Genomic DNA, 230686 nt, shown 5'->3' with positions numbered 1-230686 from the left:
TCGTACTTACCTTCACTCCTTTATCTCTTAGGTCTAGCATAACCGCTTGTGTAAATCCAGTTACTCCAAATTTACTTGCGTTATATGCTGCTCCTCCAGCGAAAAAGTTCGTGCCGGCCAGACTGGAAATAGTGATTATATAACCTTCAGATTTTTTAAGTGCATCTACACTTGCTTTAATGCTGAAGAAAACACCTGTAAGATTTGTATCTATTGTATCATTCCATTCTTCAACAGTTAGATCTTCTACAGATCCAAAGTTTCCGATCCCGGCATTCGCAACTAGAACATCTAACTGACCCCATTTATCAATCAAAGCATCTACCGCTTTTTTCTGACTGTCAAAACTTCGCACATCTGCTTCCAATCCTAATGCTTCTCCAAACGCTGATAGTTCTCCTGCAGCCTTTTCAGCAGCTGAAAGTGAGCGACTTGTAACCGCTACCCTATAGCCCATTTTTAATAATGTCTCAGCGACACCATAACCAATACCTTTACTTCCTCCGGTAATTAGAGCTGTTTTGCTATTCTTACTCATAATTCAATTTTTGTGGATTAAAGCTACTAAAGACGCATATGCCCCTGAAATTTAAAGCTCTAAGATTGTGTTAATTTTAAAGGTTAAATACTTGATAAAACCTAACAAAAGACTTTTATAGAATCGTAAAAAAACTAACTTTGTGCCATTGAAAAATTCAGCAATAATTTGAATTTTCGCAAAATCAGTACTGACTAATTTAATAGAGATACCTTGGAAAATATAAAAGCACAGAAGTTACTCAATAAGATTCAGCGCGACCTGATGCGCAACGGAATTATCACCAATACAATTGTTGAAGATCTTAAAGAACTTAGAAAACTTGTGGTTGAAGAGAACATCCCATTGCTTGCTAAAGTTACAAGGTTAACTTACGAACACATCGATGAGCATGATGACTTTTTAATTGCTATTCCAGACGATGAGCCTGTTGAGTTAGATGAAGATGCTGAAGAGGAGACTGAAGTTATAGAAACTGAAGATGTTACAGGACAGGAGAGTTTAGAATACATGCTTTCACTTATGGCTGAACATTCTAATAAAGTGAATGAAATGGAACTTCGCGATTACGTTACAGCATTAAAAGAACATGCTGGGGAAGACTACTAGTTTTCCTTTCTTCACTACTGAAGAAGTTCTGAACTTTGCTATAAAAAGAAATTGATTGATGAAAGAAGAAAAAGCGAAATCTAAAAAGAAGTCGCGAATCCGCTTATTACATCAATACTATAATTATACCGGCTTTTATTCCTTTGTATGGAATAGTTTAAAAAAAGCGGTATTACCTATCGTATTGTTCGTGGGAGCATTATGGGCTATAGACCACTTCCTTCTGGATATAGAGGACATGCTGGTTACTATAACCGAAACCTATGCTCCATTCGAAGTACTTAGCATTTTCTTTCTTTCAGAATCTCTACTGGGATTAGTTCCTCCGGAATTATTTATCGCCTGGGCAGGCAAATCTGTTAGTCCAATTCTATTTTTAACATTGCTGGCCACGGCTTCTTACCTTGGCGGTATCGTTTCTTACTGGATGGGCGTAGGAATCACCAAAATTCCTGCAGTACATGAAGCTATGGAATTAAAGATGGCCAAGCATATTAAGAATACTCGAAAATGGGGTGGATTTCTTATTATCGTTGGTGCATTACTTCCCATACCATTTGCGATGACCAGTATCGCAGCAGGTATTATAAGGTTTCCTTTTTCCAGTTATCTGATCTTCGGATTACTGAGATATGCCAGATTCTATCTGTATGCTCTGGTAATTTTTGAAATGGTTTAACTCTTTTATAACCAAACTTCTAAACTTTTCATAAGGCTTCAGGTTTCAGGTGTCAATCGTATTATCTTCGGTCTGGATAACGTGAAAGCGTTGCATAGACTAACGATTAACCATTAAAACCAAAAATTATGTCATTACTTACAATTATTCTGAATATCCTATTACCACCACTTGCTGTATTTATGAAGCATGGTCTAGGAGTAACTTTCCTTATTAGTTTATTGCTAACGGCCTTGGGTTGGATCCCAGGTGTAATTCACGCATTTCTAGTGAACGGAACGCGATAGATTTCAGATAATATCAAATAAAAAAGGCCGGTTAATTACCGGCCTTTTCTTTTGTTCTATAATTAAGTTAGTTTTCCTCTTCTTCCCTTTTTTTAACAACCAACTGCCATTTCCAGGCACTTTTTAAAGCATCATCCAGAGTTCTGTCGGCTTTCCAGTTCAATTCTTCATTAGCCTTGGTGGTATCTGCATAGGCAGCCGTTATATCACCTTCTCTTCTACCTACGATCTTATAATTCAGCTTTTCACCTGAAACCTTTTCAAATGAGTTGATTACTTCCAGTACCGAATTTCCTTTTCCAGTTCCAAGATTGAAAACTTCATAATTGCTTTTCTCCTTACCACCCATCAATCTCTGTAAAGCATTCACGTGCGCTTCAGCAAGATCCATTACATGGATGTAGTCTCTAACCGCAGTTCCATCTTCAGTAGGATAATCATCCCCAAAAACTGAAAGCTCTTCTCTCTTTCCAATTGCTGTCTGTGTGATAAAAGGAATTAGGTTTTGAGGAGTACCAATTGGCAATTCACCAATCTCTGCTGTTGGATGAGCTCCAACCGGATTGAAGTATCGTAGAGAGATCGCTTTTAACTTCTCATCAGTCCTGCAAGTATCATGAATGATCTCCTCTCCTATTTGTTTGGTATTGCCGTAAGGTGACTCAGCAGTTTTTACTGGGGCATCTTCAGTAATTGGAAGCTTATCTGCCTGACCATAAACGGTGCATGAAGAACTAAATATAAATTTAGGATTCTCTTTTTTATTCAATTCATACAAAAGGTAAACCAGTGTGCTAATATTATTTTCATAATAAAGCAATGGATTAGTTACACTTTCTCCAACCGCTTTTGAAGCTGCGAAGTGAATTACATCTTCAATGTCTGGATACTTATCAAAGAAGTTTTTTACTGCTGCTTTTTCTCTAAGATCTATATTCTCGAATTCAGGAGTTTTTCCTGTAATTTGAGTGATTCCTCCCAAAACATCTATAGACGAATTAGAAAGATTATCTATGATCACTACATCAAAACCTTCGTTTTGAAGCGCAACTACAGTGTGCGATCCAATAAACCCTAGGCCTCCAGTGACCAGTACTCTTTTATTACTCATAAATTTATTTTACGCCTGCAAATTAAGAAAAATGGCAAACTGCGAGACTCTAATTATATTAAAAACATCATAAACCTGTTCTAAGTCCTTAAGGTCATGTCTATTTTATAAATTATCTTTGTCCGTAAGTTTAAACTTTGCATATGTCTTTAAAAAGTAAGGTGAAATTATTCAAATGGATAAGTATCCTAGAAGGTACCTCTTTCCTGTTATTGTTATTCATCGCCATGCCTTTGAAATATCTTTATAATATGCCACAAATGGTACAACAGGTAGGAATGGCTCATGGTATTCTATTTATCGCCTATGTTTTAGGTGGAGTCATTTTATGGAAACCAATGAACTGGACTTTAGCTCAAATGGGAATTATCCTTGGATGCTCCGTGCTTCCTTTCGGACCATTCTTTGTTGAAAAAAAATATCTTTGATAGATGAATATTGAAGAAGGTCTTATAGACATCATATGCTTTCTCGAAGAGTTTTTTGTTGATCACGGGATGAATCCCGCGTTAGCGCTATACCTTAATTTACTGATCAATCTAATTGTGCTTACCCTGATCGTTCTGGGTATCAATTACATGATCAAGCATTTTATTATTGAAGGTTTCAAGCTCTTTACGAACAAGACCAAAACAACGCTGGATGATTTTCTTATCAAGAGTAATTTTCCAAAATATGTAGGTAGGTTTCTTCCAATTTTTGTTGTTTATAAGCTCTTCCCGCTGATCTTCAGCAATTTCCCCGATATCCTTCATGCATTTTATTTTGTACTGAAGATCTATATTATCATCCTGGTGATCTGGATTTGCAGAAGTGTTCTACGATCAACCAGAAATTATCTAAAAACCAGGGAAGAATTTAACGATAAACCACTGGAAAGTTTCAGCCAGATCATTATGATCTTTATCTGGATCGTTGGGCTAATGTTCATCTTTTCAGAGATTACTGGAAAATCTGTTGTTGGATTTGCCATTTCATTGGGTGCTGCTTCCGCAGTAATCCTTTTGATCTTTAAGGATACTATTCTTGGGCTTGTGGCTTCCATTCAGGTTTCAGTAAATGATATTGTAAGAATTGGAGACTGGATCACCTTTGAAAAATTTGGTGCAGATGGTACCGTAACCGAGATCAACCTGGCAACAGTTCGGGTTCAGAACTGGGACAATACCTTTACAACCATCCCAACTTACAGCCTTATTTCAGATTCATTCCAGAACTGGAGGGGAATGCAGGAATCTCCGGGAAGGAGAATCAAAAGATCGGTTTATATCAAGCAGAATTCTGTGAAATTTCTTACTTCTGAAAAGATCGAAGAACTGAAGAAAATTAAGCTTATTGCCCCATACCTGGAGACCAAACAATCTGAAATTGATAAATACAATGAATCTAATAATGTAGACAAGAGTTTACTTATTAACGGTAGAAACCAAACAAATCTTGGGATCTTCAGAAAATATGCCGACACTTACCTACATGAACATTCTGCAGTTCATAAAGAAATGTACATTATAGTTAGACATCTGGCACCAACGGCCAATGGAATACCTCTGGAAATACTTTGTTTTAGCAGAGATAAACGATGGGAAAATTTTGAGTATATTTCCGCTGATATTTTTGATCATTTAATTGCGGCCATTCCCTATTTTGATCTTCAATTATTTGAAGCACCTTCAGGTGATGATTTTCGAGATTATCTGGGAAAAAGATCTGAATCTTAACTAACGAACCAACCATGAAATTAAAACCATTCCTACAGGGCTTCGGTATCCTGGCAGTTGTTATTACCTTAATTCCACTTATCGCTGCTGACTTCTGGTGGATTAGAATGTTTGATTATCCACACATTCAACTTACGCTTTTAACCTTAACCGCAATTGCCGCCTATTTTTTCAGGTTTGAAATTAGATCCTGGAGAGATTATACTTTTATGGCTGTACTGGTTGCATGTTTCGTTTTCCAGTTTGGAAAGATCTATCCTTATACTCCAATGGCTCCATATGACGTAGGTAAGCCTACTGAAGCGGTAAATGAAGAGACAGGATTTAGATTACTAACATCCAATGTGTTACAGAAAAATAAAAAGACAGATCTTATGATCCAGGAGATGAAAAAACTGGATCCAGATGTAGCTGTTTTTACAGAAACCGATCTTGCTTGGAGCAATGCAATTAAAAAAGGTTTAGGCTCTAATTATCCTTATAAGGTAGAAGTCCCATTAGACAATACTTATGGAATGTTGCTGTATTCAAAATTCAAATTGAATAGAACCGAAGTAAAGTATGTCGTTGATGATAGCATACCATCCATTCATACAGAAATTGAATTAAGGTCTGGAGATCGAGTACAATTACACGCAATTCACCCAACTCCACCAATGCCTCAACACAACCCATCTTCTTCAGACAGAGATGCTGAAATGATGAAAACTGCTTTGGAAGCAAGAGATTCAGAAATTCCGGTTATTGTAATTGGTGATTTCAATGATGTTGCCTGGTCTAATACTACTAGCATGTTTCAGTCGGTTGGTGAATTACTTGACGTTAGAAAAGGTCGTAGTTTCTATAATACCTTTAATGCCACTAGTTTCATAATGCGCTGGTCTTTAGATCACATATTTGTTTCTGAAGAATTCAGAGTAAAGGACATAAATACTGGAGATGATATAGAGTCTGATCACTTTCCTTATTATGCAGATCTTTATCTTCAAAAGGAGCTTGCAGATGAGCAAAAGCCGGAACCTGCAAGTGATGAAGAAATTAAGGACGCGAAGGAACAAATTGCTGACGAAGAGAAAGAAAACTCTGAAAAAGGCCAGAATGGTTCGAGTAATCAGTAAAAACTAACATTTTATTGGGACAATCTGTTTGCTCTAATTTTTATTTTTAGAGAAAACCAATCCATGCAAAATTCTGTAGAAGCAGAAACCGAGACGCTTTCTGAATCTTTCAAACAATTTTATAACAATTTTATTGACCAATTACCTGGAATAGGATTAGGACTTCTCATCATAATTCTAGGTGTATTAGTCGGTATCTGGCTCGGAAGGTTTTTCAGAAGAAGGATATCTGCAAGAACTTCAGATCCTTTAATGAGCCGGTTCCTGGGCAAGGCTATTAGATTTATTGTAATAGTTACAGCTATAATGCTGGCTTTACAGGCAGCGGGTCTTGGTGGAATAGCCACAGGAATTCTAACTGCAGCGGGTGCGAGTGCAGTTGTACTGGGATTTGCATTTAAAGATATTGGCGAAAACTTTATCGCCGGAATCATATTAGCCTTTAACAGGCCGTTCGATGTAGAAGACACCGTAGAAATTGGCGATAATTTCGGAAAAGTAAAAGCACTTGAATTTAGATACACTAAGCTAAAAACGTTCGACGGAAAAGACGTTTATATTCCTAATAGTGATGTGCTTACAGAACCTGTAACCAATTACACTGAAGATGGCTTTTACAGATGGACCTTCACGATCGGGATTGCCTACGAAGATAATATTGATGGTGCAAAAAAGACCGTAATGGAAGCTTTACGCGGTGAGCCTATGGTTATTGAAGATGAAGACCATCAGAATTTTGTAATTGAAGATGAACTTGCAACAAGCACGGTCAATTTGAAAGTATTTTTCTGGGTAGACACCAAGGACTTCAGAATGCAGGCAATGATAACGAAGGGTAATGTTGTTAGAGTTGTAAAAGAAGCTCTAGAGGACAATGGTTACTACATGCCGGCAGATATTCAAGAAATCAAGTTATATGGCGGTGAAAAAGAATTTCCAGTTAGACTTGCTACTAATCCGGAAGTAACAAATGGTTCAGAAAAATAGTTTATTTCAATCTATCCTTTACAAATTCGATCTCTGTTTTACCGTGAGGTTTTGGCTTCCCAGCCTCATCCAATGCTACCATGACAATTTTATCTACAGTAATAATAGTTTCCCTTGTCATCTTATTTCTAACCTCACATTTCAGAGTTAAAGAAGCAGAACCAAATTTTTCAACCTCGATTCCAATCTCGATAATATCTCCCTGGTGAGCAGAACTTCTGAAATCTATTTCACTCATGTATTTGGTGACCGTTTTTGGATTTTCCAATTGAACAATACTGTACAAAGCACATTCTTCATCTATCCATTCTAACAGTCGACCTCCAAACAAAGTCCCATTTGGATTTAGATCTTCAGGTTTTATCCATTTTCTAGTGTGAAATCTCATGTTTTTATTTCGAAATTAAACAGAATTCCTGCTAAATAAAAGACAACTTCATAGATTTACTTAATTCTCAAAATGATAGAAAAAATATGATAATTTCGAATTTTGATATATAGTTCATTACAGAAATTGCTGTGCAACATTGATAATTTCATCATGATCAAAGGCAAGCTTCATCGTATGTAACTTTTCTATCGCAAACCATTTAGCATCTTTGGCATCATCTGATGGCTTTAGATCTTCCTCGCAAAAAATACGACTTAGAAATGCAATGGAGATCGTATGTCCTCTGGGATCTCTTCCTGGCTTTCCAAATGCCTGAACCTGTTGCATAGACTTAACCTTCACTCCGGTTTCTTCAAATAGTTCTCTTTTTGCAGCAGTTTCGAGGTCTTCACCTTCGTTAACAAATCCTCCTGGTAAAGCCCATTCATCTTTAAATGGGTCCTTTTTTCGTTGTATTAATAAAACTTTGAACTGATTGTTAACTTTACAGAAAACAACGCTATCTACAGTTACAGATATTTTTTGTGCCATATATCTTTTATATTTTTAGGGTTACAACCCTTATTCAAGTTCATTTCTCGTTACGCAATTATTTAAAATAAACCGTTTTTCGGTTTACAAACTCCCTAATACCATCTTCTGAAAGCTCTCTACCGTAACCTGAGATCTTTGTTCCTCCAAAAGGTAATCTTGGGTCACTTTTAACAAGTTCATTCACGAAAACAGCTCCATCTTCAAATTCTGGTACTATTTCTTCAGCAAACTTCATGTCTTCAGTAAATATGGAAACTCCAAGACCAAAATCTGATATGTTAACCAGATCGATGGCCTCCTGATCATTTTTAAAAATGGTAACACCAATCGCAGGTCCAAAAGTTTCCTCTTTAAACATGCTCATTTCTGAAGTTACTCCGGTTAAAATCGTGGGTTCCATATAAGCCTTATCCCGCTTACCTCCTAAGATGATCTTGGCTCCGTCTTTAACCGAATCCTTAATTTGTTTTTCTAAGTCTTCCGCCAGATCTTCACGAGCCAATGTCCCGATAAAAGTATCTTCATCCATTGGATCGCCACTTTTCAGTTCTCTCACTTGTTTCACAAATTCATCCATGAATTTATCTTCGATACTTTCATGAAGAATCAATCTTTTCCCAGCGATACAGCTTTGTCCTGTATTCTGAAACCTGGCCTGAACACAGGTTTTCACAGTTTCAGAAATATTAGCGTCCTTAAAAACGACCAAGGCGTTGCTACCACCAAGCTCCAAAACTGACTTTTTTATTTCATCACTAGCTGCAGATGCCACCGCAGATCCTGCGGGTTTACTACCGGTTAAGGTTACAGCTTTAACCCGTGGATCTCTGATAATATTTTCAATTTTACTACTACTTAAAACCAAATTCTGAAAACATGAATCTGGAAATCCGGCTCTTTCAAATACTTTTTGAATGTTGTTTGCCGATCTCATAACATTACTGGCGTGCTTTAGAATACCAATATTTCCGGCCATTAATGCTGGTGCAGCAAACCTGAAAACCTGCCAGAAAGGATAATTCCAGGGCATTACCGCAAGCACTACTCCTATTGGTTCATAATTTACATAACTCTTGGTAGCATCGGTTTTAATTGATTTTGAAGCTAAATGCTTTTCAGTATTTTCAGCATAATATTCGCAAACCCAGGCGCATTTCTCAATTTCAGCTATAGACTGTGTAATGGGCTTTCCCATTTCCAGGCTGATATCGCGGGCATATTCTTCTTTATTATCTTTCAATTCTGAAGCAGCCCTTTTCATAAGATCTGCCCTTTCCTTGAAAGAGGTTTTTCTCCAATTCTTAAATCTGGAATTTGCTTTTTCCAGTGCATCATCTATTTCAGGTTTGGTTAGCTCCTTGAATTTTTCAATGCTTTCTCCTGTATATGGATTTTTTGATTCGATCATTCTTTAATAAACTTTAGCTTTTCTTTTCAATATAATAAGATGAATAGAAGAATAACGGGCGATTAAGACAGATTTAACTCCTATTGTTTATAAACGGTTTACAAGTCAAATTACTGTACAGTAAATGCAGCATATTAATTAATTATATTTAAGAAACATTACTTGCCATGAGTCCGAGAGATATTAACCTAGTGGATCTAAGGCCTGAGATCCCTTCAGCAAGAATCACCGATAACATGAGTTCTGATGAAAGGTTTCAAAACGAAACCCTTCGTCCTGTGGCCAAATTACAGGATGAACTTTTATTGGCTGTTTTCAGAAATTACATTAAAAAACACAAGAATAAGTTCTACGAGCTTAAGCTTGAAAAGAGGTTTGAGTACATTGAGAATGCCATTCAGCGTGATATTAAATTCAGAAATAGCCTGAAGGGTGTCATTATTGGTCAATTTACCTTAGATGAATATGATGCTTATATCGAAAATTCATCAGCGCTGAATAAAAGAATGATGAATATAGTAAAGGAGAGGATCCAGAGCAATATTCAGCTTTTAGAAAGCAATATGGCGTATTAAGAAACCAACCAGGATTGTTATCGTAAAACTCATAAGTGTTCCTATGAGAACATATTCCGTTTGCTTTCTCGCGCCAGTTTCAGATTTATCGCTAAAGCGTAATATAGATTTTGCTGCGATAAGAAAACCTATAGCTGAAAAGTTTCCGGTAAGAATAAAAGTGAGCACTAAAACTCTTTCAAAGATACCAATATAGCGCCCGGCTGCATCAAGACTGTTCTTTTTGAGATCATCTTCAACCTCGTTCTGCCAGCGTTTGGTAGCTTTCCCTATTAGAAACCCAGTCGGGAACATGATGATCAGAAAACCAATAAGATAAGCCAAAACAACCTCAGAATGGATTACATTTTTTAAGAAAGGTATTATTCTATCAAAACCTGAAATAAGGAATAACCAGGCGATCAAGATCATCAATAAATGTAATAGCTGATCTGAAACGAACATTTTAAGATCATCATTTTTGAACTGAAGTTTCCAGAGATCTATAAAAAAATGAGTTACAGCAATAAAAACCGCTATATACCACCACTCCAACTTTGCCAAAATTATCAAAGTAAGTAAACCAGCTATTGCCGCATGAATATACAGGTAAGCTGATTTTCCTTTATTTCTTCTTTTATGTTTTACCCAGCCCGTAGGCTGTATAACAAAATCTGTAATGATGTGCGCCAACAGCAATTGTAATAAGATTAGTATACTATTCTCCATTAGAAAAATGTTCTTTGGTTACAAATTCATAACGGGTTAGTAATTTTTCAATTGCATCCCATCCTGCGGCTTTTTTTCTTTGATTAACCGCAGACTGGCTTATCCCTAATTCTGCAGCTATATCAGCTTCCTTAAGATCTCTCAAGAGATAATAGATCACTTCGGCTGAAGCAGTACTCCATTTGTCAGCGATTGTATCAAATAATAGTAAAGATGTATCAAACTCGTTATTTACATTCTCAACAGGAGTTTTTAATTGGATCTTTCGATTTTCTTTTTTCATTTCATCCAGTGTTCTGCCGGAATACTGAAATGCCTGTCCGTTAGCCTCCATAATAGAATCTCGCTTAAAATCGTAAGTACCAATTCCAATTGCAAGTCTTAGATCTGCTTCTTTTCGAAAGGCTTTATTTACTTCATCTTCATGCAGGTGAATTCTGTTAATAGAAGTCTTTAATTGAATGGCAACTTTAAGCGCTTTTCCAGGATCATATATAATTCCCTGGAAACTATCTCCTCTAAATATTTTAAATCCTGAATCCTCTGGAAACAATTTATTAATAAGCTTAAACTCTTGATTTAAAGAATTAATCACCTTCTCCAGAAGTTCTTGAGAATAACTGGTTGACGAGAGTAAATCGGCTGAAATAACGGCTATCATAATTCAAATATAATAAAAATAAGTTTAAAGGCTTATTTTAAACGATAATAAGTTCATATGCTTATTTATTGATTTTTCCTTAATCGATGTCGATATTAAATATTTGCTAAAACTTCTTTAAGCAAATTATGCTTGAGTAATTTTAATTCAAATAAGAAATCTAAACAAAATGGTAGCTAATAAAGAAGAATTATATTTTAAATGCCTGGATACTGTAAACAGGCAGATCAAGAAGTATGAGAATGAAATGGATCAGATAAAGGAATCTATGGAAAACAACGATGCTCATACAGATTATGACGAAGATGACAGTAAAGGTCAGTTGTTAGGAGATTTTGAGAAGTATGCAGAATACCTCGATAATTCAAGGAAGATGAAGGAGAAATTAGACCGAATTGATAAAAAACATTACACAGAACAGATAGATTTTGGAAGTGTAGTGGAAACCACGGAAAACTATTACTTTATATCCGCCGCTCTTGGTAAGATCACTCTGGATGAAGGAAGTACTGTTTATGCAATTTCAACAGATGCTCCGATCTACCAGGAAATGAAAGGAAAAAAAGCTGGAGAAAGCTTTAAATTTCAGGACAAAGAACAAAAGATCCTAAACGTACACTAAAATTATTCAGGATATTCAATACGCAGATGGTAGATATTCTTAAGCTTACGCTTCAGGATTTTCTTTACCATCTGTATTTCTTTAAAAGTGATATTAGAATTCAGGAATTGCCCCTCCTCCATTTGCTTATCAATTATTTTCTCTACAAAATTGTCTATAAGTACAGAAGTTGGTTCCTTCAAACTCTTACTAGCCGCTTCCACACTATCACACATCATTAAAATCGCAGTTTCTTTACTAAACGGAATCGGGCCCGGATATCTAAAATCTTCAGCAGAGGTATTTTCATTCGCTTCCTTTTCCTTCATATAGAAATAATACACCGTACTGGTTCCGTGATGGGTTCTGATAAAATCTATAACCCTGTCTGGAAGATTATTCTTTTTAGCGATCTCAATTCCTTTGATCACATGCTCGATGATAATTTGTGCGCTTTCGCGTGGGGAAAGTTCATCATGTGAATTCACAGAAGTCGTTTGATTCTCTGTGAAATAAGTTGGATTGTGCATTTTGCCGATATCGTGATATAAGGCTCCAACCCTGGCTAGCATGGCATTTGCATTGATCTCATTAGCCGCCGCTTCAGCAAGATTGGCCACATTTAAACTATGATGAAAAGTTCCGGGAGCTTTTTCTGCCAATTCCTTTAATAATTTTGAATTGGTATCTGATAATTCGAGTAAAGACATATCGCTCACCATTCCGAAGATCTTTTCGTAAACGTAGATCATTGGCTGAACAAAAAGAGTGGCCAATCCTCCAAGTAAGAAGGTTAGAAAAACCTCCGGCTTCATATCATCAATATTCCCTTCCTGAATCACCGTAAAAGCAAAATATGCAATGATATATACCAGGGTAATTTGCCCAACTGAAATAAACAGGTTCGCTCTTTTATATAGCTCACTTACGGTCAAAATTGTTACAATACCAGCGATGATCTGAAGGAACATATATTCGTAGCTATTCGGCACAATAAAACCGAGAAGCAAAACGGTGATCACGTGAGTAAACAGTCCTAGCCTTGCATCAAAAAATGCTTTCAGCGTTAAAGGCAGAATACATAAAGGAACCACATAAACATAATCAATATTGAAGTTCACTGCCAGCGTGGTTAGCATCACCATGAATATAATATTGAAGAATATGAAAGTCACCTTAACGTTATTCTCAAAAATGCTAATACGATATTTACGCATGAAAAGCAACAACATTAATAATGCTAATGCTACGAGCGTACTGTAACCAACAAGGATCCAGTTATAATTGGTCTGACTCCAGACCTGTGATTCATATTCTGCTTTTAATGATCGTAAAATGTTGTATTTGTTTCCTTCTACAACCTCACCTTTAGCGATGATCCTGCTCCCCTGCTCAATGATACCTCGGGTATATGAAATATTATTTAGTTTGCTTTCCAGCTCCTTTTGAGTTAGCTGATTATTGAAAGTAACGTTAGGCTCTACAGAATTAAAAAACACTTCAAGCAATTCTGTTTTGAAAGAAGAAAATCCGGCATTTGCAATTTCTTCACTTAAAAATCCGCGAATCTGGTTTTGTTTCAGAATTCTTCGATAGGCAACTTCTGAAGCTTCATTTCCTTTCAGCAAATAAACCAACTGATCGGGATCCAGCCGCTCACTCTCCTGTAAAAGTCCGAATTCATAGATTTCATTTACCGTTTTTGTAACAAAATCATCAATGATACTTTCATACACTCTGAGCGTAGTGTCTGGAAATACATTTTTAACCTCATTCAGGGCGTCCTCATTAACCTTTTCGGGCTTCTCGGCATCAAAATTATAATAAGGAATATGAGATTTGGTAATATCCTGCTTTTCAGCAGCAACTTCTTCATCTGTCTTTAGAATGGCAAAATCAAACGGAGCGTAAAGGTTCTCGTATTGCCAAGGCTTTCCCTTAGGGATGTCGTATTTAAATTTACCGCCTTTCGGAAGCAGGTAAACGATTAATACTGAGGTAAGCACAAACAGGAAAACTTTATAAAAAAGCGCCTGATTTTTGTACAGCTTATTAACGAAATCGCTCATAGATATTCAGGTAATGCTCAAATGTAGTAAAAATAGGTCTGAATAAGCTTAGGTTATTTAATTCCTTATAAAATCACTAACTTCGCAACTCTTGAATTAATTAAACTTAAAACATGAATAAAGAAGTAGTAATAGTAAGCGCTGCGAGAACTCCAATAGGAAGTTTTCTTGGCAGCTTATCAAGCATTCCAGCCACAAAATTAGGTTCTATTGCCATTAAAGGAGCATTAGAAAAAATCAATTTAAAACCTGAATTAGTTGAAGAGGTTTTAATGGGTAATGTGGTTCAGGCTGGAAATGGTCAGGCTCCGGCCAGACAGGCTTCTCTTGGTGCAGGAATTCCAGATACAGTACCATGTACAACAGTAAATAAGGTTTGTGCCAGCGGTATGAAAACAGTAATGCAGGGAGCACAATCTATCATGCTAGGCGACGCTTCTATAGTTGTAGCCGGTGGAATGGAAAATATGAGCCTGATACCGCATTATGTTCATATGAGAAACGGAAAGAAATTTGGTCCTGCAACATTAGAGGACGGAATGCAGAAGGATGGATTGGTTGATGCTTATGACAATAATGCCATGGGTGTATGCGCTGACCTTTGTGCAACTGAACATAATTTCTCCAGAGAAGAACAGGATGATTTTGCAATTCAGTCTTATGAAAGATCTGCAAAAGCATGGAAAGAAGGAAAATTTGATAATGAAGTTGTTCCGGTAGAAGTACCTCAGAGAAAAGGAGATTCTATCATAGTAAAAGAAGATGAGGAATTCAAAAATATTAAACTAGAAAAGATACCTCAGTTAAGGGCAGCGTTTTCTAAGGAAGGAACAGTGACTGCTGCTAACGCCTCTACTATTAATGATGGAGCTGGTGCAGTTGTTCTTATGAGCAGAGAAAAAGCTGATGAACTTGGCTTAAAACCTCTAGCAACTATAAAAAGTTTTGCAGATGCTGCAACTGAGCCAAAATGGTTCACTACTGCGCCATCTAAAGCCCTTCCAAAAGCTATCGCAAAAGCAGGAATAGATCTTAAAGATGTTGACTATTTTGAATTCAATGAAGCTTTCTCTGTAGTGGGACTAGCCAACATGAAAATATTAGGATTAAATGATTCAAATACTAATGTTAATGGTGGAGCCGTTTCATTAGGACACCCTCTTGGTTGTAGTGGTGTTAGAATTTTAATTACGCTTTTGAACGTATTAGAACAAAATAACGGAAAATTAGGAGCAGCAGCCATTTGTAATGGTGGCGGCGGAGCTTCTGCAATGGTGATTGAACGTAATTCCTAAAATTGAACAACGAGTAAATTAATGCAATACGGAATTTGCCATTTAAGTATTGTACCGCTAAGGGCTTCAGCATCTCACGAAAGTGAAATGACATCTCAGTTATTATACGGAGAACATTTTAAAGTACTGGAAGATCGTGCTCAATGGAGCAGGATTAGAAATGCTTTTGATGGTTTTGAGGCTTGGATTGATAAAAAGCAGTATAAAAAGATTGAGGAAGCTGACTATTTTTCTCTTGAAGAAGATGATATTCAGCTTTCTTCTGATCTTATCGAATATATTACCGATGAGAATGGTTTACTAATGCCTGTGGCCCTGGGATCTGTTTTGAACTTTACAGACAGGCTAGGTCATAGATTTGAAGGTGAAAAAACAAAGCCATCGGTTTCAGTAAAAGAAAATTTGATAAATACTGCTGCCTTATATCTTAATTCACCACATATTTCGGGAGGAAAAAGTCCTTTTGGAATAGACAGCAGCGGATTTACCCAAACTATTTATAAGCTGAATGGATATAAAATCCATAGAAATGCAGCTGAACAATCTAAACAGGGCGAAGCTTTAAGTTTTATTGAAGAAAGCGAACCAGGAGATCTAGCCTTTTTTGATGATAATGAAGGTGTGATAAATCATGTAGGTTTAATGATGAAAGATAATTACATCATTCATGTTGATGGGAAGGTAAGAATAGACAGAATAGATCATTCCGGAATATTTAATGCTGAATTGAAGAGGCACACGCATAAACTAAGAGTGATCAAAAAGATCATTTAATCTAAGTTCTTAAAAATAAAAAAGCCACCGTAATTCGGTGGCTTTTTTTATGTATTTAACTGTTGCTAATTATAGCTTAGCTTTAAGTTCATCGGCTTTTTCCTGGTTACCTAAGTTTGTATAGATATTCATTGCAGTTCTAACGATATCTTCATTATCAGGATCAATTTCCATAGCTTTTTCAAGGTCTGGTATTACAGATTTATAAATTTCCTTTCTTTCAGCATCCAACTCATCATAACGAGCATTATCTGCCTTACTCATTCCAAGATTATTCATTTCTTCAATGATAACTCTCTCCTTGCTTAATTTTGCAGCGATAAGATTTACTCTTGCTTCATTATATTCAGGATTAATCTCTAACGCTTTGTTATAGAATTCAATAGCTTTCTCTGTATCTTCGATCTCAGCATACATCAATCCAATATTATTAAAAGTTGCAGGATCTGAAGGGTCATTTTCAGCTACCTCTTCAAGGATCTCTCTGGCTTTGTCAGTTTCTCCCATCTGGTAATACATATTTGCTTCAGCTTGAAGTAATCCCATATCATCAGGATTAGTAGCCTTTGCTTTATCCATTGCAGTTATCGCTTTTTCATAATCTTCCTGATTAATATAAATTCTAGCGATAAGTTGAGCGATATCTCCTTTTTTAGATGGAATATCCTCTACTTCTGGATCTTTATATTGCTTGGTCTTTATCATAAGATCCATTTGCTGTTGAGAACCCAGGTTTTCTCTTTCACCAGTTTGAACGTTTACAGCGGTATATGATTTACCTGAACCGTCATAACCAAGTTCGTTAAGCATTTCAAGATATTCAACAGCCTTATCATACTTCTGAGCTTCAACTAAATTGTTGGCAGCGTAGTATAAATAAATTGTATCTGTCTTACTTAATTCATAGCTAGCATAAAGTTTATCAGCTGCTCCCTGAAAATCCTTATTATTCTGATCTGAAATCGCACTCTGAATAAGATTGTTTCTCAAGGCGTTCAAACCTTCAGCAGCTTCTTCGTTACCCATTTCTGCCGCTTTTTCATAGGCCATTGCTGCTGTTTTCATATCCTCGGTTGTAGGATTTCCTTCAGCATAAGCTTTAGCTTTATATAAGTAGAAATTCTCTTTCCATTTATCGTTTAATTCGCTTAGGTTAGGTTCAGCAATTTTTAACTGAGCTTTAGCTTCAGCATAATTACCATCTTCTAATGCGTCTTCAGCGTTTTTTACTTCATCTTTTTGTGCAACCGCAGTCATGGTTAGAAATGACACTGCCGCCGCTGTCAAAATATTAGTTTTCATTTTTGTTTTGGTTTTAATTTTTATTCCTCACTATCATCTACAATAGTTGTGCCATTCGCTGTATCCTCGCCGCCTACAGGCTTTTCAGCGTCTTCCATATTATCCAAATCATCCTCATCATGTAATACTTTAGCGACTGCTGCTATAGCATCATTACCTTTTAGATTAATAAGTCTAACACCCTGCGTAGCACGGCCCATGACGCGTAGATCTTCTACAGCCATACGAATTACGATCCCCGATTTGTTAATGATCATAAGGTCATCTACATCTGAAACATTCTTGATTGCGACAAGTTGTCCTGTTTTTTCAGTAACAGATATGGTTTTAACCCCTTTACCACCACGGTTAGTAATTCTATAGTCTTCTAAACTTGATCTTTTTCCGTATCCGTTTTCTGAAACTACCAGGATATCCGATTCAAAATCGTTCACAGCGATCATTCCTACTACTTCATCATCATCACTAGCCAAAGTAATACCTCTTACACCAGAAGCATTTCTACCCATTGGTCTTGTCTTGGATTCCTCAAACCTGATAGCCTTACCACTTCTAAGACCAAGCATCACCTGACTGTTTCCAGTTGTAAGTTTAGCCTCCAGCAACTCGTCACCTTCTTTGATAGTAATCGCGTTGATACCATTTGTTCTAGGACGGGAATATCTCTCTAGTCGGGTTTTCTTAACCTGACCTTTTTTGGTAGCCATGATCACAAAATGCTCATTTACATACTCTTCATCTTTAAGATCCTGAGTACAGATAAATGCATTCACTTTATCGTCTGGCTCAATATTGATAAGGTTCTGGATCGCTCTTCCTTTAGAAGCCTTACTTCCTTCAGGAATTTCGTAAACTCTCATCCAGTAACATTTACCATTTTGAGTAAAGAATAACATGTACTGGTGATTAGTTCCAACAAATAGGTATTCCAGGAAATCTTCATTTCTGGTATTCGAACCTTTCTGTCCAACTCCTCCTCTATTCTGTGTCTTATATTCTGTAAGAGATGTACGTTTAATATAACCTGCATGAGAAATAGTGATCACTACTCGCTCATCTGGAATCATATCTTCTATACTTAGATCTCCACCAGCATATTCAATTTGAGAACGTCTCTCATCTCCGTATTTCTCTTTTACTTCAATAAGCTCGTCCTTAATTACCTCCATTCTACGCTCTTTTCGTGCTAGAATATCTTCAAGGTCTTCAATAGTTTTAAGTATCTCATCGTATTCAGCTCTCAGCTTATCCTGTTCAAGACCGGTAAGTTGTCTCAACCTCATTTCAACGATTGCCTTCGCCTGAATTTCTGAAAGCTCGAAACGCTCCATCAATTTAGTTCTAGCTTCATCTGCATTAGAAGATGATCTAATGAGAGCAATCACTTCATCAATATTATCTGAAGCAATAATCAATCCTTCAAGGATGTGTGCTCTGTCTTTAGCTTTTCTAAGTTCGAATTCTGTTCTACGAACAACTACATCGTGCCTGTGCTCTACGAAATGATAGATAAGATCCTTAAGATTCAGCATTTCAGGTCTACCATTCACAAGTGCGATATTATTCACACTAAATGAAGACTGCAACGCTGTATGCTTAAATAAGGTATTCAATACAATATTAGGAATGGCATCACGCTTCATTTGATAAACGATACGCATACCATTACGGTCTGACTCATCTCTGATAAGACTGATACCTTCAATTTTCTTTTCATTTACCAGATCGGCCGTCTTTTTGATCATATCGGCCTTATTCACCTGGTAAGGAATTTCAGTAACTACAAGATATTCTCTCCCGTTGATTTCTTCCATGTGAGATTTCGCTCGCATGACAATTCTACCTCTACCTGTCTTGAAGGCTTCTTTAACTCCGTCATATCCATAGATGATCCCTCCAGTTGGAAAATCGGGTGCTTTAATATGTTCAATAAGTTCATCGATCTCAATATCGTGATTATCGATATAAGCGATTGTTCCGTCAATTACTTCGGTAAGGTTATGAGGAGGCATGTTCGTAGCCATACCAACAGCAATACCACTTGCTCCATTAACCAAAAGGTTAGGAACTCTTGTTGGCATTACCACTGGTTCGCTTAATGAGTCGTCAAAGTTTAATTGCGTATCTACAGTTTCTTTATCGATATCTGCAAGCATGTCCTCACTGATCTTTCGCATACGAGCTTCCGTATAACGCATGGCAGCAGGACTATCTCCATCTACAGAACCAAAGTTACCCTGACCATCCACTAGCATGTATCTCATACTCCAGTGCTGCGCCATTCTAACCATGGTATCATAAACTGATAAATCTCCGTGAGGGTGATACTTACCTAGTACTTCCCCTACAATTCTTGCTGATTTTTTATAGGCTCTATTGGAAAGAACTCCAAGTTCATACATACCGTACAACACTCTCCTGTGTACCGGTTTTAGACCATCACGAACATCTGGTAAGGCACGTGACACAATGACCGACATCGAATAATCGATGTAGGCCGACTTCATTTCATCTTCAATGTTGATAGGAATTAACTTTTCTCCTTCAGCCATATTTAAAAATTTAATTTATCTCAAAAAATCTAAGGGGCAATTTACATATTTTATCAAATTTAACGGGCATTGAAGCAACGGATAGCCCTCTTTTTATTAACAAATTTTTATTGTGATTTGGTTAATAAGTTCAGTATTTTACACTTTGAAAATTGAAAGTAATTTTGTCAATTAGCTACTAACTCCCTATTAGGTACAGTTTTTGACCCAATTCGACTGAAATAAAATTTGAGAAAGGAAGATAAAATGGATGATAATTTTTCACCAAGAGTAAAAGATGTTATTGCTTACAGTAAAGAGGAAGCACTAAGACTTGGTCACGATTTTATCGGGACTGAACATCTTATGCTTGGTTTACTTAGAGATGGAGATGGTAAAGCTATAGATATACTAACTGCCCTCGATATAGACCTTAGTCATTTAAGACGTAAAGTTGAGATTCTTAGCCCCGCAAATCCAAATACCGTTACCATTAGTAACGAGAAAAAGAACCTGCACTTAACAAGACAGGCAGAGCGTGCCTTAAAGACAACTTTTCTGGAAGCTAAATTATTCCAGAGTTCTTCTATAAATACTGCTCACCTATTGTTATGTATTTTAAGAAACGAGAACGATCCCACAACTAAACTCCTGAATAAATTGAAAATAGATTACGACGGTGTAAAAGATCAGTTTAAATACATGATCGCAAGTGATGAAGATGATTTCACTGACAGCCCGTCTGCTGAATCATTTTCAGATGATGATGGTGATGAAGCCACCAGAGAGAACCCTTTTAGTGGAGGCGGAACCACAGGTAAGCCAAATAAAAAATCAAAAACTCCGGTTCTGGATAATTTTGGTAGAGATCTTACTGCCTTAGCTGAAGCTGATAAATTAGATCCGGTTGTTGGTAGAGAAAAGGAAATTGAAAGAGTTTCCCAGATCTTAAGCAGAAGAAAGAAAAACAACCCACTTCTAATTGGAGAACCTGGTGTTGGTAAATCTGCAATTGCTGAAGGTCTTGCTCTTAGGATCGTAAAAAGAAAAGTCTCTAGGATATTATTCGATAAACGAGTGGTAACTCTTGACCTTGCCAGCCTTGTTGCTGGAACCAAATACAGAGGCCAATTCGAAGAGCGAATGAAAGCCGTAATGAATGAGTTGGAAAAGAATGATGACATCATCCTTTTCATCGATGAGATTCACACTATCGTTGGTGCTGGTGGAGCTACAGGTAGCCTTGATGCCAGCAACATGTTCAAACCTGCTTTAGCTAGAGGCGAAATACAATGTATTGGTGCAACTACTCTAGATGAGTACAGACAGTATATTGAAAAGGATGGTGCACTTGAAAGAAGATTTCAAAAGGTTATCGTTGAACCGACTACGGTTGATGAGACTATTGAGATCCTAAATAATATCAAGAATAAGTATGAAGAACACCATAATGTAGTTTATACAGTTGAAGCGATTGAAGCCTGTGTTAAGCTTACAAACAGATATATGACCGACAGATTCCTTCCAGATAAAGCTATTGACGCTTTAGATGAAGCCGGATCTAGAGTTCATATTACCAATATTGATGTTCCTAAGCAGATCCTTGAACTTGAAAGAAAGCTGGAGGAAGTTAGAGAAAGTAAAAACTCTGTTGTTAAAAAACAGAAATATGAAGAAGCAGCTAAGTTGAGAGATGATGAGAAGAATCTTGAAAAAGAACTTGGCATAGCTCAGGAAAAATGGGAAGAAGAGTCTAAAAAGCATAAAGAAACTGTTTCTGAAGAAAGTGTTGCAGATGTTGTTTCTATGATGACTGGAATTCCTGTAAATAGAATTGCACAGACTGAAAGTAATAAACTGGTTGAACTACCTAAGGTGATAAAAGGAAAGGTTATTGGTCAGGATGAAGCAGTTGGAAAAGTTGTAAAAGCTATTCAACGTAACCGAGCCGGACTAAAAGATCCTAATAAACCAATTGGATCGTTTATTTTTCTTGGACAAACAGGAGTTGGTAAAACTCAGTTAGCTAAAGTACTGGCAAGAGAACTATTTGATAATGATGATGCGCTTATTAGAATAGACATGAGTGAATACATGGAAAAATTCGCTGTGTCTCGTTTAATTGGAGCTCCTCCGGGATATGTTGGCTATGAAGAAGGTGGACAACTTACTGAGAAAGTTAGAAGAAAACCTTATGCCGTAATTTTACTGGACGAGGTTGAGAAAGCCCACCCGGACGTATTCAATATGTTGCTTCAGGTACTTGATGATGGTTATCTAACCGATAGTCTTGGCAGAAAGATCGACTTTAGAAATACGATCATAATAATGACTTCTAACATTGGAGCCAGAAAACTGAAGGATTTCGGACAGGGTGTTGGATTTGGAACTACCGCTCAAAAATCTCAGGTAGATGATAACGCCCGAAGCGTGATCGAAAATGCCCTTAAAAAAGCATTCGCGCCTGAATTCCTGAATCGTATAGACGATGTAGTGATCTTCAACAGTCTTGAAAGAGAAGATATTCATAAGATCATTGATATTGAATTAGGAAAATTATTCAATAGAATTGAAGGACTTGGATACGATCTTACTTTAACTAAAAAAGCGAAGGACTTCATTGCTGACAAAGGTTTTGATAAGCAATATGGTGCAAGACCGTTAAACCGTGCAATTCAGAAATATATTGAAGATGCATTGGCAGAAGAGATCATTAGTTCAAATCTTAAAGAAGGAGACAAAATTAAAATGGATCTTGACGAGGAGAAGAATGAACTTACCATAGACATTCAGAAATCTGTAGAAGAAACTGAATCTTAACAGATTATAAATTTCAACTTACAAGCCGCTTTTAACGAAGCGGCTTTTTTTATATTTTATTTTTAGAAGTAGTCTTATTATTTTAAATTAGCGCAAAAGAGCCCCTACACAAAATGTTATCGAACGAGATTGAACTGGACTTTGGAAAAGTCTATGCCTACGAAAATATTCTAATTGCGAAACTGGATGAAGGAATCCTATTCGATGTGGAATCAAACAGAAAACTACTTCAAATAGGCCAGAAAATATTTAAGGATAAATCTTATGGTTATATTTCTCACAGGGTGAATTCTTATGCTGTAGATCCAATGGTTTATATGGAATCTGCCAGCGCTGGAAATTTAAAAGCTATCGCTGTAGTTAGTGAAAGTGAAATGACTCGTAAAAATGCCGAGGGTGTCGAAAAGAAATTCTATAAAGACAACAATTGCTTCGGCGTTTTTCAGACTCTTGAAGAAGCCGTAGCCTGGATCAAGACCAGGATCTAATCAAGAAAATCTTCAACTTCAAATTCATCTACGAAAACCTTCGCGCTTTTAATATAAGGTGCCATAGTTCTGTCTTCTGTTAATACTGGCACAGATTCCCTGAATTTAGTAATAACCCTATCTAAAATCTCTGAAGTCTTTGCAGGTTCTCTGAAATGAATAGCCTGAGATGCATTAAATAATTCTATGGCCAGAACAGAATTGAGGTTCTCCGCTACTCTAAGAAGCTTCGTAGCACTATTGGCTCCCATGCTCACATGATCTTCCTGCCCGTTTGAAGAAACGATAGAATCTATCGACGCAGGTGTAGACAACTGTTTATTCTGACTTACAATACTAGCTGCAGTATATTGAGGGATCATAAAGCCACTATTCAATCCCGGATTTTCAACCAGGAAATTAGGTAATCCTCGAAGCCCTGAAACCAACTGATAAATTCTGCGTTCAGAAATATTCGCAAGTTCAGACAATGCAATCGCTAGGTAATCTAATCCTAATGCCAGAGGTTGACCATGAAAGTTTCCACCTGAAATAATCTTATCTGCTTCGATGAAAATATTCGGGTTATCGGTAACCGAATTGATTTCAGTTTTTATCGTTTTACGAACAAATGAAAGCGTGTCTTTTGAAGCGCCGTGAACCTGTGGAATACATCTAAAGGAATATGGATCCTGTACATTATCTTTTTCAGATTCTGATATCTCGCTACCTTCCAAAAACTTTCTTATTCTTTCAGCAGTTTTAACCTGTCCTCTATGCGGTCTAACCAAGTGAACCAGTTCGTCAAAAGGCGACAGGTTGCAGTCAAATGCATCTACAGAGATGGCTCCAATAAGATCGGCCATGTAAGATAACTTGTAGGCTTTCAAAAGTGCATACACTCCATGAGCGCTCATAAACTGAGTTCCATTTAATAAAGCAAGTCCTTCTTTACTTTGCAGTTTGATCGGTTCCCAGTTCATTTTTTCAAGTAATTCTGAACCAGTTAGTACTGAATTTTCAAAATAAACTTCACCGTCACCAATAAGCGGAAGCGCCAAGTGCGCCAGCGGAGCCAGATCTCCGGAAGCTCCTAACGATCCTTGTTCATAGATCACAGGTAAAAAGTTATTATTGTAAAGCTCGATAAGTCTCTCCACAGTTTCTAAGGCAACCCCTGAATTTCCATAACTTAAGGACTGAATTTTTAATAGAAGCATCAACTTTATAACAGGCTTAGAAACTTTATCCCCGGTTCCGCAAGCATGAGATCTTACCAGGTTCTCCTGTAATTCAGTAAGTTTTTCAGAAGTGATCTTTACATTACAAAGAGCTCCAAATCCAGTATTGATTCCGTAGACCGGCACATCACTAGTTTTGATCTTATCATTAAGATATTGTCTCGATTTTTCAATATTTAGCCTGGATTCATCACTTAAGGCAAGTTTTTTATTATTCTTAATAATATCATGAATTACTTCAAGATCTAAAACTGCTGTACTTATATAGTGATGATTTTGCATAATTATCGCTTAGGTTTATAGATTGCAAAAATCTTACTTCAACAATAAGATTCCAAATAAATAGCGCTATAAATCAATATCAATTATAAAATTCTTAGTTATTCCTCAATTCTTTTACCTCTCTGTTAAAAAGCGACCTGATTGCCTTTCCTGTATTCTTAGCAATATCACCAGCCAAAACAGATTCATAACCTATTTCTGAAGCAGCAATGTCTCCCGAGAGTCCGTGTAAATAAACTCCAAGAACCGCGGCATTAACAGATTCATAGTTCTGCCCCATCAATGAAGTAATTATGCCGGAAAGCACATCTCCACTGCCCGCTGTTGCCATTCCCGGATTTCCTGAATTATTGATGTACAAATTATCCCCTTCAACAGTGAATGTATGTGCGCCCTTTATTAGCACGATAACTTTGTATTTTTTACTGAAATCTTTTACCAACTTAATTTTATGAAAATCATCCTTCCATTCACCTATCAACCCTTTTAATTCCCCGGGATGCGGAGTTAGAACTGAATTTTCTGGAATCAACCTAAGCAATTCTTTATTTTTTGATAATAGATTGATCCCATCTGCATCTATTAAAACTGGTTTCTTGAAAGTGTTTAAAAAGTCATTAAAGAACTCCATTGTTTTAGAAGAAGTTCCTGCTCCCATTCCGAAGCATACTACATCGGGATTAAAATTTCCAGGAAAACTACTAAGTGCTTCGTTTTCATTATCGGTAATCACCATAGCTTCTGGCAATCCGGTCTGGACAATATCATATCCACATTTAGGAATATTTATAGTGCATAAACCACTTCCTGTTCTTAAAGCTGCCGTGGCAGTTAAAAGAACGCTTCCTATTTTTCCATAACTACCACCTGCGATCAATACATTCCCATAATCTCCTTTATGTGAATTGTTTGTTCTGGGTTTATACATACTTATAGCCTCCTGCTTTTCTATGAGATATATTCCAGATTCAGCTTTTCCTATAAATTCCCTATCCAGACCTATATCCAGAACCTGTAAATCGCCTACATAATCCATGGTTTCAGGTAGAAAAAACACCAATTTTGGAGACTGAAAACTTAAGGTGTAGTTGGCTTCGATTATGGCAGTGTTTCTCCCAGGTGTTTTATCAGCAAATAATCCGCTAGGCATATCTACAGACAAAGTAAAAGCCTGGGATTCGTTGATCATTTTAACCAGGTCTGCCACCCAACCTTCGATTGGCCTGTTTAAACCAATTCCGAAGATTGCATCGATCACAAAATCACCAATATTGATTTCAGGGAAACCTCCTTTATCCTTTATTAGTTTTGGCCAGTCATTCGTAATATTTTTCAGCTTTTCATAATTGGCGAGAAAATCATCAGATCTTTTATCGGTATAATTCACAACATAAACCGTCACATGATATCCATGCTGGATTAAATGTCTTGCCACCACGAGTCCATCTCCACCATTATTACCAATACCGCAAAAGATCTTGATAGGGATAGGCGCACCTTGCAACCTGTTGTTTATCTCATTAAAAACAAGAGTTGCAGCTCTTTCCATTAATTCTTCTGAAGTGATGTTTTGTTTATTGATTGTCACCTTATCAGCTTCCGACAACTGCTCTGCAGATAGTATTTTCATAAAACTTGAATTCCTTTTTACTCATTAAATATAAAGTAAAGCAAGACATATTAAATATAAATCGATAAAAAGGCCGAATAAATATTGTATTCTTCCTGAATTGAATAAATTTGCCCAAATTTTTGAAAATAATGAAAGAAATAGCATTATCTGAAAAGCATAGAGAATTAAACGCCAAAATGGTTCCTTTTGCCGGTTTTAATATGCCCGTATCTTACGAGGGAGTAAATATTGAGCATGAAACAGTGAGAGAAAAACTTGGGGTTTTTGATGTTTCTCACATGGGTGAATTTCTTATTTCTGGGGAAAATGCGCTGGAACTTATTCAAAAGATCAGTTCTAACGATGCTTCCAAACTTGTAGACGGAAAGGCACAATATTCATGTATGCCTAATGAAGATGGTGGAATTGTAGATGATCTCATTATTTATCGCATAGATTCTGAAAAATATCTTTTGGTAGTAAATGCTTCCAATATTGAGAAAGACTGGAACTGGATCGCACACCATAACACGATGGATGCTACTATGCGTGATATGAGCGACGAAATGTCTTTACTTGCAATCCAGGGTCCTAAAGCCGCTGAAGCCATGCAGGCTTTAACTCAGGTTGATCTTGAGAACATGAAATTCTACACTTTTGAAGTTGGAAAATTTGCAGATGTAGAAAAAGTGATCATTTCTGCTACAGGTTATACCGGTAGTGGTGGATTCGAAATTTATTTCAGAAATGAAGATGCAGAACAGGTTTGGGATGCAGTTATGGAGGCTGGAAAAGATTTCGGCATCAAGCCAATTGGTCTTGCAGCAAGAGATACCTTACGTTTAGAGATGGGTTATTGTCTTTACGGAAACGATATTGACGACACAACTTCACCAATCGAGGCTGGATTAGGATGGATCACCAAATTCACCAAAGACTTCATTAATAGTGAAAAACTTAAGGCTCAAAAAGAAAACGGACCAGCTCGTAAATTGGTTGCCTTTGAACTTGATGAAAGAGGAATTCCTCGCCAGGGATATGACATCGTTGATGAAAATGGTAAGAAAATTGGAGAGGTAACTTCGGGCACCATGTCCCCTTCCCTTGAAAAAGGAATTGGATTAGGATATGTACCAGCTGAAATTGCAGGCGTTGGAAATAAAATTTCAATTCAAATTCGTAAAAAAGTTGTTCCTGCAACTCAGGTGAAATTGCCCTTTTATAAAGGCTAATTTATTTGAAACGAATACTCATTTTAGGAGCTAGCGGATTTATAGGCAACGCCTTGTATAAAGAGCTATGCTCCTATTTTGATACTCACGGAACTTATTTCACCGAGAATAATTTTTTCGAAGACAATCATCAGTTTCACCATTTTGATATGGAAACTGAAAATATTGAGATCTTACTGGAGAATTTGAGGCCAGATGTGATCATTTCTTCCTTAAGAGGTGGTTTCGAAGCACAGATCTCTACCCACTTTTCTATTATCAATCATATTCTTAAGTATAATTCGAAGCTTATATTTATAAGTTCGGCAAATGTTTTTGATGCATTTACCAACTTTCCTTCTTATGAATACGATAAAACTTTAAGTCAGAGTATTTACGGCAGGTTCAAGATAAAAATTGAAAATGCGCTATTACGGTTACCCAATCATAATTATAATATTGTTCGCCTTCCAATGGTTTTCGGGAAAGCCTCTCCAAGAGTGAAGCAAATAAAGACAATTCTAGATCTTGGCGAGCCTCTGGAAGTATTTCCTAATGTAGTTATCAATGCTACTGAGATTCTAAAAGTCACTCAACAGATCCATTATATTATTAACAGAAACAAGCAAGGTGTTTTTCATTTAGGAAGCTCAGACTTGACCCATCAGAAGGATTTTATTGAAGAGCTCTGTGAGGAATTAGGTTATGAGAACCCTCTTTTTAAAAATGTCTACGATTCCAATTACGACAGGTTTCTGGCCGTTCTACCCAAAGACAATAAGCTACCAGCCAATCTTCAGATTACCGTACACCAGGTTATAGAGGCTTCTACAAAATTGTAGCTGTTAATCTTATACTAAAGAAAATCATTCTCAGTCCAATTCACTTCTTAATTTCTAACTTTAAGTAAAACCAAAAAATTTAAAGTGATGAAAAAATTAAACGAGGAAGAGATCCAGGAAAAACTAAAAGAGTTTGACGGATGGACCTATGCGAAACAAGCCATTCATACTTCGTTTCAATTTGAAAATTTCAAGGAAGCTTTCACAGTAATGACAAGAATCGCTTTCGAGGCTGAAGCACAGCAACACCATCCAAATTGGGGAAATGTTTACAATCAGCTGGAAATTTCATTATCGACTCATGATGCCGATGGAGTTACTGAAAAAGATTTCAAACTCGCCCGTGCAATTGAAAATATTATAGAAGCTACAAATTAATGAACAACTTGTATAATTGAACAGCTCCTAAATTTCCGAGGAAAATTAGGAGCTTTTTTTATACTTTTGCCCGAATCAAATTTTATTATAAGCATGGGAAGAGCATTTGAATTCCGTAAAGCACGTAAAATGAAACGTTGGTCTGCAATGGCAAAAGCGTTTACAAGAATTGGTAAGGATATCGTTATGGCCGTTAAAGAAGGTGGTCCGGATCCTGACACAAATTCTAAGTTACGTGCGGTTATTCAAAACGCGAAAAGTGTGAATATGCCTAAAGACAATATTGAGCGTGCCATCAAGCGTGCTTCTGATAAGTCCCAGGGTGATTATAAAATTGTTCTATTCGAAGGGTATGCGCCACACGGAATCGCGGTGCTGGTTGAAACAGCTACAGATAACAACAATAGAACGGTTGCTAACATTCGTTCTCACTTTAATAAATCTGATGGGAACTTAGGAACATCAGGTTCTGTTGAATTCATGTTCGATCACACGTGTAATTTCAGAATTAATTCTGAAGGTATAGACCCGGAAGAGCTGGAGCTGGAATTAATAGATTTTGGAGCTGAAGAAGTTTTTGAAGACGAAGAAGGAATCCACATCTATGCACCATTTGAAAATTTTGGATCGATTCAGAAAGAATTAGAGAATCGCGAGATCGAGATCGTTTCTTCAGGATTTGAAAGAATTCCGCAGGTAACTAAAAGCCTGAATGAGGAACAAACAGCTGATGTTGAAAAATTACTGGAAAAATTAGAGGAAGATGATGACGTGCAGAACGTTTATCACACCATGGAAGCTTCAGAAGAAGAGGAAGACTAATTAAAAGTTTTCAGGGATCTTCCCTACCACTCCATCATAATAACTGAATATTTCAGTATAATCTTTTTGAAAATCTCCGGTTGGCCAGTATGCCTCGGAGATTTTTACTTTTTTAGTTCCATAATCAAAAGAAACACGGATAATTGGAACTTCTGCTTTAAGGGCGATGTAGTAAAATCCGGTTTTCCATTGTTCGGTCTTTTGCCTGGTTCCTTCGGGAGACATCGCTAATCTAAAAACCTCTTTTTCAGTAAAAATCTGAGCGATCGCATCAACCTTTTTCTGTTTTCCGGTTCTATCAATAGGAGAACCTCCAACAGCTCTAAAATACCAGCCAAATGGTGGTTTAAATAGTTCTTTTTTTCCAACGAAATTTATTTGAACACCCATGATTTTCCGGACAAGAATGCCGATAAGAAAATCGTAGGAACTGGTATGCGGTGCAACAATGACCACGCATTTTTTTATAGCAGGATCAAAGTTATTTTCAAGTTTCCACCCGAGGATCTTAAAAAATACAAGATTTGCTAACCATTTCATATAGGTTTACTCTCTATGGTGCTTTGTAGATTTATCCCCTCTTCTACGTTTTTTCTCTTCTCTAAGCAGAGAAAGCTCTCTACCTGTTTGCCCTTTTACTGAAGTATTTTCCTGGGCTCTTCTTAAAAGATATGGAACTACATCGCGAACAGGTCCAAAAGGAACTAATTTCACTGCGTTATATCCTTTTCGTCCGAGGTTATAACTAATATGATCACTCATTCCATATAACTGGCTGAACCAAATACGCTCATCATCTATAGAAATTCCTTTATCTTCCATGATCTGAAGAGCAAGATAACTACTCACCTCGTTATGGGTTCCTATAAAAACTGAAATATCATCAAGATGATTTAAGCAATATGATAATGTGCTATTAAAGTTAACATCTGTCGCTTCTTTACTTTCACAAATAGGACTTGGATATCCAAGCTTTTTAGCACGAGCATTCTCTTTCTCCATGTATGCTCCACGCACAATCTTTACTCCTATCTTAAATCCTTCTTCCTTTGCTTTTTCATGTAGACCTTTTAAGTAATCTAATCTATCCCAGCGATAGCATTGAAGCGTATTAAAGATCAACACTTTATCCTTATTATATTTACGCATCATTTCCTCCATAAGCTCATCTGCAGAAGTCTGCATCCAGGTTTCTTCACCATCAGCGTAAAGACGAACATTAAGTTCATGAGCTCTTTTACATAAGGTATCAACTCTTTTACGAACTCTTTCCCATTCTTCCTTTTCATCTTCAGAAAGACTAATCTTCTCACTAACTTTTTCCCAGATCTCGAACCTTCCAATACCTGTAGGTTTGAACATAGCAAATGATACTTCATCACTCTCCTTAGCATATTCAATAAGACTCAGCTTCTTCTCCATCGCAGAATCAAATTCTTCTTCAGTTTCCTTACCTTCTACCGAATAGTCAAGAATACTATGAAGGTTTTCGTCATACATCTCTTTGGTAACCGGCTTACAATCATTCTCAGTAACTCCTCCACAGAATTGTTCAAAAATGGTTTTTTTAATAAGAGTCTCAACCGGCAAATGAAGTTTCAAGGATAATTTGGTTAAGGCAGAACCTGTTTTAACCAAAGAAGAATAATTCATCATGCTGAATAAAAAAATTGCTCTATCAAGCTCAGCATTAGACTTTAATTTAAAAGCCGATTTTGTGTTATTGAATATCTTTTTATTTATCATTTCAAGCTGTTAATCGAGCAAATATAATTATTGAAGTTGAGTTAATTCATAATTTCTATTTAATTTCGACCGCATAAATATTAATACTATGAGTGATTTACCGGCCTCTCTGGATTCTGTAATCTATGCGGAAAAAGGATATTCCAGACTAAACGATTTCTTGAAGGAAACTCCAGCTTCAAAGGTTTTTATTCTTGTAGATAGCAATACGCATCAATATTGTCTTTCTAAATTTTTACAGAATATTGAAAGTAGCGTTACAACTGAAGTAATTGAGATTGAAGCCGGCGAAGAATTTAAAAATTTGCAAACCTGCGAAGGTGTATGGAATGTGCTTTCAGAGCTGGAAGCCGACCGCAAGAGCCTGATGATCAATCTTGGCGGAGGTGTTGTTACAGATCTTGGTGGCTTTGTTGCCTCTACTTTTAAGCGTGGTATCAAATTCATTAACATCCCTACTACCCTACTTTCTATGGTAGACGCTTCGGTTGGAGGTAAAACAGGCGTTGATCTCGGTAATCTGAAAAATCAAATCGGGGTTATCAATCAGCCGGAACTTGTATTAATAGATTCTTCTTATTTAGCCACCTTACCTCCACAGGAAATGAGGAGTGGCCTGGCAGAAATTATGAAGCACGGGCTTATTGCTGATGAAGACTACTGGAATAAGGTATCAGATCTTTCAACATTAGACCTTTCAGATCTTGACGAGATCATTGAAACTTCGGTAATTATCAAAGGCAAGATCGTAGAGAAAGACCCTTTTGAACAGAATATCAGAAAGAATCTTAATTATGGTCATACACTTGGTCACGCCATAGAATCTTACTGTCTAACCCATTCAGAAAGGAAAAAACTTTTGCATGGGGAAGCCATTGCAGCAGGAATGATCCTTGAAACTTATCTTTCTGCTCAATTAAAAGAATTTCCAGAAGAAAAACTGAAGCAGATCTCAAAAGTATTTAAGAAGATGTATGGGATTGAAGATTTTTCAGAATCTGATATAAAGGAAATAAAACAACTCATGAAATTCGATAAGAAAAATGAGCGCGGAAACATCAATTTTGTGCTCCTTAATGATATTGGTAAGCCTGTTCAGGACGTAACTGTGCCAGATGAGCTTATCGATAAAGCATTTGAATTCTACTCAACAAACTGAATTTGAATCGATTAAAAAATAAGATATTATCTATTTAAGTATTGTGTCTGATTTATTTTTTTATTTATACTTGCATAAACCAATGAAACTATGAAAAGAATAATCGTAGATTACAAAAAGCTCACTCCGGAGATCTTAGGATTACTTGTAGAAAAGTACCCTGATGGCTATGATGACGACCAGGTCATTTCTTTCAAAAACGCGAAAAACGAAACGGTAGATGCTGTTGAAGTGAGAACCGAAGACACGGTTTACCTTGTAAAAGTTAGTACTCGTTTAGAAAATACCATGGCGAACTTTGATGAGGACGACTACGATGATTCAGAATATAACGACCCTATCGTTGACATTCCTGAGAAGTCTGAAGACGCTGAGGATGAAGACGAAGACAAATAAAAAAAGGGACGCAATTGCGTCCCTTTTCTTTTTTCTTAATCAAATATCTTAGGCATGTTGTAAATCATGTTTTCCTTCTTTGATTTCTTCAATCACTTTCGCATTGAATGCTGGAAGATCATTTGGATTTCTACTAGTTACCAATGCTTCATCTACCACCACTTCTTCATCTACCCATAGTGCACCTGCATTTTCCAGGTCCTTTCTTATTGAATTAAAAGATGTCATTGATCTACCTTCTACAACATCTGCACTAATAAGTGTCCATGGAGCATGGCAAATCGCTGCTACCGGTTTACTTTGCTTAAAGAAATCTCTAACAAAAATTAGAGCTTTTTCCTCTCTTCTCAGCGTATCAGGATTAATTACTCCTCCTGGAAGAACCAGAGCATTATAATCTTTTGCAGATACTTCTTCTAAAGTCTTATCTACGTCATATTCTTTTCCCCAATTGTCTTTATCCCAGGACTTAATTTTACCTTTTTCCAGGCTTACCACTTCCACTTTGAAGCCTTCCTTTTCCATCGCTTCCTTTGGAGATGATAATTCACTTTCTTCAAATCCATGCGTTGCTAAAATTGCAATTCTCTTTTCCATAATAATTCTATTTTTTTCTTTTGATAAAGATAAAAACTGTCTTAGGGAAAGTATATTAAGGCTCTACTAAAAATGGACTGAATTCAGTTAAAGCTTTATTAAGTGGATGACGAATCATTCTCATTGGCCTTCTCTTCATCGATATCCAAATAAGATTTAAGCCTATCTACGATGTATTTCTCTTCTTTAAGTTGAACACGACGCTCTTCCAATTTTTCCATTTCCTGATAGATTGCCGGTTCACCAAATCTGTTCGGTTCTACTTTCTCCTTTTTGATCAAAGCATACTGAACGGTAAATTCAGCACCAAAAAATAGAATAAGGCAGGTGTAGTAGACCCAGAGTAAGATTAGAACTACAGAAGATGCTCCCCCATAAACCGAAGCCGGTTCACTCTGTCCAAAATAAAAACTTATAAGCCACTCTCCAATCAAAAAGAGGATAGCGGTTAAGGCTGCACCTGTATAGGTCGTTCTTAGCCTGATTCTGATGTCTGGCAACAACTTAAAGATCATGGCGAATAACGTTGTAATAAATATGAAGGACAATACAGAATTAGCGGCATGCACTGCAAATTCTGTAATATTAGGTAATATCACTTCTACCCTTTCTGAAATCAATTTCATTACTGCAGAAACAATAAGGGCGATTAATAAGAGTAGCCCAATCACGAAAACCATTCCTAAAGAAATAACCCGGTCTAATACTAACCTGAAGAAATTAGTTCTTTTCGCCGCTACATTCCAAATATTGTTCATTGCGATCTTCAGCTGAAAGAAAACTCCGGTAGCACCAAAAACAAGCATGGCCAAACCAAAGATCACCGCTAATGTAGAATCCTGAGATAGTGCGGCGCTCTCTATCATTCCTTCAATTGCCTTACTGGCATCCACACCAATAAACTGACCTATCTGTCCGGTAATTCTACCTTGCACAGCTTTACGTCCAAAAAAGTAACCGGCAATACTTACAACGATGATCAATAATGATGGAAGAGAGAACAATGCATAATATGCAATAGTCGCACTTCGTGCATAGGGCTCATTTTTATCCCAACTTACGTAGGTATTCTTGAGTAGTTTAAAAAAGATTTTTAGTGAACTAAGCATCAAAGATACTTATTGGTGATCACTTCTTTATGATGTAATGCATGCCCGGCCATTATATAACCAATGGCCCTGGGCGTTGCATTCATATCATTCATATTCCCATTTACTTTCAATTTATCTTCAGATAAACTCTTATATAAGTATAAACAGGATTCTCTCACGCATTTAAATTCTGCGATAAGATCTTCTGGTTCTCTGTTTTCAGCATCAGAATTTAACACATAGATATCATGATCAAAACCTGGCAAGGGGCCATTCTCATTTCTGGCAAAGCATAAAGCTCGATACTGGAAAATACGTTCTGTATCTATAATATGCTGAACCATTTCCAGAATGCTCCATTTTCCTGGTTCGTAGCGATAACTCCACCTGTCTTGAGGAATGGTCTTTAAAAATTCACTGAATTCCTTAGTGTTTTCCTCAAGGGTCTGAATTAATTCAGCGTCATCAGGGATACGATTAATATATCCCCAATAAAATTCTCCAATTTCACCATTGGTAAGTTTTGATTTGATCATTTATGCTGAATTTCTGCTTGCATTAATATTTCCGTAGAGTGAACGAGTTACCATTTTTTCAAAGGTTTCTAACTTCTCCCCTGCTTTCTCGGGATCTTTGCTTAACTCCTGAACCATCCTTAAAGCGTGCTGCTGAATGGTTAGTAATGGTAATACAATTCTTTCTCTTGCCTGAATTGAAGCTCTACCTGCAGGTTGATTCTGCATTAGAATATCATATCCAGTAACTTTTAGAAGCATTTTCTTAGATCGTTCAAACTCCTCATGAATAAGTTTCCAGAATTCTCCAAACTCCTCATCGTTCTTCATATAAGCAGTTAAAGGAAAGAAAGATTTGGTAAGGCTCATCATACTATTTTCCAGAAGTGTTCTAAAAAATTCAGAGTTTTCATAAAGCTGCTTCACTTTATCAAAATTACCTTCTTTATCTAATTTCTCCATTGCTGTACCAACTCCAAAAAATCCAGGTACATTTTGCTTTAATTGACTCCAACTTCCCACGAAAGGAATAGCTCTAAGGTCTGAAAGATTAAGTTCAGCCGATTTATTCCTTTTTGAAGGTCTACTACCAATATTGGTTTTAGCGTAATATTTCAACGTACTCATTTTCTCGAGGTAAGGAATAAAACGAGGATGTTTTTTAAAGTTCGTATAGGTCTCATAACTGATCTCGGCAAGATCGGTCATGGTTTTCCTGTCTTCATCGCTCAAAGCATTCTTACCGTTGCTGAAAATTTCATTTGCCACACCTGAACTCAATAATTGCTCAAGGTTATACGTACATGAATCTTTAGTTCCAAAATTTGAACTAATTGTTTGTCCCTGAACAGTAAGCTGAATTTCTTCATTTTCAATGGTTGGACCTAATGAAGCATAGAATTGGTGAGTTTTCCCTCCACCTCTTGCCGGCGGTCCTCCTCTACCATCAAAAAAGACAACTTTAATTCCGTATTCTCTTGAAATTTTAGTCAGAGATTCTTTTGCCTTATAGATACTCCAATTGGCCATTAAATAACCACCATCTTTGGTACCATCACTAAAACCTAACATGATGGTTTGCTTATTGCCTCTTCGCTCCAGGTGTTCTTTATATACAGGATTCGTATATAATTGCTCCATAACATTGTGAGCATCCTGTAGATCTGGAACTGTTTCAAAAAGTGGAATTACATCTACGCTTGGTTTTTCCCAGCCAGTCATTCTAATAAATGAAAATGGTTGTAAAACCCCCTGTACACTTCCGCAGTTACTAATAATATAACGATTGGCACCTAACTCTCCACTTTTCTCCTGAATTTCCTGCATAGCATAAATCGAAGAAATAGTGGATTTCGCCATTCCATCTTCCATCTTCTCAGGATCGATCTTTGCCTGAACATTACTCAGTAAATCAATCTGCTCTGAATCGCTTAGCTCGTTGTAATTTGAAGGAATAAGATCTGGATGAAGTTTACTTATTTCTTCCAGAACTTCCTGGTGAATGCTTGAATCCTGACGAATATCCAGCGTCGCAAAATGATATCCGAACAGGTGTACTTTATTAAGCATATCATCTACTTCATCGATAAATAATGACTGATGTTTATCTACAAGTATTTCTCTGATATTTTGAAGTTTAGACTTTAAATCTTCAAGCGATAGTTTAATACTTCCTGATTTTGAAACTGCTGAATCATAAAGTCCTTTCTCAATTTCGGTCATTAATTCATGAACTTCTCTAAAGGTTAGTCTTCTCTTTAATTTTCTGATATCCCTATAATAATTTAGGAGAATGGTTCTCCTAAGTCTTTTCGCCACTCTTAAAGTGATTTCAGTAGTCACAAACGGATTCCCATCACGGTCACCACCAGGCCAGAATCCTAAATTAATCACCTGATTTCCTACATCCTCACCATCAAAAATATTCTGCTGAATATAATTATGGATCTTACTGGCACTCTGGTAGAATACATTCTCGAAATACCAGATCAAACTTACCGCTTCATCATAAGGTGTTGGTTTTTCCTTTTTAAAGAAAGGTGTTTTCCCTAGCTGAGCCAGCAATTGCTTTATCTTGACAAGATCATTTTTCTGAATGGCTTTATCCAGGTCTGTAATAATCCCCAGAACTGTTCCAGGATAAAATTGTGTTGGATGTGCTGTAAGCGTTGGTCTAACATTGAATCGCTTTAAGTACTCCTTAAGCTCTCCAACTTTTTGTTTGGCCTCAGCTTCTTCCTTTACACTTCTTAACGTACCGCGACCATCCATATTATTTACTATAGAGAATGAAGCATCTTCTATCGCATCAAATAATACGACCTGTCTTTCTATGTATTGAATAAATCTAAAAAGAAGACCTACTTTCTCTTCTTCTGAAGGATCTTCTCCATATTTATCAAAAAATCTATCTACGATCTGCGAAGGATTTTCGTTGTTTTTAAATCCTGTCTCGCAAATTTCCTGAAACAATGGTAATAAAGCTCCCGTTTTTCTAATGTCATCATACGGCAGGGTTAAAAATATACTGTTATAAACCTGGTATTTTGCAAGCACGTTATCATTAAATCTATCTAATCTTGGTTCTCTGTGCATAATTAATTTTTAGGGTGGTCAATTATTTTAAATTTATAAAAAAACCCTTTAAACAAAGCAGTCTAAAGGGTTCTTTAATATAAGTTTAGGACTGCCTACATATCTTTAAAAATAGAATGCATCAGTCTCTTTTTGTCATTGATACTCTCTTCCAGAGAGATCATAGTTTCTGTTCTATATACTCCTTCAATATCATCTAACAAAAAGATAATATCTTTTGCATGCTGCGTGTTCTTAGCACGAATTTTACAGAATACATTGAATTTGCCAGTAGTAACGTGGGCAACAGTTACAAACGGAATTTCATTGATTCTTTCAAGAACAAATTTTGTTTGAGAAGTATTTTTTAGAAAAACACCTACATACGCGATGAAGGCATATCCAAGTTTTTTATAATCCAGAGTTAAAGAGGAACCTATAATAATCCCTGCTTCTTCCATTTTCTTAACTCTTACGTGAACCGTACCGGCAGAAATAAGAAGTTTTTTAGCAATATCAGTAAATGGAGTCCTAGTATTCTCGATCAGCATATCAAGAATCTGGTGGTCTGTTTCGTCTAATTTAAACTTGGCCATTTTAAAGTTCTTTTTTTTAATGAACTTCAAAATTAATACAAAATCATTGAATTATTGACAAATAATTGGATATTTATCGGAGTTTAACCTCTAATTCCTCATTATTTAAGATAATTTTATTAACTATAACGTTTTCGATAATTTCTGAATTATCTGGAAGTTTTATTGTATTTTCCTCAGCGTCAATTTCTCTATGTCCGTAATTCGAAATTTCAGGGGCTATTTTTTCAATTATCGGCACAAATTCAATCTTCTCCCCTTTTCTCAACTCTTTGAATTGAATACTAACATCCCTTATTTTTCCTTTAACCGAGGCATTGCGTATAATGAGATCATTAAATAACTTCCTATTTTCAGGAATTTTAAAATACTTCTCGTAATCTGAAGTATCAATACCTGACTTTGATATTTGACAAATTGCAGATATCAATGCCCGAAAAACCTGCATCCTGGTTTCTTCTCTTTCATAATCATCCTTTGAATGTCCAGCCTCAAACAAAATTGTTGGTGTTGAGAGATTCTGGAAGGTATCGCCGGCGCAATTAATATTAAACCCGTCATCATACCTTCCTATATGACCTGAAAGAAACTCGTCTAGATCTTCAGCAATTTTGGCAATAACCGCCATGCTTAACCTTCTACTTTCATCTATATTCCTCTCCTCATCCTTAGAAGGAGTCAAAAATGACAAAGTAGCCGTCTTCGGGACATCTCCCGCGCTAAAAATAGTTCGCTGGTCGTGTAGATTCAGACAGAAATCAGGTTTAAACTCATAATATATTTTCTTTAGTAATTTACTTTCCGGCTGACTCAGGTCCTGTAAATCTCTGTTTAGATCTATAGAATTAGCATTTACGCGAGTATATGCCTTAGCTCCATCTGGATTTAAAATAGGAATTATATATAAAGTGCAGGAATTTAAGATCTCTAAACCCAATGAATTTTTATCATCCAGAGAAAGGAAGTTTAAAAGGTCGAACACTGCTTTTGTGGTCGTAGACTCATTGCCGTGCATTTGAGACCAGATCAAAATCTTTCTTTCTCCATTCCCAATTTGGAATTTATAAATAGATCTACCTTCAACCGATTCTCCAATTTTTTCAGATGGAAATATATTCTCAAGTTTTTTCCGAACAATATTCAGATCTCTATTTGCAACATATCTACCCGAAATTTCATTGACTTTTATCCCGGTATAAAAGTCACTTTTAAATACTTCTTTAAGCTGCTCATTCTTCATGTTTACAAAACTAAACAATGTAAATTTTACAATTGTAAACAGTTAAAATTTATAATACTATACACAAATGTAAACAGCGGTCGCGATTTACTAGATCTTGATGATGGAATTTTTCCAATAAAACAATTTTAAATTTATAATTAACATGTTTCTAGTTATTTAGGCTTATTTATCTAACCTTATTATTTAATCAAATACAAAATGTTTACAGATGTAACAGTGTACTCTTGTAAATATTATTTACATTTGTAAATACAATTCACAATTCAATTTTGTTACAATGGTAAACACTGATAAATTCTCTGCAAGGCTCAATAAGATCCTGGAATATTATGATATTTCTGCAGCGAGCTTTGCTGATAAAATTGAAGTTGGCCGCTCTTCCATCTCACATATTTTATCGGGACGAAATAAACCGAGTCTGGACTTTGTAATGAAGGTGGTTAAGAATTTTCCAGAGGTCGAGTTATACTGGTTGCTAAATGGAAAAGGTTCCTTCCCTTCCAATTTAGATTCTAATTCAGAACAAAATGTAGTTAAAAAAGAGCAACCTAAAAATGAGTCTCTGCCGAAAGAAAATATTCAGGAAGCATCACAAGAGAAATCAAATGCTGTAAATTTTCTTCCAAACCGATCTGGCAAACAAATTCAAAAAATTGTGATCTTTTATACAGACGGAAGTTTTGAAGCCTTTGAAAATTGATAATCCCGTTTAAATTGAATTATTTTGCAGCATGAAACGAATTATTCCATTTGCCGCTATATTCCTATTTTATTCTTGTTTCGATGCTGAAAGAAACTGTGAAGATTTTAAGACTGGAACTTTTGAGTTTGAAACCTATATTAATGGTGAATTACAAACTTCACGTTTTATTAGAAATGATAGTATAGAAATAGAGAAATATCAGGGCAAGACCGATACTTCGTCCATTAGATGGATAAATGACTGTGAATATATCCTGAAGAACCTTAATCCCAAAGGTATGGCTGAAGAAAAGCCAATACATATTAAGATCCTCACCACTAAGAATAATAGCTATAAATTCGAATACGGCCAGGTTGGCGATCCGAAAAAAGCAAGAGGAGAAGTTATAAAGGTTTCAGAAGATTAATTCTGGCGTTGCTTCAGTAATTTATTCTGCTCTTCCATTAGATCGTTAAGGTTAGACAGCAACTCAATATCCTTTGGAGTAACCACCTTATCGTTTTTAGGATCCTGGGCCTTATTTCTAAAACGATTCATGAATTTCACTACAAGGAATACCACAAAGCCAATTACCAGAAAATCTACCAGGGTTTCTATTAGCAGACCGTAACCTACAGCTACTTCCTCCACAAAACCTGGTTCTCCTTTTACACCAACACTATCCTGCAGAACAACTTTCCTATCAGCGTAATTAACGCCATTGGTAAGCATACTCAATGGCGGCATGATGATCTGTTTCACCAGGACATCAACAACCTTGTTGAAAGCGGTACCTATAATGATACCAACCGCCATATCTATCATATTGCCTTTAACGGCAAACTCCTTGAATTCTTTAAGTATTCCCATTATTCATCAAATAAGGATGGCTGATCATCAGACTTTGATTTCTTGTCCGGAGCTTTTATGCTACCAGATTTGATATCTTCTCCTGTGATCTCATCTGAATCTTCCTTTTCTATTTCTTCAGTTTCCTCAATCTCTTTTTCATAAGGCATAGGATCCAGAAGGTTTATTTGATTAACTTTTTCTGAAGTCAATTGATTTCCAAGAGCCTTTATACCTTTTATCGAAATAAAATCTTCCAGGTTCACTACTTCGTTTTCACGACGTTCCTTGCCCTTTGGCTTAGTATAAACGATCTCCGCCATTGGGTAATAATCTGTAGAAACCATTTCCAGGAAAGAATCTTCATGATCTGAAATAAATTTCTCCTCTTTATCTGGATGTTCAATCAGGAATCGTTTTACGTAATAACGTTCTTTCTCCGGTTCCCAATAGATAGCAGATACAGGTTTATCCTTGATCCATTTCTCTAAAACGATGATCTCTTCGTCAAATCTTGTGGTAAGCTCAGGCTTAATGGTTTTAGCAACCCCATCCTGTGTGATGATCAATAATCTGTCTTCACCTTTAAATTCTCCAAGTAATTCACCACGTTCATCAACATTAAGTCTTTTCACCGTGTCGTCGAACCAGATCCTTCTAGGTTTCAAAGTCGAAACTCCTTCTTCCTTAAGTTCTATTCTTTTTACTGAATATTTGGTGACTATATTTCCTTTTACATTTCGTCCTTTGATAAGGATCTCGGCAAAATCCAAGTCAAATTTTACTTTTCTAATGCTACCTACCTGACGTAATAATACTGTAACAACTTCTGCCTCTCCATTTGGATTTGCTGAAAAATACAGTACTTTGGAATCTTTTTTACCCTGACTAAGATCATACTCTCGATCTCTGGTGACTGATGTTACGGCAAATCTTTTCACATAAGTATTCCCCGCCTTACCATCACGGTAAACCATATTATAGGTGGTTCGTTTGTCTTTTTTCTTGAAGATCGCAACATGGATGATGTCTTTGCCAATAAAAGTCTTGGTATCGACTTTTGTCACCATCATCTTACCGTCTGCCGTAAAGCAGATCACATCATCAATATCTGAACAATCAGTTACGTATTCATCTTTCTTAAGAGAAGTACCAACAAAGCCTTCAGCCCTATTTACGTAAAGCTTGGTATTTCGAATAACAACTTTAGTCGCTTCGATATCTTCAAATAACCTGAGCTCAGTTTTTCTTTCTCTTCCTGTGCCGTAATCTTTCTTTAATTTTTTGAAATAGTCTACCGCAAAATCTACAATATTATCAAGGTGATGCTTTACCTTGGCGATATCTCCTTCCAGAGCATCGATCTTTTGCTGAGCCTTATCAATATCAAATTTAGAGATCCTTTTAATCCTGATTTCAGTCAATCGAACGATATCTTCTTCAGTAACAGCTCTTTTTAAATGCTTTGTATGCGGTTTTAAACCTTTATCAATTGCCTGTATTACACCTTCCCAGGTTTCTTCCTCTTCAATATCTCGATAAATACGATTTTCAATAAAGATCCTTTCCAATGATGCAAAATGCCATTGTTCTTCAAGTTCATCGAGTTTGATCTCTAATTCCCTTTTTAGAAGATGAAGGGTATGATCTGTAGATCTGCGCAAAACATCTGAAACCCCCAGGAAAACCGGCTTATGATCGATAATCACACAACCTAAAGGCGCTAATGAGTTTTCACATTGAGTGAAAGCATATAAGGCATCAATGGTTTTATCTGGTGAAATGTTATTTGGTAAATGAATTAGGATCTCTACATCTGCAGCTGTATTATCTTCGATCTTTTTTATCTTGATCTTACCTTTATCATTCGCTTTCAGAATAGAATCGATAAGACTGGAGGTATTCGTTCCGTAAGGAATTTCATTAATTACGAGTGTATTTTTATCCAGCTGATTTATTTTCGCTCTTATTCTTACTCGTCCGCCACGTTTACCATCATTATAGTTTGAAATATCTGCAATACCACCAGTTGGAAAATCTGGGAAAAGCTTGAAAGTCTTTCCTCGTAAATGCCTGATAGAAGCATCAATAAGTTCATTGAAATTATGCGGAAGAAACCTGGTACTTAAACCAACTGCAATACCTTCAGCTCCCTGAGCCAGAAGCATAGGGAATTTTACCGGAAGATTTACAGGTTCCTGTTTTCTTCCATCATAAGAAAGTTGCCACTCGGTAAGCTTAGGACTAAAAAGAACTTCAAGAGCAAATTTTGAAAGTCTCGCTTCAATATAACGAGGTGCCGCCGCACGGTCACCAGTTAGAATATTTCCCCAGTTACCCTGAGTATCTATAAGAATATCCTTTTGACCTATCTGAACCATGGCATCACCAATACTGGCATCACCGTGAGGGTGATACTGCATGGTATGCCCAACTATATTTGCAACTTTATTGTACCGACCGTCATCAAGATCTTTCATAGAGTGCATGATACGACGCTGTACAGGTTTAAAACCATCTTCTATTGCAGGTACCGCTCGCTCAAGGATTACATATGAAGCATAATCCAGGAACCAGTCTTTGTACATGCCGGTTACCTTTATAAGTTCTTCTTTATTTTCAAACTGCTCGTCCTGAGCTCCTTCTTGGTTTTCTTCCATTAGGCAGTTGGTTTAGGAACGGTTTGTAATACTTTGTTCAAAGAATCAACCATTCCCCTTTTCTTTTTTCGGGTTAAAAATGTGGTATTGAAAGTGTATTTTCTATAGCCCCTTTTTCTCTTGGATCTAATATAGATAGTCAAAGCTGAATAGATCCCAAAATCAACGAACTTGAATTTCCCCAGTTTTCGCTTCGGAAATTCAGCCCTCTTTACTCTATACTCCATAAATTTGGAGAAAAAGACACCATTATTTTTAAAATTTAAAGTTTCTCCATCGCTGTCAAAATCAAATACCTGACCGATTCGATGAACATATAAACCAATTAGTAGAGTGACAATATTCGGAACAAAATGACTAAAACTTAACTCCTGTTCTGTTTCAGTAGACGCCATGATCTCTATGTTCACGAAAATATTAGTGACAAATACCGCAACCAGTACGATATAAATAGACGGTATTATTTTAACCTCGCTTTTATTGGTAAATCTCATATGCCAAGCTCTTCAACAAGGTCAAGTTCAACTTTCAGGTTGTCAATAATGAATTCCTGACGGTCTGGTGTGTTTTTACCCATATAGAAACTTAGCATTTCTTCAATAGACTTATCCTTATCTAACATTACCGGATCCAGACGAATGTCTTCCCCAATAAAATGCACGAATTCATCTGGTGAGATCTCACCCAAACCTTTAAATCGTGTGATCTCTACTTTTCCGGATAGTTTCTCTATGGCCTGCTTACGCTCCATCTCACTGTAACAATAGATCGTCTCTTTTTTGTTACGCACTCTGAATAACGGTGTTTGCAGAATATATAAATGGTTTTCCTTGATCAGTTCAGGAAAGAACTGAAGAAAGAAAGTAATCAATAATAACCTGATATGCATTCCATCCACATCGGCATCTGTAGCGATCACAATATTATGATATCTAAGATCTTCCAGAGAATCTTCAATATTTAAGGCCGCCTGAAGAAGATTAAATTCTTCATTTTCGTAAACGATCTTTTTCGAGAGTCCGTAACTATTCAAAGGTTTACCCTTTAAACTAAATACGGCCTGAGTAACCACATCCCTACTTTTAGTGATGGAACCACTTGCCGAGTCACCCTCGGTGATAAATAAAGTAGTTTCCAGGCAACGTTCATGTTTACTGTCGCCAAGATGCACTCTACAGTCTCTTAATTTTTTATTGTGAAGGCTTGCTTTTTTAGCCCGGTCTTTCGCCAGTTTTCTAATTCCCGAAAGGTCTTTACGTTCTCTTTCAGCCTGCAGAATTTTCCGCTGAAGATTTTCAGCAGTTTCTGCATTCTTATGGAGATAGTTATCAAGATTTCTTTTTACAAAATCATTGATATACGTTCTTACCGTTGGAAGTTTCCCTCCCATATCTGTAGAACCTAATTTAGTTTTCGTCTGACTTTCGAAAACCGGTTCCATTACTTTTATACTAATTGCCGCAACAATAGATTTTCTAATATCACTGGCTTCATAATTCTTTCCGTAAAATTCCCGAATGGTTTTTACTACTGCTTCTCTAAATGCTGCTAAATGAGTACCACCTTGAGAAGTATTCTGCCCATTCACAAAGGAATGGTATTCTTCACTATATTGAGATTTACTATGTGTAATGGCGACTTCAATGTCATCTCCACGAAGGTGAACAATAGGATATAGCATGTCATCTTCACTGATGCTATCACCAAGAAGATCTTTTAAACCATTTTCAGAATAGAATTTTTCACCATTAAAAACTATGGTCAATCCAGGATTGAGATACACATAATTCTTAAGCATTTTTTCGATGTACTCATTTCTGAACTTGTAATTCTTGAAAATGACCTCATCTGGAACAAAAGTGATCTTGGTACCTCTTCTACGTGAAGTTTCATCAAGATGTTCTTCGTCTTTTAATTCTCCCTGCTCAAATTCAGCAGCGTGACTTTTTGAATCTCTTGAAGATTCCACGCGGAAATATGAAGAAAGTGCATTTACCGCTTTGGTACCAACACCATTAAGACCTACAGATTTTTTAAAGGCACGGGTATCATACTTACCACCGGTATTCATTTTAGAAACCACATCCACCACTTTACCTAGTGGAATTCCCCTACCATAATCACGAACGATAACGCGTTGGTTCTGAACAGAGATCTCAATGGTCTTCCCTGCTCCCATCACAAATTCATCAATACTATTATCAATAACTTCTTTTAGAAGAATATAAATCCCGTCATCCTGACTGGAACCATCACCAAGCTTCCCGATATACATCCCGGGACGCATGCGAATATGTTCTTTCCAGTCTAATGACCGAATATTATCTTCGGTATATTTAGTATTCTCGCTCATAGGTAGTAATGGAGTTATGGCCTAAATATAAGGCAATAGCTAAAAAACTAAAATAGTTCCGCACTAAAGTAATTAACAAAGATTTTAGAAGAAATGTTAATTGCTTAGATAATTAAGAAGATAGCCTTAGAAAAAAGCTTTGATATATGACTTTTATAGCCGGGAATTAGACGTTGAAACGGAAGTGCATCACATCCCCGTCTTTAACGATATATTCTTTTCCTTCCACTCGCATTTTACCGGCTTCCTTTACTTTGGCTTCACTACCAAAGCTTACGTAGTCATCGTATCCAATTACCTCAGCACGAATAAACCCTTTTTCAAAATCTGTGTGGATCACACCGGCAGCCTGAGGTGCAGAAGAGCCAACAGGAATTGTCCAGGCTCTAACTTCTTTAACTCCCGCAGTAAAATATGTTTGAAGATCAAGAAGCTCATAGGCTCCACGAATAAGTTTAGCTGAACCTGGTTCATCTAATCCAATATCCTGAAGGAACATCTGTCTTTCTTCAAAATCATCTAATTCTGTAATATCAGCTTCAGTTCCAACGGCCAGCACTAAAACCTCAGCATTTTCATCTTTAACGGCATCCTTCACTCTCTCAACATGCGCATTTCCATCTACCGCAGCTCCTTCATCAACATTACATACATACATTACTGGCTTATCGGTAATAAATTGAAGTGGTGCGATGAATTCTTTTCTTTCATCTTCGGTAAGATCTATAGCACGAACAGATTTTCCCGCTTCAAGACCTGCTTTTACCTTTAATAATGCAGCTTCCTCTTTCTGAGCTTCTTTATTACCTGTTTTAGCAGCCCTCTTCACTTTCTCAAGTTTCTTTTCAGTAGTCTCAAGATCTTTAAGCTGAAGTTCCATATCGATGGTTTCCTTATCTCTTATTGGATCTATAGAACCATCAACATGAACGATATTATCGTTTTCAAAACATCTTAGCACATGAAGAATAGCATCTGTCTCCCTGATATTTCCTAGAAACTGGTTTCCTAATCCTTCACCTTTACTCGCTCCCTTAACAAGTCCGGCAATATCTACAATCTCTACAGTTGCAGGAATCACCTTTTCAGGATTCACCAATTCTTCCAGTTTACGAAGTCTAGGATCTGGAACATTCACTACTCCAACGTTAGGTTCAATGGTACAGAATGGGAAATTCGCACTTTGAGCCTTTGCATTACTCAAACAGTTAAAAAGAGTTGATTTACCAACGTTAGGAAGTCCTACAATTCCAGCTTTCATATATAATTATTTAGATGCTTTGTTTTTGCGGCTGCAAAGATAAGTATTAGAATCGAGAATTTAATAGGATGTATCACAAGCTTTACACTCTATTAAAACATTTATGTGACAGAGCTTTAGCAAATTTGTTTAGTATTTTTTTAACTGAACAGGCTGGCATATTTTTTAAATTTAGAAGAACTAATTGCTAATCATAGAATAATCCTCCACTTATGTCAGCTAAATCAAGTACTGAAGAAACACAATGGTATAAAGACGCTATCATTTACGAATTACACATCAAAGCCTTCTTTGATAAGAATGGCGATGGCATTGGTGATTTTGAAGGCTTAATGCAAAAACTTGATTACCTCGAAGACCTTGGCGTGACCACAATATGGCTATTACCTTTTTATCCGTCGCCACTTAGAGACGATGGATATGATATTGCGGATTATTATTCCATAAATCCATCTTACGGAAATATTGAGGATTTCAAACTTTTCCTTGATGAAGCCCATAATCGCGGACTAAAAGTTATAACTGAACTTGTGATCAATCATACTTCAGACCAGCACGAATGGTTTCAAAGAGCCAGAAAGGCTCCGGCAGGATCTGACGAGAGAAATTATTATGTCTGGAGTGACGATCCTCAGAAATATAAGGATGCTCGAATTATTTTTACCGATACCGAGCCGTCTAACTGGAGCTGGGATGCTGAAGCTAAAGCTTATTACTGGCACAGGTTCTTTTCTCATCAACCAGATCTCAATTTTGACAATCCGCAGGTTCAGGAAGAGGTTTTTAATATTCTAGATTACTGGTGCGAAATGGGAGTGGATGGTTTCCGCCTGGATGCCGTCCCTTATTTATTCGAAAGAGAAGATACCAATTGCGAAAACCTTCCGCAGACGCATGAATTTCTGAAAAAGCTCAGAGCTCACGTTGATAAGAAATACGATAATAAACTATTGCTGGCCGAAGCGAATATGTGGCCGGAGGATTCTGCTGCCTATTTTGGTGATGGCGACGAGTGCCATATGAATTATCATTTTCCTATCATGCCGAGAATGTTCATGTCGGTAAAAATGGAGGATCGCTACCCTATTATTGATATTATAGATCAAACTCCGGAAATCCCGGAAAATTGCCAGTGGGGAATTTTTCTCAGAAACCATGATGAATTAACCCTCGAGATGGTGACCGATGAAGAAAGAGATTATATGTATAAAGTTTATACCAAAGATCCTCAGGCAAAGATCAATGTTGGCATCAGGCACAGGCTTGCTCCATTATTGGAAAATAATCGGAATAAAATAGAGTTGATGAACGTTTTGCTTTTCTCTCTTCCGGGCACGCCTATTATTTATTATGGTGATGAAATTGGTATGGGTGACAATTTTTATCTCGGTGATCGCGATGGAGTTCGCACACCTATGCAATGGACTGCCGATAGAAATGCAGGTTTTTCCCTGGCCAATCCACAGAAATTATACCTGCCATTAATAATAGATCCTGAATACAAATACGAGTCTATTAATGTGGAAACTCAGCAAATGATCTCTTCGTCTCTTTTATGGTGGATGAAAAGAGTTATTGGTATGCGGAAGAAATTTAAAGCATTCGGACGAGGCGATATTGAATTCCTCTCTCCCACTAATTCCAAGATCATAGCATACACCAGAACATATGAAGATGAAAATATTCTGGTTGTGGCTAATCTTTCGAGATTCTCACAACCCGCTGAAATAGATCTTGAAGATTACAAGGGTTATACCCCTGTGGAGGTCTTCAGCCATAATAAATTTCCCGTAATAACAGAAAGGCCATATTTATTCACTCTTTCACCACATGGATATTACTGGTTCGTTTTGGAAAAGGAAAGAGAGCGAGTTGAAGGTGAAAGCAAGATACCCGTTTTAAAGATCGATAACTGGAATAATCTTTTAAAGAATCGAACCCTTCAGAATTTATCTGAACAGATTTTACCACCTTACCTGGAGCACAGACGATGGTTTGAAAGTGCCGGAAGGATCATTCAGGATATTATAGTTAAAGAATCTATTGAAGTTAAGGTTGATCATCTACCAACAAGGATTATTATTCTTGAAGTAACCTATAATGAAGGTCTTCCGGAATATTACCAGTTACCCGTTTCTTTTGTTGATGGTGAAAATGAAAATCTTTTGAAAGAAATTCCGAAAAGAGGAATTATTGCCAAGCTTAATATTGGAGAAGATGAAGGTTTCTTATTTGATTCAGTTTATTCAGAAGGTTTCAGAGACCATTTATTCGAAGGTTTTTTAAACACCAAGAGATCCAGATCGGGTTCAGGTGAATTAGAGTTTATCGCAGATAAAAATGTTTTAAAACAAATTGAGGATGAAGTTCGATCAGATCTGGTTAGTACTGAACATGGACAAACAATCATTACCTATAATAATGAATTGTTTCTCAAGCTTTACAGGAAATTAGATCAGACCTTCAATCCGGATGTGGAAACCATTAAATTCCTTTCTACAAAATCTGAATTTGAAAAGATATCGAGATATGCAGGTGCCATCAAATTCAATCAAAAAACTGGGAAGCCATATTATTTCGGGATGCTTCAGCGAATTATTGAAAACCAGGGAGAAGTATGGACCCATGTAAAAGACTCTTTAGACCGATATTTTGAAAGAGTTCTAACTTCCTCCAGAAACCTCAGCTTAGAGTCACCAGATAAACATATAACCGAGCCTTTAGGTTATGAAGAATTTCCGAAGTATATCCAGGAAATGATGGGCATAATTTTACCGGAAAGGATGTATCAGCTTGGTGAATTTACTGCAGAACTGCATGACGCGCTTTCGCAAAATGCTATAGATAAAGATTTTAATAAAGAGGAGTCATCTTTACATTATCAGAGGTCACTTTTTTCAGGGCTACAAACCCTTACGAGAACCAGCCTGGAAAAATTGAAAAAAGTAATTAAAGATCTGCCAGAAGATACCGGTCGTGAGGCTGCTGAAGTCATTAACCTGAGAAATAATATACTGGATTGTTTCCGCGAGATATATGATCATAAGATCCCTGTCATGAAGATCAGGACTCATGGAGATTATCATCTACGACAGATCCTCTGGACAGGTCGCGAATACATTATGAATAGTTTTGAAGGAGATCCTTCCAAATCGTTTAGTGAACGAAGGATTAGAAGATCTGCCATGCGCGATCTTGCTGCGATGATACGTTCTTTGCATTATGCCGCCTATAGCAATATTCTTTCTCCGGAATATTCACAGCAGCGTAAAGAAGGAAATCTGGAAGAATGGGCTGAAACCTGGCACTATTATATTAGCAGGTTATATATAAAAGGATACTTTGATAAAGCCGGAAGTAAAGATTATGTACCAAAAGATCAGGAAGACTTTAAAATTCTGATGCATACCTTTCTATTGGAAAAGGCCTTGATAGAATTGAATTATGAAATTGAAAATCGCCCAGAATGGATAATTATTCCTATTCGCGGAATAAAAGCCATTATACAGCATTACAAAAACTAAGAACCAACTATTGGAAAAACGGTATTGGTTTTTAAATTGATATTGGAAATAAAAAAGCCCCATTTACGGGGGCTTTTAATATTACTCAACAATATACATCTCATTAGATGCTTTGATATATTCCTGGGGATTAAAGGTAGATTCAAAACTGTTTCTCACCAGGTCTAACTTTAATTTCAAAGTTTTCATCTCATCCATCAAAAACGAATCATTCTGGTATTTTTGAATAAGCTTTTCGTACTTATCTAAATTTTCAAGGATTCTAAAAGTTAGCATCCCAAACCTGATCTTTAGATTTTGCACTGAAAGCATCTGATCATGATATTCCTGCTTCCAGTTTTCTGGATTCTTTTTACGTTCCTCAGCAATTTTGTTTTCAGCGATCTTGGAGATATCAAGAATATATTGAGTTCGCTTTTTTGCATCGGTCTCATTGGTGAAATTCTCAGTAAAGTCTTGCTTCTTAATATCAAGGATTTCAACCAGGTTGTCTTTCATTGCTTTATTCTGAAGTTCTTTCAACTCATTAAGGCTTTTATTAATTCCTTCCCATTCAGTTTCAATAAGATCCTTATCATGGGTGAACTGAGAGATAGAAGTGGTTAATTTCAGCATTTTTATGCTCTGCTCCCTTAATTCTTTATCCCTCCTATTTAAAGACCCAACAAACTGACTTATTCCGTCTATTAAGCTTCCGGCAAACATTCCGGTAAAAGGAGTTCCTTTAGCAAGGTCTCCCGTTACCTGTAGCATGTGATTTAATGCTTCCAGGCGTGCGTTGTCCTCTTTCTCTTCCGCAATATAGCCTTTGAATTTACCAAACCATTGCTGGTAACCTTTATAGTTCATAGGGTTTCCAACCGCGTCTAAGGTTGTATAGAACTCTCTGGAGGTATTAAATAAATTTAAAGGCTTGATCTCTCGCTCCATGGAAGCAAGGTTGAGAACTGCAGAGCTATAATTATATTTATAAACACTAATGGTGTTCTTATCAATCTCTTCCTGTCTTTCCTCAAGGTATTTTACTCTTTCAAGTAATTTTTCCACTTTTTCTGAAGCTGAATTAGTATTCTTAATGCTTTCATCCAGGTTAGTGATCTTGGAATCGATCTCTTTTATTCTGAATTCAAGGTTTTGGCTTAGTAGCGAGCGTTCTCTGTTTAATTCCTTCAGAACCTGTTCTGTAACCGATGTATTTTGATTATCTGCATAGATCTGCGCATTTGCACAATTAAAACTGAACAAAGCAGCTGTAAAAACGAAGATTATCTTCTTCATAAGGTATTGGTTTTAGTCAATGTATTAACGCAATACCAATTTGCATATTTCATGCCAGTAGAAATATAATCTCCATAATCTATAAAACTAAAGCTCAGTAGGTTTATAAGTGTAGAATTATTGATCAGCTTCTTCTAATTTCCCCACTTTAAACAAAATAGGAAAGTTGATTTCATTCTTATCGCCAAAAGCCTTTCTTAATTGATCTTCCACCAATGCCACTGGATCTTCACCATGTTGCCTTTCATAATGTTTTACAGCAGACCAGGTTCGCAGATACCCCAGGAAATGGTCAATATCCCACTCATAAGCTCTCACAAAACCGGGGGTTTTGATCGATTGAAATGGAAAAGGGATCGTTTTATATTCTTCATCCAGATATTTTCGCTCTTCATCCCAATATGATCCTATAATTCCATCGTAGAATTCCTGGATGATCTGATTAACCTCTGATACACTTCTAAAAAGCCCGTAGCCCATGATTACAATTAAACCATCAGGTTTAAGACACCGCTTAACTTCCGAGTAGAATTTATCAAAATTGAACCAATGAACAGCTTGTGCGCAAATGATAAGGTCAAATTGATGATTTTTAAAATTAGTTTGCTCAGCTGGTTGCACCGAATAATTGATATTCGATTTTTTTATCGCTTGCTTAATTTGATTTGAACTTATATCGGTAGCTTCCACCCTTTCGAAAAATTCAGCAAGTTCAGCAGCTACTTGACCATTTCCTGTTCCGCAATCCCAGGCAGTTTCAAATCCGTTTAAATTTTGCTTCAGCCAATTATAAATTTCCGGTGGATATTTTGGTCTGTATTGAGCATAATCTTTCGAATGTCCTGAGAAGTTGTCTTTCATAAAAATAATATCAGAGTAAAAATTTCAGCATCAATTATGATATTTTCAAAATAAATAGAAATAAACTGAAAATATAACAATCGTTTAATTCAAAAAGCAGGTGTTTCACATCAAATTAAGCCTGAAATTCATTATATTGTATAAGTTTATTCAAACTTAAATATATACGATTATGAAAAGATTTGATTTAATATTTAGCGGCAAAACATATTCTGCCGTTCTAAGTCTTTGCCTTATTTTCATCACCATGCAAAGTTTTGCTTTTCAGCCTGCCGATATTGAGTATGTAGAATACAGAGGTGAGGTTGTCAATGCTAATAATGGAAGAGGTATTTCATCAGCATATCTTTCATTGAATAACAGTAATATTTCAACAATTACTAATTCAGACGGTGAATTTTCTCTGAAAGTTCCTGAAGATCTAATAGATGCTACAGTGACTACATCTGTTTTTGGATTTCAGAGTAAAACACTTCCTCTTGATTATTTCAAGCCTGAAGGCACCGTGATAGAACTTGAAGAAACTGTGGAAGAACTTACCGAAGTAAGCCTGTATAAGGCAACTAATGCCAGCTTACTGGTAAAGGAAATGCTCGATAAGAAAGATGATAATTATCTCTCAGATGAAAGCCTTATGACTTCATTCTACAGGGAAACCATAAAAAAGGGTTGGTCTAATGTAAGTCTTTCTGAAGCTGTAGTAAAAATCCAGAAGAGCCCATATAATTCTTCGAAAAAAGATCTGGTATCACTTTATAAGGCGCGTAAAAGCACAGATTATGAAAAACTGGATACAGTCGCTCTAAAACTTCGGGGTGGGCCTTTCAATACATTGTATCTTGATATGATGAAATATACCGAATATGTATTAAGACCTGAAATGATGGATAGTTACAGCTTCAAGTTTGACGATCCTACAAAAATTAACGATCGCTACACTTATGTGGTAGATTTTAGAGAAGTCGATGAATCTGATCCATGGTATTACGGAAAGCTATTCATAGATGCCGAAACCTCAACCTTAGTGAAAGCTGAATACAGCCTGAATGTAGATGATCGTGATGCTGCTGCCGCAATGTTCGTGAAAAAGAAACCGAATGGTTCTAAGGTATTTCCTACCGAATTGAATTACCAGGTAGACTATGCCCAGAATAATGGAAGATGGCATTATGCTTATGGAAAAGCTCAGCTTGAATACGTGGTGAACTGGAAAAGAAAGATCTTCAATTCAAAATACAAGATCAATAGTGAGATGGTGGTGACCGACTGGCAACCATATGCTGGAGACGACTGGCGAAAATCTAATGATGTAATCAGGCCAAATATTGTAATGGTAGATGATGTTGCTGGATTTTACGATTCAGAGTTTTGGGGAAGTAATAATATCATTGAACCCGAAAAATCTATACAGAACGCCATTGACAAGATTAAACGGAAAATGGATGATAACTAAAATCAAAAACCCACTTTTCAGTGGGTTTTTTTAATGAACGAATTCCAGGTTAGATAATAGTAATTGTTTCAGTAAACTTTTCAGCTTTAGTATATATCTTAAAAGTATAATCACCGGGATTCACTCGAGAAAAATCAAAAGTTTTCTTTACCACACTGTCTCTGGACTTTAAATTACCAACAGTTTCTCCCTGTTTATCAAAAATCTCTACTTCAATATACTTTTCTGAAGGATTCACCAGGTAAAAGGATACCTGGTCCTTTTTAATTTTTAGACAAGGCTTGAAGATCGTTGAATACGATTCGTGAATAATATTCACCAGATCGTCCTTCTTGATGATTACCGAAGTTGATTTGATAAATTCCTTATCCATGATCAACAGATATTTTCCATCAGGCAAAGTCTTAAAATCGATCACCTTAGAAAAGTTCTTTTCATTAAGGAACCTATCCTTATATAAAACTTCACCATTGGAATTTATCAAGCTTAAAACCGAGCCTGTTTCAACTTTTTTAACTTCAACAACCAGACTTTGCTGGTCGTTAACCTTCAGATCTACTCCATCTGCAGCTTTTCCGTTTATGACGACCATAAACAATAGTGCCATCATTAAATTTTTAATTGTGTTTTTCATAATCTTAAATTTTAAAGGTTAGAACTTTGATTAAAGATTTAGTCAAACTTACTTCAGAAGTATATGCAATGATAGAACTCCTAAAACCAGATTATGTCTTAAATTAACCTCGTTATTGCTTCAGAAAACGTTTTCGGTTAATATTCAACATATTATAGGTAATTTTGTATTAGGCCTGTTTGAATGTAAATCCTAACTTTAGAAGAAATAAGTTGAATATGAACTTGGGAAATAAACCAACACTGGAAAAGATCGAGCCCGGTTTTGGAAGCTCTTTTTCATATCGCACTTATCTTAAATCTCATAATGATAAGAAACCAACCTTCTGGCATTATCATCCTGAAATTGAACTTGTCTATGTAAATGGAGGCTGCGGAAAAAGACAGATTGGAAGTCATATTTCATATTATCGTAACGGAGATCTCATTCTTATAGGCTCACTTCTACCCCATTGCTCTTTTACAGACAGTCTTACCGGGCATGAATGTGAAACAGTGATTCAATTAAAACATGACTTTCTTGGTGAAGAATTCTTTGAAGCTATAGAGTTTCGTGGGATTAGAAACTTACTGGAGAGGGCTAAAAAAGGAATCGTTTTCCATGGAAATACAAAACGAAAGATTGGTGCTCAAATTGAAAAGCTAAAAGATCTGGAACCACTATCAAAGCTTTTAGGTCTTCTTTCCATTCTCAAAGAATTAGAAAAAGCTGAGAAATATACCATTCTAAATGCCGGTGGTTTCATCCTTGAAACTTCTCTACAGGATAATGATAGGATCAATGTGATTTTCAACTTTGTGAAGGAACAGTTTACCAGGTCTATTAGCCTGGATGAGATAAGTGAAAAGGTAAGTATGACAAATCCCGCTTTTTGCAGATATTTTAAAAAGATAACGGGTAAAACCTTTACCAATTTCGTAAATGAATACAGGCTAGCTCATGCGGCTAAGTTGTTACATGAAAAACAGATTAGTATTACAGAAGTTTGCTTTGAAAGTGGTTTCAACAACTTCAGTCATTTCAATAAAAAATTCAAAGCATTTACCGGTAAATCTCCGTCTACCTATAGAAATGAATTGAAGTTCAGTGTATCTTAAATAAAAAGATCCCGCTTTTTAAAACGGGATCTAAATATTTTAAAATGAACTTTTTCTATTCATCATGATGCATAAAGCGTTGCTTAGCTAATAGTTCCTCCTCATTCTCTACGTGTTCATCATCTGGTACGCAACAATCTACAGGACATACGGCCGCGCACTGAGGTTCCTCATGGAATCCCTGGCACTCTGTACACTTATCTGGTACTATATAATAGATTTCATCACTTATAGGTTCCTGGGCTTCATTAGCGTCGGCCTCTTTTCCGTTAGGAAGCACAACTTCACCTTCCAGATCTGTACCATCGGCATATCTCCAGTCATCTGCACCTTCATAAATTGCGGTATTAGGGCATTCCGGCTCACAGGCCCCGCAGTTTATGCATTCATCGGTTATAACAATTGCCATAGCTGTTCTTTTATTTGTAAATTTAAATACTGAACGAAAAAAGACCGGTAGCTTTTAGGAAAATTTATGGTTTTCAGCTGCGGAAACTTTAATTTCGCTGCACAAATTTAACAATGGACACCCTCTTAACCAAATTAGACGATGACAATTGATGACCATAAATCACATCTGGTAACATTAGGCAAATTTTTAAAGCAATTTAAGGTCGTAAATTCAGTTCGAAATGATGAGCTTCCAGGAAACGATAAATTCTTTGCTGAAATGGATCAAAAGATAGATTCGGCAATTCATCATAACGGCTGGTTTAACCGTGAGAATATCATCTATTCTCTTCAGCAATGGGCTGAAGCCTTAACTCCTAGAAACTTGAAACTCTGGCTTGCTGAATATGATCTGTCAAAAAGCGGCGGAAAAACTGTTGGGATCGTGATGGCTGGAAATATACCCCTGGTTGGTTTTCACGATTTTCTATCGGTATTGGTTTCTGGACACAATGTTCTGGTTAAATTATCTATGAACGACAGGCAGTTGCTACCTGTTATTGCAGCATATTTGATGGATTTGGACAGCAGGTATGAGAATAGGATCAAGTTCACTGAAAACAAATTGAAAGATTTCCATGCCGTTATCGCAACCGGAAGTAATAATACTGCTAGATATTTTGAATATTATTTCAAAGGCAAACCCAGTATAATTCGTAAGAACAGAAATTCAATCGCAATTATTACCGGTGAAGAAACCAAAGAAGAACTTTCAAAATTAAGCGAAGATGTTTTCAGATATTATGGGCTTGGTTGCCGTAATGTTTCAAAATTGTTCGTTCCTGAAGATTATGATTTTGATTCATTTTTCAAGGCTATGTACGAATGGAATTCAATAATAAATCAGGATAAATACGCCAATAATTACGATTATAATAAGGCGGTTTATCTCATGAGCGAATTTCAGTTACTTGATAATGGCTTTTTAATGCTCAAGGAAGACCAAAGTTTTGGCTCGCCTATCGCAACACTTTTCTACGAGAAATATAAAGATGAAGCTGAACTGAAAAAATTGCTGAAGGAAAACGTAGAAAAGATCCAATGTGTTGTGAGAAATAACGCCGGAAAAGATGAAGTGAGCTTTGGCCAGACTCAAAAACCACAGTTATGGGATTATGCCGATAATATTGATACGATAGACTTCCTTTCCAAACTTTAATCTTATAATTTCCATAACAGCGATTCCATCCAAAATTTGGCATCTTTGTGACAATCAACTATAAATTTATGAAAAAGCACAACTTTAGCGCAGGACCTTGTATTTTACCTCAGGAGGTATTTAAAGAAGCATCACAGGCTATCTTAGATTTTAATAATTCAGGTTTATCCATTTTAGAAATTTCCCACCGAAGTGCAGATTTTGTTTCGGTGATGGATGAAGCACAGTCTTTAGCACTGGAATTATTAGGTTTAAAAGATAAAGGTTATAAAGCGCTTTTTCTTCAAGGTGGAGCTAGTATGCAATTTTTGATGGTTGCTTATAATCTTCTGGAGAAAAAAGCGGCATATCTTAATACAGGAACATGGTCTTCTAAGGCGATCAAAGAAGCAAAGTTGTTTGGAGAAATAGATGAAGTAGCTTCCTCAAAAGACAAGAACTTTAATTATATCCCAAAATCGTATGCAATTCCAGAAAATATAGATTACTTCCATTGCACCAGTAACAATACCATCTTCGGAACCCAGATGAAAGAATTCCCTGCGACTAAAAAAGCTTTGGTTTGTGATATGAGTAGTGATATTTTTTCAAGAGAAATTGATTTTTCAAAATTCGATCTGATATATGCGGGCGCCCAGAAAAATATGGGTCCGGCAGGAACAACCCTAGTTATTATAAAAGAAGATATTCTTGGTAAGGTATCACGCGAGATCCCTTCCATGCTGAGTTATGCGACTCATATAGGAAAAGACAGCATGTTCAATACACCGGCAGTTTATGCAGTTTATGTTTCGATGCTGACTCTAAGATGGATAAAATCAAAAGGTGGAATAAAAGCAATGGAGGAGCTTAATAACAAAAAAGCAGATCTATTATATTCAGAAATAGATCGCAATCCATTATTTGAAGGATTTGCAGCAACAGAGGATCGTTCTACGATGAATGCCACATTTAACCTTGTCAATGAGGATCATAAAGACACCTTTGATAAACTCTGGAAAGATGCGGGAGTGAATGGATTGAATGGCCACAGAAGTGTTGGTGGTTACAGGGCTTCGATGTACAATGCGTTACCACTGGAAAGTGTTCAGGTAGTTGTAGATTGTATGAAAGAATTAGAAAGCAAAGTATAATTTAATTATAGATCATTTCAAGAAATGAAAGTACTAGCAAATGACGGTATTTCGCAAAGCGGAGTAGATACATTAAAAAATGCCGGTTTCGAGGTTATCGTCAAAAAGGTTGCTCAGGAGCAGCTAAAAGATTATTTAAATGAAAATGCCATAAGCGTGCTTCTGGTTAGAAGTGCTACTAAGGTTAGAAAAGATATTATCGATAATTGCATTCACCTCAAAGTTATTGGTCGCGGTGGTGTAGGAATGGATAATATCGATGTGGATTACGCCAGAAGTAAAGGAATTTCTGTGATCAATACTCCTGCTGCCTCGTCAAGCTCTGTAGCAGAACTTGTTTTTGCTCATTTATTTGGCGGAGTAAGAAAACTTCATGATTCGAATAGAAATATGCCTTTAGAAGGTGATTCCAGGTTCAAAGATCTCAAAAAAGCCTATGCTGGAGGAGTTGAACTTCGCGGAAAAACTCTTGGTATCGTAGGATTTGGAAGAATTGGAAGAGAAGTTGCTAAGATCGCTTTGGGAATTGGTATGAAAGTGATCGCTAGTGATCAGGAAATTGGAGAAGCTGAGATCATGCTGGAATTTTATAATGATCAATCCATTAAGATTCCCATAAAAACCGAGCCAGTTGATATGCTAATAAAAGACTCAGATTTTATAACACTTCATGTTCCTGCTCAGGAAAAACCTATTATTGGAGCTGAACAATTTAAAAAAATGAAAGATGGTGTCGGAATAATCAATGCTGCCCGCGGTGGAGTTCTGGACGAAGAAGCTTTACTTGCCGCAATTGAAGCAGGAAAGGTTTCTTTCGCCGCTTTAGACACTTATGAAAATGAACCAACTCCAGCTATCAAATTATTGATGAATGAAAGTATTTCCTTGAGTCCGCATATTGGTGCTGCTACTAATGAAGCTCAGGAACGTATTGGAGTTGAGCTCGCAGAGCAGATCATTTCTATACTCAAAAAAGAAAAAGCTTAAGTATTATTACTTAGCAAAACTTATAAAAGCCGTTGGATAAGTTCCATCGGCTTTTTTATTATTTCCTTAGTAGTTTTCGGAAATAAACTTGGTAAATTATGCACTCTTAGCAACAATTATTCACGTTAGATTATTTGGAAGATTAGACAGGAATAATTTTTGAGGAAATAATAATAAAACAGATTATGAGAAATATCATATACATAGCATTATTAGCCTTATTCATTTATAGTTGTGGATCTTCAGGTGGCCGTGATTTTCCAAATGGAAAGAATAATTCTGAGAATGATACGGTAAGAATCGCCAACGACAGCCTTGAATATGAGATCATTATAATTGAACCTGGTTTCAATCTGTTTATTAATTCGTATGCCAGGCAAAGAGGTTATTATTCTCAAAGCTATCTGGAGAATAAAAACAGATTAATTGTTCCTGAATATAATGTTCGCGTGGGACAGCCTTTGAGATACGATGCAAACTTATATATGAATGAGATCAATTATGATCCCAGCATAGATTATGGTTACGAGGTGAATTATTTGCTCTATAATTATTTCGTTTATTTTAGTAGAAATTACAATCAGCGATTTAGTGTTCCTACAAGGATTTGATTCTTTAGTCATTTCCTTATATTTGCAACATGAAGAAATTGAAAGATCGCTGGGAAATAGATTCTAACTGGCAATTATTTATCATTCTACTGGTATTTGCAATTACCGGCTCTTCAGCTGCTAAATTAGCAAGTCCGGTTTGTGAACTTGTTGGTATTACTCAGCAAAATAGTCATTGGAGCATTTACTGGCTCTTCAGAATCCTTTTAATTTTCCCTATTTACCAGGTACTATTAGTAAGTTTTGGATGGATCTTTGGACAGTTTCAGTTCTTCTGGTCATTTGAAAAAAAGATGCTAAGTAGACTTGGTTTCGCTAAATTCTTCAAATAAGATTTGAATTGGATCAAAAACATATTGCTGGTTTTTACTGCGGTTCTAATATTATTACCGTCAGCAGTAAGTTTTTCCCATATTTACACAGATCATGATCATAAGCTATGTGATAATTATGCCGAACATCATTATCACTCGAAGTCTATAGATTGCGATCTAAACAAGTTTCATAAAAATCCAGCCATCAGTTTTCAGCTACCAGAATTTGTACTGGTAATTGAAGAAAATACTCAGGATGGCATTTTCGACTATTATAAATTTTTAAATGAGTATGAACCCCTCTATTTTGATCTAAGGGGACCACCTTCCTTTGCTTAATTCTACAGAAAGCAAATTCATAAATCATTTAAATTTTACCAATGCGAAATACATTGTTAATTACACTGCTGTTAGCAGTGAATTCTATTATATATAGTCAACAAAATCAATTATCGGGAGTTGTAACCAATCAAAATACTGGAGAAGCTGTTTTTAGCGCTAATGTCTATCTGCCACAATTAGAAAAAGGTACGATGACAGACCTAGACGGAAACTTCAGTATAAATAATATTCCTGATGGAAATTATAAACTTATCATTTCTTCTATTGGTTTTGCTACTCTGAATTTGGATGTAAAAATTCCTTCAGAAGCTATGCAGATCCAGTTAAATCCTTCAGCAATTGAAATGGAGGAAGTTATTATCTCTACTCCTTTTCACCAATTACAGAGTGAAAATGTCATGAAAGTTGAGCGCGAAAGTGTTTCCGAATTAAATAAAAAGGGCGCCATAAATCTATCAGACGGGATAACGCAGATCGCCGGAGTTGAAAGCCTAACCACCGGAGTTGGAATTGGAAAACCGGTCATTAGAGGTCTTAGCTCAAATAGAGTGCTCGTTTACACGCAAGGAGTGAGACTTGAAAACCAACAATATGGTGATGAACATGGGCTGGGAATCAGTTCAAAAGGTATTGGAAGTGTTGAGGTTATCAAAGGCCCGGCATCCCTACTTTACGGAAGTGATGCTATTGGGGGAGTTCTTTACCTGAATCCTGAAAGGTATGCCAGTGCCGGAGAAACAAATGTCGAGTTAGAATCAGATTATTTCAGCAACACTATAGGATATCAAACGAGTCTTATGGCGAAAACATCTTCTGAAAAGCTGAAATTTCTTGCTCGCGGAAGTTATGCTGCTCATAGTGATTACGAGGATGGCGACGATGTAAGGATCACGAATACTCGTTTTAATGAAAAAGACCTGAAAGCAGGAATTGGTTTCCAGGATAAGAATTACAAAGCCGATCTAAGATATAATTTCAATAGAAGTGAAATTGGAATTCCTGAAGAGATAGGGATTCAATCAAAAGATAAAGAGCCTCTTCTACCCTTTCAAAAAATTGACAATCATGTGTTAAGCCTGGATAATAGATTCTATTTTAATAATTCCAGTATAGATTTCAAGATTGGCTACCAATATAATGATCGAAAGGAATTTGAGGAGCATCATCATCACGAGGAGGAAGAACACGAAGAACATGAGGAGGAAGAACATGAAGAGCATGAAGAGCACGAAGAAGAAGCTGCCACAGAGCCAGCTTTGGAAATGCATCTTGAAACCCTGAACTATAATTTGAAATACAATCTGCCGAAAATAGGAAATTTTGAGACTATTGCTGGTGTTCAGGGAATGTATCAAACCAACTCGAATTTCGGAGAAGAAATACTTATTCCTGATGCTGAAACTCTTGATTTTGGTGTATTTGTAACTACCCATTATCATCTTGAAAGCTGGGATTTCCAGGGAGGACTTAGATTTGATAATAGATCTTTAGAAACCGATCAATTTGAAAAAGAAGATGGTGATATTATAAATGCAGTTGATCGTGATTTTAATAGTATAAATGCAGCTCTTGGAGCAAAATATCAATTCGATCAAAAATTTATAGCCAGGCTGAATCTTGCTAGCGGTTTCAGAGCTCCAAACCTTTCAGAACTTACTTCAAATGGAAATCACAATGGAGCTAACAGGTATGAAATTGGAAACCCAGATCTTACTAATGAGCAGAATTTTCAAATAGATCTTGCTCTGGAATGGAGAAATGAACATTTTGAAGCCTTTGTAAATGCCTTTAACAATAGTGTGAATGATTATATTTTCATAAGTCCTACAGGGGAAACTCTGGAAGAAGAGCCGGTTTTTCGTTATGAACAAGCTAATGCCAACCTGTACGGAGGAGAAATAGGTGTTCATATTCACCCGCATCCACTGGATTGGCTACACTTGGAAAGTAGTTTTGAGACGGTAACAGGAAAATTGAATGATGATACGTATTTACCATTAATTCCTGCAAATTCTTTAACCAATACGCTAAGGATCGAGTTTGAAAGTGGTAATAGTTTCAAGGACAGTTATACATTCCTAAGATTAAAAAATGTTTTTGATCAGGATAATCCAAGTCAGTTTGAAACAGCGACCAGCGGATATCCCCTATTAGGAGCCGGTGTTGGAACATCGCTAGAACTGAGTACTGTACAACTAGATCTTAATCTAAGTGGAAGCAATTTGCTGAATAAACAGTATATCTCTCATCTCTCCAGACTTAAACCTGATGGAATAAATAATATTGGTAGAAATATCGTGCTCTCTGCGAAGTTGAGTATTTAATCAAAAAAGGCTGTCAAATTAATGACAGCCTTTTTCTCTTTAACTAATTAAGCAAATTAATAACTTTCAACTTCGATTACCTGAGCTCTCAACGGCTCTTTCATCCATACATGAGTATACAGATACATTAAGGTGAAAGTCGGAATAATATCGGTTCCTGGCAAGATCTCCTCTAAGAAAACCAGTACTGAAGCTAGTTTACCTTTTCTTCCGGGATACATTTCGCTCATTTTCTTAGCGGCGTAAGGTGCCCAAAGAAGATCCAGAAAAGGACCCACCAAAGGAATTGCTACAGTTGCCATACCGGCAAGATCATAAACAAGTCCCTTTACAAAAATTTTATCTCTAAATAATTTCATCTTTTTGGTTTTTTCCTTAAAAAAATCAAATAGAGTGCCAAATTTTTATCTAAGGTCTGAACTGATGAGCTTTAAGAATTCATTTCGAGTTTCAATTTCCTTGAACTGACCTCTAAATCCTGAAGTTGTAGTAGCACTATTCTGCTTCTGAACTCCGCGCATCATCATACACATATGTACTGCTTCAATCACAACGGCTACCCCCTGTGGCTGCAAAGTTTCATTCAGGCATTCTAAGATATCATGAGTAAGTCGCTCCTGTACCTGAAGTCTCCTTGCAAAAACATCAACCACCCTTGGTAATTTACTTAATCCTATGATCTTTCCATTTGGAATATATGCTATATGAGCTTTTCCGAAAAAAGGCAGCATATGGTGTTCGCATAAAGAATATAGCTCGATATCCTTGACTACCACCATTTCGTCATAGCTCTCCTCGAATACAGCAGCTTTCAGAATTTCTTCAGCATTCATTGAATATCCCTGGGTTAAAAATTGCATGGCTTTAGCAGCACGCTCTGGAGTTTTTAAAACTCCTTCCCTATCTGGATCTTCACCAACACCTTTAATGATGTCGTGAAAACTATTTTTCATCCCTTCGGTGATCTCTTCGTTATACTCTTCAAAGAATTTATATGCCATTATTATTTTATTTCAATTTATCTGAAAACAATTTTTTCAATTTGGTAATCTTAGGGTCAATTATAAACTGGCAATATGGTTGCTGCCTATGCTGATTATAAAAATCCTGATGCTCCTCTTCTGCAATATAAAAAGGAGAAGCTTCACTTACCTCCGTAACGATGGGATTTTCGAACATTTTTTTGGATTCCAGTAAGGCTATAACTTCTTCAGCTTTTTCTTTTTGCTCTGTGTCATGATAAAATACTGCACTACGATACTGAGTTCCAACATCATTTTGCTGCCTGTTCAGGGTCGTAGGATCATGAGTTGCAAAGAATACCAACAATAATTCTTCATAACTTATTCGTGCAGGATCAAAGTCTATATCTATAGCTTCTGCGTGACCGGTTCTACCCGTAATTATCTCCCGATATGCAGGATTTTTAATCTGTCCGCCGGTAAACCCGGATACAACATTTTCAACACCCTCCAGTCTTTGAAAAACAGCCTCGGTACACCAAAAACATCCTCCTGCTAATGTGGCTTTTTTCAATTTCAGTTCATTCATAAAAGCAATTCTATTTTTTGTTTATCAAATTTAGTTTTTAAATAAACAAAATATGGTCTGTTTAACTTGATTTTAAAGAAATCTTTTGCCGGTTATTAATAACAATAATACATTTGATCGGTCTTAAAATAACAATCCGTCAATCAATGCCTCTAAATCGAATTCTATTTTCAATTTTCCTGATTTTAAGCTTTTCTACCTTCGCTCAGAATGATCTGGATCAGAGAAAAATTTACAAAACTCAAAAAATTGAAAATCAGCCTGAGATCGACGGAGTACTTGATGACCAGGTCTGGCAAAATATTGATGTCGCAGATAATTTTGTAATGGTAGAACCTGGCGACGGTGATCCCATTCCGGAATCTCACAGAACTACAGCTCGAATACTTTATGACGATGAAGCTATTTATGTAGCCGCAGTTATGCTAGAAAGCAATCCAGAGAGAACAATGCGTCAGTTTACTCAGCGAGATAACATCAATCAGTCTGAATTCTTTCTGATGGATATTAATACTTACGATGATGGTGAAAACCAAACCAGGTTCATAGTAACCAGTGCAGGTACCCAGGCTGATGCCAGAATGACCGGGAACAATGAAGATTACGCCTATAATGTTGTGTGGGAATCTGCCGTTACCAATGATGAAAATGGCTGGTATGTTGAAATGAAAATACCTTATTCTGCTCTTAGATTTCCTGAAAAATCAAATCAGTTATGGGGAATTCAGTTTGCCAGAGAGATCACTCACTTAAATTCTACCTATGTCTGGAACTATGTAAATAAATCTGTTGGGCAAATGAGTCAGTATACAGGTTTGTTAAAAGGAATTTCAAATATTGATCCTCCGGTAAGACTTAGCTTGTATCCATTTACCCAGATGTCTGTAGACCGTTTTGATGGTAATGCCGATTTCAACTTTAACGCTGGAATGGACTTAAAATACGGCATCAACGATTCCTTCACATTAGACATGACGCTGGTTCCTGATTTCGGACAAACTGCTTATGATGAGATCGAGTTGAACTTGGGCCCTTTCGAGCAGGTTTTTGGAGAGAACAGGGCTTTTTTTACGGAGGGCACTGAATTGTTCAATAAAGGTGATCTATTTTATTCAAGACGGGTTGGAAGCACTCCGATTGGTTTTAATGCTGTTCAAACCAATGCTTTAGAAAATGAAGAGATCATTGAAAATCCAGATAAAACAGATCTTTTAAATGCACTGAAAATTTCCGGAAGAACAGACAGAGGTCTTGGGATTGGTTTTTTCAATGCTATCACAAATAAGCAGGAAGCGGTTTTCAGAGATACGCTTACTGGAAATATCCGTAGAGAAATAAGTGAATCTGTTGCCAATTATAATATCCTGGTTCTTGATCAGCGTTTTAATAAAAATTCATCTATAACGCTGATTAATACCAATGTTACCAGGGATGGTAATTTCCGGGACGGAAATGTTACCGGTTTTCTATTTGATATTTATAATAAGGCAAATTCCTTCAATTTTGAAGGTCAGGCGAAAATGAGCAATGTTAATTTACCCGGACAGAACAAAACAGGTTTTGCCTCTTCCCTTTCTGTTGAACGAACCAAAGGAAATATCAGATACGAGATCGGGAATGAGTTTGCGAATGAAACTTATGATATTAATGACCTCGGAGTAAATTTCACAAATAACTACAACAACTTTAATTGGGGAGCTTCTTACCAGATATTTGAACCCAAAAGAAATTACAATACTTACAGAATAGGACTTTACGGACAGCATTTAAGGCGATACAGGCCAGATGTTCCTGTTAATACTGGAGTTGGCGGAGATTTCTTTGCAATGACGAGGAAACGATTCGCGTTTGGCGGCGGAATGAATATCAACTCAAAATTCAGGGATTATTTTGAACCCAGAGCTGAAAATACATATATAGAATATAAGCCTTTTGGGTCTGTAAATGCATTTGTTTCTACAGATTATAGAAAAACCTTTGCTTATGATATTCGGGTGTATTTTGAGGAATACCACAAATCCTCCCAAAGCGATTTCAATCTGAATATTGAACCGAGATATAGATTTAGTGATAAATTCAATATGATCTATGAGTTTGAATACTCCTATCAAAAAGAGCGTCCCAGTTATGTAACCAGAACCAGAGATCAGATCATTTTTGGACTTAGAGATCAGAAAAGTATTGAAAATTCGCTGGAAGGAAGTTATAACTTCAGCACTAAACAGGGACTAAATTTAAGTTTCAGACACTTCTGGTCTGTTGCGGGCTTTGCTGATAACGGGTATACCGAACTACTCGGCCAGGGACAATTAAGACCTGTTAATTACGATGTTTCTGAAGGAAGAGATCCAGATGCAAATTTCAATATCTGGAATCTTGATTTGAGCTACAGGTGGCAATTTGCTCCTGGAAGTGAAGCGGTTTTATTATACCGAAATTCCATCTTTAATGAAGATGACCTAAGTTACCTTGGCTTCAATGAAAGTCTGGATAATCTGTTCGCACAACCGGCCAGGCACAATTTAAGTCTACGCATTGTTTATTATATAGATTATAATAGAGTTAGAAACTTATTACAGGGTTAAACTTGGGGAATCTGCCTAATTTGGCTATTTTCGGTGCACTTATTACGCACAAATGATAATTGCCAAAAATATCCATAAATATTACGGAGATCTTCATGTTCTAAAATCTGTAGATTTACATATCAAAAAGAGTGAGATCGTTTCTATAGTTGGTGCCTCTGGTGCCGGAAAGACCACCCTTTTACAAATCATGGGAACGCTGGATAAACCTTCAAAAAAGAAGAATTCAGAATTGACCATAAACGGAACTAATATTTATGGTTTAAAATCCAGGGAATTATCAAAATTCAGAAATAAGCATATCGGGTTTATTTTTCAGTTTCACCAGTTATTGCCAGAATTCACTGCTTTAGAAAATATCTGTATTCCTGCGTACATTCATAAGACTCCGCGTAAGGAGGCTGAAAAGAGAGCTATGGAATTACTTAGTTTTCTCGGTCTTGAAAATAGAGCAGACCATAAACCTGGTGAATTAAGTGGCGGGGAACAACAAAGAATTGCTGTTGCCAGAAGTTTAATAAATAATCCTGCGGTAATTTTTGCTGATGAACCCTCTGGAAATCTTGATAGTGAATCTGCCGAAAATCTTCATAAACTCTTTTTCAGGTTAAGAGATGAATTCAATCAAACCTTTGTAATTGTAACTCATAACGAAGAGCTGGCAAATATGGCCGATAGAAAACTAACCATGGTAGATGGCGAGATCGTTTAATTTAGAAATCTATTTATTTGAATAAAGCAGAATTAAAATCCTTTTTAAATTACAAAGTAGAACAATACAATACTCCAGATTTTATTGCTTCAGATCCCATTCAAATCCCTCACCTATTTCAGAAGAAAGAAGACATTGAAATCTCCGGTTTTTTAACCGCTACGATAGCTTGGGGAAATCGAAAAAGCATACTGAATAATTCAGAAAAACTCATGAAAATGATGGATATGAGTCCGTTTGAGTTCGTTATGAATCATGAAGAAAATGATCTGGAAAACCTGAATGGTTTTGTTCACAGAACTTTTAATTCAAATGATTTAAAATACTTTATAAGATCACTCCGGAATATCTATCAAAATCATAATGGGTTAGAAAATGTATTTCAGGAAAATGCAACTTCAGATAGTTTACAACTGAGCATCCATGAATTCAAAAAGGTTTTTTTCGAACTACCACATGAGAAAAGAACTGAAAAACATGTGAGCGATCCATTGAAGAAATCAGCAGCGAAAAGGATAAACATGTTCTTAAGATGGATGGTGAGAAATGATCAGAAAGGAGTTGATTTCGGTTTATGGAAAAATCTGTCGCCGGCACAACTTTCCTGCCCACTCGACGTTCATTCTGGAAACGTGGCAAGGAAGTTGGGTATACTGAAGCGAAAAATGAACGATTCCAAGGCTTTAGCAGAATTAGATTCGAATTTAAGAAAGATGGATGCATTAGATCCTGTTAAATACGATTTTGCCTTGTTTGGACTGGGCGTCTTTGAGAAAGGGCGATTTTAGATCTTGGAATTCTCATGAAATTTGAGTTATTTTAACCTTCTTAATATTATCTTAAAATGATTAATCCTGCGGTGCCTCTTAATGAATTAAAGAGATTGGAATCTCTTAGGGAATTGGATATTATAGACAGTCTCCCTGAAGAAGCATATGACAGTATTACCAAACTTGCCAGTTATATTTGTAAGACACCTATTGCCGTAGTGAACATGATAGATTCTGAACGGAACTGGTTCAAGTCTAAATTTGGCACAGACCTTACCGGTTCTACCAGGCAGGAATCATTTTGCGGCCATACCATTTTAGATCCTGAATTACTTCTGGAAGTTCCAGACACCACTCAGGATGAAAGATTTAAGGATAATCCGTTTGTTACCAGCGACACTTCCATTAAATATTATGCAGGTATTTCTTTACTAGATAATAATGGTCTTCCCATGGGAACGCTCTGTGTCTATGATTCCAAAGAGCATCATCTTAATCAAGATCAGAAAATAGCTTTAAAAGCCTTAGGAAAACAGGTTGAAATGTTATTTGAATCAAGAAGAAAAAATAAGATCCTTGAAGATCTCAAATTGGAATTGAATGAGAACAATCGCGTTCTAACCGAATTTGCAAGCACAGTTTCTCATGATCTTAAAATGCCTTTAGCTAATATGATCTTAACAGCAGATATACTTAAAGTGAAGTATGCTTCCAAGCTGGATACTCAGGGACTGGAGTATATAGATTATCTAAAACAATCTGGGCTTACCCTTAGCGATTATATTAGCGGCTTGCTGGATCATTATTCAAGTAGTAGAACATATTCCGGCACCAATGAAGAATTCTTCCTAAATGACCTTCTGGAAGATATAATTGATCTTCTACAGATCGCTGAGAACTGTGAAATAAATATACCCGACAATAACCTGAAGTTGTATGGGAACAGCGCTGCACTTGGCCAGATTTTTATGAATCTTATCAGCAATAGTTTGAAATATAATAACAACGAAAAAATCTTCATAGATATCGACTGCACTGAAAACCGTGAGTTTTTTAATTTCAGTATTAAAGATAACGGAATCGGGATTCCTCTGGAAAAACAAAATAAGATCTTTGAATTATTTGCAACAGCAGCAGATGCAGACAGACGTGGAAGAAAAGGTCACGGAATTGGATTATCTACTGTAAAAAAACTTATTGAAACGCTTGGCGGAAATATTAAACTTACCTCAGACCGCGATCAGGGTGCCTTATTCGAATTTACAATAAAACGCCCCAAAATAGTAGATTAGGATATTTTTATATAAAAGTTATTATTTTTTGGATAACTTTAAAAACAAGATTCTTGGGGCATGCAACACAAATTAGTACCATTCAATGAAAAGCTCAGAAGAGCTGCATTGAAAGAGTATAATATTCTAAATTCGGGACCAGACGAAGATTATGATAATCTTACGTTTCTTGCGGCCGCTATCTGTAATGTTCCGGTAGTCAAAATAAGTATTGTAGATAGAGAAAGAATCTGGAACAAATCTGTTTACGGAGCAGAGGTTGAAGAAATAGACCGTAAGAACTCTTTTTGTGATAAGGCGATTCATGGAGATGAACCTATGCTTATCCTCAACAAATCTGAAGATCCTGAAACCTTTAAAAAGGCAGAAGGTATCTATGACCGTGAATTCTCGTTTTATACAGGTATTCCCTTACATAACCCGCAGGGTCACGCCATAGCTGTTTTCTGTATTTTTGATACTAAAGAAAGACATCTTTCAGATCAGCAACATAAAGCACTTAGAGCACTGGCTCAGCAAACTCTGAAATTATTCGAATTCAGAAAACAAAAAACCAAACTTTACCAGGTTCAGATCAAACTGAAAGAAAAATATAGAGAGCTCGAGAAATTTTCCAGCCTTGTTTCTCATGATTTAAAGTCACCTTTGGCTAATATCATTTCGCTTAGCGAATTATTGAAAGATGAGAACAAAGGAAAGTTTGATGAAGATACCGAGCAATATCTTGAATTTCTTGTAGAGTCCTCCTACTCTCTTCGGAATTATATTGATGGTATTCTTAGCTTTTACCGCAGTGACCATGTAATGGAGAAGGATTACACGAATGTAGATCTTAGAAAAATGCTGAAAGGTATTATTGATCTTTACCAGGTTTCTGATGATATCGAGATCACGTATCCAGATGATGTAATGCTTCATAATGTTAATAAAGCTGCATTAACGCAGGTCTTTATGAACCTTATTAGTAACTCCTTAAAATATAATGACAAGGATATCAGAAAAGTAGATATCGGCTTTTCCAAAAATGAAGAGTATTATTTCTTTGAAGTAAAAGATAACGGGAAAGGCATTCCTCAAGAGAAATTCAATGATATTTTTGATCTTTTCACGACACTGGAAACTGCAGATAGAGAAGGGAATTTAGGAAGTGGTATTGGCCTGGCGACGGTTAAAAAACTAACTGAATCCATGGGCGGTAGTATTTCAATAGAATCAGAACCTGGAAAAGGAAGTAATTTTAAGTTTCGCGTTAAGAGGTTTTAGCGATCAATCGCATATCATTTTCTATATTTGAGAAACCTTATTCCCGAATATGCATTTTCAACATCCGGAATTACTCTATGCGCTACTATTTCTCATAATTCCGTTGATCGTTCATTTATTCCGACTAAGAAGATTTCAAAGGGAAGATTTCACCAACGTTAAGTTCTTAAAAAAGGTAATACAGGAAACCAGGAAAAGTTCGAGATTAAAAAAATTTCTGATACTTATCACCCGACTTTTATTAATCACTTGTCTTGTCCTTGCTTTTGCTCAGCCTTTTATTCCAGCTAGCGATAAAGCACTTACTAAAACTAAAACTTTAATTTATCTTGATAATTCCTTCAGTATGCAGGCTGAGAATGATCAATCAGATCTCTTGAGCTCTTCCATAAATCAATTACTGGAAAGCATAGATGAAACTAAGGAATACGGATTAATTACAAATGACTCGGAATATTTTGGCAGAACTACTTCAGAATTAAAAAAGCAATTGCAGGATATTGAATTTGCTGATAACCAATTGAATTTTCAGTCTTTACAGCTTAAGGCGGATAAATATTTTAATAAAACCGATAATCAGGAAAAGAACATTCTAATTATTTCTGATTTTCAGAATTCGATTGGAGCATTGTCTGAGCTCGATTCGGAAGTTTATAACATTGATCTAGTCAAAACATTAACTGAAGAAACCTCTAATATTAGTATTGATAGTGCTTTTATAAAAGAATCGAATCCTGAAAATTTAAATCTCGCGATACTCCTTTCTAAAAAAGGTGAATTAAAACAACCTGTTACCATTTCTATTTTCAACGGCGATGAACTTTTAGGAAGAAATACAATTCAGGAATTTAGCGAAAATAAAGCCCAGGCAAACTTCAGACTTCAGAATGAAACCTTAAGCAATGGAAGGATTGAGATCGATGATTCTGGATTAAGCTACGACAATAAATTGTTTTTCAATATTAATAAGGATGAGTCTATAAAAACTGTGATTATTTCAGATGCCGATTTTGGTTTCCTGGAAAGAATATATGCTGAACCAGAATTTGAACTGGCAAATTTTTCTTCTGATCAAATAGATTTCAACCGGTTGAATTCAGCAAACCTGGTAGTATTAAATGAGGTGGAACAAATATCTTCCTCGCTCCAAAACAACCTCGCTAATTTGTCTAAAGACGGAACTAGTATTTTAATTATTCCTTCGGAAAACGCTTTAAATTATGATCAGTTTTTAAATACTCTTGGTTTTCCGCAATTCAATAAAAAGATTGAAACGAATAGATTAATTACTGAAATCGTTTATGATCATCCCCTATTCCAGGGCGTCTTCGAGAACAGAACTAAAAATTTTGAATACCCAAAGGTCAATACGTCGTTCAATATAACTTCCAGCAGCTCCATTTTGAAATATCAGGATGGTAAGCCCTTTTTAATAGGAAATAATTCAAGGTATCTCTTTACATCTGCACTAAATTCTAACAATTCTAATTTTCAGAATTCACCTTTGATCGTGCCGGTACTTTACCAGATTGGTCTGAATGCTTTGAAGAAGAATGATCTTTATTATATAGCTGATGTAGAAAATTCGATCGATATTCCTCTTAAACTAGGTAAGGATGAAGTTTTACATCTAAAGAAACCAGATTTCGATGTTATCCCCCAACAACAGAATTTCAGTAACCGAGTGGAAATAAATACAGACAATATAGATCTGCAAGCTGGAAATTATGAAGTAACGAATGCTTCCAGTACTATAGGAACTGTAAGTTTTAATTTTGATAGAAGAGAAAGTAAACTCAACTATCTTGATGTTTCAGGTAGTGAAAACATAAATATTTACGATTCTGTACAGGATTATTTTTCCGAATCAAATGCAGCTACTCAAATTACGGCACTTTGGAAATGGTTTGTTATTTTTGCCCTGATCTTTTTAGCGATTGAAATGCTACTTATAAAATTCCTCAGATGAAGATACTTTTAAAATCGGTTACGATCCTTGATGAGACCTCTATGCATCACAAGAAAAAAGTGGATATTTTCATTGATCGCGGTGTGATCAAAAAAATTGGAAAAAGCCTTGAGGATAAATCAGATAAGGAGATTAAGATAAAAAATATTCATGTTTCGAGAGGATGGTTTGATAGTAGCGTAAGTTTTGGCGAACCGGGATATGAAGATAGGGAAACTATCGAAAATGGTTTAGATACAGCTGGAAAATCAGGTTTTTCAAATGTGGCTCTCAACCCATACACTAATCCTGTATTAGATAATAGCGGGAGTATTTCAGCAGTAAAAGCAAAAGCAAACGGACACCCGGTAAAATTATTCCCTATTGGAGCTTTAACTAGGAAGAGTGAAGGTATAGACCTCGCAGAACTTTTAGACATGAAAAATTCTGGTGCTGTTAGTTTTGGAGATTATAAGGCGCCATTACGTAATCCTAATCTTTTAAAGATCGCCCTGCAGTATGCTCAAAATTTTGATGCTCTTATACAAAGTTTCCCGCAGGAAAACAGAATTGCAGGTAATGGAATGGTGAATGAACATGAAAATAGCACTTCTCTAGGTCTTAAGGGAATACCAAACCTGGCAGAAGAATTACAGATCACGAGAGATCTTTTTTTACTGGAATATACTGGCGGGAAATTACACATTCCAACCATTTCTACTGAAAAGTCTGTAAAGCTTATCAAAGAGGCTAAAAAGAAAGGGCTGGATGTGAGTTGCAGCGTCGCCATTCATAATTTGATCCTGAGCGATGAAGAATTAAAAGAATTTAATGGCAACTCAAAAGTTCTACCACCTTTACGAACAAAAAAAGATATAAAAGCGCTGATCAAAGGATTAAAAGATGGCACAATCGATATGGTAACTTCAGATCACAATCCAATTGATGTAGAACATAAAAAAGTAGAGTTCGATAATGCTCTGTACGGGTCTCTAGGGCTTGAAACGGCATTTGGAGCGCTATGTAAAATCTTTGAAACCGAAACAGCTGTAAAGTTTCTCACCAATGGAAAAATCAGGTTTAATATTGAGGATCATGAGATAAAGGAAGGTGAGATCGCAGATCTGAGTTTATTTGTTCCGGGAGAAGAATATAAATTTTCTGAAAAGGACATTTTTTCAACTTCGAAGAATAGTATTTTCCTGAATAAAGAACTCACAGGTAAAACTATTGGAATTATTAGCAATAATGGTTTAATTTTAAAATAAGCTGAAAGATGGAAACAACCGGACAGGCTAAAACCACAGCTATCGTTGCCTATATTACCATCATTGGTACAATAATCGCCTATTTTATGAACCTTGATACCAAGGATAGGTTTGCCAGTTTTCATATTAGACAGGCTTTCGGGATCAATATTACCTTTTATTTGATCGGTGCCTTAATGGGACTATTTGATCAGGGTTTTATTATTGGAGCATTCTACCTTTGTTTTATTGTGCTCTGGGGTTACGGCCTGGTAACCGCTATAAAAGGTGAAACACGTGAGGTGCCATTTCTGGGACCTCTATTTCAAAAATGGTTTAGTACAATTTCATAATGACTACAGAATTTTCTCTTCAACATATTATTAGAAAACCAAAGACGAATATCGAAAAAGCACCGGTGTTGATACTTCTGCATGGATACGGAAGCGACGAAAACGACCTTTTTTCTTTTGCTGAGCAATTACCGGAAGATCTCTTTATTATTTCGGCAAAAGCACCCTATTCAATGCAACCTTATGGAAATGCATGGTATGCTATACATTTTGATAATAATGACGGTAAATTTAGTGATGATGTACAGGCGATCACTTCAAGAGACACTATTAAAAATTTTATAGACGAGATTATTGAACAATATCCTGTGGATCCGGCTAAAATCAATCTTCTTGGATTTAGCCAAGGTAGTATTTTAAGCTATGCCGTTGCACTCTCCTATCCTGAAAAAGTCAAGAATGTGATCGCATTGAGTGGTTACGTTAACCAGGGAATTCTCAAAGATGGATTCGAAAACAATGATTTTTCAGATTTAAAATTTTATTGCTCCCATGGGTCGGTAGACCAGGTTATTCCAGTAGACTGGGCCAGAAAAACAAAACCTTTTCTTGACAAGCTTGAAATTGAAAATTCATATTCAGAATTTCCTGTAGGTCACGGAGTAGCCCCGCAAAATTTCTTCGAATTTAAGGAGTGGCTTGAAAAGAGGCTTTAGTATTGAGGGTAAATAAAGGATTTTTCAGAATAGAATTCAATAGTTCCATCTTCTGAAATATCGTAACTAAGTATCACTTCTCCCCAATGTTTTCCATCGGTGAAATCTGCGATCACCCACTTGTGATTTAAAACTTTTAATTGGTTAATACGCATTACGCCATCCATACCATCCATTGGTACGATTGGGTTATCTTCAGTGGCATTATTTTTACTTAAAATCGCATCTTCAATTTTAAAAATGATCCCTTCAGGATCTATTCCCTTGTTTTCAAAATAAGTAAGAGCTGCTTCATTTCCTTCAAGAGTGAAATATTCCTCTTCAGTTGAATTTCCACTGGCTTCAAGTCCAGACTCGGCTTCCGCTAGTTTTGTTTCCAGGATTTCGATCTTTTCCTGTTTTGAATCGAGAATCTTTTTATCGTTCACATAAATGAATATGGTAAACAACAAACTGAAAATGAACAGGTACATCAATATCTTATTACGCATTCTAAACCGTTATTTTTAAATTATCATAAGCAAGATGAACATTTTCTGGAAGTTGCTCTTCAACTTCCTCATGAAAACCAAGCATATGACTTATGTGTGTGAGATAAGTCTTTTCTGGCTTAACTCTATCTATAAATTCCAAGGCCTCTTCTAAATTGAAATGGGAATGATGAGGCTCAATTCTTAGTGCACTTACGACTAAAACCTTAAGATCTCTGAGTTTTTCTACTTCCTCATCTTCAATCGTTTTAAGATCTGTGAGATAAGCAAAGTCCTCCATTCGGAATCCAAAGACCTGAAGCCTGTTATGCATGAATTCTACCGGGGTAACCGTTAAACCATGAAAATTGAAAGGAGAATTTTTAATAATATTTTCAGTTACACCGGGAGCACCGGGATATTTATTTTCCGTAGTAAAAATATAGTCGAATCTTTTTCTTAGAGCACTTAAGACTCTTTGATGTGCATAAACCGGAATATCTCCCTGTCTGAAAAAGAAGGGCCGTATATCATCAAGACCAGCCGTATGATCGTTATGTTCGTGAGTATAAAAAATAGCATCCAGCTTTTTAACATTATTGGCCAACATTTGCTGTCTAAAGTCAGGACCACAATCTATAAGGATATTGAGATCATTCCAGGTGATAAGTATCGAAACCCTGAGTCTCTTGTCTTTACTATCATCACTAAGGCATACCGGATGTTCACTACCAATAATCGGTATCCCCTGCGATGTTCCTGTTCCTAAAAATGTTACGTCCAAGCCGTGTTATTTTTAGCACAAAAGTAAATATATTTTTTTGTATGCCTACCGCTTTTAGTACTTTTGGAGTATTCTAACGAAATTGTTTATTTAAAAGGAAAAATATGCCAATTACTATAATGGGCGACAAGGAATTTGAAAATGTTCCTTCAATAAATAGCAAAGCTCTTCGTATCAATTTAAACGAAAATATCTACGGAACTTTTTCTGAGATTGGTGCAGGTCAGGAAACGGTACGAAATTTTTTCCGAGCCGGAGGAGCCTCTGGTACCATTGCCAAGGCGATGAGTGCTTACGATAAAGACTTTAGTGACGCGATATATGGAGTTGAGAATGATCGTAGATATGTGACTGAAGCAAGACTAAAGAAGATGCTGGCCCACGAAACGGGTCTTATCGAAGAAAGAATTTCCCGCGAAAAACATCCCAATAAATTATTCTTTACCTACGCTAATACTGTAGCAACCATAGATTTTGCCAAGAAATACAAAGGACATGGTTGGGTAGGTATCAGATATCAGGTGGAACCGGGTGAAGATTATAACGAGATCTTACTTCATATCAGGTTCCATGAGAATGATGCAAGACATCAGCAAAATACTCTTGGAATTTTAGGAGTGAATCTTATTTACGGTGCGTATTATAAATACGATAATCCTAAGAAATTACTTAGATACCTGTATGATCACATAGACAAGGATCAAATAGAGATCGATACGATCAACTTCTCCGGACCTAGATTCGAAAATGTTGATAATAGGCTTATGAGCTTGCAATTGGTTAAGAACGGAATGACCGAGGCTGTAATGTTTGGCCCTGATGGAAATAACGTTCTTCCCGCGAAGATCCTTTACAAAAAGAATATTCTTGCACTTAGAGGTAGCTTCAGACCCGTTACTAAGGTGAATATGGATATGTACGAGCGATCTAAGGAAATGTTCCTGAACGAGAGCAAGGTATCTGAAGAAAATACAGAGATTATTTTTGAAATCACTTTATCCAATTTAAGAGCGGAAGGTGAAATCGATGAACGAGATTTTATGGATCGGGCAGAACTTTTATGTTCGCTGGGACAAACAGTGATGATCTCTAACTTCCAGGAATACTTTAAGGTTGTAGAGTATTTCTCAAGATATTCTAAGCAAAGAATGGGATTAACTATGGGTGTAAATAACCTGGTGGATGTATTCGATGAGAAATATTATCGTCATTTAAGTGGTGGTATTCTTGAGGCCTTTGGTAAGCTTTTCTTTAAAGATCTAAAGGTTTATCTATACCCACTTAAAGATCCTGAAACTGGTGAAATTACAACTAGTGACAGTGTAAAAGTTCATCCTAGAATGAAGGAACTATATAAGTTCTTTAAATATAATGGTCGTGTAGAGGATATTAAGAATTACAATCCTGAAATTCTTGATATTTATTCCAGAGAAGTATTAAAAATGATCTCTGAAGGTGAAGAAGGATGGGAAGAAATGCTTCCTGAAAAAACTACCGCTATGATCAAGGAAAAGAATCTTTTTCATTATAAAGAAAATAAAGCAAAGGCTAAGACTGAGGAAGTCTAGTTTTCAATTCTGATACAAAAAAAAGCTGCTCATTTGAGCAGCTTTTTTTATTTAATGTATTTAGATCTTTAGTCCAGTCTTGTAATTCTGGCTCCAATCCCTTTAAGCCTTTCCACGATATGTTCGTATCCTCTATCGATCTGTTCAATATTATGAATTGTAGAAGTTCCTTTTGCTGAAAGTGCCGCTATCAATAATGAAATTCCAGCCCTTATATCTGGAGATGTCATGGTGGTAGCTTTTAACTGAGATTGGAAATCATGCCCAATAACTGTAGCTCTATGCGGATCACAAAGTATGATCTTTGCCCCCATATCTATAAGTTTATCCACAAAGAAAAGTCTGCTTTCAAACATTTTTTGATGAATCAGCACACTTCCTCGTGCCTGAGTGGCAACTACAAGGATAATACTTAAAAGATCGGGCGTAAATCCAGGCCATGGCGCATCGCTAATATTCATGATAGAACCATCAATAAAACTCTGCACTTCATAACCGTCTTCATGTGCAGGAATATGAATATCATCGCCTTTCTTTTCAACCGTAATTCCTAATTTTCGAAAAGTAGTTGGAATGATCCCTAGCATTCCCCAATTCACGTTCTTGATCGTGATATCACTTTTAGTCATAGCTGCAAGTCCTATCCATGATCCGATTTCGATCATATCTGGAAGAACAGTGTGCTCACAACCACCTAATTTTTCAACACCATCTATGGTAAGTAAATTTGAACCAACACCTTTGATGTTAGCTCCCATAGAATTGAGCATATTACATAATTGCTGAAGATAAGGTTCACAGGCCGCGTTATAAATGGTAGTTGTTCCCTTCGCAAGAACTGCTGCCATCACTATATTAGCGGTACCGGTAACCGAGGCTTCCTCGAGAAGCATAAAATCACCTTTAAGTCCGTTTGGCGCTTCCACACCATAAAAACGCTCTTCTTTATTATATCTGAAATCGGCACCAAGTTTCATGAAACCTTCAAAATGGGTATCCAGTCTTCTTCTACCAATTTTATCACCGCCTGGCTTGGGAATAAATCCTTTTCCAAATCTACCTAACATCGGTCCAACGATCATGATAGAACCTCTAAGTCCGCCACCATCGATCTTGAATTGCTCACTGTTAAGATATTCCATATTAAGCTCATCACTCTTGAAAGTGTAACTACCCTTACCAGTCTTCTGGATCTTTACACCAAGGTTACGCAACAAGTTGATCAACTTGTTTACGTCAACGATGTCTGGAATATTATTTATAGTAACTGTCTCATCGGTTAACAAAACAGCGCATAAGATTTGCAGTGCTTCGTTTTTTGCTCCCTGGGGCTGAATTTCCCCGCTCAAACGATGACCGCCTTCAATTTGAAAAGTTCCCATTAAAAGTAGTTGAGTTTAGTGGCGTTTACGACCTCCTTTTCGGCCGGTATGCTTCTTGCTTTTTGTGTATTTCTTCTTTCCTCCGCCTTTTATAAGATCTGAGGCCTGACTAAGATCTTCATCTATATTCTTAACATTGATCTTGCCGTTGCTAAGTTCTTTAAGGTGATTAAAGATCACTTCATCATCTACTGAATCTCTGTTCCAGTTTAGATAAGATTTCTTCATATGATTAGCGATCGTAAGAACCAGAGCCTCTTTAAAATCTCCTTCTTCATAATCTTTAGCCGCATCGATCATACGCTTGATGTTGTTCCCGTAAAACCTGTATTTAGGATTATTCTCAGGATATTCAAGCATTTCCGGTCTTTCAGCTAGCATTTCTCTGGTTGGCTTCGGAAAAGGTGAATCAACATTAAGTTTAAAATCACTGATGATAAATAACTGATCCCAAAGTTTATGTTGAAAATCTGGAACATCTCGTAAATGCGGATTCATATTCCCCATTACTGCGATGATAGAGTTAGCAACCTTATTTCTTTCCTGATCATCTTCAATTTCTACGGTGTGTTCTACCATTTTCTGAAGATGTCTTCCGTATTCGGGAATGATCAGTTTACTCCTTTCAGAGTTATATTCTAATGCGTTTGTCAAAATTGAAGTTTAATTAGGTAATTTATTGAAGTTTACTCCTGCCTGCAAAATACTAAATATTACTAAAGAAGCACAACAAAAAAGTTTCTTTATTACATAAGGCTTAAAGTGATATTACACCTTCCACTTTCTCTGCTACTTCTTTGTATTTCTCTATTACAGCGTCTGGGTTTTTCATCCTAACATTTATGGAAACACTGGTGTAAGTCCCTTTCTTAGACTGCTTTGTTTCTATCACAGCACCCATATCGTTAAAAATAGATTCAACTTCATCTATCTTATCTCCTTTAGTAGGAACGATGAATTTGTATAAATATTCTGATGGCCACATTGCCGTGTCCTGAAGTTGCTTTTTTAATTTCGCGTAAAATTCTTCGGGATTCTTAGATTCACTCATAATTTTTCTCCTTCTATTCAGCACAAAGATACAAGGAATGATAGCATTTTTATAATCAAATTCAATTGTCGAAATTTGCGGCGTGAAAAATAGAAAAATCGTAATTACCGGAGGCCCGGGAACCGGAAAATCGTCCATAGTGCATAACCTGGAAAAGAAAGGTGAAAAATGCCTTCATGAAATTTCCCGACAAGTGACTCTTGAAGCACAAAAGGAAGGTATTGATCAATTATTCCTGGAGCAACCATTACTATTCAGTGAGAAACTTTTAGAAGGTAGACTTAATCAGTTCAAAGAGGCATCAGCCTATAATTCTGATCATATATTCATAGATCGTGGATTACCAGATGTTGTCGCATATATGGACTACTTCGACACCAATTATCCTGAAATATTTGACAACACCTGCCAGAATAATCGTTATGACCAGATTTTTATTCTGCCACCCTGGAAGGAGATCTATAAAAGTGATAATGAACGCTACGAGAGTTTTGAAGAAGCCTTAAAAATTTCGTCTTATCTTTATTCTACTTATAAAAGGTACGGTTATGAGCCAATTGAGGTTCCAAAATTAAGCGTTGAAGACCGCACTAATTTTATTTTGGATAAGATATAAGCAAAATTGCAGGAGGAAGCTTTAAAAATATTAGAGAAATACTGGGGTTTCCGCGAGTTCAGATCTCAGCAGCTGGAAGTCATTGAATCTATTTTGGAAGGGAAAGACATTTTAACTCTTTTTCCTACAGGTGGAGGGAAATCTATTTGTTTCCAGGTACCGGCAATGATTAAAGAAGGTATTTGCGTGGTGGTTTCGCCACTTATATCTTTAATGGAAGACCAGGTAAATACTCTTCAACAGAAGAATATCAAGGCCATGGCAATTACCGGTGGCATCTCCTATGCCGATTTGGATAGAAATCTAGACAATTGCATCTTCGGAAATTTTAAATTTTTATACCTCTCTCCGGAAAGACTGCAGCAGGAATTAGTACGCGAGCGGTTGAAACAGATGAATATCAACCTGATCGCAGTTGATGAAGCTCATTGTATCTCTCAATGGGGACATGATTTTCGTCCGGCATACAGAAATATTGCGGAAATAAGGGAATTACTTCCAGAAGTACAGATCGCTGCTTTTACCGCAACTGCGACTAAAGATGTGATTAGGGATATTTGTCTTCAGTTAAAACTTGAAAACCCTGAAGTTCATCAGAAATCTTTTGAAAGATCAAATCTTCAATATGATGTCGTGAAAACTGAAGATAAGTTGTTCAGACTTACACAACTTCTGAATACAGATTCGGCTATTATCTATGTTCGAAGCAGAAATGCGACTCAGGAAATAAGTGATTTCCTGAATAAAAACGGAATCACTGCCGCTGCTTACCACGGTGGTATGAAAAAAGAAGATAAATCTGCAAAATTCGAAAAATGGCTCACCAATAAGGTAAGTGTAATGGTTGCCACAACTGCATTCGGGATGGGAATAGATAAACCCGATGTAAGAACGGTGATTCACATTGATCTACCAGAAAGTATGGAAAGCTATTTCCAGGAAGCTGGAAGAGCCGGAAGAGATGGCAAGCCTGCAAAAGCCATAATATTGACAAATGCAGGAGATATTCCAGTTTTAAAAAATCAATTTCTGAATAACCTGGCTGCCGTAGAAGATGTAAAGCTGGTCTACCGTAAATTAAACGCTTATTTCGCAATCGCATTTGGGGAAGGCGAAAATACCGAATATGATTTCAATTTTGCACACTTCTGTAACCAGTATAAATTCAATGCTCATAAAACTTATAATGCTTTGCAACTTCTAGACAGGTGTAGCATTTTAAGATTATCGCAAAATTATCAGAAGAAAACCGAAATTCAGATCTTATTATCAGGGAATCATCTTGATAATTACCTGGATGATAATCCAAGATATGCAAACGCAGTACGAACCATATTAAGAAATTACGGTGGTGTATTTGAAAACCTGATCGCTTTTAATCTTTCTTCAGTCAGTGAAAAATCAGGCATTTCAGAAAATGAGTGTATTAAGATATTTGAAGAATTGCATGAGAAAGAGATCATTGAATTCCATTTATCCAGGCATGATGCGAGCATTACCTACCTCGTGCCTCGTGAAGATGATTCAACGATTAATCCTGTAGCAGCGTTCATCAAGAAATATAATGATACAAAAAGATCAAAGATCGCGGCGGTGCTGGATTTTGTTCAGAATGAAAATATCTGCAGGCAGGTTCAGCTTTTAACTTATTTTGGAGATAAGGATCCTAAACCCTGCGGAAAATGCTCTGTTTGTATCAAGGAAGACAATTCGCTCTCTAAGGACGATATGAATGAGATCTATTTGGGAATCCAGCGATTATTGAAAAACGGATCTAAAAGTTCCAGAGAATTGGTAGCCGAATTGAATTATTCCGAAGAGTCAATTATCAGGATCATAAGCCTACTTTGCGAAAAAGGAATACTTCAAAGAACAGAAAATAATAAATATAAAATTTCAAATAAATGAGAGACCTTAGAATAGTTTTCATGGGTACACCAGAATTTGCTGTGAACAGCCTGGAAGCAATATTAGAAGCAGGCTTTAATGTTGTAGGGGTTATTACCGCACCAGATAGACCAGCAGGACGTGGACGAAAACTTAATGAAAGCGCCGTTAAGACTTATGCGGTCTCAAAAGGATTAAAGGTATTGCAGCCTACCAATCTGAAAGCTGAAGAATTTCAGCAAGAATTAAAAGAATTAAACCCCAACGTTCAGGTGGTAGTAGCTTTTAGAATGCTTCCAAAATCAGTTTGGAATTACCCGGAATATGGAACATTCAATTTACACGCCTCCCTCCTGCCTCAATATAGAGGTGCTGCTCCTATAAACTGGGCGATCATTAACGGAGATAAGAAAACAGGAGTATCTACTTTCTTTCTAGATGAAAAAATAGATACCGGGGAAATGATCTTGCAGGAAGAAACTTCAATTTTAGATTCAGAAAATGTTGAGTCGCTCCATGACAGGTTAATGGAGATGGGAGCCAATTTAGTGGTTAAAACACTTCGGGAGATCGCAGCAGATAATATTACTACCGAACCGCAACAGGAGTCTGATGAACTAAAAGAAGCTCCAAAATTAACCCGAGAAAACACCAGGATCAACTGGAATTCTCCGGTTGATGAGATATATAATTTGATTAGAGGACTTAACCCGTATCCCGCAGCCTGGTGTTACCTGGAAAATTCTACCGATGAATTGAAGGTTAAGATCTACGATATCGAAAAAATAACACAGGATCACCATTTACCAAATGGAACAATTTCTATCACTGATAATAAAATTAAAGTGGCAGCCATTGACGGTTATATTATAGTTAATGAAATTCAGTTACCAGGAAAAAGAAAAATGCTATCAAAAGCACTTTTAAACGGATTTAATTTTGCACCAGATGCTAAAATGCGCTAAAGCCTTATTAACACTGAATTTGTTGCATTTTAGTAAAAAACAATTATCTTTATTAACAAATCAGCTGAGTTATCAACAAATATGCGCTTTTCCCCTGTCATTACTTGCATGGACAAGAAATCCGTATAAATTTGTATACCAGTTTAACAGAATGTTTAACCAACAATTAATTTAAAATTCAAATTATGAACAAAACAGATTTAATCGACGCAATGGCTGAGAACGCTGGAATTTCTAAAGCAGCAGCAAAAAAAGCATTAGAGTCTTTCCTTGAGAACGTTGAGAAGTCTCTTAAAAAAGGAGATAGAGTATCATTAGTAGGATTCGGATCTTGGTCTGTATCTAAGAGAGCTGCTCGTGAAGGAAGAAACCCACAAACCGGAAAAACTATTAAGATTGCTGCTAAAAACGTAGTGAAATTTAAAGCCGGAGCAGATTTACAAAAAGCTGTGAACTAATAATTTGTATTAGTAAAAAATCAAAGCCTTCCATTTGGAGGGCTTTTTTTATTTAAAATTTTAAGCATTGTATTGCATTTATTACAATAAATAATTAGTTTAGATAAAAAGACTGCTACAATGATCGTGTTAAAACCAACCAAGGGGCATCTTTTAGTCGCAGAACCATCCATAATTGGGGATGTCTCTTTTAATCGTTCTGTGGTTCTCCTTGCTGACCATTCTGACAATGGATCGGTTGGATTTATATTGAATAAAATCCTGGATTTTACCCTTAAAGACCTGATTCCTGAAGTTAAGGGAGATTTTAGAGTATACAATGGTGGACCGGTAGAACAGGACAATCTTTACTTTATACATAAGATTCCAGATCTAATTCCAGATAGTATTGAAATCGCCCATGGTATCTTTTGGGGTGGTAACTTTGAAGCTGTTATGGATCTTATCTCCAAGGATCTGATAGATGATAAGCAGATCAAATTCTTTTTAGGATATTCTGGATGGGATGCAAATCAACTTGACGAAGAGTTAAGTTCACGTTCCTGGGTAATCACCGTGAATGAAGACAATAAAGACTTGCTGGAAAAACCTTACAATTCCTTCTGGAAGGATAAAATGCTTGAATTAGGTGGGGAATACATGCTTTGGTCTAATTCTCCAGAAAATCCAACCTATAATTAACCCAATCTTGCTTTTACATTAAGTTTGCTCAAAAGATCTTTAGAGACTTTGTGTGCATACTCTTTTTTTCGGTATTTACTTACCGGTTGTATTCCTTTTGCCACATTGGTAATAAACAATTCATCAGCCTTTTGAAGTTCAAATGGAGAAATTGAAGTTTCTTCTAAAGTATATTCGTCCGTTTTCTTCAGAATATTCAATAATTGTTTTCTAATGATACCATTTAGAACTCCATCTGTGATCGGTGGAGTTTTGATCGTGTTCCCTTTTACAAGAAATAGATTTCCGTTCAATGCTTCCACTACACTCTTTTTCTCATTCAGTAAAAGGCAATTATCATAACCATTCTCACTGGCGTAAATACTTCCAAGAACATTTACCGCCCTGTTATTAGATTTTATGGTAGAAAGTAACCCACTGGTCACGTAATGATCCTTAAAGAGCTCTATTTCATATTTTTCTTCATTGAAAAGATAGAATGAATTCTCCATCTCTTCAGCACTAATCACATATCCAATATCTCTTGTAGCAGGAGTATAATAGCCTCCTTGCAATCTGTACACAGCAAATTTAATTCGAGCGGCAGAGTTTGAAAGATCATTTGCTTCAATGATTTCCTTTATCTCCTGTTCTAAAAATTCAGGCGAAAAACTGGATGGGATCTCCATTCTCATAATACGCATAGAAGCCATTAATCGGAAATAATGATCTTCCCAGAACATAATTTTCCCATTAATAACTCTAATTGTTTCGAATACTGAATCTCCATAAGCAAAGCCACGGTTTAGCACCGATAATTTTGCGTTTTCCAGTTCTACTATTTTTCCGTCTAAATTGATCATAAAAAAACCCCGTTTTAAAACGGGGCAAAGTTACTATTTATAATAAGAAATCTAGGCTGATCCTAGAATCTGTTTAAGATCTGAAACCATATTTTCCCAAAGCATCTTTCCTTCATCCACCTCGTCATCTTCAGCAAAATCTGTGATCATAAGAGAAACATCCTTGGTGATATCATCTACTTGTATACGTAATTCGAAAAAATAAGGAGTGTCTTCATCGTCGATCCACTTGAATTTGATACGCTCGTCACTTTTCTTACTAACGAGCTTCGCTTTTTCCTCACTACCTTCCCATATAAAAGTAAAAAATTCCCCTCGGGAATTCACGTTATCGGCATACCACTCACTTAATCCTGAGGGAGTTGAAATATATTGGTAAAGTAATGAAGGAGAAGCTTGAATAGGAAACTCCATTTCGTATTTTATCTTTTCTTCCATTCTTGATTAATTAGTTTCGGGCAATATAGATATTAATTAGAAAGATAAAAAGAAATCAAAATAAATATTTTAGAAAATAAAGTTTGCGCCAAAACAAATTGTTTTTATATTTGCACCCGCATTACAGAAATCCTGCGAAGCCTTTTATCATAAGGCATTTCAAGATTTTTTACCGGTGCAAAAATCCTATGGCGAGGTAGCTCAGTTGGTTAGAGCGTCGGATTCATAACCCGGAGGTCCCGAGTTCAAATCTCGGTCTCGCTACAAAGTAAAATCCCTTCAATTTTGAAGGGATTTTTTTATTCCCGAAACTCTTCTTAAAACTTTAGATAAGCCTGTTATATTTATTTTAAAGTGAAAGTCTTTTCATTTTAAAACTCTTTTATTTGGGTAAATTTTTTTGATCGCAAATGCATCTTAACCTTTTACCTTTATACTTAATACAGGAAAATTCCACTCCAGGAAATACAGAAATTGATCCATGGATCTGGATAAGTTTCGCTGCATTTATTTTTATTTTATTGATCGTGGATCTGAAACTCGTAATGCAAAAACCACACAAGATCAATACACGTGAAGCGGCTTGGTATAGTGCTGCATGGATAAGCTTAGGTGTTGCTTTCACCGGCGTGATAGCATGGTGGCAAGGTTGGGGAGCCGCAGGAGAATACATAACCGGTTACCTAATCGAGAAATCATTATCCATGGATAATGTCTTTCTTTGGGCCGTTTTATTCACCTACTTTAAAGTACCTAAAGAATTTCAGCATAAGGTCTTATTCTGGGGAATCTTTGGAGCTCTAGTGCTTCGAGTATTATTCATCATCGGCGGGATTGCATTGATAGAAAGTGTACACTGGATCATATATGTTTTTGGAATCTTTCTGTTATTCACAGCTTACAAGATATTTAGAAGCGATATTTCAGACACTGACCCAGAGAACAACAGGATTTTTAAATGGGTTCAGAAGGTAATTCCGCAAACTAAAAACTATGAGGAAGATAAATTCTTTGTCAGGAAGAATGGTAAGAAGCTAGCTACTCCTCTGCTGGTAGTACTGATCATTGTTGAATTAACCGACATCATTTTTGCGCTGGATTCTATACCTGCTATTCTCGCAGTGACCCGAGATAAATTTTTGATCGTAAGTTCTAATGCCTTTGCGATATTAGGATTAAGAGCCCTGTATTTTTTGCTGGCAGATATGAAAGACAGATTCGTATATTTAAATGAAGGTCTGGGAATTATCCTTGCATTTGTTGGAATTAAGTTTCTTATAAGCGATCAATTTGAGATACCAATCTGGATCTCACTGGTTTTTATCGCCGTAGTATTGGGAGGATCAATATTTTTATCCTTGAAGCATCATCCCGAAGCGAATACCTCTAAATAATTATAAATTTAAAATATGGAATTAAGACGATTAGGAAATACCGATTTAAAGACTGCTCCAATTGTTTTTGGAGGAAATGTTTTTGGCTGGACAACAAATGAAAAAGAATCCTTTGATCTACTCGATGAATTCCTGGACATGGGTTTTAATATGATAGATACAGCAGATGTATATTCGAAATGGGCAGATGGAAATAAAGGTGGTGAATCTGAATCTATAATAGGTAAGCACCTAAAAATCAGAGGTAACAGACATAAAATAGTGTTGGCGACAAAAGTTGGTTCCAGTATGAAACAAGGTGGAAACAGCAATCTTTCAAAAGCCTATATTCTGAACCAGGTAGAAGAATCGCTGAGAAGGCTTCAAACAGACCATATAGACCTATATTTCACCCATAAGGATGACGAGAATACTCCAATTGAAGAAACCCTCGAAGCTTACGAAAAGCTGATAGATCAGGGTAAAGTGAGATATATAGGTGCCTCTAACCTTTCAGCCAGTAGACTAAAAAATTCACTGGAAATTTCAGAAAAGGAAAACTTACCAAAATATGAAGTTTTTCAGCCAGAATACAGCCTGGTGAATAGAAAAGATTTTGAAGGTGAAATTTTGAAAATATGCAAGGATCATCATCTGGGAGTAACCAGTTATTTTTCACTTGCCAGCGGATTTCTCACAGGAAAATACTCCTCAAAAAAGGAAATTTCAGGCAGTAGCCGTGAAATGTTCTTAAAGGACTATTTTGACGATAGAGGCCAGAAAATTCTAGCTGATTTAAAAGATATTTCAGATCATAGAAATAAATCACAGGCAGGAATAGCTTTGCGTTGGATCATTCAAAGACCGGGGATAACTGCTCCAATAGCTTCAACCACAAATTCTGAACAATTTACATCTTTCAAGGAAGCTATATCCTTTGAATTATCGCGGGATGAGATGGAAAAGCTAAATCAGGCCAGCTCATAAATAAAAAAACTTTCATAAGAAATGAAGGTTTTTTTATAATTACTTATCGGTATCTATTTCAAGATCTCGGCAAGACCTGAAATATCCAGACTTGACTGCTCTCCAGATTTCATATTTTTAAGGGTAAACTTCTGCTGATCCATTTCTTCCTCACCCGCAAGAACGGTATAAGGAATTTGGCGTTTATCAGCATACTTCATCTGTTTCCCCATTTTTGCAGAATCTGGATATAGCTCTGCTATGACATTCTTCGCTCTTAGTTCACGAACAGCTTTCATCGCATATAAGGCCTCTTTTTCTCCAAAATTGATAAAAAGAACTTTTGTATTTTCCGTCACTGTTTCAGGGAATAGACCCAATTCTTCAAGAACCAGGTAAATTCTATCAAGCCCGAAAGAAATTCCAATTCCACTCATATCTTTTAAACCGAAAATCCCGGTAAGATCATCGTAACGACCTCCACCACCAATGGAACCCATTTTTACATTCTCAGGCGCAGCTACTTCATAAATAGCACCGGTATAGTAATTCAACCCACGAGCCAGGGTAACATCAAGATCCAGCCTTGCTGCACTTAATGGCATTTCTTCAATGGCTTTTTGGATAAATTGTAATTCTTCTATACCCTTCTGCCCGTTTTCAGAACCTTCCAGAATACCTTTTAGACCTTCGATCTTTTCGGCAAAAGATCCTTTTAAATTAAATATTGGCTGAATTTTATTCAACGCCTCTTCAGAAATACCTTTTTCACGCATTTCTTTTTTCACTCCTTCCTCGCCAATTTTATCCAGTTTATCAAGAGCAACGGTGAAATCGATTAACTTGTCCTGCTCTCCTATCACTTCTGCAAATCCGGAAAGCACTTTTCTATTATTGATTTTAATACTTACACCATCAAGTCCGAGTTTATTAAAAACTGAATCATACAATTGAACGAACTCAACTTCCTGCCACAAACTTTTACTGCCAACCACATCTGCGTCACACTGGAAAAATTCTCTGAATCTTCCTTTCTGCGGGCGATCGGCTCTCCAAACAGGCTGGATTTGATATCTTTTAAAAGGAAATTCTATTTCATTCTGATGCTGAACAACATACCTGGCAAATGGAACCGTGAGATCATATCGCAACGCCTTTTCACTAATAGATGAAGTCAAGCTTAAACTATCCTTCTCTGAAAGTGATTTTTCATCTGCTTTCCGTAAAAAATCTCCTGAATTCAATATTTTAAAGATCAGGCGATCACCTTCATCTCCATATTTCCCCATTAGAGTTGACGAATTCTCGAAACTAGGTGTTTCAATAGGTTGAAATCCAAATCTTTTAAACTCTGTTTGAATAGTATTGAAAATATAATTTCTCTTTGCGACTTCTTCGGGTGAAAAATCTCTTGTACCTTTTGGTATAGATGGTTTTTGTGCCATGATCTGTTTTAAGCTGAATTTGCTATTATAGGATTGCAAATATCTTAATTTTTAAGCGAACCCAAACAAATTTGAAATTTTAAGTAACAAAGTTCTAATTTTATAGTCTAACCGGTAAGCCAGAAAATTTAATTCATGTTTTCACTTTTTCGGGAGAATATCAGGATCGCCCTTAATTCCATCAAGAATCAGTCTCTTAGAACCATTCTAACGGTTCTAATTATCGCTATTGGTATAACTGCGCTCGTTGGTATATTAAGTGCCGTAGCGGCTTTGGAAAATACGATTAGTAAAGATTTTGCTTCTATGGGCTCCAATACATTCAATCTTCAGAGATATGAATTCAGAACTCAGAGCTTTGGTAATGAAGAGCAAAAAGTCAATCCGATCATAAGTTACAGGGATGTAAAAGAGTTCGAAGAAAAATTTGAATATCCATATACTGAAACAGCCATTTCATTTACAGGTACTGGTTCTGCTGAAATAAAATATGAGAATGAAAAGACAGATCCTGAAATTTCAGTATTAGGAGTAAATGAATATTACCTGGAAAATTCAGGACTTAAAGTAGAAGATGGTAGGGAATTCAATGTCTTTGATATAGAAAACAATAACAATGTAGCTGTAATCGGTTCAGATTTCAAAGACGGAATATTTAAAGGCTTTGATCCGGTAAACAAAACCATTAGTGTTCGTGGAGCAAAATTTAAAGTGATAGGAGTTTTAGAGTCTAAAGGAAGTACTTTTGGAAACAACCAGGATCTTCGTGTTTTCATTCCAATTCAGCATGCCCGTTCTATTTTTTCTCAGCCAAATATCAATTATAGTCTTAGTGTAAAAGTTGAAAATAAAGAATTGCTGGATGCAGCCATGGATGAAGCCATAATTACCTTCAGAAATATTCGCGGATTGAATCCAAAAGAAGATAATAACTTCGGACTTGAAAGAAGTGATGATCTTATAAATAGGATACTTTCAATCACAGGTGCTTTAAATGTAGCGGCCTGGATCATTTCTATCATTACAATCTTTGGCTCATCTATTGCGCTTATGAATATCATGCTGGTAACCGTTACCGAAAGAACTCGCGAAATTGGAGTTCGCAAGGCACTTGGAGCTAAAAAGAATACGATCGCAACTCAATTCTTCCTGGAAACTCTGGTTATTGGTCAGATTGGCGGATTACTAGGAATTTTACTAGGTATATTGATAGGCTATGCGGTCTCTTCTTCTCTGGATTTCGACTTTACCACACCTTGGAAAGCGATGTTCTGGGCAACAGGCATCACCATTTTAGTAGCTATTCTTGCAGGAAGTTATCCTGCAGCAAAAGCTGCCAAACAGGATCCTATTGAATCTCTTAGATACGAATAGACGAAAACCTATCCGTTTACCACATCTTTAAAATAAGCATAAAGCTCACCCTGAGTGATATTCGCACCCTGCTTGATCAATGCAAAAATATCCTTATTCCTGTCTTCACTAATGGCCTTAGTTGAAGTATAAATGTTAACGGCATCATTCATAAGATTAGTCTGCAACCATTGATAACCTTCTCTGGTAGTAATATCTATTGCTTCATTCTCAATCTTAATTGCAATAAGTTCTATGGTTGCGGTTGTAATATGAAAAAGGAAAATCTGGTTAGGTGAAAAATGCTCGAGAAACTCCACTTTATTTAAAACACCTTCCCATACCAGATCACTGAATATATCCAGCTCTGCTTCCGCAGTTTCCGGCTTGTCCTTTTTGATCTGTTGCCACTCATCTGCAGTGATAGATTGGGTTGCCAAAAAATTAATGAATTCCTGGTGCATCTCTTCAAACTGCTCTTTTGTTAATCTTGCGTATTTCATACTGAATATTAAAAAGAAAAGCCCACTCAAAGAATGAGCAGGCTTTATTCTATAAGTAAAATAAATTAAGCGTCAGCTACAACGTCAAAAGTAAAGTTAGAAACTACCTCACGGTGAAAACGTAAAGTTGCTTCGTACTGCCCTAGACGCTTGATGTTTCCACCAGCGATGCTAATATATTTCTTTTCGATCTCTACACCTTCTTTAGCAAGAGCGTCAGCTAGATCACCATTTGTAATGGATCCGAAAAGCTTATCACCTGCACCTGCTTTCGCAGTAAGTTTGATCTCAAGGTTGTTAAGTTTCTCAGCTTGTTTCTTAGCTTCGTCAATATGCTTTTGTTCTTTATAGGCGCGTTGCTTCAAAGTTTCAGATAAAACCTTTCTTGCAGAAGGAGTTGCTAGTTCAGCAAAACCTTGTGGAATAAGATAATTTCTACCGTAACCATTCTTAACAGCTACAACGTCATCTTTAAAGCCTAAATTATCTACGTCTTTTTTAAGTATCACTTCCATAACTGCCTCTTTTTATTTTAATAAATCACCTACGTAAGGCATTAATGCTAAGTGACGAGCACGTTTCACGGCTGTAGCCACTTTTCTCTGGAACTTCAAAGAAGTACCTGTTAAACGACGAGGCAACAATTTACCTTGTTCGTTAACAAAGCCCATTAAGAAATCAGGATCTTTGTAATCGATATACTTAATACCTGATCTTTTAAATCTACAGTACTTCTTAGCTTTGGTTGTTTCAATATTAAGAGGAGTAAGATACCTGATCTCTCCGTCTTTTTTTCCTTTTGCTTGTTGTTCAATAGATGTTGCCATGATTACGCTTTTTCCTTGTTACGTTTTCTTCTTTTCTCAGCCCAAGCTACAGCATGCTTATCTAACTTTACAGTTAAATAACGCATCATACGCTCGTCTCTTCTGAATTCTAACTCTAATGGCTCAATTGCATCACCAGGAGCTTTAAATTCAAATAAGTGATAAAAACCACTTTTCTTGTGTTGGATTGCATAAGCCAGTTTTCTTAGGCCCCAATCTTCTTTAGCTACCATCTCAGCTCCTTTAGAAACAAGAAAATCTTCGTATTTCTTAACTGTCTCCTTTATCTGCTCATCAGATAAAACGGGATTCAAGATGAAAACAGTTTCATAATTGTTCATAAAAATTCACTTTAAATTAAATCGGGTGCAAAAATAGAATTAATATTCCTTATTTCAAAGGAAATTCAGAAGGATAAAATACTATTTTTGTCGACGAAATAATTATTAACCTTGTATTTCTTATTTTTAATGAGTAATATTGTTTCTACCTAACCTATAAACTGTGGAAGAAGTTTTACTTAAATGTGCTGTCGTAGATGACTCCAGCCTCCAAAGGCTATCTATCGTCAAGCTTATAAAAGACCATCCGAACCTTAAACTCGTAGCCGAATATAATAATGCTATTGAGACTAAGAATGGTTTATTGGACACAGAAACCGATCTTATCTTTCTTGATATAGAAATGCCAATTTTATCTGGATTTGAACTTTTAGATAATCTACCTAATAAACCACAAATTATATTCGTAACCGGTAAAACCAAATATGCATTTAAAGCATTTGACTATGATGCTGTAGACTACATTCATAAACCGGTAACTAAAGACAGATTTAATAACGCGGTAAATAAAGCAGTAAACCTTTATAAACTTAAACATCAAACTCCGGTTCCGGAAGATGATGATTTCATATTTGTAAAGAGTAATCTTAAGAATAGAAAGGTATTTCTTAGTAAGTTAAAATACATACAGGCATTAGGTGATTACGTCAAGTTCGTTACCGAAAAAGATAACTTTGTAGTATTAGCTACGATGAAGTCGTTTGAAAAACAACTACCTAGCGAACGTTTTCTAAGAACTCACAAATCCTATATAGTTAATCTCGAAAAGATCGAAAGATACAACAGTAAGAATATTGAGATCGATAAAGAAAAACTACCATTGAGTCGTCATAAGAAAGCGAATCTGGTAGAGGCTCTTAGCGCCATTCAATAAAAAACTAACAACTACCTATAATTATATTAAAGCCATTCTAAAGAGTGGCTTTTTTATTGGGGATCTACATTCACCACTACTTTCACAGAACGATAAGCACCTATAGCTCTAAAGCTGGTAAGTATGCGGTGTACCATTTTCTTTGTTTTCCCTAAAGACTGCTTTTGTGGTATTTTAATAAGAATATTTTTATAATATTCATTCCTGATCCTGGCCACTGGAGGAAATTCGGGTCCTAAAACGTATCGATCAAAAACATTCTCTAAAGCTCTTGCTAACCATTCTGCAGCTTCATTTGTTTTAGAATAATCTCTGCATTTTAGGGTTAACCGTATTAATCTGAAATAAGGAGGATATTGATATTGATATCTGTCTTCTAACTGTTCCTTATACATTTCTTCGTAATTCCCTGTGGAAACCTGCTGAATGATCTGGTGATGCGGATTATAAGTTTGAATTAGCACCTTGCCCCTTTTCTTCGTTCTACCAGACCTACCAGCTACTTGAAGCATTAATTGAAAACTTCGCTCGTGAGCTCTGAAATCAGGAAAATTTAAAAGATTATCTGCATTCATAATACCCACAAGGCTTACCTTTCTAAAGTCAAGTCCTTTGGTAAGCATTTGAGTACCTATAAGTATGTCGGTTTCATGATTTTCAAATGCCTGGATGATTTTTTCGTAACCATGCTTTCCCCTGGTAGTATCCTGGTCCATCCTTCCAATATTGTACTTAGGAAATAGCGCTTTTAATTCAGTTTCCACCTGCTCGGTTCCAAATCCTTTTGTTGAGATCTCATCGCTTCCGCAAGCCATACATTGTTGCTGCATCGCAATATGGTAACCACAATAGTGACAACGCAATTGATTGTTATGACTATGAAAAGTAAGACTTACATCACAATTAGGGCATTGAGGTGAATGCCCACAGGTATTGCATTCCAAAATAGGAGAAAAACCCCTTCTATTCTGAAAAAGGATCACCTGCTCTTCTTCCTTTAAACTAGCCTTAATTTCTTCTATCAACCTTTCAGAAAAATGACCGGTCATTTTTTTCTTACGATGAGCTGTTTTAATATCAACCACTTCCACTTCAGGCATCAAAACATTCCCAAATCTTCTATTTAATTCAACCAGCGAATATTTATTATGTTCAGCATTGAAATAAGATTCCAGCGAAGGAGTCGCAGATCCTAGTATAATATTAGCCTTGAACATATTAGCAAGAACCACTGCAGCATCCCGAGCATGGTATCTTGGGGCCGGGTCAAATTGTTTAAATGTAGATTCATGTTCTTCGTCTACCACGATCAATCCTAAATCCTGAAAAGGAAGAAAAATACAGGACCTCGCTCCTATAACGATCTTACCTTTTTCTGAATTATCCAGAACTTTTTTATAGATCTCAACACGTTCGTTGACAGAATATTTACTGTGATACACCAGGACTTTCTCCCCAAAATAGTTTTGAAGTCGTTTAATAAGCTGAGTGGTCAGTGCAATTTCAGGAAGCAAATAAAGAGCCTGTTTCCCTTTATTTAAAGCTTCTTCTATAAGCCTGATATATATTTCGGTCTTACCAGAAGAAGTCACTCCATGCAGCAAGCAAACCTGATCTTCTTCAAAATATTCTTTTATCTCATCAAATGCTTTTTGCTGAACTTTGTTAAGATTGATCTCATGCTGATTTATCTCACCTTCAAAAACAACCCTGTCAGTTTCCTGGTAAAATTCCTCAAAAATTTTCTTGTCAATTAATGCTTTTAGAACAGAACTACTTGCACCGGTTTCTTCCAGCAACTCTTTAACCTTCAAAGGTTTTTTTGATCTTGCTGTGATTGAAAAATAGGATAATAAAATTTCCCTTTGTTTGGGTGCCCTGTTTAGTTCATCTAGTAATCTATGCATTTCGGCCTCAGCTTCAAACGCCGGATTAAGACAAACATACCTAATCTCTTTCGGTTTGAACTGCTCATAGATCTCCTGATTTAGATCTACCAGATTTTTAGCGACCAATTTATTAATAACCGGCAACACCTTTTTACGATCCAGTAACTGCTCAATTTCCTGGATCTTCATGGAAGATTGCCTTTGCAAGGCTTCGATTACCAGGTATTCATCATCATTTAACTCGATAGATTCAATTTCTATTTCTTTGGATAGCTTTACCATGCTTTCACTTTCAAGCATGAATGCACCCGGTAGAGCGGCTCGCATTACGTCTCCTTCAGCACACAAATAATAACTAGCTATCCATTCCCAGAACTTTAATTGCTCTGTAGTTAATAAAGGTTTATCATCTAAGATCTGATGAATTGGTTTTGCCTCGTAAACTTCCGGTGGATTTTGATGAATAATCGCAACTATTCCAGTATAAATCCTATTCTTTCCAAACTGTACGGCCAATCGCATACCAGGTTGCACAAAATTTGCTTCTTCCTCTGTAAGACTGTAAGTAAAACGCTTCTCCAGCGGTAAGGGTAAGATCAGGTCAGCGAAATAAGACATTTAGTTTGGTTAATTTATAGAATAGAAAAAGCTGCTTTCCAAGTCAATCACTTTAAACTATCAGATTCAAAAATATTAAGAATCTTTAGTTTTTTAAAGTTCACTTAAACTTAAAAAGCAGCTTTCAGTAAATTTATTTCTATTCGGCTCTGCGCCAGGTTTTGGTTTTATAAAAAACAGAGATGTAACCTCTTATTCTTAAAACATCAGGATCATCTTCATCCAACCAGATCTTACATCTATATTCTTTCCCGGTTTTTGGGTCAACAATGGTTCCACCAACATATTCATCACCATCTTTTTCCAATCCTTTCATTAATTCCATTCCTTCTACAGGAACATTTTTTAATTCTCCTTCGCACTTGATACAAAGCCTGTCCCTATCTTCCTCCTTCATGATCCGGTCAACCTTTCCATAGATCTTATCTCCTTTTTCATAGATTTCGATAATAGAATTAACCTTACCTTCTTCATTTGTATTCTCCCATCGCCCTAAAACTTCCTGCGAATGAGCAATGTTGAAACAGCTAAAGGAAACTACCAGAATTAAAATAAATCTCATATTATTTACCTAGCATAGCCTCTTTAAGGTCATCATCTGCTGGTTTATTTGATAACCAGATTCCGAATAAAGCTTTTTTGAAATCCATACCTTCAATTGTACCTAACTCCTTATCATTCTTATAAGCAGTTACTCCGGTTCCAGGAATATAAACGATATCAAAAACATCATTTTTCTTAATCTCTGCAGAGAAGAAACCTTTGAATTTATCGATCTTAGAAGCTAGAGGCTTTGTATTTCCATTAGTAGAATTCTCAAATCCTTCGTTTACAGCTTCCACCATTTTATCGCTGGTGATCAATTTGGAAACGATATGTAATTTTATGCTCATCGCTTCATTTGCAGAAACGATTTCTGAAGCATTAGATGATTTTTTAGCAAGATAAAGTCCGCCGGCATAAAGATCTATCCAAAGTTTTTCTCTAACCCCTGCACCATTTAAGTTTAGGGTTTCACCTTGAAAAGATTCAGAATTTGGAAGATTCACTCCACCTACTTCAGTTTGAGCAGATACAACGCCTATACTCATAAAGGCAACAATAGCAACGATAAATGTTTTCATTATAAATTTGGTTTTAATTGGTTTAAAGTTATTTAAAATTTTTCTTCAGTTTTATTAAAGACGCATTAAGTTCAAATCCTAAAAGCAACATATTGGAATTCAACCATATATAGAACATTAAAATCAATAGTGCCCCGATGGAACCGTATAATTCATTATAATTTGAAAAATTAGTGATGTAAATACTGAACAAAACTGTTGTTATCATTATTAGTATCGTGGTAAACAAAGCACCAACTGAAAAGAATCTCGCCTGTCTGGCTTCCCTCGTTCCAAAATAATACAAAATAGCAACTGCGGTATATATCAATATTACAAAACCAATGTACTTAATTAGATCGGCACCAAAACCATCTGCGTTCACAATGCCCAGATCACTGAGATCATCTATCGCATAAGTTAGGTAAACCGCACCTATAACAGATATTAGCAACAACAGTGCCAATATGAGTGAAACACCCACAGCCACAGCATATTGCCGAGGAATAGATCGATTAGTCCTGGTATGATAGCTGAATTCAAATCCGGTAAATATCGCATTCACACCATTGGTCATTAAAAATATCGATAGCACGAAAGCTACAGAAAGTAATCCACCGCGAGGAGTACTGGCTATATCTTCAAAAATGTTCCCGAAAAAATCTGAGGTTTCTGGTGGCAGCAAAGTGTCCATGAATAAAAGAAACTCGATCTGAAAATCATCTATGAAAGTTATATACGGAATAAGGTTTAGCACAAAAAGTAAAAAAGGAAAGATCGCCATAAAGAAACTGAAAGCGATTGAACTGGCCCGGGTAGAAAAGGTCCCGCGAACAATACCTCCCCAATAAATTATCCATAGATTATAAAGCGACAAGCCTTCAAGCCCTGGTAGAATGATCTTCTTGGTCTTTCTTTTCCACCAATCAGAGAATTCCTCAAGTTTAGATTTGATCGCTTTTTTTGGGGCCATACTAAACGGCTTTTAAGCTCAGATCAAGATTATAGACAGAATGCGTTAAGGCTCCACTGGAAATATAGTCCACGCCACATTCCGCATAGCTTTTTGCCGTTTCAAGGGTAATTCCTCCGCTGGATTCAGTTAGGCATTTACCATCGATCAAATCAACAGCTTTACGGGTATCTTCAAAATTAAAATTATCGATCAAGATCCTGTAAATGCCATCAGATTTTAAAATCTCCCTAATCTCATTCATATCTCTTGCCTCTACAATAATTTTAAGGTCAAGATTCTTTTCCTTTAAATAAGCTTTGGTTTTATCTATAGCTTTGGTAATTCCTCCGGCAAAATCTATGTGATTATCTTTTAGCATAACCATATCATATAGGGCAAAACGATGATTCTCTCCTCCACCTATTTTAACTGCCCACTTCTCTAGAGCACGAATTCCCGGAGTAGTTTTTCTAGTATCAAGAATCTTTGTTTTGGTTCCCTCCAGTTTCTGAACAAATTCTGAAGTTTTTGTGGCGATAGCACTCATTCTCTGCATAGCATTCAGAACAAGTCTTTCGGCTTTCAAAATTGATTGGGAAGAACCTTCTACGTAAAAAGCAATATCTCCTCTTTTAATACTTTCACCGTCCTTTAGCTTAATATCGATTTTAAGATCTGGATCCACATAAAGGAAAACTCTTTTTGCAAATTCCACTCCTGCCAGTATTCCCTGGTCTTTCACAAGCAATTTTGCCTTGCCGGTGGCACTTTCAGGAATACAGGCCAGGGAACTGTGATCTCCATCGCCAACATCTTCCCTTATTGCATTTTTAATAATTAAATCAATTTCTTTTTCAAATTGTTCCGGTGAGATCATTTTCTCTGCTTATTTTTGTAAATGTAGTAAAGTCTGTACTAAATTCACGGGATGACGATAAAATTAGTCTGTATTGGAAAAACAGATAAAAGAGAACTGGAAAACCTAATCAAAGTGTATTCAGATAGATTACAACATTATATAAAATTTGAACTCGATATCATACCAGATCTCAAGAAAACAAAGAACCTGGACGAGAATCAGCAAAAATCGAAAGAGGGCGATTTGATCCTTCAGGGGGTTCAGAATTCAGATTTTCTGGTGATCCTGGATGAAAATGGTAAACAGTTTAGTTCAGAAGCATTTTCAGAATATATTCAGAAAAGAATGAACACAGGTTTAAAAAGACTGATCTTTGTAATTGGCGGCCCTTACGGTTTTTCTGAAGAAGTATATAAAAGAGCAGATTCGAAAATATCCCTTTCCAAAATGACATTTTCCCACCAGATGGTTAGATTATTTTTTACCGAACAATTATACAGAGCCTTTACCATTTTAAAGAACGAACCATATCACCATAGATAAATTACCATGAAATTAGTTTTTGCAACCCATAATCCGAATAAATTCATAGAGATCAAAAGTATGTTGCCATCTCATATAGAACTATTATCGCTTACAGATATAGGCTGTGAGGAGGATATTGAAGAAACGGGCGACACCATCGATGAAAATGCCATGATCAAAGCAGATTATGTTCGAAACCATTATGGCTACGATTGTTTTGCTGATGATACCGGGCTGGAAGTAGAATCGCTCGCAGGGGCTCCGGGAGTTTTCTCGGCCAGGTATGCTGGCGAAGAAAAGAATGATGAAGCAAATATTGAAAAACTGCTGGACCAGTTAAAGAAAAGGGATGACCGAAGTGCTCGTTTTAAAACCGTGATCGCCCTAAACCTTAAAGGCAATCAGAATCTATTCACAGGAATTTGCGAAGGAAAGATCCTGGAGAAAAAACAAGGGAATAGCGGATTTGGATATGATCCAGTTTTCCAACCAAAGAATCACTCTAAAAGCTTCGCTGAAATGGAGATGAACGAGAAAGCTGTAATAAGCCATAGAGGTATCGCTTTCAGAGAATTAGTAGATTATCTTAGCAAATAAAAATTTCAAAGAGCCAGAGAATTATTTAATTGCTGATTTTCAGATATTTAATAAAAATTCAAATTAATCGATAGTCCGAAATAAAAGCGTACATTTGCCGCTTGAAAAATTCCTCAGGGTGAGGATGTGTTACTGGAAGTTTAGGTTTAAGTATGTCGATTCGCTTCTTATGTAACACTTACATAAAATAATCGAATACTTATTTAAAAGAATGAACGCATTCCAAAAACTTGGACTTGACGCAGACTTGCTTAAGGCCATTGAAGACATAGGGTTTGAAACTCCAAGTGAAGTACAGGAAAAATCAATCCCTTTATTATTACAACAGGAAACAGATCTTGTTTCTCTAGCACAAACCGGAACAGGTAAAACTGCCGCTTTTGGTTTTCCACTTATCCAAAAAATAGATCCTAATTCAAAGAAAACTCAGGCTTTAATTTTATCGCCTACCAGAGAACTTTGTTTACAGATCACGAATGAGATCAAGAACTACTCTAAGTATAAAAAATCTTTAAATGTAGTTGCTGTTTATGGTGGAGCCAGTATTACAGACCAGGCAAGATCTATTGAAAGAGGAGCTCAGATCATTGTAGCAACACCAGGAAGAATGCAGGATATGATTAGAAGAAATCTTGCAAATATCTCTTCTATAGGTTACTGTGTGCTGGATGAGGCTGATGAAATGTTGAATATGGGATTCTATGAGGATATCAAAAGCATCCTTTCTCATACTCCAAAAGAAAAGAAAACCTGGTTGTTCTCTGCGACTATGCCTAAAGAGGTAGCAAAGATCGCTAAGAAATTTATGAAAGATCCAATAGAAATTACCGTTGGATCTAAGAACATGGGAACTTCTAATGTCTCTCATGAATATTACCTGGTAAATCACCGTAATCGTTACGATGCTTTAAAGAGGCTTGCAGATGCAAATCCTGATATTTTCTCAGTGATCTTCTGTAGAACAAAAAGAGATACTCAAAAGGTAGCTGAAAAGCTTATCGAAGATGGATACAATGCCGCAGCTTTACACGGAGATCTAAGTCAGAATCAGCGTGATTTGGTGATGAAGAGTTTTAGAACCCGCCAGATCCAGATGCTTGTTGCAACAGATGTAGCTGCTCGTGGTATTGATGTTGATGATATTACACACGTGATCAACTATCAGCTTCCAGACGAAATCGAAACCTATACGCACCGTAGTGGTAGAACTGGACGTGCTGGAAAAAGCGGGGTTTCTATGGTGATCATCTCTAAAAGTGAAGTTCGTAAAATTAGAACTATTGAGAAGATCATTCAGCAGAGCTTTGAGCAGAAAGAAATTCCTGATGGTAAGGAGATCTGTAAAACTCAGCTATTCCATTTAGCGAACGATATTAAGAAGACTGAGATCAACCATGAAATTGATCCTTATCTTCCAACAATTAACGAAGCACTTGAAGATTTCACAAAAGAAGAATTGATCAAAAAATTCTTCTCTGTAGAATTTACAAGATTCTTCAACTATTACCAGAAGGCTCCAGATCTTAGTTCAGAAACAGTTGGCGGAAGACCGGTAGTTTCAGAAGGAAATACCAGATATTTTATCAATGTTGGTTCTAAAGATGGTTTTGACTGGATGAGCCTTAAGGATTTCCTTAAAGAGCAATTAAATCTAGGAAGAGACGATGTCTTTAAAGTTGATGTAAAAGCGAGTTTTTCATTCTTCAATACAGATGAGCAACACACAGACCTTATTCTGAAGACTTTTAGCGAATTCAACCATAACGGAAGATTCGTAAATGTAGAAGTTACTAAAGACCAGAAATCTGACAGAGGTGGCCGAAAGAGAGAACGCGGTGGCGGAAAAAGAAACGGCAAAAGCTTCAATGACAATGGTAACGGAGGTAAATTCGGAAAAAGAAAAGGCTCTGATAGAAATAACAAGAAGGGTCCTAGAAAAGGAAGCCGAAATAAGAATATCGAAAACTCAGTTAAGAGAAGAAGGTCTAAAGCCTAATCAATAAAATTAATGCCAAACTTAATCTACAAGTTTGGCATTGTTTTTTATAAGGATTTTATATTTTTAGCCCTGATTGTTATGAAGAACGCTTTACTCCTATTTTTACTCCTTACTACAGGGATCATGTCTGCACAGGATATTGTTACAGGAACTGTAATGAATGCTGCAAACGATAAGCCAATTGAAAACGTTCATATTGTAAACCTGAACCAGGTAAAAGGCGCAGTAACCGGCGAAAATGGCGAGTTTGAACTTCAGGCTACAGTAAATGACACCTTATATTTTTCTTATCTTGGATTTAGATCTATTCGTGTTCGTGTCACTAATGACTGGCTGAAATACGGCAATGTAAAGGTTAAAATGACCGAGTTAGGCTTCGCCCTTGAGGAAGTTACGGTTAACTCTGTAAATCTTACCGGGTACCTGGAGATCGATGCTAAGAATATTCCTATTTACGACAATCGCAGGTATAGTATTTCTGGATTAAACAGTGCTTATGAAGGTGGCGATGGTTCTCCAAGTGCTGTTACAAAAGCTTTAAGATCACTTTCCAATCCTGCAGATCTCGTTTATAATATCTTCGGAACAAGGCCTAAGCAAATGCGTAAGCTAAGACAGATGAAGAAGGATGACAATATTCGTGAGTTACTTAGAAATAAATTCGACAGGGAAACTTTAATGGCCTTGCTCCAGGTAAATCGCGCTGAGATTGATGAAATTCTAAATAACTGTAATTATTCAGAAGATTTCATGAGAACGGCGAATGACCTTCAAATTCTGGATGCAATTAACAGCTGCTACGAAGAATATAAAGTTCTTCAGAAGAACTAGCGACTTTCAAGTAATTTTTTCAGATCCTTTAATCCCTGATCAAAATTATCACCCAGAGCTTTTTCTGGCGAATAGAAAATACTGATAATGGTTAACGGGAAAGCCAAATGACCCCTTGTTCCCCAAACCATTTTAGTCTTTTCAGATTCCAGTTCTTTTACTCCAACGTAAGTTAGAGCATTTACTTTCACAGGCTTAATAAAAAGGATTTTTGTTTCGTAAACTCTCCCCTGCTTCGCTTTAGTAATTCTCTGAATTCCTTCACCGGCCTTACCATTCCCTTTCCAGTAAAAACTAGCACCAACTTTACCATCATCGCCTTTATATTTCATGATCGCATTTGGGTCCCTTTGGAACCATGGATTCCATAATGGCTGATTTTTAAGCTGTCTTACAAAAGTAAAAACCTCCTCGCGAGGTTTATTAATAACTACCGTGCGGCTTATATCATAATCTTTTTTCACCCAGGCATGCAGAAAAGCGAAAAAGGTAATAAGCGCAATGATCAAATAAAAAAACAGGGTCATGTAATAGCTTTAAAGGCGATTAAAAGTTACAAATAATTACTGATTCTTATAGCGCTCTAGAATCTCTTCTGAATTTTTTACCGTTTTTTTAGTCCAATCCATCCTGATTCTATTCTTGTCATCTTCTGAAAATTGCCAGTTCACATCAGAATTTCTGAGCTTCGTGGTTAGGCTCTGCAGGATGATAGCCGCTGAAACTGAAATATTTAAACTTTCAGTGAACCCAACCATAGGTATTTTTATAGTGTCATCTGCCTCCTCAAGGATCTCTTCAGACAAACCATCTCTTTCTGTCCCAAAAAAAAGTGCAGCTGGTTGAGAAATATCGAAGTCTTCCAATAGAAATGACTCATCATGCGGACTCGTTGCGATAATTCGATAACCTTTTTCTCTCAAAGTCTTCACGCAATCTTTTGCAGAATTATATCTATTAATATCTACCCATTTCTGAGCCCCCATGGCAATTTCCTTATCAATCCTGCGAGGGATCTTTTCTTCGATCACGTGTATGTTCTGGATTCCAAAAACATCACAACTTCTTACTACTGCACTGGTATTGTGAAGTTGGTAAACATCCTGCGCTACCACTGTGATATGATCTGTACGTTGAGCTAATACTTTTTCAAAAAGTGCTTTCCTTCGTGGCGTGAGATAATCCTGAAGGTATTCTATGATTGCTTGTTCTTCCATTTCTGGTGTAAAATTAAAAATTCGAATAACATCCCTGAGAATTGAATAAAACATTTTTAAAATTTTCAACCTGTAAAGATTAAAAGCCTTAACTTTTTCAAAACGAATTCAGCATCCTTATGAAAAAAATATTGGTATTAACCGGAGCCGGAATTAGTGCTGAAAGCGGAATTAAAACTTTTAGAGATGCAGATGGCCTCTGGGAAGGTCATGATGTTATGGAAGTTGCATCCCCATTAGGCTGGGAAAACGATAAAGAGCTGGTTCTGGATTTTTATAATCAACGCCGAAAGCAATTATTACAGGTAAAACCTAATGCGGCACATTATGCGCTTGTAAAGCTTCAGGAAGCATATGAAGTTGAAATAGTTACTCAGAATATAGATGATCTGCATGAAAGAGCCGGAAGTAAAAATGTGACCCATCTTCACGGAGAACTTTTAAAAGCCAGAAGCACCTTTGATGAAGACCTGGTGATGGACTGGAAAAACGATATTAAAATCGGAGATTTTTGTGAGCATAATCACCAACTAAGACCACATGTTGTTTGGTTTGGTGAAGCTGTACCCATGTTTCAAAAAGCTGCTGAAATTGCCGAAACAGCAAATAAAGTGATTGTGATAGGAACCTCTATGCAAGTTTATCCAGCGGCTGGATTAGTGGATTTTGCACCGCATTATGCGCCGGTATATTTTATAGATCCAAAACCTAATATTTCAGAAAATAAGAATCTGGAGATCATTAGAAAAACTGCCGTAATCGGTGTACCTCAACTGGTGGAAAGGCTGTTAAAAGAGGAATTATGAAGCTTACAGGCATTCTAAAAAATATGGATGCTTCCCTTGCAAATAGAGAAAAAGTAGCTGATAAGATATTAGAAAACCCGGAATTATTTTCCGAAGTAGTACTTTTTATCAAAAGCAGCAATCCTGAATTAAGTTCAAAAACCTTACTGGCACTGGAGATTATTTCCAGAAATAACTTTGAGTTTATTCAACAGCTAATTCCTGAATTGATCGTATCGGGTAAAAAATTAAAAGACTCCTCTTCCAGAAGATGTCTTTCAAAAATTTACGGATTGGCTATAAATAAAGAGCAAGATCAATCCGGAAATTATACACTCTCCTCAAAATTGAAAAAAGATATTATTGAATTATCATTTCAATGGTTGATTTCTGATGAAAAGCCTGCGGTTAAAGTATTTTCCATGCAAAACTTGTTTGACCTAAGAAACGAACAGAAATGGATCACTGCCGAATTGAAGGCTATTCTTCAAAAAGATATTTTAGATTCTTCGGCAGGCTATAAATCACGAGCTACAAAGATTTTAAGGAAATTATAGATGCAGTTTTTTAGTACAATTTGAAGCGGTATCTTTACCCTTTTAATTTTAAAAACACAACATGACATCCCTTTCTGCAGTTTCACCTATCGATGGACGCTACAGGTCTAAAACGAAGCAATTATCAGCCTATTTCAGCGAAGAGGCGCTTATTAAATATAGAATTTTAGTAGAAGTAGAATATTTCATTGCACTTTACGAGGAAAAACTACCTCAACTACAGGACGTAGATACTGAAAACTTCAAGAAGCTAAGAGAGCTCTATGAAAATTTCACGGCTATCGATGCTCAGGCGGTAAAAAAGATCGAAAAGATCACTAATCACGACGTAAAAGCTGTAGAATATTTCTTGAAAGAAGAATTCGGAAAGTTAGGAATGGAAACTTCGAAAGAATTTATCCATTTTGGACTTACTTCTCAAGACATCAATAATACTGCAATTCCGCTAAGTCTTAAAGATGCGATTGAAGAAGTCTATATGCCATCATTGAATGAAATCGTTGAAAAACTTGAATCGCTTACTGAAGAATGGAAGGATATTCCGCTACTTGCCAGAACTCATGGGCAACCCGCTTCTCCTACAAGACTAGGAAAGGAAGTAAATGTATTTGTGGAAAGACTGAAGGAACAGATAAAACTCCTAAAACAGGTGCCACATGCTGCAAAATTTGGAGGAGCTACCGGGAATTATAACGCTCACAAAGTCGCTTTTCCAAACAATGACTGGAAAAAATTCGGAACTAATTTTGTTGAGAATAAATTAGGGTTGTATCACTCCTTCCCTACTACTCAAATTGAACATTACGATCATATCGCTGCATTATTTGATGCGCTAAAAAGGATCAACAATATTCTCCTGGATCTGGATAGAGATATCTGGACCTATGTTTCAATGGATTATTTCAAGCAGAAGATTAAAAAGGGAGAAATTGGGTCTTCAGCAATGCCGCATAAGGTAAATCCTATCGATTTTGAAAATAGTGAAGGTAATCTTGGAATAGCCAATGCACTTTTTGAGCATCTTTCTGCCAAATTACCGGTAAGTAGATTACAGAGAGATCTTACAGATAGTACAGTGCTAAGAAATATTGGTGTACCAATCGGGCATACGATCATCGCTTTTAAGTCTACATTAAAAGGCTTAAATAAGCTTTTGCTTAACGAAGAAAAGTTAAATCAAGATCTGGAAAATAACTGGGCTGTTGTAGCTGAAGCAATTCAGACGATACTTCGCAGAGAAGGATATAAAAATCCTTATGAAGCCTTGAAAGGTTTAACCAGAACTAATGAAAAAATCACTGAAAAAAGCATGTCTGAGTTTATAGACCAACTGGATGTTTCTGATAAGACCAAGGAAGAATTGCATAATATCACTCCTCAGAATTATACAGGGATATAAAATAAAAAAGCCCCGAATCCGGGGCTTTTTCTTTTCAACTAATTATAGACTACATTTCCGTAGCTTCATTTCCATCTATAGCATTTTCAATGCTATCTTCGATCTCGACCTTAGTTTCCATTTTTATTGAATCTTTATCTTCAGACGATTCTCCAAAGATCTTTCCAAGACCTTTAAGACCTTCTACATCAATATTATCTTTTTCCAGAGATTTCATCAATTGCATGATCTTCTGAGGATTCATATTTTCTCCTAAAACCCGTGCAACGCCAAGTCCCTGCTCGTCATCATAACCGTAGACGATCAATTCATCTATCGCATCTTCTTCTCCGGTAAAATAAAGTTCTGCCTTTCTGTTCCCTCCACCATACTTCATTAAAAGCTGATACTTCTCATCTTTAAAGATTTCAGATAACTTAACTTTTTCCTCTTCGAATTTCTCCGGATTTTCCTCTTTCTTTAGTGCAAGAACATTGATCTTTTTAATGCTTTCCAGCGTTGCCTTTTGTTCTGCTTCCAGGGATTCACTATTGGTGAACATACTAGTTGGGATGTCCAGAGCAAGAAAATCTGTATCCTCCTGGTTTTCTACGTAATATTTTTGCAATGACTGGTCATTATTACATGACATTAATAATGCTGCGAATGCTACCGTAAATAATAATTTAATTGATTTCATGGTTTAGGATTTTTTGTTGGCTTTCTTTAATTCTTCAGCTCCTGGAACTTTTAGATCTGAAGTTAGTTTTGATAATTGAGATAGATCTATTTCACCAGTAATACTTAGTATAACGGTCATTGGCTTATCACCTTCAGATCCTTCCAGATACATAAATAATTCTCTTACATAATTATCATTCTTACCTGGCAGTGAGTAGAACTTAATATTTTGACCATTATCATTCACACGCATCAACTCTTCCAATGATCCTTTTTGAAGGTAGGATTTCACATCTGTTGCCATTTGTGACATTACATTGGAATTAGAAGATTTATAAATCTGAATACGATCAAGGTTCTCTATAAGCTTCATATATTCTCTGGACTCAGGATCATTTTCACTAAGATCTACTTTTGCCAGCATTTTAAACATCTTACTGGTCATCACCATAGCATCTACATCTTTCATATCTTCGTACTTATCAAAGTTCTGCGACTGCAAAAACATAGGCGCAATAGCTAAAAGGAGGGTAATTATTACTCTATTCATGATTTCTAGTTTTAAGGTTCGATTTTTATTATTTTGTTTTTAGTGTTATTAAATTCTTTAAGATATACCAGATCAGATTTTCCTTCATTCATAAATTGTGAAACCATATTCAGGGTTTCTTTTGTTTTCTGAAGGGCTAATTCTTCATCACTAATGGTCCCCATATCCCCATCATTCAGGGATCTGGAAGAGTCATTGAAAAAGAAAATACCCAAAGCCACCACAAGTATAGCTGCTATTGATGTCCATGTATACCAATTTCTTTTTGAAGTAGATTCTACTTTATGTTCATATTTTTCTTCAGCCTGTCTCGCTGAAAACATGAACATCAGCTTATAACTCCTTAAATGTTCTGGAACATCTTCATTCAAGAAATAATCACGAAGTTGCTTTTCTTCGGTAAGGCTGGTTTCTCCTTCCTCGTAGCGCTCTAAAAGCTTTTCGATTTTATCTAATTCCATAATTATGTTTTTTTATTAAACTTTCTCTAATCGCTTTCCTGGCTCTGGACAAAGCAACTCTAATGGCCGTTTGATTCATTTCCATAATTTTAGCGATCTCGTCATAATCGTACTGTTCTACATCTCTCAATTGAAAGATCATTTTTTGCTGCTCTGGTAATGTGGCAACAATCCTGCCTAACCACTCCATTTCATCATTTACCTCTACTTCAGACTGCAGGGAAGCCTGGTTACTTTCATAATTTTGATGAACGATGCGCAAATTATTGTTCTGTTTCAGTTTTAATTGATCCAAACAGTAGTTTTTTGTAACTGTCATGGCAAAAGCCTCGATATTGGCATAATGCTTGATTTTATCTTTCCGGTTCCATAATTTCAGAATAGCTTCCTGAGTAGCATCTTCGGCTGCTTCTTTAGAAGTCAACAGTCTTAGAGCCATTCTATACATCTTATCCTTAACAGGATCAATAATATTCAGGAAGGTGCTTTCTTTCATTAGTTGATGGTTAGTTAATTATGCCTTCTCACTTTTACGACGAATGGTAAAGAGATTTGTTACAAGAAATTTTTTAATTCTATTTATGTGACTATTTTTAGCAAAAAATTTGCAAGAAAACTATTAACCCTAATTTTTATTATGAGAATATATAAATATTTAATGCTATTTGCTCTGGTTGGAGGCTTATTTACTTCCTGTAGCAAAGATGATGATGTGGTGTCTACAGATGACACGCCAACAGAACAAAAGCAAATTGAAGGAAATCTAGAGCTTGAAATTAAGGATTTCATATGGAAAGGTCTTAATTACTGGTATTTGTATAAAGGCGAAGTACCTGAATTGGCTGATAACGCTTTTTCAACTGAAAGTGAATATATCGAATTCCTTGAAGGCTATTCAACTCCAGAGAGTTTCTTTAACGAAGGTCTACTTTATGAGGAAGACAGGTTTAGCTGGATCGTTGACGATTATGAGGAGCTAGAAAATACATTCGCAGGAGTTAGAACAACAACCGGGATTAACTACGGATTAGCTTATATCGATTCAGATTCCAATGATCTTGTTGGAATTATTCGCTACATAGTTGAAGGTTCTCCTGCAGATATGGAAGGTCTTCAAAGAGGAATGCTATTTACTGAAATCGATGGTCAGCAATTGACTCTTGAAAATTATAGAACACTTTTAGGTTCCGAAACACTTACCTTTGGTTTTGCTGAATTTACAGAGAATGGAATTGAAGCCAACGGTATGGAAACTACCCTTACCAAGGTTCAGTTGAACGAAAATCCAATTCTAGTAGCCAAAACACTTGATGTAGATGGCATTAAAGTAGGATACCTAATGTATAACAGCTTTGTACATGATTACGATGACGAATTGAATGATGTTTTTGCTCAGTTTAAAAATGATGGAGTAACTGAACTTGTACTTGACTTAAGATATAACGGTGGTGGTCGAGTTTCTACTGCTGTAGACCTTGCTAGTATGATCACTGGTCAGTTTAAAGATAAGATCATCATCAGAACCAAGTATAATGCAAATATAGATGCTCAGTTGAGCGAAGCGAGTAAAGTTACCAGGTTTGACGATATGATTTTTGATGGTAATGAGAGTGATCATCCAGATCATACTCCAATGCCTATCAACAGCCTAAATCTTGATAAAGTATATGTTCTTGCTACAGGATCATCTGCTTCTGCCAGTGAGCTAATCATTAACGGACTTGCTCCTTATATAAATGTAGTTCACGTTGGTAAGAAAACAGTTGGTAAAGTACAGGCTTCTATCACTCTATATGATGCGAATGTTCCTTACTATGAAAAAGTTGGATTAAATCCAGATCACAAATACGCAATGCAGCCACTTATCTCTACTTCCACCAATGCGGATGGAGAGGCTTACCCAGGAGGATTAATTCCGGATATTGAAGTATCTGAGAAATGGGATAATTTCGGTACGCTCGGAGATCCTAACGAACCATTATTAGCTGCTGCGTTAAATGATATCACCAGCAATAGAAGCTTCCTAAGAGCAATTGACGAGGGTAAATTTATACCTAATGTAGTTGGAGAAAGCTTTGAAGAAGAGGACGCTTATAGAAACATGTATATAGATGTTCCTGCGGGCGAAGAATTCAAAAAAATGAAAGTGACAGATTTCAAAGACTAACCCAGTCTATTTTAAATAAAAAAACCCGCTGAATAGCGGGTTTTTTTTATGTATATTTTTTCTAATTGAAATAGACGCCATTAGGATTTATTCCTGTAGAATACTGATCTAGAAGACTACCGTCCAAACCATAGATATAAAGATTACCATCGCCTGTGAAATCGGCGTTTGGAGAGGCAACGTATATCTTTTCATTATTCATAGCAAAGCCATATAGTACAGCAGCTTCTTCAAAACTGAACTCAGCACTCACAGGCAACTCTCCGCCAATTGAATATTTATATAACGACTTTCCAATCGTGAAAAAAACGTCGGAACCATTTGTACTTAGATTTTCCGGATGCACGCTATTTTCACTAAAACTCATACTTTCCATTACTTTATCTGAAGAAATATCAATTCTGGATAATCCACCGGCGGTTTCAGTTTCAGCGTAAGAAGGTTTACCTGAATAAAGAACCCAAAGATCTGAACCGGAAACAAGCATTGAATTTGGTAAGAATCCAACTTCTAATTCAGCAGTTACAGAATTTGAAGCGGCATCCAAAACAGAAATCTGGTTATTAAATGAATATCCGCCTTTGTGAGCAACATAAATTTTGTTGTTTGCAGTTATTAATTTTTCAGGACCTTCTGCTACAGGGATTGATTGTATAAAAGAATAATCGGTTAGATCAAAAACCGACACAAAATCGTCTGCCGAATCTACACCATTTCCCCAATTTGTAACGTATAGATTTTTACCAACCACTTCTGCATAACGCGGATTCAATAAATTCGTCTCTATAGTTCCAAGACTTTCAAAAGTGTACCTGTCTACAATCTCAAGTTTATTAGAAACATTCACGACAATGATCGCCAGATTCTCATGTAATTCGATACTCTGTGCAGTATCTCCAAGATCAAAACCGTTTTTGTTTTTGAAAATCTGAACTTGCTTCTCGCCTGATTCCTCATTAATAAAACTTACGGAAGAATTGGCCGAGCCGAAATTCCCTTCATTTAAAACAAAAATTCCGCTAGCAAAATCAGCTTCCGGTTCAGGCATTGGGCAGCAATCGGTTTCATCTGAACAGGAATTCAAAAATAAAACGGTGATAAAAAGAAATAAGATGTGTTTGTAATTCATGATTAAAAATTGATTGTTAGAGTTGAATTGAAAGAACGCCCAGGCATGATACGGGACGGTAAGCTTTGATATACTTCATTAAAAATATTGCTCAGCTTCAGGTTTAGACCAATTTCAGGTTTATTTGAAAAAGTATAGCCTAAACCAAGATTAGCGAGCGTATAAGAATCTAAAGCATAGTTATTATCTGAAGAAGTATAGATACTTCCATTATAGAGCGACTGTAGAAATACATTGAATCTGTCTAATTTATAGGCTGCGGAAAATGTGACTTTGTGCTGTGGTATATAGATCAATTGTTTATCTGTCGCTTTATCTATTGACCGTGTAAAGGCATAATTACTTTGAAGTTTTAAACGATTCTCTCCAATCTTTGTACTCCAGCCAGCAAATAATTCGATCCCATAATTATAGACATTCGCTGAATTTTCAGGTCTCCATGTGCCGGAAGCATCTGGTGTCCACCTAATGAGATCATCTATATCTATATAATATCCTGTAAGATTGATATTGAAATTACTGAAGTTGAATTCATTTCCTATTTCGGCCTGTAACGAAGTTTCAGGATCTAAATCCATATTACCACCCTTCTGCCAAAAGAGATCATTAAAAGTTGGAATTCTGAAATTTCTTGAAGAACTAAATCTCAAAAGATAGTTCGAAGTTACCTTATATGAGGCGCCCGCCGAAAATAATAAAGGAGATTCATAATTTTCAGTGACCTCCTGCCGTAAACTAAGCTGGTAGTTAAGTTTTTCAATCTCATGATACCAAAGAATAGACAAACCGCCTATCTTTCTTTCAGCTGAATTAATCCCGGAACCCTCTCCGTCAATATTTGAATAATCAGCAATAAAATTTAGGCTTTTATCATCAGAAATATCATAGCTCAGATCATATTTGACGATTCCTGTTACCGCCTCACCAAAACTAAAACTTTCCGAATCTCTATTTTCAAAATATTTGAATTCTTCTTCGATCCATGCGACTTTCAAACTACTGGTGAATTTTCCTAGAAAAGCTTTCCATTCCAGTAGATTTCTAGAATTCCGATCCTGGTATTCACTATTGGAAGGCATATTAAGGGTCCCGGAAAAACCACGATCACCCTGATAGTAATTGGTATAAAATTTTAAAATATGAGAATCTCCTAGCCAGCGCGCCACAGACGCATTCAAGGCAACATTATAGAAATCTCCATTTTCATTTTTAAAATCAGTATTTAAATACCTGTAATCATTTTCAGAATCTATACCTGAAACTCCAATGTTTATACCGGTCTTATCATTTGAAAATCTCCCATTATAAACACCTTGATAAGTATCAAAACTGCCATAACCAAGCATAAGTTCATTTTCAGATTCATGGTCGAAGCTGAATTCATTGTTTAGATGAATGGTTCCACCAATCGCACCACTTCCATAAACTACACTACCTCCTCCCGGACGTAGACTGATATTATCAAAACTTTGGGTGTTTATAGTATTGAAGTCGGTTTGACCCGTAAATTGCGAATTGATATTAATACCGTTCCAGACAACGGCGGTTTGGGAAGCAGCAGTTCCTCTAACCGATGCAGAAGAAACCATTCCGTATCCATTTTCCCGAAAGAAGAAAGGAGAATTGAATTTTAACAAGGAGGTTAATAAAGGTTCTGATTGCTGGATTACAGTATCATCCAGTTTTTTTACAAATTGCCCTTCAGAATTATTTTTGAGTTTAACATCACTCAGTCGTACTTCATCAAGCCAGTTGATAGAATCCTTTTGAGCCAATGCAGAAATACAGGCACAAGTAAAAAAGGTGAATAAAAGGTATATATTTCTGTTCATAATCTGCCGACCTTTATCCCGAAAGTCACTCGATATTAGTTGAAATTCAGGCAGGTCTCCTGGCTCACGTACTGCAATTCACCTTCCCATTCTTATTGAACAGTGGTTTGAAGAATTATTGCAGCCACCCTCTCGGGCTAAGCTTACAGTTGCGGGAACAGCTCAGGTTTATGAAGTTTATACTTCCCCTGATTCCCTTTTAATCCGCACAGAAATAAATCGGTGCTGAACCAAAATTTCGAGGCAAAATTAAACAAATAAGTTTGGTATCAGGCTCAAAATTTTAAATAATCTTACTTTTGAAATCAAAATAAGCGGACTTGAAGAAAATTCTTTTCATAATTGTTTTAGTCATTTTACATTCCTGTAAAAATGAATCAGAATCAAAAAAGACTGATAATCAGAATGGTTATGATGTTGCAATTGAAAATGCTAGCGGATTCAGCATCACCAGGTTTGATGGCTACAGCGTCATGAAAGTGAATACACCCTGGCCGGAAGCTAAAGATCCTTTCATCTATTTGCTAAAAGAAGAAAATATCAGGATTCCAGAAGATCTGGAATTTGACCAGGAAGTAATAGTTCCGGTTCAGAAGATCGTTGTTACCTCCACCACTCACATCCCAGCCCTCGAAGCATTAAATGAAGAAAGATCATTAGTTGGCTTTCCCGGCCTAAATTATATCTCTTCTGAAAATACCAGATCTTTAATAGATAATGGCGCTGTTTCAGAATTAGGGCAGAATGAAAATATCAATACCGAAGTTTTAATAGATCTATCTCCAGATGTTGTGATTGGTTTTGCGATAAATGCTTCCAATAAAAGCTTTGAAACCATTCAGAAAACCGGAATTCCCGTGATTTACAACGGAGACTGGACTGAATTAACTCCATTAGGAAAAGCTGAATGGATCAAATTCTTTGGAGCTCTTTACGGAAAGGAAGAAAAAGCAGCCGAAATATTTCAGAATATCAAATCTGAATATTCCGAAGCTAAAAAATTAGCGCAATCTGCTAAAAATATTCCGAATGTTATAAGTGGTTCCATGTATAATGATACCTGGTATATGCCTTATGGCAATTCATGGCAGGCGCAGTTTATAAAAGACGCAAATGCGAATTATCTATATTCTGAAACTAAAGGTAACGGTAGCTTATCTCTGGCGTTTGAAAGTGTGATGGAAAAGGCTGAAGAAGCTGAATACTGGATAAGTTCCGGTCAGTTTACCTCATACGAACAATTATTCAAAGAATCTGAACATTACAAGAGGTTCAAAGCAGTACATGAAGAAAATGTATTTAGCGTAAGTCTTTCACAAGGAGCTACAGGCGGAGTAATTTTTTACGAATTAGGTCCGCATAGACCAGATTTGATATTGAAAGATCTGATCTCTATTTTTCATCCGGAATTGCTCCCCAATCATAAACAGGTATTTTACAAAGCCTTGAATTAATGCTGAACCAGAGAAAATACACGCTATCAATAATCTTCCTGTTTTTGGCAGTGATTGTGACGGCGCTATTTAATATTAGTCTGGGCTCAGTAAATATTCCTATTGAAGATGTTACTGCATCACTTTTTGGATTCAAGGTGGAGAAAGAAACCTGGAGATATATTATTCTGAATTATCGCTTACCAAAGGCAATCACAGCGATAATCACTGGTTCAGGTCTTGCCATTAGCGGACTTTTGATGCAAACTTTATTTCGAAATCCATTGGCGGGACCTTATGTGCTCGGCTTGAGCAGTGGTGCAAGTCTGGGCGTTGCGCTGGTTTTTATGGGTGCATCTGTATTTGGAGCTACTTTTGCCGGGATATTATTATCTGAATGGAGTCTTGTGATCGCTTCAAGCTTGGGGAGTTTACTCGTTTTATTTGCCGTTATCCTGGCCTCTATAAGGTTAAGAGACACAATGGCTATATTAATCATTGGGTTAATGTTTGCGAGTCTAACAGCGGCGATTGTAAGTGTTTTAGCATATTTTAGTCCGGCATCACAGCTGCAACAATACGTTTTCTGGTCTTATGGTAGTCTGGGAGATCTTAGCTGGAATGAAGTATTGATATTAGGAATATTCTGGATTATCGGCATCCTGATCACCATAGGTAGCATTAAAAACCTGAATTCCTTATTACTAGGTGAAAAATACGCCAGAAGTCTGGGAACAAATATTAAGCGAAACCGTTTTATGATCATTATCGCGACCAGTTTGCTAGCTGGAAGCATAACAGCATTTGCGGGACCAATCGCATTTGTTGGCCTGGCTGTACCGCATTTGATAAGACAGATCATTCCTTCTGCTAATCATATCACCTTAGTTCCTGCTGTAATTTTCGGCGGAGCTATTTTAATGCTGATCTGTGATATCATAGCTCAGTTACCCGGTAGCGAATTCAGTTTACCAATTAATGCTATAACATCACTTATTGGAGCTCCAGTTGTGATCTGGTTACTGGTAAGAAAAAGGAAATTCAATTTTTAGATGAATTCAGAAAATTCAAATATTGTCCTTAAAACTGAAGATCTTAGCATTGGCTATAGAAAGAAAAAAGACACTCAAATTATAGCTAAAAACATCGATATTGAGATTCACCCGGGAGAATTAGTTGCCGTAATTGGAATTAATGGCGCAGGAAAATCTACTTTATTAAAAACTTTAAGTGGAATAACACAAAGCATTGATGGAGAGGTTTTTATATCTAGAAAAAAACTATCAAAAACAGATCCTGACAAATTGGCAAAACACATAAGCTTAGTCTTAACCGATCAAATGCCATCAAAAAATTTAAGTGTTACAGAACTTATCGCATTAGGTAGACAACCTTACACAAATTGGATAGGACGCCTCACAAAAAATGATTTGAAAAAGATCATGAGCGCCATCAAAATGGTCAATATTGAAGACATTAAGAATAAGAAATGTCATGAGTTAAGCGATGGCCAGTTTCAAAAAGTTCTGATAGCCCGAGCACTCGCACAGGATACTTCTTTAATAATTCTTGACGAACCAACCACACACCTGGATCTTTACCATAAAGCCTATGTTTTAAAATTACTTCAAAAACTTAGCAAAGAGACTGGAAAGGCGATTCTTTTCGCATCACATGAAATTAACCTTGCTCTGCAACTTTGTGATAAATTAGTGATCCTTAAAGATAACAGAGCTGTTTTCGGAACTCCGAATGAACTCATTCAGAAGAACCTTTTAGACGACCTGTTCCCTCAGAACCTAATCCAGTTTGATAAAAATTCATCTAGTTTTAAGATCAAATAGAATTCACTTTCAATTTCTTCATCACAGCCTTCTCAAAAATTCTTAAATAAGTATCTTTGAGAAAATCACATTTTACATGAACGAATACCTTCTCATTTCCATAATATTTCTTGTTGCCCTAGGAATAGGAGTCTATATTGGAAAGTTAATTTCGAGTTTGAAATCCAAATCTGAATCAGGAATTCTTGAAGAAAAGAACAATCAACTTACACTGCAAATAGAAGAGCTTAAAAAACACAATAACAATGTTTTAGAAAATTATAAAGTAGAGTTAACTGAACTAAAATCTGATCATCAATCTGAGATTGAAAAGCTGGAAAAGGAGCGCGAAGAAATAAGGAGAGAAAAAGATCAAATTAGTTTAGAACTTACCAGAAAAAATTCAGAATTCAGTAATCTACAGGAACGAAATGAAGAGCAAAAGGCTGAAGTGGAAAAACTTCAGGAAAAATTTACGAAGGAATTCGAAAACCTCGCGAACAAGATCTTAGATCAGAAATCTGAAAAATTTACCAGTCTTAATAAACAGAATATTGAGAACATTCTTGATCCATTAAACAAGAAGATCAAGGAATTTGAAGAAAAGGTTAGTCTTAGCAACACAGAATCTGTAAAAAGACATGCTGAGCTTGGTGAAAAACTGAAAGCTCTAAACGAACAGAATACCAGAATAAGTGAGGAAGCCACTAATCTTACCAAAGCATTAAAAGGAGATACCAAAATGCAGGGTAATTGGGGCGAAATGGTTCTGGAAAGAGTGCTGGAACGAAGCGGACTTCAGAAAGACAGTGAATATTTTGTTCAGCAAAGTTTTAATACCGAAGAAGGCAAAAGGGTAATGCCCGATGTCATCATTCATTTGCCAGGCGATAAAAAGATGGTGGTAGATTCTAAAGTTTCTTTGAATGCCTACGAGCGTTACATTAACGAGCCAGAAGAAACAGAGAACAAAACGCACCTAAAGAATCATTTGATATCTGTAAGAAATCGAGTGAATGAATTAAGTAATAAGAACTACCATTCGTTATACCAGATGGAAAGCCCAGATTTTGTTCTACTTTTCATCCCTATTGAAGCGGCATTTGCCATTGCTTCTAATGAATATCCTGCACTTTACAGTGATGCTTTCGAGAAGAATATCATCATTGTTACTCCTACAACACTACTTGCCGTTCTTAAAACAATAGACAGTATGTGGCAGAATGAAAAGCAGAAGCAGAATGCTATCCAGATCGCTACACAGGCAGGTGCTTTGTATGATTCATTCACCAACCTAACCGATGAATTATTGAAAATTGGAAGACAGATCGGAACGGTGCAGAATTCTTATGAAGGGGCCATGAAAAAGCTTACAGGTAAAGGAAACCTCATAAGAAGAGTAGAAAAATTAAAAAAGCTTGGTGCGAAAGCCAGTAAACAACTCGATCAAAAACTGATCAATCGTGCAGAAATAGATGAAGACGACGATAATGAAGATGCTGAAAACCCAACTTTAAACCTGAGATAATTCAAGTTCATGAAAAAAACTCTTATTTACATCCTTGGTGGAATATTTATCCTCTGGCTGCTATATTATGCTTTCATCTATTTTGTGCCGTATAGTGAAGGAAAAAGAAGTGGTGAGTTGATAAAATTCAGCCGAAAGGGAGTGATCTCTAAAACCTGGGAAGGAGAAATTTCCCAGGGAATAAGTGGTGCGCAGATCTTCCAGTTTTCAGTATTAGATAAAAATGATGAAGTGATTAAAGATCTGCAGGAGTTTGAAGGCCATTATGTAAAGCTCACTTACGTAGAACGGTTTTCAACTTTCTTTTTCTGGGGTGACACGAAATATTTCATTACGGACGTCGAAAAATCGGAAAGTCCACATTTTAGAAGATAAGCATGCAGAAAGATTTTAAATATACTAAGGAAAGTCAGGTAGTAATTTCAGAGTTGATGCTTCCCTCCCATTCTAATTTCAATGGGAAGATTCACGGGGGTTATATCCTGTCACTGTTAGACCAGATCGCATTCGCCTGTGCCAGCAAACACTCAGGCGCCTACTGCGTCACAGCAAGTGTTGATACTGTTGACTTCCTTAAGCCTATTGAGATTGGTGAATTAGTAACCATGAAAGCTTCAGTGAATTATGTAGGACGCAGCTCAATGGTGATCGGGATTCGTGTTGAGGCTGAAAACATTCAGTCTGGAGCTAAAAAACATTGTAATTCTTCCTATTTTACGATGGTCGCTAAAGATGAAAAAGGTAATTCACTTTCGGTTCCGGGCCTGATCTTGAATAATGATGATCAGGTAAGACGTTTTGCAAAAAGCATTAAAAGAAAGAATATGAAGACAAAGAGAATTCAGGAATTTCATGAAACCGATTTCTCTTCAGAAAAATACTTACATATTCTTAAAGACCATAAGGCTAAAATCGAGCTTGATTCTTGAAGTCATTCGGATTTATATTCGCGATCTTTATAGCAATTGGCGTTGCTTATCTATTTCCAGAAGGAGTAGAATTACTACCTTTTAAAACCATTACAGATATTGGAATTGGCCTTATATTTTTTTTCTATGGCCTCAAGCTATCTCCATCAGAATTTAAAGCCGGTTTATTGAATTATAAGGTGCATATTGTAATTCATCTAACCACGTTTATCATATTCCCACTAATATGCCTTGCATGTTTACCACTTTTTGAAGATGGAATTAGGTCTGATCTATGGATCGCACTTTTCTTCCTTGGAACTTTACCTTCCACCGTATCTTCTTCAGTGGTTATGGTTGCCTTGGCCAAAGGAAATTTACCTACCGCTATTTTTAATGCCAGCCTTTCTGGATTAATCGGGATTATCGCGACACCTTTATGGCTGAGTTTTATTCTTGAAAAAACCACAGATTTTGAATTTCTTTCAGTTCTACAGAAACTTTGTTTACAAATTATCGCTCCCCTAGCCATCGGACTTTTTCTTCAAAGGTTCGTAGGTCACCTGGCACGGAAATACGGAAAACAATTGAGCTTATTCGATAAGACCACCATTATCCTTATAATTTACTCAAGTTTCAGCAATTCGTTCAACTCTAATCTGATAGAATCTGTTGAAATGAACGAATTATTGAAAATGGCCGTAATTGTAATTGCTCTATTCTTCTTTATTTTTTTCGGACTGGCTTATTTTTCAAAAATCCTGGGTTTCAATACAGAAGACAAGATCGCTGCACAATTCTGTGGCACCAAAAAATCGCTCGTGCATGGCTCTGTAATGGTAAGGGTTATTTTCGGAAGTTCTGCCAGCTCCGGTCTTTTATTGCTCCCAATAATGATCTACCACTCAACACAGCTCATACTTGTAGCCTGGTTTGCTGAAAAATATCGAAAAAGAAATACCGCCAATTAAGTTTTTATCTATTTTTAGAATAAAAACAATGAAGCTAAAGTTCCTTTTCATCTGCACTTTCATATTTCTTCTAACTTCTTGCAACCAGGATAAATCAAAAAAAACTGAGTCTCCTCTAGCTGAAAAAGAGGTGAAAGAATTTACCATTAGTAGCCGGTGTTACAGCTATAGCATGAATAAGGATACCATTTACCTGAAAGTAACTAATCTGAAAGACTCATTGGTTGAAGGTAATCTTACTTACAATCTTTTTGAAAAGGATAGAAATCAGGGCAATTTTGAAGGAAAATGGCATGGAGATAGTCTTTTTGCAGATTATGAATTTGAATCTGAAGGTAAATCTTCTACACGTGAGATCTTCTTTCTTAAGACAGAATCCGGACTTATTGAAGGCTACGGACCGTTAAAGGACACCCTGAATAAAGTTATTTTCCAGGAACACAGTACTTTGATCCTGAATGAGAATATTCTTTTAAAACCAGTTGATTGCTATTAAGGCTTTAGATATACGGCGATATCAACAAGATTGATCGTTAAAAGAATCCAGCCTATAATTAGTAAAAATCCGCCTAAGGGAGTTATTGATCCAAGTATTTTGATCTTTCTACCTCTGGAAGAACTCCAGGTTAATCCATAAATACTGAAAGAAAAAAGTATAATCCCGATAATAAAGCACCAGGCCATTACGATCTCTAAACCTTTCAGAAATGGGAAGGTCACTCCGGCAATGATAAGCACTATGGCATGATACATCTGATATTTTACGCCGGTTTCAAAGCTTTTTAACTGATCTTCATTAAAACTTCTTTTCAAGGCGTGCGCCCCGAAGGCCCCGAGAATAACAGATAAGGTTCCAAAGATTCCACCAAAAATCAATACAAGTTCTTTCATAAAATTAAGGCATAAAAAAAGGTCATTCTAAATATAGCTGAAATGACCTTTCTATTTTATCCTGATTATTTACTCAGGTACATTTTTCTTCGGGAATATAATTCATAGAATTCATCATCCTTCAGACTATCTATAAACAGAATACTTTCTCCTGTACTTTTCATTTCTGGCCCTAGTTGCTTATTCACTTTCTGGAATTTATTGAAAGAGAATACCGGTTGCTTAATAGCGTAACCTTCTAACTGAGGGTTGAACTTGAAATCTTTCACTTTCTTCGCTCCCAACATCACTTTCGTTGCATAGTTCACGTAAGGCTCTTTATAAGCCTTTGCGATAAATGGAACTGTTCTGGAAGCTCTAGGGTTCGCCTCGATAATATATACTTTCTCATCTTTAATAGCGAACTGAATATTGATCAATCCTACAGTATTCAAAGCGAGTGCAATCTTTTTAGTATGGTCCTTAATCTGTTGCATTACAAGATCTCCAAGGTTAAAAGGAGGTAATAACGCGTGAGAGTCACCAGAATGAATACCACATGGCTCAATATGCTCCATGATACCAATAATATAGACATCTTCACCATCACAAATTGCATCTGCTTCGGCCTCAATGGCTCCATCCAGATAGTGGTCTAAAAGAAGTTTATTGTTTGGGATCTTTCTTAGAAGATCTACCACATGTTCTTCCAGCTCATCTTTATTAATAACGATTTTCATCCCCTGACCACCAAGTACGTAAGACGGTCTTACAAGAATTGGGAAATCAAGTTCATCTGATAATTTAAGAGCTTCTTCCGCATTCTCAGCAGTACCAAATTCAGGATATGGGATGTCATTTTCCTGTAGAAGTTTTGAGAAACTTCCTCTGTCTTCAGCCAGATCAAGAGCTTCAAAGCTTGTTCCCATGATCTTCACTCCGTATCTATTAAGCTTTTCAGCCAGTTTAAGAGCAGTTTGTCCTCCAAGCTGAACAATTACGCCTTCAGGCTTTTCGTGCCTTATAATGTCATATATATGCTCCCAGAAAACAGGTTCAAAATATAATTTGTCTGCAGTATCAAAATCTGTAGAAACAGTTTCCGGGTTACAGTTAATCATGATAGTCTCATAACCACTTTCTGAAGCAGCCAGGACGCCATGAACACAACTATAGTCAAATTCGATACCCTGACCAATCCTGTTTGGACCTGATCCAAGTACAATGATCTTTTTACGATCTGAAACCTGACTTTCATTTGCAGTATAGAATTCACCCTCTTTAGACTGAATTCCTTCTTCGAAAGTTGAATAATAATATGGAGTTTCAGCTTTAAATTCTGCAGCACAGGTATCAACCAGTTTATAAACCCGATTCACACCTAACTCTTCCCTCTTGCTGTAAACTTCACTTTCCAGGCAATCCAGCATGTGAGCGATCTGCCTGTCTGCAAAACCTTTTTGTTTAGCTTCTAAAAGAAGATCTTTTGGAAGTGAATTGATATCGAATTTAGAAATTTCTGTATCAAGAGCATGAAGTTCCTCGTATTGCTTCAGGAACCACATATCGATCTTTGTGATCTCGTGAATTCTGCTTAACGGAATTCCCATTTGTATAGCATCGTAGATAACAAAAACTCTATCCCAGCTAGGATTGGAAAGTTTATCTATGATTTGATCATAATCTTTATATCCTTTTCCATCGGCGCCTAAGCCATTTCTTTTGATCTCAAGAGATTGTGTTGCTTTATGAAGTGCTTCCTGAAAAGATCTTCCAATTCCCATTACTTCTCCAACAGATTTCATCTGAAGACCTAACGTACGGTCTGCTCCTTCGAATTTATCAAAGTTCCAACGAGGGATCTTTACGATGACATAATCCAGTGAAGGTTCAAATAGTGCCGAAGTAGATTTTGTGATCTGGTTGTCCAGCTCATCAAGGTTATAACCTAAAGCTAATTTTGTCGCAACTTTCGCGATTGGGTATCCTGTAGCCTTTGAAGCTAAAGCAGAAGATCTCGAAACACGTGGATTGATTTCGATAGCATAAATATCTTCCTTTTCATCTGGGCTAACGGCAAACTGAACATTACATCCACCTGCAAAATCACCAATATTGCGCATCATCTTGATGGCCATATCTCTCATTCTCTGGAAAGCTTTGTCACTAAGCGTCATTGCCGGAGCAACCGTGATAGAGTCTCCAGTATGGATTCCCATAGGATCCATGTTTTCAACAGTACAGATAATGACAACATTATCATTCCTGTCACGCAGTAATTCAACCTCATATTCCTTCCATCCCAGAAGCGCTTTATCTATCAGAACCTCGTGAATAGGTGAAGTTTCCAATCCGTAAGTAAGCATTTCATCAAAATCTTCAGCTCGGTGAACAAAACCTGCTCCACCTCCACCAAGAGTAAATGATGCTCTAATTACAAGAGGATAACCAAATTCCTGAGCTACTTCCTTTCCCTGAAGGTAAGAAGTAACCGTCTTTGCCGGAGCAACAGGAATTCCGATTCTTCCCATTAACTGTTTAAATTGCTCTCTGTCTTCACAAATATTGATCGCGTCAATATCAACACCAATAAGCTTTACATTAAAATCAGACCAGATTCCTTTTTCATCAGCTTCGATACAAAGGTTCAAAGCAGTTTGACCACCCATTGTTGGTAAAACAGCATCAATTTCGGGATGCTCTTTTAAAATCTCAATAATAGATTTCGTGGTTAAAGGTTTTAAATACACATGATCAGCCATTGAAGGGTCTGTCATGATTGTTGCTGGGTTCGAATTAATTAGGACCGTTTTTATTCCGTCTTCCCTCAATGAACGAAGTGACTGAGTTCCGGAATAATCAAATTCACAGGCCTGGCCAATGATAATCGGTCCTGAACCTATGATTAAAACGCACTTGATGTCTTTGTTTTTAGGCATGATAATGTGTTGTATTCGCTTTAGTTGTGTTTGCAGTAAAATTAAGAAGCGTTTGGGTATAAAAAAAGGCGTTACTTAAAAAGTAACACCTTTATTATTTCAATTAATGAAAATCATTAATGTTTATGTCTGTTTTCAGAAGATACAGATAATTTCTTTCTACCCTTAGCTCTTCTACGTGCAAGGACTTTTCTTCCGTTTGCACTTGCCATACGCTCCCTAAAGCCGTGCTTATTTTTTCTTTTCCTTTTAGATGGTTGAAACGTTCTTTTCATTGTGAATATCTTTTATCTTCTGTAAATTCGTTTTGTCTCTCTTAAAAACTGCGTGCAAATATACAAAGCTTTTTAAGTACTGCAAATACTAAATTAAAATATTTTTAATTGTTTTTATTACCTTTGCCGCCTGAAAATAAAGATACCTATGTTTAATAAGAATATCAAAGTAGTAATAGCCGGTTTACTTATAGCCGCAGCGATCTGGCAATTTATTGAAGGTGAAATTGGAAATGGAATATTCCTAATATTACTCTCCGGTATTTTTATATTTCTTTATTTTAAAAATGAAATGATCTTGCTCGCTTTTTTAAGACTAAGAAAGCAAGACTTTACGGGAGCTAAAAAATGGCTTGACAAAATAAAGGATCCTGAAAAAGCATTAGTAAAAAAGCAACAAGGTTACTATTGGTATCTTCATGGCTTAATGGTTTCTCAAACCAATATCACCCAAGCCGAAAAATTCTTCAAGCGCGCTCTTAAGTTAGGTTTATCTATGGACCATGATCTGGCGATGGCCAAATTGAATCTTGCAGGCATCGCGATGACCAAGAGAAGAAAAAGAGAGGCCACTACCCTGCTAAATGAAGCAAAAAAGCTTGATAAGCATGGTATGATGAATGATCAGATTAGAATGATGAAGGAGCAGATGAAGAAAATTTAGTCTTTGAGTTATAAACACTTTAAGAACAGAATCTCTTTCAACTAATATTTTGGCACTTCAACGATAAATTTTCTCGTTAAGGCTTTTCTCATTTAATTTTGAGATAACCAAGCCCCACAGATTGCATGAGAAAACTATTACTAGTTTTTCTATTTATCGGCCCTACAGTATTTTCCCAGCAAGAGAACTTGCAGGAGAAAAGCTTTTTTACCCAGAAGCTTTACATGCATCTTTCCGACTATAACCGTAAAGCAGATCTGGCTTACAGATTTAACGATTACGAAAAAGGTCAGGAGCTATTCGAAACATTTACAAGTGAGCATCTGGAAGGTTCTTATATGGATAACTTTAAATTCCAGAGCCTTCAGAAAAAGAAAGAGGTAAATTTATACGACTACAAAAAACCAGTTTTCTTAATTACGTACGCTTCGTGGTGCATACCGAGCAAAGGTGAAGTACCAGCTTTGAATGAACTTGCGGCCGAGTATAAGGATCAGATAGATTTCGTTATTCTTTTCTGGGATAAGAAAGACAAGGTTAAAGAGCTTTCAGAAAAATTTTCTTCAGATATTTCTATAGTTTACGTAGATGAGTCAAAAAATAATGGCGCTTACGTGGTAAGACAATTAAAGCATTCATTAGGACTTCCAACCTGTTTTCTTCTAAATGAAAATAAAAAGATCATGGATATAAGAAGAAGCGTATTTCCTCCCATGCAAACTGAAGAGGAAACCGCTTATCGTGAAAATTATATCGCTTTGGAAACCTCGATTTCAAACAACCTCGTAAATAAATACGAGGAAGTTTATGCTGACAATATCCAGGTTGAATAACTTTTCTTACTTCACTTCAGGATAATATCCTTTTTCAGGAATATCTATATAATAAACCTTTCGAGATGCATTTTTAAGATGATCATCTCGCAACCAAGGATTATGAACTTTTAGAATCTTATAATTAATTCCGAATTTTTCAGCAAAATCAGGAAAGTCTTTTACTACCGTATCAACTTTCGCTTTTTCTACAGGAATATGCTTGTAAAGATCTTCTTCGGTAAAATTGAAACCATATTTTTCAGGTTGCGTCATGATTTCCTTAAGCGCCAGAATTCTGAAAACATATCTTCCAGTTTCTTCACCTAATAGCAAATCATAATAATCACCAACTTTCTGTCTTACTAATTGCTTATCCACACCATACTGCCCGGCGTTGTAAGATGCCGCAGCCAAAGTCCATGAACCAAATCTGGCTTTAGCTTTCTTCAAATAATCTGCAGCTACTCTGGTAGATTTTTCAATATGGTAACGTTCATCTACATTTTCATTGATCTCCAATCCATATTCTTTTCCAGTACTCTCGAGAATCTGCCAGAAACCAACAGCTTTAGCAGGAGAAACTGCCTGAGTAAGGCCGCTTTCAATTACTGCCAGGTATTTGAAATCATCAGGAATTCCTTCTTCTTTCAAAATTGGTTCGATCACAGGGAAATATTTATTAGCTCGCTTCATAAGAAGTAGAGCGTTAGATTGCCAGTAAGTGTTTACCAGTAACTCGCGATCCATTCTTTCATAAATATCAGGATCTTCCAATGGCACTTCCTCTCCAGCAAATTCTAGATTTTCAGGCATTGGCAAGGCTTTAATCCTGTAAGAATCGGCTACACTTCTCTCGGTTTTTACCACGGCTTCTGGATTCTTCCCTCCGCCTCCATCTTCCTGCTGAACGGCATTTATACTAACGGCACATACCGTAAATAATCCAACGATCAGCAATCCATTTTTTAAAATCTTCATAGTTCTTTATTTACTTTTTCGTTTTTCTTTTTCTTCTTGATTTTCCCAGTAAGAATCAATGAGGGTAGATTTTCATTGAACCACCTAAACCTATTTACGATCATAATATGTGTTCCTCCTTTTACTATGATCGCATTTTCGATATACTTAACTGGAAAAACTTCATCCTTATCTCCATGGATGTGTATCACCTTTTCATCAGGTTTTTCACATTTCCAGTTCACCATATTTTTTATAGCCCAATCCAGGTAAACCTTATCTGTTATTGAAATATACTGTTTATAAAGCTTAGCTCTTTGTTTCAGAAAATTTCCGAAAGCAAACTTTTCGAAATGATCTACATAAGTTGCCAGACCAGTCGGAATAATTTTAAAAAGTCCGGTCCTGGAGGCAAATTTCATTCTGGGTGGTAATTCATTAGAACATTTCACGCTGGAAATGATAATAAGCCTTTTTAAATCAAGGAACTTCGCCATTTCCTGTACAATTACTCCGCCAAAGGATACGCCAATCAACGCAATATCCTCATGATGCACATGCTTCAACATTCTTTTTGCGTAACTCTCCAGGCTTTCATCGGGTTCGGGAATTTCCCATTCCAAAAGATGAACTTCAAATTGTTCCTGAGCAAGAATTACATTTTCAAATATGGCCGAATCGGCTGCCATACCTGGCATCAAATATACATGAGTACGCTTCTGTTCCTGTCTCATTTTAACATGTATATAACAAAGAATCCTCGCATTAAGTTGTAAATTTAACTATCAAAATTACTGCTTAAAACTAGACTTTCAAATTTCCTAACCCACAAATAATGGAGAAAGTATTACATCCCGCATATTCACGGGGTACTGCAAATTACGGTTGGCTTAACGCTAACTATTCATTCAGCTTTGCTAACTTTTTTGATCCCAATAAACTTCAATTTGGACTTTTAAGGGTATTAAATGATGATTATGTTAAATCAGGAATGGGCTTCGGAACACATCCCCACGAAAATATGGAGATCATTTCTATCCCATTATCAGGAGAAATCAGGCATAAAGACTCTATGGATCATACTGAAGTGATCACTGCAGGTGAAGTCCAGGTAATGAGCGCAGGCACAGGAGTTGAACACAGTGAATTCAATACTTCTCAGGAAGAATTAAATATGCTTCAAATATGGATATTTCCTGAAAAGAATGGTCTGGAACCAAGATATGATCAAAAAGATTTTTCTGAATTACTCAAAACTGGTGAGCTGATCAATATCGTTTCCCCTAAATCTGATCAATCTGAAAATTCTTTATACATAAATCAGCAGGCTTACATGCATCTTGGTGATTTTCAGGCTGGCAGGAAAATTGATTATAATTTAAAGAATGAAAATAATGGTGTTTATGTTTTTCTAATTGAAGGAGAAGTAGATGTTAGTGATACAAAATTAAAGAAACGTGACGCCGTTGGGATCTGGAATAGCTCCAGCATTACCTTAGACTTTAAAAACCCTTCAAGGGTGCTCCTTATAGAAGTGCCTATGAATTAAAATGAGCAGTATGAGCGATGAAGATTTAGTGATTACCGACAATGAATTTCTGAGACAATTTGAAACTCAGATTAATAATGAACTTGCTACTATCGAGTATTCTCAACAGGAAAGAAAGATTTTTCTAACTAAGTTAAGAATGCCAGAGAACAGTGAAGACAGACAGGAGGATTTTATTAAAGCCGTACTTGCTGAAATTAAAGAAAGAAACACCAGAGTTGTACCAACAAGTCCTGAGATCGCAGGATTTATTAGAAGAAACAGACGTAAATATAAAGACCTTCTCCCAGTAGGAATCAATATTTAAACAGCAACAGCCTCTGGTACTTCCTCAAATCGTACCAGACCATCTTCTCCTATTTCAGTTAATTTTATGCGCTGAAGTGTATTTACCTTATTAGGATTCCAAGGAGCCTTTACTTTTACATAGTTTTCAGTAAACCCATGAATATACCCTTCTTTATTTTCACCTTCAAATAGAACGGTTACCGTATTACCTATCTGACTTTCATAAAATGCTCTTCTTTTTTTAGCAGATAATCCACGAAGCATTTTACTTCTTTTTTTTCTGATTTTTAAAGGAACTACACCTTCCATATCTGCTGCGGGAGTATTATCTCTTTCAGAATATGTAAATACGTGTAGGTAAGAAATATCAAGATCATTCAGGAAATTATAGGTTTCAAGGAAATGCTCATCAGTTTCACCTGGAAAACCAACGATCACATCAACCCCAATGCAGGCATTCGGCATTACCTCCCTGATTCTACTAACCCTATCAACATAAAGATCGCTCATATATCTGCGACGCATTAATTTAAGGATCTCATCGCTTCCACTTTGAAGTGGAATATGGAAATGCGGAACAAAAGTGCGGCTTACTGAAACAAAATCTATTGTTTCATTTTTAAGCAGATTTGGTTCAATAGAAGAAATTCTAAGTCTTTCAATACCATCTACTTCATCTAAAGCCTTTACAAGGTCTAAAAATGTATGCTCATGCTTCTTATTTCCAAACTCTCCTTTTCCATAATCCCCGATATTTACCCCGGTAAGAACTATTTCCTTGATTCCCTTTTCAGAAATTTCTGCAGCATTGTTTAAAACATTCTCCAGCTTATCACTTCTAGATATACCTCTTGCCAATGGAATAGTACAATAAGTACATTTATAATCACAACCATCCTGCACTTTTAAAAATGCACGAGTCCTGTCTCCAATAGAATAGGATCCTACATAAAAATCAGCTTCGTTGATCTCACAAGAATGAACTTCTCCGTGATCATTCTTAGTAAGATCATTTAGATAATCTGTGATTTTGAATTTTTCTGTAGCGCCAAGCACCAGATCTACTCCATCTACCGCAGCTAATTCTTCTGGCTTTAATTGAGCATAACAACCAACAGCGATCAAAAATGCATTTTCATTCGCTTTTTGGGCCTGCTTTACAATCGTCTTAAATCTCTTATCTGCATTTTCGGTAACTGAACATGTATTAATCACATAAATATCAGCTTTCTCTGAAAATTCAACACGCTCAAAACCTTCATTCTCAAAGCTTCTTGCAATAGTAGAAGTTTCTGAAAAATTCAATTTACATCCTAAAGTATAAAACGCGACTTTTTTAGCTTCCATAAACGATCATTTTTCTCCCGGTCGGTAATTCGGGCTGCAAAGATACCAACTAAAAATGTTTCTGTAAAATGTTCCTGCAAGCCTAATATTAAGACAATGTGAAAGTTAATATCAGATAGGTTATTTATAGTTATATTTAAAAAATTATTTTGAATAAACTGTTATGAATTTCGGAAGTGCCAACAGCGTTTCAGTAGAAAATACTACAAAGAGGCGTGCCACCAGAGAAATAAGTACAGAAAAGCCTAATTCGGGTTCCGGATTTCGTAATCTGTTGCAAAGAGGAAGGTTAACCGAGGAAGATCTTGATAAATTTCACTCGAATATCCTGAAGGTTCACAAGAAAAGGCATTATAATGTACTGGCAGTTTCAGCCGTAATATTTATCTGCTTTCTCATCCTGATTTATTTTACCTTCTAGCTTCTCCTCCATTTCGCTGAATAATCGAAAACATGCTGCAAGATCTTTTTATCTTCATCGGTAAGGTCCACTCCTCTTCGCTTCATAACTAATTCAGCAGTTTCATAAACCTTTTCTATTTTATAAGTAGAAGTTCCTCCGCTTCCACCCCAGCTAAATCCAGGAATAAAATTTCTCGGGAATCCACTACCAAAGATGTTAGCACTTACTCCTACAACGGTACCGGTATTAAACATTGTATTAATACCGCATTTACTGTGATCACCCATAATAAGGCCGCAGAACTGAAGGCCAGTTTTTGCAAAATTCTCGGTATTATAATTCCATAATCTTACATCAGCGTAATTATTCTTAAGATTTGAATTATTAGAATCTGCTCCAATATTACACCACTCCCCTAAAACCGAATTCCCTAAGAAACCATCATGACCTTTGTTCGAATTTTGAAACAAAACCGAATTACTTATCTCTCCTCCAGCTTTACAGTCGGGACCAATGGTAGTTGGCCCGTAGATTTTTGCTCCTAATTTAATGGTTGCGCCTGCACATAAGGCAAAAGGACCTCTTATCAAAGAACCTTCCATCACAGTTGCATTTTTACCAATATAAATGTGACCTGATGATGCATTAAGACTACAATTCTCAACAACGGCTCCTTCTTCTATAAAGATGTTCTCTTTACTTTTTACATAATTTGAACTATCGATCTTCTGAGATTTTCTGCCCTTAGTCAATAATTCGAAATCCATTTCAATGGCTTTTCCATTTTTTGAAAAGATATCCCAGGTATTTGCAACCTTAATGGTTTCAACATCAATTTCAATCGCCTCAAGCTCTTCAACATTTTTGCCCTCTGATATGTTATACGCCAGCACATCGTCGTTAAGAACAAGTTTTTGATCTTTTTTCAATGATCTTACCTGGTCTACAATTTCCTTTGTAGGAACATACGATGAATTAATATAGAAATTTTCCTTATCCAATTCCAGTGGCCATCTACCACTTAAGTAATCCTCTGTTTTGGTAGAAGTTTTGGCATCTAGCATTTTCTCCCATTTCTCACGAATAGTTAGAATACCAATTCTAATGTCTGCAACCGGACGGGTAAAAGTAAATGGTAATAGGTCATTTCTGGAAGGACCATCAAAAAGTATATAATTCATCTTCATTGAAATTTTCTCAAAATTAATAGTTCCTGATTAAATGAAAAGACTTTAGTGTAAAATCCTCAAATTAAAAAAGCCGCTAATTAGCGGCTTATATATGGTATCAATAAAACAGAAGAAATTACTTCTTCTTGAATTTTGAGTATTTGTTCTTGAACTTATCAATTCTACCAGCACTATCCACAAGCTTAGTTTGCCCAGTATAGTAAGGGTGAGAAGTTCTGGATATTTCCAGTTTAATCAACGGGTATTCAGTTCCGTCAACTTCAATAGTTTCTTTTGTTTTCGCAGTAGACTTGGTAATGAATACGTCTTCGTTAGACATATCTTTAAAAGCTACTAATCTATAATTTTCCGGATGGATTCCCTGCTTCATCGCTTTGATCTTTTAATTTTCGAGGTGCAAATTTAATTAATAACTCCTGAACTACAAATAATTTTGAAAAAACTTTTTATTGAATTCAGAATGTAACGTTTTGCTATATTTGTTAACTAACTGCTAAATTAATCAATCTTCAACTAACCTATGGAAAATCCACAACCAAATTCAAAAAAGATTATTTTGAACTACGGACTGATGTTAGGTCTAATATCTGTCCTTTTAGGCGTAGTTATGTATGTAACCAACGCTTATTTAAATCCCAGTTTTGTTTACTCCCTAATAGGATTCGCAATTCTGGTTGTTTTTATCACATTAGGGATTAACGCTTATAAAAAAGAAAATGCTAATTACCTTTCAATTAAAGAAGCTTTAAAGATAGGTGTTGGAATCTCGCTTATTGGCGGAATTATTAGCGTTATCTGGTTACTATTACTTATGTATGTTATAGAGCCAGACTTTATTAGTCAATTAGCAGACGTTCAAAGAGAGCAAATTGATAGTCAGTATCCAAACATGAACGATGAGCAAAAGCAAAATGCATTGGAAATGAGTGCGAAATTCAGTTCTCCTGGGATCATGGCAGCTTTTTCTTTAGTAGGAAACTTATTTTTCGGACTTTTGATCTCTCTAGTAGTTGGACTTATTAAAAAGAATAAAAATCCTTACGAAGCATAATTTATGCAGATATCGGTTGTAATACCACTTCTTAACGAAGAACAATCTTTGGTAGAATTATATAATTGGATCGTAAAAGTTTTACGATCCAATTCCTTTTCTTACGAGATCATATTTATTGATGACGGAAGCACCGACGGCTCCTGGAAAACAATCGAGGCTCTATCTGAAAGTGATGATCGCGTTAAGGGTATTAGGTTCAACCGTAATTACGGAAAATCGCAGGCATTACATGCTGGTTTTTTAAAAGCTGAAGGCGATGTAGTTATCACCATGGATGCCGATCTGCAAGACAACCCTGAAGAGATTCCTGATCTTTACGATATGATCGTAAAAGATGGAAATGATTTGGTTTCCGGTTGGAAAAAGAAACGTTACGATAACGTTCTTACTAAAAATCTTCCTTCTAAAGTATTTAATGCGGCAGCGAGAAAGACATCTGGAGTAAAACTTCATGATTTCAATTGTGGGTTAAAAGCTTATAAGAATGAAGTCATTAAAAATATAGATGTGTATGGAGAAATGCACAGGTATATTCCGGTATTGGCAAAAAATGCTGGGTTTTATAACATCACCGAAAAGGAAGTGCAACACCAGGCAAGAAAATATGGAAAGACAAAATTTGGTGTAAGCAGGTTCATATATGGATTTTTAGACCTAATAAGCATCTGGTTTTTATCAAAATTTGGTCGCAGACCTATGCACCTTTTTGGATCTTTAGGAGTTCTAATGTTCATTATAGGTTTTGTTTCAGCTGGATGGATAGGATTATCCAAGCTATATAAGCTTTATCATGGCATACCAAATATACTTGTAGTACAAAACCCGTGGTTCTATATTTCATTAGCTGTAATGATCATTGGTACGCAATTTTTCCTTGCTGGATTTTTAGGAGAACTCATCCTGAGATCAAAAAGAGATAAGGAACGATACCTAATTAAGAAAACCACTTCTAATATTTAGTCCCTTTCAAGGATTAATCCTTATTTTTGCTTAGCAAAACAATCTAATTATGGCTACTATTAAACCTGAAATTCTTCAGAAGGCTGAAGCATGGCTTACTGATATATTTGATAAGGACACCAAGACTGAGGTAAATAAACTTATAAATGAAAACCCGAAAGAACTGGAAGAAAGCTTTTATAAAAATGCTGAATTCGGAACTGGAGGAATGCGTGGTGTTATGGGTGTTGGTACTAACCGCATCAATAAATATACTTTGGGAAAGAATACTCAGGGACTTTCAGATTACCTGAAAAAATCTTTTTCGAATAAAGATATCAAAGTAGCAATAGCTTATGATTGTAGAAATAACAGTCAGGAATTGGCGAAAGTGGTTGCAGATGTGTTTTCTGCTAATGGAATCAAAGTTTTTTTATTCTCTGAATTAAGACCTACTCCAGAGTTATCTTTTGCTGTAAAGAAATTAGGTTGTCAATGCGGAATAGTTCTCACAGCGAGTCACAATCCGCCAGAATATAATGGTTATAAAGTATATTGGGAAGATGGCGGACAATTAGTACCACCACAGGACACAGAATTGGTGGAAACAATTAATGCGTTAGAATATTCAGCAATCAACTTCAATGCTAATGAAGACCTTATCGAAAAAATTGATGCTGAAGTTGACAAGGCATTTGCTGAAGCTTCAGTAGAGAATGGAAGTTTTGACAACTCTGCTTCTGCCAGAGAAAATTTAAATATTGTCTTCACTTCACTTCATGGAACCTCAATAACTATGGTCCCTGAAGTATTAGAAAAAGCAGGATTTACCAATGTTCATATCGTTGAAGAGCAAAGAAAACCTAACGGTAATTTTCCAACAGTAGAATCTCCCAACCCGGAAGAACCGGAAGCTCTGAAAATGGCTTTGGAACTAGCAGATAATAAAAATGCTGATATAGTTATAGGTACAGATCCTGATTGCGATCGCTTAGGTGTTGCGGTTAGAGACCTGGACGGAAAAATGATTCTTCTAAATGGAAACCAGACCATGCTGGTTATGACCTGGTTCTTACTGGAAGAATGGAAAGAACAATCCAGAATCAAAGGAAATGAATTTGTTGCTTCAACCATCGTTTCTACTCCAATGATGAAAAACCTTACGGAATCTTACGGGGTTAAGTATATGGAAGTTCTTACCGGGTTTAAATGGATCGCAAAACTTATCAAAGATCATCTTGAAATGAATTTCATCGGGGGTGGTGAGGAAAGCTTCGGTTATATGGTTGGTGATTTTGTAAGAGATAAAGACGCTGTAACCGCTACCCTACTCGCCTGTGAGATTGCGGCAAAAATGAAAGATGAAGGAAAATCTTTTTATGAAAAACTGCTGGAACTTTACACTGAACACGGTCTTTACAGGGAAGAATTGATTTCATTAGTGAAGAAAGGAATTCAGGGTGAACAGGAAATTAAGCAAATGCTTATAGACCTGAGAGAAAATCCTTGGGAAGAGATTGATGGTGAAAAAGTGGTTCTTGTAGAAGATTATAAAAGTTCTGTAGCTAAAAATATACAGGATTACACCGAGGAAACTATAGATATTCCAAAATCTAATGTTCTTATATATTACACTGAGAATGGTACTAAGATCGCTGCCAGGCCAAGTGGGACTGAGCCTAAGATCAAATTTTACATAAGCGTAAATTCAGATCTGGACTCTGTTGAGAATTATGACACAGAAGATCAAAAGTTAAGTGACAAAATTGCCCGCATTAAAGAGGAATTAAAACTGGGCTAACTTATTTTAAATGACCTATTTCCGGAAAATACTTCAGTTCGCAAAACCCTACAAACATTTTGCGATACTCAATATTATTTGCAACATATTTTACGCGATCTTCAGTACGCTATCTTTTATAGCGCTAATCCCTGTGATCCAGGTATTATTCGATAAAACGAAAAGAGTTTCTAAAGAACCTGTCTGGGTCGGAATTAGAGGTCTAAAAGATTATGTGACCGATTATTTTAATTACGAGGTAACCCAGAGAGTTAATGAAGATGAGGTTGCAGCACTGGTTTTTATTTGCGGAATTGTAGTTCTTCTGTTTTTCCTGAAAAACATGTTCGGGTATCTAAGTTCATTCTTTCTTACATTTTTACGGAATGGTGTTCTTCGAGATGTTCGAGACGCCATGTATAAGAAGATCCTGGCATTACCGGTTTCCTATTTTTCAGAAAAAAGAAAAGGAGATACTATTTCACGTATCACGGCAGATGTAAATGAAGTGCAAACCTCATTTCTGTCTATATTAGAATTGATCGTAAGAGAGCCTCTAACCATTCTTTTTACCATAATTGCAATGCTATTGATGAGCGCACAGCTCACTTTGTTCGTATTCGTATTTCTACCAATATCAGGATTCATCATTTCTTTAATAGGAAAACAGCTTAAAAAACAATCTAATCTGGCGCAGGAAGAAAACGGCCACTTTCTAAGTATTGTAGAAGAAACCTTATCCAGCTTGAAGATCGTTAAAGGATTTAATGCTGAAAAAAGATTTTACGGACGTTTTCAGGACTCCACAAACAGGTTGAACAATATTCTCAATAAATTGATTAACAGGCAAAACATGGCTTCTCCAACCAGTGAGTTTCTTGGAATTTTTGTCATTGTGATCATTCTATGGTTTGGTGGAAACATGGTTCTGGTTGAGCAATCTCTTGACGCTGCTACTTTTATTGCGTTTCTCGGACTAGCCTATAACATTTTAACACCTGCAAAGCAGATCTCCAAAGCTTCCTATAGCGTAAAGAAAGGAAATGCAGCAGCAGAGAGAATTTTGGAAATACTTGAAACACCTTCTACTATTACAGATGCTCCAAACGCTATTGAGAAAAAGGATTTTGAATGCGAAATCAGCATTGAGAACATAAGTTTTAGTTACGAAGAAGAAAAGGTTCTTAAGAACTTTAGTATAAGAGTGCCAAAAGGAGAAACTGTGGCTCTGGTAGGTCAGTCCGGATCTGGAAAGTCAACGATTGCAAACCTTATCACACGTTTTTACGATGTAAACGAAGGAAGCATAAAAGTTGACGGGAAAGATATCAGAGAGATCAAAAAAGCATCTTTACGTGATCTAATGGGGCTGGTAACACAGGACTCTATCCTTTTTAATGATACTATTAGAAATAATATTCTTTTAGGTAAAGCAAATGCTAGTGATGAAGAAATCATCGATGCATTGAAGATCGCTAATGCCTGGGAATTCGTAAAGGATCTTCCGGAAACCCTGGATACTAATATTGGGGACAGCGGTAATAAGCTTAGTGGCGGTCAGAAACAAAGACTTTCTATTGCCCGTGCGGTATTGAAAAATCCGCCGGTAATGATCCTGGATGAAGCCACCTCTGCTCTGGATACCGAAAGCGAAAAACTTGTTCAGAAAGCGCTGGAAAACATGATGAAGAATAGAACTTCAGTTGTGATCGCACATAGACTTTCAACAATTCAGAATGCTGATAAGATCATCGTGATGCAACGAGGTGAAATAGTAGAACAAGGCAGGCATCAGGAATTAATAGATGCAAATGGAACCTATAAGAAATTGGTTGCAATGCAATCTTTTGATTAATAAAGAGGCCTGATTAATTTCAGGTTTTTATTTTTTCAATAATTCACCGGAAGCGATGGCATCAGAATAATTCGCTTTTATTTCAGGAAAGCTTCCAAAGAATTTTTTACCGTCTTTTCTTTTCAGAATTACAGTTGAATTTTTAATTTCTGAAACAACTACTTTAACTCCTGCAAGTTGGTCATAACTTGCTCTACCTCCTCTTTTTGCTATAAAGTTCAATTTTGGGAAGCGAACATCAGAATATTGAAAGTTCTTTGATGTCCCAATTTCCAGTGTTTCACCTACGCTAATTTGGTCGTCTTCCTGGGCATTTACAGGGGTAGATATAATTAAAATTAAAAATATAGATAATATCCTGAAGCATTTCATAATTAAGATTCTAAAATTTCCGGTTGTAAAAATATAAAAAGGACTAAAAATAAAAAATGGATGATATAAGTAGATATCATCCATTTTTATCAAATTATTTCCACTTTGGGGCAAATGAAAATAATGCGATTCAATTCAGTTTTTATAGGGGCAAAAAAAGGATTAAATCATTTTCTTATTGTAAAGATATGTCAAAGCTTAAACGCACCCAAAATTTTAACGCTTTTTATCACTAATTTTTGCTTTTAATCGACCCTAACACCTGTTTTCGACACTATTTTCCTACATTTTAAATGTAAATATTACTTTTCTAAGCCTAAAGAGTTCAATATCTTTACCACAGTAATTCACCAGTTTTGCAGAATTCCGAAGATAAATTAGTTAGCCGCTTGCAGGACAGGTCTTCCTCACAGGAAGCTTTCAGGGATCTTATATCTGAATATAAAGAGAGGCTTTACTGGCATATCCGTAATATTGTCAAAAATCATGATGATTCTGATGATGTCCTACAAAATACATTTCTTAAGGTTTACCGCAACATAGATCAGTTTAAGGGAGATAGTAAGTTATATAGCTGGATGTATAGAATAGCCACTAATGAGTCTATCACTTTCCTTAATAAGAAATCTAGAAGATTACAGATCACTTCAGAAGAATTACAGAATCAAATCATTGACAATCTGGAAAGCGATGTCTATTTTGAAGGTGACGAGATCCAGTTAAAACTGCAAAAAGCGATTGCCACCTTACCTGAAAAACAACAATTGGTCTTCAACATGAAATATTTTGAAGAACTAAAGTATCGGGAGATGTCTGAATTATTAGAAACTAGTGAAGGAGCCCTTAAAGCTTCTTACCACATAGCTGCCAAAAAAATTGAAGAATATCTAAAATCGAATTAAACCTTTCAGAAAAACCTGAGTCATAACATTGATGAAAACCAATAAGTCTAAATATCCGAAAAATTCTGGATTCAAAGCACCTGAAGATTATTTCAGGAATTTTGAAGATAGATTTATGCAGAAACTGGAAGGAGACGATCTTACTGAATTACCGGTTAGTGCCTCTGGTTTCCATACACCTCAGGGATATTTTGATACCCTGGAAGATAGACTTATTGCACAAACTAAAGATGAAACCAAGGTAGTAAAATTGTTCAGAAAAGAATATCTTCTCTATGCTGCTGCTGTAGCTGCTATCTTTATTTTAATGCTTGGTAATTTCTTTAAAACAGAAACCGCTCAGCCAATTGGATGGGATGATATTGAGGTTTCTGCGATGGAAAGCTATATTGATGAAGGTTATGATATGGGCTATATAGAATTGAATTCTGCTGAAATTTCAGACTTTGTTTTTGAAGATGGTAAGCTTATTGATGATTCAGATTTCAATTCGGTAAATTCAGATGCTGTTTTCGATTATATTGATGAGAACATTGAAGACCCGGCTTTTATTTTAGAATAAACTATGAAGAAATTTGTATTAATATTTATCGTTCTTATTTCCAGCATTCAGATGATCGGGCAGGAAGAAGATCGTGATGCTCAAAGAGAACGAATCAAGGCCTTAAAGGTTGCTTTTCTTACACAGGAACTCAATCTAACAGATAAGCTTGCTGAAAGGTTCTGGCCAATCTATAATGATTATGAGACCAAAAGAAGAGAACTACATGCAAGAGAACATATTGAGCTGGAAAATGTAGAGTGCATGAATGAAGATACGGCCAACGATCTTCTGAATGAATATCTCACTATTGAAAACGAAGAATATAAGATCAAGAAGCAGCTTTTTAAAGAGCTTAAAGAGATCATATCTGCTAAAGATATCATCAAACTACATAAGCTGGAAGATGAATTCCATAAAAAGCTTATTAAAGAATACCGTTCCAAACGTGGACGTAAAGACGCGAATAGCAGTGAGTAGTAATACTATTCATGTTTAGTTTTTTGGTTAGTTAGTAGTTATAATCCGGCAGATTTTTTTATCTGTCGGATTATTTCTTTTTAGCGGAAAGTTAGCTTAGCTATTCTCCCCTTCCCTGCTGCATATGCTGTACTATCATTTACGAACCTTAGAGTATAGAATCCTTCATCTGATATTTTTTCCCAGGATTTACCTGCATTCTTACTATAATGTATTCCAGTAAAACCGGTAGCGAGAATTTGTTCAGCATTAGAGTTAGGAACATACCTTACACTACTCTTATAACCTGGATCTTTACCTTCAGCCACTAATTCCCAGGTTTTCCCTCCATCCTTTGTTATCGCTTTATTTCCTGTGTTCCCTTCCGCATTCGTGTAATCGCCTCCAATAATAATTCCATTCATTTCATCATAGAAATCGAGGCTATAGCCACCGGTTGTTGGAGTTCCCTGAAGTAATGGAGTTTCAAAAACTTCCCAGGATTTCCCTTTATCTGCAGAATAGATAATTCTAGATTTAACTCCACCAGTCAGAATCCAGGTTTTATCTCCCTGAATGGCAATGTTAGAATTGCTTGCTGCAAATGCAGCTTCACCTTCGGCAGCTTCCGGTAGATTCTCACAGTTTATTTTATTCCAGCTTTTACCTCCATCACGGGTTACAATCATTGATATACATCCATCTGTTGGATCTCCCATTGCTATACCTTCATTATCATTCCAGAATGCCATGGCATCATAAAAAGCTTTCTCATCATCTTCTTTATAGACTAATTCCATTTTACCAGAATTTCCTGTTTTATAAAGCAAAGCCGGACTGGCTACACTTATCATGAAAAAGTCATTTGCTGTACTTGCTACCGCTCTATATTCAGGTGAGATCGTATCAAACTTCTGAGTGTTAGTTTTCCATGTATTATTCACTGAATTATACAAGCCGTATTTTCCATTATTTCCCGCAAAAGCAAGATTTTTTCCAATCACTTCAATGGCTCTTACACTTAGTGAATCATCTTCCAGGATCACTTCCGTATCAACAGATTCAAAATATTGAGGAGCTGAATCTTGGGCTACATCTACATTGTTCTCTTTGGTTGTGTCTTTGCAAGCAAAAGCTAGTAAAATCAGTAAAAAACTTATTTTTCTCATATCAGGAATTTGAACCAAATATAAATTATTCCGTTTCAAAAAACCGTAACTTTGCGGCTTTAAAGAATTTTTATGCGCCTACACAGGAATTTAGTTTTTGCTACTATTGATGCTTTAGCCGAAATTTTTAATGATGGAAGTTATGCCGATAAGGTGATCGAAAAAACTCTGAAGCGTGACAAACGCTGGGGTTCACGAGATAGAAGTTTTATCGCAGAAACAACTTATGATATCGTTAGATGGAAAAGACTTTATGCTGAAATAGCTGAAGTTAAAGAACCTTTTAAAAGGGAGGATCTTTTCAGGATTTTTGCTGTATGGTGTGTTTTGAGAGGTATTAAACTGCCAGACTGGCCACAATTTGAAGGAACTCCGGTAAGACGCATTAAAGGTAAGTTTGATGAGCTTAGCCGAATTAGAAAATTTAGAGAATCTGTTCCAGACTGGATGGATGAACTAGGTGAAACCGAGCTGGGAGATAAAGTTTGGACAAAAGAATTACATGCTTTAAACGAGCAGGCTCCGGTGGTTATTAGAGCTAATAGATTAAAGACCAATCCGAAGGATTTGGCAGAAAAACTGGAGGCTGAAGGCATTGAAACAACAAATATTAGAAATTATCCGGAAGCTCTTGAATTAAAGCAGCGAGCGAATATCTTTAAAACAAAGGCATTTCAGGATGGACTTTTTGAGGTTCAGGATGCCAGTTCACAAAGAGTTGCAGATCTACTGGATGTAAAACCAGGAATGAGAGTAGTTGATACCTGCGCTGGTGCAGGCGGAAAAACTTTACATCTGGCTGCCTTAATGGAAAATAAAGGTCAGATCATAGCTCTGGATATCTACGGAAATAAATTAAAAGAACTAAAGCGTAGAGCCAAACGTGCGGGTGCTCATAATGTAGAAACCAGAAGTATTGATTCCACGAAGGTGATCAAGAAATTATATAATTCTGCAGATAGAGTATTAATCGATGCTCCTTGTAGTGGTTTAGGAGTTTTAAGCAGAAACCCTGATGCGAAGTGGAAACTTCAACCAGATTTTCTGGAAAAAATTAAAAATACGCAGTTAGAGATTCTTGAAAAATATTCAAGAATTGTAAAAGAAGGTGGTAAGCTTGTATATGCAACCTGTTCTATTCTCCCTTCTGAGAATGAGAAACAAGTGCAGAAATTCCTTAAAACTGAAATTGGTAAAGATTTCACCTTATTAAAAGAAAAGAAGATACTTTCAAGTGAAAGTGGATATGACGGATTCTATATGGCTCTTCTGCAAAAAGCATAAATTTAAGCGACCCTCAGGTCGCTTTTTTTATCGGTAACTTTGTAAAACTAGATTTTCCTCTGGTCCGTGTATAAACGTACCTGTTATTTGCTCACTGGTTTCAAGTTCAGATAAAAAACTTTCGCAAAGTATGTTACAGTTTATAGAGTAGGTATTAAGTAACCATATATCATCATCTTCCATGGTCACGAAATTATAATTGTAAGCTTTTAACTGAATATCAAATTCAGCATTTACAGGAGCTTTCTCCTTATGCCTCACGTTTACCAGTATATATTTAATTGAGGATCCATCGGCTGGAGGATTTTCCAAGGTGATCTTTTTTACCTTAAGATCATAGACATAACCTAGTTCATATTCAAAACCTTCAATCCCATCATACAAATAACCCCAGTTCTCACCACCAATATCCTCACTTTCCTGTATTAAGTAAACAAGATAAGGACCTTCACCCATCGCAGTTTGTCTAAAATGATTTATGCGCAAATCTACCATCTCGGGCTTACCCGGAGGATTACCTTTAATGGAACAGGAAACACTGAAGAATGATGTCAGGATTCCCACAATTAACATGAGAGAAACTTTGAAATACATAATATAAATGATTGATATTCAAAAGATAAGAAATAAATCAACCTGATTTAAATTAATAATCATAAATATTTGACTTTTAATTAGTTGAGTTAAAATAAGATCGTTTTAGGTTAATTTTGAATCATCAATTCAAGGAGTTCGTTTTCAGTATTAGAAATACGCTTAAAGTTTGCGTTTACCAGGCCATCCATTTCCTTTACATCACCAAGATCATTACACTTTTCTGCACAAACAAAGTCGATTTCATTTCATAGACCGAAACCTAAACTTTCATTACCAGTTAGAAAGACATTATGCTTGTACCATATAATTGGGATCGAAATAATAGCAGATTCACTTGCTTTCTTTATAGATATAACCTCTACCAGTTTCAGACCTTTTAAACAAGAATCTTCCAGAGGATTACTAACTTCGATCACTTTAATTTTTAGATCATAAATAAATCCAGATTCATAATCCAGTTCTCTAACTCCTTCAAATGATTGGCTCCATTCCTCTGTACCAACCTTATCCCATTCCTGAATTCTAAAAACTAATTGAAGCTCAAGTCCAACTGCTGTAGTCTTATAATGATCTAATCTTACATCAATATCTTTTTTTGGCGCAAAACTCGTTGAACAGGAAAAGAGAATTATTATTACTCCAGCAATAAATTCAGGTAAACATCTCATAAATAGATTTTGTACCCAACAGACGTTTAAATTAAAAAGCCTTGCGTATAAACATGTTAAACGTTAAAGAATTATTCTAAGCATTAATTTTATGTATTAGCATTAAAAAAGTAAATTTGTTCCTTTAAAAACAACAACAAACACAACATAAATGATCCTTTTCTTCGGAAACCAAACAACTAAGGTTTTTGCTGTGGAAACACACTCAGAACTTTCAGCCCAGGAAATTTCAAAACTAAACTGGCTTTTCGGAAATACTCAACAAATCAATAAATCTGCGCTGGCAGATTTTTTTGTTGGTCCACGCGCCGCAATGATTACTCCCTGGAGTACCAATGCAGTTGAGATCACTCAGAATATGGGAATTCACGGACTCATTAGAATTGAAGAATTTCTGAGAGTAGATGAGCATTTTCATGATTTCGACCCAATGTTATCTCAAAAATATGAAGGTCTTGACCAGGACATTTTCGATATTCATATCAATCCTGCATCAATAATAGAAGTAGATGATATCGAGGCATTCAATCAGAAAGAGGGTCTTGCTTTAAATGAAGAAGAAGTAAAATATTTGGAGGGTCTTTCTGAAAAAATCGGTAGAAAACTAACAGATTCTGAAGTTTTTGGTTTTTCACAAGTCAACTCTGAACATTGTAGACATAAGATTTTTAATGGAACTTTTGTGATCGATGGGGAAGAAAAACCGGTTTCATTATTCAAAATGATCAGGAAAACTTCTGAGGAAAATCCAAATGATATTGTTTCGGCTTATAAGGATAATGTAGCATTTGTAAAAGGTCCGCGAGTTGAACAATTTGCACCAAAAGCACCAGACGTTCCGGAATACTACCAGGTAAAGGATTTTGATTCTGTGATCTCATTAAAGGCTGAAACTCATAATTTCCCAACTACGGTTGAGCCATTTAATGGCGCAGCTACGGGAAGTGGTGGTGAAATTAGAGACAGGCTTGCTGGAGGAAAAGGTTCCCTTCCACTTGCTGGAACTGCAGTCTATATGACGTCTTATTCCCGACTTGAAAAAGACAGGAAATGGGAAAATGGATTGAAAGAGAGAGACTGGTTGTACCAGACGCCAATGGATATTCTGATAAAAGCTTCCAATGGAGCTTCAGATTTCGGGAATAAATTTGGTCAGCCATTAATCGCTGGATCTGTACTTACTTTTGAACATACTGAACACGACAGAGCTCTAGGTTACGATAAGGTAATCATGCTTGCCGGTGGAATTGGATATGGAAAGGAAAACCAGGCAATAAAAGATATTCCAAAAAAAGGAGATAAGATCGTTGTTCTTGGTGGTGAAAATTATAGAATCGGGATGGGCGGTGCCGCAGTATCATCGGCCGATACTGGTGAATTTAGCAGTGGTATTGAATTAAATGCGATACAACGTTCAAATCCTGAAATGCAAAAAAGGGCAGCCAATGCAGTTCGTGGAATGGTTGAAAGTGATGATAACCCAATCGTTTCCATTCATGATCATGGAGCTGGCGGACATTTAAATTGCCTAAGTGAACTTGTAGAAGAAAAAGGTGGTAAAATAGATCTGGACGCTCTTCCCGTTGGAGATCCTACGCTATCTGCTAAAGAAATAATAGGCAATGAATCTCAAGAGAGAATGGGACTTGTAATTGGTGAATCCGAAATCGCTCAACTAAAAAGAGTTGCAGACAGGGAGCGATCCCCTATGTACGAAGTTGGAAATGTAACTGGTGATCATCGATTTACATTTGAAGGAGAGAAATCGCGTGAAAAGCCGATGGATCTTGAACTTTCAGATATGTTTGGAAGTTCTCCTAAAACAATCATGAATGATAAAACTGTCAAAAGAAATTACGATGAATTAAATTATCAAACCTCAAAGGTTCATGAATATTTAGATCAGGTTTTACAATTAGAGGCCGTTGCCTGTAAGGATTGGTTAACTAACAAGGTAGACCGATGTGTTTCGGGTAGGGTTGCAAAACAGCAAACTGCAGGTCCGCTACAGTTACCATTAAATAACTGCGGAGTGATGGCGCTGGATTACAAAGGTAAAGAAGGCGTCGCCACATCAATTGGCCACTCGCCTGTTTCTGCCCTTGTAGATCCTGTTGCTGGTTCTAAAAACTCCATTGCGGAATCTCTATCAAATATTGTCTGGGCTCCCTTGGAAAAAGGTTTAAAATCTATTTCACTTTCCGCTAACTGGATGTGGCCCTGTAATAATGAAGGCGAAGATGCCAGGCTTTATGAGGCTGTTGAAGGTGTTTCAGAATTTGCTATTTCTTTGGGCATCAATGTGCCTACCGGGAAGGATTCACTTTCCATGAAACAGAAATATAAGGATGGACAGGTAATTTCCCCTGGAACGGTTATCATTTCTGCTGCTGGACATTGTAATGATATAACGAAAGTTGTTGAACCTGTTCTTCAAAAAAATGGTGGTGATATTTATTATATCAACCTCTCTCAGGATAAATTTAAACTCGGTGGTTCTTCTTTCGCTCAAACTCTGAATAAAGTAGGAAGCGAAGTTCCAACGATCAAAAACGATAAGAAATTCGCTGAAGCATTTAATGCCGTTCAGGAATTGGTCAAAAAAGATCTTATTCTTGCTGGTCATGATGTTGCCTCAGGTGGACTTATTACCACACTGTTGGAAATGTGCTTTGCTGATGTAGCTCTTGGTGCAGAATTAGATCTTTCTGCTTTAGGTGAAAAAGACATTATCAAATTGCTCTTCAGCGAAAACTGCGGAATTGTATTCCAGGCCAAAGACAATTCTGTAGAAGAACTTTTAGATGAAAAAGGAATTGAATTTTTCAATATTGGAAAAGTTTCTTCCTCGAATCAATTAAAAATCAAGAATTCTGGAGCAGATTTAAACTTTAATATTCCAGAATTAAGAGAAACCTGGTATAAGACTTCTTTTCTTTTAGATGAACATCAAAGCGGAATAGATAAAGCTACAGAGCGTTATCATAATTATAAGGAACAGCCATTAGAATTTAAATTTCCGGAACATTTTACCGGGAAATTACCTGAATTAGATTCGACTAAACCTAGAATAAAGGCTGCGATCATCAGGGAAAAAGGATCGAATTCAGAACGGGAAATGGCCAGAGCGATGTATATGGCAGGTTTCGATGTAAAAGACGTTCATATGACCGATCTTATTAGTGGTCGTGAAACCCTTGAAGATATTAAGTTCATAGCTGCAGTTGGTGGATTCTCGAATTCGGACGTTCTGGGAAGTGCCAAAGGCTGGGCAGGAGCATTCTTATATAACGAAAAAGCCAAAGAAGCTCTAGATAATTTCTTTGCCAGAGAAGACACTTTATCTTTAGGTGTTTGTAATGGTTGTCAGTTATTCATTGAACTGGGCCTTATAAATCCTGGACATGACCAAAAACCAAAAATGCTGCATAACGAATCTCATAAGTTTGAATGTAATTTTACTTCCGTAGAAATTCAGGAGAACAATTCTGTTATGCTTTCTACGCTTGCTGGGAGTAAACTTGGTATTTGGGCAGCACACGGGGAAGGCAAATTCAGCTTCCCTTACGAAGAAGAGAAATATAATATTGTTGGTAAATACGGGTATGAAGGCTATCCTGCCAATCCAAACGGATCTCATTATAACACCGCAGTATTAACAGACGAAACAGGTAGACATCTGGTTATGATGCCTCACCTGGAACGATCAACTTTTCAGTGGAACTGGGCAAATTATCCTAATGGAAGAAAAGATGAAGTTTCTCCATGGCACGAAGGTTTTGTAAATGCCAGAAAATGGCTGGAAAAGAAGCATTAAGCAGAAATTTTTATGAATAATTTTGAAGGGATGCTAAAAACATCCCTTCTTTTTTGAATTATCAATTTGAAGTAGCCCCCTTTTTTGCTATTTTGCAAGGCATATCTAAAATTGTTCAATTTCATGAATGAAATAAAACGACTCTTTGACTTCCCTTATTACCAACTTGAAAACCATCCTTTACAGGAGGCTTTGGCTACAAAGTATAATGGTAAATGGGAGACACTTTCTACACAGGAATATATAGACAAGGCTAATACAATTAGCCGTGGACTGCTGAAATTAGGTGTAAAACCCAATGATAAAATAGCCATTATTTCTACTAATAATAGAACCGAATGGAATGTGATGGATATCGGGATCCTGCAAATTGGAGCTCAAAACGTGCCCATCTATCCTACTATTTCTGAAGATGACTATGAGTATGTTCTTAATCATAGTGAAGCTATTTATTGCTTTGTATCAGACAAAGAGGTTCTGGATAAAGTAAATAAGATCAAAGGAACTACTCAATTGAAAGAGGTTTATAGTTTTGATGAAATTACCGGCTGCAAGAACTGGAAAGAAGTTTTAAAGGACGGTGAGGATAAAGAAAACCAGGACGAAGTTGAAAAACTAAAAAAGGCGGTTAAGACAGATGATCTTGCTACCTTAATATATACTTCCGGAACTACAGGCAGACCAAAAGGTGTAATGCTTTCCCATGAAAATATTGTAAGTAATGTTCTTGGAAGTGCACCAAGAGTGCCTTTTGAAATCGGAACCTATAAGGCATTAAGTTTTTTACCGGTTTGCCACATTTTTGAAAGAATGATCCTGTACCTATATCAGTATTATTCTGTTTCCATCTATTTTGCTGAATCTATAGAAATGATCAGCGACAACCTTAAGGAAGTAAAACCTCATGTTATTACTGCTGTTCCAAGGTTACTGGAAAAAGTGTACGATAAGATCATTGCCAAGGGAACTGCACTTGGAGGAATCAAACAAAAATTATTCTACTGGGCTGTAGAATTAGGTCTTGAATATGAACCATATGGTGCAAACGGCTGGTGGTACGAAACGAAATTAAAATTAGCTCGTAAACTGATCTTTTCTAAATGGAAAGAAGGTTTGGGTGGAAATATAGACCTTATTGTTTCAGGTAGTGCAGCATTGCAACCTAGACTCGCCAGGGTATTTGCCGCTGCTGAAATTCCGGTAATGGAAGGTTATGGACTTACAGAAACTTCTCCAGTTATTGCGGTGAATGATGAACGCGATCATGGTTTCAGAATAGGAACTGTTGGAAAAGTCCTGGATAACGTAGAAGTTAAAATAGCCGAAGATGGAGAGATCCTTGCAAAGGGACCAAACGTTATGAAAGGTTATTATAAGGATGAGGAAAAAACGAATGAAGTTCTGGAAAACGGATTCTTTCATACTGGTGATATTGGAGAGATCGATAAAGATGGTTTCTTAAAGATTACCGACAGGAAAAAGGAAATGTTTAAGACTTCAGGAGGTAAATATGTGGCTCCACAGTTGATAGAAAACACTATGAAACAGTCTCGCTTTATCGAGCAGATCATGGTTGTTGGAGATGGAGAAAAAATGCCGGCGGCATTAATTCAGCCTAATTTTGAATTTATTACAGATTGGGCTAATAGGAAGAATATCGATCTTGGTGATAAAACACCGGCCGACATTGCCAGAAATTCTATGGTGAAAGACAGAATTCAGGAAGAGGTTGATTTCTATAACCAGAAATTCGGAAAGTGGGAAAGAGTCAAAACCTTCGAACTTACTCCAGAAGCCTGGACGGTAGAAGACGAACACCTTACTCCTACCATGAAATTAAAAAGACGAGTAATTAGAGAAAGATATAAAGATCTCTATGAGAAATTATATAGTCGCTTCTAAGAAAGCATTAAGAAAATGATAAAAAAAGCCCCTCAAATTCAGAGGGGCTTTCTTGTTTTAAGAATATTAACGCCATTAATTCACGATATTAATATTTTTAAGCTAATTTTATTATGCATGCATAATATTTTTTCCTAACTTTGGATTCATTCAATAATCCAGATGAAAGAAAAAACCATAGATTATGTATTGCGCGCCACCTGGATGGCAGTTTCCAAAATGTATAATGAGGAAGCTGGAAAAGCAGGCAGCACAATGGCTACGGGATTCGCTTTATTAAGCATAGATCCAGAAGAAGGTACCCCATCTACTTCACTTGGCCCCAAAATGGGCATGGAAGCTACCAGTCTTTCAAGGATTCTAAAAACCATGGAAGAAAAAGGTCTCATTATAAGGAAGAAAAATCCGAATGATGGTCGAAGCGTCTTAATTCATCTAACTGAATTTGGGAAAGAAATGAGAGATTATTCAAAAAGAGTGGTTCTCAGGTTTGATGAAGCTGTTAAAGAAAATGTTTCAGATAAAGATCTTAAAACATTTATTGAGGTTGCCAATACAATACTTGAATTGATTAGCGAAAAGAAAATTTACACTGAAGAAATTAGTATCAGATAAAACAATAAAAACCAAGAAATGAAAAGAAGGATTAATAAAGTTGCAGTGATCGGATCCGGAATTATGGGTAGTGGTATCGCTTGCCATTTTGCCAATATCGGCGTGGAAGTGTTACTTCTGGACATTGTTCCTCGAGAGCTGAATGAAAAGGAAAAGAAAAAAGGCCTTAGCCTTGATGACAAAGTGGTTCGTAACAGGATCGTAAACGATTCTCTTCAGGAGTCGGTAAAATCTAAGCCCTCTCCTATTTATCACAAAGATTTCGTTAGTAGAATTACTACAGGAAATCTTGAAGATGATATCGCAAAGGTTTCTGAAGTAGACTGGATCATTGAGGTTGTTGTTGAGCGTCTTGATATTAAAAAACAGGTTTTTGAAAACCTGGAGAAACATAGAAAACCGGGAACTTTGATCACTTCAAATACTTCTGGTATCCCGATCAACTTCATGACCGAAGGTAGAAGTGATGACTTTAAAAAGCATTTCTGCGGAACTCACTTTTTCAACCCACCAAGATATTTAAGATTATTCGAGATCATTCCAGGGAAAGAAACTTCTAAGGATGTTCTTGAATTCCTTGAGATGTACGGTGAGAAATTCCTTGGAAAGAAAGCTGTTCTTGCAAAGGATACTCCTGCATTTATTGGTAACCGAATTGGTATTTTTTCTATTATGAGCCTTTTCCATATGGTTAAGGATATGGGAATGACCATTGAAGAGGTTGATAAACTTACAGGCCCTGTAATTGGTCGCCAGAAATCGGCAACCTTTAGAACTGTAGACGTTGTTGGATTAGATACTCTGGTTCACGTTGCCAATGGTTTACATGAAAATGTACCAAATGATGAGCAACATGACCTTTTTGCTCTTCCAGATTTCATCAATACCATGATGGAAAATAAGTGGTTAGGTAGCAAAACCGGACAGGGATTTTATAAAAAGATAAAAAAAGAAGACGGTTCAAGTGAGATCAAATCTCTGGACCTTGACTCTTTAGAATATAGAGATAGGAAAAGTGCTTCTTTCGCTACTCTTGAAATGACCAAAACTATAGATAATGTAGTAGATCGTTTTGAGGTACTGGTTAAAGGAAAAGATAAAGCCGGAGAATTTTATAGAAAGACATTCTCTTCACTTTTCGCATACGTATCAAACAGAATTCCTGAAATATCAGATGAGCTTTATAAAATCGATGATGCCATGAAGGCAGGATTCGGTTGGGAACATGGTCCATTCCAGATCTGGGATGCGATCGGTGTTCAGAAAGGTATCGAAATGATGAAGGAAGAAGGTTACGAGCCTAATGCCTGGGTAACTGAAATGCTTGAGAACGGTAGCGATAGTTTTTATACCGTGAAAGAAGGCAACACCTATTATTATGATATTCAGGAGAAGAAACAAACTAAAGTTCCTGGTCAGGATGCATTCATTATTCTTGATAATATTAGGGAATCAAAAGAAGTATTCAAGAACAGCGGTGTCGTCGTTGAAGATCTTGGAGACGGGATCCTGAACGTAGAATTCAGAAGTAAAATGAATTCTATTGGAGGTGATGTTCTTGACGGAGTTAACAAAGCCATCGATATGGCTGAAAAAGATTATCAGGGACTGGTTGTTGCCAATGATGGTAAGAACTTCTCTGTAGGTGCCAATATCGGGATGATCTTCATGATGGCTGTGGAACAGGAATATGATGAGCTTAATATGGCGATCAAATATTTCCAGGATACCATGATGAGAATGCGCTACTCCTCTATTCCAACCGTTGCTGCTCCGCATGCAATGACCCTTGGTGGTGGATGTGAAATGTCACTACATGCAGATATGGTTGTAGCTTCAGCTGAAACTTACATCGGATTAGTAGAATTTGGTGTTGGTGTGATCCCAGGTGGTGGTGGAACCAAGGAAATGACCGTTAGGGCTGCCGATACTTTTGAAAAAGATGACGTAGAATTAAACCGATTAAGAGAACACTTCCTTACTATTGGTATGGCGAAGGTTTCAACTTCAGCTTATGAAGCATACGACCTGAATATTCTTCAGAAAGGGAAAGATATTGTGGTGGTAAATCCAGACAGACAATTGGCGATCGCTAAGAAACACGCTTTGCTAATGGCTGAAAACGGATATACAAAGCCAATCAAACGTACAGATATTAAAGTTCTTGGTAAACAGGCACTGGGTGCATTCCTTGTAGGAACAGACCAGATGGCTGCCGGGAAATATATCAGCGAACATGATAAGAAGATCGCAAACAAATTGGCTTATGTAATGGCCGGAGGTGATTTATCAGAAAACCAGTTGGTAAGTGAGCAGTATTTATTAGATCTGGAACGAGAAGCTTTCCTGTCGCTTACAGGGGAAAGAAAAACCCTGGAGCGTTTACAGCATATGCTGAAGAAAGGAAAACCGCTTAGAAACTAAGAGTCGTTTAAAGATCTAAAAATCAAAATTTACAAAAAATGAAAACAGCATATATAGTTAAAGCATATAGAACCGCAGTAGGAAAAGCGCCAAGAGGTGTATTCCGCTTTAAAAGGCCAGATGAGCTGGCTGCGGAAACCATCCAGTATATGATGGATAAATTACCAGATTTCGACAAAACTCGTATCGACGACGTAATGGTTGGAAACGCGATGCCAGAAGCTGAACAGGGACTAAACGTTGGTAGATTGATCTCTTTGATGGGCTTAAAGATCGAGGACGTTCCGGGAATGACTGTAAACAGATACTGTGCTTCAGGATTGGAAACCATTTCGATAGCAACGGCAAAGATCCAGAGCGGTATGGCCGACTGTGTGATCGCCGGTGGAGCTGAGAGCATGAGTTATATCCCGATGGGAGGTTACAAACCGGTACCAGATTATAAACTGGCAAAAGAAGGTCATGAAGATTATTACTGGGGAATGGGATTAACTGCGGAAGCGGTTGCCAATAAATACAAAGTCTCCCGCGAAGATCAGGATGAGTTCGCTTACAATTCTCATCAAAAAGCGATCAAAGCACAGGCGGAAGATCGTTTTCAGGATCAGATTGCTCCAATTAATATCGACGAGACTTACGTGGATGAAAATGGTAAAAAGCAAACGAAGTCTTATACCGTGAATAAAGATGAAGGTCCTAGAAAGGATACCTCTATTGAAGTTCTGAATAAACTTAGACCTGTTTTCGCCGAAGGCGGAAGTGTAACCGCTGGTAACTCTTCTCAGATGAGTGACGGTGCTGCCTTTGTAATGGTAATGAGCGAAGACATGGTAAAAGAACTTAATCTTGAGCCAATTGCAAGAATGGTTAGCTATTCAGCGGTTGGAGTAGAACCAAGAATTATGGGTATCGGTCCGGTTCATGCAATTCCGAAAGCTTTAAAACAAGCCGGGTTGAAAAAAGAAGACATGGAGCTAATCGAACTAAATGAGGCATTTGCTTCTCAGTCACTTGCCGTGATAAGAGAACTGGGGCTTGATAAAGATAAAGTGAATCCGAATGGTGGAGCGATCTCTATGGGACACCCGCTTGGATGTACTGGAGCGAAACTTTCAGTTCAAATCTTTGACGAAATGCGTAAGCGTGATCTGAAAAATAAACATTGTATGGTAACTATGTGTGTTGGTACAGGTCAGGGAGCTGCCGGAGTCTTTGAATTTTTAAATTAATAATATTAAGTGAGACATAGTTCTCACATCAAACTACTATAAAAATGAGTACAGATACAGCTAAAAAGGATCTTTTGAGAGGTGGTCAGTTCCTTGTAAAGGAGACCAAATGTGAAGACGTTTTCACTCCTGAAGATTTTAACGAGGAACAAAAAATGATGCGTGATTCTGTTAAGGAATTTGTTGAGCGTGAAATTTGGCCTCACAAAGAAGAATTTGAAAAGAAGAATTATGAACTTACCGAAGAGGTAATGCGTAAAGCCGGGGAACTTGGTTTCCTTGGAGTTGCCGTGCCTGAAGAATACGATGGTCTTGGAATGGGCTTCGTTTCTACTATGCTAGTTTGTGATTATATTTCTGGAGCTACAGGTTCTGTGGCTACAGCCTTCGGTGCACATACCGGGATTGGTACAATGCCTATCACTCTTTATGGAACTGAGGAGCAAAAGAAAAAATACGTTCCAAAACTTGCTACTGGTGAATGGTTCGGAGCTTATTGTTTAACTGAACCTGGAGCAGGTTCTGATGCGAATTCAGGGAAAACGAAAGCTGTTCTTTCTGATGATGGAAAACATTACAGTATTAGCGGACAGAAAATGTGGATCTCAAATGCGGGATTTGCAAACGTATTTATTGTATTCGCCAGAATCGAGGATGATAAGAACATTACCGGATTTATTGTTGAAAATGATAAAGAGAACGGAATCAGTTTTGGTGAAGAAGAAAAGAAATTAGGTATCCACTCCTCTTCTACCCGCCAGGTATTCTTTAACGACACTAAAGTACCGGTTGAGAATATGCTTTCTGAACGTGGTAACGGATTTAAGATCGCAATGAACGCCCTTAATGTAGGTCGTATCAAGTTGGCTGCAGCTTCTCTTGATGCTCAAAGAAGAGTGACAGATCTTTCTGTAAAATATGCTAATGATAGAGTTCAGTTTGATACTCCAATTTCAAAATTTGGAGCTATTAAATCTAAACTGGCAGAAATGGCAACTTCAGCATACGTTGGGGAAGCAGCATCTTATCGTGCAGCAAAAAATATTGAAGACAGAATAAATATTCGTTTAGAAGAAGGTGCATCGCATTCAGAAGCTGAATTAAAAGGTGTTGAAGAATATGCTATAGAATGTTCAATTCTAAAAGTTGCTTGTTCTGAAGATGTTCAGAATTGTAGCGATGAAGGTATCCAGGTATATGGTGGTATGGGATTCTCTGCAGATACTCCAATGGAATCTGCGTGGAGAGATGCACGTATCGCTCGTATCTATGAAGGTACCAATGAAATTAACAGAATGCTTTCTGTTGGTATGCTTGTGAAAAAAGCGATGAAAGGTCATGTAGATCTTTTAGGCCCTGCAATGAAGGTAGCTGATGAACTTACAGGAATTCCTTCTATGGAAAAGCCTGATTATTCTGAGCTTTTTGCTGAAGAAAAAGAAATGATCGCTAAGCTTAAAAAAGTATTCTTGATGGTTGCAGGTAGCGCCGTTCAGAAATTTGGACCACAATTGGAAGAGCACCAGCAATTATTACTGGCTGCTTCAGATATTCTGATAGAGATCTATATGGCAGAATCTGGAATTCTTAGAGCTGAAAAGAATGCTAAGAGAAACGGAGTAGATAGCCAGAAAGAAGAGATCGCAATGGCGAAATTGTACCTATATCATGCTGTTGATACGGTAACTGTAAAAGCTAAAGAAGGAATTGGTTCTTTTGCTGAAGGAGACGAGCAGCGTATGATGTTGATGGGACTTAAGCGTTTCACGAAATATACAAATCAGCCAAATGTAGTGGCATTAAGAAATACCATTGCTGAAAAGCTGACCTCAGAAAATAAATATTGTTTCTAAGAAACATTCTTTAAACTGAAAAAACCACCCAGTTCGGGTGGTTTTTTTTTAATTAATAATTAAAAAAACTTATTTATTTGGCCACTCAGCCCAATTCGCGCAATGTCCTGCTTCATCAGTTTTCTCAACCGCAGTTTGTATACCAGAATATGTTGCATTCATTACAGCTCTAGGTGAAAAATGAATTTTTCCATTTGCATTCGTTCTAAAGGCCTCTCCAAAATGCGCCTGACTTAATCCATGACCTGCTTCATGTAAAGCAATCGTTTCAATATCATATGTCCTACCGTCATTCCAAGTAAAAGTGTCATTGTAATATATTTCTCTAAATGCAACATCTGCTTTACCGTTATTATCGGTGTCTACCAAATTTCCATCTTCATCAGTAAATGTATAAGTTAAAGTTACACCAAGAATGAATTCAGAACCACGCTCGGTTAAATAATCAAAAAACTCTGCTCCTAACCAACCGCCATGATAAACATCTGCTATGTATAATGGGGCTCCACCGAAATCATTTCCGGAAAAAATACCATAGAAATATGCAAAAACTCCATATTCTTGCAATTCCTCACCTTCTTCTACTTCATCATAAGGAATTTCGTATAAACCAATATCTGAACAGTTCACATTTCTCCAGCTATCCATAGCTCTTCCAATAGCCGCGGTACTAACTTTTACATCGATATCATTAGATGGACGATTTTTATCAATATAATATGATATGTCTGAAGTGCCATCATAAGCTAAGCCTGGAACAAAGTCTGAGGATAACATTTTATTGCCGCGGTTTGTAAAAAAGATAGTGGTTCCCAATTCTTCCGAACCATTAGCTGTAATATACTCCGCTGAAAATAATGAAATATTATAATCTCCTATTTTCGACTTTACCTTGGAGTCTGTATTATCTGGTAATTTGATATTAAAAGAATTATTCTCCAGTGGTCTAAACTCCATTGCTGGAGTTTCAAGTTTTTGTACCTCCGCAATGCCAGGAGTTTCAATTTCCTTTTCACAGGAAGCAAAGATGCTCAAGCTAGCAGCGAGCATAATAAGTTTGGTCTTTTTCATAATTACGTTTTGAATTTGATAGAAAAAATAGATAAAAGGACAACACCTTCAAATTGAACAATTCTTAATTTTTTAAGCTTTTATTAATAAGGTTAATTTTAATTTTAAAAAAGCTCATTCTAAAAACTTGAAAATCAAACACCAAATTTTTTATCAGAAATAAGGTTTTAAGACTTTTATTAAAATATTGGCAATAAATTATTTAGCCTGAGCATTTCTCTACTTCTACTGCTTATAAGACAAGTGAACCATTACTACAAATTCTAATAATGTCATAAAAAGTTTCGAATAGTGTTAAGAAAACATAAAATTTTAGATATATTCGGCGAAACTCAAACAAAAACTAGTTAAAACATGAAAAAAGTTATTTTAGGAATGGCCGCAATGGCTTTCTTATTTGCTTCTTGTGAGCAAGACCCCAAAGAAACCGTTTTGGAAGAGCAACAAGCTCAGGTAGACATGAGTGATTTCTACCTTTACACCGACGCTGCAGATGAAAGAAGATCTGAAAATGCTGCAGACAAATGTTACAGTATGAAGAACCTTAACCGTCTTCTTAATGAGAACAAAGGACTTCACGAAAGAATGTTCGAAATTGAAAAGAATACACGTTCTATTCTTGCAAAATCTGAAAACGCCAAAGGTAAGCCAGGAGGCGGCGGTGGAGGAACTACTGAACCACCAGCAACCGATAATCTAGGTGTGGTTAACATACCTGTTGTTGTACACGTGGTTTACAGTAATTCTCAACAAAACATTTCAGATCAGCAGATCAATTCTCAAATCGCTGTTTTAAATGAAGATTTTAGAGCTGCTAACTCTGATGCAAGCAATACTCCTTCTGAATTTGCAGGTGTTGTAGCAGATTCTGAAGTTTCATTTACTCTTGCTGGCGTACAGCGTCATAGTGACTCAAGAGCTGAATGGGGAACAAGAGATGATGTAAAATATGCTTACCCACCTGTATCTCCATCTAATACCCTTAACATCTGGGTAGCTAACATTGGTGGTGGAATTCTAGGTTATGCACAGTTCCCTGGAGGACCTGCTGCTACTGATGGTGTAGTTATAGCTCCACAATTCTTCGGTAACACTGGATATGTACAGGCTCCTTATGATGGTGGTAGAACTGCAACTCACGAAGTTGGTCACTACTTAAATCTTCGTCACATTTGGGGTGATGGTAGATGTCGTCAAGATGACTTTGTAGCTGATACTCCTGATTCTGACGGACCAAACTACCAATGTCCTTCTTACCCTACTGTAAACTGTAAGTCTGCAGATATGACAATGAACTACATGGATTATGTATATGACGATTGTATGTACATGTTCTCTGAAGGTCAGAAAGCTCGTATGAGAACTGTCTTTATGGATGGTGGACCAAGAGCTGGTTTTGTAAACTAATTCTTCTCAATATATAAAATTAAAGCCACCTCAACGGGTGGCTTTTTTTATGGTATAGTGCATTTTACGTCTCAAAGTAAAAATGTTATATTGGGTTCAGACCAATAATTTTCAAATGACCAGCCATACAAGCTACGCTTTAAAAATCTTCCTGTGCTTATTTTTGAACATAAGCTTACTCTATTCACAGGAAAAAGACACAACAGATCAATCTGAAGATCAAAAATTACCTGGCAAAGAAACTATTCTAAAAGATAGCACTGCAAATGCCGGAAATACTTTAAATGAATATTCAGATGCCTATTATATCGCGGATAAATGGAATAATGGAGTCGGTTATCCACCTGTGGATATCAACCTGCAAACACCACAGGCAGCGCTGGAGCACTTTATAATCAATTCCAGAAATAATAAATTCAAGGTAGCTGCTTATTCTTTGAACCTTAATTTATTACCAGATGATCTTTCAGAAGAAGAAGCAGCCCTTTTGGCTGAAAAGCTCAATTTTGTTTTTGAAAGACAAATTTCAATTGGCTGGGATGAACTTTCAGATAGACCAGACGGTCAGATTGATGTTAGCACCTCAACCAATAAAGCAGTTGCTGGTAAACCAAGAAGAAGCGTAAGTTTCGGTAAAACCGATCTTGATGGCAGGGATATCGTTTTCCGCCTGCAAAGAGTAAAATTCAAGGATAAAAGCCCCATCTGGCTGATCTCTTCACAAACTACTGAAAATATTGAACCTCTTTATAAAACTTATGGCCCGCGGAAATTAGACAGAATGATCCCTAGCTGGATCAGTTTTGAGATTTTTGGAATACCTGTCTGGAAATTGATAGGAACGATCTTACTGATTTTACTCGCCTATTTCATATCACGTATAGTTTCCCATTATATTAGAAAAATTTTCTCTGGCACTGAAAAATACTGGATCAAGAATATCGCTAACCGATTAGCTTCACCGGCTGGAGCCGCGGTTGGAATTCTAATTTTTTATTTACTCCTAAATAACCTCATTTCATTTACGGGTCCACTGGCTCGCGGAATTTATACGATGCTTTTAATAGTGATCATTGGTATCGTTACCTGGCTGGTAATGCGAATTATAGATTATATCATGGATTTCTTCGCGGAAAATAAGGTAGGTGATCTTAGTGAAGAAGAAAATGCGGAGGCCAGGAAGATGATGACCTATATCTCGGTAGGAAGAAGGATCTTCATTTTCGTAATTGTTTTTATTGGAGCCTCAGTAGTTTTCTCTCAGTTTCCATCTCTTGAAAAACTAGGTATCTCCCTCATGGCTTCCGCAGGAATTGCCACGGTAGTTTTCGGTATAGCAGCACAAAGCACTTTGGGTAATATAGTAGCAGGTGTCCAGATAGCCATCACCAAACCTGCAAAGATTGGTGATGCCGTAATAATTGCGGGCTCTTACGGTTTTGTTGAGGATATCACATTTACTTATATGGTGGTAAGAACCTGGGATTTGAAGAGAAAAGTAATTCCGTTGAAATCTGTAATTTCTGAAAGCTTTGAAAATCTTTCTATGACAAGCTCTAAAAGTAAACTGGAAATTGAAATGCAGACAGATTACCGTGTAGATGTTTCAAAAATCAGGTCTAAATTCAAAGAACTTCTGGAGAATTATGAAGAATGGGACGATGAAGAGGAACCTACTGTACAGGTAGAAGCAATTACAAACCAGGTTATAAAAATAAGGTGCCTTTGTACTGCAAAAGATTATCCAACCGCGTGGGACTTACATTGTAAGGTTAGGGAAGACCTGATTAAATATGTCGCAGAACTTGAAGACGGAACTTATTTATCTAAAACCAGAGTGAAGTTGGAGCAAAATATCAATGCTGAATAGTTCCGAAAACCTTATAGGTTAAACATTTCCATCTGGTAATAGCTTTTCATGAGAACTGCTAACTTTATATTCATATAAAAAGTAACTCATGCTGGATATAGAAAGAAACGGACTCTACTACCTCATCATAGGAATATTCGCTCTATTATTTAGCTTTACCATTGCTTTCTTTATTCTGAAGAAGATCGGTAAAGATCCAAGGTATATTCTTCCGATAGACTTTGCAGAGAAATTAAGAGTACCACTTCTCATATTTCTAGCTTCGCTGATCGCAAAAATTGCGGTTATCAGTGATATTTTTCGATTTGATGCGACTAAGGATATCGTTGGTCACATTAGTACTATAACCGTTATTCTAAGCATTGCCTGGTTCCTAATACTGTTTTTTAAAGTTTTTAAAAAGAGAATGCTTCGGAAGTATGATGTGCACAGTCCCAATAATCTTAAAGCCAGAAAAGTTTATACTCAATATGCTATCCTTGAAAATATCATCATTTTCATCATTGTAACTTTAGCCGTGGGAATCGCATTAATGAGCTTTGACAGCATCAGGTCTGTTGGAGTAAGTTTACTAACTTCGGCTGGAATTGCCGGAATCATTATTGGTCTGGCCGCACAAAAAGCTATAGGAACCTTACTTGCCGGGATTCAGATCGCGCTTACTCAACCAATTCGGCTAGATGACGTGGTGATCGTAGAAGGTGAATGGGGCTGGATCGAAGAAATTAACCTTACTTATGTAGTTGTTCGAATTTGGGATAAAAGAAGACTTGTGGTTCCTACGACTTACTTCATCGAAAATACATTTCAGAACTGGACCCGAACTTCAGCAGATATCCTGGGAACCGTTTTTATATATGCTGATTACGGACTTCCTTTTGATGCCATTCGAAAAGAACAGACCAGGTTATTGAATGCTACAAATCTCTGGGATGGTAACGTAAATGTTATGCAGGTGACCAATGCTACTGAAAAGTCGGTTGAACTCAGAGTATTGGTTAGTGCAAAAGATTCACCAACAGCCTGGGATCTTCGGGTTTACCTCAGAGAGAAATTACTGGAATTCATTCAGAATAATTATCCGGAACATTTACCAAAAACAAGGGTTACCGTGAAAAAGAATGATACAGAAATCAATCCTGGAAAATCATCCCTTCCGTAGCAATCCCTTTACTGAAATTTGCCGCAGTTTCTATCAACGCAAGATGTGAATATGCCTGGGGAAAGTTTCCTAGCAAACGCTTGGTCTTAAAATCGATGTCTTCACTAAACAAACCTAAATGGTTGCTGTAAGATAATAACTGATCAAACATTTTTCTTGCCTTCTTTTTCTCTCCAATTTTGTAAAGGCTATCTATCAACCAGAATGTACAGATCGTAAATGATGATGTTGGCTTACCAAAATCATCATTATTCTTATATCTATACATAAGGCCGTCTTCACATAATTCCTTTTCTGTAGCCTGAACTGTACTTACAAATCTTGGGTCATCTGCTTCTATAAATCCGTAGGATTGCATTAGTAAAGTAGAAGCATCAAGATCTGAAGAACCGTAATATTGAGTATATGCCTGTTTCTCTTCATTCCATCCGTTGGTATAAATATCCTGATAGATCTCCTCTCGAAGTGCTTTCCATTTAGTATCATTAATACCCATTCTTAGAACTTCTCCAATTTTGATCGCTCTGTCTACAGCTACCCAGCAAAGAAGCTTAGAAAATACAAAATGACGATCTTCAGTTCTCAATTCCCAGATCCCTTTATCTGGTTTCTTCCAGTTTTCTTCAACGATCATCACAATTCCACGAACAACGGTCCATAGCGCCTCAGAATTTTCTAAGGATGTTTCAAACATCAAGAATTGCTGATAGATCACTTCCATCAGGATCCCATAGATATCATTTTGTTTCTGAATGTAAGCAGCATTACCGGTTCTTACAGGTTTGGATTCCTTATACCCGTCTAAATGGGTTAAAATATGCTCGGTCAATTCCTTTTCCCCGTTGATCCCATACATGATCTGGATCTTTTCATCCTTGTTCGGAATAATATCCAGAATGAATTGAAGAAAATCTTTTGCCGACTTAATATGTCCCAATCCCGCCATTACTTTAATCACCATGGATGCATCACGAATCCAGCAAAATCTATAATCCCAGTTTCGCTCCTCTCCTATCGTCTCAGGTAAGGAAGTAGTTGCAGCAGCAAGTACAGCTCCAGATTTTTTATAAGACAAGGCTTTAAGAACCAATGCGCTACGCATGATCTCGTTTCCATAATGTGTATAACGAGTAGTCTTATCACTCCAATTCATCCAGTAAACCTTGGTTCTCTGGAATTTCAGATAAGAGCGATCTAAAGATTGTTCTACGAGTTTTTCATGATAACCCACCAGGCAGTATGCGTTACCGGTCAAGGTGATCTCATTAGATTCCAGAATATCATTCAGGTTGAAACTTGAATAGAAATAAGCTGAATCATATTTTCCTTCCTTGGTAAAGCTCTTAATATATTCACCTTTATGTTCGCTATAGGTCTTTTCACGGGCAAAGTCCAGTTTAGGATCATATTTGATACTGAACTTTGGTTCTCCACTAATCAATCTGAAAAATCTAATCACATCTGGCGGAGCATAATATGACCCATCTTCGCGTGGATACCTCGGCATAAAATCTATAAGCTGAAAAGAATCCTTCCCATTATTAAAAACAGTGCTTAAAATATTGGTCTCCCAAAGATACTCCTGCTTAATGTCGTATTCATCATCAATAAGGATCTCAAAACTCCCTCCTTTTCTCTCATCCAGAATTTTGGCGAACATTGCTGAAGAATCAAAATTGGGCATACAACACCAATCAAGAGAACCTGTTTTAGAAATTAATGCTGCGCTTTTGCAATTGCTTATTATACCGTAATCGAGGTTATCCATATATCTTAAAAATCTTATAAATCAATGGCTGTGTGAAATGATTTTCGGAAATTTAAGAAAAATCGAATTCGTCACAACAGCATTTACATTTAATTATGAGTAAAACAATCATTATTTCCAACCGATTACCCTTACAAGTTTCTATTGAAAACAACGATCTGGATGTAACTCCAAGCGTTGGTGGACTTGCAACCGGCTTAAAATCATTTCATAAGGATGGAGATAGTATCTGGATTGGCTGGCCAGGTTTAGTTGAAGAAGAAATTCCTTCAAATTTGAAGGATGAAGTTCAGAAAAAGGCAAAGGAAGAGAACTGTGTCGCCCTGCATTTAAATTCAGCTGAAATTGACGGATTTTATTATGGTTTCAGCAATAGAACCATCTGGCCATTATTCCATTATTTTATGGAATATACAGAGTCTGATGATGACTACTGGAGATATTATAAGCAGGTAAACCAGAAATATGCCGATGAGATCTTGAAGCATTACGAGAAAGGAGATGTGATCTGGGTGCACGATTATCAATTATTGCTGGTTCCAAATATGGTACGTGAAAAAGCTCCTGATGCAATCATAGGTTTCTTTAACCATATACCATTTCCTTCCTACGAAGTTTTCAGAACCTTACCCTGGAGAGATGAAGTTTTAAAAGGAGTACTTGGTGCCGACTTGATTGGTTTCCATACCTATGATTATGAACGTCACTTTTTGAGTTCTGTTAGTAGGATCTTGAGACATCAGGTAGATTTTAATGAGATCACCTTACCAGATCGAATTGTAAAAGTAGACTCTTTCCCTATGGGAATCGATTATAAAAAATTCGAACAGGCCGCTTTAGACCATTTTGAAAGCACTTCTGCAGATCAGTCTGAACTTCAGAAAAGACTGGATCATCATCTTGAAGCAACTCCAGATGCCAAGATGATCCTGAGTATAGACAGGCTGGATTATACTAAAGGAATTGCACACCGAATCAGGGCTTACGAGTATTTCCTGGATAAGAATCCGGAATATATTGAAAAGGTAAGATTGGTGATGCTGGCAGTTCCATCGAGATCAAATGTTCCGCAATACAGAAGATTGAAACGTGAAGTTGATGAACTTGTTGGTAGAATCAACGGTAAATTCTCTACGGTTAGCTGGACGCCAATATGGTATTTCTACAGATCTATGCCATTTGAAAATCTAATTGATCTTTATACAACCTGTGATATTGCACTTCTTACACCAATAAGAGATGGGATGAATTTAGTGGCGAAAGAATACATCGCTACCAGAACAGATAAAACAGGTGTACTAATTTTAAGCGAAATGGCGGGTGCAGCGCACGAAATGAACGAAGCACTTATCATTAATCCAAATAATTTCGAACAGGTATCTGAAGCTCTTAAAACGGCTTTTGAAATGCCGAAAGAAGAACAGATAGAGAGAAATAAGATGCTTCAGAAGAGACTACGCAGGTATAGTGTAGAAAAATGGGCTGAAGATTTCATGAAATCGCTTAGAAGCACAAAAGAAAACAGAGATTCATTCAAGTCTATCAGGGTTACTCCTGATATTTCCCAGGAGATCATGAATCAGTTCAAGAATGCTAAGAAAAGAGTACTGTTTATTGATTATGACGGAACCTTAGTAAACTTCGTTGACAAGCCAGAAAATGCTCGCCCTGATGCTGAACTGAAAGAATTGATTAGGTCATTAAATGCCCAGGAAAATACAGATGTTATTTTGATTAGCGGTAGAGATAAGAATACTCTTGGAGATTGGTGGCAGGATGTCCCGGTTGAATTGATTTCAGAACATGGAGTCTGGATGAGACAGATTGACGGTGAGTGGGAACTATCTGAAAATGTAAAAAGCGAATGGATGGATGCCGTTAGACCTGTGATCGAAAATTTTGTAGATAGAACTCCGGGTACTTTTATTGAAGAGAAAAATTATTCACTGGCATGGCATTATAGAAAAGCCGATCCTGAACTTGGTGAAATAAGAGCAAACGAATTGAGTAATGTTCTAAAAGAGCTTATTTCAAATCGTGGATTAAGCGTTCTTGAAGGAAATAAAGTTCTCGAAATAAAAAGTAGCGGAGTAAATAAAGGAAAGGCTTCTTCCAAAAAACTGGTAGGAAAGGATTACGATTTCATATTTGCTATTGGTGATGACTGGACAGATGAATATATGTTCCAGGATCTGCCGGAAAGTTCTTATACTGTTAAAGTTGGGATCAAGAAAACCAGCGCGAGATACTACGTGGAAGGAACTCCGAAAGTTCGCAACCTACTGGAAAATTTCAAAGAAAATTTATAGCCGATTTTCTCTGTTAAATAATTTGGGAATTCTAATAAAAGTTTAAATATACATTAACTGAAAGGAGATGGCTTCGCTTTAATTTCTGCTTAATTTTACATCGTAAATTAAATCGAACCAATTTAAAACCAAATTCTATGAAATCAGGAAAATTGTTATTAGGATTAGTATCCGGAGCTGTAGCGGGAGCTGTAGTTGGACTTTTATATGCGCCTAAGAAAGGAACAGATACCCGTAAGGCTATCTCTGAAAAAGGTGATGATTATCTTAAAGGTGCAAACAGAAGTTTAAATGACTTCACTAATTCAGTGAACCACAAGATGGAAGCCTTAAAAGCTAGAACTAAAGCTACTGTAGCAGGATCTAAATCAGAAGAAAAAATTAATAAAGCTAAAGCAGAGATGCACGAAGTAGCTAGTTAATTTATAGACAAATTGATTATATGCAAAGCCTCGGGAATTTCTCGGGGCTTTGTTTTTTTACATATTCCTGAAACTTACGTATTTTAGGGAGCCAATTAAAAATTTACTATGAAAATATTTACCCCCGTTAGAATTCTGGGCTTAGCATGTTTAGGCCTATTCACTCAATTTTCAATTGCACAGACTACAGATTCACGTCTTTATGAAATTATTGAAAATGTATCGGCAGATAGCCTGGAATATAATATCAGAAAACTAGCCGGTTTCGGCACCAGGAATACTTTTAGCGATACCGTTTCAGATACAAGAGGAATTGGAGCTGCAAGAAGATGGATAAAATCTGAGTTTGAGAATATTTCTTCAGATTGTGGTGATTGCCTGGATGTTTTCTACCAAAAGGATTTTGTAACTCCAGAAGATGGTGAGCGCATACCTAAAGAAGCCTGGGTAGTGAACGTTGTAGCAGTTCAGAAAGGAACCAAATATCCAAATCGTTATGTAATTATGAGCGGTGATATAGATTCCCGCGCGAGTAACACCATGGATTTTGAAACTGATGCACCGGGAGCAAATGATAATGCGAGCGGGATGGCCGGAACGATGGAAGCAGCCAGAGTACTTTCCAAGTATAAGTTTGAAAGTAGTATTATATATGTAGGACTATCTGGAGAGGAACAGGGATTGTTTGGAGGAAAAGGTCTTGCTGAATACGCCAAAAATAATAACTGGGAAATTATCGGTATTCTGAATAACGATATGATCGGGAATATTGAAGGCGTTGACGGGGTTATTGATAATAGAAGTTTCAGAATTTTTTCAGAACCGGTACCTCCTACCGAAACTGAAAGAGAAAGAAGAATGAGAAGGTTTTATGGAGGTGAAGTAGATGGTATTTCAAGACAATTGGCCAGGTATATTCATAAAAATGTAGAAACCTACATGCCTGAAATGAACCCAATGATGATCTACAGATTAGACAGATTTGGCAGAGGTGGTCACCATAGACCATTCAATGATCTCGGTTTCGCCGGAGTTCGTATTATGGAAGCGCATGAAAATTATAATCGACAGCATCAGGATATCAGAACCGAAGATGGAATTGAATATGGCGATGTTGTAGAAGGTGTGAATTTCAATTACGCTAAAAAACTAACCGCTGTAAATGCAATTAACCTGGCAAGTTTAGCCTGGGCTCCCCCTGCTCCTTCAAAAGTTGAAATTGGAGGAATCGTGGAACCAGATACAAAACTGAGATGGGAAGCCGTTGATGGTGATATTGCTGGTTATAAAATATACTGGAGAGACACTACCGCTCCGCAATGGCAATATTCCAGATTTGTAGGAGATATTACTGAATTCACTCTTGACGGAATTGTGATAGATAACTTTTTCTTCGGTGTGGCAGCAGTTGGAAAGAATGGTCATGAAAGCATGGTCGTTTTTCCTTCAGGTACATTTAGATAACAATCGACATTATGAATTATATTAAACTTTTTTTAGCCATTACAATTCTGATCTTCAGCTTGAATTCATGTAAAAATAATTCAGACAAAAATTCAGAGGTTACTGAAGTTAAATCTGATCAAGAAAAGTCTGAGTCAGGTGAACTTTCAGATTCACCAAGACATCATGAGTGGGTGACTCTATCACATAACGAAAGGGAGTTCGATGCCTTTGTAGTCTATCCAGAATCCAGCGAAAAAGCTAAACCGGTGATAGTGATTCATGAAAATAGAGGATTAAATGACTGGGCAAGATTATTCGCAGATAAACTGGCTTCTGAAGGTTACCTGGTTATTGCGCCAGATCTTATTTCGAATACTGTAAAAGGTGTTGATAGAACCACTGATTTTGAAAATTCAGACGCAGCAAGGGATGCTATTTACGATCTTGATGAAGAACAGGTAATCGCAGATCTTGATGCTGCTTTTGAATACATCAAAAATGATACAGCATCTACTGGAGAAGTTGCAGTTATTGGTTTTTGCTGGGGAGGTTCACAAACTTTTAAATATGTGACAAAGAATTCAGATTTAACTTCAGCACATGTATTTTATGGAACCGCACCAAAAGACACAAGCAGTTATTCCCAAATATCAGCTCCTGTTTACGGATATTATGGCGGAAATGATAATAGAGTAAATTCCACCATTGAAGAAACCGAAAACTTAATGAAATCTGCAGGGAAAAAATATGAATATGAAATTTATGATAATGCGGGGCATGCTTTCATGAGAAGCGGACATGAAACAGATGCTAACGATGGAAATAAAAATGCACACGATAAAGCATGGAAAAGGTTGCTTAGACTACTGAAATAATCTCTTTAATAATTTAAAGAAAAGCCGGGTATAAGTATGATATCCGGCTTTTTTATGCCTTTTTCTCAGCTAATTCAAATAAAAGACTAATTAACAATACTTTACATTAAGCTTAAATAAAATTAGGACTGTTCATAGGTAATTTAGTTTTGATCAAACCAATTAAAAATTTGAATTATGGCAGACATAAGAATTGAAAAGAAAAAACCGGTATGGCCATGGATATTATTAATCATTATTTTAGGTGTGCTGGCTTTTTTATATTTCTATGGCAGTCTGGATACAGATGAACCAGATGACGTGGATAATACAAGTATGGAAGAAGTGACTTATGCAAAACCGCAGATGGAATTGCATATCAATGAAAATGAAACTATCTAATTAAAATCAATGTTATGAGTACCAGAGAAAAGCATTTATATTATTTAAGTGAACTGAAGGATTATAAGGTTAACAGTAAGGATCCAGACATTAGAGGTTGGCATGTCAAAGACCTTGATAACAGAACGATCGGAAAAGTGGATAATCTACTTGTGAATAAAGAACTCGGAAAAGTAGTTTATGTAGATGTGGAAGTAGATCAAAGTATTATCGATACCAATCATGACCCTTTCTCTTCACATCAAAATTCTGAAGTGAAAGAATTCATCAACAAAGAAGGTGAAAACCATATCATCATACCTATTGGATTGGTGAATCTGGATCTTAATGATAAGTATGCCTATTCTGAAAGTATTAACTACCAGACTTTTGCAGAAACGAAGAGATACAGATCTGGAACTACCATTAGCAGAGACTATGAAAATCATGTTCTTGGATCTTATGATCGTAGAAAAGAACACTTCAATAGGGAAGATGAATTAAGAAGAACCAGAACTGCATATAGCGATGCTGAACTGGAAGAGAGAGAAATTCGAAGAAGAGAGGAGGCTCGAATTCAAGAAGAAGCAAGACATCGTGACGATAGGGTTGAGACGGATGCTGAAGCAAGAATGCGCAGAGAAAAAGAAAATTTAAGATATAAGTCTGAAGGTCATAACAGGCCTATCGATGATCATAACAGGGCTTTACATCACCATGATACTCCGAGAGATCTTCAACCAGAAAGAACACTGGATGATGATTCAAATTGGGTACGCGATGATCGAGATATCGATAATGAAGATCTATATACAAACAGAAGAAAGAAAACTCGAACCAGTGAAGATTTTTATGACAGAAGAGAATTTTACAACCGTGACTAGTTTACCGGTATATAAATTATTAAAAAAGGGAAGTTTAAAACTTCCCTTTTTTAATGTCAAATAATATTTTCTCTTTCTGAATGATGTATGGCTTTTTCACTATCCCTGAAGTAACAGGTACTAACATCCATAGTTTCAAGATTAGCCATAACTTTCTGAACTTTTTTCTTCTGCTTGCTGGTAGTTTGCCGTATATAAATTGCCTTTATATTTTTCGGAAAAGTTTTACAGATACGTTCATATAGAAAAGGATCATGCTGTGAATCATCACCAATCAAAACATATTGGATGTGCGGATAAAAGGAAATAATATCCTTGATCTTAATGAATTTGTGATCGTGGTTACCTCTCCCCGATTTAACAAAATCCCGAAGCCCGGTTTTTATCTTTTTAAGTTTTATTACCGCCTTGGGTAATTCATGCAGATCTGCAAATTCGGCGATGAAATCATATAAGTTCCATTCGCTGCTGGAAACAAAAAAAAATGAATTAGAAGAATGTTCAGAATCCTGGCCTGCCTTGCTTAATCGCTTATAATGTTTTACCACATCATCAAAAACCTTACGTTTATTGATATTCTTAGAAAGCATTACATATAACTTCTTGAAAAAGCTATTGCTATGCGAGATTAGAAAAGTATCATCAATATCTGAGATTATTCCCAGTTTTCCTGGATAAGGTTTTAAAAGCTCCCCTTTTTCAACCATCCCGAATTCATACATTTTACAACTCACTTCGTAAGTGTGCCAGCCGGGTTCTAAATCTGCATCATAAGGAATAGTAAACCTAAAATATCCGTCTTCCTGCGTTTTTGTAGTAACCTCAAGATCTCTGAATTTCAATCGAATTTCATAATTTTCAAACGGCTTGATCCTGAATTTATGCAGGATCGCATAGGCATGCCTGATCCCTTTTTTTTCAATGCTATATTTATCCGGTGCCCAGGATTGAAATAAATGTCCGAATACCACAAGTTCTTCATCGTTCACATATCCACGGTACAACTTGAGGTCTAACTTCAAAATATTGGCGTTTTTTTAAAATTCCTTCATTCCAAATTAATTAATTTTAGGCGTATCATAAACAAGTCTGCATGAATTTTAAGGAAGTTTTATTGGTTGTAAATCCTATTTCCGGACAAACAGATAAAAAAAAGATCATATCGCAGGTTAAGAAACGCCTTGAAGAAAAGGGATTGAGTTTTCATCAATTTTCTACGACCGGTGAAAATGATAAGGAAAAGATTTATGAAGAAGTAAATAAAAATGGAATTGAACGCCTTATTGTTGCTGGTGGAGATGGAACCATCAATCTTGTAGCGGAAGCGGTTAAAAAGACTGATATCACTATTGGAGTGATAGCTGCAGGGTCTGCTAATGGAATGGCCAAAAACCTGGATCTGCCGGAATTGATGGAAGAGCAACTTGAAGTAGCCCTGGGAGATAAGTATATCGACCTTGACATTCTTTGTCTCAATGAGATCATTTGTCTGCATATGGGTGATCTTGGGATTAATGCTGAACTCATCAAGAATTATGAAGACTCTCCTATCCGGGGGAAGGTGGGCTATTTGATCCAGTCCATACCAACACTTATCAAGAGTGAATATCCTTTCAATTTCCATATTGAAACCGATGAGAGTACCAAAGAAGCTGAAGCCGTATTGCTTGGTTTTGCCAATGCAAATAAATATGGCACAGGAGCTAATGTAAATCCTCAAGGAAGACCAGATGACGGCATTTTTGAAATACTGATATTTAAAAAACTCAACCTAATTGAAATTCTGAAAACTCTTAAAAATGAAACAAATCTGGATTCAGATTTTGTAGAGATCCTGCCCGCCAAAGAAGCTCGGGTCACCTGTAAAAAGCCAGTAGCATTTCAGGTGGACGGCGAATATATAGGGGAAGAGACCAGGATAGATATAAGTATCCTTCCGGAAAAGCTAAGGATCGCAATTCCATGATTTTTTAAAACCCTATTCTGAAATAGGTAAATAAATCTCCGCTTTCCAGCTTAAAGCATCAACTCCTTCCTTTGGATTATCCTGAAAAATCTCAATAGGCAGCTCAGTGGTCCTTAAATTCCTTTTTTTAGCCTCATAGATCAATTCGTACCAGGCAATGTCTGAAATCCTGTAATTTCCATTATAAATAGCTTTTAAAGAAGTAGATGATGGAAATTGCTGAAACTCAACAAAACTATTTGGCCTGATATCCTGAGCTAGATTAATTGGAAAACAAAAATCAAAATCGATCACGTCATTCTCACGATCCCATCTTTTTATTTTTAGAAAAGGAAAACCGGTTAGTTTAAGTTCATGAATCATGACAAAGTCTTCGAGATATTGAATATCACGAACCATCTGGCTCGCCTTATTTTCAATCTTAATATTTTCTGCCGGTTTACAAACACAATCCAGAGACGGGGAAAAAGAAATAGTATCTTCAATGTGAATTCTATAAAGTTTTTGCTTTTCAATAAGTCCCTTTCCAAGTTTACTGAAGGAAGTTTTTAGGGAATCGATATAATTACTTTCAGCAAATGGATTTAAAATAGAAAGTCTGTTTTTAATTTTATCCGGTCCGGCGATATGAAGATAAATATCAGTTAAGCTATCTTCTTCCTGTTCCAATTCCCAAGAGAGGTCTAACCTATTATTTCTAAAATCGATCTCTTGTTTTAATTCTGAAAATTGATCTGAATGTAAATTTGAAATCTTGGGAGTTGCATTAAAAATCTCATACGTTCCAAGATCCTGTAGTTCCCGTTTCACCACTGCCGGACTATAATCCGCCTGAAAATGAAACCGGTAATCATATTCTTTTATAAACAAGAACCATACAAGGCTTAAAAGAATTAGGCCTAGTAAAATAAATAAGAATTTCTTCATGGAATTATTTCGAAGCTACTTTAGTTTCCTGAGTTTTTTTAGCCATCTCAAGTTTATTAACAACAAAATTACCCAGTCCTTTACCTTGAACAAGCCCAACTTCAATGGCTGAACGATAGTGAATTCCGCCATATAGCCTACTATTGGCAGCCTCTCGTGAAGCAGCATTGAAAGATTCGAAATTTCTAATTGGCAAACCGTAATCTACTTCAGTATCATCTTCAAATGCAAATCCGTCACCAAAAATATCTGTAAGTGCAATCGCTGCAGCACCAGATATCACCGAATGTCCGCTGGTATATTCAGGAAATGGCGGAGTTTGTAAAACAGAGCTCCAATTCTCATCTACGTATTTGTTGATAAGCGTTTCCGGCCTTACCAAATTACTGCGATATTTTTCATCCCAACAGCTTATAAAACCGTCGGCGATAGCAATAGCTGTCTTAGAATAAGCATAAACAGATTTATTAAAGTCGGCATTATCTTTTTTACAGGCGATCTTTACGATTCCCATCCAGTGACCACCAGGAGTGATCTTCTTCGTGGCAAACATCAAATGCCCTCTTAAGATGGAGACATAAGGATTACAATCCCAAAATTTAGCGATCGCCATTTCTTCACTATTTTCCTCATTTGCAGCGATCTTCTCTCTAATATTATAAACTTCCATCAATTCATTATGGAACTTAGAACCTTCTTCCATTGAAAATTCAGGTGGCGGTGCAGGTTTAAACTGATTTGCACTATCAATCACAAAAGGCCTGATCTTCATCCAGTGAGGCTCAATTCCATCCATATAAGAAGGTGGAGTTGGCTGCCAGCGACTTTCATTATCTGTATGGATTGAAAATTTTGGCATGGTACGGGTTTCAGCATAATTATCCTGCTTCATCCAGTCTTTAATATGAGTTGCTACTCTTTTTCCATAAGCTTCAGAAACTTTGAAGGCATTTTCATCTATATTTTTCCATTTATTGAAAAGGCTGTCTCTTTTAATGCCGATTCTATCCTCAGAAAATACCAGTCCTGTACTGATGTCATAAAATGCAACGATTGCGGCAGCTTCAGGAATAATAAGATCAGATTCCGGGGCAGGTGCTTCTTCAAGATTGTTTAGCTGTCCGGCAAGGCTTTTATAATTTTCATCGAACTGCGCCATAACTTCATAGGCCGCAATATTTGAATAAGCATAAACCCTGCTTGCCACAGGTGGAGAAAAAATATCATGTACCATCGTTTTGCTAACATTATCGTTAGCTGAATGAAAATCATCAGCGGTAACAACAATCTTTTCCTCCTTTTGATTGCAGGAGAAAATGCTTAATGCTAGCACTAGAACAGTTATAGATTTAATTTTAAAAATCGAATTCATAGATTTCAATTTTCGAATTATTTATAGTAATTATTAAATAAGATTTGTTATCAATTTGAATTATAGAAAAATCTTTAACAGATTTTTGTGATAAATTTAATTGAATTTGATCAGAATCAAGAATTTTATTTTCGTTTAACATTAATGATCCACCTAGTGCATCAAACCTGCCGTGATACGGAGTAACTCCAAAATAGTTCCCCCCAATTAACACTTCATTTTTTCCATCATTATTGAAATCATAGCTCAACATTGCTCGAATAGGTGCTGATTGCAATTCTCTTGAAAACTCTCGAAAGCTAAATCCAGAACCGGTATTCTCCAGGTATCCGCTTGCTAGAGTATGAACTTCTAATAATCTGGCTGAATCAAGTTCTTCTTTAGTCATGATTTCATCGATCTTCTTCCCGGCAAAGTCCTTATACTTTGTAAAACGCTTACGAAGCATTTGACTTAACTGAGACGCCATCTCGTCAAGACCATAAGGGAAATAATAATTACCATTCTTTTCTGTAGCCAGTAAAGTTTCGGTTAAACCATTATTATCGAAATCCTTGTAATACATTCGCATTGGATTCTCTTCTGAAGCATTTAGCTTGGTATTTAAACCCCAGTTTCCGAGCAGATAATCCATATCACCATCGTGATCTATATCTGCTGCGGTCACTTTTTGCCAGAGTCCATTCAGCTTTTTGTTTTTAATAAGATTTTTATTCACTGAGTATTTACCAGAAGAATTTTCCAGGATTACCGGAGACATCCACTCTCCTACCGCTAATATATCCAGGTCTTTATCTCCATCAATATCTGTAAATATCAAGTCGTTAATCATTCCCAATTCATCGAAAAGATCTTCCTGAACTATTTTAAACTTTCCATTGTTGTTCTGTAACAAATATGATTTTGGTATGGCGCCATAATCATAGTTTTGCGAATTACTCCCTACAAGAATGTCCTGATCACCGTCATTGTCATAATCTGCAGTTCTAATCACAGCAGAATTATTGTAGATCTTTGGAAGTAAACTATCTTTTTTAAATGAAGAATTATTACCAAGATATAGTCTATCTAAAAGCCATTCGTTTCTTCCCACAGATTCACCACCACCAGAAGCAAAAAACAGGTCCTGCTTTCCATCAGCATTGAAATCTGCGATTGCGATGCTTTGGTCTTCTGCTAATGAATCTCTTGCTATTTCTGGAAAATCCTGTTTCTTAAAATTTCCATTTTGCTGAATAAAAATTTCTACCGGTTTAAATCTTGAAGCTCCAAAAATGATGTCTTCCTTACCATCATTATTAATGTCTGCCACCTTCACCGATGGACCAAGATCAGACATTTGATGCGGAATAAGTTTCTGCATATCAAAATCATTGTATCGATTCTCCTCATGCTCATATGTAATTCCGAAATCTGACTCTAATTTTTTGAAACCTTTGGTATTATTCGACTTAAATAATCTTGAATAATCAGCTGAATCTTTTGCATCCTTTTCCTTCAGAACTAGGGTTTTATTCTTTTCCGGTTTTAATAAGGTCTGAGTTTTAGAATTCGGCCAGATAACTATAAGACTATCTAATTGAGCTGAATTTTTAAATCCAAAATGCAGAATAGGTTCTGATGAAGACTGGTAAGCTTTAGTTGTATACAGTTGCCTTGCCTGTTTGCCTTCTGAAGTATATAGAATCGCTTTTGAACCAATCCCGAAGGTATTATTGGAATCTGACTTTAATCTGATCTTTAAATGATCACCTTCAGCATAATCATTAATATAAATACTAGCTCTTTGATTGATATTATTGGTAACTATATCAAGGTCGCCATCACCATCCAGATCTCCGTAGGCAACACCGGTTGAAATGATAGAGTCATTTTTGATCCATTCTGCAGATCTATTGTCAAAATTTCCATCGCCTTCTCCTTTAAAAATATAATTGGTCACCGCGCCGGAAGGCATTTTATCCAGAACATCATTATCTACGAGCGTCGTTTTATCGAGTTTATTCTGGATCTGCTCGTTAGAAGTATATTTTACGTAATCAAGATCGTTCGGTCTCTTTGGTATTCCATTGCTTATAAACAGATCCTGTTTTCCATCCTGGTCATAATCGGCAAATAAAGGTCCCCAGCTCCAATCGGTTGCTGCAACACCACTCATTAAGGCTGTTTCTGAAAAATAGTTCCCTCCCTTATTCATCTGCAGCATATTTCTGGTGTATTGCGGATGATAGCCAAGTTTTTCAATTCTGAAACGATCCAAATTCACATTATCATCCCCAGCAGAAGACTTCAATACATTTTCATCTTCGGGAAGCATATCCAGCGTGATGAGATCCATAAATCCATCATTGTTCACATCAGCAGCATCATTACCCATAGAGAAGCGTGAAGTGTGACCGAAAAATTGTTTCAAATTTTCAGAGAAGGCGCCGTCACCGTTGTTGATATAGTAATAATCGTCCTCATGAAAGTCATTGCCGATATAGATGTCTGTATATCCGTCATTGTTAAAATCGGCTGTGGTGATTCCTAAACCGTAAGAGTTCGCACCTCCGTAAATACCAGCCTCTTCACTTATATCTATGAATTTTCCGTTTTCATTCAATAATAATTTATCACCACTTTCATAAACCCGGTTATTACGAATACTGGCAGGTCCAAAAGATTCATTGGTGTGTACGGCGTGGTTTAGAATATAAACGTCAAGATCTCCATCATTTTCCAGATCAAAAAATGCAGCCTGAGAAGAATAAGTATCCATATCCAGGCCGTATTCAGCAGAACTTTCAGTAAAGCTCAGATCACCATTATTGATAAAAAGTTCATTATGACCTCGAAAACCATTGACTCCTACTACGGCAGAAACGTAAATATCCAGAAGTCCGTCACCATTCACATCGGCCATGGTAGTTCCTGTATTCCAGGTGCTATTCCCAGCTACTCCGGCCTTTTCAGTGATATCTTCAAATTGTAAATTTCCTTTATTCAGAAATAGCTTGTTCTTCACCTGATTACCGGTAAAATAAATATCGGGAAGCCCGTCATTATTAATATCGCCTATGCTAACTCCTCCTCCATTATAAAAATATAGATAGTCCAGAATGTTCTGATCTCTGGTTTCTTTGAGTGTATTGGTAAAATCCAGTCCGGACGTTTCATAATCTGGATTACTGAAAAACTTCTCCTGAACCTTTTCCTCTTCTTCATCCTGACAGGAGATCAGGATCAAAGAGAGTAAAAAGAGTAAAAATCTACTATTGACTAACTACAAAAATTCGGGGTTTTTTATCGTTAATAGCCGCGATTAAAAATGTTTTACCATTTCTGTCTTTTATCGTTTTCAGGAATTTTACTTCGTCCCTGATGTTGAATCCAGTTCGGTCAAAATCCTGCCACTCAAAATTCATATTTCCATCTCCTAGCAAAACATTACCATAACCAGCATCAAGTCTTGAAAATTGTGGTTTGAACTCAAAATCATTACCACCCATGATCAGGTCGAGGTTACCGTCATTATTTACGTCTGTACATGAAATTCCGCAAACGCATGAAAACTGAACGCGTCCAGGTAATTTTTTGATCTCGAATGAGCCTTTACCATCGTTAATAGCAATAACTGTCTCTGAAATCGTTGCTTCCTTTACAATTGCATTTTCAATCTTATTCTTCGGAATCAATTCCTGAATAGTCTTTTTAGCATATTCAGAAGCTTTAAGATTCTCTTTTTTCAGGAACACTAATTGGGAGATCATTTCCTTTTTCATGTGCAATGGATAATCCTTCCCGTCGCGCTGAAGCGTAACCAGCTGCTCTATGGTACCATTATCATCATAATCGTTCACCCACATTTTTACAGGATTTTCTGCAGATGTTTTATAGGCAAGGTTACTTCCCTTATTTCCCAAAACGAGATCCATGTCTCCATCATTATCCAGGTCGGCAGCTTCTACGGTATTCCACCATCCGGTATATTTATCAAGATCATTTTTCAGAAGGCTCAATCTACGTCCTGAATTGAGATAAACATGTGGTGCGCCCCAATCTGAAACTGTGACCAGATCCTTTTTTCCATCACCATCTATATCTTCCCAGATCGCATCGGTGATCATACCGGCGTATTTCACATCATATGCGATACGTTCGGTAGAATTTACAAACTCACCATCTCCTTTATTTTCAAGGAACAAATGTTTAGGATCCAGCCCAAAATTAACGGCTACACTTCTTGATCCTATAAAAACATCCATATCTCCATCACTATCAAAGTCGTAGGAAGCTATTGTTGCAACATTCTGGTCTACCGCTGGAATCGTTTTCGTGGTTGGTTTGAAATTACCTTTTCCATCATTCAGATAAAGTCTAGGTTTATAATTCTGAGCATCTCCAACTTCATTTCCTCCGGAACCAACCATCAGGTCAAGATCTCCATCGCCATCGGCATCAAAGAATTCAGCAGCAGTATCTTCAAACATAAGGTCTGCATTCAATGCTGATTGATTCGATTTTCGAAGATTTCCATTACCACGGTTCAGGTAAATGCTTCCAGCCTGTTTTTTAGCACCGCCGATAAATACATCTTCATTCCCATCATTATTGATATCTCCAACTGCCATTGCCGGTCCTTCCTGACTCAATTTTTTATAGATCATTCCTTCATAGTCAAAATCTGTATATGCATTTTCAGAATGCTGCTCGAAGCTATCGTTAGAACGCTCAGTAAGCAGAGTTTTAACCTCAGGGGTTTTCGGAACTTGGTACTGACCATTTGCATCCGAATGATTTAAGGTAAGTGTTTGGTTTACCCCTATATTCTCTAGTTTCTGAGTTGCATTATCTGGCCAGATCACTCGAAGCGAATCAATTCTATCTTCTTTACCCAGACCAATATTTAAAACATAATCCATGGAAGACTGAAATCCTCTGGAAGGATTTTCATCCTGAAGTATCACTTTATCGCCAATAAAAAGCCTGACGATCGTTCCAATAGCGAATTTGTTCTTTTCACTACCATTAAGTTTTACGCGTAGATAGTTATGATCCTTTTTCTTTTCAGAATTGTTTCTGTAAACAAAAGAATTCATGTTCACATTATTTACAACCAGATCAAGATCTCCATCATTATCAAGATCTCCATAGGCACAACCATTAGAAAGACTTGGCACCCCTAAGCCCCATTCTTCGGCCTTGTCACTGAATTTAAGATCTCCCTGATTCTGAAAAGCATAATTAGGAAGTGGTGTTACCGGCATTTTATTAATGATCGAGTCGATAGCCTCCTTCTTCCCGGTAAGGGCCATTTTCTGGATAATCTCATTAGCAAAGAATTCAACAAAATCAAGGTCTGTAAGATCATGATTGATCCCATTGGTTACAAAAATGTCCCGATTTCCATCATTATCCATATCGAAAATAAGACCAGCCCAACTCCAGTCTGTACTTTCTACTCCGCTAAAATGTGCGATCTCAGAAAATGTATTATTACCATTATTCAGCTGAAGGGTATTATGAATATATTGCTGATAGAAATCCTTGCTCTGCTTAAGTTTAAAAACATTATAACCTTCAAACTCCATAACAGATTTAACCCGTTCCTCGGTATCGGGAAGCATATCGGTAATAAAGATATCCGCAAAACCATCATTATTGATATCTGCCATATCTACACCCATTGCAGATAAACATAAATGTTGTGTCCAGTTCTCTATTTCTTCAGTAAATGTCCCATCCTGATTATTGATATACAGGTAATCCCTTTCATAAAAATCATTGGATACATAAATATCAGGATACAGGTCGTTATTAAAATCGTTGACCATTACACCAAGTCCAAAACCTATCAAACTTCCAAAAATACCCGCGTCTTCACTAACATCAGTGAATTTACCATCATCGTTTCGCAACAACATATCTCCCACTCCTCTAAAGATCTCAGGAACACCTTCCCAATCCTGTGCTCTCACATTACGCTGTTCGGCAAATCCAAGACTGCTAACCGGTATATTGGAATTATTCAGAATATATGCGTCCAGATCTCCGTCCTTGTCGTAATCAAAGAATGAAGCATGTGTACTGAATCCGGTTTCAGCAAGATTATATTCTTTTGCTTTTTCGGTAAAGGTAAGATCCCCATTATTGATAAAAAGATCGTTGTCATGGTTGTTTCCTTCCATGTTCCCGGCATTACTCACATATATATCGAGTAATCCATCCTGGTTGATATCTACCATATTCACACCGGTAGACCAGGGCTTATTCCCTTCAACGCCTGCAGATTTGCTAATATCTTCGAACTGAAAATTACCCTTATTCAGGTACAATTTATTCGGCTTCTTATTCGCCGTTAAATATATATCCGGAAGTCCGTCATTATTGATATCTCCAATGGCAACTCCACCTCCGTTATAAAAGTTTCGGTATTTGAAAATATTGAAATCAGGTTCGTTCTTTACCTCATTAATGAAATCTATTCCTGTTTCCTCAGGAAGCATTTCAGTAAAAAGCGTATTCTCTTTTCTAACATTATCTGCATCTACATTTTCCTGTTCTTTTTTATCATCAGAATTACAAGATGCGAAAAATACCAAACTAAATATTCCTAAAACCTTAAAGATCTTTCCGGTTCTATTCATGCGATTCATTATTAATTTTTAAAACTATTGGGCTATCACCATTTCTGGTAATAATCATGTGTTCAACTCCGTCTATGCAAAGCTTTTCTATATCTCTTGAAGCCCCGGGAATGTCTGGCAAGGCTTTAGAGACCTCAAAATTTCCATTCCCATCATTAACTAGTAAAACACCGTGAGATGCGTCTAATCTACCTAATTGGGTGCTAATTTCATAGTTATTTCCAACTAAAAGAACATCCTGAAAACCATCATTATTGAAATCTAATTTCTGAAGGCTAAATACCTGAGATGCCTGAACTTCAAAAGGAAGTAAATGTTTTATAAAATTACCATTACCGGTATTTTCAAAATAACAGGAAGCGAGTTCAGAAACCTGTTTTTTAACGGAATTCTGAATCTTGTCTTCTGGAAAAATCTCTTCAAAATCGGCCCTAGCAAATTCCTCATAAGTTGTGAATTTCTTTTTCAGAAAAGGTAATTGCTGATCTAATTCATCTTTTGAAGCAAATAAAGTTTCCCTGCCTTTATAATTGTAAGTAAGAATAGGCTCGGAAGTTCCATTATCATCAAAATCATTAATATAAATGTTGGCAGGTGATTCTGAAGATGCACTTAGTCGGCTATTCAAGCCCCAGTTGGCAGCCATAAGATCAAGGTCTCCGTCATTATCAAAATCATCTATAACCACATCATTCCACCAGCCTTTTTCAGTACTTAAATTAGAATTCAATAACTCTAGGGATTTACCAGCTTTATTTAGAAAGATCTGGGGTGCAGACCAGTGACCAGCAACAATCAAATCTTCGTATCCATCAGCATCAAAGTCCTCCCAGGCCACATTTTGAATTATTCCGATTAATTCAGGAATATATTCCTCAGAAATATCTACAAATATACCATCGTCGTTTCTAAAAAAATGATGATTTGAGGACATACCGAATTCTCCTGATTTGATCGTAGACGTAATAAGAATATCCAGATCTCCATCCAGATCTATATCTGAACCGGTTACGCTGGATGCATTCAATTCTATATCCTGAAAATTATTCTTATCAAGGCTAAATCCGGCATCAGAATTCAGGTATAGTCTAGGTCTTAAAGCCTGCCCCGATTTAAATTCATTTCCGCCACTTACAACCAGCATATCCATAAGACCGTCGCCGTTAGCATCAAATATAAATTGGTCTGTATCTTCAGAAATTGCCTGTTCTTCAAATAGATCTACTTTTTGAGTTTTAAAAGAGCCATCCTTTTGCTGATATTGAATTTGCAACGCCTGAGTTTTTCCTCCGCCAAAAATCACATCATCCAATCCATCATTATCCATATCGGCAACTGTTACCTTCGGGCTCAAATTAGAATAAGCAAATGGACTAAGCAATTGCCTATTAAAATCCAGAGAACTTTGCTCTGTATGGGTATAGGAGAAAATTGAATCTAACTTTTCAAATCGATTGAAATCTTTTATTGAATCAGCTTTAACAGATTTCGATTTATTATAACTAATCTTAATTTTCTGATTTGATTTGACGTCTAACTGCTTCGATTCCTTCCCATCATACCAAATCACCTTTACTGAATCGATTAATACATTATCACCCAAACCAAAATGTAGTCCGGAAGCTACTGAGGAAAGATATCCCCTGCTCAAATAATGCTCCTGCGTCTGTTTGTCATTTTTACTATAAACTTCAACTCTCGATCCAATTCCAAGAATATTATTTTCAGGTCCCTGTAATTCGATATCCAGATAATTCGTATTTTCTGAATTTGAATTATTTCTAAGGATAAACGCCGGTTCATCGGTGTTGTTAGTTACCAGGTCAAGATCACCATCATTGTCAAGATCTGCATATACACTTCCATGGCTGAAAGATGTTTCCGCAGGTAGCCAGGAATCAGAAAAATCATCAAAAGTTTTATCACCCGTATTCTTAAAGATATAATTCTGTACTTTCTTTTCTGGCAATTGCCTGGTGAGAGTCGCCAGATCTACTTTTCCACCTTTGCTCAATTGCTTCTGGATCTCATCTGTAGAAATATATTTGATATAATCCATATTATTGGTTGCTCCTTTTATGCCATTGGTAATAAAGAGGTCTTTAAAACCATCATTATCAAGGTCTGCAAAAAGAGGACTCCAGGACCATTCTGTAGCAGCAATGCCACTTAAAAATGCGGTTTCGGAAAAATTTAGATCACCTCTGTTTATGTGCAGCGTATTTTGCATATACTGCGGAGCAAAGCCATTTCGTAAATAATTTGAATAGGTTTGAAATGGATATTCAAGTCCAGAAGTTTTATAAGTTTCCAGGTCTTCCGGAAGCATGTCCAGAGAAACGATATCCAGGAAACCATCATTATTAATATCAGCGATCTCATTTCCCATCGAGTAATGTGAAGTATGACCCAGATTCTGAGAACTCTGAGAGTTCAATTCCTTAAAAGTTCCATCCTTCTGGTTGATATAGATGTAATCATTTTCAAAAAAATCGTTCCCAACATAAATATCCGGAAACGAGTCGTTATTTAAATCGCCGATTGAAACTCCAAGTCCGTAGCCGGTAATACCCTGAAATATTCTTGACTCCTTAGATACATCTACATATTTTCCGTTATCATTTTTAAATAATCTGTCACCGGAAGCAGGATCGAATGTTTTCCTTTTTGCTCCACTTCCATAATTTTTATTTGGATGAGTAGAGTGATTCAGTAAATACATATCAAGATCTCCATCATCATCATAATCTAAAAAAGCAGACTGTGTGGAGAATCCTGAAAAATCAAGTCCGTATTCCTTTGAGCGCTCCTCGAATCTAGGATTTCCCTGCTCATCATTTCCAAGATTGACAAAAAGCAGATTATGTCCTGTTAAGTCATTAGTTCCAGAAACCTTACAGATATAAATATCCATACGACCATCGTTATTAATATCTACATTGCTAATTCCGGTAGACCAGCCATCTGAATTATTAATCCCTGAACTATCTGTAATATCTGTAAATTGAAAATCGGATTGATTTATATATAATTTATCGGACTCCCTGTTGGAAATGAAGTAAAGATCTACCCAACCATCACCGTTATAATCTGCCGCGGCTACTCCCGCACCATTGTAATAATATAAATAGGTTAGAATATTAAATTTTGGATCCTGCTTTAGATTATTACTAAAATCAATTCCTGTTTTTGAAGAATCCATTTTTTGAAACAGCGAACTCTCCTTTTCACAACCTGAAATGCAGAAAATTATAAGTAGATAAGATATTAGCCGGGTGGCTGTTTTCATATTGTATTCCCTTGTGGCGCTAACCGGAAAGATAAAAAATATTAACAAACCTATAACAAAAAAAGAGGGCTAAAAATTAGCCCTCTTTTTCAAACAAATTTTAAATAATTAATATCCCTCGTTCTGTGTAAGATTAGGGTTAGAAATAATTGCCGATGATGGGATTGGAAAAAGAACTCTGAAGTTCTCTGTGTTATCCTTGAATCCCCAGGTATCTGAGAAAGTACCGAACCTAATTAGGTCGTTTCTTCTCCAATACTCTCCATAAAGTTCTCGTCCTCTTTCAGCAAGAAGATCTTCTTCGGTAACACTTGATAAAGGAGAAGCTTTTCTTAATGCTCTAAGCTCATTTACCATTCCTGTTGCGTCGTCTCCCATTCTCATCATTGCTTCAGCTTTCATCAAATAAGCATCAGAGAATCTGAATACAATTTTGTGGTTGGCAAAAGAACCATTTGTTGGGTGATACTTAATAACTCTAATTCCTGTGTCTTCACCATTACCAACTAAACCAGGTAGATTCTTAGAGAACATAAGATCTGTATTCTGTCTAGTCTTAAGTTTTGAACCATCATCATCATATTGCTGACCTACTAGGAATCCATATCCAATTCCAAAATTCACATCATTGGCTGTAGTTTCATCAGGAACAAATCCACGTCTTTCTTCCTGGCCATCTCCAACAAAGTTGGTATTTGGATCCCCTTCAAAAGAATCATAGAATTCAGCAAGTGTGGTGAAACCATTCCAGCCACCTCCTGTATTATCCGGAGCATTCTGGTTATAGTGTAAACCATGCCAAATTACGTTACCAACACTTGAAGTAGTGAAGAAAATAGTTTCATTATCTAAAGCTGGCGCGAAAATATCAAAATATCCTTCTACCAAACCAAATCCTTTGTCTTCCAAAGCATTAACGTTATCTATCACCAATTGCATGTCTGCACTACTAGGAGATTCAGATCCATAATAAATATGCTTATTCAGGTAAAGTTTTGCTAATAAATGATTAGCCGCTGCCTGTGATGCAAAATTCAACTCTGAGTCACCAGGTGAAGGATTAGGTAGATCACTCAATGCAGTTAATAGATCATTTTCTATAAAATCAAAAGCTTCCTGTCTACTTAATACTCTCGGATCAATATCAATACCTTCGTCTACTTCTCTAAATGGTACCTGACCGTATAAATCCATTACCCAGAACATACTTAATGCTCTTAGAAATCTTGCTTCAGCTTCCTGAGATGGTGATGCTTGACTTCTAGAATCAATAATTTCTGTAGTATTAAATACATTCTGATTCTGCTCATTCCAAGTATCTCTAACGTGTGGATGAATCGCAGACCATGTATGCTGGTGAAGCGTTCTCCATAATCCATTGTCACCCCAGTCAGTTCCTCGTGTTGGTACAACGAATTCATCTGAACTTACTTCGTTTAAAGCATAAAGGTTGGCCTGGTTTTCCATTTGTCCACGAACACTATTGTAGACAGAGGTTAATGCTCCCTCAACATCCGCCACTCCAGTAAACTCACCAGTTTGATTGGCAATTCTGGAATCGGTTTCTTCAATATCCAAATCTGTACACGCTCCAAGGGAAAGTGCAAGACCTAATAGGATTATATTAAATCTATTATTTTTCATTTTCATTTTTTTAAAATTTTGCATTTATACCGAAAGTATAAGTTCTTGGTCTAGGATAAGCCGTATTATCAATACCGGCAGTTGGAATCCCATTAAGAGCAGTAGAAGTACTAACTTCAGGATCTAAACCGCTATAATCTGTAAATAATAACAGGTTCTGACCATTTACATACAGTCTTAAGTTATCCAAAAATGAATTTTCACCAAGATCAAAAGTATAACCAAGACTAGCGTTCTGCAATCTTAAGAAATCACCTTTTTCAAGGAATCTAGTTGAAACATCTGGTGCATTCAATCTTGATTCACCACTAGTAAGAACGTCCTCAGTTACATTTCTACCAGTATTCAAGTTACCAGCAGTAAACAAGGCGTTAGCAGTGTTATTGTAAACATAGAATCCGTACTGTCCTGCAAAGAATAAAGAAGCATCAAAGTTTCCGAATTCTGCTCTGGTACTAATACCTATGTTGGTAGTAGGCAATGCGCTTTTATCAACAAATTCCTGAGCATCACCGTTTGGATAGATAGAAATTCCATCAGCATCGTATCCAGCGAATTCTCTCAGGTAATAAGAATATAAAGGTCTTCCACCAACTAAAAGTTGAGCGAAAGCTCCTGTTAGACCCTGACCAGAGATTTGCGCACTTTCAATCTGTCCATCAAAATCCTGAAGTTCATTATCATTGTATGCTATATTGAATCCAAAATTCCAGAAGAAATTATCGTTATCGATAATATCATAATCTATCGCGAATTCAACACCCTGGTTTATCAAATTCCCATCAATGTTTGTAAATGAAGTAGATGCTGGACTAGGCTGTGCGTTCTGAGTTAACAAAAGAAGATCTTCGGTGTTTTTTCGATATACATCAAAACTACCGGATAATCTATCATTCATAAATCCGAAATCAAAACCTAAGTTAGCTTGGGAAGTAGATTCCCATTGTAAACCTGGCTCTGGGAAACCTGCTCTAGCAGTACCACCACCATTTACATTACCACCGTTGTCAATCCCGTAACCATTAGCGATTGTACGAATAGTAAAGTTACCGTAACCAAGACCGTCCTGGTTACCAGTGATACCATAACTCAATCTAAGCTTTAGTGTAGAGAAAGCATCAGGCATAAAATCTTCCTGATCAATTTTCCATGCAAAAGCTCCCGACGGGAAATATCCATATTCATTCTCAGGTCCAAATTTAGAAGAACCATCAGCTCTCATCGTGAACGTAAATAAATACTTATCTAATAGCGAGTAATTCAATCTTGTAAAGAAAGATTGTAATTCATCATAATTATCATAGAATCCACCAACTATTGCAGTAGAATTGATGTTAGGAGCTGTAAAAGCTATGTTATTTTGGATGTCTGGAAAAAGACCAGTGTAATTTGAAGAGTTTAATCCAACTCCAAAAGTTTGATAATTACTTCCAGATAAACTGTTTCTAACAGCATTGAAATCACCTCTGAAAGTGTTGATAATATCTCCAGTATTTCCAGAGCTAAATCCAAAACCAGAACCATAAGTACCCTGTCTGTCGAATTTCTGATAAGAGTAACCAGCTAATGCAGTAAAAGTTGAGTTTTCAAATTCTTTATTATAATTAAGTACAAACTCTAATAATGTATTCGTAGCTTCAAGATCATCTAAAGCACTTCTACCATTTCCTGGAACACCATTACTTAAACCTACGATATCTCTAGAAAATGCAATATTTCTTTCTGAATTAGAATTGTCATAACCAAAAGTAACTTTAGCATTTAAACTATCGAAAATATCATAATCTGCTGAAACGTTTAAAAGAATTCTATCAGTCTCAGTTACATCTTCAGTATAGTAAAGCAATTGCAAAGGATTTAAATTTCCTCCTCCCGGATCAAATGCTACATCATTAGGATACGTAGGATTCGTATAATAAGTCGCAGCAAGTAAGTCTCCAGATGCTCCCGGAGTATTACCAATTGCAGCAGCATTATCTTCAACTACAGAATATGTTGCCTGTAAACTTAAATTTAATCTATCATCAAGAAATCTCTGGTTAGCATTAAGTCTACCTGTAATTCTCTCAAGTCCTGATTCTTCAATAATACCTTCAATATCGTTATAGCCTAAAGAAAGTCTAACGTTTCCAGTACTATAATTATTCATATAAGATACATTGTGATTTTGAGAAAATGCTGTTCTAAAAATAGCATCCTGAAAATCTGTATCAGATCCAAAATCTGCGTCTGCGGCGTTACCACCTAAATCTTCAATACCTTGAAGAAATCCTTCTCTATCTAATAAATCATAAGTATTTGCCGGTTCAGCAAAACTTACAGACCCATCATAAGTAAAAGAACCTCCCTGGGCACCTCTACCTGATTTAGTCTGAATAATTACAACTCCATTAGCACCTCTGGAACCATAAATAGCAGTTGCAGAAGCATCTTTAAGGATACTTATACTTTCTATATCACTTGGGTTCAAGAAATTTAAAGGGTTTTTAGATGAACCTCCACTTACTCCTAAATCTGGAGCTCCAGCGGCAGTTGCATCTCCAGCAAGCGGCACACCATCTACAACAAACAGAGGGTTGTTATTTGAACGTACAGAAGTTGTACCTCGAATTCTTAGCGCTACTCCACCTCCAGGCTCACCACTTGATTGTGTGATCTGAACACCGGCAGTTTTACCTTGAATAAGTTCTTCAGGTGATGCAATATTACCTTTGTTAAATTCTTCAGCGGTAACAGCAGATACTGATCCGGTCGCATCCCTAACGGTTGTGGTACCATAACCGATCAATACTACCTCATCAAGTTCGGCAGCATCAGTCTCCAGATTAATATCTATAGTAGATCTACCATTAACCTGAACTTCCTGGGTCACGTAACCTACGAAGCTAAACATCAGTGTAGCATCTTCAGGAACATTGTTTATGGTATAATTACCATCAAAATCTGTAGTGGTACCCGTCGAAGTTCCCTTGATGGAAACAGTTGCACCGGGCAGCGGACCACTCTCATCTGTCACTGTTCCGGATACAGTTTGCGCTTTTGCCATACCGAAGGTTATAAGGGCTCCGATAAACAAAAGGCTCCTGAAAATCATTTTTCTCATAAGATAAAGTTTTAGTTGGAATCACTCAGACCACGCTGAGCAGGCTAAATTTAGATAAATATTTGTTAATAAAACAAATCAGTTTTTAATAATCTGATTATTTCAAACGTTTGAGAAAAAAATATCCTCAATTATTCGAAAAATAATTACAGATTCTTTAGAAACATTGATAATGACACAATTTATGAGGCATTAATTAGGTTTTATTGAAAATTCAATAAAATCATAAATTTTACTCACAATTGTTGATAAGTGCCTAAAATACTGCGAAATGCAATATTTTAGAGTGACATCGCTTTCCCATTACCAAGTTCAGAAACAGGTCCGCATGGGATATACTGCCCCGGAACCGGATCATACCATAATACATTCTCCCCTACTTCTTCACTATTTTTCCATGCCCAAATTGCCATTCCTCTAACTGCAGTTAAATATGCAAATGCTCCTGCATCTGCATCCATCTGCACTTCAGTTTCCTGTTCCTGAGCATCCTGGGTTTCAGTATTACGTTTGGCGTATTTCTCTTTTTCAGCCGGAGTGGCTTTCAAATACTTCTTAATGATATTCTCAAAGTCTTCCTGTTTCCCTTCCTCCTGCTCTTTATCGTATTCAGCTTTAAAAGCTCTGGAAAATGCTCCTGCCGATCTCTCGAATTGACTGCTCTGCTCCTTTTGAGCCACCTCATTCATATATGAATCAATGAATTGTGCTATGTTTAGATCTGAAGCTCCCGGAGTATCGGTCGCGGGTAAAATAACATCCAGTATTTTTTGCAAGGCAAAACCATGCGATGCAGATAAGAATGTTGGTTGCCAGTCATATTCAGGCTCATTCTTACAACTTTGTAATAAACTTAGAGTGGATGGACCAACAATGAATACTCCTGCTCCTAATCCTATAGTTTTTAAGACTTGTCTCCTTTTCATGATACTGATATTTTAGGCATTTGACTTTTTGAAATTCTTCGATGCGTGATCTGCAGCTCTCGCTGTCATGGCCATGTAAGTTAATGATGGATTCTGGCATCCGGCAGATGTCATAAACGCTCCATCGGTCACATAAACATTGGAAGCTCCGTGAACCTGGTTATTTCCATTAAGTACAGAAGTTTTAGGGTCGCGTCCCATTCTTGCCATTCCCATTTCATGAATCCCTAATCCCGGTGCTCCAATATCATCATATCCATTCACATCTTTAAATCCTGCTTTTTCAAGCATGTCTACAGCTTGTGAGATCATATCTTTACGCATCTTCAATTCGTTTTCCTTGAATTCAGCATCAAAGGTTACTGTTGGAAGATCCCATTCATCTAGCTTATTATAATCAAGAGTCATCTTATTTTCATGATATGGCAAAGTTTCTCCAAATCCCATAAGACCCATTGTCCATCCACCTGGTTCTGAAACTGCTTTTTTCAGTTCAGCTCCATAGGCTGCTTCGGCAATGCTATCAGACCAGTTATCTCTACTTGCTCCACCCTGGTATCCATAACCACGTAAGAAACCTAGATCTTTATCACTATCGTTTAAGTTTCTGAATCTTGGAAGGTAGATCCCATTAGGCTTTCTTCCTTTATAATATGAATCTTTAAATCCGTCATATTTTCCTGACGCACCAGCTTTAAAGTGGTGATCCATTACATTATGACCTAATTCTCCGGAATCGTTCCCCATTCCATCAGGGAATCGGTCAGATTTAGATTGCATCAAAATACTTGTAGAAGCAACAGCAGAAGCACAAAGGAAAATCACGTTTGCCTTGAATTCCATTGTTTCCTTTGTATTGGCATCAATCACCTTAACTCCGGTAGCTTGTTTTGTATCTGGATCGTAAATCACTTCACTTACTACCGAATTTGGTCTAAGCGTCATATTACCTGTTCTTTCTGCAGCAGGTAAAGTTGATGAGTTACTACTAAAGTATCCTCCGTAAGGACAACCTCTTATACAACGATTTCTAAATTGGCATTTAGATCTTCCTTCAAACTTTTTATCTCCGGTAATATGAGCAACACGGCCGGAAGTCATTACTCTCCCGTCAAATTTTTCGGCGATGCTTTCTCTAAAATAGTCTTCAACACAGTTAAGATCCATTGGAGGTAAAAATTGCCCATCTGGTAACTGACTTAATCCTAATTTTTCTCCGCATACACCTATATAAGACTCTACTTTATCATACCAGGGTGCGATATCTTTATATCTAATAGGCCAGTCTACTCCATGACCATCCTTTTTGTTCGCTTCAAAATCAAGATCACTTAATCTATAACTATGTCTCCCCCACATAATAGATCTACCACCTACGTGATAACCACGCATCCAGTCAAATCTTTTCGTTTCATTATAGGGGTGTTTAACATCATCTACGAACCAGTGTTTACTCGGTTCAGAAACAGTATAGCCGGTTCTGGCTTGCTTTAATTGTCTTTTTTTATCTTCTTTGGTAACCTGACCTTTGAACTTATAATCCCATGGATCATCGTTCATCGTAGGATAGTCTTTAACATGTTCAACCATTCTACCTCTTTCCAGTACCAGTGTTTTAAAACCTTTTTCGCAAAGTTCTTTTGCAGCCCAACCACCGCTAATACCTGTTCCCACAACTATAGCGTCATAATTGTCATTTTGATAATAATTGCTCACAATTCCTTATTTTATTGATGAAATAATAGCTCGAAGTCTACCAAATATATAAATTTCAGAGGATAATTTTACATCTTTAAAAAAAAGGCTACATTTATTTTTCATTTTTTCAAGGATTCCAATTAAAATTTAACCTATTCACAATGAATTTAAAATCACTGAAGGTATTATCCTTCCTTTTCCTTACTACGTTTTCTTTATCATTGACTTCCTGCAAGCAAAACGCCGATAAGAAAGCTGAAGTAGCTCAGGAAGAAAACATTGAAACTTCCTCAGATTCTTTATTTTTCAAACTATCCTTAGCCGAATGGTCTTTACACAAGACTATTGGAGAAGGTGATTTAGACCCTATGAATTTTGCCCAGAAAGCAAGTGAAATGGGATTTGATGGTATTGAATATGTAACCGGATTTTATGCAGCACGTATCAATGAAGCTGAAGATCCAGAAGCTGAAATGAAGAATATCCTCGATACTCTAAAAATGAATAGTGAAAAATATGATGTTGAAAATTTATTACTGATGATAGACGGGGAAGGTGACCTTGCAGTCAACGATTCAGTTGCCAGAAATAAGGCTGTTGATAATCATAAAAAATGGGTTGATGCGGCTGAATTCTTAGGATGCCACTCTATTCGTGTAAATCTTTTTGGAAGTGACGACGCTGAAGAATGGAAGAAAAATTCTATAGATGCACTTGGAAAACTTTCTGAATATGCGCAAACTAAAGGAGTAAATGTGCTCGTAGAGAATCATGGCTATCTTTCTTCAGATGCAGATCTTCTGGTTGAAGTAATGAAGGGTGTGAATATGGAAAATTGCGGAACGCTTCCTGATTTTGGTAATTTCTGCCTGAAAAGAAAAGATGGCGCCAGGTGGAATGCTGAATGTGTAGAGGAATACCCAAGATATGAAGGTGTTGAGAAAATGATGCCTTACGCCAAGGCAGTAAGTGCAAAATCATATAATTTTAATGATGAGGGTGATGAAGACCTTATCGATTATAAGAAAATGCTGCAGATTGTAAAGGATGCCGGTTATGATGGATATATTGGTATCGAGTATGAAGGTGAGGATCTTTCTCCTGAAGAAGGTATCATGGCTACTAAGGATTTATTGATCAAAGCCGGAAGCGAATTATAAAAACCAATATTTAAACCATGAATAAACTTATACGATTTCAACTTTCCCTGATGATGTTTCTGGAATTCTTCATTTGGGGCGGTTGGTTTGTAACGCTTGGAACATACTTAGGATATAATCTTGAAGCTACAGATGTTCAAATTTCAACAGCATTTTCAACACAATCCTGGGGAGCCATCATAGCGCCATTTATTGTAGGTATGATCGCTGATCGCTTTTTTAATGCGGAAAGAATATTGGGAATACTTCATTTAGTTGGAGCAGTTTTAATGTATTTAATGTATCAAAGTGTTGAATTCGCTGAATTCTACCCGTTAGTGCTTGGTTATATGATCGCCTATATGCCAACTCTTGCTTTGGTAAATTCAGTTAGTTTTAATCAAATGAAGGATCCTGCAAAAGAGTTTTCTTATATCAGGGTATTTGGAACGATTGGATGGATCGTGGCCGGACTGGTAATTAGTTGGTTAAGCTGGGATGGGGCTCAGGGCCGTGAAGAAGGTTTACTGAAGTACACTTTCCTAATGGTTGCGATCGCTTCAGCATTTTTAGGATTATTCAGTTTTACACTTCCTAAAACACCTCCAACTGCCGATAGATCTAAAAAAGTTAGTATTACCGAAACTTTAGGCCTGGATGCTCTTAGTTTATTAAAAGACAAGAACTTTTTAATGTTCTTTCTTGCTTCGGTATTAATATGTATTCCGCTGGCATTTTATTACCAGAATACAAACCCTTTTCTTTCTGAAGTTGGTGTAGATAATCCAACCGGATTAATGACCATAGGTCAGGCTTCTGAAGTGTTATTCATGCTTCTCCTGCCCTTCTTCTTTAAGCGATTCGGATTTAAATTAACCATAATCGCCGGGATGGTAGCCTGGACGCTTAGATATTTGCTTTTTGCTTATGGAGATTCAGGTGAATTGATTTTCATGCTGATCACAGGAATTGCGCTCCATGGAATTTGCTATGATTTCTTCTTTGTTTCAGGACAGATCTATACTGATTTTAAGGCAGGTTCAAAATATAAAAGTTCAGCTCAGGGACTAATAACACTTGCGACCTATGGCGTTGGTATGCTAATAGGTTTTTATGTAGCTGGACTAATTACTAATGCATATTTAACTGGAGAGAAAATGCACGACTGGGAAACCATTTGGATCTACCCGGCAGGATTTGCATTTTTAGTAATGCTCCTTTTCGCATTATTCTTTAGAAACGAGAAGATCGATAAAAAAGATATAGAAATATAAATTACAATTTATGAGTAAAATAAGACTCGGAATTTTAGGTGGTGGTGAAGATTCTTTGATAGGGATCCTGCATAGGGTTGCCGCAAATATGTTTGACCAATTCGAAATTGTTGGAGGAGTATTTGACATTCAACATGAGAAAAGCTTGAAATTCGGAGAGAAACTTCAACTGGATAGCTCCAGGATTTATAAGAATCTGGACGAGTTCGTTGAACAGGAGTCTAAGCTACCTGAAGATAAAAAGATTCAGGCGGTTTCAGTATTAACACCGAATTTTCTTCATTTTCCAATGGCAAAGCAACTTCTGGAAAATGGATTTAATGTGATCTGTGAAAAGCCGCTCACTACAACTTACGAAGAAGCCAAGATCCTAAGTGAAACTCAGCAAAAGGCGAACACTATTTTCGCTGTTACTTATACATACACGGGTTACCCGATGATAAGACAGATGAAAACCATGATCGCAAATGGTGAGATTGGGAAAATACAGAAAGTTGATGTGCAATATTATCAGGGATGGATAAATCCGTTAATTCATGATAAGGAAAAGAGGTCTGCTACCTGGAGACTGGATCCGGAAAAATCAGGGATCAGCTGCTGTATTGGAGATATAGGAACACATGCTTATAATATGGCAGAATATGTTACCGGGATGCAGGTAGATAAGGTACTTGCTGATCTAAATTACCTGTACGAGGATAATCCCATGGATATTGACGGAACCGTATTATTAAGATTTAAGGATAATATAAAAGGTGTGCTAAGAGCTAGCCAGATCGCAACCGGGGAAGAAAACAATTTCACCGTACAGATCTATGGTGATAAAGGTGGTTTGAAATGGGAACAGGAAAACCCAAATTATCTTTATTTATTAAAAGAAGGTATGGCATTACAGGTTCTAAAACCGGGACATGAGTACAATAGTGAATTCGCTCTTGAAGGAACAAAATTACCACCCGGACATCCTGAAGGTATTTTTGATTCCATGGGTAACATTTACTATGGTGTTGCCATGGCCATAAAAGACAAAACAAAACATGAAGGAGCTTACCCAAAATTGAATGATGGACTTCGCGGAATGAATTTTATTGAAAAAACCGTTGATTCTCATAAAAAGGGTAATGTTTGGACTAATCTAGAAGAATAAAAATTATAAAATGAAAACTATCAAAGGACCGGCTGTATTTTTAGCCCAGTTCATGGATGATAAAGAACCGTTCAATTCTTTAGACGGTTTATGTAAATGGGCTTCTGGCCTGGGCTATAAAGGTATTCAAATACCAACCTGGGAAACCAGGCTTATAGACCTGGAAAAGGCAGCGAACAGCAAGACTTATTGCGATGAGTTAAAAGGAAAAGTGGAATCATATGGTTTGGAGATCACTGAGCTTAGTTCTCATCTTCAAGGCCAATTAGTGGCTGTACATCCTGCTTACGATATCATGTTCGATAACTTCGCGCCAGATGATTATAAGAATGATCCGAAAAAGCGAACTGAATGGGCTATTAACCAGCTAAAATTCGCAGCAAAAGCAAGTAGAAATTTAGGGATCGATGTGCATGGAACTTTTAGCGGATCTTTTTTATGGCATACCGCTCACCCATGGCCACAAAGACCTGACGGACTTGTAGAATTAGGATTTAGCGAACTTGCAAAAAGATGGATGCCAATTCTGAACGAATTTGATGAACAGGGCGTAGATGTATGTTATGAAATTCATCCAGGTGAAGATCTTCACGACGGAGTTACATTTGAGCGCTTTCTGGAAGCTACCAACAATCATAAAAGAGTGAATATCCTTTATGACCCAAGTCATTTTGTGCTGCAACAACTAGATTATATTGAGTACATAGATCATTATCACGATTACATTAAAATGTTTCATGTAAAGGATGCTGAATTCAATCCTACAGGAAAAAAGGGAATGTTTGGTGGTTATGGCGATTGGAAAGACAGGGCTGGAAGATATCGCCATCCGGGAGACGGGCAGGTTGATTTCAAAACAGTCTTTTCAAAATTAACTGAATACGGTTGTGATGTATGGGCTGTTCTGGAATGGGAGTGTTGTATAAAATCTCCAGACCAGGGAGCTAAAGAAGGTGCACCATTCATAGCCAGCAATATCATTGAAGCAACGCAAAAACGATTCGATGATTTCTCAGGATCTGAAATTGACGAAAATAAATTAAAAGGAATATTAGGAATTTAAAATAACCAACAATGAAGAAAATTTTAATAATAGGATGTTCTGTATTGGCGCTTACTGCCTGCAAAAATGAAAAAAAAGAAGTTGAAGAGACTGAAATGGTTGAGAAAACTGAAATGAAAAGTTCAGAAGAAACTCAGGAAGAATGGCAGGAACTGTTTAACGGTCAGGATCTTGAGGGATGGAAGGCTTTTAATAAAGATTCTATATCAGGTCAATGGAAAGTTGAAGATGGAGCAATCTCCTTCACTCCTGCTGAAGGTAAAAGGGAGAAAACCGAAAACCTTATCAGTGAAGAAGAATTTGAAAGTTTTGAACTTTCCCTGGAATGGAAAATTTCGGAAGGTGGAAATAGCGGTATAATGTGGGCTGTTCAGGAAGATGAAAAATACAATGAACCTTATTTAACCGGTCCTGAAATTCAGGTTTTGGATAACCAGAAACACCCTGACGCTAAAAATGGACCAAATCGTACCGCCGGAGCATTATATGATATGGTTCCACCGAGTGAGGACGCAACAAAACCTGCTGGCGAATGGAATAAAGAGACCATTCATATTGACTATGAAGCAAATAAAGGCTGGGTAGAATTGAATGGTACCAGAGTTACAGAATTCCCGGTAAAAGGCGAAGAGTGGAAAAACATGGTAAGCAAATCTAAATTCAGCGAATGGGAAGGCTTTGGAACCACTCCTAAAGGCCATATTGCTTTACAGGACCATGGTGACAAGGTTTGGTATAGAAATATCAAGATCAAGCAACTATAGATTTATCTGAACAAATTATAAAGCTGCCTTTTCAGGCGGCTTTTTTTTGGCTTATATTCGATAAAACTCAAATGTAAATATTGAAATTATGCAAAAGACCGAAGTGAGTTTCAAAAATTCTGATGACAAAGAGCTAAAGGGAATCCTTGAATTACCGGGAAATCAGCAACCCGAAAATTTTATAATTTTCGCTCATTGTTTTACCTGTAATAAGAATTTTCATGCACCTTCCAATATTAGTAAAACCCTTGCCTCAAAGGGCTACGGAGTTCTGAGGTTTGATTTTACGGGGCTAGGTGAAAGCGAAGGTGATTTTTCAGATACAAATTTCAGCAGTAACGTTCAGGATCTTATAGCCGCTTCAGATTATTTGGAAAAGGAGTATAAAGCTCCTACGATGATCATTGGTCATTCTTTAGGAGGAGCCGCGGCATTGTTCGCTTCACAAAAATTAGATTCCATTAAATGTATGGTTACCATCAATGCGCCTTCTAACCTCGCTCATGTTCAGAAACATTTTGAATCGAGTTTAGAACAGATAGAAAAGGAAGGATTTGCAAATATTAAGATTGGCGGAAGGAGTTTTAAGATCAAAAAACAGTTCATTGATGATCTCAGGAAAAATGAAGAAGGTACAGCTTTGAAAGAGGTTCGTAAAGCGCTGCTTATTTTGCATTCCCCTCAGGATGACATCGTTTCTATAGATCATGCTGAAGAATTATATAGGTCTGCCTGGCATCCAAAAAGTTTCGTGAGTCTTAATGGCTCAGATCATATGCTGAGTAATAAAGAAGATTCTAAATATGTAGGAGATGTGATCTCTGCCTGGGCTGGAAAATATATTGAAAAATCTATTTCTCCAGAATTAAAAACAGATCACGAAGTCATGGCAAATCTGGGTCCGGAAGGTTTTACCACTCAAATGGTCGCCGGGAATCATTATTTTATTGCTGATGAACCAATAAAAGTTGGCGGCAGTGATCTGGGCCCTACTCCTTACGAATTACTTTCTAGCGGACTTGCAGCCTGTACCTCGATGACTATTCAGATGTATGCACGCAGAAAAAAATGGCAGGTAGAAAATGTAGAGACCCATGTGAATCATTCAAAAAAACATGCCGATGATTGTGAGGATTGTGAGAATGCTTCGGCGAAAATAGACAGTTTTGACAGAGAGATTTCCATACAAGGAAAACTGGATGAAAAACAGCTAAAAAGATTACTGGAAATTGCCGATAAATGCCCTGTGCATAAGACACTTTCAACCAACGCCTACATTTCTACAAAATTAAAAGAATAGTACTTTATTGCTAAATAGCACCACTGTTAAGCTATCCTTAAATCTTTGGTGATACTTCTGAATACGTTTAATTTAGTTCTAAATAATTGAAATATTAAACCAATCGAAACTATGAAACGTATCAGTTTATCTCTTATTCTTTGTGCTGGATTAATTTTTACCGGGTGTAAGAATGAGAAAAAAGAAAAAGAAATGGAAGACCAGTCAGAAACTGAAATGAAGTCTGATATGGAAACCAAAAAAGAGGAAGAAGTAAAAAAAGTAAAAGTAACCCTTGAGGCAAAAAGCGATTCTAATCTAAGTGGAAACGTGGTATTCACAGAAGAAAATGGAGAGGTTTCTATGACCGCTATCATTTCTGGTCTTGCTGAAGGAACTCACGCAATACATATTCACGAAAAAGGTGATTGCTCTGCTGCAGATGGTAAATCTGCCGGAGGACACTGGAATCCAACAGATGCTCAACATGGTAAATGGGGAAGCGCTGAAGGATACCACAAAGGAGATATAGGAAACTTTAAAGTAGATGCTAACGGTAATGGAACTGTTAACTTAACTACAGATGAATGGTGTATAGATTGTGGTGATGAGGAAAAAGATATTTTAGGTAAAGCCGTGATCGTTCACGATGGTGTAGACGATTATACGTCACAACCTTCTGGAGCAGCAGGAAACCGTGTTGGTTGTGGTGTGATAGAAATGTAGTTCACAGAAACTTATAAAATTAAAAGCGGCTCTATAGTCGCTTTTTTTATTTATTATTTAAAGCTATATTTATTTCCTCAAACAACCACCTATGCAACAAGACGGATTAATCCTCGAATTACAGAACGGTAATCAGAGGGCTTTTGAACGAATCTATGAATTGTATTCTGAAAGTACCTACGGAATAATTTATAGCATCGTACACGATGAAAAAATCGCTGAAGAGGTTCTTCAGGATGTTTTTCTAAAAATCTGGAATAATTCTTCTTCTTACAATTCAGACAAGGGAAGATTTTTTACCTGGGTTCTTAATATCGCGAGAAATGCATCTATAGATCAGATACGGTCTAAGAGCCATAAAAACTCGCAAAAAAACCTAACTACTGATAATTTCGTAGATATTTTGGAGAGCGGATCTAATTTCTCATCAAAAGCTGATGCGATTGGAATTAAAAAATACATCGGCATTTTAAAACCGGTTTGTAAGAAATTAATAGATCTATTGTTCTTTAAAGGATTTACACAAAAAGAAACAGCAGAAGAACTTGATATGCCATTAGGAACTGTGAAAACAAAAAACAGAGCCTGTATCAACAAACTGCGAGAAATGTTAGTAGAATAACACATGGATATACAAGAATACATATCATCTGGAATATTAGAACTTTACGTTTACGGAGCACTTACCGAAGCTGAAAGCCGAGAAGTAAGTAAGGCTTTGAAGGAGCATCCTGAAATTCGTAAAGAAGTAGAAGAGATCGAGATTGCATTGCAAAAACTTTCTTCTGCAGTAGCGCCAACATATAATGCTGAAGCATTACTATCAAGCATTAAGCAAAAATTAGGCAATAAGTCTGATGGAGCCGTGATCAACATTGAAAGGAAAAAAGAAACTGATTGGGTATCTTATGCTGGATGGGCTGCGACAATTGTTCTGCTTATCGGACTGTTCTTCGTATTTGAAGATAAGAACAATCTGAGGGAACAATTAAATTCAGAAAAAGCTAAAACTGCAAAAATGGAACAGCAGATCGCTGATGCCAGAGAAGATGCAGATAAAACTGAAGAATTGTTAGCAGTTCTTAGAGATAAGGATGTATCAAGAATTCCTCTTCAGGGACAAACGGTAGATCCGGGAGCATTTGCTGCTGTTTACTGGAATAAGAAAGAGAACAAAGCTTATATAGACGCTGCAGAACTTCCTGAGCCTCCAAGAGGTAAGGTTTACCAGGTATGGTCTTTAAAGCTTGATCCTTTAACTCCTACAAGTATTGGTTTACTTGATGAGTATGAAGTTGATGACAACAAGATCTTCCTTCTTGAAAATGCAAATGAATCTGAAGCATTTGGAATCACACTTGAGCCGGAAGGTGGTAGTGAATCTCCAACAATGGATCAACTATACGTGCTTGGAGCGGTTGCCGCACCTTGATCAATTAGACTGTCACATATATATAATAAGTAAGCCCCGGACTTCCGGGGCTTACTTTTGTAAATACTTGGACGATTTCCGAAGAAACCTCTAGCGCCAAGCATCTAACCAACCAAAAAAATCAAAAACTCAAATCGACATAATTCGACCAAAAATTATTCAAACAACCTTTAGAGTTTATGTATCAAGATATACGGAAGGAGATGCCAGGCGGTTTTAAAAAATTCAATTTTAACATTTATAGATCAGTTACTTAGCCAGGTTTTAAAGTCCTTAACCCTTTCTCTACTTACTATGAGCTGAAATTCCTGGAAATTTTCAAGTTTTATCTCTAACCTGGAATTCGTATAAGAAACTATGTCTTTTATTGCCTTTATGTTCAAAATACACTTGCGGTTGATCCTGTAAAACTTTTCAGGATCCAGTTCATCTTCTAATTGTTCTAATGGAATTTCAACAGGATAGTTTCTTCCGGAGAAACAATGAATGTAGGTAGCCTTATTTTCTGAATAGAAACAAGCTATATCAGAAATATTAACAAGTTTTAAATGCTGCCCTACCTGTGCAGTAAACCTGGATTTGAAAGTTTTCTGAATTGAGGGAAGATTTAGTAATGATCTTAATTCGGTTACATTGATACTTTCAGATGATTGCTGGGTATTCCTGAATTTTTTTATAGCAGCTTCCAGTTCCTCTTCGTCTATAGGTTTAAGCAGGTAATCTATGCTATTCAGTTTAAACGCTTTCAACGCATACTCATCATAGGCTGTAGTAAAAATGATGGCACTATCTGTTTTTATATGGTCAAAGATTTCAAATGATAGCCCATCGCTTAATTGAATATCCAGGAAAATTAGATCCGGATGTTTGTTATTTTTAAACCATTCTATAGATTCTATAACTGAATGCAGCATAGTATCCACTTCTATTCCAATTTTAGAGAGCATGCGCTGCAGTCTTCTTGCTGCCGGCTTCTCGTCTTCAATAATTAGTACTTTCACTTATGCTGTTTTAACTATTTCCAGAGTTGCTTTTTGTCCTGATCCATCAATTCCTTGATCTTGCGCTCTTCCCATTTCTTTCCAAACAGAAAGTTAGGTCCGAAGACACTGGCCCAATGAGCAAAAAGCCCAATTCCCCAGAAAAATAAAGTAGAGTAATTTGAAATATCGTTCAATCCACTCATAAATCCAACATCCTGAGTTGTTAGAATAAATATACCTGCATTTATAAAAATATATACCGCCAGGTGAACATAAAAGCCTTTAATATCTTTTACTCTTTTTTGTGCAGCTTTATAGCTGATGTTATTTTTATAGTCGGTTTCCATTATCTCCAAGATTTATTTTGTGCCTGATCTTTTTCCATTAGTTCGCGAATCTTACGTTCTTCCCAGTTAGATCCATATCCAAATACCGAGAAACCGTGAATAGTCAATCCTAATCCCCACCCAAAAAGCGGAAACCAGAACCATTGAAATTCCCAATAAGTATAATAATTTACGAAAATCAGGAATGGTATTACTACACAGTATGATATTAGATTTCCGTAGAATTCCTTGATCTCCTTTACACGTTGTTTTGCTTTGAAATAAGCGTTTTCCTCGTTGTTTACAGTTGTTTCCATAATTGAAATTTGTTTGGTTAGTACAGGTAATTTCACCCTGAAAAAATCTTTAGTTTGTTCTATGCTTACTTTTCGTTGAGTAACCACATTATATCTATTCACAATGTTTTGAAGTCCCACTCCTTTGCGGTCGCTCAAAACCTCCTTTTTCTGGTAATTGTTTTCCACGATTAAATTCCCCGCCTCTTCGTATATCCTGATTTTTAATGGATTTTTCTCATTGACGATATTATGCTTTATCGTATTCTCCAGTAATAGTTGCAGGGATAATGGAACCACCTTTGCTTCTTCGTTTGATAATTGTTCTGGTATCTCGAAATAGATGCTATTTTCAAAACGCATCTTCAGTAACTTAATGTAGGTATTGGCAAAATTCAGCTCTTCCTTTAAACTCACTAATTCCTTGTCTTTCTGCTCCAGAACATATCTATAAACTTTGGATAAAGAAGTGGTAAATTTTTGTGCCTGGTCTGGATTCTCATCAATTAAGGATGCCAGTACATTTAAACTATTGAAAAGAAAATGAGGATCAAGCTGATTCTTTAGCGCATCAAATTTAGCTGAAGCGGTGCCTGCAATGATCTTCTGTTCCTTAACTCTCTTTTCCTGAAGTGCTTTATAGAAATAAACCAGATGAAAAAATAGAGAAATGATGGTAATGAATAGTAACGGACCTAAATAATAAACAAGGCGTTCCTTTGAAATGAATTCCGAGAACGAGGTTGAATTAAATAAAACTTCGTCCACAATTCTACATAGAAAGTAAAATATGAGCGTTAGAATGATGGAGCCTCCCGCAGCAAGAAGAATCCTTCGAAGACTAGCTCCTTCCCAACCAATCTTTTCACCGAAATACAGAAAATAAAGACTGTTCACGGTGGTAAGAACGATACAGTAAAAAAAGTATGTCCCCCAAACTTTGAGTTCCAGAAGTGTTTCAAAAGACTTGTCAGTGCTGAAAATAGTTTCAATAACAACTAGGATCACACATATGGCAACGCTTATTTTTAATATTTTGAAAAGTAGTTTCATTTTCTATTTAATTCTAATGCTAAAGTCTGGCAATTCTACTTTTCCATCTAATCTATCAAACCGAACTGTCGATTTTCTATTCTGAATTGTAGCGTTCCCTCAATTTTGGCTTTTCAATCCTAAAATTAAATATTCTTTAACATTAAAATGAATAACTTGGATTCAAATCCAAAAAATTAAATAATGACCATTTTCGAAGCATTAAGACAGGAACACGAGATCCAGAGAGATCTTATAGATAAACTCATTAAGACGGAAGGAAAAACTGAAGAGCGCAAAAAGATCTTTGAAAACCTTAAACATGAATTAAAGATTCACGAAGATGCCGAAGAACGTCATTTTTATGTGCCTTTAATGAAAAAGGATATGACGCAGGAAAAAGCACGTCATAGCGTTGCTGAACATCATGAAATGGATGAGCTGGTTGAACAAATGGAAGATACCGAGATGGATGCCTCAAACTGGTTGAAACTCGCAAAAGATCTTGAGCATCAGTTGATTCACCATTTAGAAGAAGAAGAACACGAAGTTTTCCAGATGGCTGGGAAGGTCTTAACAGATAAACAGAAAACAGATCTGGCTGATAGTTACAATAAAGAGATCAGAAAAAATAGATAATTAAAAAGGCTGCCAATTGGCAGCCTTTATTTTTTATACTTTTTCTTCATCCATCCGCATATTCTCTTCCTGACCTTTAAAAGGTCTTATGATCAATCGGGCTGCCTTATCGAAATTCACATAATTATAGATCCAGTTAAAAAAGGTCACAGTTCGGTTTCTAAAACCTACCAGGAACCAGAGATGTACGAACATCCATACGAACCAGGCTAGAAAACCTGAAAATTTCCATTTATGAAGGTCTACTACTGCTCTATTTCTACCAACAGTTGCCATGGTTCCTTTATCAAAATAATCAAAGGCTTCTAGCTTTTCGCCTCTTATCAAGTGTTTGATATTCTTGGCCAGATGTTTTCCTTGCTGGATCGCTGGCTGAGCTACCATCGGATGACCTTTCGGAAATTCTTCCGTTTTCATCAAGGCAATATCGCCAATCGCAAATATATTCTCGTAGCCGTTCACCTGGTTAAAAGCATTTACCTCATACCTATTTGCTTTTTCTACGAGTGCAGATGCATTCAAACCTTTAACGGGTGCTCCCGTAACTCCGGCAGACCAGATAAAAGTTTCAGTTTTTATAGCAAGATCGGTATTGGTTTTCACCAAATGCCCATCGTAATTCTCTACCATCGTATTCAAATGAATCTTTACGCCCAGTTCTTCCAGCATTTCATGTGCTTTTTTGGAAGCATGCTCACTCATAGGTGGTAAAACTCTATCAAGCCCTTCTAAGAGATGAATGTTCATTTCATTTGGATTCAGGTCTGGATAATCTTTAGGAACAATATGATTCCTTAATTCTGCTATAGCACCACTTAGTTCCACTCCAGTTGGACCGGCGCCGGCCAGAACAAAATTCAGCAAAGCTTTTCTTCTTTCAGGATCTTCAGTAATCGTAGCCTGTTCTAGATTTTCCAGGATCAGACTTCTAATGTTCAATGCCTGCGGAACAGTTTTCATCCACATTCCGTGCTCCTCGATGCTATCATTTCCGAAGAAATTGGTTTTAGAACCTGTCGCGATCACAAGGTAATCATAGACAAGATCGCCAATACTTGTATGTACTGTATTTTTTTCCGCAGAAATAGATTGAACTTCAGCGAGTCTGAAAAAGCACTTTTTACTGGAACGGGTGATCTTTCTTAAAGGATACGCAATGGAATCTGGCTCCAGACCAGAGGTTGATACCTGATATAATAATGGTTGAAAAGTATGATAATTGTGCCTGTCTAAAAGAACCATTTGCATGTCTTCTTTTAAAATCTTTCTGGCGAGCGCCATACCGGCAAAACCACCTCCTATAATTACAACTCTTGGTAAGTCTGTTCTTGGGATATTCATAAAAATGGTCGGTTTACCTCAAATTTACTATTTATAGAAGTAATCGGGGATGGATTAACTAGAAATTAAAGTTTTTTGTAACATAGCATTGTTTTTAGCTACCAATTACGTGCTAACCAAAGTTTCGTGAACAAAGAATTAGAACATCAGTTTGTAACCAATCTGGAGCAACACCAGAATATTGCGCACAAGATCTGCCGTATCTATACCAATGATAAAGATTCGCATAATGATCTTTTTCAGGAGATCACGATCCAGTTATGGAAAGCCTATCCTAAGTTCCGAGGTGATTCAAAATTCAGTACCTGGATGTATAGAGTTGCTTTGAATACTGCTATCACACTTTACAGGAAGAAGAAGAGAAGTATCAGAACCCAGGATTATGACAGTGTTCATTTCAAGATCAAATCTGAAGAATATGATGATGAAGTTGAACAGCATTTAAAATTAATGTATGATGCGATTAGACAATTGAATGATATTGATAAAGCTCTTATTTTTCTTTACCTGGAAGATAAGAATTATGCCGAGATCTCTGAAACCCTTGGGATCACTGAAGTTAATGCGCGAGTTAAAATGAACAGGGTGAAAACGAAATTGAAAAACCTTATAAATCCTTGATATATTATGGATGATTTAGATCTATTGAAAAAGGATTGGAAAAAGCAGGAAAAGAATCTGCCTCATCTTTCCTACGACGAACTTTACAAAATGATATGGAAGAGATCTTCTTCTATAGTGAAATGGATATTTATAATAAGCATAGTAGAGTTTCTACTAGGTGCCGTTCTAAACATTTTCCTGGCTGATGATCATTACTGGGAACAAATGGAAAAGTACAGTCTAACCGAGTTTATTATTGCCACCTACGTGATCAGTTATCTTATCACTTTCTACTTTATTTATAAATTCTATAATAACTATAGAAGTATTTCAACCACCGACAGTGCTTCGATGTTGATGAAAAGTATTCTTAAGACACGAAAAACGGTGAAGTATTACATCAGTTTTATATTGATCTCAAGTGGTGTGGTCTTCCTGGTTTCCCTTATTCTAATGTTAAGAAATCATGCAGTGAACGCAGATCCGGGACAAGCCAATATGGAGTTCGACACAAAACAATGGGCTATCTTTATTGGAGGTACATTGATCGCACTAGCCATTTTGCTTGGTATTATCTGGCTCATATACCGTGTTGTTTATGGAATACTTTTAAGAAGATTACATAAAAACTATAAGGAACTGAAGAAACTAGAAATGGAATAAAAAAATGCCGGATTAGAATCCGGCATTTTTTTATGTTTTTTTAATATCCCCAACGGCGTTGTTCGTTCAAATCTTCCATCGCGTCGATTTCTTCTTTTGGAATTACTTTTAAGAAAGATGGATGCTGTTCTATGGCGTATTCCAATTTTTGCACGATTTCTTCGATGGTTTCATTTTCATAATCGATTTCCAATGGTTTCTTGATCTGAAATGTTTGAAGAATTCCACGCTTTTTAATTCTCAGACCTTTCTTATCGAAAGAACGCCTGAAGCCATCTATAACAATAGGTATTACTAAAGGCTTGTGATTTTTAATGATATGTGCAGTTCCTTTTCTAATTGGCTTAAAAGGTTTGGTTGTCCCTTGTGGAAATGTGATCACCCATCCATCTTCAAGTGCAACCCCAATATTTTCTGTATCATTAGGATTAACTTCCCTTTTGATCTCCTGCCCTTTTGCTCTCCATGTTCTTTCAACAGTAACCGCTCCCGCGTAAGACATAATTCTTGCCAGAAGACCGGCTTTCATTGTCTCCTTCGCAGCAACATAATAAATGTTCATTTTTGGTTGCCAGATATAGCCAACGTTTTTGATGCTATCAACTCTTCCGCTTAAACTGGCATTAAAAACATGAAACATCGCCGTAACATCAGCAAAATATGTTTGATGATTTGATACAAAAAGTACATTAGTATCGGGCAAATTCTTAATGATCTCAGATCCTTCGATCTGAAGTTCATTATAACCTCGATATCTTCGATGCGTTAAAACTCCAAAAATGCGGATCAACCACTTTTTCAGAATCAGGTAATGCCCAAATGGATTCTTTTTGAATAATCCCATTGCTGATCTTTTTTATTTAGGCTCTAAATCCAGCTTTTATAGAACCGGCGGCAAATATAATAATTAGTATTTGATTATATTTTGATTAATAATTCTCTTATTTCGCTTAACATCATTCCCGTAGCACCCCAAACTACATGACCATTCAGCCTATAGGCCGGGACTTCAATATCTTCTGCATATGATGTACTGAGATTCTCTGTGATAAGACTGTTTTCGTCCAGAAACTCACTTAGCTTCACTTCTAATATTGCTTCAACTTCAGATTCCTGGGCGATCATTTCGGGCGTTTTATGCATGATCCCAAAATAAGGCTGTACCCAGAAATTGGATGGCGGAATATAAAGTCGCGTAAGTTTTTTCAATACTACGATCTCATTTCTTGGAATTCCAACCTCCTCTTCAGTTTCCCTTAAAGCGGTAGCTTCCAGATCTGCATCTTCCTCTTCTACTCTACCTCCTGGAAAACCAACCTGATTAGAATGAACGCCTTTATAAGTTTTACGTAAGATCAATACCATCCTGGTATCACAGTCATTATCTGGATAAAATACGGCCATAACTCCGGCTTCATGAGGATTTTTACTAGGAATATCAATTTCCCTTAACTCGTTAATTCTAATAAGCGGGGCTAGTTTTCTATGTGCCTCTTCTCCTGGAAGCGGCATTTTTTTTAACTTTGAAATCCTGTTTTTAAAAATTTCGAATTCCATGTTTAGAAATCTTTCTTTATTCTCAATTCTTTTAATTCTCGTTTTCGCAAGTTGTGAAGATAAGGAAACTTCCTCAGAAAAAGGCCAGACAAAGTCGGCGGAAGAGCTAAAGGCTCAGAGAAAAGAAGATTCAATTCAACGAGCAAGGGATAGTATTTTTGAATTAAGAAAAAAGGAGCTGGCTAAAGAGGATAAAGGCTCGAAGGTCGAAGAAAACCCTATGTTTCCTATAGTTCAGGAGGAATTTATTCCAACAATCACCGAATATGGAAACAATAATCCTGAAACCAGGGTGAGAATCAAGACCAAATTTGGGAATATTGATGTTCAGCTTTATAGGGATACCCCAATGCACAGGGCTAATTTTATCATGCTGGTTAAAAATGACTATTATAACGATACCTTCTTCCATCGAGTGGCTCCAGGTTTCGTGATCCAGGGAGGGAATGCAGATAACCAGGTAACCGCGAGTAATCGTGGAGATGTTGGCAATTACCTGATCCCAAGTGAATTTGACGCCGGTCATAAACATTCATACGGAGCATTTTCAGCCGCTAAATATGCAGAGCAGAATGTTAGTAAGGCATCTTCTCCTTTCGAATTTTTTATAGTAATGGATAAAGGCGGAACTCCGCACTTAAATAATGATCATACTGTTTTCGGTAGAGTTATTAGCGGAATGGATGTTGCTGAAAAGATCGCGCAGGTAAAAACCGGAAATTCAGAATGGCCTATCGATAATATTGAAATTGATATTGATATCCTGGATTGATCACTGCATGGTGTAGTAATTATAATCGCTTATCACGCGTTTGATAAATTCCACTGGTCTTTCTTCAAATCTTACATCCATTAATTCGGCTACCTTTTCACTCAGGGATATAATAATGTTATGATTGCCATTAGCTACGGCATTATTATATAAATTCTTTATCTCCTGAATATCATTATCGCTTAGTACGGTGACCTGGGAATATTTTGGCTGGTAGTTTTCAGGAAGGGCGACGTGAAGGGTATTATGAATACTCATTTTTTTCTTTTCAGATATAACCGTGGTGTTTGCAGCAATATCTCCAAGTCGCTGTCCTTTTCCATTGAAAAGTATAGTAACCACCGCAATCCCACCACCGGTGAGGCCAATATCTATAAAACGTAACAACCATCTTATAAGGTAATCAGAGAATCGCGGCCGTGAACCATCTTTTTTTACCACCCTTAATTCCAGAAGAGCTTTTCCCGGTGATCGTCCGTCATAGAAAGTTTCCCAAAGCAGATCATAAAGGAAGAATGGCAATCCTAGAACGAGGTAATACATCCACACAGTACCACTATCACCGGTTAAACCTGCAATTAGCACTCCGGCAAGCACGAGATAAAATACCACTATTACTCCATCAATTAGAAATGCGAGGATCCTGTCTCCTATTCCCGCAGCATTCTGTTCAATACTAATATTTTGAGCGGTTTCAATTTGAAAATTATCCATTAAATATGTTTCTTTGGGTTTTATTCAAAACACGATGCGCGAGGCTGCTTTTGTTAGGCAAAATAAAGATAAATGGGTTAAGTACGAAAGCCTCCTTCAAAATAATAGGAACCTTTCGCCCGAGCAACTCACAGATATTTATATAGAATTAAGTGATGATCTTAGTTATTCCAAGACCTTTTATCCAAAGAGTAACACTACGCGCTACTTAAACGGAATAGCTTCTGGATTACATCAAAAAATATATAGTTCTAAAAAGGAATCTGGAAACAGGTTCATCACGTTTTTCACTAAAGAATTTCCAGAGCAATTCCACAAACATCACAAGCAACTACTATTAAGCTTTCTGATCTTCGGAATTTTTACCCTTATTGGTGCTTATAGTGCTGCCAATGATGCGGCTTTTGTAAGGTCTATTCTTGGTGACGCTTATGTGAATATGACTTTAGAGAATATTTCTAATAAAGATCCGATGGCAGTTTATAAACAGGCCTCCGAGATCGATATGTTTCTAGGGATCACAATTAATAATATCAGGGTTTCTCTAATGGCTTTTTCCATGGGTGTTCTTGCAGGTATTGGTACCGTATTTCTATTGATGCAGAATGCAGTTATGCTGGGAAGCTTTCAGTATTTCTTTTATGACCAAGGTGTCCTGTGGGAATCTGTAAGAACAATCTGGATACACGGTACTATTGAGATCTCGGTGATTATCATTGCCGGTTGTGCGGGACTTGTGGTTGGAAAAAGCATCCTTTTTCCAGCAACTTACAGCAGATTGAAATCCTTTACTATGGGTATCAAGGATGGGCTGAAAATTGTGATCAGCACGATTCCATTATTCATCGTAGCAGGCTTCCTGGAAGGTTTTGTCACCAGGATCACTTCAATGCCAGATTGGCTTGCAATTTTGATCATTATAAGCTCACTAGCATTGATTTTGTTTTATTATGTTTACTACCCCTTATACCTATTAAAAAAGTCAAAAAATGAATCAGGACTATATTGAATTCAAGAAACAACGTGAACTTGGCGAAATCATTAGCATCACGTTTAAATTCCTTCGAGAAAATTACAAATCTGGCGGAAAGATTTTTCTAAAATTAGTAGGTCCTGCCTTCCTGCTTCTCATCGCTGCAGTTACTTATTACGCGTGGTCCACTCTGGGAACTTCCTTTCTGGGCACGGCAGGATTAAATATGTCTGACTTTATTATTTCAGGAGGTTTACTAATTCTGGCCTATTTGCTATATATGACTTCGATGACAGGAACTATTTATCATATTATCCTGTCTTATATCAACAATAATGGAACTATAGATACATCAGAAGTATCAGCGGGCTTAAAACATGATTTCGGTAAGATCCTTTTGGTTTCTTTAATTTCATGGGCACTCATTCTCGCAGGAACTTTGTTACTTGTAATTCCAGGTATCTATGTGGCAATCCCATTGAGTCTCGCCAGCGCAGTGCTTGTTTTTCGGAATAATGGCGCCATAGACAGTATTTCAGATTGTTTTGATCTGGTAAAAAGTAACTGGTGGAGCACCTTTGGAACTCTATTTTGTGTTGGAATAATCGTATATCTAATAAGCCTTGTATTTCAGTTACCTACTATCGTTTACATGATGGTCAAGGCATTTGTATCTGCCAACGAACAATCGGCTAGCGGAAGCTTTACAGACCAATTGGGAACAGGTTATATAATTTTAAATGTGATTACCACCATCATCCAGTATCTTGTTTACAGCATCACTCCGGTTGCTATAGCATTCATTTATTTTAATCTGAATGAAAAGAAGAATTATACCGGTACTTACGAAACTATTCAAAACCTCGGGAAACAATAATTGATCTTGGCTAAAAAGTTTCTATTCTTTCTGATATTTTTATCCTTCAGTTTCCTGCATTCCCAGGAAGCAGATTCACTGGAGGTCCAAAAGGAGATGCAGTATGATGAGAATTCTGAACTTTTGCCTCTAGAACTTGATGATTCCCAGATTGAAGATTACCGCAATCAAAAGGATTTCAACTATATCGAAACGGTAGAAAATGATAGCTGGTGGACCCGATTCAAGAAATGGCTGAATGCCAAATATAATCAGTTCATTAACTGGTTGTTCGGAGACTATGAAGCGAATTCAATACTCGCAGCTTTCATTGCCGTCCTTCCTTATTTACTGATATTAGCAATTATAGCCTTAGTAGTTTGGTTATTCTCTAAATTAAATCCCGGAGGTAAAATTCTGAGAGAACAAAAAACAAGCGAAGTATTCCTTTCTGAAGAAGAAGATCTGGTCAAGAATGAAGATCTTCTAAGCTTAATGAAAGAAGCTATTCAAAATGGTAATTTTCGCCTTGCTGTAAGATATTATTACCTGCTTCAATTAAGAAAACTGGATGATCTGGAAATCATTCAGTATGAATATCAGAAAACGAATAGGGACTATCTTATGGAGATCAGGGATCAAAAGATCAAGGATCAATTCTCCAATATTTCAAAATTATATGAATTTATCTGGTACGGAAGCTTTCAGGTTTCTGAGACCGACTACAGATTAGCCGAAAAAGGCTTTGTTCAAATGGAAGATTCACTTAAAAATCTTCGGTATGAATAAGACCTATAAAATAGCTTTTGGCCTTTTTATATTACTGGTCATTTCTCTGGCCTGGTTGGAAAGCAACGAACCTGAACCAATTAACTGGACTCCGAGTTATACCAATTCAGATAAAATTCCTTTAGGTAGTTATATCTTCTATGAAACCTGGAAAGATAATCAGCCAGATCGTATCTCAGAGATCAGAATTCCTCCTTATGAATATTTAAATGATGCTCCTGAAAATGGTACCTATTTTTTCCTGAATAATTATGTGAATCTGGAAGGTGACGAACTTGACGATATTCTAAACTGGGTTTCTGAAGGAAATACTTTATTCATCTCTGCCTATAATTTTGGAGAAAAGTTGCAGGACACTTTGCAGGTTGAACTCTCCTCGTTTATAAGTATGGATGGATTTAAGACTCGACCAAAATTAAACCTGGTCAATTCCAATTTGAAATTTGAAAAAGCTTTAGAATTTGATCATGATCTGCCTGCTGTCTATTTCAATAAGATAGATACTCTTAATCAGGTAATTCTAGGAACGTCCAGCTTTGAGAATGCCAATGAAAATGAAAAGGTGAATTTCTTAAGAACTTCATTCGGAGATGGAAAGATCTTTCTTCATACGGTTCCGCAGGCTTTCAGCAATTATTTCTTATTACAGAAAGATAATTACAAATACAATAAGGGCTTATTGGCTTATCTTGGTAATGAAAAGATTCTTTGGGATTCTTATTATAAATCTGGAAAAAGCTTTTTTACTTCTCCTCTTTATATCTTGTTGAATAATCGCGCCTTGAAATGGGCTTATTACTTTGTGATCATAGCAGCCATACTTTTTATCTTATTTGAAGGCAAAAGAAAACAGCGCGCAATTCCCATAGTTGAGCCTCCTCAGAATAAATCTTTTGAGTTCACTCAAACCATGTCGCAGTTATATATTGAACAGAAAAAGTATCATGAACTTGGTTTGAAAAAGATCGCACTGTTCATGGAATATATAAGAAATAAATACAGGCTAGACTCTTCTAGCATTAATGAGAGATTTTATATAGATCTCGCCGGAAAAAGTGAGAACAGCCTGGAACAAACAAAAGCTTTATTCGTTAAGATCTTTAATTTTCAAAAGAATTTTGAAAACGATAAAAATGAATTCTTCGAATTAACCAATAGCATTAATACATTTAAAAAGGATGATGGAAAATCAGGAACCAAACCAGAATAACGAAGAACTGAAATTTGAGAACAGAATACCACTGGAAGGGCTTAAAGAGGCGGTAGAAAGTCTAAAATCACAGCTTTCTAAAGTAATCGTTGGCCAGGATAACTTTGTTGAATTATTGATCGTTGGAATGCTTTCTAATGGTCATGTTCTAATTGAGGGTGTTCCAGGCGTTGCAAAAACGATAACCGCTAAATTGTTCGCGAAATGTTTAAAGACAGACTTCAGCAGGATTCAATTCACACCAGACCTAATGCCAAGTGATGTCCTGGGAACTTCTATTTTCAATACCAAGATCTCCGAATTTGAATTCAAGAAAGGTCCAATTTTTTCAAATATCGTACTGATAGATGAGATTAACAGGGCACCGGCGAAAACTCAGGCGGCACTTTTTGAGGTAATGGAAGAGCGACAGGTAACCATGGATGGAAAGCTTTATAAAATGGATGCGCCCTTTATGGTTCTGGCCACACAGAACCCTATTGAGCAGGAAGGAACTTATGCCCTTCCGGAAGCCCAGCTAGACCGCTTTCTTTTTAAGATCGAAGTGGGTTATCCTGAGTTGGAAGATGAAGTTAGAATTCTGCAAACTCACCACGATAGAAAAGGTAGGCTGCCAGAAACGGAAGTAGATGCAGTTCTTGAACCTCAAAAGATCGAAGAACTAAGAGATCAGATCCAGGGAGTTATCTTTGAAGAAAAACTTCTTAATTATATCGCTGAACTCGTAAATAAGACGAGAAATCACCCGCATTTATACCTGGGAGCAAGTCCGCGAGCATCTATAGCTGTAATGAACGCAGCTAAGGCATTTGCAGCAGTAAATGGAAGAGATTTCGTTATTCCGGAAGACATTAAAAACTCACTCAAGCCAGTGCTGGCTCATCGTCTTATCCTTTCACCAGATCGCGAAATGGAAGGTATGACGGCCGGCAGCGTTATAGATATGATCACACAATCTGTAGAAATACCTCGATAGTGATAAAATTCATCAGATCATTATATTTTGGAAGACGGGTATTCTATGCCCTATTCGGGATTTCCCTGCTATTCCTAATCTCTTTTTGGTTCCAGCCATTATATAGTATAACCTGGATCATAACCGCCATATTAGGAGTCCTGGTTTTAACCGATATCGTTGCTTTGTATAGCAAATCATCGATATCTGCAGATAGATTATTACCCGAAAAATTTTCAAATTCTGATGAAAACACTGTTGAAATCCAGATTAAAAACGACTACGGATTTAAACTTCATGCTGAAGTGATCGATGAGATCCCAATTCAGTTTCAAAAAAGAGATTTCTTAAGGTCTATTGAATTACAATCTGGAAAGAAAATTCGTTTCGAATATCTTTTGAAACCTTTAAAAAGAGGAGAATATGTATTTGGCAATCTAAACATATATGTGTTCAGCATTCTGAAATTAGCGAAAAGAAGATTCGTCTACAATAAAGATCAAATGGTTAAGGTCTACCCTTCTTTCATCCAGATGAAAAAACTGGATTTTATGGCCTTGGACCAGAAGATCAATATGCACGGAATAAAGAAGATCCGCAGGATTGGGCATACCATGGAATTTGAGCAGATCAAGGAATATGTTCGAGGTGATGATGTGAGAACCATCAATTGGAAGGCGACAGCAAAACATAAACAATTAATGGTAAATCAATTCCAGGATGAAAGATCGCAACCCGTTTATTCGATCATTGATTCTGGAAGAATGATGAAAATGCCTTTCGAAGGATTAAGCCTTTTAGATTACGCCATCAACAGTTCGCTCGCTTTTTCAAATATTGCTTTAAAGAAAAAAGATAAGGTTGGAATGCTGTCGTTTTCCAACAAAATGGATAAGCTACAGAAGGCAAGCTCAAAACTAAGCCAGCTAAACCGGATCATGGAAGCTTTATATAATGTGGACACCGGATTTTATGATAGTGATTTCAGTTTGCTTTATTCGAGGATCAAAAAGAATATTACGCATAGAAGTTTATTGATGCTCTATACAAACTTTGAGCATATTTCTGCGCTGAACAGACAATTACCTTACTTAAAGGCGATAGCGAAAAATCATATGTTGGTGGTAATCTTTTTTGAAAATACCGAAATGACCAAACTCACTAATATCACACCCGAAAATATTAGTGAAAGCGCGCATCAAACGGTTGCTGAACAATTTGCGCATAACAAATTACTTATGGCTAAGGAATTGCAGAGACACGGCATACAAACATTACTTACGCCACCAAAGGACCTTAGCGTTAATGCTATCAATAAATATCTCGAAATTAAAGCCAGAGGTTTACTCTAATTACAATTCGGTATATATATTCAACAATTCGGTGAATTGATTTTCTGAAAAACGCATTCTGAACCTAAGTTTGTTTCATAATCAAAAAACTAAATAATTATGAAGACAATCGCCGTTTTAATAGCCATGTTCCTTGGAGCATTAATGAATGCTCAAACCGAAAAATCGGGGAATATCACCGCAAGCGTTTCTAACATTTCAAATGCTGATGGGGAAGTACTTTTCGCAATGTATACTGAGGATACTTTCATGAAAAGACAACCTGAATTTGTAGCAAAGTCTGATATAGTAAATGGAAAAGCTACTGCTGTTTTTGAAAATGTTCCTGAAGGAGTTTATGCTATTGTAGTGCTGCACGACAAAAACAAAAATGGAAAAATGGATTTTGGACCAGGAGGAATGCCACAGGAAAACTATGGAACCAGTAATAATTCTATGATCTACGGTCCGCCGAACTGGGGAGATTCAAAATTTGATTTTGATGGATCATCTATGGAAATGGATATAAGATTCTAATAATATTAATTCATCTATCAGAAGATCATCAATTTAAAATTTCAGAAACCCTTTCTCATCAGAAAGGGTTTCTTGTATAGATAAAACAAAGTTAAATCACCTTTTAAATAAGAAAAACTTATACCTTTGTATTAGCTAAAACTTATCCTATGACCATTACACAACTCCATTATGTGCTTGCTGTTGCTGAACATAAGAATTTCACAAAGGCTGCTCAAAAAGTATTTGTAACCCAGCCAACCCTGAGTATGCAAATTCAAAAACTGGAGGAAGAGCTTGAAGTAACCATTTTTGATAGAACCAAAAAACCTATTCAGCTTACTGAAGTTGGACAGAAGATCGTCCAGCAAGCAAGAAATATTGTGAATGAGAGTGACAGGATCCAGGATATTGTAGATCAGCAAAAAGGATTCATTGGAGGAATTTTCAGGCTTGGAGTAATCCCTACGGTGATGCCTACGCTTTTACCTATGTTCATAGGAAGTTTTATAAAAAAATATCCCAAAGTCAAACTCAAAATAGAAGAATTGCATACAGAGGCAATTCTTGAGAAATTAAAAGAGGGACATTTAGATGCTGCTATCGCGGCTACTCCACTGGAAGTTGACGGAATTAAAGAAAATGTTCTTTATTATGAACCTTTTGTTCCATATATCCCAAATAGTGAAGATTCAGCAAACAGCGGTAAAATAGATATCGAAGATCTTGACATCAACAACATGTTGCTTCTGGAAGATGGTCATTGTTTTAAAGATGGAATCATCAATCTTTGTAAGGCATCGAGAGATTATGATGGAGACCAGTTACAGCTGGAAAGTGGTAGCTTTGAAACTCTAATCAAGCTTGCCAATGAAGGAATGGGTATGACACTTTTGCCTTATTTACATACGCTGGATCTAAAAGATTCAGAAAAGAACAATCTAAGAATGTTCAAAGATCCGGTTCCGGCAAGGGAAGTTAGTTTGATCTATAACAGAAGTGAGCTGAAAATGCAGATCATAGAAGCTCTAAGATCTACAATAGCTAGTGTGGTGAAAGGTGCCATCACCTTTCAGAATGTGAAGATCATAAGTCCTCTCAATAAAAAGAAAGAATATCAGAACAATAATTAAAAAAAGCGGCTTTAAAGGCCGCTTTTTTTTATGTATTTAAATAAATTAAACATTGATTTAGTTCGGGGTTCTGCTGTGTTAAAGAGACAATCCACAATCTTAGTTCCTCGATTTCGTGAGGAAGTAATCTTTGCATTGCTTTCTTAACTTCTTTACAGAACAGGTTAGCATCAAAACTCACTTTATCCAGTATAGTCTTGGTGTATTCAAACATCGCTCTCGCCATAATTTGAAGTGATTTAAGTTAAAGTTAGGTTGATAAAAAATGAGTAGAATTATACTATAGGCTGTCATTTATTTGGTCGCTTAAATATAATAAATTCTATTCTATTTTAACAATTGTTCTGTCACTTTAACAATCTTAGAAACGATTATCTCCACTAATAACATCCCCAATTCCGCCTAAAATACTTCCTTCTCCCTTGTCTTTTCCACCGGTTTGCGGAGCAGCCTGATGAATTCTACTTGCCAGTCTACTAAATGGTAAGGATTGAATATATACGGTTCCCGGACCGGTTAGGGTTGCAAAAAAAAGACCTTCTCCACCAAAGAGAGTATTACGAATTCCACCTATGAATTCAATATCATAATTAACAGTTTGAGTAAAGCCAATGATACAACCGGTATCAACTTTAAGCTTTTCTCCTGGCTGTAATTCCTTTTCGGCCATAGTCCCTCCAGAATGAACAAAAGCCATCCCATCACCTTCAATCTTTTGCATGATGAAACCTTCGCCACCAAAGAATCCTCTTCCAAGTTTTCTACTGAATTCGATTCCAATAGATACTCCTTTAGCAGCACATAGAAATGCATCTTTCTGACAAATAAATTTCCCGTTGAATCTGGTTAGGTCTATAGGAATGACTTTCCCAGGATAAGGTGATGCAAAACTAATCTTCTTTTTACCATGAATCTCATTCGAGAAAATAGTCATAAATAGGCTTTCACCTGTAAGTAGACGTTTCCCAGCGCCAAGGACTTTCCCTAGAAAACCTTCATTTTGTCTGGATCCATCACCAAAGATCGTATCCATTTTAATCCCATCGTCCATCATCATGAAGTTCCCGGCTTCCGCTATTACGGCTTCCTGCGGATCAAGTTCCAGTTCCACATACTGCATTTCCTCTCCGTAAATCTGGTAATCTATTTCGTGAGCATTCATATTTTAAGTTTTAGATAAGGTGGTTGGCCTTATGATGAATATTATTTCTTCGGTCTTTTAAGCTTTACAGTCCATTCAAATTCGAAAACTGATACTTCTACTCCATCTTCATTCACTCCAACAGATTTCATCCAGAAAGTTTCACCTTCGCCTGTATCTAAAGTTTTCTGCAATGCGTCTTTTACTTTAGCTCCGTCATAGCATGAGAATTTGATTTTTCCTGTAGCTTTTTTTGTGAAGCTAGCCTTATTCTGAGCTACCAGCATGGATATTTTTGCGTTAGACTCCTGTATCTTATTCATGACGAGAGCTCCAGTGCTTAACTCTGCAGCCATTGCCTGAACAGCAAAATACATAGAGTTAAAAGGGTTTTGATTGATCCATTTATGCTTTACTCCTACTTCACATTCGGTCTCATCAATATGTTTCACCCTTACCCCACACAACCAGGCACTTGGTAATTTCAACATTAAAAAAGAATTGAGTTTTGAGGGCGAGAGCTTCATTTAAAAGGGTTTTGATTGATTTTTCTATAAAAATAGGAAATAACTTCGAGTTATCAATTCTTAATTCTTTGTTAATTTTTAGTACTTTGTTTTGCATAATACCTTCTTTTAGACATATATTTGTATAAGAATCTAATAGGTTATATAATCATCAATCAAAATCGTCATGAAAAATTCATCTAAACATCAGGTACTTGCAGTTCCAAAAAGCCAAACTGTACTAATTACAAAATCACAGATTTATATGGCAATGGCATTTATTTATATCTATTTCTTAACAGCCATATTTCTGTAGATCATCAAGTAATAACTCATCAATCAAAAATTAAAATGAATAATCAAAAAACTGCTTTAAAAACTACCAGAAAAGAAGTTTACACCTCAAATAATGGTTTATCTAGAAAAGGAATATTATTTCTCATCTCATTATTCTTCAGTATTTCATCAATAAATGCTCAGGAAGAATCTTTAGAGAATAAAATTCTGGAAATGGATGCCATCTTCTGGAAAGCTTATAATGAATGTGATGTTAAGGTCATGAACAATTATCTGGCTGAAGACATAGAATTCTACCACGATAATGGTGGAATTGAAATGGGCAGAGAAAGTTTGAACAACGGACTTAAAAACGGTTTGTGCAAGACCGGAGAGAACCATTTAAGAAGAGAGGCTGTAGAAGGAACTGTAAAAGTTTTTCCAATGAAAGAGATTAATACTGTATATGGAGCTTTGATCACTGGAGATCATCTTTTCTATGTTGCAGAAGGCAATTCTGAAAAAGCTGAAGGAAAAGCCAAGTTTTCTCACTTATGGTTAGTTAAAGACGGTGAGTGGAAAATGCATCGAGTATTTAGCTATGATCATGGACCTGTTCAATTTGAAAGTAAAAAAGATGCTATCGTTCTATCTAAGGAAGAATTAGGGAAACTAACAGGAAATTATCAAATGCCTGGAAATGACATAATCAAAGTGACTTCAGGAGAAAATATGCTTCAACTGGATGCGATGGGAAAAAGCTTTACCCTTCACCCAGAAACGAGCAGAAGTTTTTTTAGTAAAGAAAGAAACCTAAGCTTCTCATTTAGCAGTGAAGCTCCTATAAAACTTCAGATCTATGAAGGTGAAAACCTGGTAGCTGAAGCAACACGTACTGAATAGAAAAATTGAAAAAATATAAAATGGAAACTAACAGCATCGATCAAAACAAAACCTTGACTACCGTCCTTCATCTGTCGGTATTCACAAAATACTTCATACCACTTGGAAATTTCATATTCCCAATGTTGTTATGGCTTTCACGCAAGCAGGATCCGTTTGTAGATCATCACGGAAGAAATGCCCTGAACTTTCAGATAAGCACCTTTCTTTACACGATCTTCCTTCTTGCCGTTGGAGCTGCAACCTTTGTTTATTTTGGTATGAAGTTTACTATCGGGGAGCCTTTATTTATTGAGCAGGATTCGTTCGTAGTAGATAAATTCTCTGATGCATTGCCTTTCATCATCATTTTAGGCATAATAGGATTATTGTTACTAGGTCTTTTCGTACTGGAATTATTTGCGGTGATCACTGCAAGTATCAAGGCTAACGACGGAGAACTTTACAATTATCCACTAACCATCAATTTTTTGAATGCGGAAAAACCGGATTCATCACATCATCAAAATCAATCAGAAAATGAACAGTTTAATGACACCCAAAAACAAACACTATGAAGATTGAAAATACAAAAGCCCAGATGCGTAAGGGTGTACTGGAATACTGTATTCTCTCGGTTCTCCGGGATGAAGACGCCTACGTGGCAGAGATTCTGGATACATTAAAAGACGCAAAGTTGTTAGTAGTTGAGGGCACAATTTATCCTTTACTAACCAGGCTTAAAAACGCAGGACTCCTTAACTATCGTTGGGAAGAATCTACCAGTGGACCGCCAAGAAAATATTACGGTCTCACTGAAACCGGAAAAATATTCCTAAGGGAACTTACAGGTACCTGGGAAGAATTGCAATCTGCAGTTAACATCGTAACCACTCAAAAAAAGAAGAACCATGAATAAGACAGTAAATATAAATCTTGCCGGCATTTTCTTTCACATAGATGAGGATGCATACGCCAGACTACAGCGTTATCTGGAGGCTATAAAGCATTCCTTTTCGAATACGCAGGGTCGTGATGAGATCATCTCAGACATCGAGGCTCGTATTGCTGAATTATTTAGTGAGAAAAGAAAGGATGACCGTCAGGTGATCAGTATAAAAGAAGTTGAAGAAGTTATTACCATAATGGGACAACCTGAAGATTATGTGGTAGATGAAGAGATCTTCGACGATGAACCTAATAGAGCTAGAACCTCAAAAACTGTTGGAAAGCAGCTTTTCCGTGATACCGAAAATGGTTTTGTTGGAGGAGTTTCCTCAGGACTTGGGCATTACCTGGGAATTGAAGCCATTTGGGTAAGATTATTATGGATCTTACTAACTATTTTCTCCAGTGGAGCCTTCATTCTAATCTATATCGCATTCTGGATCTTTGTTCCGGAAGCTAAAACAACAGCCGATAAACTGGCTATGCGTGGAGAGGAGGTCACTGTCAGCAATATTGAAAGAAAAATTCGTGAGGGTTTTCATGATGTTTCAGAGAGCGTAAAAAATGTAGACTACGGGAAATACGGTCAGAAGGCTAGCGCCGGAGCCAGTTCTGCAGCTACAACTCTTGGTAGTATTATCAAGTTCTGTCTGAAACTATTCGTAAAATTCGTTGGAATACTTTTACTTCTTATTGCAGGAACCACCTTAATAGGATTGTTCGTTGGACTATTCGCTATGGGAACTTTTGGGATCATAGATGCACCATGGACAGAATATATAGACATGGTAAACAGTGGAGCTCCGATATGGCTTATTTCATTACTTGCATTTTTCGCAGTAGGAATTCCGTTCTTCTTCCTGTTCGTATTAGGACTTAAGATCTTGGTTAAGAACCTGAAGTCTATTGGAAGAGTGGCCTTATTAACCTTACTAGGAGTTTGGTTGATCTCTATCATCGGACTTACCGTAATAGGTATTAGCCAGGCAACGAATCGTGCATTTGATGGCGAAACAGCCACTACGGAGAAGCTGAATATTAAGTCTGAAGACACACTTTTCTTAAAAATGAGAAGTAATCCGGAGTATAGCAGTAATATTTACAGAAATTCCGATTTCAGAGTAAAATATGATGAAAACAATAACCGTATTCTCTACGGAAGAGATGTAAGGCTGGTTGTGAAGTCTACCAAGGATTCTCTAGCTTCTATAAAAGTTGAGAAGTATGCCGAAGGAAAGAACTTCAGAGATGCAAAAGAAAGAGCTGAAAATATTAATTATTCTACCAGCCTGGTTGGAAATGAACTATTACTGGATGGATATTTAACTTCAGATTCAAAATTTGGTTATCGTGACCAAGAAGTACAGGTTACTGTTTTCCTGCCTGAAGGAACTACGCTTTACGCTGATGATAACACCTATTCTTTCCATAGTAACCAGGATTACTACGGCGATATTCTGAAAAATGGACAGGAGGGGCATTTTTTAAAGATCATTGATGGTGAGACCATTTGTGAAGACTGTCCGGCCGATACGTGGGAAGATGATGATACCTGGAATGATGAAAGCGAAGACTGGAATCAGGATAATGAAGACTGGGATACATCAGACGATTTTAACGGAAGAATAAACGTTAATGGCGAAGAGATGAATATTCGTGTAAATGACGAAGGTATAGAAGTGAACGATCAGAAAGTGAATCGTGTAAGAATAGACAGCAACGGAATTGAAATAAATAACTAATCATGGGCACACTAATCAACCTGGTAATTAGCTTCATCATGGGATTGCTCTTTGGGCACCAGATAGATGAATCTAAAACAGCACATCATGAGTTACAAAAGCATTCTATTGAGGTCTTTCACGATCTCGAATCCAGACAAAAAATTCTGGAATGCTGATCTACTGACAAATAAAAGCCTCCAATCGGAGGCTTTTTCTATATTTGAAGTAAATCTAAAATCTATACATGATCAAAAAATTACCATTACTACTGCTAATAGTTTTATTTTCCTGTAAAGCACAGGATAAAGTTAAGGGCAGTAGAAACGTTAAAACTGAGCAATACAACTTAACCAGCTTCCACTCTATTCAGGCGAAAGGAGAATTTGAAATAGGAATTTTAAAAGGTTCCAGACCTATGCTGGAAATTGAGGCAGATGATAATCTTCATGACCTAATTCAAACCGAAGTGGTTGATGGTGTATTATACATCAAACCAATCAAGGAAATCAGCAGGTCTAAAAAACAGGAGATCAGGATCACGTTTTCAGACACCTTAAAAAGCATATTAGTTGCCGGAGATGTTGAGATCTCTTCTTTACAGGATCTTTACCTGGGAGATTTTCAATTAGAAACTAGAAAGGATTCCAAAGCCTTTTTAACCCTCACCGCGAAGAGCTTTAGTCTTATTCAGAATGATGATGCCGAGTCAAAATTGAATGTCACCGCATCAGACGTTATTTGCCAGTTGAACCAGTCTTCAAAAGTAGAGGCTCTGTTCAATACACCTATGCTTAAAGTTGATATTTATGAAAAAGCATCGGCAAGAATCGATGGAGATATCCAGGATTTTACCATTAGAGCCGATCAGTCTTCGCAATTTGATGGTGAAAACCTTACTGCGATTAAAGCCAATGTGTTGGCACAGGGAGATTCAGAAGTAAAGGTAAATGCGACCGATTCCTTAGAAATACGAGCAAATGGAAGTTCTGAAATTGATATTTTCAACAATCCTAAGATCGACCTGATCGAACTAAAAGACGAGGCGGTAATAGCTAAAAAAGAGTTCAGCAAAGGGCTGTTCAAATAATTGCAACTACTAAAGTTTTGCAAAATTAGATCAAGGAATTCTGCTAATTAATAGCTTTGACAGGAATTTTAAATCTTATAAAGATGAAATATTTGTTGAAAAGCGGTCTTTTTATTCTCACTTTGAGTTTAAGCCTGGTGTCTTGTAGAAATATCGATGATGATCAGGAGGAAAAAACTGAGGTCGAAAGACTGATGGAAGATCCAAATAACAAAGTTGAAGTTAAAGATGGAGGCGACAAGATCAAGATCGAAACTGCTGAAGGTGATGAGATCAAGATCAAAAAAGACGACGGAGAATATAAAAAGAAAATAGACAGAGCTGACGGTAGCGAATCTAAAGTAAAAATAGATGATGGCGAAGTAAAGGTGAAAACCGATAATTAATTCAGCTAATTCTAGAAACAAAAAAATCCCGCGATTGCGGGATTTTCTATTTTATAAAAACAGTATTTTAAACTGTCTCTGTTCTTGTTTGAGGTTTTTCAATATCTTCTTCAGTTTCAATTTCAGCAAGATAACGCTCAGCGTCAAGCGCAGCCATACAACCTGTTCCAGCTGCAGTCACCGCCTGTCTATAGATTTTATCCTGTACATCTCCAGAAGCAAATACTCCCGGAATATTGGTTCTAGTGGATTTAGCCTGAGTGATCACATAACCTGTATCATCCATATCCAGCCAACCTTCGAAAATATCGGTATTTGGCTTATGTCCAATAGCTACAAAGAATCCAGTAATCGGAATTTCTTCTTTTTCACCGGTTTGATTGTTTACCATACGTAAACCTTCAACAACCTGTTCTCCTAAGATCTCGTCTACTTCAGTATTATACCTAAGATCGATATTCTTAGTATTCTCGACTCTATGCTGCATAGCTTTAGAAGCTTTCATATAATCCTTACGAACCAGCATGGTTACTTTGTTACAGATATTAGCCAGATAAGTTGCTTCTTCAGCGGCAGTATCTCCACCACCTACAATCGCCACATCCTGACCTTTGTAGAAAAATCCGTCACAAACTGCGCAGGCAGATACTCCACCTCCACGCAATTTCTGTTCACTAGGTAACCCAAGATATTTAGCGGTAGCTCCAGTAGAGATGATCACAGATTCTGCCTCTATCCATTTTGAATTGTCTACACATGCTTTATGAATTCCGCCAACTTCTTTAGAAAAGTCAACTTCGGTGACCATTCCAATTCGTACTTCAGTTCCAAATCTTTCTGCTTGCTCCTGAAGTTCCATCATCATTTTAGGACCATCTATTCCTTGCGGATATCCCGGAAAGTTGTCAACCTCTGTAGTTGTAGTTAACTGTCCACCTGGTTCCATTCCTGTATACATAACCGGTTTCATATCTGCACGTGCAGCGTAAATTGCCGCAGTATATCCTGCAGGACCTGAACCAATTATTAAACATTTTACTCTTTCTATAGTATCACTCATTGTACTTATTTTTCACTGGTATAAAAGTAGGTAGTTTGATGCAAAACTTACACCTATTGTTATTAAGATCGTCTATTTGTTAATAAACCTAAAAAATAAGGGCAGAAATATGCCCGCGCTTAAACAAATTTAAAAGATAAAATTACCTTTGCCAAGTATGGAATTGAGTTTGTTCACTATTCTTGATGTACTGGGAACCATAGCATTTGCTATTTCTGGGGCGCTCTCTGCGATGAACCGAAGACTGGATCTTTTCGGGATCTTTATCATCGCATTTGTAACCGCTATTGGTGGTGGTACCATTCGAGATATACTTATTGGCAGTACTCCGGTAATGTGGATGGAAAACATCGTTTATATTTATCTGATAGGTGTTGTTACGATCCTTGCGATTATCTTCCGCAACAAACTTAATTACCTTAAAAAATCATTATTCCTTTTTGATACTATCGGGCTGGGAGTATTTACCATTACCGGTGTAGAAACCGGAATACAAAACGATCTAGACCCAATAGTCTCCGTAGCTCTCGGTGCAATGACGGGTACTTTTGGAGGAGTTATAAGGGACATTCTTTGTAATGAAATTCCTGTGATCTTCAGAAAAGAGATCTATGCGACTGCATGTTTGATCGGAGCCCTGGCCTATGTAACAATGTACGATATGGGAATAGATGCCGATATAATTTACGTGGTTACATCGCTAACAGTGATCAGTATCAGGCTTATCGTGGTGAAATATCATATCACGCTTCCCTCCTTTTATCCTACTTCACCTAGAAGTTCAAAAATAAGATAAATACACTCTATTTTACTGATTATCAATAGTTTCAGTATCTTTACAGGAAATTATTCAGTAAATATGGATAAGCAGGCAAAGATCGTGATCGTTGAGCAGAACATTCCCATGGCTGCGAAATTGTCTTTGCAATTGAATAAACTTGGTTATCATATCACCGGGATCTTTTCAAGGGCAAAGGATGCCTTAACTTTTATTGAGCAGGAAAGTCCGGATTTTATCTTGCTTGAAGATCAACTCAAGGGTCAGCTTAACGGACTCGAAGCAAAATCAAAGAAAAAAGAGCAGATCTCGCCAGTTCTATATTTTGATATGAATAGAACCGATTGGTTGCAGAATTATCTTTCTGTCAGGATCAAGAGCAAGAAACAGCTTTTGAAAAAAGTAATTTCAGATTCTTTGCAATTGCCTAATAAAAATCCTCATCAGTCTTCTCCTGCCATACTAAAAGATAGAATATTTGTTCGAAGTCATGACAAAATGGTTAGGATCGCTCTTTCTGATATTCACTATATCGAAGCAGATCGCAACTATTGTAAGGTATATACGAAATCTAAAAAATTCCTCCTTGTATGTACTTTAAAAGAAGTGGATGATAAACTGAAGGATAAAAGGTTTCTTAGAATTCATAGATCTTATATCGTTAACATAAGTCATATCGATGAGATTGGTAGCAATCATGTAGTGATTTCTTCTCATGCCCTGCCATTGAGCAAAACCATGCGACCGGAATTATTTCAACATCTACAAGTTATCTAGCTACACTAATTTCAATTCATTTTTCTTCAAATAATTTACTTCGGGAAGTTTTAAAACATCTCCGGACAGAAATTCATAGTCTTCGTCCAAAACGACGATTTCATGATCGGTTTACTTTATAAATTCAGGTTTATTAATCTAAAAACCAACCAGATGAAATCTATTCGATCAATTTTATTTTCAATGATTTACCTGCTTTTTATGAGCTTCACTTTGAATGCTCAAAGCGACAGATACCAAATGTATGTAGTTCACGAAGACCATATCAAAGACGGAATGAAGCAAAAACATGAGAACGCAGATAAAGCGCTTCTTGATGCAGCCAAAGAACATAATATGAAAGGTATGGACTGGCTTACCTTTCAGGCCGATGATAACCGGGTAATGTATCTGAGTCCGATAAACAATTTTGCTGATCTGGATAAAAATCCATTTGAAGATCTTCAGAAGAAAATGGGCAAAGAGGCCTTCGACAAGCTATTTGACAGTTTTGAAGATACTTATTCTAAGCATGGTGATTATATTCTTCGCCTGGACAATGAGCTTTCCTATATGCCAGATGGAATGAGTCAGACCTCAGATGGAAATAATTACCGGGAACTGGTTTTCTATCATATCCCACCTGGAAAAGGTGATAAAGCGGAAGAACTTGCTAGATCTGTAAAGAAACTTTATTCAGAAAAAGGTTCAAAAGTGCATTACAGAGTTTATAAAAGCGGCTTCGGAACTATGGAAAACTATTTTATGGTAGCAGTTTCAGGAAAAGATAAGGCTTCCGTAGAAAAAGCGAGAAATGAGAATATGGAGCTTATTGGAGAGGAAGGAAAAAAATTATTCGCTGAAATAGAGAAAACTGCTTCTAAGCAGGAAGTTGTTACCGGTCATACAAGACCTGACCTTTCTTACATAACTGAAAACTAAGGACATGAGAAATTTTGTGATTTTAATGCTAAGTTTCATCCTTTTTACCGCCTGTAACGATAAAAAAGATGAGAAAATAAGATATACTCAGAAATCTGATGAGATCAATACCCTGAAAGATCTTTTAAAGAATTATGAAGAGGCAGATTGGGATACCTATAAAACTCATTTCGCTGATACGGCTAAACTTTATTACAACAGCAGGGATGCTATAGATGTGGAAACAGCCATGGCGACCCATGAGGAAAACAATGCAGCACTTTCATCCTATGAATTCCCGGATGATAAGGATGAATTTGAGATGGTAGTAACAGATGATGACGAAACCTGGGTGAATTACTGGGGAGACTGGCAGGGTACAATTGCTGAAAATGACTCCACAGTGCATATTCCTGTTCATATAACAGCCAGATTCGTGGACGGGAAGATCGTGGCTGAACATGTTTATTTTGATAATTCAGGTATAAGTAAGGCTCTTTCAGACCTGGAAGAAGCCAGAACTAAAGACCAGGATTCTCTTAATCAGGAATGATCATATGAAAACTGTAGGGATCACAGGTGGAGCGGGTTTTATAGGAAGCTATATCACCAGAAGATTTCTCGATTCTGACTATAAAGTCAAGGTTTCGGTGACTAATATCTCCAATAGTGATAAATATGAGCATCTTTTTAACCTGGGAAACGAGGATAACCTGTCTATACAGGCGATAGATATTCAAAACCTGGAAAGCCTGGAAGATTTTACCAGTGATTGTGAAGTCCTTATACATTGCGGAACTCCATTTAAATTAGGAGTTGAAAATGCAGAGAAAGAACTTTACGAACCAACCTTAACCGGGACCGAAAATTTTCTGAACATTCTGAAGGATCATTCAAACATTGAAAAAGTAATCTTCGTTTCTTCTGTTGCAGCATTTAATACTTCTTTTCCCTACCCTGCAAATGGAAGAGCCGATGATCATTTATACACGGAAGAGGATGAACCTTACCTGGATGAGGCTAATATTCCATATGCACAGGCAAAATATTATGCCGATCAAAAGATACGCAAGTTCATCAGCAATAATCGGGATCTAAAGTTTGATATCATAAGCGTTTCACCTGTAACTGTGGTTGGAAATGCTTTGTCTTCCAGAGCTGATTCAACCTCTATAGGCCTTCAGAAACTGTTCAGATCTGGGAAAGCGACAGACGAATTCACACAGACGCTTTTTAATGAGAATGTTGAATTCGCCCTTGTAGATGTTGAAGATGTAGCTGAAGCAATTTATCAAGCCGCGACTTCTAGAATTCAACACGGTAAGAATTATTTACTAAGTAGTGAAAGTTGGAAAATTTCAGATATCTCAAAAATGCTGAATGGTGAAGAGCCGGAAGGTAAGGCCAGGATCGTCTACAGCAATGAGCTTGCTAAAGAAGAACTGGGCATAGATTTTAAACCTGCCAGAAATCCGCTAAACAGGTTTGGCCGGGAATCATAATTAATATACAAATTGACATTTTAATATAAATAGATGAAAAAACTAAAAACCTTAATGAAGTTTGCAATAGGTATTTACTTCATTATATCCTGTTCAGGAATAGTAGCACAGGATGCTGTAAAAATAGACCCGGACCATTACAAAGTTGAAATTGATAATGACAAGGTGAGAGTTTTAAGGATCAATTATAATCCCGGAGAGGAGTCTCAAATGCATGTTCATCCGGAAGGTGTTGCGGTTTTCCTTACAGATCATACGGCGAATATGAAAACCGGCGATGGCAAATCCATGGAAATGAAAGGGAAAGCGGGAGACGTGCTTTGGGTAGACAAAGCAAAACATCAGCCAAAGAATACTGGTAATAATCCTTTTGAAGTGATTCAGATAGAACTGAAAAATTCAAACATTGCGGGAAAGAAAAGTCTACATCTCTTCAAACTTCCTGATGGAATGACCGAGAAACAGCTAAGTGAATTTTTAAATGAAATGAATAAGGCTATTAGTGACGAAGGTTATCCTGGAGCCGGTTATCATCTTTATAAAATCACTACAGATAATGATGAGTATACTTACTTTATGGAAGGTGTCTGGCCTGATACTGCCACCTATGATAAAATCCATAATTCTGAAGGCTGGAAAGCCGCAGCTGAAAAAGGTAAAGATATGGTAGATAAAATTCAGGCACAGGAACTATACCTGAAAGCTGAGAAAATCAATTAATACCATCGATAAAAATGAAAAGGGCTGATAAAAACCAGCCCTTTTTTTTATGTTTAATGCGGAAGTTTATCCCGAAGTAATCCGTAAACAAAAGTTCCCAGAATTGCTGCCAGAAAAACAACAATTACCGAAGCATAACCAGCACCAATCAGTGTATAGATTGGTCCCGGGCAAGCACCTGCAAGTGCCCATCCAAGTCCGAATATAATTCCACCGAACATATATCTGCTAAAGCTTTTTTCCTTATCGGCGATCCTGATCTTTTTACCATTAAAGTCTTTTGCATTGCTCCTTTTTATCCACTGAACACCAAGAACGCCAATTACCAAAGCTGAACCAATGATTCCGTACATATGAAAAGCCTGGAACTGGAACATCTCATAAATTCTGAACCACGAAGCGGCTTCAGATTTAAACATTACTATTCCGAAAAATATACCTATAACTAAATATCCTATTACTCTCATTTTCTAAAATATTAGGGGAAATAATAAATGGATCATTACCAGTCCACCAATGAAAAATCCAACTACAGCGATCAATGAAGGTAATTGCAGGTTACTTAAACCTGAGATCGCATGTCCTGAGGTACAACCTCCAGCCCATCTGGCTCCAAAACCAATCAGGAATCCACCGATGATCAGGATAATTAAGGCTTTCCAATCAGTTAATGCTTCCAGACTGTAAAGCTCAACCGGAAGATATGCTTTTCCTGCACTTTCAAAACCAAGTCCGTTCAAGTTTGAAACAGTTTCAGGATTAATGGCTACAGCAGGATCTGCAGAAAGGATATGCATAGCAATAAAACCACCAATAGCGGCTCCAATGATCACTACCAGATTCCATTTCTGTGCTCTCCAGTTAAAATTGAAAAAACTTGCTTTTTCATCGGCACCACACATGGTACAGATGGTTCGAAGATTCGAAGACATACCGAATTGTTTCCCCATGAAGATCAGGAGGAACATGATAATTGCGATTAGAGGCCCGGCAACATACCATGGCCAAGGCTGTAAGATTAAATCCATATAATTATTTATTCAGTTGCAAAGAAACAATAAGAGCAGTCGTAAATCAGTAACAATGGTTACATTAATTCTCTTCGCTATAATCTTTAATATTACGAAGCACTTTATTTGAAAGC

At 36.7% G+C, this 230686-nt stretch carries 224 protein-coding genes, 1 tRNA gene and 1 riboswitch (2 of these 226 cut by a window edge); of the genes, 130 read left to right on the top strand and 95 right to left on the bottom strand.

Annotated elements, in window-relative coordinates:
- Positions 1-538, bottom strand: partial view of an SDR family oxidoreductase gene (locus tag RE431_RS06000; RefSeq protein ID WP_309561059.1) — the 5' portion only. Its footprint begins 173 nt before the window's first position; 538 of the gene's 711 nt are visible here — the first part of the coding sequence; the start codon lies at positions 536-538; its stop codon lies beyond the left edge, outside the window.
- Between the two features lie 213 nt (positions 539-751).
- Here RE431_RS06000 and RE431_RS05995 point away from each other — a divergent pair, with 213 nt between their 5' ends.
- From RE431_RS05995 to RE431_RS05985, 3 genes are all read left to right on the top strand, one after another.
- Positions 752-1147 carry a hypothetical protein gene (locus RE431_RS05995; protein ID WP_309561058.1) on the top strand — a complete coding sequence of 132 codons (396 nt, stop codon included), beginning with the start codon at positions 752-754 and terminating at the stop codon, positions 1145-1147.
- A gap of 58 nt (positions 1148-1205) precedes the next feature.
- Positions 1206-1826 carry a YqaA family protein gene (locus RE431_RS05990; protein WP_309561057.1) on the top strand — a complete coding sequence of 207 codons (621 nt, stop codon included), beginning with the start codon at positions 1206-1208 and terminating at the stop codon, positions 1824-1826.
- 128 nt (positions 1827-1954) lie between these two features.
- On the top strand, positions 1955-2113 hold the full coding sequence (locus RE431_RS05985; RefSeq protein ID WP_072552264.1) for a YqaE/Pmp3 family membrane protein: 159 nt from the start codon (positions 1955-1957) through the stop codon (positions 2111-2113).
- A gap of 67 nt (positions 2114-2180) precedes the next feature.
- Here the strand turns inward: RE431_RS05985 and galE are convergent, their stop codons facing one another.
- On the bottom strand, positions 2181-3224 hold the full coding sequence (gene galE / locus RE431_RS05980; protein ID WP_309561056.1) for a UDP-glucose 4-epimerase GalE: 1044 nt from the start codon (positions 3222-3224) through the stop codon (positions 2181-2183).
- 143 nt (positions 3225-3367) lie between these two features.
- On the opposite strand from galE, the gene RE431_RS05975 reads away from it, so the two are divergent.
- The 4 genes from RE431_RS05975 to RE431_RS05960 all read left to right on the top strand — a co-directional run bounded on the left by RE431_RS05975 (position 3368) and on the right by RE431_RS05960 (position 7047).
- Positions 3368-3652 carry a DUF3817 domain-containing protein gene (locus tag RE431_RS05975; protein ID WP_309561055.1) on the top strand — a complete coding sequence of 95 codons (285 nt, stop codon included), beginning with the start codon at positions 3368-3370 and terminating at the stop codon, positions 3650-3652.
- A gap of 3 nt (positions 3653-3655) precedes the next feature.
- The gene (locus RE431_RS05970; RefSeq protein WP_309561054.1) at positions 3656-4942 is read left to right on the top strand and encodes a mechanosensitive ion channel family protein; all 1287 of its coding nucleotides are present in this window, start codon (positions 3656-3658) and stop codon (positions 4940-4942) included.
- A 14-nt stretch (positions 4943-4956) separates the two neighbouring features.
- Complete coding sequence (locus RE431_RS05965) at positions 4957-6060, top strand: endonuclease/exonuclease/phosphatase family protein (RefSeq protein ID WP_309561053.1); 1104 nt, start codon at positions 4957-4959, stop codon at positions 6058-6060.
- Between the two features lie 63 nt (positions 6061-6123).
- Positions 6124-7047 (top strand): mechanosensitive ion channel family protein, encoded by a 924-nt coding sequence (locus RE431_RS05960; protein ID WP_309561052.1) that lies wholly within the window; start codon positions 6124-6126, stop codon positions 7045-7047.
- Between the two features lies 1 nt (position 7048).
- Here RE431_RS05960 and RE431_RS05955 read toward each other — a convergent pair whose 3' ends face one another.
- The 3 genes from RE431_RS05955 to RE431_RS05945 all read right to left on the bottom strand — a co-directional run bounded on the left by RE431_RS05955 (position 7049) and on the right by RE431_RS05945 (position 9380).
- Positions 7049-7435, bottom strand: a complete 387-nt coding sequence (locus RE431_RS05955) for an acyl-CoA thioesterase (RefSeq protein ID WP_309561051.1) — start codon at positions 7433-7435, stop codon at positions 7049-7051.
- A gap of 117 nt (positions 7436-7552) precedes the next feature.
- Positions 7553-7969, bottom strand: a complete 417-nt coding sequence (locus RE431_RS05950; protein ID WP_309561050.1) for an NUDIX domain-containing protein — start codon at positions 7967-7969, stop codon at positions 7553-7555.
- A gap of 58 nt (positions 7970-8027) precedes the next feature.
- Positions 8028-9380 (bottom strand): NAD-dependent succinate-semialdehyde dehydrogenase, encoded by a 1353-nt coding sequence (locus tag RE431_RS05945; RefSeq protein WP_309561049.1) that lies wholly within the window; start codon positions 9378-9380, stop codon positions 8028-8030.
- 167 nt (positions 9381-9547) lie between these two features.
- Here RE431_RS05945 and RE431_RS05940 point away from each other — a divergent pair, with 167 nt between their 5' ends.
- Positions 9548-9955 (top strand): glyoxalase, encoded by a 408-nt coding sequence (locus RE431_RS05940; protein ID WP_309561048.1) that lies wholly within the window; start codon positions 9548-9550, stop codon positions 9953-9955.
- On the opposite strand, the gene RE431_RS05935 is transcribed toward RE431_RS05940, so the two are convergent.
- On the bottom strand, positions 9932-10663 hold the full coding sequence (locus RE431_RS05935; protein ID WP_309561047.1) for a DUF3307 domain-containing protein: 732 nt from the start codon (positions 10661-10663) through the stop codon (positions 9932-9934). The genes RE431_RS05940 and RE431_RS05935 overlap by 24 nt on opposite strands.
- A complete protein-coding gene (locus tag RE431_RS05930; protein WP_309561046.1) occupies positions 10653-11324 on the bottom strand; it encodes a SatD family protein in 672 nt (223 codons plus the stop codon). Before RE431_RS05930 ends, RE431_RS05935 begins: the two co-directional genes overlap by 11 nt.
- Before the next feature lie 169 nt (positions 11325-11493).
- Between RE431_RS05930 and RE431_RS05925 the strand changes: the two genes are divergently transcribed.
- Positions 11494-11946 carry a transcription elongation factor gene (locus RE431_RS05925; RefSeq protein WP_309561045.1) on the top strand — a complete coding sequence of 151 codons (453 nt, stop codon included), beginning with the start codon at positions 11494-11496 and terminating at the stop codon, positions 11944-11946.
- Positions 11947-11948: 2 nt separating this feature from the next.
- On the opposite strand, the gene RE431_RS05920 is transcribed toward RE431_RS05925, so the two are convergent.
- On the bottom strand, positions 11949-13994 hold the full coding sequence (locus RE431_RS05920; RefSeq protein WP_309561044.1) for an HD family phosphohydrolase: 2046 nt from the start codon (positions 13992-13994) through the stop codon (positions 11949-11951).
- 113 nt (positions 13995-14107) lie between these two features.
- Between RE431_RS05920 and RE431_RS05915 the strand changes: the two genes are divergently transcribed.
- Together RE431_RS05915 and RE431_RS05910 are read left to right on the top strand one after the other, a co-directional pair.
- On the top strand, positions 14108-15289 hold the full coding sequence (locus tag RE431_RS05915; protein ID WP_309561043.1) for an acetyl-CoA C-acyltransferase: 1182 nt from the start codon (positions 14108-14110) through the stop codon (positions 15287-15289).
- 21 nt (positions 15290-15310) lie between these two features.
- Entirely contained in the window at positions 15311-16063 is a 753-nt protein-coding gene (locus RE431_RS05910) for a C40 family peptidase (RefSeq protein ID WP_309561042.1), read from the top strand.
- Between the two features lie 69 nt (positions 16064-16132).
- On the opposite strand, the gene RE431_RS05905 is transcribed toward RE431_RS05910, so the two are convergent.
- Both RE431_RS05905 and gyrA read right to left on the bottom strand, forming a co-directional pair.
- A complete protein-coding gene (locus RE431_RS05905) occupies positions 16133-17365 on the bottom strand; it encodes a tetratricopeptide repeat protein (protein ID WP_309561041.1) in 1233 nt (410 codons plus the stop codon).
- 20 nt (positions 17366-17385) lie between these two features.
- A complete protein-coding gene (gene gyrA / locus RE431_RS05900; RefSeq protein WP_309561040.1) occupies positions 17386-19917 on the bottom strand; it encodes a DNA gyrase subunit A in 2532 nt (843 codons plus the stop codon).
- Positions 19918-20163: 246 nt separating this feature from the next.
- Here gyrA and RE431_RS05895 point away from each other — a divergent pair, with 246 nt between their 5' ends.
- Positions 20164-22716: an ATP-dependent Clp protease ATP-binding subunit gene (locus tag RE431_RS05895; RefSeq protein WP_309561332.1), complete on the top strand. Its 2553-nt coding sequence runs from the start codon at positions 20164-20166 to the stop codon at positions 22714-22716.
- Between the two features lie 113 nt (positions 22717-22829).
- The gene (locus RE431_RS05890) at positions 22830-23204 is read left to right on the top strand and encodes a hypothetical protein (protein WP_309561039.1); all 375 of its coding nucleotides are present in this window, start codon (positions 22830-22832) and stop codon (positions 23202-23204) included.
- Here the strand turns inward: RE431_RS05890 and hutH are convergent.
- Both hutH and RE431_RS05880 read right to left on the bottom strand, forming a co-directional pair.
- On the bottom strand, positions 23201-24706 hold the full coding sequence (gene hutH / locus RE431_RS05885) for a histidine ammonia-lyase (RefSeq protein ID WP_309561038.1): 1506 nt from the start codon (positions 24704-24706) through the stop codon (positions 23201-23203). The genes RE431_RS05890 and hutH overlap by 4 nt on opposite strands.
- A gap of 94 nt (positions 24707-24800) precedes the next feature.
- Positions 24801-26336 (bottom strand): NAD(P)H-hydrate dehydratase, encoded by a 1536-nt coding sequence (locus RE431_RS05880; protein WP_309561037.1) that lies wholly within the window; start codon positions 26334-26336, stop codon positions 24801-24803.
- Positions 26337-26467: 131 nt separating this feature from the next.
- Here RE431_RS05880 and gcvT point away from each other — a divergent pair, with 131 nt between their 5' ends.
- From gcvT to RE431_RS05860, 4 genes are all read left to right on the top strand, one after another.
- Complete coding sequence (gene gcvT / locus RE431_RS05875; protein ID WP_309561036.1) at positions 26468-27550, top strand: glycine cleavage system aminomethyltransferase GcvT; 1083 nt, start codon at positions 26468-26470, stop codon at positions 27548-27550.
- Positions 27551-27555: 5 nt separating this feature from the next.
- Positions 27556-28371, top strand: coding sequence for a sugar nucleotide-binding protein (locus RE431_RS05870; protein ID WP_309561035.1), 816 nt, complete (start codon positions 27556-27558; stop codon positions 28369-28371).
- A gap of 87 nt (positions 28372-28458) precedes the next feature.
- Positions 28459-28749, top strand: a complete 291-nt coding sequence (locus RE431_RS05865) for a 4a-hydroxytetrahydrobiopterin dehydratase (protein WP_309561034.1) — start codon at positions 28459-28461, stop codon at positions 28747-28749.
- Positions 28750-28842: 93 nt separating this feature from the next.
- Entirely contained in the window at positions 28843-29571 is a 729-nt protein-coding gene (locus tag RE431_RS05860; RefSeq protein WP_309561033.1) for a YebC/PmpR family DNA-binding transcriptional regulator, read from the top strand.
- On the opposite strand, the gene RE431_RS05855 is transcribed toward RE431_RS05860, so the two are convergent.
- Entirely contained in the window at positions 29572-30111 is a 540-nt protein-coding gene (locus RE431_RS05855) for a 1-acyl-sn-glycerol-3-phosphate acyltransferase (protein ID WP_309561032.1), read from the bottom strand.
- Between the two features lie 6 nt (positions 30112-30117).
- A complete protein-coding gene (locus RE431_RS05850; protein WP_309561031.1) occupies positions 30118-31317 on the bottom strand; it encodes a proline dehydrogenase family protein in 1200 nt (399 codons plus the stop codon).
- Positions 31318-31405: 88 nt separating this feature from the next.
- Between RE431_RS05850 and aroB the strand changes: the two genes are divergently transcribed.
- Together aroB and RE431_RS05840 are read left to right on the top strand one after the other, a co-directional pair.
- Positions 31406-32476: a 3-dehydroquinate synthase gene (gene aroB / locus RE431_RS05845; RefSeq protein WP_309561030.1), complete on the top strand. Its 1071-nt coding sequence runs from the start codon at positions 31406-31408 to the stop codon at positions 32474-32476.
- A gap of 90 nt (positions 32477-32566) precedes the next feature.
- Positions 32567-32872 carry a hypothetical protein gene (locus RE431_RS05840; protein ID WP_309561029.1) on the top strand — a complete coding sequence of 102 codons (306 nt, stop codon included), beginning with the start codon at positions 32567-32569 and terminating at the stop codon, positions 32870-32872.
- A gap of 48 nt (positions 32873-32920) precedes the next feature.
- On the opposite strand, the gene RE431_RS05835 is transcribed toward RE431_RS05840, so the two are convergent.
- The 6 genes from RE431_RS05835 to RE431_RS05810 all read right to left on the bottom strand — a co-directional run bounded on the left by RE431_RS05835 (position 32921) and on the right by RE431_RS05810 (position 39485).
- Positions 32921-33469: a type 1 glutamine amidotransferase domain-containing protein gene (locus RE431_RS05835; protein WP_309561028.1), complete on the bottom strand. Its 549-nt coding sequence runs from the start codon at positions 33467-33469 to the stop codon at positions 32921-32923.
- 98 nt (positions 33470-33567) lie between these two features.
- Complete coding sequence (locus RE431_RS05830; protein ID WP_309561027.1) at positions 33568-34578, bottom strand: YihY/virulence factor BrkB family protein; 1011 nt, start codon at positions 34576-34578, stop codon at positions 33568-33570.
- A complete protein-coding gene (locus RE431_RS05825) occupies positions 34578-35096 on the bottom strand; it encodes a DinB family protein (RefSeq protein WP_309561026.1) in 519 nt (172 codons plus the stop codon). The genes RE431_RS05830 and RE431_RS05825 overlap by 1 nt, the downstream gene beginning before the upstream one ends.
- On the bottom strand, positions 35097-37670 hold the full coding sequence (locus RE431_RS05820) for a phosphoenolpyruvate carboxylase (RefSeq protein WP_309561025.1): 2574 nt from the start codon (positions 37668-37670) through the stop codon (positions 35097-35099). It lies immediately after the preceding gene.
- A 95-nt stretch (positions 37671-37765) separates the two neighbouring features.
- Positions 37766-38245 carry an Lrp/AsnC family transcriptional regulator gene (locus tag RE431_RS05815; RefSeq protein WP_089664830.1) on the bottom strand — a complete coding sequence of 160 codons (480 nt, stop codon included), beginning with the start codon at positions 38243-38245 and terminating at the stop codon, positions 37766-37768.
- Between the two features lie 73 nt (positions 38246-38318).
- Positions 38319-39485 (bottom strand): M14 family zinc carboxypeptidase, encoded by a 1167-nt coding sequence (locus RE431_RS05810; RefSeq protein WP_309561024.1) that lies wholly within the window; start codon positions 39483-39485, stop codon positions 38319-38321.
- Positions 39486-39765: 280 nt separating this feature from the next.
- On the opposite strand from RE431_RS05810, the gene RE431_RS05805 reads away from it, so the two are divergent.
- Together RE431_RS05805 and RE431_RS05800 are read left to right on the top strand one after the other, a co-directional pair.
- Positions 39766-40188 carry a helix-turn-helix domain-containing protein gene (locus RE431_RS05805; RefSeq protein WP_309561023.1) on the top strand — a complete coding sequence of 141 codons (423 nt, stop codon included), beginning with the start codon at positions 39766-39768 and terminating at the stop codon, positions 40186-40188.
- 31 nt (positions 40189-40219) lie between these two features.
- The gene (locus tag RE431_RS05800) at positions 40220-40597 is read left to right on the top strand and encodes a DNA topoisomerase IV (RefSeq protein WP_309561022.1); all 378 of its coding nucleotides are present in this window, start codon (positions 40220-40222) and stop codon (positions 40595-40597) included.
- On the opposite strand, the gene mscL is transcribed toward RE431_RS05800, so the two are convergent.
- The 5 genes from mscL to ychF form a co-directional block, all read right to left on the bottom strand.
- A complete protein-coding gene (gene mscL / locus RE431_RS05795; RefSeq protein ID WP_309561021.1) occupies positions 40594-41040 on the bottom strand; it encodes a large-conductance mechanosensitive channel protein MscL in 447 nt (148 codons plus the stop codon). The two genes, RE431_RS05800 and mscL, sit on opposite strands and share 4 nt — an antisense overlap.
- Positions 41040-43679 carry a DNA gyrase/topoisomerase IV subunit A gene (locus tag RE431_RS05790; RefSeq protein ID WP_309561020.1) on the bottom strand — a complete coding sequence of 880 codons (2640 nt, stop codon included), beginning with the start codon at positions 43677-43679 and terminating at the stop codon, positions 41040-41042. Before RE431_RS05790 ends, mscL begins: the two co-directional genes overlap by 1 nt.
- Entirely contained in the window at positions 43679-44173 is a 495-nt protein-coding gene (locus RE431_RS05785) for a hypothetical protein (RefSeq protein ID WP_309561019.1), read from the bottom strand. The genes RE431_RS05790 and RE431_RS05785 overlap by 1 nt, the downstream gene beginning before the upstream one ends.
- Complete coding sequence (locus RE431_RS05780; RefSeq protein WP_309561018.1) at positions 44170-46032, bottom strand: DNA topoisomerase IV subunit B; 1863 nt, start codon at positions 46030-46032, stop codon at positions 44170-44172. Before RE431_RS05780 ends, RE431_RS05785 begins: the two co-directional genes overlap by 4 nt.
- Before the next feature lie 166 nt (positions 46033-46198).
- Positions 46199-47293: a redox-regulated ATPase YchF gene (gene ychF, locus RE431_RS05775; protein WP_309561017.1), complete on the bottom strand. Its 1095-nt coding sequence runs from the start codon at positions 47291-47293 to the stop codon at positions 46199-46201.
- A gap of 212 nt (positions 47294-47505) precedes the next feature.
- On the opposite strand from ychF, the gene treS reads away from it, so the two are divergent.
- Positions 47506-50817: a maltose alpha-D-glucosyltransferase gene (gene treS, locus RE431_RS05770; RefSeq protein WP_309561016.1), complete on the top strand. Its 3312-nt coding sequence runs from the start codon at positions 47506-47508 to the stop codon at positions 50815-50817.
- A gap of 81 nt (positions 50818-50898) precedes the next feature.
- On the opposite strand, the gene RE431_RS05765 is transcribed toward treS, so the two are convergent.
- Together RE431_RS05765 and RE431_RS05760 are read right to left on the bottom strand one after the other, a co-directional pair.
- Positions 50899-52095, bottom strand: a complete 1197-nt coding sequence (locus tag RE431_RS05765) for a hypothetical protein (RefSeq protein ID WP_309561015.1) — start codon at positions 52093-52095, stop codon at positions 50899-50901.
- 117 nt (positions 52096-52212) lie between these two features.
- Positions 52213-52956 (bottom strand): class I SAM-dependent methyltransferase, encoded by a 744-nt coding sequence (locus tag RE431_RS05760; RefSeq protein WP_309561014.1) that lies wholly within the window; start codon positions 52954-52956, stop codon positions 52213-52215.
- A 172-nt stretch (positions 52957-53128) separates the two neighbouring features.
- Between RE431_RS05760 and RE431_RS05755 the strand changes: the two genes are divergently transcribed.
- Positions 53129-54409, top strand: coding sequence for a carboxypeptidase-like regulatory domain-containing protein (locus tag RE431_RS05755; RefSeq protein WP_309561013.1), 1281 nt, complete (start codon positions 53129-53131; stop codon positions 54407-54409).
- A 49-nt stretch (positions 54410-54458) separates the two neighbouring features.
- On the opposite strand, the gene RE431_RS05750 is transcribed toward RE431_RS05755, so the two are convergent.
- Positions 54459-55043, bottom strand: a complete 585-nt coding sequence (locus RE431_RS05750; protein WP_309561012.1) for a hypothetical protein — start codon at positions 55041-55043, stop codon at positions 54459-54461.
- Between the two features lie 218 nt (positions 55044-55261).
- Here RE431_RS05750 and RE431_RS05745 point away from each other — a divergent pair, with 218 nt between their 5' ends.
- Positions 55262-56140: an AraC family transcriptional regulator gene (locus RE431_RS05745; RefSeq protein WP_309561011.1), complete on the top strand. Its 879-nt coding sequence runs from the start codon at positions 55262-55264 to the stop codon at positions 56138-56140.
- 55 nt (positions 56141-56195) lie between these two features.
- On the opposite strand, the gene RE431_RS05740 is transcribed toward RE431_RS05745, so the two are convergent.
- Positions 56196-56549: a 4Fe-4S dicluster domain-containing protein gene (locus RE431_RS05740; RefSeq protein ID WP_309561010.1), complete on the bottom strand. Its 354-nt coding sequence runs from the start codon at positions 56547-56549 to the stop codon at positions 56196-56198.
- Positions 56550-56690: 141 nt separating this feature from the next.
- On the opposite strand from RE431_RS05740, the gene RE431_RS05735 reads away from it, so the two are divergent.
- The 7 genes from RE431_RS05735 to RE431_RS05705 all read left to right on the top strand — a co-directional run bounded on the left by RE431_RS05735 (position 56691) and on the right by RE431_RS05705 (position 63460).
- The gene (locus RE431_RS05735) at positions 56691-57749 is read left to right on the top strand and encodes an acyl-CoA reductase (RefSeq protein ID WP_309561009.1); all 1059 of its coding nucleotides are present in this window, start codon (positions 56691-56693) and stop codon (positions 57747-57749) included.
- A 68-nt stretch (positions 57750-57817) separates the two neighbouring features.
- Positions 57818-58882, top strand: a complete 1065-nt coding sequence (gene serC / locus RE431_RS05730) for a 3-phosphoserine/phosphohydroxythreonine transaminase (RefSeq protein WP_309561008.1) — start codon at positions 57818-57820, stop codon at positions 58880-58882.
- 24 nt (positions 58883-58906) lie between these two features.
- Positions 58907-59869 (top strand): D-2-hydroxyacid dehydrogenase, encoded by a 963-nt coding sequence (locus RE431_RS05725; RefSeq protein ID WP_309561007.1) that lies wholly within the window; start codon positions 58907-58909, stop codon positions 59867-59869.
- Between the two features lie 185 nt (positions 59870-60054).
- Entirely contained in the window at positions 60055-60480 is a 426-nt protein-coding gene (locus tag RE431_RS05720; protein WP_309561006.1) for a DUF6146 family protein, read from the top strand.
- Positions 60481-60509: 29 nt separating this feature from the next.
- Complete coding sequence (locus RE431_RS05715; RefSeq protein ID WP_309561005.1) at positions 60510-60812, top strand: DUF6787 family protein; 303 nt, start codon at positions 60510-60512, stop codon at positions 60810-60812.
- Positions 60813-60815: 3 nt separating this feature from the next.
- Positions 60816-61133: a hypothetical protein gene (locus tag RE431_RS05710; RefSeq protein ID WP_309561004.1), complete on the top strand. Its 318-nt coding sequence runs from the start codon at positions 60816-60818 to the stop codon at positions 61131-61133.
- A 41-nt stretch (positions 61134-61174) separates the two neighbouring features.
- A complete protein-coding gene (locus RE431_RS05705) occupies positions 61175-63460 on the top strand; it encodes a TonB-dependent receptor (protein ID WP_309561003.1) in 2286 nt (761 codons plus the stop codon).
- A 56-nt stretch (positions 63461-63516) separates the two neighbouring features.
- Here the strand turns inward: RE431_RS05705 and RE431_RS05700 are convergent, their stop codons facing one another.
- Genes RE431_RS05700 through msrA form a run of 3 tightly spaced genes read right to left on the bottom strand, consistent with a single transcriptional unit; the run spans position 63517 to position 65011 of the window.
- Positions 63517-63819, bottom strand: a complete 303-nt coding sequence (locus tag RE431_RS05700; RefSeq protein ID WP_309561002.1) for a hypothetical protein — start codon at positions 63817-63819, stop codon at positions 63517-63519.
- A 45-nt stretch (positions 63820-63864) separates the two neighbouring features.
- The gene (folE, locus tag RE431_RS05695) at positions 63865-64461 is read right to left on the bottom strand and encodes a GTP cyclohydrolase I FolE (RefSeq protein WP_309561001.1); all 597 of its coding nucleotides are present in this window, start codon (positions 64459-64461) and stop codon (positions 63865-63867) included.
- 7 nt (positions 64462-64468) lie between these two features.
- Entirely contained in the window at positions 64469-65011 is a 543-nt protein-coding gene (msrA, locus tag RE431_RS05690) for a peptide-methionine (S)-S-oxide reductase MsrA (protein ID WP_309561000.1), read from the bottom strand.
- Positions 65012-65157: 146 nt separating this feature from the next.
- Between msrA and RE431_RS05685 the strand changes: the two genes are divergently transcribed.
- From RE431_RS05685 to RE431_RS05645, 9 genes are read left to right on the top strand one after another with little or no spacing between them, the layout of a single operon-like run.
- Positions 65158-67596, top strand: coding sequence for a DUF5916 domain-containing protein (locus RE431_RS05685; RefSeq protein ID WP_309560999.1), 2439 nt, complete (start codon positions 65158-65160; stop codon positions 67594-67596).
- A 52-nt stretch (positions 67597-67648) separates the two neighbouring features.
- Positions 67649-68308, top strand: a complete 660-nt coding sequence (locus tag RE431_RS05680; protein ID WP_309560998.1) for an ABC transporter ATP-binding protein — start codon at positions 67649-67651, stop codon at positions 68306-68308.
- A 17-nt stretch (positions 68309-68325) separates the two neighbouring features.
- Positions 68326-69096: a TIGR02757 family protein gene (locus tag RE431_RS05675; protein ID WP_309560997.1), complete on the top strand. Its 771-nt coding sequence runs from the start codon at positions 68326-68328 to the stop codon at positions 69094-69096.
- 56 nt (positions 69097-69152) lie between these two features.
- Entirely contained in the window at positions 69153-70370 is a 1218-nt protein-coding gene (locus RE431_RS05670) for a GAF domain-containing sensor histidine kinase (RefSeq protein WP_309560996.1), read from the top strand.
- Between the two features lie 60 nt (positions 70371-70430).
- Positions 70431-71633: a sensor histidine kinase gene (locus RE431_RS05665; RefSeq protein ID WP_309560995.1), complete on the top strand. Its 1203-nt coding sequence runs from the start codon at positions 70431-70433 to the stop codon at positions 71631-71633.
- Between the two features lie 49 nt (positions 71634-71682).
- Positions 71683-73602 (top strand): BatA domain-containing protein, encoded by a 1920-nt coding sequence (locus RE431_RS05660; protein WP_309560994.1) that lies wholly within the window; start codon positions 71683-71685, stop codon positions 73600-73602.
- Positions 73599-74849 (top strand): dihydroorotase, encoded by a 1251-nt coding sequence (locus RE431_RS05655; protein WP_309560993.1) that lies wholly within the window; start codon positions 73599-73601, stop codon positions 74847-74849. Before RE431_RS05660 ends, RE431_RS05655 begins: the two co-directional genes overlap by 4 nt.
- Before the next feature lie 8 nt (positions 74850-74857).
- Complete coding sequence (locus RE431_RS05650) at positions 74858-75181, top strand: magnetosome magnetite crystal formation protein family (protein WP_309560992.1); 324 nt, start codon at positions 74858-74860, stop codon at positions 75179-75181.
- Positions 75181-75837, top strand: coding sequence for an alpha/beta hydrolase (locus tag RE431_RS05645; RefSeq protein ID WP_309560991.1), 657 nt, complete (start codon positions 75181-75183; stop codon positions 75835-75837). Before RE431_RS05650 ends, RE431_RS05645 begins: the two co-directional genes overlap by 1 nt.
- On the opposite strand, the gene RE431_RS05640 is transcribed toward RE431_RS05645, so the two are convergent.
- Complete coding sequence (locus tag RE431_RS05640; RefSeq protein WP_309560990.1) at positions 75834-76328, bottom strand: hypothetical protein; 495 nt, start codon at positions 76326-76328, stop codon at positions 75834-75836. The two genes, RE431_RS05645 and RE431_RS05640, sit on opposite strands and share 4 nt — an antisense overlap.
- A gap of 1 nt (position 76329) precedes the next feature.
- Entirely contained in the window at positions 76330-77091 is a 762-nt protein-coding gene (locus RE431_RS05635; RefSeq protein WP_309560989.1) for an MBL fold metallo-hydrolase, read from the bottom strand.
- A gap of 104 nt (positions 77092-77195) precedes the next feature.
- Here RE431_RS05635 and RE431_RS05630 point away from each other — a divergent pair, with 104 nt between their 5' ends.
- Positions 77196-78659: a TonB-dependent receptor gene (locus RE431_RS05630; RefSeq protein ID WP_309560988.1), complete on the top strand. Its 1464-nt coding sequence runs from the start codon at positions 77196-77198 to the stop codon at positions 78657-78659.
- Positions 78660-78727: 68 nt separating this feature from the next.
- On the opposite strand, the gene murA is transcribed toward RE431_RS05630, so the two are convergent.
- The 3 genes from murA to RE431_RS05615 all read right to left on the bottom strand — a co-directional run bounded on the left by murA (position 78728) and on the right by RE431_RS05615 (position 81092).
- Positions 78728-80041 (bottom strand): UDP-N-acetylglucosamine 1-carboxyvinyltransferase, encoded by a 1314-nt coding sequence (gene murA / locus RE431_RS05625; protein WP_309560987.1) that lies wholly within the window; start codon positions 80039-80041, stop codon positions 78728-78730.
- A gap of 15 nt (positions 80042-80056) precedes the next feature.
- A complete protein-coding gene (locus RE431_RS05620; protein ID WP_309560986.1) occupies positions 80057-80695 on the bottom strand; it encodes a DUF4290 domain-containing protein in 639 nt (212 codons plus the stop codon).
- A gap of 103 nt (positions 80696-80798) precedes the next feature.
- A complete protein-coding gene (locus tag RE431_RS05615) occupies positions 80799-81092 on the bottom strand; it encodes a DUF493 family protein (protein WP_309560985.1) in 294 nt (97 codons plus the stop codon).
- A gap of 82 nt (positions 81093-81174) precedes the next feature.
- Between RE431_RS05615 and RE431_RS05610 the strand changes: the two genes are divergently transcribed.
- The 5 genes from RE431_RS05610 to RE431_RS05590 all read left to right on the top strand — a co-directional run bounded on the left by RE431_RS05610 (position 81175) and on the right by RE431_RS05590 (position 85699).
- Positions 81175-81708, top strand: coding sequence for an AAA family ATPase (locus tag RE431_RS05610; protein WP_309560984.1), 534 nt, complete (start codon positions 81175-81177; stop codon positions 81706-81708).
- A gap of 6 nt (positions 81709-81714) precedes the next feature.
- Positions 81715-83616: a RecQ family ATP-dependent DNA helicase gene (locus RE431_RS05605; protein ID WP_309560983.1), complete on the top strand. Its 1902-nt coding sequence runs from the start codon at positions 81715-81717 to the stop codon at positions 83614-83616.
- Positions 83613-84560, top strand: coding sequence for a methionyl-tRNA formyltransferase (gene fmt, locus RE431_RS05600; RefSeq protein ID WP_309560982.1), 948 nt, complete (start codon positions 83613-83615; stop codon positions 84558-84560). The genes RE431_RS05605 and fmt overlap by 4 nt, the downstream gene beginning before the upstream one ends.
- Before the next feature lie 185 nt (positions 84561-84745).
- On the top strand, positions 84746-85018 hold the full coding sequence (locus RE431_RS05595) for an HU family DNA-binding protein (protein WP_006990442.1): 273 nt from the start codon (positions 84746-84748) through the stop codon (positions 85016-85018).
- 120 nt (positions 85019-85138) lie between these two features.
- Positions 85139-85699 (top strand): YqgE/AlgH family protein, encoded by a 561-nt coding sequence (locus tag RE431_RS05590; RefSeq protein WP_309560981.1) that lies wholly within the window; start codon positions 85139-85141, stop codon positions 85697-85699.
- On the opposite strand, the gene RE431_RS05585 is transcribed toward RE431_RS05590, so the two are convergent.
- Complete coding sequence (locus RE431_RS05585) at positions 85696-86541, bottom strand: aminotransferase class IV (RefSeq protein WP_309560980.1); 846 nt, start codon at positions 86539-86541, stop codon at positions 85696-85698. The two genes, RE431_RS05590 and RE431_RS05585, sit on opposite strands and share 4 nt — an antisense overlap.
- A 51-nt stretch (positions 86542-86592) precedes the next feature.
- Positions 86593-86979, bottom strand: coding sequence for an START-like domain-containing protein (locus RE431_RS05580; protein ID WP_309560979.1), 387 nt, complete (start codon positions 86977-86979; stop codon positions 86593-86595).
- A gap of 190 nt (positions 86980-87169) precedes the next feature.
- Here RE431_RS05580 and RE431_RS05575 point away from each other — a divergent pair.
- The 3 genes from RE431_RS05575 to RE431_RS05565 all read left to right on the top strand — a co-directional run bounded on the left by RE431_RS05575 (position 87170) and on the right by RE431_RS05565 (position 89339).
- Positions 87170-87243 (top strand) — tRNA-Met (locus RE431_RS05575).
- Between the two features lie 146 nt (positions 87244-87389).
- Positions 87390-88373 (top strand): TerC family protein, encoded by a 984-nt coding sequence (locus RE431_RS05570; RefSeq protein WP_309560978.1) that lies wholly within the window; start codon positions 87390-87392, stop codon positions 88371-88373.
- Positions 88374-88388: 15 nt separating this feature from the next.
- On the top strand, positions 88389-89339 hold the full coding sequence (locus RE431_RS05565) for an aldo/keto reductase (protein WP_309560977.1): 951 nt from the start codon (positions 88389-88391) through the stop codon (positions 89337-89339).
- Positions 89340-89392: 53 nt separating this feature from the next.
- Here RE431_RS05565 and hisS read toward each other — a convergent pair whose 3' ends face one another.
- A complete protein-coding gene (gene hisS, locus RE431_RS05560) occupies positions 89393-90763 on the bottom strand; it encodes a histidine--tRNA ligase (RefSeq protein ID WP_309560976.1) in 1371 nt (456 codons plus the stop codon).
- Between the two features lie 135 nt (positions 90764-90898).
- Here hisS and RE431_RS05555 point away from each other — a divergent pair, with 135 nt between their 5' ends.
- Positions 90899-92137: an ABC transporter permease gene (locus RE431_RS05555; RefSeq protein WP_309560975.1), complete on the top strand. Its 1239-nt coding sequence runs from the start codon at positions 90899-90901 to the stop codon at positions 92135-92137.
- Positions 92138-92145: 8 nt separating this feature from the next.
- On the opposite strand, the gene RE431_RS05550 is transcribed toward RE431_RS05555, so the two are convergent.
- The 4 genes from RE431_RS05550 to rpsF form a co-directional block, all read right to left on the bottom strand.
- A complete protein-coding gene (locus RE431_RS05550; protein WP_309560974.1) occupies positions 92146-92619 on the bottom strand; it encodes a DUF6495 family protein in 474 nt (157 codons plus the stop codon).
- A gap of 65 nt (positions 92620-92684) precedes the next feature.
- Positions 92685-93134 carry a 50S ribosomal protein L9 gene (rplI, locus tag RE431_RS05545; protein WP_309560973.1) on the bottom strand — a complete coding sequence of 150 codons (450 nt, stop codon included), beginning with the start codon at positions 93132-93134 and terminating at the stop codon, positions 92685-92687.
- A gap of 12 nt (positions 93135-93146) precedes the next feature.
- On the bottom strand, positions 93147-93446 hold the full coding sequence (rpsR, locus tag RE431_RS05540; RefSeq protein WP_011709002.1) for a 30S ribosomal protein S18: 300 nt from the start codon (positions 93444-93446) through the stop codon (positions 93147-93149).
- A 2-nt stretch (positions 93447-93448) separates the two neighbouring features.
- On the bottom strand, positions 93449-93787 hold the full coding sequence (rpsF, locus tag RE431_RS05535) for a 30S ribosomal protein S6 (protein WP_309560972.1): 339 nt from the start codon (positions 93785-93787) through the stop codon (positions 93449-93451).
- Positions 93788-93950: 163 nt separating this feature from the next.
- On the opposite strand from rpsF, the gene RE431_RS05530 reads away from it, so the two are divergent.
- On the top strand, positions 93951-94661 hold the full coding sequence (locus RE431_RS05530) for a LytR/AlgR family response regulator transcription factor (RefSeq protein WP_309560971.1): 711 nt from the start codon (positions 93951-93953) through the stop codon (positions 94659-94661).
- 53 nt (positions 94662-94714) lie between these two features.
- On the opposite strand, the gene priA is transcribed toward RE431_RS05530, so the two are convergent.
- The 5 genes from priA to nadC all read right to left on the bottom strand — a co-directional run bounded on the left by priA (position 94715) and on the right by nadC (position 100103).
- The gene (priA, locus tag RE431_RS05525; RefSeq protein ID WP_309560970.1) at positions 94715-97168 is read right to left on the bottom strand and encodes a replication restart helicase PriA; all 2454 of its coding nucleotides are present in this window, start codon (positions 97166-97168) and stop codon (positions 94715-94717) included.
- A gap of 139 nt (positions 97169-97307) precedes the next feature.
- Positions 97308-97730 carry a DUF2147 domain-containing protein gene (locus RE431_RS05520; RefSeq protein ID WP_309560969.1) on the bottom strand — a complete coding sequence of 141 codons (423 nt, stop codon included), beginning with the start codon at positions 97728-97730 and terminating at the stop codon, positions 97308-97310.
- Between the two features lies 1 nt (position 97731).
- Complete coding sequence (locus tag RE431_RS05515) at positions 97732-98292, bottom strand: chalcone isomerase family protein (protein WP_309560968.1); 561 nt, start codon at positions 98290-98292, stop codon at positions 97732-97734.
- 28 nt (positions 98293-98320) lie between these two features.
- The gene (locus RE431_RS05510) at positions 98321-99244 is read right to left on the bottom strand and encodes a YihY/virulence factor BrkB family protein (RefSeq protein ID WP_309560967.1); all 924 of its coding nucleotides are present in this window, start codon (positions 99242-99244) and stop codon (positions 98321-98323) included.
- Between the two features lies 1 nt (position 99245).
- Positions 99246-100103 carry a carboxylating nicotinate-nucleotide diphosphorylase gene (gene nadC, locus RE431_RS05505; RefSeq protein WP_309560966.1) on the bottom strand — a complete coding sequence of 286 codons (858 nt, stop codon included), beginning with the start codon at positions 100101-100103 and terminating at the stop codon, positions 99246-99248.
- Between the two features lie 51 nt (positions 100104-100154).
- Here nadC and rlmH point away from each other — a divergent pair, with 51 nt between their 5' ends.
- From rlmH to RE431_RS05485, 4 genes are all read left to right on the top strand, one after another.
- On the top strand, positions 100155-100628 hold the full coding sequence (gene rlmH / locus RE431_RS05500; RefSeq protein ID WP_309560965.1) for a 23S rRNA (pseudouridine(1915)-N(3))-methyltransferase RlmH: 474 nt from the start codon (positions 100155-100157) through the stop codon (positions 100626-100628).
- A gap of 6 nt (positions 100629-100634) precedes the next feature.
- Positions 100635-101207, top strand: coding sequence for a non-canonical purine NTP diphosphatase (locus RE431_RS05495; protein WP_309560964.1), 573 nt, complete (start codon positions 100635-100637; stop codon positions 101205-101207).
- 211 nt (positions 101208-101418) lie between these two features.
- Positions 101419-103203, top strand: a complete 1785-nt coding sequence (locus RE431_RS05490) for a DEAD/DEAH box helicase (protein ID WP_309560963.1) — start codon at positions 101419-101421, stop codon at positions 103201-103203.
- Between the two features lie 81 nt (positions 103204-103284).
- Positions 103285-104037 (top strand): carboxypeptidase-like regulatory domain-containing protein, encoded by a 753-nt coding sequence (locus RE431_RS05485; RefSeq protein WP_309560962.1) that lies wholly within the window; start codon positions 103285-103287, stop codon positions 104035-104037.
- Here the strand turns inward: RE431_RS05485 and RE431_RS05480 are convergent.
- Positions 104034-104564 (bottom strand): SRPBCC family protein, encoded by a 531-nt coding sequence (locus tag RE431_RS05480; RefSeq protein WP_309560961.1) that lies wholly within the window; start codon positions 104562-104564, stop codon positions 104034-104036. The two genes, RE431_RS05485 and RE431_RS05480, sit on opposite strands and share 4 nt — an antisense overlap.
- 36 nt (positions 104565-104600) lie before the next feature.
- On the bottom strand, positions 104601-105254 hold the full coding sequence (locus RE431_RS05475) for a TrmH family RNA methyltransferase (RefSeq protein WP_309561331.1): 654 nt from the start codon (positions 105252-105254) through the stop codon (positions 104601-104603).
- Positions 105255-105373: 119 nt separating this feature from the next.
- Here RE431_RS05475 and RE431_RS05470 point away from each other — a divergent pair, with 119 nt between their 5' ends.
- From RE431_RS05470 to purB, 3 genes are all read left to right on the top strand, one after another.
- Complete coding sequence (locus tag RE431_RS05470) at positions 105374-106060, top strand: SIR2 family NAD-dependent protein deacylase (protein WP_309560960.1); 687 nt, start codon at positions 105374-105376, stop codon at positions 106058-106060.
- The gene (locus RE431_RS05465) at positions 106057-106596 is read left to right on the top strand and encodes a hypothetical protein (RefSeq protein ID WP_309560959.1); all 540 of its coding nucleotides are present in this window, start codon (positions 106057-106059) and stop codon (positions 106594-106596) included. Before RE431_RS05470 ends, RE431_RS05465 begins: the two co-directional genes overlap by 4 nt.
- Before the next feature lie 61 nt (positions 106597-106657).
- Positions 106658-107995 (top strand): adenylosuccinate lyase, encoded by a 1338-nt coding sequence (gene purB / locus RE431_RS05460; RefSeq protein ID WP_309560958.1) that lies wholly within the window; start codon positions 106658-106660, stop codon positions 107993-107995.
- 49 nt (positions 107996-108044) lie between these two features.
- On the opposite strand, the gene RE431_RS05455 is transcribed toward purB, so the two are convergent.
- The 4 genes from RE431_RS05455 to RE431_RS05440 are packed head-to-tail and all read right to left on the bottom strand — an operon-like array spanning position 108045 to position 110162.
- On the bottom strand, positions 108045-108674 hold the full coding sequence (locus RE431_RS05455) for a DUF4252 domain-containing protein (RefSeq protein ID WP_309560957.1): 630 nt from the start codon (positions 108672-108674) through the stop codon (positions 108045-108047).
- A gap of 3 nt (positions 108675-108677) precedes the next feature.
- A complete protein-coding gene (locus tag RE431_RS05450) occupies positions 108678-109205 on the bottom strand; it encodes a DUF4252 domain-containing protein (RefSeq protein ID WP_309560956.1) in 528 nt (175 codons plus the stop codon).
- An 11-nt stretch (positions 109206-109216) separates the two neighbouring features.
- On the bottom strand, positions 109217-109666 hold the full coding sequence (locus RE431_RS05445; protein ID WP_309560955.1) for a hypothetical protein: 450 nt from the start codon (positions 109664-109666) through the stop codon (positions 109217-109219).
- Positions 109653-110162: an RNA polymerase sigma factor gene (locus RE431_RS05440; protein WP_309560954.1), complete on the bottom strand. Its 510-nt coding sequence runs from the start codon at positions 110160-110162 to the stop codon at positions 109653-109655. The genes RE431_RS05445 and RE431_RS05440 overlap by 14 nt, the downstream gene beginning before the upstream one ends.
- Positions 110163-110303: 141 nt before the next feature.
- On the opposite strand from RE431_RS05440, the gene RE431_RS05435 reads away from it, so the two are divergent.
- Entirely contained in the window at positions 110304-111833 is a 1530-nt protein-coding gene (locus RE431_RS05435; protein ID WP_309560953.1) for a S41 family peptidase, read from the top strand.
- Between the two features lie 61 nt (positions 111834-111894).
- On the opposite strand, the gene RE431_RS05430 is transcribed toward RE431_RS05435, so the two are convergent.
- Complete coding sequence (locus RE431_RS05430) at positions 111895-112962, bottom strand: YncE family protein (RefSeq protein ID WP_309560952.1); 1068 nt, start codon at positions 112960-112962, stop codon at positions 111895-111897.
- Between the two features lie 2 nt (positions 112963-112964).
- Entirely contained in the window at positions 112965-114794 is a 1830-nt protein-coding gene (locus RE431_RS05425; RefSeq protein WP_309560951.1) for a TonB-dependent receptor, read from the bottom strand.
- Positions 114795-114826: 32 nt separating this feature from the next.
- Positions 114827-115044: riboswitch (cobalamin riboswitch) on the bottom strand.
- A gap of 70 nt (positions 115045-115114) precedes the next feature.
- Between RE431_RS05425 and RE431_RS05420 the strand changes: the two genes are divergently transcribed.
- From RE431_RS05420 to RE431_RS05385, 8 genes are all read left to right on the top strand, one after another.
- Positions 115115-116248 (top strand): ABC transporter substrate-binding protein, encoded by a 1134-nt coding sequence (locus tag RE431_RS05420; RefSeq protein WP_309560950.1) that lies wholly within the window; start codon positions 115115-115117, stop codon positions 116246-116248.
- Positions 116248-117279, top strand: coding sequence for a FecCD family ABC transporter permease (locus tag RE431_RS05415; RefSeq protein WP_309560949.1), 1032 nt, complete (start codon positions 116248-116250; stop codon positions 117277-117279). The genes RE431_RS05420 and RE431_RS05415 overlap by 1 nt, the downstream gene beginning before the upstream one ends.
- Complete coding sequence (locus tag RE431_RS05410) at positions 117280-118071, top strand: ABC transporter ATP-binding protein (RefSeq protein WP_309560948.1); 792 nt, start codon at positions 117280-117282, stop codon at positions 118069-118071.
- A 76-nt stretch (positions 118072-118147) separates the two neighbouring features.
- Positions 118148-119578, top strand: coding sequence for a DNA recombination protein RmuC (locus RE431_RS05405; RefSeq protein WP_309560947.1), 1431 nt, complete (start codon positions 118148-118150; stop codon positions 119576-119578).
- A gap of 9 nt (positions 119579-119587) precedes the next feature.
- Positions 119588-119953: a 6-phosphogluconate dehydrogenase gene (locus tag RE431_RS05400; protein ID WP_309560946.1), complete on the top strand. Its 366-nt coding sequence runs from the start codon at positions 119588-119590 to the stop codon at positions 119951-119953.
- Positions 119954-119955: 2 nt separating this feature from the next.
- Complete coding sequence (locus RE431_RS05395; RefSeq protein WP_309560945.1) at positions 119956-120507, top strand: acyl-CoA thioesterase; 552 nt, start codon at positions 119956-119958, stop codon at positions 120505-120507.
- On the top strand, positions 120504-121457 hold the full coding sequence (locus RE431_RS05390; RefSeq protein ID WP_309560944.1) for a bile acid:sodium symporter: 954 nt from the start codon (positions 120504-120506) through the stop codon (positions 121455-121457). The genes RE431_RS05395 and RE431_RS05390 overlap by 4 nt, the downstream gene beginning before the upstream one ends.
- 28 nt (positions 121458-121485) lie before the next feature.
- Complete coding sequence (locus RE431_RS05385) at positions 121486-121953, top strand: hypothetical protein (protein ID WP_309560943.1); 468 nt, start codon at positions 121486-121488, stop codon at positions 121951-121953.
- On the opposite strand, the gene RE431_RS05380 is transcribed toward RE431_RS05385, so the two are convergent.
- The 3 genes from RE431_RS05380 to rpmH all read right to left on the bottom strand — a co-directional run bounded on the left by RE431_RS05380 (position 121950) and on the right by rpmH (position 125541).
- Positions 121950-122348: a DUF423 domain-containing protein gene (locus tag RE431_RS05380; RefSeq protein ID WP_309560942.1), complete on the bottom strand. Its 399-nt coding sequence runs from the start codon at positions 122346-122348 to the stop codon at positions 121950-121952. The two genes, RE431_RS05385 and RE431_RS05380, sit on opposite strands and share 4 nt — an antisense overlap.
- A gap of 65 nt (positions 122349-122413) precedes the next feature.
- A complete protein-coding gene (carB, locus tag RE431_RS05375; protein WP_309560941.1) occupies positions 122414-125266 on the bottom strand; it encodes a carbamoyl-phosphate synthase large subunit in 2853 nt (950 codons plus the stop codon).
- 116 nt (positions 125267-125382) lie between these two features.
- Entirely contained in the window at positions 125383-125541 is a 159-nt protein-coding gene (gene rpmH / locus RE431_RS05370) for a 50S ribosomal protein L34 (protein WP_011708966.1), read from the bottom strand.
- A gap of 148 nt (positions 125542-125689) precedes the next feature.
- On the opposite strand from rpmH, the gene RE431_RS05365 reads away from it, so the two are divergent.
- Complete coding sequence (locus tag RE431_RS05365; RefSeq protein WP_309560940.1) at positions 125690-126205, top strand: tetratricopeptide repeat protein; 516 nt, start codon at positions 125690-125692, stop codon at positions 126203-126205.
- A 125-nt stretch (positions 126206-126330) separates the two neighbouring features.
- A complete protein-coding gene (locus RE431_RS05360; protein ID WP_309560939.1) occupies positions 126331-127038 on the top strand; it encodes a TlpA family protein disulfide reductase in 708 nt (235 codons plus the stop codon).
- 6 nt (positions 127039-127044) lie between these two features.
- Here the strand turns inward: RE431_RS05360 and RE431_RS05355 are convergent, their stop codons facing one another.
- Both RE431_RS05355 and RE431_RS05350 read right to left on the bottom strand, forming a co-directional pair.
- On the bottom strand, positions 127045-127998 hold the full coding sequence (locus RE431_RS05355) for a lytic transglycosylase domain-containing protein (protein WP_309560938.1): 954 nt from the start codon (positions 127996-127998) through the stop codon (positions 127045-127047).
- Positions 127995-128711, bottom strand: a complete 717-nt coding sequence (locus tag RE431_RS05350; RefSeq protein WP_309560937.1) for an alpha/beta hydrolase — start codon at positions 128709-128711, stop codon at positions 127995-127997. Before RE431_RS05350 ends, RE431_RS05355 begins: the two co-directional genes overlap by 4 nt.
- A gap of 101 nt (positions 128712-128812) precedes the next feature.
- On the opposite strand from RE431_RS05350, the gene RE431_RS05345 reads away from it, so the two are divergent.
- The gene (locus tag RE431_RS05345; RefSeq protein WP_309560936.1) at positions 128813-129526 is read left to right on the top strand and encodes a pirin family protein; all 714 of its coding nucleotides are present in this window, start codon (positions 128813-128815) and stop codon (positions 129524-129526) included.
- A gap of 10 nt (positions 129527-129536) precedes the next feature.
- Entirely contained in the window at positions 129537-129833 is a 297-nt protein-coding gene (locus RE431_RS05340; protein ID WP_309560935.1) for an N-acetyltransferase, read from the top strand.
- Here RE431_RS05340 and mtaB read toward each other — a convergent pair.
- Complete coding sequence (gene mtaB, locus RE431_RS05335) at positions 129830-131161, bottom strand: tRNA (N(6)-L-threonylcarbamoyladenosine(37)-C(2))-methylthiotransferase MtaB (RefSeq protein ID WP_309560934.1); 1332 nt, start codon at positions 131159-131161, stop codon at positions 129830-129832. The genes RE431_RS05340 and mtaB overlap by 4 nt on opposite strands.
- A gap of 163 nt (positions 131162-131324) precedes the next feature.
- Here mtaB and RE431_RS05330 point away from each other — a divergent pair, with 163 nt between their 5' ends.
- A complete protein-coding gene (locus RE431_RS05330; protein WP_309560933.1) occupies positions 131325-131582 on the top strand; it encodes a hypothetical protein in 258 nt (85 codons plus the stop codon).
- On the opposite strand, the gene RE431_RS05325 is transcribed toward RE431_RS05330, so the two are convergent.
- Both RE431_RS05325 and RE431_RS05320 read right to left on the bottom strand, forming a co-directional pair.
- Complete coding sequence (locus tag RE431_RS05325; RefSeq protein ID WP_309560932.1) at positions 131579-132745, bottom strand: GlmU family protein; 1167 nt, start codon at positions 132743-132745, stop codon at positions 131579-131581. The genes RE431_RS05330 and RE431_RS05325 overlap by 4 nt on opposite strands.
- 124 nt (positions 132746-132869) lie before the next feature.
- Positions 132870-133124 (bottom strand): type B 50S ribosomal protein L31, encoded by a 255-nt coding sequence (locus tag RE431_RS05320; RefSeq protein WP_026934615.1) that lies wholly within the window; start codon positions 133122-133124, stop codon positions 132870-132872.
- A 150-nt stretch (positions 133125-133274) separates the two neighbouring features.
- Here RE431_RS05320 and RE431_RS05315 point away from each other — a divergent pair, with 150 nt between their 5' ends.
- From RE431_RS05315 to RE431_RS05300, 4 genes are read left to right on the top strand one after another with little or no spacing between them, the layout of a single operon-like run.
- On the top strand, positions 133275-133805 hold the full coding sequence (locus tag RE431_RS05315; protein ID WP_309560931.1) for a DUF4199 domain-containing protein: 531 nt from the start codon (positions 133275-133277) through the stop codon (positions 133803-133805).
- A 3-nt stretch (positions 133806-133808) separates the two neighbouring features.
- Positions 133809-134768 (top strand): glycosyltransferase family 2 protein, encoded by a 960-nt coding sequence (locus tag RE431_RS05310; protein WP_309560930.1) that lies wholly within the window; start codon positions 133809-133811, stop codon positions 134766-134768.
- Positions 134769-134817: 49 nt separating this feature from the next.
- Positions 134818-136548 carry a phospho-sugar mutase gene (locus tag RE431_RS05305; RefSeq protein ID WP_309560929.1) on the top strand — a complete coding sequence of 577 codons (1731 nt, stop codon included), beginning with the start codon at positions 134818-134820 and terminating at the stop codon, positions 136546-136548.
- 10 nt (positions 136549-136558) lie between these two features.
- Positions 136559-138382, top strand: a complete 1824-nt coding sequence (locus tag RE431_RS05300; protein ID WP_309560928.1) for an ABC transporter ATP-binding protein — start codon at positions 136559-136561, stop codon at positions 138380-138382.
- Between the two features lie 27 nt (positions 138383-138409).
- On the opposite strand, the gene RE431_RS05295 is transcribed toward RE431_RS05300, so the two are convergent.
- Complete coding sequence (locus RE431_RS05295) at positions 138410-138754, bottom strand: hypothetical protein (protein ID WP_309560927.1); 345 nt, start codon at positions 138752-138754, stop codon at positions 138410-138412.
- 356 nt (positions 138755-139110) lie between these two features.
- On the opposite strand from RE431_RS05295, the gene RE431_RS05290 reads away from it, so the two are divergent.
- The 3 genes from RE431_RS05290 to RE431_RS05280 are packed head-to-tail and all read left to right on the top strand — an operon-like array spanning position 139111 to position 140677.
- A complete protein-coding gene (locus RE431_RS05290; protein WP_309560926.1) occupies positions 139111-139656 on the top strand; it encodes an RNA polymerase sigma factor in 546 nt (181 codons plus the stop codon).
- A gap of 31 nt (positions 139657-139687) precedes the next feature.
- On the top strand, positions 139688-140218 hold the full coding sequence (locus RE431_RS05285; protein ID WP_309560925.1) for a hypothetical protein: 531 nt from the start codon (positions 139688-139690) through the stop codon (positions 140216-140218).
- A gap of 3 nt (positions 140219-140221) precedes the next feature.
- Positions 140222-140677 (top strand): hypothetical protein, encoded by a 456-nt coding sequence (locus RE431_RS05280; protein WP_309560924.1) that lies wholly within the window; start codon positions 140222-140224, stop codon positions 140675-140677.
- 80 nt (positions 140678-140757) lie between these two features.
- Here RE431_RS05280 and RE431_RS05275 read toward each other — a convergent pair whose 3' ends face one another.
- A complete protein-coding gene (locus RE431_RS05275) occupies positions 140758-141825 on the bottom strand; it encodes a WD40/YVTN/BNR-like repeat-containing protein (RefSeq protein WP_309560923.1) in 1068 nt (355 codons plus the stop codon).
- A gap of 72 nt (positions 141826-141897) precedes the next feature.
- Between RE431_RS05275 and RE431_RS05270 the strand changes: the two genes are divergently transcribed.
- Positions 141898-143109, top strand: a complete 1212-nt coding sequence (locus RE431_RS05270; RefSeq protein ID WP_309560922.1) for an RsmB/NOP family class I SAM-dependent RNA methyltransferase — start codon at positions 141898-141900, stop codon at positions 143107-143109.
- Positions 143110-143136: 27 nt separating this feature from the next.
- Here RE431_RS05270 and RE431_RS05265 read toward each other — a convergent pair whose 3' ends face one another.
- A complete protein-coding gene (locus RE431_RS05265; RefSeq protein ID WP_309560921.1) occupies positions 143137-143703 on the bottom strand; it encodes a DUF4377 domain-containing protein in 567 nt (188 codons plus the stop codon).
- A gap of 248 nt (positions 143704-143951) precedes the next feature.
- Entirely contained in the window at positions 143952-144374 is a 423-nt protein-coding gene (locus tag RE431_RS05260; RefSeq protein WP_309560920.1) for a DUF4377 domain-containing protein, read from the bottom strand.
- Between the two features lie 151 nt (positions 144375-144525).
- Here RE431_RS05260 and purL point away from each other — a divergent pair, with 151 nt between their 5' ends.
- From purL to RE431_RS05230, 6 genes are all read left to right on the top strand, one after another.
- Complete coding sequence (purL, locus tag RE431_RS05255; protein ID WP_309560919.1) at positions 144526-148191, top strand: phosphoribosylformylglycinamidine synthase; 3666 nt, start codon at positions 144526-144528, stop codon at positions 148189-148191.
- A gap of 123 nt (positions 148192-148314) precedes the next feature.
- Positions 148315-150093: an AMP-dependent synthetase/ligase gene (locus tag RE431_RS05250; RefSeq protein WP_309560918.1), complete on the top strand. Its 1779-nt coding sequence runs from the start codon at positions 148315-148317 to the stop codon at positions 150091-150093.
- Positions 150094-150255: 162 nt separating this feature from the next.
- On the top strand, positions 150256-150708 hold the full coding sequence (locus RE431_RS05245) for a MarR family winged helix-turn-helix transcriptional regulator (RefSeq protein WP_309560917.1): 453 nt from the start codon (positions 150256-150258) through the stop codon (positions 150706-150708).
- 18 nt (positions 150709-150726) lie between these two features.
- The gene (locus tag RE431_RS05240; RefSeq protein ID WP_309560916.1) at positions 150727-153132 is read left to right on the top strand and encodes a 3-hydroxyacyl-CoA dehydrogenase/enoyl-CoA hydratase family protein; all 2406 of its coding nucleotides are present in this window, start codon (positions 150727-150729) and stop codon (positions 153130-153132) included.
- A 38-nt stretch (positions 153133-153170) separates the two neighbouring features.
- On the top strand, positions 153171-154361 hold the full coding sequence (locus RE431_RS05235) for an acetyl-CoA C-acyltransferase (protein WP_309560915.1): 1191 nt from the start codon (positions 153171-153173) through the stop codon (positions 154359-154361).
- Positions 154362-154405: 44 nt separating this feature from the next.
- Positions 154406-156214 carry an acyl-CoA dehydrogenase family protein gene (locus tag RE431_RS05230; protein WP_309560914.1) on the top strand — a complete coding sequence of 603 codons (1809 nt, stop codon included), beginning with the start codon at positions 154406-154408 and terminating at the stop codon, positions 156212-156214.
- A 69-nt stretch (positions 156215-156283) separates the two neighbouring features.
- Here the strand turns inward: RE431_RS05230 and RE431_RS05225 are convergent, their stop codons facing one another.
- A complete protein-coding gene (locus tag RE431_RS05225) occupies positions 156284-157285 on the bottom strand; it encodes a hypothetical protein (RefSeq protein ID WP_309560913.1) in 1002 nt (333 codons plus the stop codon).
- 354 nt (positions 157286-157639) lie between these two features.
- Between RE431_RS05225 and RE431_RS05220 the strand changes: the two genes are divergently transcribed.
- From RE431_RS05220 to RE431_RS05210, 3 genes are all read left to right on the top strand, one after another.
- A complete protein-coding gene (locus tag RE431_RS05220; protein WP_309560912.1) occupies positions 157640-158692 on the top strand; it encodes a zinc metalloprotease in 1053 nt (350 codons plus the stop codon).
- A 115-nt stretch (positions 158693-158807) separates the two neighbouring features.
- Positions 158808-160562 carry a mechanosensitive ion channel family protein gene (locus RE431_RS05215; RefSeq protein ID WP_309560911.1) on the top strand — a complete coding sequence of 585 codons (1755 nt, stop codon included), beginning with the start codon at positions 158808-158810 and terminating at the stop codon, positions 160560-160562.
- 88 nt (positions 160563-160650) lie between these two features.
- The gene (locus RE431_RS05210) at positions 160651-161724 is read left to right on the top strand and encodes a mechanosensitive ion channel family protein (RefSeq protein ID WP_309560910.1); all 1074 of its coding nucleotides are present in this window, start codon (positions 160651-160653) and stop codon (positions 161722-161724) included.
- Here the strand turns inward: RE431_RS05210 and RE431_RS05205 are convergent.
- Positions 161696-163492, bottom strand: a complete 1797-nt coding sequence (locus RE431_RS05205) for a glycoside hydrolase family 15 protein (protein ID WP_309560909.1) — start codon at positions 163490-163492, stop codon at positions 161696-161698. The genes RE431_RS05210 and RE431_RS05205 overlap by 29 nt on opposite strands.
- Before the next feature lie 95 nt (positions 163493-163587).
- Here RE431_RS05205 and RE431_RS05200 point away from each other — a divergent pair, with 95 nt between their 5' ends.
- The 6 genes from RE431_RS05200 (at position 163588) to RE431_RS05175 (ending at position 169788) form a co-directional block, all read left to right on the top strand.
- A complete protein-coding gene (locus RE431_RS05200) occupies positions 163588-165801 on the top strand; it encodes a bifunctional alpha,alpha-trehalose-phosphate synthase (UDP-forming)/trehalose-phosphatase (RefSeq protein WP_309560908.1) in 2214 nt (737 codons plus the stop codon).
- Between the two features lie 137 nt (positions 165802-165938).
- Positions 165939-166223, top strand: coding sequence for a YtxH domain-containing protein (locus RE431_RS05195; RefSeq protein ID WP_309560907.1), 285 nt, complete (start codon positions 165939-165941; stop codon positions 166221-166223).
- 108 nt (positions 166224-166331) lie between these two features.
- Entirely contained in the window at positions 166332-167687 is a 1356-nt protein-coding gene (locus RE431_RS05190; RefSeq protein ID WP_309560906.1) for a M28 family metallopeptidase, read from the top strand.
- An 11-nt stretch (positions 167688-167698) separates the two neighbouring features.
- Positions 167699-168544, top strand: coding sequence for a dienelactone hydrolase family protein (locus tag RE431_RS05185; protein ID WP_309560905.1), 846 nt, complete (start codon positions 167699-167701; stop codon positions 168542-168544).
- A 177-nt stretch (positions 168545-168721) separates the two neighbouring features.
- Complete coding sequence (locus RE431_RS05180; RefSeq protein WP_309560904.1) at positions 168722-168925, top strand: hypothetical protein; 204 nt, start codon at positions 168722-168724, stop codon at positions 168923-168925.
- A gap of 14 nt (positions 168926-168939) precedes the next feature.
- Entirely contained in the window at positions 168940-169788 is an 849-nt protein-coding gene (locus RE431_RS05175; protein WP_309560903.1) for a hypothetical protein, read from the top strand.
- Between the two features lie 56 nt (positions 169789-169844).
- Here RE431_RS05175 and RE431_RS05170 read toward each other — a convergent pair whose 3' ends face one another.
- Positions 169845-170810 carry an App1 family protein gene (locus RE431_RS05170; RefSeq protein ID WP_309560902.1) on the bottom strand — a complete coding sequence of 322 codons (966 nt, stop codon included), beginning with the start codon at positions 170808-170810 and terminating at the stop codon, positions 169845-169847.
- Positions 170811-170881: 71 nt separating this feature from the next.
- Here RE431_RS05170 and RE431_RS05165 point away from each other — a divergent pair, with 71 nt between their 5' ends.
- Positions 170882-171754 carry a diacylglycerol/lipid kinase family protein gene (locus RE431_RS05165; protein WP_309560901.1) on the top strand — a complete coding sequence of 291 codons (873 nt, stop codon included), beginning with the start codon at positions 170882-170884 and terminating at the stop codon, positions 171752-171754.
- Between the two features lie 12 nt (positions 171755-171766).
- On the opposite strand, the gene RE431_RS05160 is transcribed toward RE431_RS05165, so the two are convergent.
- The 9 genes from RE431_RS05160 to RE431_RS05120 form a co-directional block, all read right to left on the bottom strand.
- Entirely contained in the window at positions 171767-172681 is a 915-nt protein-coding gene (locus tag RE431_RS05160) for a GyrI-like domain-containing protein (RefSeq protein WP_309560900.1), read from the bottom strand.
- Positions 172682-172685: 4 nt separating this feature from the next.
- Positions 172686-174053, bottom strand: a complete 1368-nt coding sequence (locus RE431_RS05155) for a vanadium-dependent haloperoxidase (protein ID WP_309560899.1) — start codon at positions 174051-174053, stop codon at positions 172686-172688.
- Positions 174037-177282 (bottom strand): VCBS repeat-containing protein, encoded by a 3246-nt coding sequence (locus tag RE431_RS05150; RefSeq protein ID WP_309560898.1) that lies wholly within the window; start codon positions 177280-177282, stop codon positions 174037-174039. Before RE431_RS05150 ends, RE431_RS05155 begins: the two co-directional genes overlap by 17 nt.
- Positions 177283-177307: 25 nt before the next feature.
- Positions 177308-180682 carry a VCBS repeat-containing protein gene (locus RE431_RS05145; protein ID WP_309560897.1) on the bottom strand — a complete coding sequence of 1125 codons (3375 nt, stop codon included), beginning with the start codon at positions 180680-180682 and terminating at the stop codon, positions 177308-177310.
- Positions 180675-183884, bottom strand: a complete 3210-nt coding sequence (locus RE431_RS05140) for a VCBS repeat-containing protein (RefSeq protein ID WP_309560896.1) — start codon at positions 183882-183884, stop codon at positions 180675-180677. Before RE431_RS05140 ends, RE431_RS05145 begins: the two co-directional genes overlap by 8 nt.
- Positions 183885-184079: 195 nt before the next feature.
- A complete protein-coding gene (locus RE431_RS05135; protein ID WP_309560895.1) occupies positions 184080-185615 on the bottom strand; it encodes a RagB/SusD family nutrient uptake outer membrane protein in 1536 nt (511 codons plus the stop codon).
- A gap of 10 nt (positions 185616-185625) precedes the next feature.
- A complete protein-coding gene (locus tag RE431_RS05130; protein WP_309560894.1) occupies positions 185626-188718 on the bottom strand; it encodes a SusC/RagA family TonB-linked outer membrane protein in 3093 nt (1030 codons plus the stop codon).
- Positions 188719-188999: 281 nt separating this feature from the next.
- The gene (locus RE431_RS05125) at positions 189000-189644 is read right to left on the bottom strand and encodes a gluconate 2-dehydrogenase subunit 3 family protein (RefSeq protein WP_309560893.1); all 645 of its coding nucleotides are present in this window, start codon (positions 189642-189644) and stop codon (positions 189000-189002) included.
- A gap of 12 nt (positions 189645-189656) precedes the next feature.
- Positions 189657-191360, bottom strand: coding sequence for a GMC oxidoreductase (locus RE431_RS05120; RefSeq protein ID WP_309560892.1), 1704 nt, complete (start codon positions 191358-191360; stop codon positions 189657-189659).
- A gap of 143 nt (positions 191361-191503) precedes the next feature.
- Here RE431_RS05120 and RE431_RS05115 point away from each other — a divergent pair, with 143 nt between their 5' ends.
- The 9 genes from RE431_RS05115 (at position 191504) to RE431_RS05075 (ending at position 200166) form a co-directional block, all read left to right on the top strand.
- Positions 191504-192502: a sugar phosphate isomerase/epimerase family protein gene (locus RE431_RS05115; protein ID WP_309560891.1), complete on the top strand. Its 999-nt coding sequence runs from the start codon at positions 191504-191506 to the stop codon at positions 192500-192502.
- Between the two features lie 17 nt (positions 192503-192519).
- Entirely contained in the window at positions 192520-193755 is a 1236-nt protein-coding gene (locus RE431_RS05110; RefSeq protein ID WP_309560890.1) for a nucleoside permease, read from the top strand.
- A gap of 10 nt (positions 193756-193765) precedes the next feature.
- Positions 193766-194902 (top strand): Gfo/Idh/MocA family protein, encoded by a 1137-nt coding sequence (locus RE431_RS05105; protein ID WP_309560889.1) that lies wholly within the window; start codon positions 193766-193768, stop codon positions 194900-194902.
- A 10-nt stretch (positions 194903-194912) separates the two neighbouring features.
- Positions 194913-195965 carry a sugar phosphate isomerase/epimerase family protein gene (locus RE431_RS05100; RefSeq protein WP_309560888.1) on the top strand — a complete coding sequence of 351 codons (1053 nt, stop codon included), beginning with the start codon at positions 194913-194915 and terminating at the stop codon, positions 195963-195965.
- An 11-nt stretch (positions 195966-195976) separates the two neighbouring features.
- Entirely contained in the window at positions 195977-196729 is a 753-nt protein-coding gene (locus RE431_RS05095) for a 3-keto-disaccharide hydrolase (protein WP_309560887.1), read from the top strand.
- 88 nt (positions 196730-196817) lie between these two features.
- On the top strand, positions 196818-198029 hold the full coding sequence (locus RE431_RS05090; protein ID WP_309560886.1) for a bifunctional alpha/beta hydrolase/OsmC family protein: 1212 nt from the start codon (positions 196818-196820) through the stop codon (positions 198027-198029).
- 111 nt (positions 198030-198140) lie between these two features.
- On the top strand, positions 198141-198734 hold the full coding sequence (locus tag RE431_RS05085) for a superoxide dismutase family protein (RefSeq protein ID WP_309560885.1): 594 nt from the start codon (positions 198141-198143) through the stop codon (positions 198732-198734).
- A 91-nt stretch (positions 198735-198825) separates the two neighbouring features.
- Positions 198826-199356: an RNA polymerase sigma factor gene (locus RE431_RS05080; RefSeq protein ID WP_309560884.1), complete on the top strand. Its 531-nt coding sequence runs from the start codon at positions 198826-198828 to the stop codon at positions 199354-199356.
- Positions 199357-199359: 3 nt separating this feature from the next.
- Positions 199360-200166, top strand: coding sequence for an anti-sigma factor (locus RE431_RS05075; RefSeq protein WP_309560883.1), 807 nt, complete (start codon positions 199360-199362; stop codon positions 200164-200166).
- Positions 200167-200411: 245 nt separating this feature from the next.
- On the opposite strand, the gene RE431_RS05070 is transcribed toward RE431_RS05075, so the two are convergent.
- The 3 genes from RE431_RS05070 to RE431_RS05060 are packed head-to-tail and all read right to left on the bottom strand — an operon-like array spanning position 200412 to position 202824.
- Positions 200412-201167, bottom strand: a complete 756-nt coding sequence (locus RE431_RS05070; protein ID WP_309560882.1) for a LytR/AlgR family response regulator transcription factor — start codon at positions 201165-201167, stop codon at positions 200412-200414.
- Positions 201168-201181: 14 nt separating this feature from the next.
- Positions 201182-201496 (bottom strand): 2TM domain-containing protein, encoded by a 315-nt coding sequence (locus tag RE431_RS05065; protein WP_309560881.1) that lies wholly within the window; start codon positions 201494-201496, stop codon positions 201182-201184.
- Positions 201496-202824, bottom strand: a complete 1329-nt coding sequence (locus tag RE431_RS05060; protein WP_309560880.1) for a 2TM domain-containing protein — start codon at positions 202822-202824, stop codon at positions 201496-201498. The genes RE431_RS05065 and RE431_RS05060 overlap by 1 nt, the downstream gene beginning before the upstream one ends.
- Positions 202825-203007: 183 nt before the next feature.
- On the opposite strand from RE431_RS05060, the gene RE431_RS05055 reads away from it, so the two are divergent.
- Positions 203008-203442, top strand: a complete 435-nt coding sequence (locus tag RE431_RS05055; protein ID WP_309560879.1) for a hemerythrin domain-containing protein — start codon at positions 203008-203010, stop codon at positions 203440-203442.
- 33 nt (positions 203443-203475) lie between these two features.
- On the opposite strand, the gene RE431_RS05050 is transcribed toward RE431_RS05055, so the two are convergent.
- Positions 203476-204783 carry an NAD(P)/FAD-dependent oxidoreductase gene (locus RE431_RS05050; protein ID WP_309560878.1) on the bottom strand — a complete coding sequence of 436 codons (1308 nt, stop codon included), beginning with the start codon at positions 204781-204783 and terminating at the stop codon, positions 203476-203478.
- Positions 204784-204909: 126 nt separating this feature from the next.
- On the opposite strand from RE431_RS05050, the gene RE431_RS05045 reads away from it, so the two are divergent.
- Positions 204910-205404 (top strand): RNA polymerase sigma factor, encoded by a 495-nt coding sequence (locus RE431_RS05045; protein ID WP_309560877.1) that lies wholly within the window; start codon positions 204910-204912, stop codon positions 205402-205404.
- A 6-nt stretch (positions 205405-205410) separates the two neighbouring features.
- Positions 205411-206049, top strand: a complete 639-nt coding sequence (locus RE431_RS05040; RefSeq protein WP_309560876.1) for a hypothetical protein — start codon at positions 205411-205413, stop codon at positions 206047-206049.
- Between the two features lie 40 nt (positions 206050-206089).
- Here RE431_RS05040 and RE431_RS05035 read toward each other — a convergent pair whose 3' ends face one another.
- Complete coding sequence (locus RE431_RS05035) at positions 206090-206893, bottom strand: lysophospholipid acyltransferase family protein (protein ID WP_309560875.1); 804 nt, start codon at positions 206891-206893, stop codon at positions 206090-206092.
- Positions 206894-206967: 74 nt separating this feature from the next.
- Positions 206968-207606: an NUDIX hydrolase gene (locus RE431_RS05030; protein ID WP_309560874.1), complete on the bottom strand. Its 639-nt coding sequence runs from the start codon at positions 207604-207606 to the stop codon at positions 206968-206970.
- Between RE431_RS05030 and RE431_RS05025 the strand changes: the two genes are divergently transcribed.
- Positions 207605-208378, top strand: coding sequence for a peptidylprolyl isomerase (locus RE431_RS05025; RefSeq protein ID WP_309560873.1), 774 nt, complete (start codon positions 207605-207607; stop codon positions 208376-208378). The genes RE431_RS05030 and RE431_RS05025 overlap by 2 nt on opposite strands.
- Here RE431_RS05025 and RE431_RS05020 read toward each other — a convergent pair whose 3' ends face one another.
- Positions 208379-209092, bottom strand: coding sequence for an RDD family protein (locus RE431_RS05020; RefSeq protein WP_309560872.1), 714 nt, complete (start codon positions 209090-209092; stop codon positions 208379-208381). It lies immediately after the preceding gene.
- Positions 209093-209126: 34 nt separating this feature from the next.
- Between RE431_RS05020 and RE431_RS05015 the strand changes: the two genes are divergently transcribed.
- From RE431_RS05015 to RE431_RS04980, 8 genes are all read left to right on the top strand, one after another.
- Positions 209127-210101, top strand: coding sequence for a stage II sporulation protein M (locus RE431_RS05015; RefSeq protein ID WP_309561330.1), 975 nt, complete (start codon positions 209127-209129; stop codon positions 210099-210101).
- A complete protein-coding gene (locus RE431_RS05010) occupies positions 210082-210942 on the top strand; it encodes a DUF7847 domain-containing protein (protein WP_309560871.1) in 861 nt (286 codons plus the stop codon). Before RE431_RS05015 ends, RE431_RS05010 begins: the two co-directional genes overlap by 20 nt.
- A 6-nt stretch (positions 210943-210948) precedes the next feature.
- Positions 210949-211710, top strand: a complete 762-nt coding sequence (locus RE431_RS05005) for a DUF4129 domain-containing protein (protein WP_309560870.1) — start codon at positions 210949-210951, stop codon at positions 211708-211710.
- Positions 211703-212920 (top strand): DUF4350 domain-containing protein, encoded by a 1218-nt coding sequence (locus RE431_RS05000; protein WP_309560869.1) that lies wholly within the window; start codon positions 211703-211705, stop codon positions 212918-212920. The genes RE431_RS05005 and RE431_RS05000 overlap by 8 nt, the downstream gene beginning before the upstream one ends.
- Positions 212892-213896, top strand: a complete 1005-nt coding sequence (locus tag RE431_RS04995; protein ID WP_309560868.1) for an AAA family ATPase — start codon at positions 212892-212894, stop codon at positions 213894-213896. The genes RE431_RS05000 and RE431_RS04995 overlap by 29 nt, the downstream gene beginning before the upstream one ends.
- Entirely contained in the window at positions 213896-215227 is a 1332-nt protein-coding gene (locus tag RE431_RS04990) for a DUF58 domain-containing protein (protein WP_309560867.1), read from the top strand. The genes RE431_RS04995 and RE431_RS04990 overlap by 1 nt, the downstream gene beginning before the upstream one ends.
- A 99-nt stretch (positions 215228-215326) precedes the next feature.
- Positions 215327-215743: a DUF2141 domain-containing protein gene (locus RE431_RS04985; RefSeq protein WP_309560866.1), complete on the top strand. Its 417-nt coding sequence runs from the start codon at positions 215327-215329 to the stop codon at positions 215741-215743.
- Between the two features lie 149 nt (positions 215744-215892).
- Complete coding sequence (locus RE431_RS04980; protein ID WP_309560865.1) at positions 215893-216855, top strand: hydrogen peroxide-inducible genes activator; 963 nt, start codon at positions 215893-215895, stop codon at positions 216853-216855.
- A gap of 28 nt (positions 216856-216883) precedes the next feature.
- Here the strand turns inward: RE431_RS04980 and RE431_RS04975 are convergent, their stop codons facing one another.
- From RE431_RS04975 to RE431_RS04965, 3 genes are all read right to left on the bottom strand, one after another.
- Positions 216884-217081: a hypothetical protein gene (locus tag RE431_RS04975; RefSeq protein ID WP_309560864.1), complete on the bottom strand. Its 198-nt coding sequence runs from the start codon at positions 217079-217081 to the stop codon at positions 216884-216886.
- Positions 217082-217216: 135 nt separating this feature from the next.
- On the bottom strand, positions 217217-218017 hold the full coding sequence (locus RE431_RS04970) for a TIGR00266 family protein (RefSeq protein ID WP_309560863.1): 801 nt from the start codon (positions 218015-218017) through the stop codon (positions 217217-217219).
- Between the two features lie 41 nt (positions 218018-218058).
- Positions 218059-218523 carry a DUF4442 domain-containing protein gene (locus tag RE431_RS04965; RefSeq protein ID WP_309560862.1) on the bottom strand — a complete coding sequence of 155 codons (465 nt, stop codon included), beginning with the start codon at positions 218521-218523 and terminating at the stop codon, positions 218059-218061.
- 330 nt (positions 218524-218853) lie between these two features.
- On the opposite strand from RE431_RS04965, the gene RE431_RS04960 reads away from it, so the two are divergent.
- The 7 genes from RE431_RS04960 (at position 218854) to RE431_RS04930 (ending at position 223805) form a co-directional block, all read left to right on the top strand.
- A complete protein-coding gene (locus RE431_RS04960) occupies positions 218854-219681 on the top strand; it encodes a nuclear transport factor 2 family protein (protein ID WP_309560861.1) in 828 nt (275 codons plus the stop codon).
- Between the two features lie 20 nt (positions 219682-219701).
- On the top strand, positions 219702-220238 hold the full coding sequence (locus tag RE431_RS04955) for a DUF4870 domain-containing protein (protein WP_309560860.1): 537 nt from the start codon (positions 219702-219704) through the stop codon (positions 220236-220238).
- Positions 220235-220579 carry a PadR family transcriptional regulator gene (locus tag RE431_RS04950; protein WP_089664992.1) on the top strand — a complete coding sequence of 115 codons (345 nt, stop codon included), beginning with the start codon at positions 220235-220237 and terminating at the stop codon, positions 220577-220579. Before RE431_RS04955 ends, RE431_RS04950 begins: the two co-directional genes overlap by 4 nt.
- Complete coding sequence (locus tag RE431_RS04945) at positions 220572-222350, top strand: PspC domain-containing protein (RefSeq protein WP_309560859.1); 1779 nt, start codon at positions 220572-220574, stop codon at positions 222348-222350. Before RE431_RS04950 ends, RE431_RS04945 begins: the two co-directional genes overlap by 8 nt.
- 2 nt (positions 222351-222352) lie before the next feature.
- Complete coding sequence (locus tag RE431_RS04940) at positions 222353-222508, top strand: hypothetical protein (protein ID WP_309560858.1); 156 nt, start codon at positions 222353-222355, stop codon at positions 222506-222508.
- A 68-nt stretch (positions 222509-222576) separates the two neighbouring features.
- Entirely contained in the window at positions 222577-223419 is an 843-nt protein-coding gene (locus RE431_RS04935) for a GIN domain-containing protein (RefSeq protein ID WP_309560857.1), read from the top strand.
- Positions 223420-223502: 83 nt separating this feature from the next.
- Entirely contained in the window at positions 223503-223805 is a 303-nt protein-coding gene (locus RE431_RS04930) for a hypothetical protein (protein ID WP_309560856.1), read from the top strand.
- Between the two features lie 67 nt (positions 223806-223872).
- Here RE431_RS04930 and trxB read toward each other — a convergent pair whose 3' ends face one another.
- Complete coding sequence (gene trxB, locus RE431_RS04925) at positions 223873-224865, bottom strand: thioredoxin-disulfide reductase (protein WP_309560855.1); 993 nt, start codon at positions 224863-224865, stop codon at positions 223873-223875.
- A 157-nt stretch (positions 224866-225022) separates the two neighbouring features.
- On the opposite strand from trxB, the gene RE431_RS04920 reads away from it, so the two are divergent.
- The 6 genes from RE431_RS04920 (at position 225023) to RE431_RS04895 (ending at position 229542) form a co-directional block, all read left to right on the top strand.
- Positions 225023-225661, top strand: coding sequence for a trimeric intracellular cation channel family protein (locus tag RE431_RS04920; protein ID WP_309560854.1), 639 nt, complete (start codon positions 225023-225025; stop codon positions 225659-225661).
- Positions 225662-225724: 63 nt separating this feature from the next.
- Positions 225725-226420, top strand: a complete 696-nt coding sequence (locus tag RE431_RS04915) for a LytR/AlgR family response regulator transcription factor (RefSeq protein ID WP_309560853.1) — start codon at positions 225725-225727, stop codon at positions 226418-226420.
- Between the two features lie 183 nt (positions 226421-226603).
- A complete protein-coding gene (locus RE431_RS04910) occupies positions 226604-227341 on the top strand; it encodes a hypothetical protein (protein WP_309560852.1) in 738 nt (245 codons plus the stop codon).
- A 4-nt stretch (positions 227342-227345) separates the two neighbouring features.
- On the top strand, positions 227346-227873 hold the full coding sequence (locus RE431_RS04905; protein ID WP_309560851.1) for a nuclear transport factor 2-like protein: 528 nt from the start codon (positions 227346-227348) through the stop codon (positions 227871-227873).
- Between the two features lie 4 nt (positions 227874-227877).
- The gene (locus RE431_RS04900) at positions 227878-228822 is read left to right on the top strand and encodes an NAD-dependent epimerase/dehydratase family protein (RefSeq protein WP_309560850.1); all 945 of its coding nucleotides are present in this window, start codon (positions 227878-227880) and stop codon (positions 228820-228822) included.
- Positions 228823-228855: 33 nt separating this feature from the next.
- Positions 228856-229542: a cupin domain-containing protein gene (locus RE431_RS04895; RefSeq protein WP_309560849.1), complete on the top strand. Its 687-nt coding sequence runs from the start codon at positions 228856-228858 to the stop codon at positions 229540-229542.
- A gap of 53 nt (positions 229543-229595) precedes the next feature.
- On the opposite strand, the gene RE431_RS04890 is transcribed toward RE431_RS04895, so the two are convergent.
- The 3 genes from RE431_RS04890 to RE431_RS04880 all read right to left on the bottom strand — a co-directional run.
- Positions 229596-230009 (bottom strand): DUF6691 family protein, encoded by a 414-nt coding sequence (locus RE431_RS04890; RefSeq protein WP_309560848.1) that lies wholly within the window; start codon positions 230007-230009, stop codon positions 229596-229598.
- Between the two features lie 3 nt (positions 230010-230012).
- Positions 230013-230570, bottom strand: a complete 558-nt coding sequence (locus tag RE431_RS04885; protein ID WP_309560847.1) for a YeeE/YedE family protein — start codon at positions 230568-230570, stop codon at positions 230013-230015.
- A 64-nt stretch (positions 230571-230634) separates the two neighbouring features.
- Positions 230635-230686 carry the end of an NAD(P)-dependent oxidoreductase gene (locus RE431_RS04880; RefSeq protein ID WP_309560846.1) on the bottom strand. The gene runs 851 nt beyond the window's last position, so the window shows 52 of its 903 coding nt (coding positions 852-903); its start codon lies beyond the right edge, outside the window; it ends in the stop codon at positions 230635-230637.

Source organism: Christiangramia sediminicola, from assembly GCF_031344135.1.
Lineage (GTDB): Bacteria > Bacteroidota > Bacteroidia > Flavobacteriales > Flavobacteriaceae > Christiangramia > Christiangramia sediminicola.
This window is presented reverse-complemented; position numbering and strand designations above follow the sequence as displayed.

What these genes read in the sequence shown, in the direction of transcription:
- RE431_RS05345 (WP_309560936.1), top strand. Translation starts at nt 128,813, where the DNA reads ATGGAGAAAGTATTACATCCCGCATATTCACGGGGTACTGCAAATTAC.
- RE431_RS05785 (WP_309561019.1), bottom strand. Translation starts at nt 44,173, where the DNA reads ATGAGATTTACCAATAAAAGCGAGGTTAAAATAATACCGTCTATTTAT.
- RE431_RS05220 (WP_309560912.1), top strand. Translation starts at nt 157,640, where the DNA reads ATGAAAAAAGTTATTTTAGGAATGGCCGCAATGGCTTTCTTATTTGCT.
- RE431_RS05100 (WP_309560888.1), top strand. Translation starts at nt 194,913, where the DNA reads ATGAAAACTATCAAAGGACCGGCTGTATTTTTAGCCCAGTTCATGGAT.
- gyrA (WP_309561040.1), bottom strand. Translation starts at nt 19,917, where the DNA reads ATGGCTGAAGGAGAAAAGTTAATTCCTATCAACATTGAAGATGAAATG.
- folE (WP_309561001.1), bottom strand. Translation starts at nt 64,461, where the DNA reads ATGGCATATAAATTCTTTGAAGAGTATAACGAAGAGATCACCGAAGGG.
- RE431_RS05030 (WP_309560874.1), bottom strand. Translation starts at nt 207,606, where the DNA reads ATGGAATTCGAAATTTTTAAAAACAGGATTTCAAAGTTAAAAAAAATG.
- RE431_RS05225 (WP_309560913.1), bottom strand. Translation starts at nt 157,285, where the DNA reads ATGAAAAAGACCAAACTTATTATGCTCGCTGCTAGCTTGAGCATCTTT.
- RE431_RS05595 (WP_006990442.1), top strand. Translation starts at nt 84,746, where the DNA reads ATGAACAAAACAGATTTAATCGACGCAATGGCTGAGAACGCTGGAATT.
- mscL (WP_309561021.1), bottom strand. Translation starts at nt 41,040, where the DNA reads ATGGGAATACTTAAAGAATTCAAGGAGTTTGCCGTTAAAGGCAATATG.
- RE431_RS04920 (WP_309560854.1), top strand. Translation starts at nt 225,023, where the DNA reads ATGGAATTGAGTTTGTTCACTATTCTTGATGTACTGGGAACCATAGCA.
- RE431_RS05075 (WP_309560883.1), top strand. Translation starts at nt 199,360, where the DNA reads ATGGATATACAAGAATACATATCATCTGGAATATTAGAACTTTACGTT.
- rplI (WP_309560973.1), bottom strand. Translation starts at nt 93,134, where the DNA reads ATGGAAGTGATACTTAAAAAAGACGTAGATAATTTAGGCTTTAAAGAT.
- RE431_RS04955 (WP_309560860.1), top strand. Translation starts at nt 219,702, where the DNA reads ATGGAAACTAACAGCATCGATCAAAACAAAACCTTGACTACCGTCCTT.
- RE431_RS05520 (WP_309560969.1), bottom strand. Translation starts at nt 97,730, where the DNA reads ATGAGATTTATTTTAATTCTGGTAGTTTCCTTTAGCTGTTTCAACATT.
- RE431_RS05975 (WP_309561055.1), top strand. Translation starts at nt 3,368, where the DNA reads ATGTCTTTAAAAAGTAAGGTGAAATTATTCAAATGGATAAGTATCCTA.
- RE431_RS05910 (WP_309561042.1), top strand. Translation starts at nt 15,311, where the DNA reads ATGCAATACGGAATTTGCCATTTAAGTATTGTACCGCTAAGGGCTTCA.
- rlmH (WP_309560965.1), top strand. Translation starts at nt 100,155, where the DNA reads ATGACGATAAAATTAGTCTGTATTGGAAAAACAGATAAAAGAGAACTG.
- RE431_RS05405 (WP_309560947.1), top strand. Translation starts at nt 118,148, where the DNA reads ATGAACGAATACCTTCTCATTTCCATAATATTTCTTGTTGCCCTAGGA.
- RE431_RS05125 (WP_309560893.1), bottom strand. Translation starts at nt 189,644, where the DNA reads ATGAAAAGGAGACAAGTCTTAAAAACTATAGGATTAGGAGCAGGAGTA.
- RE431_RS05410 (WP_309560948.1), top strand. Translation starts at nt 117,280, where the DNA reads ATGAATTCAGAAAATTCAAATATTGTCCTTAAAACTGAAGATCTTAGC.
- RE431_RS05640 (WP_309560990.1), bottom strand. Translation starts at nt 76,328, where the DNA reads ATGCGTAATAAGATATTGATGTACCTGTTCATTTTCAGTTTGTTGTTT.
- RE431_RS05780 (WP_309561018.1), bottom strand. Translation starts at nt 46,032, where the DNA reads ATGAGCGAGAATACTAAATATACCGAAGATAATATTCGGTCATTAGAC.
- RE431_RS05250 (WP_309560918.1), top strand. Translation starts at nt 148,315, where the DNA reads ATGAATGAAATAAAACGACTCTTTGACTTCCCTTATTACCAACTTGAA.
- RE431_RS05300 (WP_309560928.1), top strand. Translation starts at nt 136,559, where the DNA reads ATGACCTATTTCCGGAAAATACTTCAGTTCGCAAAACCCTACAAACAT.
- RE431_RS05245 (WP_309560917.1), top strand. Translation starts at nt 150,256, where the DNA reads ATGAAAGAAAAAACCATAGATTATGTATTGCGCGCCACCTGGATGGCA.
- RE431_RS05565 (WP_309560977.1), top strand. Translation starts at nt 88,389, where the DNA reads ATGGAATTAAGACGATTAGGAAATACCGATTTAAAGACTGCTCCAATT.
- RE431_RS05935 (WP_309561047.1), bottom strand. Translation starts at nt 10,663, where the DNA reads ATGGAGAATAGTATACTAATCTTATTACAATTGCTGTTGGCGCACATC.
- RE431_RS05430 (WP_309560952.1), bottom strand. Translation starts at nt 112,962, where the DNA reads ATGAATTACAAACACATCTTATTTCTTTTTATCACCGTTTTATTTTTG.
- RE431_RS05205 (WP_309560909.1), bottom strand. Translation starts at nt 163,492, where the DNA reads ATGGATAACCTCGATTACGGTATAATAAGCAATTGCAAAAGCGCAGCA.
- RE431_RS05050 (WP_309560878.1), bottom strand. Translation starts at nt 204,783, where the DNA reads ATGAATATCCCAAGAACAGACTTACCAAGAGTTGTAATTATAGGAGGT.
- RE431_RS05435 (WP_309560953.1), top strand. Translation starts at nt 110,304, where the DNA reads ATGAGAATATATAAATATTTAATGCTATTTGCTCTGGTTGGAGGCTTA.
- RE431_RS05365 (WP_309560940.1), top strand. Translation starts at nt 125,690, where the DNA reads ATGTTTAATAAGAATATCAAAGTAGTAATAGCCGGTTTACTTATAGCC.
- RE431_RS05945 (WP_309561049.1), bottom strand. Translation starts at nt 9,380, where the DNA reads ATGATCGAATCAAAAAATCCATATACAGGAGAAAGCATTGAAAAATTC.
- RE431_RS04970 (WP_309560863.1), bottom strand. Translation starts at nt 218,017, where the DNA reads ATGAATGCTCACGAAATAGATTACCAGATTTACGGAGAGGAAATGCAG.
- RE431_RS05275 (WP_309560923.1), bottom strand. Translation starts at nt 141,825, where the DNA reads ATGAGAAAAATAAGTTTTTTACTGATTTTACTAGCTTTTGCTTGCAAA.
- nadC (WP_309560966.1), bottom strand. Translation starts at nt 100,103, where the DNA reads ATGATCTCACCGGAACAATTTGAAAAAGAAATTGATTTAATTATTAAA.
- RE431_RS05380 (WP_309560942.1), bottom strand. Translation starts at nt 122,348, where the DNA reads ATGAAAGAACTTGTATTGATTTTTGGTGGAATCTTTGGAACCTTATCT.
- RE431_RS05920 (WP_309561044.1), bottom strand. Translation starts at nt 13,994, where the DNA reads ATGAGCGATTTCGTTAATAAGCTGTACAAAAATCAGGCGCTTTTTTAT.
- RE431_RS05585 (WP_309560980.1), bottom strand. Translation starts at nt 86,541, where the DNA reads ATGATCAATTTAGACGGAAAAATAGTAGAACTGGAAAACGCAAAATTA.
- RE431_RS05475 (WP_309561331.1), bottom strand. Translation starts at nt 105,254, where the DNA reads ATGGAAGAACAAGCAATCATAGAATACCTTCAGGATTATCTCACGCCA.
- RE431_RS05200 (WP_309560908.1), top strand. Translation starts at nt 163,588, where the DNA reads ATGAGTAAAACAATCATTATTTCCAACCGATTACCCTTACAAGTTTCT.
- RE431_RS05265 (WP_309560921.1), bottom strand. Translation starts at nt 143,703, where the DNA reads ATGTATTTCAAAGTTTCTCTCATGTTAATTGTGGGAATCCTGACATCA.
- RE431_RS05495 (WP_309560964.1), top strand. Translation starts at nt 100,635, where the DNA reads ATGAAATTAGTTTTTGCAACCCATAATCCGAATAAATTCATAGAGATC.
- RE431_RS05615 (WP_309560985.1), bottom strand. Translation starts at nt 81,092, where the DNA reads ATGAGTGAATCTAAGAATCCCGAAGAATTTTACGCGAAATTAAAAAAG.
- RE431_RS05965 (WP_309561053.1), top strand. Translation starts at nt 4,957, where the DNA reads ATGAAATTAAAACCATTCCTACAGGGCTTCGGTATCCTGGCAGTTGTT.
- RE431_RS05485 (WP_309560962.1), top strand. Translation starts at nt 103,285, where the DNA reads ATGAAGAACGCTTTACTCCTATTTTTACTCCTTACTACAGGGATCATG.
- RE431_RS05285 (WP_309560925.1), top strand. Translation starts at nt 139,688, where the DNA reads ATGAAAACCAATAAGTCTAAATATCCGAAAAATTCTGGATTCAAAGCA.
- RE431_RS05230 (WP_309560914.1), top strand. Translation starts at nt 154,406, where the DNA reads ATGAGTACAGATACAGCTAAAAAGGATCTTTTGAGAGGTGGTCAGTTC.
- RE431_RS05905 (WP_309561041.1), bottom strand. Translation starts at nt 17,365, where the DNA reads ATGAAAACTAATATTTTGACAGCGGCGGCAGTGTCATTTCTAACCATG.
- RE431_RS05590 (WP_309560981.1), top strand. Translation starts at nt 85,139, where the DNA reads ATGATCGTGTTAAAACCAACCAAGGGGCATCTTTTAGTCGCAGAACCA.
- carB (WP_309560941.1), bottom strand. Translation starts at nt 125,266, where the DNA reads ATGCCTAAAAACAAAGACATCAAGTGCGTTTTAATCATAGGTTCAGGA.
- RE431_RS04940 (WP_309560858.1), top strand. Translation starts at nt 222,353, where the DNA reads ATGGGCACACTAATCAACCTGGTAATTAGCTTCATCATGGGATTGCTC.
- RE431_RS05325 (WP_309560932.1), bottom strand. Translation starts at nt 132,745, where the DNA reads ATGAATTATATACTTTTTGATGGTCCTTCCAGAAATGACCTATTACCA.
- RE431_RS05025 (WP_309560873.1), top strand. Translation starts at nt 207,605, where the DNA reads ATGTTTAGAAATCTTTCTTTATTCTCAATTCTTTTAATTCTCGTTTTC.
- RE431_RS05960 (WP_309561052.1), top strand. Translation starts at nt 6,124, where the DNA reads ATGCAAAATTCTGTAGAAGCAGAAACCGAGACGCTTTCTGAATCTTTC.
- RE431_RS05765 (WP_309561015.1), bottom strand. Translation starts at nt 52,095, where the DNA reads ATGAAGAAGATAATCTTCGTTTTTACAGCTGCTTTGTTCAGTTTTAAT.
- RE431_RS05145 (WP_309560897.1), bottom strand. Translation starts at nt 180,682, where the DNA reads ATGAATAGAACCGGAAAGATCTTTAAGGTTTTAGGAATATTTAGTTTG.
- RE431_RS05725 (WP_309561007.1), top strand. Translation starts at nt 58,907, where the DNA reads ATGAAAGTACTAGCAAATGACGGTATTTCGCAAAGCGGAGTAGATACA.
- RE431_RS05240 (WP_309560916.1), top strand. Translation starts at nt 150,727, where the DNA reads ATGAAAAGAAGGATTAATAAAGTTGCAGTGATCGGATCCGGAATTATG.
- RE431_RS04950 (WP_089664992.1), top strand. Translation starts at nt 220,235, where the DNA reads ATGAAGATTGAAAATACAAAAGCCCAGATGCGTAAGGGTGTACTGGAA.
- RE431_RS05000 (WP_309560869.1), top strand. Translation starts at nt 211,703, where the DNA reads ATGAATAAGACCTATAAAATAGCTTTTGGCCTTTTTATATTACTGGTC.
- msrA (WP_309561000.1), bottom strand. Translation starts at nt 65,011, where the DNA reads ATGAATGAACTGAAATTGAAAAAAGCCACATTAGCAGGAGGATGTTTT.
- RE431_RS05930 (WP_309561046.1), bottom strand. Translation starts at nt 11,324, where the DNA reads ATGATAGCCGTTATTTCAGCCGATTTACTCTCGTCAACCAGTTATTCT.
- RE431_RS05720 (WP_309561006.1), top strand. Translation starts at nt 60,055, where the DNA reads ATGAGAAATATCATATACATAGCATTATTAGCCTTATTCATTTATAGT.
- purB (WP_309560958.1), top strand. Translation starts at nt 106,658, where the DNA reads ATGACATCCCTTTCTGCAGTTTCACCTATCGATGGACGCTACAGGTCT.
- trxB (WP_309560855.1), bottom strand. Translation starts at nt 224,865, where the DNA reads ATGAGTGATACTATAGAAAGAGTAAAATGTTTAATAATTGGTTCAGGT.
- RE431_RS05160 (WP_309560900.1), bottom strand. Translation starts at nt 172,681, where the DNA reads ATGAAGAAATTCTTATTTATTTTACTAGGCCTAATTCTTTTAAGCCTT.
- RE431_RS05645 (WP_309560991.1), top strand. Translation starts at nt 75,181, where the DNA reads ATGACTACAGAATTTTCTCTTCAACATATTATTAGAAAACCAAAGACG.
- RE431_RS05855 (WP_309561032.1), bottom strand. Translation starts at nt 30,111, where the DNA reads ATGAAATGGTTAGCAAATCTTGTATTTTTTAAGATCCTCGGGTGGAAA.
- RE431_RS05580 (WP_309560979.1), bottom strand. Translation starts at nt 86,979, where the DNA reads ATGGAAGAAAAGATAAAATACGAAATGGAGTTTCCTATTCAAGCTTCT.
- purL (WP_309560919.1), top strand. Translation starts at nt 144,526, where the DNA reads ATGATCCTTTTCTTCGGAAACCAAACAACTAAGGTTTTTGCTGTGGAA.
- RE431_RS05315 (WP_309560931.1), top strand. Translation starts at nt 133,275, where the DNA reads ATGGAAAATCCACAACCAAATTCAAAAAAGATTATTTTGAACTACGGA.
- RE431_RS05115 (WP_309560891.1), top strand. Translation starts at nt 191,504, where the DNA reads ATGAATTTAAAATCACTGAAGGTATTATCCTTCCTTTTCCTTACTACG.
- RE431_RS05705 (WP_309561003.1), top strand. Translation starts at nt 61,175, where the DNA reads ATGCGAAATACATTGTTAATTACACTGCTGTTAGCAGTGAATTCTATT.
- RE431_RS05210 (WP_309560910.1), top strand. Translation starts at nt 160,651, where the DNA reads ATGCTGGATATAGAAAGAAACGGACTCTACTACCTCATCATAGGAATA.
- RE431_RS05065 (WP_309560881.1), bottom strand. Translation starts at nt 201,496, where the DNA reads ATGGAAACCGACTATAAAAATAACATCAGCTATAAAGCTGCACAAAAA.
- RE431_RS05105 (WP_309560889.1), top strand. Translation starts at nt 193,766, where the DNA reads ATGAGTAAAATAAGACTCGGAATTTTAGGTGGTGGTGAAGATTCTTTG.
- RE431_RS05415 (WP_309560949.1), top strand. Translation starts at nt 116,248, where the DNA reads ATGCTGAACCAGAGAAAATACACGCTATCAATAATCTTCCTGTTTTTG.
- RE431_RS05395 (WP_309560945.1), top strand. Translation starts at nt 119,956, where the DNA reads ATGCAGAAAGATTTTAAATATACTAAGGAAAGTCAGGTAGTAATTTCA.
- RE431_RS05890 (WP_309561039.1), top strand. Translation starts at nt 22,830, where the DNA reads ATGTTATCGAACGAGATTGAACTGGACTTTGGAAAAGTCTATGCCTAC.
- RE431_RS05155 (WP_309560899.1), bottom strand. Translation starts at nt 174,053, where the DNA reads ATGAATTCGATTTTTAAAATTAAATCTATAACTGTTCTAGTGCTAGCA.
- RE431_RS04985 (WP_309560866.1), top strand. Translation starts at nt 215,327, where the DNA reads ATGAAGACAATCGCCGTTTTAATAGCCATGTTCCTTGGAGCATTAATG.
- RE431_RS05650 (WP_309560992.1), top strand. Translation starts at nt 74,858, where the DNA reads ATGGAAACAACCGGACAGGCTAAAACCACAGCTATCGTTGCCTATATT.
- RE431_RS04995 (WP_309560868.1), top strand. Translation starts at nt 212,892, where the DNA reads ATGGAAAATCAGGAACCAAACCAGAATAACGAAGAACTGAAATTTGAG.
- ychF (WP_309561017.1), bottom strand. Translation starts at nt 47,293, where the DNA reads ATGAAAGCTGGAATTGTAGGACTTCCTAACGTTGGTAAATCAACTCTT.
- RE431_RS05340 (WP_309560935.1), top strand. Translation starts at nt 129,537, where the DNA reads ATGAGCGATGAAGATTTAGTGATTACCGACAATGAATTTCTGAGACAA.
- RE431_RS05440 (WP_309560954.1), bottom strand. Translation starts at nt 110,162, where the DNA reads ATGAAAGAAAGCACCTTCCTGAATATTATTGATCCTGTTAAGGATAAG.
- RE431_RS05280 (WP_309560924.1), top strand. Translation starts at nt 140,222, where the DNA reads ATGAAGAAATTTGTATTAATATTTATCGTTCTTATTTCCAGCATTCAG.
- RE431_RS05860 (WP_309561033.1), top strand. Translation starts at nt 28,843, where the DNA reads ATGGGAAGAGCATTTGAATTCCGTAAAGCACGTAAAATGAAACGTTGG.
- RE431_RS04945 (WP_309560859.1), top strand. Translation starts at nt 220,572, where the DNA reads ATGAATAAGACAGTAAATATAAATCTTGCCGGCATTTTCTTTCACATA.
- RE431_RS04905 (WP_309560851.1), top strand. Translation starts at nt 227,346, where the DNA reads ATGAGAAATTTTGTGATTTTAATGCTAAGTTTCATCCTTTTTACCGCC.
- RE431_RS05035 (WP_309560875.1), bottom strand. Translation starts at nt 206,893, where the DNA reads ATGGGATTATTCAAAAAGAATCCATTTGGGCATTACCTGATTCTGAAA.
- RE431_RS05970 (WP_309561054.1), top strand. Translation starts at nt 3,656, where the DNA reads ATGAATATTGAAGAAGGTCTTATAGACATCATATGCTTTCTCGAAGAG.
- RE431_RS05985 (WP_072552264.1), top strand. Translation starts at nt 1,955, where the DNA reads ATGTCATTACTTACAATTATTCTGAATATCCTATTACCACCACTTGCT.
- RE431_RS05470 (WP_309560960.1), top strand. Translation starts at nt 105,374, where the DNA reads ATGAAAAAAATATTGGTATTAACCGGAGCCGGAATTAGTGCTGAAAGC.
- RE431_RS05555 (WP_309560975.1), top strand. Translation starts at nt 90,899, where the DNA reads ATGTTTTCACTTTTTCGGGAGAATATCAGGATCGCCCTTAATTCCATC.
- RE431_RS04900 (WP_309560850.1), top strand. Translation starts at nt 227,878, where the DNA reads ATGAAAACTGTAGGGATCACAGGTGGAGCGGGTTTTATAGGAAGCTAT.
- RE431_RS04885 (WP_309560847.1), bottom strand. Translation starts at nt 230,570, where the DNA reads ATGGATTTAATCTTACAGCCTTGGCCATGGTATGTTGCCGGGCCTCTA.
- RE431_RS05820 (WP_309561025.1), bottom strand. Translation starts at nt 37,670, where the DNA reads ATGCACAGAGAACCAAGATTAGATAGATTTAATGATAACGTGCTTGCA.
- RE431_RS04965 (WP_309560862.1), bottom strand. Translation starts at nt 218,523, where the DNA reads ATGAAGCTCTCGCCCTCAAAACTCAATTCTTTTTTAATGTTGAAATTA.
- RE431_RS05830 (WP_309561027.1), bottom strand. Translation starts at nt 34,578, where the DNA reads ATGCTTAGTTCACTAAAAATCTTTTTTAAACTACTCAAGAATACCTAC.
- RE431_RS05990 (WP_309561057.1), top strand. Translation starts at nt 1,206, where the DNA reads ATGAAAGAAGAAAAAGCGAAATCTAAAAAGAAGTCGCGAATCCGCTTA.
- murA (WP_309560987.1), bottom strand. Translation starts at nt 80,041, where the DNA reads ATGGGAACTTTTCAAATTGAAGGCGGTCATCGTTTGAGCGGGGAAATT.
- RE431_RS05355 (WP_309560938.1), bottom strand. Translation starts at nt 127,998, where the DNA reads ATGAAGATTTTAAAAAATGGATTGCTGATCGTTGGATTATTTACGGTA.
- RE431_RS05880 (WP_309561037.1), bottom strand. Translation starts at nt 26,336, where the DNA reads ATGAAAATACTATCTGCAGAGCAGTTGTCGGAAGCTGATAAGGTGACA.
- RE431_RS05715 (WP_309561005.1), top strand. Translation starts at nt 60,510, where the DNA reads ATGAAGAAATTGAAAGATCGCTGGGAAATAGATTCTAACTGGCAATTA.
- RE431_RS05685 (WP_309560999.1), top strand. Translation starts at nt 65,158, where the DNA reads ATGCCTCTAAATCGAATTCTATTTTCAATTTTCCTGATTTTAAGCTTT.
- RE431_RS04975 (WP_309560864.1), bottom strand. Translation starts at nt 217,081, where the DNA reads ATGGCGAGAGCGATGTTTGAATACACCAAGACTATACTGGATAAAGTG.
- RE431_RS05135 (WP_309560895.1), bottom strand. Translation starts at nt 185,615, where the DNA reads ATGAAAAATAATAGATTTAATATAATCCTATTAGGTCTTGCACTTTCC.
- RE431_RS05790 (WP_309561020.1), bottom strand. Translation starts at nt 43,679, where the DNA reads ATGGAAGAAAACCAAGAAGGAGCTCAGGACGAGCAGTTTGAAAATAAA.
- RE431_RS05670 (WP_309560996.1), top strand. Translation starts at nt 69,153, where the DNA reads ATGATTAATCCTGCGGTGCCTCTTAATGAATTAAAGAGATTGGAATCT.
- RE431_RS05055 (WP_309560879.1), top strand. Translation starts at nt 203,008, where the DNA reads ATGACCATTTTCGAAGCATTAAGACAGGAACACGAGATCCAGAGAGAT.
- hisS (WP_309560976.1), bottom strand. Translation starts at nt 90,763, where the DNA reads ATGGCACAAAAACCATCTATACCAAAAGGTACAAGAGATTTTTCACCC.
- RE431_RS05700 (WP_309561002.1), bottom strand. Translation starts at nt 63,819, where the DNA reads ATGAAATTATTTAGAGATAAAATTTTTGTAAAGGGACTTGTTTATGAT.
- RE431_RS05445 (WP_309560955.1), bottom strand. Translation starts at nt 109,666, where the DNA reads ATGGAATTAGATAAAATCGAAAAGCTTTTAGAGCGCTACGAGGAAGGA.
- RE431_RS04910 (WP_309560852.1), top strand. Translation starts at nt 226,604, where the DNA reads ATGATTTACCTGCTTTTTATGAGCTTCACTTTGAATGCTCAAAGCGAC.
- RE431_RS05750 (WP_309561012.1), bottom strand. Translation starts at nt 55,043, where the DNA reads ATGAAAAACACAATTAAAAATTTAATGATGGCACTATTGTTTATGGTC.
- rpmH (WP_011708966.1), bottom strand. Translation starts at nt 125,541, where the DNA reads ATGAAAAGAACGTTTCAACCATCTAAAAGGAAAAGAAAAAATAAGCAC.
- RE431_RS05510 (WP_309560967.1), bottom strand. Translation starts at nt 99,244, where the DNA reads ATGGCCCCAAAAAAAGCGATCAAATCTAAACTTGAGGAATTCTCTGAT.
- RE431_RS05010 (WP_309560871.1), top strand. Translation starts at nt 210,082, where the DNA reads ATGAATCAGGACTATATTGAATTCAAGAAACAACGTGAACTTGGCGAA.
- RE431_RS05490 (WP_309560963.1), top strand. Translation starts at nt 101,419, where the DNA reads ATGAACGCATTCCAAAAACTTGGACTTGACGCAGACTTGCTTAAGGCC.
- treS (WP_309561016.1), top strand. Translation starts at nt 47,506, where the DNA reads ATGTCAGCTAAATCAAGTACTGAAGAAACACAATGGTATAAAGACGCT.
- RE431_RS05195 (WP_309560907.1), top strand. Translation starts at nt 165,939, where the DNA reads ATGAAATCAGGAAAATTGTTATTAGGATTAGTATCCGGAGCTGTAGCG.
- RE431_RS05425 (WP_309560951.1), bottom strand. Translation starts at nt 114,794, where the DNA reads ATGAACAGAAATATATACCTTTTATTCACCTTTTTTACTTGTGCCTGT.
- RE431_RS05360 (WP_309560939.1), top strand. Translation starts at nt 126,331, where the DNA reads ATGAGAAAACTATTACTAGTTTTTCTATTTATCGGCCCTACAGTATTT.
- RE431_RS05755 (WP_309561013.1), top strand. Translation starts at nt 53,129, where the DNA reads ATGAAAAGATTTGATTTAATATTTAGCGGCAAAACATATTCTGCCGTT.
- RE431_RS05165 (WP_309560901.1), top strand. Translation starts at nt 170,882, where the DNA reads ATGAATTTTAAGGAAGTTTTATTGGTTGTAAATCCTATTTCCGGACAA.
- RE431_RS05305 (WP_309560929.1), top strand. Translation starts at nt 134,818, where the DNA reads ATGGCTACTATTAAACCTGAAATTCTTCAGAAGGCTGAAGCATGGCTT.
- RE431_RS04915 (WP_309560853.1), top strand. Translation starts at nt 225,725, where the DNA reads ATGGATAAGCAGGCAAAGATCGTGATCGTTGAGCAGAACATTCCCATG.
- rpsF (WP_309560972.1), bottom strand. Translation starts at nt 93,787, where the DNA reads ATGAACAATTATGAAACTGTTTTCATCTTGAATCCCGTTTTATCTGAT.
- RE431_RS05895 (WP_309561332.1), top strand. Translation starts at nt 20,164, where the DNA reads ATGGATGATAATTTTTCACCAAGAGTAAAAGATGTTATTGCTTACAGT.
- RE431_RS05840 (WP_309561029.1), top strand. Translation starts at nt 32,567, where the DNA reads ATGAAAAGAATAATCGTAGATTACAAAAAGCTCACTCCGGAGATCTTA.
- RE431_RS05085 (WP_309560885.1), top strand. Translation starts at nt 198,141, where the DNA reads ATGAAACGTATCAGTTTATCTCTTATTCTTTGTGCTGGATTAATTTTT.
- hutH (WP_309561038.1), bottom strand. Translation starts at nt 24,706, where the DNA reads ATGCAAAATCATCACTATATAAGTACAGCAGTTTTAGATCTTGAAGTA.
- rpsR (WP_011709002.1), bottom strand. Translation starts at nt 93,446, where the DNA reads ATGGCAACATCTATTGAACAACAAGCAAAAGGAAAAAAAGACGGAGAG.
- RE431_RS05940 (WP_309561048.1), top strand. Translation starts at nt 9,548, where the DNA reads ATGAGTCCGAGAGATATTAACCTAGTGGATCTAAGGCCTGAGATCCCT.
- RE431_RS05760 (WP_309561014.1), bottom strand. Translation starts at nt 52,956, where the DNA reads ATGAAAGACAACTTCTCAGGACATTCGAAAGATTATGCTCAATACAGA.
- RE431_RS05515 (WP_309560968.1), bottom strand. Translation starts at nt 98,292, where the DNA reads ATGAAAACATTTATCGTTGCTATTGTTGCCTTTATGAGTATAGGCGTT.
- RE431_RS05190 (WP_309560906.1), top strand. Translation starts at nt 166,332, where the DNA reads ATGAAAATATTTACCCCCGTTAGAATTCTGGGCTTAGCATGTTTAGGC.
- RE431_RS05800 (WP_309561022.1), top strand. Translation starts at nt 40,220, where the DNA reads ATGAAACGAATTATTCCATTTGCCGCTATATTCCTATTTTATTCTTGT.
- RE431_RS05310 (WP_309560930.1), top strand. Translation starts at nt 133,809, where the DNA reads ATGCAGATATCGGTTGTAATACCACTTCTTAACGAAGAACAATCTTTG.
- aroB (WP_309561030.1), top strand. Translation starts at nt 31,406, where the DNA reads ATGAGTGATTTACCGGCCTCTCTGGATTCTGTAATCTATGCGGAAAAA.
- RE431_RS05665 (WP_309560995.1), top strand. Translation starts at nt 70,431, where the DNA reads ATGCAACACAAATTAGTACCATTCAATGAAAAGCTCAGAAGAGCTGCA.
- RE431_RS05400 (WP_309560946.1), top strand. Translation starts at nt 119,588, where the DNA reads ATGAAAAAAACTCTTATTTACATCCTTGGTGGAATATTTATCCTCTGG.
- RE431_RS05570 (WP_309560978.1), top strand. Translation starts at nt 87,390, where the DNA reads ATGCATCTTAACCTTTTACCTTTATACTTAATACAGGAAAATTCCACT.
- RE431_RS05080 (WP_309560884.1), top strand. Translation starts at nt 198,826, where the DNA reads ATGCAACAAGACGGATTAATCCTCGAATTACAGAACGGTAATCAGAGG.
- RE431_RS05235 (WP_309560915.1), top strand. Translation starts at nt 153,171, where the DNA reads ATGAAAACAGCATATATAGTTAAAGCATATAGAACCGCAGTAGGAAAA.
- RE431_RS04930 (WP_309560856.1), top strand. Translation starts at nt 223,503, where the DNA reads ATGAAATATTTGTTGAAAAGCGGTCTTTTTATTCTCACTTTGAGTTTA.
- RE431_RS04980 (WP_309560865.1), top strand. Translation starts at nt 215,893, where the DNA reads ATGACCATTACACAACTCCATTATGTGCTTGCTGTTGCTGAACATAAG.
- RE431_RS05330 (WP_309560933.1), top strand. Translation starts at nt 131,325, where the DNA reads ATGAATTTCGGAAGTGCCAACAGCGTTTCAGTAGAAAATACTACAAAG.
- RE431_RS04935 (WP_309560857.1), top strand. Translation starts at nt 222,577, where the DNA reads ATGATCAAAAAATTACCATTACTACTGCTAATAGTTTTATTTTCCTGT.
- RE431_RS05465 (WP_309560959.1), top strand. Translation starts at nt 106,057, where the DNA reads ATGAAGCTTACAGGCATTCTAAAAAATATGGATGCTTCCCTTGCAAAT.
- RE431_RS04890 (WP_309560848.1), bottom strand. Translation starts at nt 230,009, where the DNA reads ATGAGAGTAATAGGATATTTAGTTATAGGTATATTTTTCGGAATAGTA.
- RE431_RS05680 (WP_309560998.1), top strand. Translation starts at nt 67,649, where the DNA reads ATGATAATTGCCAAAAATATCCATAAATATTACGGAGATCTTCATGTT.
- RE431_RS05320 (WP_026934615.1), bottom strand. Translation starts at nt 133,124, where the DNA reads ATGAAGCAGGGAATCCATCCGGAAAATTATAGATTAGTAGCTTTTAAA.
- galE (WP_309561056.1), bottom strand. Translation starts at nt 3,224, where the DNA reads ATGAGTAATAAAAGAGTACTGGTCACTGGAGGCCTAGGGTTTATTGGA.
- RE431_RS04960 (WP_309560861.1), top strand. Translation starts at nt 218,854, where the DNA reads ATGAATAATCAAAAAACTGCTTTAAAAACTACCAGAAAAGAAGTTTAC.
- RE431_RS05455 (WP_309560957.1), bottom strand. Translation starts at nt 108,674, where the DNA reads ATGAAATCAATTAAATTATTATTTACGGTAGCATTCGCAGCATTATTA.
- gcvT (WP_309561036.1), top strand. Translation starts at nt 26,468, where the DNA reads ATGAAAGAAATAGCATTATCTGAAAAGCATAGAGAATTAAACGCCAAA.
- RE431_RS05215 (WP_309560911.1), top strand. Translation starts at nt 158,808, where the DNA reads ATGACCAGCCATACAAGCTACGCTTTAAAAATCTTCCTGTGCTTATTT.
- RE431_RS05110 (WP_309560890.1), top strand. Translation starts at nt 192,520, where the DNA reads ATGAATAAACTTATACGATTTCAACTTTCCCTGATGATGTTTCTGGAA.
- RE431_RS05090 (WP_309560886.1), top strand. Translation starts at nt 196,818, where the DNA reads ATGCAAAAGACCGAAGTGAGTTTCAAAAATTCTGATGACAAAGAGCTA.
- RE431_RS05825 (WP_309561026.1), bottom strand. Translation starts at nt 35,096, where the DNA reads ATGATCAAATCAAAACTTACCAATGGTGAAATTGGAGAATTTTATTGG.
- RE431_RS05480 (WP_309560961.1), bottom strand. Translation starts at nt 104,564, where the DNA reads ATGACCCTGTTTTTTTATTTGATCATTGCGCTTATTACCTTTTTCGCT.
- RE431_RS05925 (WP_309561045.1), top strand. Translation starts at nt 11,494, where the DNA reads ATGGTAGCTAATAAAGAAGAATTATATTTTAAATGCCTGGATACTGTA.
- RE431_RS05185 (WP_309560905.1), top strand. Translation starts at nt 167,699, where the DNA reads ATGAATTATATTAAACTTTTTTTAGCCATTACAATTCTGATCTTCAGC.
- RE431_RS05060 (WP_309560880.1), bottom strand. Translation starts at nt 202,824, where the DNA reads ATGAAACTACTTTTCAAAATATTAAAAATAAGCGTTGCCATATGTGTG.
- RE431_RS05805 (WP_309561023.1), top strand. Translation starts at nt 39,766, where the DNA reads ATGGTAAACACTGATAAATTCTCTGCAAGGCTCAATAAGATCCTGGAA.
- RE431_RS05740 (WP_309561010.1), bottom strand. Translation starts at nt 56,549, where the DNA reads ATGGCAATTGTTATAACCGATGAATGCATAAACTGCGGGGCCTGTGAG.
- RE431_RS05660 (WP_309560994.1), top strand. Translation starts at nt 71,683, where the DNA reads ATGCATTTTCAACATCCGGAATTACTCTATGCGCTACTATTTCTCATA.
- RE431_RS05130 (WP_309560894.1), bottom strand. Translation starts at nt 188,718, where the DNA reads ATGAGAAAAATGATTTTCAGGAGCCTTTTGTTTATCGGAGCCCTTATA.
- RE431_RS05810 (WP_309561024.1), bottom strand. Translation starts at nt 39,485, where the DNA reads ATGAAGAATGAGCAGCTTAAAGAAGTATTTAAAAGTGACTTTTATACC.
- RE431_RS05350 (WP_309560937.1), bottom strand. Translation starts at nt 128,711, where the DNA reads ATGAGACAGGAACAGAAGCGTACTCATGTATATTTGATGCCAGGTATG.
- RE431_RS05295 (WP_309560927.1), bottom strand. Translation starts at nt 138,754, where the DNA reads ATGAAATGCTTCAGGATATTATCTATATTTTTAATTTTAATTATATCT.
- RE431_RS05950 (WP_309561050.1), bottom strand. Translation starts at nt 7,969, where the DNA reads ATGGCACAAAAAATATCTGTAACTGTAGATAGCGTTGTTTTCTGTAAA.
- RE431_RS05850 (WP_309561031.1), bottom strand. Translation starts at nt 31,317, where the DNA reads ATGATAAATAAAAAGATATTCAATAACACAAAATCGGCTTTTAAATTA.
- RE431_RS05865 (WP_309561034.1), top strand. Translation starts at nt 28,459, where the DNA reads ATGAAAAAATTAAACGAGGAAGAGATCCAGGAAAAACTAAAAGAGTTT.
- RE431_RS05915 (WP_309561043.1), top strand. Translation starts at nt 14,108, where the DNA reads ATGAATAAAGAAGTAGTAATAGTAAGCGCTGCGAGAACTCCAATAGGA.
- fmt (WP_309560982.1), top strand. Translation starts at nt 83,613, where the DNA reads ATGAGAGACCTTAGAATAGTTTTCATGGGTACACCAGAATTTGCTGTG.
- RE431_RS05385 (WP_309560943.1), top strand. Translation starts at nt 121,486, where the DNA reads ATGAAGCTAAAGTTCCTTTTCATCTGCACTTTCATATTTCTTCTAACT.
- RE431_RS05015 (WP_309561330.1), top strand. Translation starts at nt 209,127, where the DNA reads ATGCGCGAGGCTGCTTTTGTTAGGCAAAATAAAGATAAATGGGTTAAG.
- RE431_RS05655 (WP_309560993.1), top strand. Translation starts at nt 73,599, where the DNA reads ATGAAGATACTTTTAAAATCGGTTACGATCCTTGATGAGACCTCTATG.
- RE431_RS05450 (WP_309560956.1), bottom strand. Translation starts at nt 109,205, where the DNA reads ATGAATAGAGTAATAATTACCCTCCTTTTAGCTATTGCGCCTATGTTT.
- RE431_RS05095 (WP_309560887.1), top strand. Translation starts at nt 195,977, where the DNA reads ATGAAGAAAATTTTAATAATAGGATGTTCTGTATTGGCGCTTACTGCC.
- priA (WP_309560970.1), bottom strand. Translation starts at nt 97,168, where the DNA reads ATGTCTTATTTCGCTGACCTGATCTTACCCTTACCGCTGGAGAAGCGT.
- RE431_RS04895 (WP_309560849.1), top strand. Translation starts at nt 228,856, where the DNA reads ATGAAAAAACTAAAAACCTTAATGAAGTTTGCAATAGGTATTTACTTC.
- RE431_RS05260 (WP_309560920.1), bottom strand. Translation starts at nt 144,374, where the DNA reads ATGAGATGTTTACCTGAATTTATTGCTGGAGTAATAATAATTCTCTTT.
- serC (WP_309561008.1), top strand. Translation starts at nt 57,818, where the DNA reads ATGAAAAAGCACAACTTTAGCGCAGGACCTTGTATTTTACCTCAGGAG.
- RE431_RS05180 (WP_309560904.1), top strand. Translation starts at nt 168,722, where the DNA reads ATGGCAGACATAAGAATTGAAAAGAAAAAACCGGTATGGCCATGGATA.
- RE431_RS05955 (WP_309561051.1), bottom strand. Translation starts at nt 7,435, where the DNA reads ATGAGATTTCACACTAGAAAATGGATAAAACCTGAAGATCTAAATCCA.
- RE431_RS05270 (WP_309560922.1), top strand. Translation starts at nt 141,898, where the DNA reads ATGCGCCTACACAGGAATTTAGTTTTTGCTACTATTGATGCTTTAGCC.
- mtaB (WP_309560934.1), bottom strand. Translation starts at nt 131,161, where the DNA reads ATGGAAGCTAAAAAAGTCGCGTTTTATACTTTAGGATGTAAATTGAAT.
- RE431_RS05835 (WP_309561028.1), bottom strand. Translation starts at nt 33,469, where the DNA reads ATGGAAAAGAGAATTGCAATTTTAGCAACGCATGGATTTGAAGAAAGT.
- RE431_RS05140 (WP_309560896.1), bottom strand. Translation starts at nt 183,884, where the DNA reads ATGGATTCTTCAAAAACAGGAATTGATTTTAGTAATAATCTAAAGCAG.
- RE431_RS05745 (WP_309561011.1), top strand. Translation starts at nt 55,262, where the DNA reads ATGAACTTGGGAAATAAACCAACACTGGAAAAGATCGAGCCCGGTTTT.
- RE431_RS05735 (WP_309561009.1), top strand. Translation starts at nt 56,691, where the DNA reads ATGACAATTGATGACCATAAATCACATCTGGTAACATTAGGCAAATTT.
- RE431_RS05550 (WP_309560974.1), bottom strand. Translation starts at nt 92,619, where the DNA reads ATGAAATACGCAAGATTAACAAAAGAGCAGTTTGAAGAGATGCACCAG.
- RE431_RS05040 (WP_309560876.1), top strand. Translation starts at nt 205,411, where the DNA reads ATGGATGATTTAGATCTATTGAAAAAGGATTGGAAAAAGCAGGAAAAG.
- RE431_RS05020 (WP_309560872.1), bottom strand. Translation starts at nt 209,092, where the DNA reads ATGGATAATTTTCAAATTGAAACCGCTCAAAATATTAGTATTGAACAG.
- RE431_RS05175 (WP_309560903.1), top strand. Translation starts at nt 168,940, where the DNA reads ATGAGTACCAGAGAAAAGCATTTATATTATTTAAGTGAACTGAAGGAT.
- RE431_RS05630 (WP_309560988.1), top strand. Translation starts at nt 77,196, where the DNA reads ATGCCAATTACTATAATGGGCGACAAGGAATTTGAAAATGTTCCTTCA.
- RE431_RS05815 (WP_089664830.1), bottom strand. Translation starts at nt 38,245, where the DNA reads ATGGCCAAGTTTAAATTAGACGAAACAGACCACCAGATTCTTGATATG.